Consider the following 194340-nt stretch of genomic DNA (forward strand, 5'->3'; position numbering starts at 1 on the left):
GTGACGACATCGGGTATGGCCAGGGTCCCGTCCAGCATGGCCAGCAGATCCACCCAGCGGCTGGCCAGGTTGAAATCGGCACGAACCTGCTCGAAGCTGCCCACGGTCGCCGACTCGCAGGCATCTGGACACCAGAAGTAGTTGCCGGGATAGGACACCGAAGCCTCCCCGAGCGCAAAGAGCAGGGCATTGGTGCCGGGACCGGAGTTGTTCCAGGTCGAGGGCGCGAAGTACATCACCGACTTGCCGGCCGACAGCAGGGTCCGGACGTTCGTGACGATGCGCTGGCGGGTGACCAGACCATCGTCGATGCCGCCACCGATCACGAACACGTCCATGCCATCGCAGGTGCTCGCCAGGGTGGCCGCCGTGAGGTCGCAGGTCACGGCTTCGGCGCTCATGCCGAGTGCGTCCGTGACATAGGTCTTGACCGTTGCCGCGCTGTAGTTGTGGGTGGCGTAGCGCACCTTGCCACCCGTGATCGCGCTGGCGGGCAGCGCCCATCGCCAGGCACTGCGCAGCAGCGGGCGATGTCGGACCTCGCGACTGCCGGTGGTCATCCAGTTGAGCACGTCGGCGCCATAGACGAGGCCGCGCCCGTGGGCGCCTTCCGGATGCTCGAAGCCATAGCCCATCATCTGTCGACTCTTGCCCCAGGCGAGCGGAATCACCGTCGCGCCGGTGATGCCAGGGCTGGGCGGGAACGAGATGCTTCCCTGCGTGAACGACAGCCCGGTGTCGAGCAGATGACCATCCTGATCGAGGAAGAGGTCTTGTAGATGACGGTCCATCGCGCCGCTCATCTGCGTCACGCGGCTGCGCAGGCGCGCCAGCACGACGCCAGGATCGGCCGCCGCGCTGGTGGCCTGCGGCACTGCTTGCGCCGTCGCGAGGGCCGGACCGCTGACGGGCAGGCTGTCGTCGATCTCGCCGGGTTCGTCAAGGCCACTTGCCAAGGTGTAGTCGGCTTGTTCGGTACGGCCACTGAAGTAGGGCATCGGCTCGCTCGATCTCGGGCGTTCGATGCCTCGGCTGTTCAGCACGCTCTTGTCATGGCCGGAAACGGGCTCGGAGGTCGTCGCCTCCGGGTTGCTCGGTTCGACTTGGGCGATCGAATCGGGTGCTGCGACGGTGCTCCCGGCCGGAGGAGTGGCCGACCCGTTCGACGGGGTGCCTTGGCCGCCGCCACAGGCGACCAGCGTGGACAGGCCCGCCAGCAAGGTGACGGACAAGACATGGGCGAGCCATGCCTGGACAGGCGGCCGGCTCGGCAGATGTGAGGGTTGGATCATGGCGTGGGTATCCGGAAGGTCTGCTGTCCGAAGGGGATGGTTTCGAGCGGGTCTCATGCCTGTCAGCCGATGACGTAGGGCGAGGTGCTCAGGCCCAGGCTGGACTGCCAGGCGGCGCGGGTTGCGAAGGCGGCCAGGCCGCCGGCCAGTCCGATCTCGATCTGCCCCCCCAGCCCGTCGGTCTCGTTGTTGCCGGGACCGTAGTAAAGGGTGGTGCCGGTGGTACCCGCCACCATCAGGGTCAGATCCGGGTTGTTGAAGTCTTCGCCGTGACCCTGGTCGTCGATGTAGAGCAGGTCATCGGCGCCGAACTGGCTGATCCGGACGTTGAAGTTCCCGGTTCCGATGCCGTCGAAGCCGAGGGCCGACCAGGCCGGTTCGCGAGCCTGATCGGCGCACACGTAGGCACGCGCGCCGCCGTCGGCCTGGATCGTCACCACCCGGTTGCTCCAGCTGTCGCCTTGGCCGGACAGGTCGATCCAGGCGTGCGATGCGTGTCGCGTTCCGTCGTCGCCCATGCGCCAGGATGCCGCGGCGCTGGCCGTGGCGGCTGGCCTCACGGTCTCGAAGTTCAGCACCGACGCATCGCTCCAGCCGGTCGAGGCAAGCCCGCTGCTGCGGTCGACGAAGGCGCCGTCGTCGAGTTCGATGTGATAGCGCGAAGCCAGATCCAGATGTTTCGTCGGCGTCACGGTGACGCGGCCGCCTGACAGGCTGACGTTGCTGCCCGCCACATCGAAGACCTGCGTGTGCGTGGTGGCTTCGAGCCCGTAGGCCTGACCGTCGCTGGCGTTGCCGCCATCGTCGACCAGCCTGATCTTCAGGCCGGCAACCGCTCGCAAGTCGGCGGTGCCGAAGTCCAGCACGATCGAGCTGGTCACGTCGACGCCTGTGGCGTTGTCCAGCCAGCTGGATTGCAGCCGGGGCTTCTGCGGGCCTGACGCGGTCTCGATGACCAGGTCCGCCGCCAGTTGACCCGTCACCGATCCATTGCCGGCGCGATCGAATTGCCGGACCTGCACGGCTGCCGCGCGGTAGGTGCCGACGTCCAGCAGAAAGGTCGTGCCTGAGCCGGTCAGCCAGTCGACGCCTGCATTGCGCGTGTATTCCCACTGGCCGAGCGGATCCAGGTCGGTCACCTGGATCAGGCCGTTCCGGCTTCGACCGTCACCGGGTGTGCCACTGTCTTCTGCCAGCACGAGGTGGGGCATGTCCGGACGGGAGGTGTCGACGCAGATGGCCATCGGCGTGGCTTCGGCCTGGTTGCCTGCTTCGTCCTCGGCGCGCACCCGCACGTTGTGCTGGCCTGCGGGCAGGTCCAGCGACTGTCCGACCCCGTTCGTCCACGTCACCCCGTCGAGACTCCAGGACCATCGGTCACCGGCATCCAGACCTTGCACCGACAGCCGACCGTCGCGGGTATTGAAGTCGGACGCACTGGACCCCGTGTCGGCCTTCAGGCTCAAGGTGGGCGCGGTGATGCTTCGGTCAACGCGGATGGCTCTTGTGCTGATGCCCACGGCACTGACGTTGCCTGCCAGATCGGTCTGCTTCATGCGGACCATGCCAGCGGCGTAGCTGCCTTCCGGGAGTGTCCAGTTCACGCCGCTGCCGTTGAGCCAGGTGACGCCGGCGTCGATGCTGGCGGCCCAGCTGCTGCCGACCTCGATGCCCAGTCGCAGGGTCCCGAGCCGCGTGATGTCGTCGTCTGCCGCGACTCCGGTGTCGGCGACCAGGGCCCACGTGGGCGCTGGCGCGGCCGTGTCGATGGTGAAGGCCTGCAGTGGCGCGGATGACGCGCTGATATTGCCGGCCACGTCGACCTGCCTGATCAGCAAGGCACCGTCCGCATAGGTGCCATCGGGCAGATCGAATGCGCCGCCCGACAGGGTGGTCCATGTCTTGCCCGCGTCGACCGAGATCTCGCGACGACTTTCTGCTTCCAGTCCGATCGCGTTGATCCTCGCATCCCGCGTGATCCGGTCGTCGCCGTATCGGCCCGTGTCCTGTCGTACCTGCAGACTCGGACGGGCAACCGTCGTGTCGACGATCCAGGCCTGCGCGTTCGTGCCGCTGGCGCTGACATGGCCGGTCGCGTCGGTCTGCTGCGCCTGTACCCGGGCGGCGGCATGGGTGCCCGCAGGCAGGATGAACGATGACCCGACGCCGTCCTGCCAGGTCGAGCCGTCCAGCGTGTACCGCCACGTGGCACCCGCTTCGAGACCCGAGACCTTGACCGTGCCCAGCCGTGTGATGCCGTCCGTGTTCGAGGCCCCCGTATCGTCGGCCAGCGCGAGCCCGGGCGGCTTGGGCTGCAGGCGGTCCCAGGCCAGCGTGCGCATGGCAGGCGCGGCGGTGGGTGCATTGCTCGCGGCGTCCAGCCAGCCGGTGCCGATGCGAACGTCGAGGTTGTCGCCCTGCGTCAGATCGGTGGGCGTGAACGTGAACCGGGCCTGCCGGGCGTCGATCCAGGCCAGCGAGCCGACCTTGCCGTTCGGCGAGGAGATGTCTGCCGCGTCGAAGCCGGTGACCGGTTCGCTGAAGGTGATCGTGTAGCCGACGCTCGTCGTGACGATCGAGCCCGAGACATCGTCGGTGACCGTGGCGGTTGGCGCGGTGCGGTCCACCCGAACGTCGGCCCGGGTGGTGGCGGTGAGCCCCGCTGCGCCGCCAGAGCCGGTGGTCGTGACCGTGATCTGGTGGCGATGCCCATCGGTCAGGCGCGCGGGATCCAGGCTGGCCTGCCAGAGTCCGGAGGCGCTGGCGTAGTCGCTGGCCCGAAGTTCGATCGCTGGCTGACCCGGGGCATCGAGGTCCACGATCGACAAGGCGATCGAGGCGGCCACATGGCCCTCCAGCACCTGGGTCATGCCCGCCAGTCGGCCGGTCAGCAGCAGGGCACGACCGCTCTCGATGCGATCGAGGACACCATCGCCGGCGATCGGATCGAGCGTCACGGTCGGTGCCATCGGCGCCAGGACGTCGAGCGTCATCGTGTACGCCCGGCTGATGTCGACGCCCATGCGCTCGGTGCCACCGTCGTCCTGCACGGCGAAGGTGTAGCGGTCCAAGGCCTTGCCGAACTGTCCCGCTGCAGCCGTGTAGGTCAGACGCTCCAGTTTGTCCGCCGCGATCGACTGACCGGCGGTCAAGGCGACTCCGTCCACGTGCAGGCTGCCATGGGTGGGCAGCGTGACGATCCGCACCGCCAGCAGCGCATTCGAGGGGCGATCAGTGGGGTCGGTGAAGGCGAAGTCCTCGCGCGCGAAGCGCAGGGGGGCGTTCGGGATGGTCCAGCGCGATCCGTCAGCGCTGGTCGGGGCGTCGTTGACCGGCCGCAGCGTGAGCGACATCAACGAATCCGCCGTCGAGGTGTCGACGCCGCCCAGCGCAGTCCCTCCGTCGTCGCGCAGCCGGAACGACCACCGGTCGACTGCGTAGCCGTTCAGGTTGTCTGCGGGCCGATAGACGAGTTGCTCCAGTGCGGCGGCCGGGACCACCTGTCCGGACGACACCGCGAGCCCGTTCAGCGTCAGCCGGCCGCTCGATGGCAGGACCCTGATCACGACCGCAGCCAGAGTCCCGTTTTCTCCTGGCGCATCGACGAAGCCGAACGACGTGGCGTTGAACGCGAGCTTGCCGTCCTCGTCGAGCGTCTGTTGAACCAGGCGCGCCTGCGGTGCGTCATTGACGTTGATGACCGATGGTGTGCGTATCGATGTGACCGATTCGAGCGTCCCACCGCCATCGCGGTAGCTGGCGCGCACGCTGATCTTGTGGTCGACCTGGGCTTGTGCAAGCACGAGCGTGGAGCCCGTCGCGCCGCTGATGGCGACGCCGTCGGCAAGCCATTGGTAGCTGATGAAGCCGAGGCCGTCGGCATCTGCCAGCTTGTGGGAAGCCTGGAGCGTCTGGCCCTGCAGGGGGGGGCCAAAGACGGTGACCGGGCCGGTGGGCTGGTCGTTGATGTTGACCACCGGTGCGGTCTGCACCGAGGTCACCGCCTCGTGGGTCCCGCGGCCATCGCGGTAGCTGGCGCGCACGCTGATCTTGTGGTTGACCTGGGCTTGTGCGAGCACGAGCGACGAACCCGTCGCGCCGCCGATCACGACACCGTCGGCTAGCCATTGGTAGCCGATGACGCCGAGGCCATCGGCGTCTGTCAGCGTGTGGGATGCCTTGAGCGTCTGGCCCTGAAGGGCCTTGCCGGAAACGTTGACGCTGCCACGCGGTGCGCTGTTGGTGATGAGCGGCAGCGTCACGATGCCGGCGGCAGATGCTGACGGGAAGATGGCGGGCGCCGGCACCAGCGGACTCCGGCGGTCCTGCAAGGCACCAGCCGCGAGGCTCCACCAGGCTGGCTGACCGATGTGTGCGGCAGCCGCCGAAAGGTCGAATGCGGTGCCGTGCAGCGGGTCCGGGTCGAAGCTGGGCAGGTCCGCGAGCGGATCGTCCGGCGGATGGGAATGACGTCGGTCCGTATGCCTGGCAGGCTGGTTCAGAAGAGGCGGTCTCATGTCAAGTTCACGGGCCTGTCGGGCCCCGCTGGTCAAGTCATGGCCGATTCTTCTGAGTACCTCTGCCGTCGGAATAACCTGTTTCAGCCAATCATTCCCTGGCCTCAAGTGACCTGTCCGGTGCCAGCGGGCTCCGATGTCACGGGCGATCCGTGCGGGATGCCTGATCGATCAGGACCCGAACGGATAGACCGGCCAGCTGGCGGCCTCCAGGTCCAGCCAGACGCCGTCGGCCGGCGCGTAGTCCGGGAAGGCGTAGAAGGCCAGCGGGGCGACCGGCAGGCCGAGGTCGGCGACCGAGTCCATCGCGGTGCTGCTCAGCGGGACGCCGTACAGCGCGAAGATGCGGCGCAGGTCGCGGCCGATGATCTTCGAGCTGAGCACGTAGACCAGGTCCTGGTTGCCGATCGCGTTGCTGGCGTAGCGGCCCATCGCGTAGCGGCTGGCGTTGGCGGTGCTCCAGTCGGCGCTGACGAGGCGGTCGCCCATCGCGAGCAGGGTCAGGAAGTCGTTCATCGACTCGCGCGGGACCTTCGCGGTGCCCGCGCTGCGGTACTTCGCGTAGAGCGCACCGAGCTGGACATGCAGGTTCGCGCGAGCCGCTGCCGGCCCCTGGGTCCACAGGCGCGTGCCCACCAGCTGGCGGGTGCGCTCGGGGTTCAGCTTCAGGCGCGTCGCCTCGCTCCGGGCGGCTTGCAGGACGTCCTGATAGAGCGCGCGTGTCCCGGCCCGGCCGGCGCCGATGCTGGTGCCGTCACGGGACCAGGCGGCCAGGCCGCTGGCGACCGTCAGCACGTTGGCGCTGCAGCCGGACAGGCAGCCCTTCGTGACCGGCGCACCGGTGTCGAAGTCGGCCTCGGTGAAGGCCACCGAATGGATCCGCTGGACCGTGTTGAGCGCCAGCACGCGGGCGGTGCCCCAGTCGGCGCCGAAGCCGCTGTCGGCGTCGATCGGGTTGCCCGAGCACATGGGGCTGCACAGCGCCTTCCAGCCGACGAAATGCTGCACCCCTGGCGGGTTGTGCAGGTTGGAGCTGCAGTCCCACTGGAAGGTGCTGCACAGCGCCGTGACGGACGGCGAGAGGGGCACGTCCAGGTAGCCGTTGGCGCCGTGGTTGACCCGCATCACGTCTTCGGCGATGGAGAACCGCAGGTCGTCCGCGATGCTGCGACGGCCCCGGCTCGACTCGGCCAGCGCGACCTTCTGCTGCACCTCGCCGCCGGCGAACTTGAGGGTCATCCAGCCGAGCGCGTCCTTGCGCATCCGCTCCGACATCTCGTTGATCTGCGTGTCGCTGACCGCCTTCGGCTGCGTGAAGTCCAGGTGCGCGTAGGGTGCCGCGCCGCGGATGCGCAGCCGGACGACGTCGCCCGGCGTGGCACCGTCATAGCCCAGCATCAGCGGTCCGCCGAACGGCGTGATGAAGGTGCTGCGCACGCCGGTCTTCAGGGCCACCGGCCAGGATCCGGGATGGCGCGGGCCGTTGTAGCGGATCGCCTTCGGGTCGTTCGCGTCGACCGCCAGCGGTTGCTCCCAGGTGCGCAGCAGGCTGGTCTGGATCGTCAGCGCGCTGGCGTGCGCCGCGTTGGCGATCTCGATCTCGATGCGCGTGCCGGGCACGGCGGCGCGGCCGATCAGCGTGATGCCGCCGGCCTGGGCGATCGTGACGTCGAGGGTCTCGAACGCGGTGCTCGGCTTCAGGTCGGTCCGCGCGTTCGCGGGGCTGTACGTGCCGGCGCCCTTGGGTGGCACGCCGGTGCTGTCGCGGGTGTTCAGGATCCAGGAGTCCGACGCATAGGCGCGCAGGAACGCGGTGCGGTCGACGGTCTTGTCGATCGCGGCGCCATAGACGAGCTGGGTGCGCCAGCCATCGGCCCAGTTCAGCAGCGGCGTCAGCATGGCGCGCCAGGACTGCGGTCCGGCCTCGCCGCTGGGGTCCTGCTGGCGGCGCAGTTCAGCGTGGACCCAGTCGATCAGCTGCATCGGTCGCGGGCCGGTGGTGACGTCGGGAACAGGCGCCTCGCCGATCAGCATGTCGAGCAGCTCCATCCAGCCCAGCGTCCAGTTGCTCGACTCGCGCAGCTGCGCATAGGTGCCCGGGGTGACCGAGACACAGTCTTCCGGGCAGGCGTTCTGATGGCTGCCGGGGTTGACCGGATCGATCTCGCCGAGTGCCGCCAGCAGCGCGTTGGTGCCGTCGTTGCGCTTGTCGAGGACCGGCGGCGCGAAGTAGACGACCGGCCTGCCCATCTCCAGGAACACCCGGGCGGCCAGGACGATCTTCTCGTGGGCGTCCGGATCGTCCGGGATCTTGCCGCTCAGCACGAGCATGTCGGAGGCGAGGCAGGAAGCGGCCAGCATCGGCGCGGTCAGGTCGCAGCCGACCGACTTGAACGGGCGGCCGAGCTGGCCGGTGACGTAGGCGGAAAGGGGGGCGGCCTTGATGCCGTAGTGGACGACGCGCAAGGGCGTCGTGGTGCCCGGCGTGGCTCGCAGGGCCCACTGCCAGGCCTGGTTGAACAGCGGCCGGTGCTGGCGCTGGTCGCTGCCGCTGCCCATCGCGTCGAGCATGTCGGCGCCGTAGACCACGCCGCGACCGTGCGCGAAGTCCGGGAACTCGAACGCATAGGCCATCACCTTGCCGCTCTTGTTCTGGGCCAGCGGGATCACCAGCCAATCCGAAATTCTGGGCAGTTGTGGGAACGAGATGCTGGCGCCCGGGAAGGTCAGCGCGGTGTCCAGCGGCTTGCCCGCGCTGTCCAGGAAGATCTGGCGCAGGGCCTGATCGAACTTGCTGCTCGTGATCATCATCTGCCGGCGCAAGGGCAGCAGGTACTTGACGGCTTCTTCCGAGGAGGCCGTTTTCGGCGCCGGTGTGGTGACCGGGGCAGGGACCGTGACCGGGGCCGGGGCCGGACCGGTGACGGGTGCCGGGCCGGTGACCGGCGCCGGCGCCGGTTCGGGCCCCATCAAGGTTGCAGGGCTCTTGCCGGGCTCGGTCGTGACGGGCTGTCCGGCGTCGCCGGTCGGTCCGGTGCCGGTGCCAGATCCGGTGACCGGCTGGGCGATCGGCGTGATCGTGGCGGTCTTGTCGCCGTACTTGATCTCGTAGCCGCCGCCGCAGCCGCCGAGCAGCAGGGTGGTGGCCATCGCCATCAGCGTGAGGCCGTGGGGCAGGATGCGGCTCGATGGCCTCGGCGGAGGGGTCGCCTGAAGCGGGTGTCGGGTATCTCGGTTCATGTCGAGGCAGACCGGTGGGGTGACCGGTTCCAGTGGTTGTCGGGACTTCGCAGTCTTCCGACGACCTGCCGGTCGGCACACCCCTTCGATATCTGCTTCTGCCGATTTCGGCTACCTAGACTTGTAGTTCTTTTGGCCCGAACTGGTCATGAATCGAACGGATACGTCGGAAGCTTGTTGCCTTCCAGATCCAGCCAGACGCCTTCGGTCGGCGCGTAGTCCGGGAAGGCGAAGAAGGTCAGCGGCGCCACCGGCAGGCCCAGGTCGGCGACCGAATCGAGCGCCGTGGCGCTCAGCGGGATGCCGTAGAGCGTGAAGAGGCGGCGCAGGTCGCGGCCGATGATCTTCGAGCTCAGCACGTAGACCACCTCGTGGCTGCCGATGTTGTTGGTGCTGTAGCGGCCCATGCCGTAGCGGCTGGCCTTGGCCGGGCTCCAGTCGTTGCTGACCAGCCGGTCGCCCATCGTCAGCATCGCCAGGAAGTCGAACATCATGTCGTGGCCGACCTTCGGGCTGTCGGGATGCCGGTACTTGGCGTAGAGCGCGCCGAGCTGGAAATGCAGGCCCCAGCGGGCCCGGTCCGAACCCGTCGCCCACAGGCGCGTGCCCATCAGCTGGCGGGCCTTCTCGGGACTCAGCCTGAGCCGTGCGGCCTCGGCCCGCACCGGCAGCAACGTGTCGACGTAGAACTCGCGCGTGCCGACCCGGCCGGTGCCGATGTTGGTGCGGTCGCGGGCCCAGGCCGCCAGGCCGGTCACGACCGACAGGATGTTGTTGTCGCACTCGGTGAAGCAGCCGGGGTTGGACACCTTCCCGGTGTCGAAGTCGGGTTCGATGAAGGACACCGCATGGACCCGCTGGACCGTGTTGTGGCCCAGCTCGTGGGCGGTGCCCCAGCCGGCGTTGAAGCCGGTGTCGGCGTCGATCGGCTCACCCGAGCACAGGTCGCCGCAGGCGGGGATCCAGGCGACGAAATGCTGCACGCCCGGCCCCGAGTGGAGGCTGGAGCTGCAGTCCCACTGGAAGGTGCTGCACAGCGAGCTGACGGTGGCCGAACGCGGGATCTCGTTGTAACCGTTGGCCCAGTGGTTGGCGCGCACGACGTCGGTGGCGATCGAGTGGCGCAGGTAGTCCGACAGGCTGCGATCGGACATGGCCTCGCCGGCCATCGTGATCTTCTGCTGCACCTCGCCGCCGACGAACTTGAACGTCATCCAGTCCATCGCGTCCTCCTTGATCCGCGCCGCCATCTCCGCGATCTGCGCCTCGGTGACGGGGCTGGGCTGGGTGAAGTCGATGTGGGCATAGGCCGCGGCGCCGCGCACGCGCAGCTTGACGACGTCGCCGACCTTGGCACCGCCGTAGCTCAGCATCAGCGGGCCGCCGAACGGGGTGATGAAGGTGTTGCGCACGCCCGGCTGGAGCCGCACGGGCCATGAACCCGGCCGGCGCGGGCTGTGGTAGCGGAAGCCTTTCGGGTCGTCGCTGTTGATGGCCAGCGGCCGGGCCCAGGTGCGCATGTAGCTGGACTGGACCGACAGGCTGCTCGCGTGGGCCGGGTCCGCGATCTCGATCTCGACGAGCTTGCCCGGCACGGCGGCGCGCCCGATCAGCGTGATGCCGTTTTCCTGCGCGATGGTGACGTCGAGGGTCTCGAAGGCCTCGATCGGCTTCAGCGCGGTGCGCGCCTTCGCGCCGATGTAGATGCCCGCGCCATCACGCGGCACGGTGGTGGCGGAACGGCTGTTGATGACCCACGAATCCGAGGTGTAGGCGCGCAGGAAGGCGGTGCGGTCGACGGTCTTGTCGATGGTCGGACCGTAGAGGACCTGCGGTCGCCAGGCATCGCCCCAGTCGGCCAGCCGCGACAGCAGGGTCTCCCAGGACCGCGCCGGGGGCGCGCCGCTGGTTGCGCCGCCCGGGTCCTGCATGCGCCGGATCGCCTCGTGGGCCCAGTCGATCAGCTGGAGCGAAGTCGTGAGCTGGGCGATCTCGGGGACCTGCGTCTTGCCCGCCAGCATGTCCACCAGCGTCTGCCAGTTGACGGCCCAGTTGAACCGTTCGTTCAGTTCGGCGATCGAGCCGGAGGTGACCGCCTCGCAGGAGTCCGGGCAGGCGAAGAAGTTGCCCGGGTATTCGACCGGGCCGATCTCGCCCAGTGACATCAGCAACGCGTTGGTGCCGGGCGACGAGTTGTTCCAGGTCGAGGGCGCGAAGTACATGACCGTCTTGCCGGCCTCGAGCAGGGTCGTGACGTTGGCGGCGATGCGCTCGCGGATGGCCACCTCGTCGGAGATGGCGTTGCCCACCACGAACACGTCGGCGGTGCTGCAGGCGCTGGCCAGCTTGACGGCGGCCAGGTCGCAGCTGACGACCCGTGCCGGTCGGCCGAGCTGGCCGATGAGGTACTGGCTCACCACCGCGGCGTCGTGGCCTTGGCTCACGAAGCGCAGCCCGTCGTTCTGCTCGGTGTTCGAGTGCAGGGCCCACAGCCAGGCCTGCTTGAACAGCGGCCGGTGCTGCACCTGGTCGCTGCCGCTGACCATCCAGCTCAGCATGTCGACGCCATAGACCAGGCCGCGGCCATGCTGGCCGGTCGGGTGCTCGAACGCATAGGCCATCACGGCACCGCCGCGGCCCTGGGCCAGCGGGATCAGCAGCCGGTCCGATCCACGCGGGAAGGCCGGGAAGGAGATGCTGCCGTTGGTGTAGGTCAGCGACGTGTCCAGCGGATGGCCGGCGCTGTCGAGGTAGATCTGGCGCAGGGCCAGGTCGATCCGCGTGCCCATGTCCGCCAGCGGGCGGCGCAGCTGGTCCAGCGCGTCGCGGGCGGCTGCGGGCATGGCCATCGGCGTGCCGACGTCGACCATCGGGCTGTTGGCGATCGCGCCGACGAAGTCGCTGACGGGTCCGCCCACGGAATTGCTGCCGGGCGCGCCGACGGGTCCACCGCCTGCCGAGTGTGGGTCGGACGGTTTGCCGCCGCAGGCGGTCAACCCGGCCAGCAAGATGGGCAGCAGGCTGCGGGCCAGCCGGATCGGCCGTGTCGTTCGGTGCTGCGGATCAGGATTCATGGTGCTCGTGTGGAGGGGGGTTCAGGACGCGAACGGGTAGGCCGGCCAAGGGGTCGTCTCGAGGTCGAGCCAGACACCCTGGGCCGGCGCGTAGTCGGGGAAGGCGTAGAAGGACAGCGGTGCGACGGGCAGGGCCAGGTCGGCCACCGAGTCCAGCGCGGCCACGCTGAGCGGCACGCCGTAGAGCGCGAAGATGCGGCGCAGGTCGCGGCCGATGACCTTCGAGCTCAGCGCGTAGATCAGGTCCTGGTTGCCGATCGTGTTGCTGGCGTAGCGGCCCATCGCGTAGCGGCCGGCCTTGTCGGGGCTCCAGTCGGACTTCACCAGCCGGTCGCCCATCGTCAGCAGGGCCAGGAAGTCGAACAGCATCTCGCGCTCGACCTTCGGGCTGTCGGGATGCCGGTACTTGGCGTAGAGCGCCCCGAGCTGGAAGTGCAGGCCCCAGCGCGCCCGGTCGACGCCCTGGGTCCACAGCCGCGTGCCGGTCAGCTGGCGCGCCTTGTCGGCACTCAGCCCGAGCCGCGCGGCCTCGGCCTGTGCCGGCACCAGGACGTCGTTGTAGAGGATGCGCGTGCCGACCCGGCCGGTGCCGATGTTGGTGCCGTCACGGGCCCAGGCGGCCAGGCCGGTCACGACCGACAGGATGTTGTTGTTGCACTCGACGAAGCAGCCCTTGGTCACCACCGCGCCGGTGTCGAAGTCGGGTTCCGTGAACGACATCGTGTGGACCCGCTGGACCGTGTTGTGGCCCAGCTCGTGGGCAGTGCCCCAGCCCGCACCGAAGCCGCCGAAGGCGTCGACCGGCTGGCCCGAGCACATCGAGCCGCAGCTGGCGATCCAGCCGACGAAATGCTGCACGCCGGGGGCCTTGTGCAGGTTCGACGTGCAGTCCCACTGGAACGCGTTGCACAGCGCCGTCACCGTGGCCGATCGGGCGACGTTGTTGTAGCCGTTGGACCGGTGGTTGACCTGGAAGAGGTCGTCCGGCAGCGCGTGGCGCAGGTAGTCCGCCATGCCGCGCGTGGCCCACAGCCAGCGCGACAGCTCGACCTTCTGCTGCACCTCGCCACCGACGAACTTGAAGGTCATCCAGCCCAGCGCGTCCTGGCCGACCCGCGCCGTCATCTCGTCGATCTGCGCGTCCGTGACCGGGCTCGGCTGGGTGAAGTCGAGGTGCGCGTAGGGCGCGGCACCGCGGATGCGCAGGCGGACGACATCGCCCGGCTGCGCGCCGGCATGGATGAGCATCAGCGGTCCGCCGAACGGGGTCACGAAATGGCGTGCCAGGCCCGGCTTCAGCGCCACCGGCCAGGAACCCGGGCGGCGCGGGCTGTTGTAGCGGACCCGCGCCGGGTTGGCGGCGTCGCGCGCCAGGGGCTGGTCCCAGCTGCGCAGGTAGCTGGTCTGGATCGACAGCGCGCTGCTGTGGGCCGGATCGACCACCTCGATCTCGACGCGCTTGCCGGGCACGGCCGCGCGGCCGATCAGCGTGATGCCGACGGCCTGGGGGATCGTCACGGCGATCTCCTCGAACTCGGCGGACGGCTTCAGCCCGGTCGACGCCGTCGCCGGCGTGTAGCTGCCGGCACCCTGGGGCGGCACCGTCGTGCCGGCCCGGTTGTGGTTGATCCAGGAGTCCGAGGCGTAGGCCCGCAGGAAGGCGAGCCGGTCGACCGACTGGTCGATCGTGGCGCCGTAGACGATCTGCGGACGCCAGGCGTCGGCCCAGTCCGCCAGCGGTTCGAGCATCTGCTCGCGGCCTTGCGGCTCGGTGACGCTGCCGATGGGGTCGCGCACCTTGCCCAGCGCCTGGTGCGACCACTCGATCAGCTGGATCGCCTTCGGGTTGGCCGTGACGTCCGGCACGGCGGCCGTGCCGGCCAGCATGTCGGTCAGCGCCAGCCAGTCGTCGGTCCAGTTGTAGGCCTCGTGCAGCTGCGCGAAGTTGCCCGGCGGGACCGCCACGCAGGCGTCCGGGCAGGCGAAGTAGTTGCCGGGACCGCGGACCGGGCCGGCGTCGGTCAGCCCGTCGATCAGGGCGTTGGTGCCGGCGCGCGTGTTGTCCCAGGCGGTCGGCGCGAAGTACATGACCGTCTTGCCGAGCGCCAGCAGGGACCGGAGGTTGGCGATCAGGCGCTGGCGGACGGCGACGTCCTCGGTGATCGCGCCGCCGATCACGAAGACGCTGGCGCCCTGGCAGCTGGCGGCGAGCGCCGCTGCGGTGAGGTCACAGGCGACCGGCACCGCCGCGCGGTCGAGCTGGCCGGTGATGAACTTCTCGATCGTCCCGGCATCGTGGCCGTGGTTGACGTAGTTCAGCGGGCCGGCGCCGGGCGTCAGGGCCCAGCGCCAGGCCTGCCGGAACATCGGCCGATGCTGGATCTGCTGGCTGCCCAGGCTCATCCAGCTCAGCACGTCGGCGCCGTAGACCAGACCCCGGCCGCGTTGGCCGTCCGGGTATTCGTAGGCGTAGGCCATCACCCGGCCGCCGCGGCCCCGCGCCAGCGGGATCTTCACGCGGTCCGACAGGATCGGGAACGCGTCGAACGAGATGCTGGCGTTCGGGAAGGTCAGCGTGGCGTCGAGCGGCTGGCCGGTGCCGTCCAGGTAGAGCTGGCGCAGCGCCAGGTCGATGCGTTCGTGCAGGTCGGCCAGGCGCGCCCGGTAGGTCGCCAGCAGGCGAGCCGGACCGGCCGGCAGCGGCTGGGCCGGGGTGAGGGCTGGCGCAAGTGCTGGCGTGAGTGCCGAGCCGGGTTCGGTGACCGGTGCGGAGACCGGGATCGAGCCGGCCGCCGGCGCGTCCTCGGCTGCGGTGTCGTGCGGCGGGGTGTCGCCACCGCAGGCGGCGACCAGGCAGGCGGCGGCGAGCGACGCGATGCCGGTCAGGCGCGGGATCCGGGCGCATGGAAGGTTCATCGGTCGGCTCATCGGGTGGGGTCCAGACGTGAGGTTCGGGATGCGGCTCAGGCTATTCGTAAGTCATCTGACATCTTACGTGAAGTGACTGCCGCCTCCACGCCGATGGCGCCGGACCGGGTGCCGCGTCGCCGCCTCGTTCAGTTAGATTCGTCGGCCACCCAACCCGGCCCCAGGTGAACCATGTCCTTGAACGACACCCCCGCCGCCCCGGAGGCGGACCCGTCCCGCCAGCCGGCCTACGCCGAACTCGAACGACGCCACGCCCGGCTGTACCGGCTGGAGCACCTCGGCGCGATGGTCGGCTGGGACCAGGCCGCCAACATGCCGCCCAAGGGCAAAGAGGCCCGCGCCGCCGCGATGGCCGAGCTGGACGCGCTGCTGCACGCGCAGCGCACCGACCCGGCGCTGACGGCGCTGCTGGAACGGGCCGACCAAGAGCCGCTGGACGACTGGCAACGCGCCAACCTGCGCGAGATGCGGCGCGACTGGCGCGCCAGCAACGCCCTGCCGGCCGCGCTGGTCGAACGCCGCACGCTGGCCACCGCACGCTGCGAACACGCCTGGCGCAGCCAGCGTCCGGCCAACGACTGGGCCGGCTTCGTCGAGAACTTCCGCCCCGTGCTGCAGGTGGCCCGCGAGGAGGCGCAGCACCTGTCGGACGCCACCGGCCTGTCGCCCTACGACGCGCTGATGGACCGCTACGAACCCGGCATGACCAGCGCCGAGGTCGGCCGCGTCTTCGGCGACCTGAAGACCTGGCTGCCGGGCCTGATCCGCGACGTGCAGGCGCGCCAGGCGGCCGAGCCGCCGGTGCTGCAGCCGCAGGGCCCGTTCGACCGGCGCGCGCAGAAGGCGCTGTCGCTGGAGGTCATGGGCCGGCTCGGCTTCGACTTCGGCGGCGGCCGGCTCGACGAGAGCACCCACCCGTTCTCCGGCGGCGTGCCCGAGGACGTGCGCCTGACGACCCGCTACCTCGACGACGACCTGCAGCAGGCGCTGATGGGCACCGTCCACGAGACCGGCCATGCGCGCTACGAGCAGAACCTGCCGCGCCGCTGGCTGGGCCAGCCGATCGCCCGAGCCCGCAGCTACGGCATCCACGAGAGCCAGAGCCTGTCCTTCGAGATGCAGCTGGGCGCGCACCCCGGTTTCGTCGCCCAGATGGCCCCGCTGCTGGCGCGCCATTTCGGCGAACAGCCGGCCTTCGCGAGCGACAACCTCGCACGGCTGGTCACGCGGGTGCGGCCCGGCCTGATCCGGGTCGACGCCGACGAGGTGACCTACCCGGCCCACGTGATCCTGCGGTTCGAGATCGAGCAGGCGCTGATCGAGGGCGGTCTGGCGGTCGAGGACATCCCCGCGCTGTGGGACGAGAAGATGGCCGCCTACCTGGGCCAGGACACGCGTGGCAACTACCGCGACGGTGCGATGCAGGACGTGCACTGGCCCAGCGGCGCCTTCGGCTACTTCCCCTGCTACACGCTCGGCGCGATGTTCGCGGCGCAGTGGTTCGCGGCGATGCGCCGGGCCACGCCGGATCTGGACGACCGCATCGGCGCCGGCGACTTCGCACCGGTGTTCGACTGGCTGCGCGACCGGGTCTGGCACCAGGCTTCGCGCTGGGAGACGCCCGAGCTGGCGGTGCGCGCGAGCGGCGAGGCGCTCAACCCGGCGCACTACCGGGCGCACCTCGAACGGCGTTACCTGGGCAGCTGATCGAGCGACTGATCGAGCGACTGGACGAGTGAATGGCCGAGTGAAGGGCCGAGTGACTGACCGGTCGGGCCGGCATCTTCCCGGCCGGCATCCAGCCAGCGTCCGAGTGCGCCCTCGATCGAGAAGCGCAGCCGCAGCGAGACGCCCTGGCGCGGGCGTTCCTCGACGGTGATCTCGTTGTCGGACCAGCCGCGCGGGTTGTAGCCCAGCGCCACCGTGGCCTTGCTGCTGAGGCGGTAGCCGACCTCGGCGCCGTAGCCGGTGGCCGGCTTGTCCAGCGTGTCGCGGCGGCCGGCGAGGTGGGCGCTCAGGCTCCAGCGCTGCTCGCCGCGGCGACTCTCTTCCCAGGTCCAGCGGGCGATCCAGATGTCGGTGCGGCGCGGCTGGATCTCGCCGCTGGCGGCGTCGGTGCGCAGCTCGTCGCGGTCGACCCGGCGCGACAGCCGCAAGGCCGCGCTGTGGTGGGCGTCGATCACGTAGGCCGCATGGCCCAGCCAGATCAGCGCGCGCCGATCGGCGCTGCCGGCGGCGGCGTTCTCGGCGCCGGCATCGACTTCCTTGCCGGCCCAGGTCACGCGGCTCAGCAGGTTCAGCGCCCGTTCCTGCGGTTCGCGCCAGCCCAGCGAGACGGCGAGCTTGTAGTTGCTGGTGCCCAGCCCGGCCGAGCCGTGCGGCTGGCTGCGGTCGGCGGTCAGGCGCAGGGCGCTCAACCAGTCGTCGGCCAGACGCCGGGTCAGGCGGGTCTCGTGGTACGCGCTGTCGGTGACGCTCGAATCGATCACGGTCATCGCGGTCGAGAACGAGTACTGCGGGAAGCGGCTGGTCGACAGCCGGAAGCCCGCCTGGCTGGCCCGCACCGGCGTGCTGCCGGCCAGCGGCACGGCCTGTTCGAGCTGCGTGTCCAGGCCCCAGCGCGGCGCCGGGGTCCAGTTGCGACGCCAGCCGACGACGCCCAGCGTGTCGGCCGGATCGGCCAGGCTGTGGCGCCGCAGCTGCGACCAGACGGCACCGCGCCCGCTGCCGTCGGGCACCTCCAGGCCGATGCGCTGCTGGTAGGCGGCCGGCAGCGTCATCGCGTCCTCGTCGCCGGCCAGACCGAGGCGTGGCGCGAGTCGCCAGGACGCCCGGCTGCCGGCCGGCAGCAGGCCGTCGGGCGAGGTCCAGCGCCAGTCGGCGCCGACCTCGGCGACCTTGGCCGCGTGTTCCGGCACGGTGCCTTCCTGCACGCCGATCGGCTGGCCCAGTCGGGCGACCAGGCCCAGGCCGCTGGGCTCGGCGGGTTCGAGGCGGCCCCGCCAGAACGCCATCGAGCCGCTGGTCACCGGCGCCAGGCGCGAACCGGGTTCGGGCGACAGCCGGGCATCGTGCACACCCAGTTCGCTGGACCAGCGCCAGCCCGGGGCGCTGGTGGCGGGCTCGCCTTGCCCGCTCGGCGCCGGTGGCGCTGCGGGCGCCGAGGTCCAGCGCCAGCCCAGCTCGCGGTCACGCCGGCCGAGCTGCGTCACCGGGGTCTGCGGCAGGTCCGACACCTGGATGCTGCGGTCGCGTTGCATCAGGTAGAGCTCATGCGACTCGCCCAGCCGCCATTGCGCGCCGACGCGGGTGGTGCGTCCGGTGGCGGGCCGTTCGTAGCCGAGGTCGAAGCCGTAGCTCGGCTGGCGGCTGCTCAGCTGGATCACGCGGCCGTCGCTGCCGGCCTGGCCGGGTGTGCCGCGCGGGTTGTCGAGGAAGGACGGCGGCACGACGTCGAGCGCGGCGCTCAGGCCCGGGCCGAGATCGACCTCGCGGCGCAGCCCGTTGCGGCGGTAGATCGCGTCGCGATCGGCCACCAGCGCGGTATCGGCCAGCGTGTCGAGGAACTCGCGGGGCTTCTCGCGGCCGGGCGGATCGGCGGCGGTGTCCTGGGCCTGGACGCCCGGAAACACCAGGCCCAAGGCCAGGCTCAAGGCCAGCGGCAGCCGGGTCGAAGCAGCGCGTGATGGGGTGTGGGGCCGGGGGTGTTTCACGATCGGCGGACTGTGCCGTCGAAACATGAAAGCCGGATGGTCTCCCAGCGCGGCGCAGGGATTTCAGCGCACCACGGTCAACCGGGTGACGGTGTAGAGGCCGCCGACCTTGTCGGCATCGAAGCGGACGCGGTCGCCGTTCTTGAGCTGGTCGAGCCACTGGGCGTCGCTGACGCGGTAGGCCATCGCCATCGCCGGCAGGTTCAGCTCGGCGATGGGACCATGCTTGATCGTGACCTTGGCCTGGCCCTTGTCGACCCGCACGACTTCGCCGGCGTGGGTCTGGGCCCGTGCCGGACCGGCCAGGCCGGCGATGACGCCCACCAGCACGGTGGCCAGCGCGGTGCGCCCGAGGCGTCGGCGCAGGGTGTTCGGCAGGGTCATGGCGGTCTCCGGAAACGGGCTGCTCGGCGCGATTGAACCACGGTTGGGCTGGCGGAACGTGTCCCTAGAATCCGCGTCGATCCAGCCGGCCCCGCCGGCCCGAACCGACGCCCCACGCCGCATCCGGAGCCCGCCATGACGACCCCCGCCACCCCGCCGTCCACCACCGTCGACCTGAGCCATGTGCCCGCGCGCGACAAGGCCGAGATCCTGGCCCAGGCGCTGCCCTACATCCGCAAGTTCCACGGCAAGACGCTGGTCATCAAGTACGGCGGCAACGCCATGACCGACCCGGCGCTGCAGGCCGACTTCGCCGAGGACATCGTGCTGCTGAAGCTGGTGGGCATGAACCCGATCGTCGTGCACGGCGGCGGTCCGCAGATCGACGAGGCGCTCAACCGCCTGGGCAAGAAGGGCACCTTCATCCAGGGCATGCGCGTCACCGACGAGGAGACCATGGAGGTGGTCGAGTGGGTGCTCGGCGGCGAGGTCCAGCAGGACATCGTCGGCCTGATCAACGCCGCCGGCGGCAAGGCCGTGGGCCTGACCGGCCGCGACGGCGCCATGATCCGGGCCCGCAAGATGCGCCTGGCCGACCGCGACGATCCGAGCAAGGAACACGACGTCGGCCAGGTCGGCGAGATCGAGTCGATCGACCCGAGCGTGGTCAAGGCGCTGCAGGACGACGCCTTCATCCCCGTCATCAGCCCGATCGGCTTCGGCGAGCACAACGAGAGCTACAACATCAACGCCGACCTGGTCGCCAGCAAGCTCGCCGAGGTGCTGAAGGCCGAGAAGCTGGTGATGCTCACCAACATCAAGGGCGTGCTGGACAAGTCCGGCGAGCTGCTGACCGACCTGACCGCGCGCCGCATCGACGAGCTGTTCGCCGACGGCACCATCAGCGGCGGCATGCTGCCCAAGATCGCCGGCGCGCTGGACGCGGCCAAGAGCGGCGTCAACGCGGTCCACATCGTCGACGGCCGCGTGCCGCATGTGCTGCTGCTGGAGATCCTGACCGACCAGGCCTTCGGCACCATGATCCGGGCCCGGTGACCGCGTCCCAGCGCGGCCGCCGCGCGCCGGTCTGGCTGTTCGACCTGGACCACACGCTGCACGACGCCGGCCCGGCCTTTCGCGGCATCAACGCGGCGATGACCGACTTCATCATGCGCGAGCTGGCGGTCGACCGCGCCGAGGCCGACCGCCTGCGCGGCCACTACTGGGCCCGCTACGGCGCGACCATGCTGGGCCTGATCCGCCACCACGGCGTGCAGGCGCCGCATTTCCTGCGCGACACCCACCGGCTGCCCGGGCTGGAGTCGCAGCTGCGCGCCCATCCGCACGACCTGGCCGCGCTGGCCCGGCTGCCGGGGCGCAAGCTGATCCTGACCAACTCGCCGCGCGCCTATGCCGAGCGGGTGCTCGCCGCGCTGGGGATGCGCCGGCTGTTCGACGGCGTCATCGCGATCGAGCAGATGCGCATGTTCGGCCACTGGCGGCCCAAGCCCGATGCCCGCATGTTCCGCGCGCTGTGCGTCAAGCTGCGCGTGCCGCCGTCGCGCTGCGTGCTGGTCGAGGACACGCTGGTGCACCAGAAATCGGCCCGTTCGGTGGGCCTGCACACGGTCTGGATGCAGCGCTGGCTGCACCCCCGCGGCAGTGGCGCGCACGGACCCGAAGCGGGCCTCGGACTGCGCCGGAAGCCCACATTTGTCTGTGACAGAATCCGCGCCCTGCCAGCCTTGCACCGCATCAGGACAAGCGTCTCGGAGACCTGAATGAACCCCACCCTGCTGGACGACGAGACCCTGCCCGACGGCGGCGACACCGCTGCCGAGGCCGCGCCGACCCGCAAGCGGCCCAAGCCCGGCGAGCGGCGCATCCAGATCCTGCAGACCCTCGCCGGCATGCTCGAACAGCCCGGCGCCGAGCGCATCACGACGGCCGCACTGGCCGCCCGGCTCGAATTCAGCGAGGCCGCCCTCTACCGCCACTTCGCCAGCAAGGCGCAGATGTTCGAGGGCCTGATCGACTTCATCGAGCAGACTGTCTTCACGCTGCTCAACCAGGTGCAGGAACGCGAGAGCGACCCGCGCCTGCAGGTCGCCCGCAGCCTGACGCTGCTGCTGCAGTTCGCCGAGAAGAACCCGGGCATGACCCGCGTGATGGTGGGCGACGCGCTGGTCTACGAACACGAGCGCCTGATCGTGCGCATGAACCAGTTCTTCGACCGCGTCGAGTCGCAACTGCGCATCAGCCTGCGCGCGGCAGCCGATGCCCGCGGCTCGCTGACCCCGACGGTGGACGCCAGCGCGCAGGCCTCCGCCCTGGTCGCCTTCGTGCTGGGCCGCCTGCAGCGCTACGCCCGCTCGGGCTTCAAGCGCAGCCCGACCGAACACCTTGAGGCGACGCTGCACCTGCTCGTTCCATGACCGACGTCACCCAACTGATCGCCCGCGCCGAAGCCCTGCTCGGCCGTCTCGAAGCCATCCTGCCGGCGCCGGCCCGGGCGCCCGACTGGTCCGCGTCGATCGCCTTCCGCTACCGCAAGCGGGGCGCCAGTGGCGTCATCGAGCCGGTGCGCCATGTCGGGGCGATGAAGCTGTCCGCGCTGCAGGAGGTCGACACGCAGAAGGAGCGCCTGCGCCGCAACACCGAGCAGTTCGTGCATGGCCGGCCGGCCAACAACGTGCTGCTGACCGGCGCGCGCGGCACCGGCAAGAGTTCGCTGATCAAGGCCTGCCTGAACGAGTTCGCGCCGCAGGGGCTGCGCCTGATCGAGGTCGACAAGGCGGATCTCACCGACCTGCCCGACCTGGTCGACCTGGTCGCCGAACGCAGCGAGCGGTTCATCATCTACTGCGACGACCTCAGCTTCGACGAGGGCGAGCCGGGCTACAAGGCGCTGAAGTCGATCCTGGACGGCACCGTCGCGCAGGCCAGCGACAACGTGCTGATCTACGCGACCAGCAACCGCCGCCACCTGCTGCCCGAGCGCATGAAGGACAACCTCGAGTCGACCTACACGGAAGACGGCGAGCTGCACCCGGGCGAGGCGGTCGAGGAGAAGGTCTCGCTGTCCGAGCGCTTCGGCCTGTGGATCAGCTTCTACCCGTTCAGCCAGCGCGAGTACCTGGCGATCGTGGCGCAGTGGCTGCGCCATTTCGGGCTGGACGAACAGGCCATCGAGGCCGCGAAGCACGAGGCGCTGGTCTGGGCGCTGGAACGTGGCTCGCGCTCGGGCCGTGTCGCCTTCCAGTTCGCCCGCGACCATGCCGGCCGCGAGCGCGACGGTGAGGCCGCCATGCCGGCCCATGTGCCGATCGGCGACTACATCCGCGGCAACCCGGCGGCCTGAGGCCCGTGCCGTCGATGTCGAAGGACCGTGACGCCACCCCGCCGCTGGTCGCCCCCGGCGCCGAAGGGTTGCCGGCGCGCGAGCCGGTGCATGTCGCCGTGGGCGTGCTGATCGAGCGCGAGGCCGATGGCGGCGAAGGCCGTTTCCTGCTGACCTCGCGTCCGGCCGGCAAGGTCTACGCCGGCTACTGGGAGTTCCCGGGCGGCAAGCTCGAAGCCGGTGAGAGCGTCGAGCAGGCCTTGCGCCGCGAGCTGCACGAGGAGATCGGCATCGACATCGGCGCGGCCCATGCGTGGCGCGAGATCGAGGTCGACTACCCGCACGCGCGGGTCCGGCTGCACTTCTGCAAGGTGTTCGACTGGACTGGCGAGTTCCAGATGCGCGAGGCCCAGACGATGGCCTGGCAGCGTCTGCCGGTCGATGTCCGCCCGGTCCTGCCGGGCACGATCCCGGTGCTGCAGTGGCTGGCCGAGGAACGTGGCCAGGTCGGGCCGACCCACGCGGACTGACCTTTCTGGCTTGAAGTCGCCGGCCTGAAGGCGCCGGCCGAGGCTCAGTCGGGCGCGTCTTCCGCCTTCGGCGGCGGGGCCTCGACCCGGTAGTCCTCGGCCGCCCAGGCGCCCATGTCGATCTGCTTGCAGCGTTCGCCGCAGAACGGCCGGTACGGGTTGTCGCGGCGGTAGAGGGTCGGGCGACGGCAGGTCGGGCAGGGCACGGTCGGCCCGGCGGCGGCAGGGGTGGGGGGCGTGGGCGTGTTCATGGTCTGCGCCGGATTGTCGGTGCCGGGCGGCGCGTGTTGATCAGGCGCAGAGCGAGACCTCGAGCGCCACGTCCTCGACGACGTTGCGCAGCCGGCAGTCGGCATCGGCGCGCATCAGCCGCACCACCAGCATCAGCCGGTTGCCGCTCAGTTCGGGGACCATGCCCAGCTCGTCGGGCACGTGGATCCGGGCGAGCTGGAAGTTGCGGCCGGCCGGCAGGCTCATCTGGAGGTGACCGCCGCGCGCGAGCTGGCCGGTGCGCAGACCGGATTCGCGCAGCAGTTCCAGCGCGACGGTGCAGGCCTGCGCCAGCGGCTCCAGCGTCGACAGCCAGCGCTGCAGGTCGGCGCGACGCGTCTCGGCCGATTCGGCCTGCCAGGCGGCGTAGGCCGGCAGGTCGAAGGCACAGGTGCCGCCGGGGATGCCGATGCGGCTGCGCACGCTCATCAGGAAATCGTTGGCGGTCAGCGCCTGACCGGCCTTGCCGCTGGTCTGGCCGAGCCGCTGGTGTGCCAGGTCGATGCGGCGGATCGCGCGGTCCAGCGCCGCCTCGGAGATCGCCGGATTGCCGCGGTAGCCGGCCAGCGTCTGGCGCTGGCGTTCGAGGTCCTGGAGCAGTTCGAGCTTGAGGTCGGCGCGCGAGGTCACGTCCATGATCTCGAACAGCGTCGACAGCGCGTAGTGGTGGTCCACCACCCCGGCGCGGGCGACCAGCTCGGCCAGCCGCGTCAGCAGGTGTTCCAGGCGCAGCCAGGTGCGGACGCTCTCGTTGAACGGGTACTCGAAGGTGGACACGATGCGGCTGCTTCCGGACGTCGGCGGGGGCGGCGCGGACGGTCCGCGCTGCAGCCGGAATTGTTCCACAGGGTTCTGTTCAGGAAGGCCGTGATGCGGGTTGCGCCGCATGCATCGGCGGTCCGTTCGTGCTTGGCTTTTCGATACTTGCCGGATCGGGCGGTGCTTTGCGCGCCGGACCGGCTGGGCCGCCAGGGCTCAGTCGCCGACCCAGCGCGACCAGATCGCGTCGACCTCGGCGCGCAGCGCGTCCAGCCCGATGCCGTCGTTGAGGATCACCGCATCGGCCACCGCCCGGCGGGCCTCGCGGCTGGCCTGCGCGGCGATCACCGCGCGCACCTGCGCCTCGGGCCAGCCGTTGCGCTGCATCACCCGGGCGACCTGGGTCTCGACGCTGCAGTCGACCACCAGCACGTGATGGACCTGCTCGCGCCAGCGGCCGGACTCGACCAGCAGCGGCACGTCGAAGACACGCACCTGACCGGGCGCGCCGGCGTCGGCGCGGGCCTGGGTCAGGCGCCGGATCATCGGGTGCAGGATGGCTTCGAGCGCCACCTTGGCGGCCGGTTCGGCGAAGACACGTTCGCGCATCCGGGTCCGGTCCAGCGCGCCATCCGCGCCGATCATGTCGGCGCCGAAGCGTTCGGCGATCGGTGCCAGCGCCGCCCCGCCCGGAGCCGTCAGCTCGCGGGCCAGCGCGTCGGTGTCGACCAGGCAGGCACCCTTGTCGACCAGTATGGCCGCGACCGTGCTCTTGCCGCTGCCGATGCCACCGGTCAGGCCGATGCGCAACGGCCGTGCGGGGATCAGTTTGGCAGCCACCAGCGCATCAGCTGGGCGCCGAAGAACATCGACGCGAAGCCGCCGCCGGCCAGGTAGGGACCGAACGGGATCGGCACGTCGCGGCGGTGGTTGCGGGCCACGATCAGGAAGATGCCGACCGCCGCGCCGACCGCCGAGGCCAGCAGGATGATCGGCAGCAACTGCGACACGCCCAGGAGCGCGCCCAGCGCGGCCATCAGCTTGAAGTCGCCTTCGGCCATGCCACGCACGCCGCGCAGCGCCGCATAGAGCGCCGTGATGCCCCACAGCGAGCCGTAGCCCCACAGCACGCCGAGGGCCGCATCGGCCAGGCTGACCGGCGTCCAGCCCAGCCAGGAGGCCAGCAGCCCCCAGGCGAGCAGCGAGTAGGTCAGGCTGTCGGGCAGCAGCGTGGTGTCGAGGTCGATCAGCGCCATCGCGATCAGCAGCGCGGCGGCCACGCAGTACACCGCCGTCAGCGCGGTCGGGCCGAAGGTCGCGGCGATCAGACCGAAGGCCAGCGCCGTACCGGCCTCGACCAGCGGGTAGCGGGCGGAGATCGGCACGCCGCAGGCCGCGCAACGGGCCCGCAGCACGAGCCAGCTGATCACCGGGATGTTGTGGAACCAGCGCAGCGTCGTGCCGCAGGCGGGGCAGCGCGAACGCGGCTGCGACAGCGTCAGCGGCGGCAGGGCTTCCAGCGACTGCCCGAGCGCCTCACCGGCGGCACCGTAGCGCGCCAGCGCCGCCTCGTCGGCCGCCGCGCCGAGCGTGCGCTGCAGCGTCGGACGGTCCTGCAGCAGCGCCTGCACATCGGCCAGCCAGGCCCGTTCCATCATCGGCGGCAGCCGGTGGACGACGACGTTGAGAAAACTGCCGATGCACAGGCCGAGCAGGGCCATCACCGGCGCGGACAGCCAGATGTCTTGAGAGGGAAAGATCATGGGGACGGGTCAGACCACCTGGCCAAGCTTGAAGATCGGCAGGTACATCGACACGACGATGCCGCCGATGACGGTGCCCAGCACGACGATGATGATGGGTTCCATCAGCGTGGACAGGCCCTTGACGGCCTCGTCGACTTCCTGCTCGTAGAAGTCGGCGACCTTGCTGAGCATCTGGTCGAGCGAGCCGGATTCCTCGCCGATCGAGCTCATCTGCAGCACCATGTTCGGGAACACCTGGGTGGCCTGCATCGCGCTGGTCAGCGCCGCGCCGGTGGCGACGTCGCGCTGGATGTCCTCGGTCGCGGCCGCGAAGACCGCGTTGCCGGCGGCACCGCCGACCGAGTCGAGCGCCTCGACCAGCGGCACGCCCGCGGCGAACATCGTCGACAGCGTGCGCGACCAGCGCGCCACCGCCGCCTTGTGGACCAGCGGGCCGAAGATCGGCACCTTCAGCATCATGCGGTCGACCGCCATCTGGAACTTCTCGGACCGGCGCCAGCTCTGCACCGTCATGTAGATCGCCCCGCCGATGCCGCCGAAGATCGCGAACCAGTAGTCGACGAAGAACTCGGACATCGCGATGACCGCCAGCGTCGGTGCCGGCAGGTCGGCGCCGAAGGACTTGAAGATGTCCTTGAACGACGGGATCACGAAAATCATGATCACCGAGATCACGATGAAGGCGACCACCAGCACGGCGATCGGGTAGATCAGCGCCGAGCGGATCTTGTTCTGCAGCTCGATGGTCTTTTCCTGGTACGTCGCCAGGCGTTCCAGCAGCGTCTCCAGGATGCCGGCCTGCTCGCCGGCCTCGACCAGATTGCAGTACAGCGCGTCGAACTGCAGCGGGTGCTTGCGGAAGGCGCCCGACAGGCTGGTGCCGGTCTCCACGTCGCTGCGGATGTCGGTCAGCATGCGCGTCAGGCGCGGGTTGGAACTGCCGCGCGAGACGATGTCGAAGGCCTGCAGCAGCGGCACGCCGGCCTTCAGCATCGTCGCCAGCTGGCGGGTGAAGACGGCGATGTCCTTGCCCTTGATCGACTTGCCGCCCGAGATCCGGCGCTTCTTGACCTTGGTGACCAGGATGCCCTGACGCCGCAGGCTGGCGCTGACCATGGCTTCGCCACCGGCACGCATCTCGCCCCGCACGGCCTTGCCGTTGCGGTCGCGGCCTTCCCACTCGAAGACGAAGTCCTTGATCTTCTTGCCTGTTGCGGCAGCGGCTGTGGCCATCGTTACTCCGTGAGCCTCTTCATGCGGGTCGTCTTCATCGCGGCGTGGGGCGGTGGGCGGTCAGCGGGCACGGGGCCTCACTGGTTGGTCACCGAGATCACTTCCTCGAGCGTGGTGTGGCCGTGCCGGACCTTGACCAGCCCGGACTGGCGCAGGTCGCGCACGCCGTCGCGCAGGGCCTGTTCGGCGATGTCGAGCGCGGTGCCCTCGGCCAGGATCACCCGCTGGATCTGTTCGGTGATCGGCATGACCTGGTAGATGCCGACCCGGCCGCGGTAGCCGTTGCTGCAGGCCGAGCAGCCGACCGCCTTGTACGGCTTCCAGCTGCCGTCGACGTCCTCGGGCCGGTAGCCGGCGCGCAGCAGCGCCTCGCGCGGGTATTCGGCCGGGGCCTTGCAGTTCTCGCACAGCCGGCGCGCCAGGCGCTGGGCCGAGATCAGGATGATGCTGGAGGCGATGTTGAACGGCGGCACGCCCATGTTGAGCAGCCGCGTCAGCGTCGTCGGCGCGTCGTTGGTGTGCAGCGTCGACAGCACCAGGTGGCCGGTCTGCGCCGCCTTGATCGCGATGTCGGCGGTCTCCAGGTCGCGGATCTCGCCGACCATGATGATGTCCGGGTCCTGCCGCAGGAAGGCCTTCAGCGCGGTGGCGAAGTTCATCCCGGCCTTGTCGTTGACGTTGACCTGGTTGATGCCCGGCAGGTTGATTTCGGCCGGATCCTCGACGGTGGAGATGTTGACGCCCGGCTGGTTCAGGATGTTCAGGCAGGTGTAGAGCGACACCGTCTTGCCCGAGCCGGTCGGGCCGGTGACGAGGATCATCCCGTAGGGCCGGCGGATGGCGCCCATCAGGCGCTCCTTCTCCTCGCGCTCGTAGCCCAGCGCGTCGACGCCGAGCTTGGCCGAGGACGGGTCCAGGATCCGGATGACGATCTTCTCGCCGAACAGCGTGGGCAGCGTGCTGATGCGGAAGTCGATCGCGCGGTTGCCGAACTTCAGCTTCATGCGGCCGTCCTGCGGCACGCGCTTCTCGGCGATGTCCAGCCGGCTGATGACCTTGATGCGCGAGGCCAGCTTGTCCTTGATCGCCACCGGCGGCTGCGTGATCTCGCGCAGCTCGCCGTCGATCCGGAAGCGCACCCGGTAGGTCTGCTCGTAGGGCTCGAAGTGCAGGTCCGAGGCGCGCATGTTGATCGCGTCGATCAGCATCTTCTGCAGGAAGCGCACGACCGGCGCGTCCTCGACGTCGGCGACGACGTCCTCGTCCGGCTTGGCGTTCGGGTCCTGTTCCTCGACGTCGAACTCGAAGTCGCCCGAGACGATGCTCTCGAGCGCCTCGGTGGCCGAGGTGTTCTTCGCGTCGACGATCTTCAGCAGCTTGTCGTATTCGACCAGCACCCATTCCGGCGTCAGCTGGGTCGCGAACTTGATGCGGTCGACCGCCTCCTGGTCGGTCGGATCGGCGCCGCCGATGAACAGCCGGTTGCCGCGCTTGCCCAGCACCAGCACCTGGTACTGGCTCAGCGTGCGGGCATCGACCAGGTTCTGCGGCAGCTTCTGGGTGTCGACCGCGTCCAGGTCGACCAGCGGCACCGCCAGCGCATGCGACAGCGTGTGGGCCAGGTCATAGGACGACATCGCGTTGGCGCCGATCGCGGCGGCCACGAAGCTGCGGCGCTGGTCGCGGGCGAGCTTGGCGATGTCCTCGGCCGTCCGGGCGTTGAGCTTGCCGGCATTGACCAGGATGCGCGCGACTCCCGAGAGGGAGCTTTGCGGGGCTTCTGACAGGGTTTCGGCAGCCACGGAGGGGGACGGTGAGCGATCGCGTTGCGGGGAGGGGCGGGCGCGTAGCGCGCCAGGACGGAATCGATGATCCGTGATCAGGTCCGGACTGTAAATCGGCGCCGCACCCCCGGAAGGCGGGCGACCCTTGAAAAACCGCCGCCCGCCCACATTCCCGGGAGGCCGGGATCGTGATCCCGCCCCCTCCTCCCACGAACCGTTCCCGAGTACACGCACCATGGACAAGAAGACGCTGTCGTTCCAGGCCGAGGTCAAGCAGCTGCTGCACCTCGTCACACATTCGCTGTATTCCAACAAGGAGATCTTCCTGCGCGAGCTGGTCTCCAACGCCTCCGACGCCTGCGACAAGCTGCGCTTCGAGGCGCTCGACAACGCCGCGCTGTACGAGGACGCGCCCAACCTCGAGGTCCGCATCTCCTACGACAAGGAAGGGCGCCGCATCGTCATCAGCGACAACGGCATCGGCCTGTCGCAGCAGGAGGCGATCGACCACCTGGGCACCATCGCCAAGAGCGGCACGAAGGAGTTCATGAGCAAGCTCGAAGGCGAGCAGGCCAAGGACGCCAACCTGATCGGCCAGTTCGGCGTGGGCTTCTACTCGGGCTACATCGTGGCCGACCGCATCACGGTGGAAAGCCGCCGCGCCGGCCTGCCGGCCAGCGAGGGCGTGCGCTGGAGCAGCGAGGGCACCGGCGACTTCGAGGTCGAGACGATCCATCGCGAGCGCCGCGGCACCGACATCATCCTGCACCTGCGCGAGGGCGAGGACGAGTTCCTCAGCCTGTGGCGCCTCAAGAGCATCGTCGGCAAGTACTCCGACCACATCTCGCTGCCCATCCTGATGCGCAAGGAGGAGTGGGACGGCGAGGCCGGCCAGCACGTCCAGAAGGACGAGTGGGAGACCGTCAACAAGGCCGCCGCGCTGTGGGCGCGCAGCAAGAGCGACGTCACCGACGCCGAATACAAGGCCTTCTACGAGCAGCTGACCTACGACAGCACCCCGCCGCTGGCCTACACGCACAACCGCGTCGAGGGCCGCAGCGAGTACACCCAGCTGCTCTACATCCCCGCCAAGGCGCCGTTCGACCTGTGGAACCGCGACAAGCGCGGCGGCGTCAAGCTCTACGTCAAGCGCGTCTTCATCATGGACGACGCCGAGGCGCTGATGCCGGTCTACCTGCGCTTCGTCAAGGGCGTGATCGACTCGGCCGACCTGCCGCTGAACGTCAGCCGCGAGCTGCTGCAGGAGAGCCGCGACGTCAAGGCGATCCGCGAGGGCTCGACCAAGCGCGTCCTGTCGATGCTGGAGAACCTGGCCGACAGCACCGACGAGCAGACCGCCGCCGACGACAAGGCCAAGTACGCCGAGTTCTGGAAGGCGTTCGGCTCGGTGCTGAAGGAAGGCATCGGCGAGGACCACGCCAACCAGGAGCGCCTGGCCAAACTGCTGCGTTTTGCCTCCACGCAGGCCGACGAGGGCGTCTCGTTCGCCGACTACGTCAGCCGCATGAAGGAAGGCCAGGAGGCCATCTACTACATCACCGCCGACACGCTGGCCGCCGCGAAGAACAGCCCGCAGCTGGAGATCTTCAAGAAGAAGGGCATCGAGGTCCTGCTGCTGACCGACCGGGTCGACGAGTGGATGCTCAGCCACCTGCACGAGTTCGACGGCCACGAGCTGCAGAGCGTCGCCAAGGGCGCCGTCGACCTGGGCAAGCTGCAGGACGAGGACGAGAAGAAGCAGGCCGAGGCTGCCGCCGAGACCTTCAAGCCGACGCTCGACCGCATCCGCGCGGCGCTCGAAGGCCGTGCCAAGGACGTGCGCGTGACCACCCGCCTGGTCGATTCGCCGGCCTGCCTGGTCGCCGAGGAAGGCGACATGAGCGGCCACCTCGCCCGCCTGCTCAAGCAGGCCGGCCAGAGCGCGCCTGCCAGCCAGCCGGTGCTGGAGGTCAACGCCGAGCACCCGCTGGTCCGCAAGCTGGCGGCCATCCCCGAGGGCGAGGCGCGCTTCGGCGAGCTGGCGCAGGTGCTGTTCGATAACGCCCTGCTGGCCGAGGGTGGGCACCTGGACGACCCGGCCGCGCACGTGCGGCGGATCCAGTCGCTCATCCTGGGCTGAGCCTGGATTGGGCCCGGGCTTGAGCCTTCAGGCCACCAGCGGCCGCTCGGCCATCGCTGCCAGCTGCTCCTGCAGCTGGGTGGCCTGCTGGGCCCAGTAGGACGGGCTGTCGAAGTTCGGGAAGGCGATCGGGAAGGCCGGGTCTTCCCATCGCCGCGCGATCCAGTGGCTGTGCAGGATCAGCCGCAGCGTGCGCAGCGGCTCGATCAGCGCCAGCTCGCGGCGGTCGAACTCGCGCAGCGTCTCGTAGCCGTCCAGCAGCGCGCCGAGCTGCGCCTGCATCTCGTGGCGGCTGCCGCCGAGCAGCATCCACAGGTCCTGCACCGCCGGGCCGGTGACGGCATCGTCGAGGTCGACGAAGTGCGGTCCCGCCGGCGTCCACAGCAGGTTGCCGACATGGCAGTCGCCGTGGACCCGCAGCAGCGCCAGTCCGGGCGTCGCGGCCAAGGCCTCGTCGACGGCATCGAGCGCCTGCACGGCAACCCGCTGCCAGGGTTCGAACGCGCCCGCCGGGATCCACGGGTTGCCGGCCAGGCTGGCCACCGCCGCGCGCGCCCGCGCCGTGCCGTCGAAGCCCAGCCGGTGCGTGAACGGCCGACGCTCGCCGACCTGGTGCAGGCGGGCCAGGAAACGGCCGATCCACTCCAGCACCGCCGGATCCTCCAGTTCGGGCGAACGCCCGCCGCAGCGCGGTGCAACCGCGTAGCGCCAGGTGGGCGAGGCGGCATCGGCTGCCCATTGCGCCAGCGTCGGCGGCCGGCCGTGCAGCGCGGCCGGGCTCAGCGTCGTCGCGGCGGCGTCCGGCGCGGTCAGCACCAGCGGGGCGACCGCCGGCACCTCGGCCTCGGCCAGTTCGAGCGCGAAGCCGTGTTCCTCCAGGATCTGCGCGTCGCTCCAGCGACCGGCCCGGTAGAACTTCGCCACCACGATGCGGCCGTCCTCCAGGTGGATCTGGAACACCCGGTTCTCGTAGGAATTGAGCTGCAGGATGCGGCCGTCGCCGCGCAGGCCGGCCGCGTCGAGCGCGTCCAGCACCACGTCGGGGGTCAGGCCGGCATAGGGAAGATCGGCCACATGCCCCGGGTAGGAGGCGGGACTGGGGGGGCTGACGTTGCCGTCGGGGCCGTCATCGGGGTCGCGGTGCATGCCGGCATCGTAGGCCAGCGACTGCGACAGCTTGCGCGACAGCCTCAGCGCCGGCCGATGATGTGGCCGCCGGTGTCGCCGGTCAGGCCGCTGGTGCCGAAGTCCTCGCTGCGCCGGATCCGTCCGCCCGTGCCGCTGCGGGGCACGCTCGGGCTGCTCGCCGTGCGGGGGTCCTCGACCAGGCCGATCGTCGGTCGACGGCCGGACGTCGGCCCGGACGACTCGCGGATGCCCGAAGGCGCGCCGACCAGGCTGCTGGCCGTGCCGCTGCCGCCGCCGAGCCAGCCGCCCGAGCTGTCCTCGCCGAGCGGATCGCGCTGGCTTTCCGGCGCGAAGAACGAGTCGCCCGAGAAGCCCGATTCGTACCACTGCGAGCCGCCCGAGCCGGCCGCGCCGGTGCCGGACCGCAGCGTGTGCGCCAGCGTCGTGCGCGGGCGGTCGGGGTTGTCGCTGAGATGGCGCGGCACCAGCGGCCGGCTGGCCTCGGCCGGGTTGGGCACCAGCATCTGCAGCTCGGCGGCGCTGGGCAGGTGATCGGTGCGGCACTTCACGTAGCGCACGCGACAGGCTTCGAGCACCGCCTGCTTGATCACCGCATGGCGCTTGGGCGCCGGGCGGTCAGGCCGTTCGATGTCGAGCGCGGCCAGCACGCGGCCGTTCTCGGCGCACACCACGAAGCTGACGTGGATGGGACCGAGCAGCTTGAACCAGTAGGCCAGCTCGTCGCGGTTCTGCGGCTGGCTGAAGCGCACCAGCGGCACCTTGGCCAGCACCGTGTGGTGCGGCAGGGCGGTGCGCAGCTGGCGGAACAGCGCGCGTTCCTCGGTCGAGAAGATCGGCCGCTGGACCAGTGGCCATTCGGCGGGCAGATCCGGCTGGCGCGGGCCCCGGGGGGCGCCCTTGCCCGGTCGGCGCCACAGCAGCAGACCGGCCAGCACCAGCAGGGTGACGGCCGTGAGGGCGATCGCGACGGAGATCCAGACGTTCGGGTGCATGGCGGCAGGCTAGGGCTGGCGGAAGGCCGGCGTATGGCCCGATGTTAGGGGCCGACCCTGCTTCGCCCTATCCCGGGTCCGGGTGCGCCTTGAACCGGCAACGCACGCGAATCCATCGCGAAGTTCCGGCGAAAACGGGCACCTGCCGTGCCCCCGCGGCTCACTGGCTGGCGATGACCCGGCGGCGGGCATAGAGGCGTCGCACCTCCATCACCAGCGTCAGCGCCCAGCCGATCTGGCGGGCCTGCTGCTTGAGCCGGTAGTTGAGCGCCGACGCCCGGTCGGCGATCAGCTCCTCGACCTGCGAGGCGACGCTGAGCGGCGGCAGTTCGAGCCACGCCTCGGCCTCGCCGCCTTCGCGCTGGACCCGTGCGCCGGCCTTGCGGGCGATCCACAGCATCGCGGTGTTCTCGCTCAGCGCGTGGATCATCATCCGGTGCACGCCCTCGTTGCGGGCATGCCGGGCCGCATGCGCGAACAGCCGCTCGCCATAGCCGCGACCGCGCGCATGGCGGCTGACCGACACGGCGAACTCGATCATCGGTTCGGGCTCGGCCGGCGCCTCGTCACCGGCCGGCAGGTCCCAGCCGATCTGGTCGGGCATCAGCCGGGCCAGCTGCGAGGTCGCCACCAGCTGCAGCCGGCGGTTGAAGATGCCGAACAGCTCGTCGCGCTGGAAATCGAGCGCCTTGACGAACGCGACGATGCGGTCGTCGCTGGCCGGGTAGCCGAAGCGCAGGTAACGATCGCGCTCGTCCAGCCCCAGCAGATGCTTCAGGATCCCCGGCCGATGCCGCTCCGTCAGGCGCCGGATCGGCACGAAGCGCCACAGGCGACGACGGCGGACGGGCCGCTCGGCAACGTCGGCATCGGGCGCCGTCGGGCGGGTCAGGAGCGTTCGGAGGGACTGCATGGGCGCAATTCTAGGGGTTTACCCTAGATCGCTTTGCTTCGGCTCCCGCAAGGCCCGCCGGGCGGCGGGAACTTGGCACGTCAGGAATGCACGCGAGGGCTGGTTGGGGCGACCAACGCCAGGCGTCGGAGTCGATGCTGGCGGTCAGGCGGTTGACCGCCTCGCAACAAGGCCGTCAGGAGCGTGGGAGTCTTTCTCTGTTCTCTGCCTTCTCCTGATTCGTCGCGCCATTCATCGCAAGCAGGAAATGCACATCACGGGCTTGACTGACATGGAGGGGCTAGGCGTCAACGCGCGAAGACCAGTAGCCCGGTTCCCTGTGTTGATGCGCAACGGCAAAGATCTGTGGTCCGAGCTGGTCGTGCGGCTCGTAGATGAGCGTGTAGGGGAAGCGGTCGAAGTGGTAGACGCGCAGTCCGAAGTCACCGTACGGACCGCGGTCTTGGTTCTCGACGAGCAGATCCCGGACTCGCTCGAACTCGGCAAGGAACGCTTCTGCGACGCTGCGGCTGGCGTGCTCTGCGTCATACACCGCAGCGTCACCAAGTTCGACTTCGGCTTCGGGATGAAGCCAGTAGCTCACGAGATGCGCGCCCTGACGCGTGCCAAGGCCTCGCTGCCAGGCACCATGGCAATCTGGCCAGACTGAACTTCGTGACGTCTGGAGCGGGCTAGTTGAAGCCAGGCAGCTTGGGCCGGTGACCTGGGTTCGAAGCTTTCAAGCAGGCGCTCCACGAGCTTTGCCCGGTCTTCCGGAGGCAGGCCAAGTGCCTGAGCGGCGAGATCTTCGACTGGCGTGGGCATGGCGACAGCTCCTCTACAAGATGCAAGGATGCCATACCAGCCTCGGAAGGCACCGCCCGGGACTGGTCTTCGACGCCTGACGCTCGGCAACGTCGACATCGGGCGTCGCCGTGCGGGTCAGGAGCGTTCGGAGGGATGGAATGGCCGCCATTCCAAGGGTTCACCCCGGACCGCTTCGCTTTCACTCCCGCAAGTCCCGCCGGGCGGCGGGAACTTGGCACGTCAGGAATGCACGCGAGGGTTACTCAGTCGGTGCCGTACTTCGGCGAACGCGGCCCGTAGAGCATCCCGTTCATCCGGCCGGCACCCAGCAGGCGCTGGCTGGCCACGCCGGCCACCGGATGGCTGGCGTCCGTCACCTCGTTGACGATCTGCTTGACCACCGCCGTCACCAGCAGGCCGACCAGGCCGCCCTGCTGGCGCTGGTTCTGCTCGGCGTTGGAGGCCGACGCGCTGCCGCTCCACAGCAGTGCGCCGGACTTCAGGTCGACCAGGCGAGCCTCGGCGCTGACCACGGCGGCGCTGTCCAGCAGCGTGTAGGTCGCGCCGTACTTCGACACCTTGATGTAGAGCGCGGCATCGGCGCCGAAGATCTCGCGCAGCTTGTCCGGCGACACCTGATGGATGTCGCCGGCCGTCGTCAGGCCGTTCTGCCGGAAGGCTTCCGCCATCAAGGTCACCGGGATGACGTAGTAGCCGGACTCGGCCAGCGGCCGGGTGGCCTGCGCCAGGACGCTGGGCGTCGCGTTGACGTCCGGCGACTCGTTCAGCGGCGGCAGCACCAGGATCGACGCCGGCCGGGCCGACTTGTAGGCGGTGTAGTCGTAGGCCGGGGGCCTGGTCGCGCAGGCCGCGAGCAGGGCGGCGGCGCCGGCGACCGCGAGACGGGGGAGCAGGCGGTCTGCCAGGCGCTTCAGGTGGTTCAGGCGCTTCAGGCGTGCGGTCATTTCTTGTCTCCCTTGCGATCCTTGGCCAGCAGGAACTCGACGAAATGCGAGCCTTCCGGGTACAGGGTCTTCTCGGTCTGCAGTTGCTGCAGCGCCAGGTCGTCCTGCCCGAGCGACTGGTAGAGCATGCCGAGGTGGGCATGGAAGCCGGGTGGCAGCTTGCCGCCGCGGGCCTCCGCCTTGCGGGCATCGGCCTCGAGTTCACCCACCTGGCTGGCCGGCCCGCTGCCGTCGCCTTTCAGGTGACCGTAGACCTGGGTCGGGTAGCTGCCCCAGTCGTACAGGGGCTTGGGGGCCTGGGCGCAGCCGGTCAGCAGGGCGAGCGGGGCGACGAGACCGACCGCGAGGACGCGCGGCACGTGGGATGTCGTGGATGGCATCGTGTGTCTCCGATCAGCGCGTCAGCTGCCAGGCACCGGAGTCGATGCCGGCGGTCAGGCGGTTGACCGCCTCGCGGATCGCCAGGTCCAGCACCTTGCCGTTGAGCGTGGCGTCATACCCGGCCGTGCCACCGGTGCCCAGGACCTCCCGGTTGGACAAGCTGAATTCGCCCGCACCCTGGGCCGAATAGACCACCTCGGAGGTCGTGATGTTGACGACGTTCAGGCTGACCTTGGCATAGGCCACCTGCTCCTTGCCGCGACCGAGCAGGCCGAACAGCTGCTTGTCGCCGACGTCCTTGCGACCGAACTCGGTCACGTCACCGGTGACCACGTAGTCGGCCCCCTTGATGGTCTGCGCCGTGCCCTTGAACGTGGCCTCCTGACGCGCTTCCTGGAGGTTGTCGCGGTCCAGCACATTGAACCGGTTGGTCTGCTGCAGGTGCGTGATCAGCACCGTCTTGGCCTGCCCGCCCAGCCGGTCGACACCGTCCGAGAACATGCCGCGGCCGTAGCTGGAGCGGTTGTCGAACTTGCCAACGGCAATCGGGGCGCGCACCCCGACATAGGGCCGGCTGGCCCCCTCGACCTGCTGGATCGCCACGCTGCGCGAACTCTCGGTCGCGCAACCCTGGATCAGGGTCAGAAAGATGCTGGCGGCCAGCACGGGCGTGCTGCGCAGGAATTGCTTGCGGTTCATCGAACGTGGCCTCTCATGGTGTTTGCCGAATCAGGCTGGCGATGGTCGACGCGGCGCGGTGAGAGGCGTCTCCCCCAAGAGGATGAGCCCAAGCGGGGAGGGTGCAGACGATCTGCAACAAGTTTGGATTGGCGCTCTGTCTGCACAAGTGCAGCTGACTTGCGGTCTAAACCTTTTGGCGAGCGGACAGGTAAACGGTCAGGGCGCAGCGCCGGCCAGGGTCAGGGCCTGTTCAATGGCGCTGGCCGCAGCGCCATCACCGGGGAGAGCCATCCCGTAGCTCACGGACTGGCGGCGCACCAATGCCATCGAGTAGTGCGTTGCACCTGGCGCGGCATGACGGGGGGAATGGGCCAGCGGAACCGGAGCCAGCAACTGCAGCAGGCCCTCGCGCTGCGCCAAGCTGAGACTGGCCTGCAGCGGCCGTCTTGCCCAGCAGTCCGCATGCCACGGCTGTTCGCAGCCAGGCACACGTGTCCGCACTTGGCCTGTCACCGAACCGCTGGCCCATTCGACGGTGACTTGCGCCATGCGCTGGCCGGGCGCCTCGAAGGCCAGTTCCACGCTCAGCAATTCATCTGCAGCCATGCAGGCTCCAGATAGCAGCGAGATGGTCATCACCAGCGCTCGCTTCAACGCAAGCCATCGGACCTGAAGGGGGGCGCATCGGGTCACGGGCCGGGCTCCGGTGCTCACGGCAGCCTGATGGTGTTCGATGGCGGCACCACCCACGACGTCTGCGGCGTGGGCACAGTGATATCCCAGGCGTCCGACCACGAAACTCCACCAGCCTTGAAGCCCGTGGCGCCGTCTGCCGACGAGTTTGGTGTCGACAACAACCCAGTGCGCGTTCCGCTGGCCCAGATGCCGTCGGTCTCGGGATCGTCGCAGCCGTTGTTGCAGGCGGTCAGGTAGCGCCAATTGGCGGTCCACGTGACGCTTGTATTGACCGAAGAGGCGCCGCTCCACTTGAAGCAATGCACGCCGTTGTCGAACTTGCCAACGGCAATCGGGGCGCACACCCCGACATAGAGCCGGCTGGCCCCCTCAACCTGCTGGATCGCCACGCTGCACGAACTCTCGGTCGCGCAACCCTGGATCAGGGTCAGAAGGATGCTGGCGCCCAGCACGGGAAATGCTTGAGGTTCATCGAACGTGGCCTCTCATGGTGTTTGCCGAATCAGGCCGGCGATGGTCGACGCGGCGCGGTGAGAGGCGTCTCCCCCAAGAGGATGAGCCCAAGCGGGGAGGGTGCGGCAGAACTGCAACAGGCGGGCAGGGCCTGACAGGCTGAAAGCTGTTCCTTGCCACGGGATGAGGTACACAGCCTCGTTGTGCGCTGTGATTGGTGGGTGGCGGGTGCAGTCTGTCGCTGCCGAGGTTGCACCCATTTTGATGATCAGCATGCGGCCACTTGCTATAGCGATGCCGCCCATTGCCAGTTCGAACTATCGCGCAGTCAATCGGGTTTTGGTTTGAGGTTCGGCGGTGTCTACTCAGGCTACGGCAATTCGATGCAAAATAGACACTAAGGGAGAGAACAACAAGTGGTGTACGTAGACGATGCCGAGGTTATGAAGCGCGGCCACGCGTGGTTCCACCTCATGGCAGACAACATTCAGGAACTGCATGAATTTGCGGCCAGTATTGGCCTTGCTCCGCGCGCCTTTCATCGCGGTGCCCGCCATCCCCACTATGACGTGACAGCTGGCCAACGCTGGCGCGCACTCCAGAACGGCGCCACTTCCATCACTGCGCGTGACGCGGTGCGGATCGGCCGAAGGGTAGCGGAGCCGGTCCGTGCGTCTGCGCTCGATACCCCGCAGCTTTTTGGCTGAGCCGGCGAACATCTCGTGTACTTTGTAGCTGAATCCCTCGACGACCTACTAATCAAGGTATACAAGTACATTTTGGCGCGTGGCACCAGCACTAGGCCGTCTAAGGGGGCTGCTCGTGAATCCAGTGGCGTGCTCCTGAAGCTTTCCGCGCCGCGTGCGCGTTTGAGCCGGTCCGAATCGCGAGGTCTAGTATTCAGTTGTCTGGGTGAGCTGCTTTGGATTCTGGCAGGCAGCAACAGTCTGAGCTTCATCCAGCACTACATACCGAGCTATGACGAGTATTCCGATGACAAGAAGACCATCTTCGGCGCCTACGGCCCGCGACTGTTCGGGGAATCCCCAGATGATCAAGTCGCCCGCGTAATCCAACTGCTGACGAAGAAACGTGACTCCCGGCAAGCAGTCCTGCAGTTGTTTGACCGCGCCGACACGCTAGTGCCCCACAAGGACATCCCATGCACCTGCACGCTACAGTTTTTTGTGCGTGGTGGTCGATTGCATCTGCTGACGTCCATGCGGTCCAATGACGCCTGGCGCGGACTCCCCCACGATGTGTTTACCTTCACAATGCTTCAGGAACTAGTCGCCCGTTCGCTAAGCATGGAACTGGGTGAATACAAACACGTCGTTGGCAGCCTTCACCTGTACGATGCGGACCACGCCAAGGCAATGCGCTTTCTAGAAGAGGGCTATCACCTCAATCGGCCGATGCCGCCAATGCCAAAGGGCGACCCGTGGGGCGCGGTCAAGAATCTAATTGAGTTCGAAGAAGAAGTTCGCACTGGCAACGGCACCATACTGACTGCCCCGGAAAACATGGAGCCATACTGGGCAGACTTGGCTACCTTGTTGACGATATATAAAGCTGGGCTCCTCCATAACAATCAGCCAGAGATAAGGCGACTGAAGCGTCGGATCAATGACGATATCTACTCGACATACATCAAGAGGCGCTACAAGCTCGCCGCTGATAGAAATCAGCGGTCGCTTCTCGATGAACTGGCTGGACTAACCAAGGAACCAAAATGAAGGGCCCCGAGAAGGAGCGGCGAAGAGAGGAGTTGGAAAACCAGCTGATCGCGTTCCATAAAGAGCAAATGCCTCTGACTGGCGTCGTGCCCACTGAAAATATACTGGCCTTCGTAGACCAGCTCATCGACAGCCTTCAGCGTGTCGAATACGTTCAAAAGGTCCGCGTCCGGTCGATCAGCCCGTTGCGCGCTAATCCGAAGAGTGAGTTGTTCGATCCAGTCAGGGCTGCAATGTTCATGGCGAAAAGTGGGCGGCGCGAGGAAGCCTTTTGGCTGGTGTTCCTTGCAACGCACTGCGGCCGTAACCTGCGTACCGAATGGTTGCTGGCCCGCGAGCTTTATGGCGCATATGAGGACACACCTTGGACTTGGGCTTGTGTCGCCGCTGACCCCGCTACATACGGTGAATGGCTTGAGGAAAACCGCTCATTCTTTGCGGGCAAGTTCGGCAATCACCGAAAGTACGAGTCGCTTAAACAGGGTGCCCGTGGGACCGGAGTCGTCGTTAGGACCTACGTTGAATGGGTAAAGGAGCACGGCTCGCACGCCCAGATGATCGTCAGTGCGCTTGCCCGTGTAAAGGGCGACCCGAGATGCGCCTTCGCATTGCTCTACGGCTCTATGTCTGCCGTCATTAGCTTTGGCCGCACGGGACGTTTTGACTACCTCACCATGCTAGCCAAGACCGGACTTGCGGCGATTGATGCCAACTCCACCTATATGAACGAAGCTACTGGACCCAAAAAGGGCGCGCGGCTGCTGTTCGATGGGCAGATTGACTCCACTACTAACTCGCGAACCCTTGAGGCGAGGGTGGCAGCTCTGGAGAAGCACCTCGGCGTCGGCATGCAAGTAATGGAAGACGCCTTGTGCAACTGGCAGAAAAGCCCCGGCAAATACAAAGGCTTTCGCGGCTAACCGTTACGCCCATAAGTAACGCTTCTTAAGAAAGTTGAGCTTGTCTTGGGATACCAGCCCGCGATGCTGGAGCTGGCCTACAACGATGCCAGGTGACACCGATAGGTTTCGAGCGAACCGCATGATGCTCTTATATTCATGCGGAAGGGCACGCAATGCGGGCTCCTGTAAGGGCGGAATCAAGACTTGGCCTGCGAAGTCGTCGGCTTCCTGTTCTTCCTTGACATCAAGGTGCCGCTTTTCTGACCACTCAAGGAACAGACGATCCTCGTGCAGGACTAGATGCGCCGCTTCGTGAAAGAAGGTGAACCAGAAGCTGTCGTCCCGAAGAAACCTCGCGCTGAGCTGAAGAATAGCTTGACCGGTCCTCACCCGCGTTGCGCCGCTAGCCGGGCACCCCTTCGGCGCTCTGACAATAACAACGGCCACACCGAACTCAGCGCATTTCTGCTGAAGCAGCGGGATGAAATCTGCGGGCTTATCGATCCTAGTCAGCGCCTTAAGCTCCGGAAGAAGACGTTCGAAGTTCTCTCTAGACCAGGGTGCCGTTCGAATTCGGCTTGCAGCCAATTCACCCTGTCTGAGCCAAGCGGCGGCGGCGGCTGCTCGCGTCGTGAAGACAGGCGACGTTCTGTATGCTGTGAGGCCTGCGTGCTCGGAGAGCCACGCCTCACGCCATTCATCAAGGCTCGATACACCAAAAAACGTAAATGCGTGCTGAAGCTTGTCTTTCGCTGAGCTTGCAGCCTCTAGCCAGCCGAACTTGGCCATGTCAGCGAATGGCAGGCTGGAAACCCATGCCCGAGTATTGTCCTGAATCGACTGCAGGGCAAACCGGTACTGTGCTTCCCGAGCTAACCAGAATCGCGGGGTGGCTCCTACCAGCGCCGCCAGCCGTTCGGCGCGCGCATTATTGATGGGCATGTCTCCATTGAGTAGGCGGGACAAGTCGCCTTCCGCAATGCCGAGCCAGGTGGCAACGACTGCTGGCGTAAGGCCTTTCCTCTGTGCAAGTTCTCGAACCGTATCTCCTGGCGGAGACGCCCAGAATGGTGAAAATTCAGAGGAGACACTCACTTACCGCTCCCGATGCGGATGATTTTGAGCCTGGAAACCTGGGTCCAATCAATAGATCCACCGTTCATCGGTATGCTTTGCTGATTCGCATTGCAGTAGATGTTTAGTCCTTCACATAAGTGGAACCTTAGCATTCCGTGTTCCTGCGCACAATGCTCACTTCCCAGCCCCATCTCTAGAAGTTCCGCTACGGTTTCAACAGCGTTCATATCGGCCAGCGTCCGCTGCAGCGCCTTGCCGCTTGCCTCGCCAAGCTCGCGCATTGCCCTGGTTGGGCTTTCGCAGATGGCACGCAACTCCCTCGTGTGAAAGGCAATCTCAAGCGTCATAGAGGTCGAATTGTCGGCGAAGTTTTGGGTGCGGTCGCCGACACTTTCCAATTTGCTTTCGACGCCCGAGTCGTCTGTTGTTGGCGGAACAACCTTCAACAGGCCAAGCCAAGGCAGAAGGGTCGGTTCCCACGGAAACAGACACTCACCTTCGCGGAACGACCGGCCGCAATCAGCCTGAGTCGGCCCAGTCAAATCCAACGCGAACCTCATCCTTAGCCCGTCTTCCCGCGCCATTCCCAAGCTTCGAAAGGTAGTCCCTGATGGGCCACTGGCCAAAGACTCCAAGAACCGCCCCACCAAGATAAAAGCCCCAGGCGACAACCGCCTGGGGCTTTTTCTTGATCGTCCGGCAAACGTCGCTCAGAACGGAATGTCGTCATCCATGTCGTCGAAGCCGGTGGGCGACTTCTGTTGCGCGGCAGGGGCGCGAGGGGCCGGGGCGCGGGCTGCGGGGCGGTCGCCGCCGCTGGAGGGTTCGCGGCGGTAGCCGCCACCACCGCCACCGCCACCGCTGCGGGCGCTCATGCCACCGCCGCCGCCGCCCATGTCTGCGCCCATGTCGTGGTCCTCGCCGCCGCCCATGCCGCCACCGCCGCCGCCTTCACGGCCGCCGAGGAGTTGCATCTGGTCGGCGATGATTTCGGTGGTGTAGACGTCCTTGCCTTCCTTGTCCTGCCACTTGCGGGTCTTCAGGCGGCCTTCGACGTAGACCGGGCGGCCCTTGCGCAGGTACTCGCCGGCGATTTCGGCCAGGCGGTCGTAGAAGACGACGCGGTGCCATTCGGTCTCTTCCTGGCGGTCGCCTTCCTTGCTTTTCCAGTTCCGGGTGGTCGCCACGGAGACGTTGCAGACCGCTGCGCCGTTCGGCGTGTAGCGGACTTCCGGGTCGCGTCCGAGGTTGCCGATGAGGATGACTTTGTTGACCGAGGCCATGGGCGCGCTCCTGTGAACTTGAGGTGAGGTGATCGTGTCTTGGATGGGGTTCCGCAGCGGTCCGCAGGCCGTCGCGAAGCCCGGGATTGTGCCAGCCGACCCTGCCGCGGCCATCCCGCCTCGGAGGGGGGCGACGGGGGGGATGGACGCCCGGGGGGCGCCGCTACCATCGCGCGTTTTCCAGGCCGCCGGTCGTCCGGTTGCCCGTTCCCCGTATCCCGTTCCCCGGTCCCCCGACCCCGCCGCCATGACGTCCACCGAACCCCGCGCCGCCAGCCCCGCCCTGCAGGTGCTGTCCGACGTGTTCGGCTACGGCGCCTTCCGGGGGCAGCAGGCGGCGATCGTCGAACACGTCATCGAGGGCGGTGACGCGCTGGTGCTGATGCCCACCGGCGGTGGCAAGAGCCTGTGTTACCAGGTGCCGGCCATCGTGCGGCAGCGCCAGGGCAAGGGCATCACGGTGGTCGTCAGCCCGCTGATCGCGCTGATGCACGATCAGGTCGGCGCGCTGGAAGAGGTCGGCGTGCATGCCGCCTTCCTGAACTCCACGCTGGACCTGGCCGCCGCGCAGGCGGTCGAGCGCGAGGTCATCGCCGGCCGGCTGACGATGCTCTACGTCGCGCCGGAACGGCTGATGACGCCGCGCCTGCAGGGCATGCTGGCGTCGTTGCATGAACGTGGCCAGCTCGGCCTGTTCGCGATCGACGAGGCTCATTGCGTGAGCCAGTGGGGCCACGACTTCCGCGAGGACTACCTGCAGCTGTCGGTGCTGCACGAGCAGTTCCCGGACGTGCCGCGCATCGCGCTGACCGCCACCGCCGACGACCACACCCGCGCCGACATCGTCGAGCGGCTGAAGCTGGAGGACGCGCGGCTGTTCATCAGCAGCTTCGACCGCCCGAACATCCGCTACACGCTGGTCGAGAAGGACAAGCCGCGCGACCAGCTGCTGCGCTTCATCCGCGATGAACACGAGGGTGACGCCGGCATCGTCTATTGCGGCAGCCGCAAGAAGGTCGAGGAGACGGCCGCGTGGCTGGTCTCGCAGGACGTGCCGGCCCTGCCGTATCACGCCGGTCTGGATGCCGAGGTGCGACGCCGCCACCAGGACCGCTTCCTGCGCGAGGACGGGCTGGTGATGGTCGCCACGATCGCCTTCGGCATGGGCATCGACAAGCCCGACGTGCGCTTCGTCGCCCACCTCGACCTGCCCAAGAACATCGAGGGCTACTACCAGGAAACCGGCCGCGCCGGCCGCGACGGTGAACCGGCCGATGCGTGGATGGCCTACGGCCTGGCCGATGTCGTCAACCAGCGCCGCATGATCGACGAGAGCCCGGCGGCCGAGGAGTTCAAGCGGGTCCAGCGCGGCAAGCTCGATGCGCTGCTGGCGCTGGCCGAGACGCACGATTGCCGGCGGGTCCGCTTGTTGAGCTATTTCGGCGAGGACAGCCAACCCTGCGGGAATTGCGACAACTGCCTGAACCCGCCGCAGGTCTGGGATGCGACCGAGGCGGCGCGCAAGCTGCTGAGCTGCATCTACCGCTTCCAGCAGCATGGCCAGCAGCGCTTCGGCGCGCGCAGCTTCGGCGCCGGTCAGCTGATCGACGTGCTGCGCGGCAAGGTGACCGACAAGGTCACGCAGTACGGCCACGACACGCTCAGCACCTTCGGCATCGGCGCCGACCTGGGCGAGGCGCAGTGGCGCGCGGTGCTGCGCCAGCTGGTCGCCCTGGGGCTGGTGGTGGCCGAGGGCGAGTTCAACACGCTGGCGATGACCGACGAGGCGCGGGCCGTGTTGAAGGGCGAGGTCACGCTGATGCTGAAGACGCCCAGCGAGGCGCCGCCGGCCGGACGGCGTGGCCGCATCGCGCGGGTCGGCAAGGCGGCAGGGCCGAAGCCGCCGCCGATCGCGCTGGATGCCGACGGCCAGGCGCGCTACGACGCGCTGCGGGCCTGGCGTTCGGAGGTCGCGCGTTCGCACAACCTGCCGGCCTACATCGTCTTCAACGACGCGACGCTGGCCGAGATGGCGCATCGGCAGCCGGGCAGCCTGTCCGAGCTGGCCGAGATCGGCGGCGTGGGTGCCAAGAAGCTCGACGCCTACGGCAGCGAGATCCTGCGCGTGCTGGGCGTGCGCTGAGACGAACGGCGGCGTCGGATCGGCGAGACGCCGTCCGCTTCGGGTCAACCCGAACTGGCAAGATCGACCGGAACTGAACTTCCGGCCTTGTCATGACCGCTGAAACGCCTGCCCGCCGCCGCCGAACTCGCGCTCCTTCCCTTACCCCCGTCCGACCCCGGCTGGATCTCGCGCTGCAGGGCGGCGGATCGCACGGCGCCTTCACCTGGGGCGTGCTCGATGCCCTGCTGGAGGCCGACCGCTACGAGCTCGACGGCGTCTCCGGCACCAGTGCCGGGGCGATGAACGCGGCCGTGCTGGCCTGTGGGGTGGCACGCGGCGGCGCGCAGGGCGGGCGCGATGCGCTGCGGGCGTTCTGGCTGGACATCGCCGGCGTGCCCGAATGCCTGGGCGCGGCGGTCGCGGGGGCCGGTCGGACGGGAAGCCCGTTGCCATCGGCCTTTCCGGGCATGCCGGCCTTCCCGGCCTGGATGTTCAACCTCGACAACTGGCCGCTCTACGGCCTGTGGGATGCGTGGCTCAAGACCCTGTCGCCGGCGCAGCTCAACCCGCTGAACCTGAACCCGCTGCGTGACATCCTGCAGCGCCATGTCGACGTCGCGCTGCTGCGCGGCGGGCCGCTGAAGGTGCAGGTGACGGCCACGGCGGTCAGCACCGGTCAGCCGCGGGTCTTCAACGGGGAGGCGCTGTCGGTCGACGCGCTGCTGGCGTCGGCCTGCCTGCCGCAGCTCTACCGCTCGGTCGAGATCGACGGCGAGGCCTACTGGGACGGCGGCTATTCGGGCAATCCGGCCATCTGGCCGCTGATCTACAACACCGAGGCGGTCGACGTGCTGCTGGTGCAGATCAACCCGCTGGTCCGCCCGGGCGTGCCGACCACGGCCACCGAGATCGCCGACCGCATGAACGAGATCACCTTCAACGCCAGCCTGGTGGCGGAGATGCGGGCCATCGCCTTCGTGCAGAAGCTGGTGCGCGAGCAGCGCGTCTCGGCCGATGACTACAAGGACCTGCGGCTGCACCGCGTCGCCGACGAGGCGGGGCTGGCGCCGTTCGATGCGTCGAGCAAGCTCAACACCGACATCCGGCTGCTGGAGACGCTGTTCGAGCTGGGCCGTGCGGCCGCCACGCGCTGGCTGGCCGAACACGGCGATGCGGTCGGCCAGCGCGGCACGGTCGACATCGCCGCGACGTGGCTGACGCCGCGCGTCACGGCCACGAAGGCGGATCAGAACCGGTAGGTCAGGCCGGCGTCGAGGCTCGATTCGGCGTTGCTCGGCGCCGAATCGAACGGGAAGGCGCGGCGGTAGCTGTATTCGAGCTTGAGCCAGACCCGCTCGGTCAGCTTGCTGCGCAGGCTGGTGGCCAGGGTGCGGTAGTTCTCGCGCGTGGACCGTTCGTCGACCACGCTGAACTTGAAGCCCAGCGTTTCCGAGACCGACATGTCGACCTTCCCGGAAACCGTGTAGAGGCCTTCGGTGACGCTGTTGCCGTCCTGCTGGTGGGCCCAGCGCACGCCGGGGCCCGCCTCCAGCGTGTAGGCGTTGCCGGTCTGCGGTTCCCAGCGCCGGCCCAGCCCGATCCGCAGCGATTGCGACGAGCGGAAGAACCCGTAGCGGTTGAAGCGCGAGCGCGGCGAGATGAAGCCGTAGAACGGGTTGTCGGTCAGCCAGGTGCGCCAGGCGACGTTGCCGTCGTACTCGTCGCTGTCGACGCTGGAGCCGCCGCCGCTGACCCGCACGTACTCGCGGTTGAAGCGCAGCGCGCCGGCGATCTCGGTGCGGGTGTAGCGGTACTCGACCTCGCCGTCGCCGGCATAGCGCCGGGTGGTCGACGCGCCGGTGGTGGTCGAGAAGGTGAAGCCGGCATCGAGGCGGATGTCCGGTGCCTCGGGCAGCCGCTCGGGATGACGTTCGGCCGGCGCCGGCCCGGACAGGTCGACGACGGTCAGGCCGTCGACGCGCGTGGCCGGCTGGCTGGCGCTGCGCACGACCGGTGCCAGGCGAGGCCCGGGCGCAGGGGCCGGCGTCACGACCACGGGCGGCGGCGGGGCCGGCGCGACGACCGGGTCGGGCGGGAGCTCCTGCTCGATCGATGGAATCGTCTGGGCCAGCGCGGGCAGGCTGGCGAACAGCGGGACGACGAGGCGCAGGCGGCGCAGGGTCAGGGCGTCAGGCATCGGGGCACGAAGACAGGCAGGAGGCCGGGGCGCGGATTCTGCCGAAGCGCCGTGCCGCCTCGATGACGGGTGCCGGCTCAGCGGCGCAGGACGGTGAACCAGCCGGTCGACGTGGCGTGACCGGCGTCGTCGACCGCGACGGCCTTGTAGCTGACGCCGCCGTAGCCCGTGTTCGGCATGACGGTGTCGACCGCATAGGGCCAGCTGTAGTCCCGGATCATCATCTGCGTGTTGCGACCGCTGCCGTCGTCGTACCAGAACTCGACGTAGTCGACGGCGTAGTCGTCGCGGGCATCGGCATCGAGGGCGATGCGGTCGCCCGTGAAGGCCGACGCCCGGCTCACGTTCAGCGTGACGGTCGGCGCGCTGTCGCTGCTGCCGTCGATGCCGATGTAGACACCGCCTCCGCAGCCGGCCAGGGCCAGCGTCGCGGCGGCGAGCAGGGTGCCGACGATGCGGCGGGAGGTGGCGGTGGGGTGTGATGCGCGGGGCATGACGCCATAACCCGGTCTCGCGCCGGCCGGTTGACAGGGTCCGGTGGGGGACCCGGCGCGACGGGTTGGCGCTCCCTCAGACGGGTGGACGGCGGCTCGTGGCGGGCATGGCGCGGTCCAGCAGGGTCCAGGCGGCATCGGCGGCGACGCGGCCTTCGTCGGTCGGCACGACCCAGACCTCGACCCGGCTGTCGGGCGTGTGGATGGCGGCGACCGCATCGCCGCGTGCGGCCTGGTTGGCGGCGCCGTCGAGTTGCACGTCCAGATGGGCCAGGCCGTGGATCAGGTCGGCGCGGGTCTGCGCGTCGTGTTCGCCGATGCCGCCGGTCAGCGCGATCAGGTCGACGCCGCCGAGCACGGCGCACAGCGCGCCGGCCTCGCGGCGCAGGCGGTAGTCGAACAGGTCGATGGCGGTCTGCGCGGCGGCATGGCCGCTGGCGGCCGCGCTGCGCAGCTCGCGCAGGTCGCCGCTCAGGCCGGAGACGCCGCGCAGGCCGCTCTCGCGGTACAGCAGCTTCTCGACCTGATCGACGCTCCAGCCCTGTCGCCACAGGTGCAGCACGATGCCCGGATCGAGCTGGCCGCAGCGGCTGCCCATCACCAGGCCGTCCAGCGCCGAGAAGCCCATCGACGTGGCGACGCTCTGGCCGCCCGAGGCCGCGCACAGGCTCGCGCCGCTGCCGAGGTGGGCCATCAGCACACGGCCACCGGCGGCCGGCGTGCGGCGTTGCAGCGCCTGCATCACGAACTGGTAGGACAGGCCGTGGAAGCCGTAGCGGCGCAGGCCCTGCTCGTGCAGGTCGGCCGGCAGGGCGTAACGCTGTTCGAGCTTGGGCAGCGTGGCGTGGAAGGCGGTGTCGAAGCAGCCGATCTGCGGCAGCTTCGGCCAGGCCCGGCGCAGCGCGCGCACGCCGGCCAGGTTGTGCGGCTGGTGCAGCGGGGCCAGCGGTTCGAGCGTGCCGAGCATCGCCAGCACGGCATCGTCGAGCACCACCGGTGCGCGGAAATGGGGGCCGCCGTGCACGATCCGGTGCGCCACCGCGACCACCTGCACCGTCGGTGCGCTGGCCGCGAGGTGGTCCTGCATCGCCCGCAGCGCGGCGTCATGCCGCTGGGCGTCCGAGCCGTCGGCCTCGATCGCCTGCGCAGGCTGGCCCGCCACGTTCAGCGTCGGCTGGCCACCGGGCTGCAGGCCGTCGATCTGGCCGCGGGCCAGCGCCTCGCTGGCGTCGTGCAGCCCGCTGGTGTCGCCGCGCGGATAGAGCGCGAACTTCAGCGACGAGGAGCCGGCGTTGACGACCAGCACCGCCGGGCGGGTGGACGGGTCCTGTGGAGCATCGGCAAGGGACAAGGCGGCGTCTCCGGGTGCGGGGTTCGGCGTGGGGGCAGGCGCTGTCACGCGGGGTTCCAACAAAACGGCGGAGGATGCCTCAAGCCCCGGCACGGCCCGTGAAGGCCGCATGAAGGCCGCATGAAGGCCGCATGAAGGACGCCCGTTCCGGGTGGTGACAAGGCCGGGCTTGTACCCGATCACGGCACGGGTACGGCTATTGCAGAATGCCCCCGCGCCCTTCACCACCAACAACCTGCACGGAGCTTCTCGCCATGACCCAGCGCCTGTCCACCCGCCGTCTGATCCTGGCCCTGTCGGCCGCCTTCGCCGGTCTGGCCGCCGTGCCCGCCGCCCAGGCGGAGCCCGCAGTGGTCTATGACGCCGGCGGCAAGTTCGACAAGTCCTTCAACGAGGCTGCCTACAACGGCATCGAGCGCTTCAAGAAGGAGACCGGCGAGAGCTACCTCGACTTCGAGATCGCCAACGACACGCAGCGCGAGCAGGCCTTCCGCCGCATGGCCCAGAAGGGCGCCAACCCCATCATCGGCGTGGGCTTCACGCAGGCCTCGGCGATCGAGAAGGTGGCCAAGGAGTTCCCGCAGCTGAAGTTCGCGATCGTCGACATGGTCGTCAACCTGCCCAACGTGCAGTCGGTCGTCTTCAAGGAACACGAAGGTTCGTTCCTGGCCGGCATGATGGCCGCGATGGCCAGCAAGTCAGGCAAGGTCGGCTTCGTCGGCGGCATGGACGTGCCGCTGATCCGCCGCTTCCAGTGCGGCTACGAACAGGGCGCCAAGCACGCCAACCCGAAGGTCGAGGTGCTGGCCAACATGACCGGCACGACGCCGGCCGCCTGGAGCGATCCGACCCGTGGCGGCGAGCTGGCGCGCAACCAGTTCTCGCGCGGCGTCGACGTGGTGTTCGCCGCCGCCGGCGGCACCGGCGTGGGGGTCTACCAGGCCGCCAAGGACGCCGGCAAGCTGGCCATCGGCGTCGACAGCAACCAGAACCACCTGCACCCCGGCACCATGCTGACCAGCATGACCAAGGGCGTCGACGTGGCGGTCTACAACATCGCCAAGTCCATCAAGGACAACAGCTTCAAGGCCGGCATCACCGTACTGGGCCTGAAGGAGAAGGGCGTGGCCGTCGCGATGGACGCCAACAACGCCAAGCTCGTCAGCGCCGACATGCAGAAGAAGCTCGCGGCGGCCGAGGCCGACATCATTGCCGGCAAGATCAAGGTCGCCGACTACATGGCCGACAACGCCTGCAAGTACTGATCGACCACATCGCCGCCACCCCGACGTCCGCATGCCCGCATCGGTCCTGACTTGAGCGCGTCTCCTAACGCCACGGCGCCGGCCGTGCGCCTGATCGGCATCCACAAGCGCTTCGGCGCGGTGCAGGCCAACCGCGACGTCTCCTTCGACGTCGCGGCGGGCAGCATCCACGGCCTGATCGGCGAGAACGGCGCGGGCAAGTCCACGCTGATGGGCGTGCTCTACGGCCTGCATGCGCCGGACGCCGGCCGCATCGAGATCGACGGCCGCGTGTTGACGCTGGGCCATGCGCGCGATGCGATCGCCGCCGGCATCGGCATGGTCCACCAGCACTTCATGCTGGTGGACCGCTTCACGGTGCTCGAGAACATCGTGCTGGGTGCCGAGGACAGCTGGCAGCTCGGCACCAGCCTGGCTCGGGTGCGCCGCGAGGTGCTGCGGCTGTCCGATGAATACGGGCTTTCCGTCGATCCGGATGCCCGTGTGCGCGACCTGCCGGTGGGCGTGCTGCAGCGTGTCGAGATCCTCAAGGCGCTGGTGCGCGGCGCGCGGGTGCTGATCCTCGACGAGCCGACCGGCGTGCTGACGCCGCAGGAGACCGAGCAGCTGATGCGCATGCTGGCGACGCTGAAGTCGCGCGGCACGACGATCCTGCTGATCACCCACAAGCTCAAGGAAGTGCTGGCGATCACCGACCGCGTCACCGTGATGCGCGCCGGCCAGGTCGTCGCCACGCGCGAGACCGTCGACTGCACCGAGGCCGGGCTGGCCGAGCTGATGGTGGGCCGGGCGGTGCGGGCGGTCGGCGAAACCGCTGCCGGCGAACGCGCTGGCGCGGGGGCGCGACGCGGTCCGGGCGATGCGGTGATGGCCGCGACCTCGCTGACCTGGCGTGACCCGCTCGGCGTGGCCCGGCTCAGCGACATCGACCTGCGCCTGCACGCCGGCGAGATCGTCGGCGTGGCCGGCGTGTCCGGCAATGGCCAGAGCGAATTGCTGGCGCTGCTGGCCGGCCTGTTGCCGGTGCAGCAAGGCAGCATCCGCATCGCCGCGTGGCGCGAGGGCGAACCGGCGCTGCGCTGCGACGCCCATCACCCGCCGGACCCGCGCCTGCTGCGCAGCCTGGGCGTGGCGCACGTGCCGGAAGACCGCCACAAGCTCGGTCTGGTGCTGCGTTTCCCGGCCTGGGAATCGGCGGTGCTGGGCTACCACGACGACGCCGAACTGCAGCTCGGGCCGCGCTGGAGCCGCTGGACCGGCCTGATGGACCATCGCCGCATGCGGGCGCGTTGCCGCCGCATGATGGAAGCGTTCGACGTGCGACCGCGCGATGTCGAACTGGGTTGCGCCAAGTTCTCCGGCGGCAACCAGCAGAAGCTGATCATCGCGCGCGAGTTCGACCGCCAGCCGCGTGTGCTGCTGATCGGCCAGCCGACCCGGGGCGTCGACATCGGCGCGATCGAGACCATCCACCGCGAGATCCTGGCGCTGCGCGACGCCGGTTGCGCGGTGCTGCTGGTGTCGACCGAGCTGGACGAGATCCTCGCGCTGTCCGACCGCATCGTCGTGATGTGCCAGGGCCGCATCACCGGCACCTTCGACCGTGCCGATGCCGACGAGGGCCGCATCGGCCTGTGCATGGGCCAGGTCGGCAGCACCTCGGCCTTCGACTCGACCCAGGCGCCCAGCGCCCTGCCGCCCGATGGCGACGCGGTGCCGCAGATGCCGCCGCCGCTGGGCGCACGGGACAACGGCCGCGATGGTCGCCAGGGTCAGGGCGGGAGGCTCACGCGATGAGCCACACCGCGCCGCGCGCCCTGCCGCGCTGGGTCGACCTGGGCGTGCTGCCGCTGCTCAACGTCGCGCTGGCGATGGGCGCGGCCGGCGTGCTGGTCGCGCTGCTCGGCCACAGCCCGTGGGCGGCGCTGAAGCTGCTGGCCGACGGCGCCTTCGGCAGCCCGCTGGCCTGGGGCTACACGCTGTACTACAGCACCAACTTCATCTTCACCGGACTGGCCGTGGCGGTGGCCGCGCAGGCCGGCCACTTCAACATCGGCGGCGAGGGCCAGGCGACGCTCGGCGGCATCGGGGTGGCGCTGCTGCTGCTGGCGCTGGACGCGCACCTGCCGGCCGTCGTGCTGCTGCCGCTGGTCGTGCTGGCCGCTGCGGCGGCGGGAGCGGCCTGGGCGGCGGTGCCGGCGTGGCTGCAGGCTCGGCGCGGCAGCCACATCGTCATCACGACGATCATGTTCAATTTCCTCGCCAGCACGCTGATCGTCTGGCTGCTGGTCAACGTCATCAAGGAACCCGGCACGCCGTCGGTCGAGACGCGCGCCTTCGCGCCGGCCGGGCACCTGCCCAGCGCCCGCGCGCTGCTCGCGCCGTTCGGCATCGCCCTGCCGGACACGCCGCTGAACCTGAGCCTGTTGCTGGCGCTGGCCTGCGCGGTCGGCGTGTGGCTGATGCTGTGGCACACCCGGCTCGGCTACGCGCTGCGCGCGCTCGGCGATGCGCCCGATGCCGCCCACTACGCCGGCTTCAGCCCGAAGCGCCTGACCGTCGTCGCGTTGATGCTGTCGGGCGCGCTGGCTGGTGGTGTCGGCGTCAACGAGGTCAGCGGCGTCCACCATCGCCTGCTGCTGGACTTCGTCGCCGGGGCCGGCTTCACCGGCATCGCGGTCGCGCTGATGGGCCGCAACCACCCGGGCGGCATCGTGCTGGCGGCCTTGCTGTTCGGCGCGCTGGCGCAGGGCGGGTCCGAGCTGGCGTTCGAGATCCCCGCCTTCACGCGCGACATGGTGACCGCCGTGCAGGGCCTGGTCGTGCTGTTCTGCGGCGCGCTGGCGCTGATGCTGCGCCCGCTGGTCGTGGCGCTGTGGCAGCGCTGGCCGCTGGCCGCGCCGACGTCGCTGGAGGCCGGCCGTGGATGACACGCTGCTGATCCTGTCGTCGATGCTGGGCGCGACGCTGCGCATCAGCGTGCCGCTGATCCTCTGCGCGATGGCCGGCGTGCTGAGCGAACGCGCCGGCGTCATCGACATCGGCCTGGAAGGCAAGCTGCTGGCGGCGGCCTTCGCGGCGGCGGCCACCGGTGCCTGGGGCGCGCCGGCCGGCGTGGCGCTGCTGGCGGCGATCGGCGTGGCGGTGATGCTGAGCCTCGTGCACGGGCTGGCCTGCATCACCTTCCGCGGCGACCAGATCGTCTCGGGCGTGGCGCTCAACATCATCGCGCTGGGTCTGACGGCGGTGCTCGGTCTGCACTGGTTCCATCGCGGCGGGCGCACGCCCGACGTGCCGCCCGAGGGCCGCTTCACCGCGCTGTTCCCGGAGGCGGCGCGGGCGGTGCAGGACTGGCCGCTGGTCGGCCCCTTCATCGCCGAGGGCCTGCTCGGCCACAACCTGCTGACCTGGATCGCCTTCGGCAGCGTGCCGCTGGTCTGGTGGGGCCTGTACCGCACCCGCTTCGGACTGCGGCTGCGCGCGGTCGGCGAGAACCCGGCGATGGTCGATGCGGCCGGCATCTCGGTGACCTGGCTGCGCTACCGCGCGGTGATGCTGGCGGGCGTGCTGTGCGGCATCGGCGGCACCTTCCTGACGCTGGCGCAGAACGCCAGCTTCACGCCGGGCATGAGCGCCGGTCGCGGCTTCATGGCCCTGGCGGCGATGGTGTTCGGCCACTGGCACCCGGTGCGCGCGTTCTGGGCCTGCCTGCTGTTCGGCCTGCTCGACGCCACCGCGATCCGCCTGCAGGGCCTGAGCCTGCCGGGCATCGGCGCGGTGCCGGTCGAGCTGATCCAGGCCTTGCCCTACCTGCTGACGGTGGTGCTGCTGGCCGGCTTCTTCGGCCGCGCCGAATCACCCGCCGCACTCGGCCGCCCGTACACGAAGGAACGCTGAGGCCCTGCGGCTTCGCGCCGGGCCGGATCGAAGAAAGTGTGAAGCAAGCCGATAGGCCGGATTCTGTGCAGCCGCCGTCCCCGAAGGTCCGACGGCCGTGACCGCCATTCATCTGGGCCGGGGGTCACCCCACCGGCTCGGTGCCACCTACCCGCCAGCTCGTGCGAGCCGCACTCCCGGGCCGCCGAAGCAGCCTTGCACTGGCCTATTTGGTGTTGCTGCGCGTAGAGATTGCCCGTTTCACCCGAACTGAATCGGCTCGTCTCTGTTGCTCTGATCCTCACCTCACGGTGGACAGCCGTTAGCTGCTACGCCGCTCTGTGCAGTCCGGACCTTCCTCCAGTGCCACCTTTCGGATCCGGCACCAGCGACGGTCTGGCTTGCTTCACGCCGCGATTGTCCCATGCGTGATGTCGAGGCCGGGCCGGCCGACCGGTGCCGGCCCGATACCATCGACCGGATGAGCTCCAACCCGATCGCGGCCGATGCGGCCCAGGCGCCGTCGCCGGCCACGTCACCCGTCCACCACGCCCACCTCGACCTGTTCGCCGTCGTCTGCCTGATCGGCTGCTGCGCGCTGTGGGGCATGAACCAGGTGGCCATCAAGCTGGTGCTGCCCGAGGTGCCGGCGATGCTGCAACTGGCGATCCGCAGCGCCATCGCCTTCGTGCTGGTGCTGCTGTGGATGCGCCATCGCGGCATCCGCTGGTCGCCGCGTGACGGCACGCTGTGGCCCGGACTGGTCTCGGGGCTGCTGTTCGCGGTCGAGTTCGCCTGCATCTTCGTCGGGCTGCAACACACCACGGCGGCGCGCTCGGTGGTGTTCATCAACACCTCGCCCTTCATCGTCGCGATCGTGCTGGCGATGCTGGTGCCCAGCGAGCGGCTGCGGCCGCTGCAGATCGTCGGCCTGGTGCTGGCCTTCGGCTCGATCGCGCTGGCCTTCGGGGATCCCGGCAGCGGTGGCGGTCTGCTGGGTGACCTGCTGGTGCTGGGCGCCGGCCTGATGTGGGGCATGACGACGGTGGTGATCCGCCTGTCGGCGCTGCGCACGGCGCCGTCGGAGCTGACGCTGGCCTACCAGCTCGGCATGGCCACGCTGGTGTCGGTCGGCGCGGCGCTGTGGACCGGCCAGGTCGGCGCGCTCGGCCACGTCGGCCAATGGAGCGTGATGGCCTGGGGCTCGCTGTTCTACCAGGCGGTCATCGTGACCTTCGCCAGCTACCTGCTGTGGTTCTGGCTGCTGACCCGCTACCCGACGACCAAGGTGCAGGCCTTCGTGTTCCTGTCGCCGGTCTTCGGCACGCTGTTCGCGGGCCTCGTGCTCGGCGAGCCGGTGACGCTGCTGCTGCTGGTCGGTCTGGCCGGCGTCGGCGTCGGCCTGAGCCTGCTGAACCGGCGCACCTGACCGCCACCGGCCGGGCGGGCGCGGTTCAGCGCTCGCCGGTCGCCGCCGGGTCGTCCAGGCCACGCGGCAGCAGCGCGTCGACCGGGTGGCAGTCCTCGTGCAGCGGCGCATCGGCGCGGAAGTGTTCCGGCACGGGGCCCTGTGCCCGCAGCGCGTCGACCGGGCGATCGTGTTCGCCCTGGCCCTCGCCGGCCGGATGGCCGTCGTCGCGCCGATGGCTGCGCATGCCGCTGCGCAGGTAGCGGTTCTGGTGGTTCGGGCGCGGCACGTAGCGCGCCAGTTCGGTCAGCGCCATCTGGTAGACGTTGCGCTTGAACTCGATGACCACTTCCAGCGGCACCCAGTAGTCGTGCCAGCGCCAGGCGTCGAACTCCGGGTGATCGGTGGCGCGCAGGTTCATGTCGCTGTCGCGCCCGAGCAGCTGCAGCAGGAACCAGATCTGCTTCTGGCCCTTGTAGTGCCCGCGCGCGTCGCGCCGGATGTAGTGGTCGGGCACCTCGTAGCGCAACCAGTCCCGCGTGCGCGCAATGATGCGCACGTGTTCCGGGTGCAAGCCCACCTCTTCGTGGAGCTCGCGAAACATCGCCTGCTCGGGCGATTCACCATGTTTGATGCCGCCCTGCGGGAATTGCCAGGAATGGGTCCGGATGCGTTTGCCCCAGAACACCTGGCTCCGCTGGTTGAGCAGGATGATGCCGACGTTGGGCCGGAACCCTTCACGGTCGAGCATAATCAGACCCCAATTTTCAAGTTGGTTTGATTATTGCACCGGCCTTCACGGCGCAACCCCGGAAAATACCCACTCGGGGCGGTGCATCTCCTCCAGGTGACCCCCCCGAATGAAAGCTACCCAGTTCTTCATCTCCACGCTGAAGGAAGCGCCCGCCGATGCCGAGGTCAAGAGCCATCAGCTGATGATGCGCGCCGGCATGATCAAGCGGCTCGGCGCCGGCATCTACAACTACATGCCGATGGGCCTGCGGGTGATCCGCAAGGTCGAGGCCATCATCCGTGACGAGATGAACCGCGCCGGCGCCGTCGAGCTGCTGATGCCGGTCGTGCAGCCCGCCGAGCTGTGGCAGGAGACCGGCCGCTTCGACAAGATGGGCCCCGAGCTGCTGCGGGTGAAGGATCGCCATGACCGCGACTTCATCATCCAGCCGACCAGCGAGGAAGTCGTCACCGACATCGCCCGCCAGGAACTGCGCAGCTACAAGCAGCTGCCGAAAAATTTCTATCACATCCAGACCAAGTTCCGCGACGAACGCCGCCCGCGTTTCGGCGTGATGCGCGGGCGCGAATTCACGATGAAGGACGCGTATTCCTTCGACCGTGACCCGGCCGGCGCGGCGAAGTCGTATGACGCGATGTTCGCCGCCTACAAGCGCATCTTCGACCGCTTCGGGCTGGCCTACCGCGCCGTCGCGGCCGACACCGGCGCGATCGGTGGCGACCTGAGCCACGAGTTCCAGGTCATCGCCGACACCGGCGAGGACGCCATCGTCTACTGCCCGACCAGCGAATACGCCGCCAACATCGAGCTGGCCGAGGCCGTCGCGCCCGCCGGCGGTCGTGCCGCGCCCGCGCAGGCGCTGGTGAAGACGCCCACGCCGGGCAAGGCGACCTGTGCCGACGTGGCCGCGCTGCTGGGCCTGCCGCTGACGCAGACCGTCAAGTCGCTGGTCATGGCGACCGACGAGCTCGATGACAAGGGCGACATCGTCAAGGCGACCGTCTGGCTGCTGCTGGTGCGCGGCGACCACGAGCTCAACGAGGTCAAGGCCGGCAAGGTCGAGGGCCTGAAGGGCGGCTTCCGCTTCGCGACGCTGGCCGAGATCGATGAGCACTTCGGCTGCAAGCCCGGCTACCTGGGCCCGATCGGCCTGAAGAAGCCGGTCAAGGTCATCGCCGACCGCACCGTCGCGGCCATGGCCGACTTCGTCTGCGGCGCCAACGACGCCGACTTCCACTACACCGGCGCCAACTGGGGCCGCGACCTGCCCGAGCCCGATCTGGTGGCCGACATCCGCAACGTCGTCGAGGGCGATCCGTCGCCGGACGGCCAGGGCGTGCTGGCGATCCAGCGCGGCATCGAGGTCGGCCACGTGTTCTACCTGGGCACCAAGTACAGCCAGGCGATGAACGCGACCTACCTGGACGAGACCGGCAAGCCGCGCCTGATGGAGATGGGCTGCTACGGCATCGGCGTGACCCGCATCCTGGGGGCCGCGATCGAGCAGAACCACGATGCGCGCGGGATCATCTGGCCGGACTCGATCGCGCCGTTCACCGTGGTGATCTGCCCGATCGGCTACGACCGCTCGGCCGAGGTCAAGGCCGCCGCCGACGCGCTGCACGACGAGCTGCGCGACGCCGGCATCGACGTGCTGCTGGACGACCGCGGCGAGCGCCCGGGCGCGATGTTCGCGGACTGGGAGCTGATCGGGGTGCCGCACCGCGTCGTCATCTCCGACCGTGGCCTGAAGGACGGCAAGGTCGAGGCGCAAGGCCGCCGCGACGAGGCCGCCACCGCCGTGCCGGCCGCCGAGATCGCCGCCTGGGTGAAGGGCCGCGTCAAGGTCTGAGGACCACGACGCGAGCGCCGCGATGCCGGACTGGAAGCGGCTCGCCCTGACCGGTGCGGTGCTGGCCGCGCTGGCCGCCCCGATGACAGCGGCGCAGGCCGGCCAGCAGGCCGAGGAACCGCTGGCCGATGCCGTGCGGGGTGCCTTGGCCGCAGCCGTGGCCGATGGCGCGCCGCCCCGCCTGGAATTCGCACACATCGAGCAGCGCCTGGCCTACCTGCGCTGGCTCGGCCAGGCCAGCGAGCGGCTCAAGCGCCGCAAGCCCGATTTCGACGTGCGCCGGGAATTCCTGGAGGCGCTCTGGTACGAGAGCCGCCGCGCCGGGCTGGATCCGGCGCTGGTGCTGGGCCTCGTCGAGGTCGAGAGCGGCTTCCGCAAGTACGCGATCTCGGGCGCCGGGGCTCGTGGCTACATGCAGGTGATGCCGTTCTGGGCCCGCCTGATCGGCGACGGTGACGCCGGCCGGCTGTTCCACCTGCAGGCCAACCTGAGATTCGGCTGCGTGATCCTGCGCCACTACCTCGACCGTGAGCAGGGCAACCTGTTCATGGCGCTGGGCCGCTACAACGGCAGCCGGGGCAAGGCGGCCTATCCGGACGCCGTGCTGGCCGCGCGCCGCCGCTGGCTGGAGCCGGAGGCGGACCTGCGCATCGCCACCGGCGTCGCGCCGATCCCGGCGGCGACGTCGGCAACACCCTCGACACGCTAGCCCGCGCGGCTCAGTGGATCGTCGCCGGCCCGGTGGTCACGCCACGGGCGCGGCGGATGGCGTGGATCACGCGCGGCAGCACCAGCACCGCGACGATCACCAGCAGCAGCACCAGCGAGACCGGGCGGTCGATGAAGACGCGCCAGTGGCCTTCGCCGATCGACATCGCGTTGCGCAGCTGGGCTTCGGCCAGCGGGCCGAGGATCATGCCGACGACCACCGGGGCGGTCGGGAAGTCGTAGCGCCGCATCACCAGGCCGAGCAGGCCGATGCCGTAGAGCAGCACCAGGTCGAAGGCCGACTGGCGCATGCCGTAGACGCCCACCGTCGCGAAGATCAGGATGCCGGCGTAGAGCTGCGGCTTGGGCACGTCCAGCAGCTTGACCCACAGCTTGACCAGCGGCAGGTTGAGCACCAGCAGCATCACGTTGCCGATGTAGAGCGACGCGATCAGCGCCCAGACCAGCGCGCCGTTGGTGTCGAACAGCTGCGGACCGGGGTTGATGCCGTAGTTCTGGAACGCGCCGAGCAGGATCGCGGTCGTGTTGGACGTCGGGATGCCCAGCGTCAGCAGCGGGATCAGCGTGGCGGTGATGGCCGCGTTGTTGGCCGCCTCCGGACCGGCCACGCCCTCGATCGCGCCGGTCGTGCCGAACTCCTCCGGATGCTTCGAGAGCTTCTTCTCGGTCGCGTAGGACAGGAAGGTCGGGATCTCGCTGCCGCCGGCCGGGATGGTGCCGAACGGGAAGCCGATCGCGGTGGCGCGCAGCCACGCCGGCCACGAGCGCCGCCATTCCTCGCGCGTCATGTGGACCTGGCTCATCTTGTTGCGCGTCTCGGGCGTGTGGTTGTCGTAGAGCACGACGAACAGCGCCTCGGCGACCGCGAACAGGCCGACGGCGACCAGCACCACTTCCAGGCCGTCCATCAGCTCGGGCACGCCCAGCGTGTAGCGGACCTGGCCGGAGATCTGGTCGATGCCCACCAGCCCCATCGCCAGGCCGATGCCCAGCGCCGTCAGGCCGCGCAGCTTGCTGCGGCCGAGCACCGCGCTGACGGTGATGAAGGCCAGCAGCATCAGCATGAAGTACTCGGGCGGGCCGAGCTTGATGGCGTGTTCGGCCACCAGCGGCGCGAACAGCGTCACCAGCACCGTGGCGATCGTGCCGGCGACGAACGAGCCGATGGCAGACGTGGCCAGCGCCGCGCCGGCACGGCCGTTCTTGGCCATCTTGTTGCCCTCCATCGCCGTCACCATCGAGCCGGCCTCGCCGGGGGTGTTGAGCAGGATGGAAGTGGTCGAGCCGCCGTACATCGCGCCGTAGTAGATGCCGGCGAAGAAGATCATCGAGGCGGTCGCGTCGACCTTCAGCGTGATCGGCAGCAGCATCGCCACGACCGTGGCCGGGCCCAGGCCGGGCAGCACGCCGATGGCGGTGCCCAGCGTGCAGCCGAGCAAGGCCCACAGCAGGTTGATGGGCGTGCCGGCCGTCATGAAGCCGGCCAGCAGTTGGTTCCAGATGTCCATGGGAAGTCCCCCGTCGGGGCTCGTCAGGGGGAGTTCAGAGCCAGCCGCCCAGGCCGAGGCCCGGGAGCTGGATGGCCAGCAGCTTGCCGAACAGCCAGTAGACCGGCGCGGCGATCGCGATGCCGGTCAGGCCGTCGCGCAGCCAGCTGCGCAGGCCGTCGAGCCGGTCGCCGCGAGCGACCTGGAAGCCGCGCGCGGCCAGCAGGAAACACAGCGCGCAGGCCAGCACGAAGCCGATGCGGGTGATCAGCGCGGCATTCAGCAGGATGCCGGCGGAGACCCACGCGAAGCCGATCCAGTGGCCGCGTTCGTCGCCCTCGGGGCCGTCGAACTCGCGGAAGCCGCCGACCCGCGCATGGACGACCAGCAGCAGCCCGCAGACCAGCAGCAACCCGCTGACCACCAGCGGCAGGAAGTTGGGCCCGACCCCGCCGTAGCCCGCCTCCGATGGCATGCCGAGCGCGCCAGCCCCGTAGGCCAGCGCGATCACCACCACACCGGCGCCGACGCCGGTCTGTGCAACCTTCTCCTTCACGACACCATCCCCGCCTTGTGCATGATGTCGTGCAGGCTGGTGAACTCGCTGTCGACGAACTTGGCGAAGTCGGCACCCGGCAGGAAGGCCGGCGTCCACTTGTTCAGCGCCATCGCCTCGGCCCACGGCTTGCTCTTGGCCAGCTGCGTGACCAGATCGATCAGCGCCTTCTGCTGCTCGGCGCTGATGCCCGGGGCGGCGTAGACGCCGCGCCAGTTGCCGATCTCGACGTTGATGCCCTGCTCCTTGAGCGTCGGGATCGCGACGCCCGACAGGCGCTCGCCCGAGGTCACCGCGATCGCGCGCATCTTGCCGCTGGCGATGTACTCGTCGAACTCGCTGTAGCCGCTGCCGCCGACGGTGACGTTGCCACCGAGGATCGCGGCGACCGCCTCACCGCCGCCCCGGAAGGCGACGTAGTTGATCTTGGCGGCATCGACGCCGACCTCGCGGGCGATCATGGCCGCGGCGATGTGCTCGGTCGAACCGCGCGAGCCGCCGCCCCACTTGACGCTGCCCGGGTCCTTCTTCATCTGCTCGATCACGTCCTTCATGGTCTTGAAGGGCGAGTTGCCCGGCAGCACGAAGACGTTGTATTCGCTGGTCAGGCGGGCAATCGGCGTGGCCTGCTTCAGGTCGACCGGCGGCTTGCCGGTGATCAGGCCGCCGAGCATGACCGCACCCATCACCATCAGCGCGTTCGGGTCGCCCTTGCTGGCGTTGACGAACTGCGCCAGGCCGATCGCACCGGCGGCGCCGCCCTTGTTCTCGTACTGCACGGCGCTGGCCAGGCCGGTGTCCTGCAGGGCCTTGCCGAGCGCGCGGCCGGTGGCGTCCCAGCCGCCGCCCGGGTTGGCGGGGATCATCAGCTTGAGGTTCGCGGCCGCCTGGGCGGTCAGCGGCAGGCCGCCGCTGACGGCCAGCGTGGCCAGCGCGCCCAGGGACTTCAGGAAGGTGTCTCGACGCATGGTGCGGGTCTCCGTTGTCGGGTGGCAGGAAGGACAGAATCGATGCTCCGCATGGTGCCGCCGCTGGCTGTCGATCGGCTGTCCGTCACCTCGGGGAAAACACCGTCTGGGACCATGAAACTGCTGCTCATCGAGGACAACCCGGCCATGCAGGTGACGCTGCAGCGCGCCTTCGAACGCGCCGGCGCGCAGGTGGTCGCCTGTGGTGACGGGGCCCGTGCGCTGGACCGCTGGCGCGCCAGCGTGCCCGACGTCGTGCTGCTCGACCTCAGCCTGCCCGGCATGGACGGGCTGGAGGTGCTCAGCCGCGCCCGCGCCGAGGGGCTGGACACGCCCGTGCTGATCCTGACCGCGCGCAGCGCCGTGGGCGACCGCGTGCTGGGCCTCAACACCGGCGCGGACGACTACCTTGCCAAGCCCTTCGACCTCGACGAGCTCGACGCCCGGGTGCGTGCGCTGGCACGTCGCCGGGCGCCGTCGCGGCATGTCCAGCCGGCCTACTGCGGCCTGCAGGTCGATGCCGAGAGCGGCGCCGTCTACGCCCACGGCCAGGCGCTGGAACTGGCCCCGCGCGAGGCCGCGCTGCTGCGCGCGCTGCTGGCGCGGCCGGGCCAGGCGGTCGCCAAGGACCGGCTGTTCGAGCTGGTCTTCGCTGGCGAGGCCGATGTCCAGCCCGACGCGATCGAGGTCGTCGCCTACCGGCTGCGCAAGCGCCTGTCGGCCACCGGCGCCAAGCTGGTGACCTTGCGCGGGCTGGGCTACCTGCTGGCGCCGCAGGACGGCGGGGCCGAGCCGTGAGCGCCGTGCCGGTCGGGCAGGTGACCGGTCGACTGGCCCATCGCCTGACCCACCTGTCGATGCGCAGCCGCCTGCTGGCGGGCGTGCTGGTGCCGGTCGTGCTGCTGCTGACGCTCAACAGCTGGAGCCTCTACCGCGAGGCGCTGCGCTCGGCCGACCTGGCCTACGACCGCACGCTGCTGGCGTCGGCCAAGACGATCGGCGAGCTGCTCGACATCGGCCCGGGGCTGACGCCCGAGTCGCCGCCCCGGCTGCTGGCGACCGTGCCCTATGCGGCCCTTGAAGCCTTCGAGGCCGACAACCGCAGCCGCATGTACTTCAAGGTGACCGGCTTCGCGGGCGAGATGGTGTCGGGCTTCGACGACCTGCCGGCCTGGCACGGCCAGATCCCGATGCGCGGGCCCTATGCCGCGCTGGTCGACTTCTACGACGACACCTTCCGCGGCGAGCCGGTGCGCGTGGCCGTGCTGCTGCAGCCGGTGGCCGGGCAGGCCGGCCAGGGCATGGCGACGATCCAGGTGGCCGAGACGCTGGAGCTGCGCCGCACGCTGGCGCGCGAGATGCTGTGGGCGACGCTGTGGCGCCAGCTGCTGCTGCTGGCCGTCATCAGCGCGGTGGTGTCCTGGGTGGTTCAGCGCGCGACGCTGCCGGTGCGCGCGCTGAGCGCGACGATCGAGGCGCGGCCGGCCGATGACCTCAGCGCCCTGCCGGTCGGCGAGGCGCCACGCGAGCTGCAGCCGCTGATCGCCGCGACCAACGACGTCATGGCGCGGCTGGCCAGCCTGCTGGCGCGCCAGAAGCGTTTCATCCGCGATGCCTCGCACCAGCTGCGCACGCCGCTGGCGGTGCTCAAGGCGCAGGTCCAGTCGGCCCGGCGCGGCGATGTGCCGCCCGACCAGGCACTCGGCGAGATCGGCGCCACCGTCGACGGCGCGACCCGGCTGGCCAACCAGCTGCTGGCGCTGGCCAAGCTGGAACAGGCCCGGCACGACCAGCCGCCCGAGGCGCTTGACCTGGCCGTGCTGGTGCGCGATGTCGCGCTCGACCTGGCACCGCTGATCGCCGAGAAGGCGCTGGAATTCGAGCTGCTGGCCGAGCGGCCGGTGCCGGTCCACACCCAGGCTTGGATGGTGCGCGAGCTGGTGCGCAACCTGCTGCACAACGCCTGGCGGGCGACGCCGCGTGGCGGCTGGCTGCAGATCGAGGTCGGCGCCGAACCGCAGCCGGGCGTGTGCATCCGCGACAGCGGACCGGGCCTGACGCCGGCCCAGCGGGCGCGGCTGTTCGAGCCCTTCCACAGCGGCAGCCAGGGCGGCAGCGGCCTGGGCCTGCACATCTGCCGCGAGATCGCCCAGCAGCTGGGCGCGACACTGGCGCTGGACGACCGGCTCGATGCCGACGGGCGGGTGATCGGGCTGGCCGCCAGCGTCAGCCTGCCGGCGGGTTGACGGCCGCGAGCCCGGTCAGAGGCCTTGCCAGGCCTTCGGCCGGGCGGCGTCCAGGCCGCACAGCTGCAGCACCCGCTCGACCGTCTCGTCGACCAGCTCGTCGATGCTGGTGGGCCGGTGATAGAAGGCCGGCAGCGGCGGGAAGACCACCGCGCCCATCTCGGTCACGGCGACCATGTTGCGCAGGTGGGCCAGGTTCAGCGGCGTCTCGCGCACCATCATCACCAGCCGGCGACGTTCCTTCAGCGTGACGTCGGCGGCGCGTGTCAGCAGGTTGTCGCCGAAGCCGTGGGCCACGGCGGCCAGCGTCTTCATCGAACACGGCGCGATCACCATCGCGTCGGTCGCGTAGCTGCCGCTGGCGATGCAGGCGCCGACCTCGCCGGGGCCGTGCGACTGGTCGGCCAGCGCCTCCAGACCGGAGCGGTCCAGCCCCAGCTCGTGGTGGGCGCTCAGGATGCCGGCCGGCGTGGCCACCAGGTGGGTCACGACGCCGCGTTCACGGGCGCGCTGCAGCAGCCGCACGCCGTAGATCGCGCCCGAGGCGCCGGTCAGGCCGACGATCAGCCGCGGCGACGCGGCAGGGGCGGTCAAGCGGGTCAGCCCTTGACCAGCGCCTGCAGCTCGCCGGCCTGGTACATCTCCATCATGATGTCCGAGCCGCCGACGAACTCGCCCTTGACGTAGAGCTGCGGGATGGTCGGCCAGTTGGCGTATTCCTTGATGCCCTGGCGGATCTCCTCGTCCTCGAGCACGTTGACGGTGGTCAGGCCGTCGACGCCGCAGGCCTTCAGGATCTGGATCGCGCGGCCCGAGAAGCCGCACATCGGGAACTGCGCGGTGCCCTTCATGAAGAGCACGACAGGGCTGGACTTGACGATCTCGTCGATGCGTTGCTGGACAGGGTTCATGGTCGGTGTTGCGTGTGCGGTGGGCCGGAAAGGCGGGTTTATAAGCCAAAGCGAGCCGCGCGCCGCCGGCTGGGGCCTCTCGTCTGCCCGCAGCCGATCAGAAGGCGTAGGACACGCCCACCTGCAGCATCGGCAGCCAGCGCAGGTCGCCGACGGTGGCGTCCTCGATCGACGCGCCCGAGCGGTTCAGGCGCAGGCCGCCACTGCCGTCGCGCGTGCTCAGCAGGCCGACATCGGCCTTGACGCCCCAGCCTGACCGTTCCTGCCCGAGCGAGTAGCCCAGGCCGAGGTAGGTCGACGTGCCCGGGTCGCGGACCTGGCTCCACAGCGGCATCTCGCGCGCGCCCAGCAGCACCGGGCGCGGGCCCGGCGTGGCCGCCGTCAGGCCGACCCAGCCGCCGGTGGCGCGCAGGCCGTTGCCGGCCAGGCCGCCGTTGCCGGGCGAGGTGCCGAAGTAGTAGTCGCCCAGCAGCTGCCAGCCGGCCCGGAGGCTGCGCGCGGCGCGCCGATCGGCCTCGCCGCCGAGGTCCAGCCGCGCGACCCAGCCCTGGCCGTCCAGGCGCAGGCTGCCGGGCTGCGAGCTCAGGCGCAGCGGGGTGGAACGGTCGATCGCGTCGTCGGCCTGCGCGGCCAGCGGGCTGGCCAGGGCGGCGAGCAGCGCCGCCAGGACAGGCAGCGCGGTGGCGGGAGAGCGGACCTGGGCGTCGAACTGCTGCCTCACGGGGAACTCCTGGCACGGCAGGCGGGCTTGCCTGCGATGGATCGATGCTACGCCTGGGTTTCCCCGAGCGGTGTTGCGTCTGGGGCAACTCGGGTCACCCCCCTGAAATCGGGGGGTGCAGACCTGAACGGCGTCACCACCCTGGCTTGATCGATGTCACGGCAGGCGGTCGGTCGGCGGCCGGCGAGCCCCGGTGCAGCGGCGGTGCCCGCCCAGGTCGAGCCGGTGGGAAATGTCCCGCCAGCCCGCCGCCGCGAACTGCGCGGCCACCGCGTCGGCCTGGTCATGGCCGTGTTCGAGCAGCAGCCATCCGCCGTCGACCAGATGGGCCGGAGCGCCGCCGATCAGCTGGCGCAGGTCGGCCAGTCCATCCTCGCCGGCCACCAGCGCGTCGAGGGGTTCGTGGCGCAGGGCCGGCAGGTGCGGATCGTCGGCGCGGATGTAGGGCGGGTTGCTGACGATCAGGTCGTGCCGTTCACCGGCCAGCGGCTCGAACCACGAGCCGTGGCGCCAGTCGACCGCCAGGCCGAGCCGTTCGCCGTTGCCGCGTGCCACCGCCAGCGCGGCCGCGCTGCGGTCGACCGCGACGACCCGGGCGGCCGGCTGGCGGTGCCGGATGGCCAGCGCGATGGCGCCGCTGCCGGTGCCGAGGTCGACCACCGTCGGCGCCGGCCGGTCGGCCAGCAGGTCAAGGGCCCAGTCGACCAGCGTCTCGGTGTCCGGACGCGGGTCCAGCACGGCCGGCGTGACCTGCAGTTCCAGGCCGTGGAAACCGTGCCAGCCGGTCAGGTAGGCGACCGGCTCGCCGGCGGCGCGGCGCGCGCACCAGTCGATCCAGCGTGCGGCCTGGGCAGCGTCCAGCGCGTGGTCGTCGTGGGTCAGCAGCCAGGTGCGGTCCCGTCCCAGCAGCGCGGCCAGCAGCATGTCGCGGTCGATGCGGTCGAGCCCGGCGGCGCGGGCGTGTGCGAGGGCCGCCGCGACGGTCTTGGGCAACGGGGCCGGCGTGACCGCATTCACCCGCGCGCCTCCAGCTCGGCCAGCTGTTCGGCCGCCAGCGCGGCTTGCAGGCCGGCGGTCAGCTCGCCCAGGTCGCCGTCCATCACCGCGCCGAGCTTGTAGAGCGTCAGGTTGATGCGGTGGTCGGTCACCCGGCCCTGCGGGAAGTTGTAGGTCCGGATGCGGTCGCTGCGGTCGCCGCTGCCGACCAGGCTGCGGCGCGTGGCGGCCTCGCGTTCGGCCCGGGCGCTGCGCTCGCGTTCGCGGATGCGCGCGACCAGCACCTGCATCGCGCGGGCCTTGTTGCGGTGCTGCGAGCGGTCGTCCTGGCACTCGGCCACGATGCCGGTCGGCAGGTGGGTGATGCGCACCGCCGAGTCGGTCTTGTTGATGTGCTGGCCACCGGCGCCGCTGGCGCGGTAGGTGTCGATGCGCAGCTCGGCCGGGTTGATCGCGACCTCGGCGGCCTCGTCCGGCTCGGCCAGCACGGCCACCGTGCAGGCGCTGGTGTGGATGCGGCCCTGCGACTCGGTCGCCGGCACGCGCTGCACGCGATGGCCGCCGGACTCGTGCTTGAGCGCCTCGTGCACCGCCTCGCCCTCGATGCGCACGACCACTTCCTTGTAGCCGCCCAGGTCGGACTCGCTGGCCGACAGGATCTCGCTGCGCCAGCCCTGCCGCTCGGCGTGGCGCAGGTACATGCGCAGCAGGTCGCCGGCGAACAGCGCCGACTCGTCGCCGCCGGTGCCGGCGCGGATCTCCAGGAAGACGTTGCGGTCGTCGTCCTCGTCGCGCGGCAGCAGGGCGGCCTGCAGCGCCTGTTCGAGCGCGGTGATGCCGGCCTCGGCGTCGCTGATCTCGGCGCGCGCCAGCTCGGCCATGTCGGCGTCGATCGCGGCGTCATCGAGCATCGCGCGGGCCTCGGCGATCGTGCGTTCGTGGCCCAGGTAGGCGTCCCAGCGCTCGACCAGCGCCGACACCCGGGCGTGTTCGCGGTTCAGGCCGCGCAGCGTGGCGATCTGCTGGCCGACGGCCGGATCGGCCAGCGCGGCGTCGATCTCGGCCAGGCGCAGGCGTTGCCGGTCGAGCTGCTGGCGCAGGAATGGGGACATGGCGGGGGCGGGCAGGGCCCGGGGGCGGAAGGGCGACGGAGGGCGAGTGGCGTGCGGAACAGCGGCAGGCGCCGCGTCGCTAGGACTCGTCGCCGTGGTCGTCGCCGTGGTGGTCGTTGCGGCCGGGGCGGCGCGTCTCGCCGCGCAGGAACAGGCGCGAGACCACCTCGGCGGTCATCGCCCGCTGGTTCGGGTCGGCGTTGTGCAGCTCGGCCAGCGTGCCGTGCAGCATCTTCTGCGTCAGGCCGCGCGACAGCGCCTCCAGCACCTCGTCGACATCGGTTCCCTTGGCCAGCAGCTTGCGGGCACGAGCGATCTCGGCGGCGCGCCAGGCATCGGCCTGGGCGTTGAGCGACTGGATCAGCGGCACCGTCGCGCGCTGGGCCAGCCAGTGCACGAAGTTCTGCACGCCCGCGTCGATGATGGCCTCGGCCTGGGCCACGGCCGCCTGCCGCTTCTCGCCGGCGGTCTGGACCAGCGCCGACAGGTCGTCGACGGTGTAGAGGTAGATGTCGTCGAGCTGGGCGATCTCGGGCTCGATGTCGCGCGGCACGGCCAGGTCGACCATGAACATCGGCCGGCGCTTGCGCGCCTTCAGGGCCCGTTCGACGGCGCCCAGGCCGATCAGCGGCAAGGTGCTGGCGGTGCAGGAGACGACCGCGTCGAACTCGTGCAGGCGGGCCGGCAGGTCGGCCAGGCGCATCGCCTCGGCGCCGAAGTGGCTGGCCAGCTTCTCGCCGCGTTCGAGCGTGCGGTTGGCGATGGCGATGTGCTTGGGCGCCTTGGCCGCGAAGTGCGTTGCCGCCAGCTCGATCATCTCGCCCGCGCCGACGAACAGGATGCGGATCTTGTGCAGGTCCTCGAACAGCTGGCCGGCCAGGCGCACTGCGGCGGCGGCCATGCTGATCGAGTGCGAGCCGATCTCGGTCGAGGTGCGGACCTCCTTGGCGACCGAGAACGAGCGCTGGAACATCTGGTGCAGCGTCGTGCCCAGCGTGCCGGCGGCATCGGCCTCGCGCACCGCCTGCTTCATCTGGCCGAGGATCTGCGGTTCGCCCAGCACCATCGAGTCGAGCCCGGAGGCGACCCGGAAGACGTGCCGCGCGGCCTCGTGCCGTTCCATCACGTGGGTGTGGCGGCGCAGGTCGTCGGCGCTGACACCGCCGTGCGTGGCCAGCCATTCCAGCACCGGCACGACCAGGTGCTGCGCCTTGCCCGGGTCGGCGGCGACGTACAGCTCGGTGCGGTTGCAGGTCGACAGCAGCGCGACCTCGGGCTCGGCCCGCTGCAAGCCACCGCGCAGGCCCTGCAGGGCCGGGCCGAGCTGCTCCAGCGTGAACGCGAACCGGCCGCGCAGGTCGACCGGCGCGGTGTGATGGTTCAGGCTGAGGGCGAAGACGCTCATGGCGCGATTGTAAGATTTCAACCCAAGCCGAAGTCTTGATCCAGGCTCATGTTTCAACTGGCGACCGATGCCTGCACACGCTTGCAACCGGCGCCTTCCAGGCTACCCATGGGCTTCCTCGACGCGCTCGATCACCTGCTGAACTTCATGCTGCCGGCGCTGGCCGTGGCCGCGCTGACCGCCGCTCTGGCCAAGCTGCTGTGGCGCGACGCGCTGGCCGGCGTGGCCTGGCAGCGGCTGGTGCTGCATGCCGCCAGCGGCGGCTTGCTGGCGCTGATCGGCGGACTGGTGATCCAGGGCCGCGACGGCCGCATGTCGACCTGGCTGGCGCTGGTCGTCGCCAACGCGGTCGGCCTGTGGTGGGCCGGCTTCGGTCCGGGGCGGCGGCGGGCCTGATCGTTCAGGCGTCGTGCACCGTCTCGCCGTCGCGCCGCAGCGCGCCGCTGGCGAGCAGGTCGGCCAGCAGGCCGTCGAACCAGTCGTCGACCGATCCGCCGACCCCGGCCGCGCGCTGCGTCGCGGCGGTCAGCGGGGTCTCGCGGCCCCAGCGCCGCAGCGCGTCCAGCGGCATCGAGCCCAGCTCCATCAGGTGGTACTTCAGCAGCACCTTGCCGGCATGACGGGCATGGCGTGACGGGTCGGCGCGGTGGCTGGCCAGCCGGGTGCGGGCGCGCTGCAGCGCACCGGCGACGTCGTCGAACGGTGCGCCGTGGCCGGGCACCACGACCTGCACCGGCAGGCCGGCGATCAGGTCCAGCACGACCTCGACCTCGGCGAAGCCGGACTCGCCGTCCAGCTCGGGGAAGACCACGCCGAAGCCGTTCTCCCACAGCGCGTCGGCCGACAGCAGCACGCCGTGCACGGGCTCGAACAGCACGACCGAATGGGTGTCGTGGCCGGGCGCCGCCAGCACCTGCCAGTCCAGCCCGCCAACCCGCAGCGCCTCGCCGGGCTGCAGCACCGCGTCGACGGTGAAACGTTCGCAAAGCTGGCCGGTCGCGCGGTAGGTCAGGCGTGCCTCGTCCCAGTCGCGGGCGGCCTGCGCATGGCCGGGCGGCACCCAGATGGCAGCACCCAGCGCCTGGCGCAACCGGGCGTTGCCGCCGCAGTGGTCGGAATGCAGGTGGGTGTTGACGATCCGATCGATCGTCGCGCCGGGCCCGACCTCCGCGGCCAGCGCATGCCGAACCAGCGCCTCGGTCTGCGCGGCATGGACGGTGTGGCCGCTGTCGACCAGCACCGACGGTTCGCCCGGCAGGCCGTGCAGCAAGGTGTTGTTCGACGACAGCCAGCCCCGTTCGAGCACGGTCAGGTGGGCGGGCAGGCGGTGTCGGATCGTCGCGTCAGGGGGCATCGGGCAAGCGGGTCTCTACAAGTTCTGGTGATTGTCGGTGCGGGGGGCGCCGCCTACTTTCGACCTCCTTCCCGCCTATGGAGACCGACTTGACCTCATCCCGCCAGCCCGCCCTTCGCCTGTCTGCCCTTCGCCTGTCCACCGTCACGCTGGCCCTGTGCGCCACGATGCCGGCGCTGGCCAACCAGTCGCTCTTCACGCCGGGTTATGGCCTGACCGTGGGCCCGGTCCAGAACCGCAACAACCTCAACTCGGCCGGCTACAACCCGGCCAACGCGATCCGGCTGGTCGATGCCGACGAGGCCATCCGCTTCGGCGTCGCGCAGATCGGCGCGCAGTACGAACTCGGCGCGATCGACGACCTGCAGAAGCAGCTCGACGCGATGGACGCCGCCGTCCAGGCCGCCCGCAGCCAGCCGCTGACCGCCGCGCAGCAGGTCAGCAAGGTCAACGGCCTGCTGCCCGCGCTGGAACGCGGCGCCCGCGTCAACCTGGCCGTCGGCGGCAGCCTGCTGACGCCGCTGCTGATCCGCAGCGAGCGGCTCGATGGCGTCTTCGCCGTGATGGCCGACATGCAGATGCAGGTCGCCGGGCAGTTCCTGGGCCGCTCGGCCGAACTCGTCACCGATGGCCTGGGCCGGCCGACCGGCCTGAAGACCCGCTCGGGCTTCGACGTCAAGGCGGCACGCCTGAACCACATCAGCCTGGGCTACGGCACCGACCTGACGCGCCGGCTCGACATCGACGTCAACCGCGGCCTGCTCGACGCCGGCCTGCGCCTGAACGTCTACCGGGCGACGCTGTACCGCCAGGTCGTCGGCTTCACCGATGCGCAGGGCAACGGCAACAGCGGCGGCAGCCAGTACTCGCAGGACTCGGTCGACCGGCGCAGTGCCTCGGCGGTCGGCGTCGACCTCGGCGTGGCCTGGTCGACCAGCAACTACCAGGTCGGCGCGACCCTCTACAACCTGGGCCAGCCGACCTTCCACTACCCGGATCCGGCGCTCGACAGCTCGCTGGCCAACCAGTACGCCGCCTCGGGCCTGAGCGCCGACCAGCGCAATGCCAGCGTCGCGCTCAAGACCCACGTGGTGATCGAGGGCTCGCTGCACAGCGACAACAAGCGCTGGCTCGGCCAGACCAGCCTGGCGCTCAACGAGGCGCCCAACGTGGTCGGCGAGCCGCAGCGGCTGGCGACGTTCTCGGTCAGCTACAACGCCGAGCGCTTCGAGGGCAGCTGGGGCACGCTGCTGAACTACATCGTCCCGAGCGTGCGCCTGGGGCTGCGCAAGAACCTGGCCGGCGAGAAGCTCGCCAGCACCGGCCTCGGCTTCAGCTGGGGCGTCATCAACCTTGACCTGCAGGCCAGCCAGCAGAAGATCAACGCCGATGGCAGCAGCGTGCCGCGCAGCGCCGGTGCATCCCTGTCGGTGGCCGAGAAGTTCTGATGGCCGCCGACCTGCCCGCCAACCTGCCGGTACGCGCCACGACGCCCGAGTCCGGCTATTCCTACTTCGTCGGCGTGGCCCGCCAGCGCCTGAGCTACGAGGAATTCGTGACCGCCCGGCCGGTGCGCAGCAAGGCGGTCGTGAACAACCCGCTGCTGGTCAGCGGCGCGCTGTATGCGCTGACGCCGGACCTGCTGTTCGCACTCGACAACGAGACCAGCTTCGCGCCGTCCAGCGGCCAGGAACGCTGGACCGCGCCGGTCGGCACGTCCTTCCCGAACGGCAGCCTGCCGGCGATCGTCACGACCGTGCCGACAGTCCAGACCAACGGCGTGCGCATCAGCGACAGCACCACCCGCCTGCTGGGCGAGTTCCGCCTGCAGGGGCCGTGGTTCGTGCATGCCGGGCCGGCCTTCCACAGCCAGTCCTTCCGCCGCTTCTCGTTTGTGGCCGGGGCCGACCAGGCGGTCGATGTCGCCACCGGCCAGACCATCGAGGAGACCGCCGCCGAGCTGCTCTGGCACCTGGGCATGGGCTACGAGACCGAGCGGGTCCGTGCGACGCCGCTGCACCTGGGCTTGCGTCTCGGCATGGCGGTGCCGGTGTGGCGCAAGGTCGAGAACACGGCCCACCCGGGCGTCGTGTTCGGCCGCACCCGGGGCGGCTACGACCTGGGCATCGAGGGCCGCGCCAGCGTCGCCGTCGTCGACCATGTCCACCTCGGCGTCTGGGGCCGCCTGCAGACCTCGCGCCGGCCGATCGACCGCCAGGGCAACCTGGAGCTGCCGCGCACCCGCCAGGGCAACGGCTCGTTCGGCGTCGAGTTCCTCTGGAAGCTCTGAGCCCGGCCGGCCCAGACCCGTCCGGCCCAGCCCCGTTCAGCCCTGCGTGACGACCTCGCCGCGCAGCGAGTGCGGGTAGGCCCGGGTGATGGTCACGTCGATCATCTGGCCGACCAGCCGGTCGCGCTGAGGGCCAGCGTCGAAGTTGACGATGCGGTTGCACTCGGTGCGGCCCATCAGCTCGTGCGGGTCCTTGCGGCTCGGGCCTTCGACCAGGATGCGCTGCACCGTGCCGACGCGGCTGTCGCTGATGCGGCGCACGTTGTCCTCGATGCGCGCCTGCAGCTCCTGCAGCCGCGCCAGCTTGACCTCCTGCGGCGTGTCGTCGTGCAGCGCGGCGGCGGGCGTGCCCGGGCGCGGGCTGAAGACGAAGCTGAAGCTGGCGTCGAAGCCGATCTCGTCGATCAGCTTCATCGTGCGGGCGTGGTCGTCGTCGGTCTCGCCAGGGAAGCCGACGATGAAGTCGGTCGACAGGCTGATGCCGGGCCGGATCGCACGCAGCTTGCGGATCGTGCTCTTGTATTCGAGCGTGGTGTACCCGCGCTTCATCGCCATCAGGATGCGGTCCGAGCCATGCTGCACCGGCAGGTGCAAATGGTTGACCAGCTGCGGCACGCGGGCGTAGACGTCGACCAGCCGCTGCGTGAACTCGTTCGGATGGCTGGTCGTGTAGCGGATGCGCTCGATGCCGGGGATCTCGGCCACGTACTCGATCAGCGTGGCGAAGTCGGCGATCTCGGCCGTGCCGCCCATCGGGCCCCGGTAGGCGTTGACGTTCTGGCCCAGCAGCGTCACCTCGCGCACGCCCTGGTCGGCCAGGCCGGCGACCTCGGTCAGCACCTCCTCGAACGGCCGGCTGAATTCCTCGCCGCGGGTGTAGGGCACGACGCAGTACGAGCAGTACTTGCTGCAGCCTTCCATGATCGAGACGAAGGCCGACGAGCCCTCGACCCGCGCCGGCGGCAGGTGGTCGAACTTCTCGATCTCCGGGAAGCTGATGTCGACCTGCGGCCGGCCCTGCGTGCGGCGCCGTTCCAGCAGCTGCGGCAGGCGGTGCAGCGTCTGCGGGCCGAACACCACGTCGACATAGGGTGCGCGCTCGATGATGGCCGCGCCCTCCTGGCTGGCCACGCAGCCGCCGACGCCGATCATCACGCCGCGCGCCTTCAGGTGCTTGACGCGGCCGAGGTCGCTGAAGACCTTTTCCTGCGCCTTCTCGCGCACCGAGCAGGTGTTGAACAGGATCAGGTCGGCCTGTTCCGGGTCGTCGGTGGGCGTGTAGCCCTGGGCCGCGTTCATGACGTCGGACATCTTGTCCGAGTCGTATTCGTTCATCTGGCAACCAAAGGTCCGGATGTAGACCTTCTTGGTGGCAGGCGTGCCGGCGGCATCGGGCACGCTGGCGGGGAGTTCGGTGGTCATGGGGCGCCTCGGTGTTGGTGTAGAGCCAGCGGCTGCGCGGGGGGGCCGGGACGGGCCCGGGAAGGGCGGCGAGTTTATCGCCCGACCCCGCCGGTCTGTCGGGTGTGATATCCGTCACGACATCGGGCGCAAACGTTTGCGATCAAGGGATGAAACGGACTCAAGCGGACGTCGGAACAACCGAAGAGCGTTCGTCGACTCTCTCTTCGCCCCCTTGAGTCGAAACAACAACAGGACGTCCCATGCCCCCCTCGATGCCTAACCGGAATCCGGCTCCCCCGCCTCACGGGCAGGCTGACTGGGACCATTTCCTGCACCACGTGAAGCACGAGATCACCGATCTGGCCGACGAGCTTCTGCTGGCGCTGTCGAGCAACCCGAGCATCGAGATCGACGACGACCTCGCCAGCCTGATGCGTTCGATGGACGAGCTGCTGCGCCTCTACCAGGCGCGGGGTGAGCCCGAGAAGGCCGAATTCCTGTCGATGCAGGACGCGGCCCTGCAGCCCGACCTGCTGCCGGCTCAGACGGCCGGCTCCAGCGTGAAGTAGAAGGTTGCGCCCGCGCCTGGCGCGCTGCAGGCCCAGATGCGGCCGCCGTGGCGTTCCACCGCTTGACGGGCCACCGACAGCCCCAGGCCGATGCCTGGCAGGCCCTGTGCCGAGGGCAAGCGCCGGAAGGGGTCGAACAGCCCGGCGGCATCGGCCATGTCGAAGCCGATGCCGTTGTCCCGCAGCCGGAACACCGGCGTCCGGGAGGTGCGCACCGCCGACAGCTCGATCCGCGCGGGCGAGCGCATCCGGCTGAACTTCCAGGCGTTGTCCAGCAGACGGTTCAGCAGGTCGTCGACCAGGTCGACATCGGCCTGCACCCCCAGGTCGTCGTCCAGCAAGAGCTCCACCGACCGGCTCGGCTCTTGACGTCGCCATGACTCGACCCGCGCCCGCGCCATCGCGCCGAGGTCGACTGGCTGACGGTTCAGGGGCTTCGGCACCTGTGCCAGCCGCTGTTCGCTGACCGAGCGGGCCAGTCGCCGCAGGTTGCCCTTCAGGTCGTCCAGCGCAGCCGAACAGGCGCTGTTGCGGCTGGCCGCCTCCTGTCGGATGCGGTCGATCGCCGCCTCGCTGCCCTGACGTCGGCCGATCGCGTGGCGCATCGCCCGCACCAGTCGCGAACCGTCGATGTCCTGCTTGGCCAGCCAGGCCTCGGCACCCACCCGCATCGCCTGCATCGCCAGCGCCTCGTCGTCATCGCCGGTCAGCACCACGATGGGCGTGTGCGGGGCGGCACGACCCAGGCTGACGCAGGACGCCAGACCGCGGCTGTCGGGCAGGCCGAGGTCGAGCAGGATCACGTCGGGCGCCTGTCGCGACACGGCCTGCTGCGCCTCGGCCAGGCTGGCGGCGGTGCGCAGGTCGCAGCTCAGCCCGATCTCATTCAGGTATTCGCGGACCAGGCGCGCGTCGAGAGGGTTGTCCTCGACGAGGAGGATGGTGCTCAGGTCGGTCATGCTGTCCTGTGGTCGGTTGTCCGTTGTCGGTGGTCGGTGGTCGGTGGTCGGTGGTCGGTGGTCGGCGCAGTCGCTCAGGCGAGCCGCTGGCCTGGCGCCGTGCCGGGATCGGCCAGCGTCACGTGGAAGGTCGAGCCGAGTCCCGGACGCGAGTCGACCTCGATCGTGCCGCCGTGCCGCGCGACCACGCGCTGGCAGATCGCCAGCCCGATGCCGTGGCCGGCGGTCCGGCGGCTGCGGTCGAGGCGCTGGAACATGTCGAAGATGCGGTCGATGCCGTCCGCCTCGATGCCGATGCCCCGATCGCGGAAGGACAGGCGCCAGCGACCCGGTTCGCGCTGCACGCCGATGTGCAGCTCGGGCGGTCCGCTGCCGGCGAACTTCAGGGCGTTGCCAATCAGGTTGCCGAACAGCTGACCCAGCTGGAGGCGGTCTCCGGACACCGTGGGCAACGGATCGGCGCTGATGCGCGCCCCACGCGTCTCGATCGACTCGTGCAACTGCGCCAGCGTCTCGTCGAGCACCTCGCCCAGGGCGACCGGCTCGGGCAGCCGGCCGTGGCTGTCCAGCCGGGCCAGACTCAGCAGGCCGCGCACCATGCCGATGGTCCGTTCGCCGCCGTCGATCACGACATCGAGGAATTCCAGGCTGTCCGGGTCCAGCCGATCGTGCGCGCGCTTGCGCAGCAGCTGGCCGTACTTGACGACCATGCGCAGCGGCTCCTGCAGGTCGTGCGAGACGACGTAGGCAAAACGCTCGAGATCCTGGTTCGAGCGCGTCAGCCGGGCCGACTGCTCGACCAGCGACTGCGCCATGTCGTCGACCGCCCGCGAGGCCAGCCCGAGCTCGTCGTCCCGGTCCGAACGGACCCGCGCCGCCAGGTCACCCGCCTGGATGGCCCGGGCGACATCGTGCAGCCGCGCCAGCGGCGTGATCACGTGGCGCGAGACGGTCCAGGCCAGCATCCCGACCATCACCAGCATCATCAGCAGGCCCGACGGCACGATGGTCCGCAGCAGATCGCGGTTGTCCTGTGCGGCCTGCGCGAGGTCGCCGGACCACTCGTGGCGCAGTTCGATCAGGTCCTGGGTCTGGGCGCTGAGGTGGTCGACCAGCAGGTCAAGCCGGCGCTGGCCGAACAAGGTGTCGGCATCTGACCGGACCGTTTCGAACAGCGCGAAGGTCTGGGCGACGTCGTCGAGGCGTTCGCGCATCTGTTGCATGGCCGGGTGATCGCGCAACGTTTCGCCGCCAGCGCGGGCGGCCGTGGCGCGGAGTCGATCGAGCCTTGCATGCCATTGCTGGACCGGCCGGTTCTCGCCGTTCAGCGCGTACTCCAGCGTCAGGGCCTGCAGGCTGGCCAGGTCCAGGCCGATCTCGCGTGCATCCAGCAGGGCCGACTGCAGCCGTTCGGCCCGCAGCGACATGACGCCGATCGCGACGCACACCGAAACCGCCACGGCGATGACCGTGGCCAGCGTGATCTGCAGGCGGGTTCTCAGGCGCATCGTCATCGGCGGCCGTTCTTCGTTCCGGTCCGTTCGCCGGTCATTTCACGAGGGTGATGGCGTCGGGCACCGCCTGACGCAGCGGGGCGGGTTCCAGGAGGTTCAGGACATTGATCGGCCGCTCCGGATTCGGGCCGGCCGGCACGAGCCCTTCACGGCGCAGCCAGCGGATCTGGCGCTCCAGCGTCCCGACCAGCGACTGCGGCAGCTTGAGCCGGAAGTCGTAGTCCGCCCAGCGCGCGGCGATGTCATCGGCCGGGACTTCCAGTCGTTGCGCCAGCTGCGTGCGGGCCATCAGGGGGTCCTCGTGGATGGCGTCGACCGCGCGTTGCAGCGCCCGCAGCACGCGGACCAGGGTGTCGTCATGCTGGACGATGAAGTTCCGCGAGGCCGCCAGGTTGAAGGTGTGGGTCAGCCCCCTGGGCCCGGCCAGGGCGACGGCCGCGCGGCGGTCATCACGCAGGATGGCCTGTGCCACCGGCTCCCAGATGACACACGCGTCGACCTCGCCCGAGGCCATCGCCGCCGGGATCCGGTCGGGCGGCAGGTTCACAGCGATGACCGAGCGCGGATCGATGCCGGCCAGCATCAGCGCGACCTCCAGGTGGTAGTGCGCGGCGGTGCCCGTTGGCAACGCGATCCGCCGCCCGATCAGCTGGTCAAGCGAGGCGATGCGGGCGTCCCGCCGGGCCAGGATCTTGATGTCGCGATCGGACCGGCCGAGCGTCGCGACGACGGCGAAGTCGTCGCGCTGGAACGAGGTCACCGCCACCGGCAGTTCGGTCACCGTGGCCAGCTGCGTCCGGCCGGCGAACAGGTCGGCCAGACAGTGCAGGCCATCGACACAGGGCTTCAGCGTCACCCGCACGCCTTCGGCCGCGAACAGGCCGAGCTGTTCGGCCACATGGAACGGCAACACGCCCACCGAGCGCGACACGCCCACGCTGACCTGCGGTGGTGTGGACTGCCGCGCCGAGGCGCCGTCCGCCATCCAGCCCGTCAGCCCGCCCGCCAGCAAGGCCAGGCAAAGGTGGCGGAACCACTTCGTGAAAGTCAGGGAGCAGGGCAGGAACACGGGCGCGCGCCAGGGTTGATCCGGCCATGCGCATGCACGGCCACAACCCTGTATCGGCAGCGCCCGCCCGAACTCAAGCGCCCGAACGTGCCCAAGTCAGCCCAAAACGAAAAAGCCCCGAGGTCTTTCGACGTCGGGGCTTTCGTGTCTGGTGGCGCTTCAGGGATTCGAACCCCGGACCTGCGGATTATGATTCCGTCGCTCTAACCGGCTGAGCTAAAGCGCCTTGAGCCCGCTAGTGTAGTCACGTCGCTTTCGATCTGGCAAGTGTTTTCTGAAATGGCTCGGCGTCGGCTTGAGATCGGGCAGGCGAACGGCCGGATCGGGCGAGGCTGCGCGGGTGCGGTCTCAACTTCGTCCGGGGCGGGTCGATAGCACGGGTCTTGTCCAACCGGCTCTTGCGAGCCCCGACCTGGAGTACCCGTGACCCAACGCCCGTCGTCGACCGCCCGCACCGTTTCCCTCGCCTTGCACCACCGTCTGCCGATGCGCCCGCTGGCGGCGGCCCTGCTGCTCGTCGCCGTGGCCGGCGGGGCGCAGGCCAACCAGTCGCTGTTCAGCCCGGGCTACGGCCTGACGGTGGGGCCGGTCTTCAACCGCAACAACCTGAACTCGGCCGGCTACAACCCGGCCAACGCGGTCCGGCTGGTCGATGTCGACGAGTCGGTGCGTTTCGGCCTGCTGCAAGCCGGCGCGCAGTACACGCTGGGCGATGTCGACGACCTGAAGGCCCGGCTCGACCGCATCGACGCGGCCGTGACCGCCGCGCGTGCGGCCGGCGGCAACCTGGCGGCGGTGCAGGCCGAGGTCGACCGCATCAACGCGCTGCTGCCGGGACTCGACCGCGGCACGCGCTTCGGCCTCTCGGCCGGCGGTTCGCTGCTGACGCCGCTGCTGATCCGCAGCGAGCGGCTGCAGGGCGTGTTCTCGCTGCAGGCCAATGCGCAGGCGCAGGCGGCGGGCATCTTCCGCGGCGCGTCCGCCACGCTGGTCGGACCGTCCGGCGCGCCGACCGGGCTGGCCACCGGCTCGGCCGTCGACGTCAAGGCCGCCACGATCACGCAGGTCAGCCTGGGCTACAGCACCGAGGTGGGCCGCTGGTTCGGTCACGACGGCGCCAGCGGCAAGCTCGACGGCGGCGTGCGCCTCAACCGCTACCAGGCGAAGCTGTACCGGCAGCTAGTGGGCTTCACCGATGCCAACGGCAACGGCAACTCGGGCAACTTCAACCGCAACACCGTCGCCTTCCGCACGGCCGGCGCCACCGGCATCGACGTCGGCCTGAACTGGCAGGCCGAGAACTGGCAGGTCGGCGCGACGGTCTACAACCTGGGCAACCCGCGCTTCTCGTACCCCGATCCGGCGCTCGACGCCAATGCGGCCAACCGCTATGCCGCCTCGGTGCTCGGCGCCGGCATCGACCAGGTCCGCCTGAAGACCCATGTCGTCCTCGAAGGATCGGTCCACACCGCCAACAAGCGCTGGATGCTGCAGACCAGCTACGCCGCCAGCGAGACCCCGAACTTCGTCGGCGACCTGCAGAAGTTCGTCACCGCCTCGGTCAGCTACAACGCCGAGCGCTTCGAGGGCTCGTTCGGCACGCTGCTGAACTACCTCGTGCCGAGCGTGCGGCTGGGCTGGCGCAAGAACCTGGTCGGCGACCAGCTGACCAGCCACGGCCTGGGCCTGAGCTGGGGCATCGTCAACCTGGACGTGCAGGCCAGCCCGTCCAAGGTCAACGCCGATGGCAGCAGCGTGCCGCGCAGTGCCGGTGCATCGCTGTCGATCGCCGAGAAGTTCTGATCGATCCTGGGGCATCGCGCACCGTCGCGGTGCCCTGGCGTGGTGCGCCTCGTCCCGGTGCGCGGGCGGCATGAGGCTTGCGTCGGCGGGGGCTCCGTCCCCCATCTTCCGAAGATCGCCATGAGCCACCTGCACGCTGTTCCCGGTCGCACCAAGAAACTCCCGCCGCTGCGCGTCGGCGTCGGCGGGCCGGTCGGGTCGGGCAAGACCACGCTGGTCGAGATGCTCTGCAAGACCATGCGCGAGCGCTGGGACCTGGTGGTCGTCACCAACGACATCTACACCAAGGAAGACCAGCGCCTGCTGACCGTGGCCGGCGCGCTCGACCCGGACCGCATCATGGGCGTCGAGACCGGCGGCTGCCCGCACACCGCGATCCGCGAGGACGCCTCGATCAACCTGGAAGCGGTCGACCGGATGCTGGAGAAGTACCCGGACGCCGACATCGTCTTCATCGAGTCCGGCGGCGACAACCTGGCCGCCACCTTCAGCCCGGAGCTGAGCGACCTGACGATCTACGTGATCGACGTGGCCGCCGGCGAGAAGATCCCGCGCAAGGGCGGCCCGGGCATCACCAAGAGCGACCTGTTCGTCATCAACAAGACCGACCTGGCCCCGCACGTCGGCGCCGACCTGGCGGTGATGGCGGCCGACACGAAGCGCATGCGCCCGACCCGGCCGTGGGTGATGACCAACCTCAAGACGAAGGAAGGCCTGGCCGAGGTCATCGCCCACATCGAGCGGCAGGGCCTGCTGGTGAGCTGAACCCCGGTTCTGCGCGCGCTGAGGGAAGGCTGAACTGGCTCAGGACATGAGCCAGAACCCAGGCGCAGGACCCTCCGGACCCGGTGACTTCCCCGAGTGGCGGCGGCCGGACCCGCGCCTAGCATCGACCGATGGCCGGGGCGCGGTGCCCTGGCGTTGACACGTTTCCACGTCGGGAGATTGCGCGTGAGCGATCAGATCAAGTTCCTGCTGTCCGAAGACCAGATGCCCAAGGCCTGGTACAACCTTGCCGCCGACCTGCCGGTGCCCCTGCCGGCGGTGCTGCACCCCGGCACGCTGCAGCCGGTCGGGCCGGACGACCTGGCGCCGCTGTTCCCGATGGCGCTGATCCAGCAGGAAGTCTCGACCGAGCGCTACATCGACATCCCCGAGCCGGTCCGGCAGATCTTCCGGCAGTGGCGCCCGGCGCCGCTGTACCGCGCCCGCCGGCTCGAACAGGCGCTCGGCACGCCCGCGAAGATCTACTACAAGTACGAGGGCGTCAGCCCGGCCGGTTCGCACAAGCCGAACACCGCGATCCCGCAGGCCTGGTTCAACCGCGAGGCCGGCATCCGCAAGCTGACGACCGAGACCGGCGCGGGCCAGTGGGGCACCTCGCTGAGCTTTGCCGGCGCGCTGTTCGGCATCGACGTGCAGGTCTTCCAGGTCCGCGTGTCCTACGACCAGAAGCCCTACCGCCGCGCGGTGATGGAGACCTACGGCGCGCAGTGCGTGGCGTCGCCGTCGAACCTGACGCAGTCGGGCCGGGCCATCCTGGCGCAGCGGCCCGATCACCCGGGCAGCCTGGGCATCGCGATCTCGGAAGCGGTCGAACTGGCCGCCCAGCGCGACGACACGAAGTACGCGCTCGGGTCGGTGCTCAACCACGTGCTGCTGCACCAGACCATCATCGGCGAGGAGGCCATCGCGCAGCTCGAGATGGCCGGTGACGATCCGGACGTGGTGGTCGGCTGCACGGGCGGTGGCTCGAACTTCGCCGGCATCGCCTTCCCGTTCCTCGGACTGCAGCTGCGCGGTGGCGCATCGGCCAAGAAGCGCCGCATCGTGGCGGTCGAGCCGGCCGCCTGCCCGAGCCTGACGCGCGGCAAGTACGCCTACGACTTCGGCGACACCGCCCACCTGACGCCGCTGACCAAGATGCACACGCTGGGCAGCACCTTCACGCCGCCGGGCTTCCATGCCGGCGGGCTGCGTTACCACGGCATGGCGCCGATGGTGTCGCACCTGAAGGAGCTGGGCCTGATCGAGGCGACCGCCTACCACCAGAACGCCTGCTTCGAGGCTGGCGTGACCTTCGCGCGTGCCGAGGGCATCGTGCCGGCGCCGGAGGCCAACCACGCCGTCAAGGGCGCGATCGAGGAGGCCCTGCGCTGCAAGCGCGAAGGTCGCTCGGAGGTGATCCTGTTCAACCTGTGCGGCCACGGCCACTTCGACATGCAGGCCTACAGCGACTACTTCTCCGGCAAGCTGCAGGACCTCAACTACGACGAGTCCGAGCTGGCGATGGCGCTGGCCGGCCTGCCGTCGGTGCCGGCCTGAAACGACGCTGCCGGCGCAAGGCCGGCAGCGGTTCATGCGGGGGCGGTGACGCTCAGTTCAGCCGCAGGCCATCGAGCTTCATCGCCCGCACCGCACCGGCGCCGACCGAGGCGCCGAAGCGCTTGGCCAGCCGCTCGGCCACGTTCTCGTGCGGGGTGTAGTCGATGATGTTCTCGGCCTTGACGACCTCGCGGGCGACGTAGTCGAGGTTGCCCAGACCATCGGCCAGGCCGAGCTTGACGGCTTCCTCGCCGTTCCAGAACAGGCCCGAGAAGGTGTCCTCGTTCTCCTTGAGCCTGTCGCCGCGGCCCTTGCGCACCACGTCGATGAACTGCTGGTGGATCTGGTCGATCATGGCCTGGGCCAGGGCGCGCTGGCGTTCCGAGGCGGGCGAGAACGGATCGAGCATGCCCTTGTTGCTGCCGGCGGTGATCAGGCGGCGCTCGACGCCGAGCTTGTCCATCAGGCCGGTGAAGCCGAAGCCGTCCATCAGCACGCCGATCGAACCGACGATCGACGCCTTGTCGACGTAGATCTCATCGGCGGCGGCGGCCACGTAGTACGCCCCCGAGGCACAGCTTTCCTCGACCACCACGTAGATCGGCTTGTCGTGCAGCGCCTTCAGGCGCTTGAGCTCGTCGTGGATGATCCCGGCCTGCACGGGGCTGCCGCCGGGCGAATTGATGCGGATGACGACGGCGCGCGCGCCGGTGTCCTCGAAGGCGCTCTTCAGGCCCGACAGCATCACCTCGGCGCTGGCGGCGGTGTCGGCGGCGATCTCGCCGCGCAGCTCGACCAGCGCGGTGTGCGGACCGCTCGGCGGGCTGGTGGGCGAGTTCTGCGTGAGGAAGCCCCAGACCAGCGCGATGAAGGCGGCCAGCCAGCCCAGCCGGATCGCCCGGTTCCAGCGCTGGGTGCTGCGGCGGTCCTTCAGGTAGTCATGCGCGAACTGTTCGAGCAGGACCTCGCTGGCGCTGCGGGCGGGGGCTGGCGGGACGGTGTCGGGGCCGACGGCCGAGGGCGCGGGCGGTGCGGCGCCGTAGGACGACGCGGGTTCGGTGTCGGGCACGTCGTGCGGGTCGCGGGATTCGGGAGGGGGCGGGTACATCGGGGCTCCGTGCGGCAGGGGCCGCAGGCAGTTCGGACAGGTCAGGCGATCCGGGCGATCAGGCGCCGAAGGCGGGCGCCAGTTCGCCTTGAGGATACCAATACACCTCGCCGTCACGCTCCTCGACGCGCAGCGGCTTCAGGCGCTTGCCGACACACGGTCCGCCGACGCAGCGGCCGTCGCGCGGCTCGTAGGCGGCGCCGTGGATCGAGCAGATGATCCAGCGCCGGTCGTCGTCCAGGAAACGGCCTTCCTGCCAGTCCATCTCGGTCGGCACGTGGGCGCAGCGGTTGAGGTAGCCGACGGGCTTGCCGTCGAAGCGCAGCACGAAGGCACGCGCGGGCCGGCCGTACTCCAGCAGGTCGAAGACATGGGCCAGGCCGCCGTCCTCGAGGTCGGCGGAGGCGCAGAGGCGTTCGGGCGGCAGGGGTTCTGACATGGTCGGATGCAGGTCGAGTCGGGTCATGCGTGCCGATGCAGCCAGTCGTGCAGCTCCTGCACGCTGTGGGCGACGGCCAGCGGCGCGTGCGCGTGCAATTCGGCCGGCTCGTGCGCGCCGTAGGCGACCGCGACGGCGGCGGTGCCGGCGTTCTTCGCCAGCATCAGGTCGTGGCTGGTGTCGCCGATCATCAGCGTGCGCTCGGGCGGCACGTCCAGCTCGGCCATCAGCTCCTGCAGCATCTGCGGATGCGGCTTGGAGCGGGTCTCGTCTGCGGTGCGGGTGGCGTCGAACCAGCGCCGCAGGTCGGCGATGTCGAGCGCCTCGTCCAGCCCGCGCCGGCTCTTGCCGGTGGCGACCGCGAGCTGGTGCTGGCGGCCGCGCAGGCTCTCCAGCAGCTCGGGCACGCCGCGGAACAGCGTGATCGCGTGCTGCTCGCGGAAGTAGTGGTGGCGGTAGCGCAGGCCCAGCTCCGGGTAGCGCTCGACCGGCAGGCCGGGCACGGCGCGCTGCAGGGCGTCCTGCAGGCCCAGCCCGATCACGTAGGCGGCCTGCTGGTCGCTCGGCACCTCGGCGCCCAGGTCGCGGCAGGCGGCCTGGATGCTGCGCACGATCAGCGCGGTGGAGTCGAACAGCGTGCCGTCCCAGTCGAAGACGATGAGGTCGAAGCGGCGCATGGCGGTCAGGTCGGGGAGGGCGTCGCGAGACGGTCCAGCAGTGTCGCGCACTCGTCGGGCAGCGGTGCGGCCAGCTCGATGCGCTCCCCGCTGGCCGGGTGGTCGAACGCCAGCCGGCGGGCGTGCAGGAACATCCGGCCGAAGCGCAGGCCGGGCAGCGCCTCGCCGCGCGACATCGCCCGGTTGACGGCGAAGTCGCCGTACTTGTCGTCGCCGACGATCGGGTGACCGGCCTGCTGCAGGTGGACGCGGATCTGGTGGGTGCGGCCGGTCTTGATCGTGACGTCCAGCAGCGTGTAGCCGCCGGCGCGCTGCACCACCCGCACCAGCGAGATCGAGCGCCGGCCGTCCGGATGGTCGGCCGCGACGGCATGGACGCGGCGCTCGCCCTCGGCGTCGAGCGTCTTGTGCAGTGCCACGTCGATCACCTTGAGCGACGCCGGCCAGTCGCCGATCACCAGCGCGGCGTAGGTCTTGCCGGTGTCGCGCTGACGGAACTGGTCCTGCAGGGCGGTCAGCGCGCTGCGCTTCTTGGCCACCAGCAGGATGCCGGAGGTCTCCTTGTCCAGCCGGTGCACGAGTTCCAGGAACTTCGCGGTCGGCCGGGCCCGGCGCAGCTGCTCGATCACGCCGAAGCTGACGCCCGAGCCGCCGTGTACCGCCACGCCAGCGGGCTTGGCGATGGCCAGCAGGTGCTCGTCCTCGAACAGGATCGGGAACTCGCGTGGCGGCACCCGGCTCGCGGCCTCGGCGGCGACCGCCGGATCGGCCAGCCGCAGCGGCGGCACGCGCACCACGTCACCGCTGGCGACGCGGGTGTCGGCACTGGCGCGGCCCTTGTTCACGCGCACCTCGCCGCTGCGGATGATCCGGTAGACCAGCGTCTTGGGCGCGCCCTTGAGCTCGCGCATCAGGTAGTTGTCCAGCCGCTGGCCTTCACCGGCCTCGTCGACGACGAACTGGCGCACCTGGGCCGTCGCGGCCGGGGTAACCGGCGCTGGCGTCGTCTTCACCGGCTGGGTTCCGGTCGACATGCCCCCCAGCGTTTTCCGTGCGGTTCGTGAACCACCGGAACGCGGGGACTTGGCCCCTATAATCCTCTGCACCACGTTCGCGTTGTAAGTGTTTGATTTGTCTGAGTTTAGCGGTGCGCATCGCGCCGCAGACCGACGGCCACCGGCCCGCGTCGCTTGAAGAGCGGCATCCCGGACCGGCCTGCCCGATGACGACACCTGCGGCGCGACGAGGGATGGCGCACCGGATCGACCCCTCCGTTCGAGACCGGCCCGGTGCACCGACAACGATGATGCAGCGCGCCGCTGCGGCCCTGGTTCCGTCTCCCAAGGTGAGCCGGTGGAGGGCAGGGCGACGCGCCAGGGACCTCGCGGTCAGATCCCCCAAGTCAAGGTTTTTCAAGCCGCAGCCCTCGGGCTGGCGGGCGGTCCCGGAAGTGCTGGGGCCCCCGACAGCACCGGTCGCTGCGGTGAGCAGGTCGACGAACAAGCCGCCGAAGATGGCCGCCACCCTTCCAACCCCCCACGCACCCCGCCCCCGCGCCCCGCGCGCCGGCCGGGTTGCTGCCCGGACCCTGCCGACACGGCACGGACCGGGCGATGGCTGTCCGCCGTGCCACGCGCGCGGTGCGGCAGTCGGGCTGGATCGCGGTGACGCCATGGCAGCCCGTTCGTTCGGCGGCGCGCCAACGCTGCGCGGCTGAGGCCTCCGGCCTCGATCGGTTGCCGGCCCGTGCCGGCGTCCGGCCACGCAGTCCAGGGCGATTCCTTCTCGGTCGGACTGCGACGTTCTCGTGCATCGCGACGTGGCCGTGTGCGCACCTTCATCGGTGCGGACGCGGCAGTTCGATGGATGCTGTGCCGCCCACCCCACTGGCGGCGCAGGCACGAGAGGAGTACGCATGAAACGCATGCTGATCAATGCCACGCAGCCCGAAGAGCGGCGCCTGGCGATCGTCGATGGCCAGAAGCTGCTGGACTTCGAGACCGAGATCGAGGGCCGCGAACAGCGCAAGGGCAACATCTACAAGGCCGTCGTGACGCGCGTCGAGCCGTCGCTCGAAGCCTGTTTCGTCGACTACGGCGAGGACCGCCACGGCTTCCTGCCGTTCAAGGAAATCGCCCGGACCTACTTCAAGGAAGGCGTCCCGGTCCGCGACGCCAAGATCTCCGACGTCATCTCCAACGGCCAGGAACTGCTGGTCCAGGTCGAGAAGGAAGAGCGCGGCAACAAGGGCGCGGCGCTGACGACCTTCGTCAGCCTGGCCGGCCGCTACCTCGTGCTGATGCCCAACAACCCGCGCGGCGGTGGCGTCTCGCGCCGCATCGAGGGCGAGGACCGCGAGGAGCTCAAGGAGAACCTCGAGCAGCTCGAATACCCCAAGGGCATGAGCCTGATCGCGCGCACCGCCGGCATCGGCCGCAGCGCCGAAGAGCTGCAGTGGGACCTCAACTACATGCTCAAGCTCTGGACCGCCATCGACGAGGCGTCCAAGGGCGGCAAGGGCGCCTACCTGATCTACCAGGAGTCGTCGCTGGTGATCCGCGCGATCCGCGACTACTTCACCGCCGACATCGGCGAGATCCTGATCGACACGGACGACATCTACGAGCAGGCCAAGCAGTTCATGCTGCACGTCATGCCCGAGACGGCCAACCGCGTGAAGCGCTACCGCGATGACGCGCCGCTGTTCAGCCGCTTCCAGATCGAGCACCAGATCGAGACCGCGTTCTCGCGCACCGTCCACCTGCCCTCGGGCGGCGCGATCGTGATCGACCATACCGAGGCGCTGGTCGCCGTGGACGTCAACTCGGCCCGCGCCACCCGTGGCGGCGACATCGAGGAGACCGCCACCCGCACCAACCTCGAGGCCGCCGACGAGATCGCCCGCCAGTGCCGCCTGCGCGACCTGGGCGGCCTGATCGTGGTCGACTTCATCGACATGGAGGAGAGCAAGAACCGCCGGGAGGTCGAACAGCGCCTGCGCGACGCGCTGCGCACCGACCGTGCCCGCGTGCAGTTCAGCTCGATCAGCAAGTTCGGCCTGCTCGAACTGAGCCGCCAGCGCCTGCGCCCGGCCCTCAGCGAGGGCAACCACATCACCTGCCCGCGCTGCAACGGCACCGGCCACATCCGCGACACCGAGTCTTCCGCGCTGCAGATCCTGCGCATCATCCAGGAAGAGGCGATGAAGGAAGGCACGGCCGCCGTGCACGTGCAGGTGCCGGTGGAGGTGACCAGCTTCCTGCTCAACGAGAAGCGCACCGAGATCACCAAGATCGAGCTGAAGCAGCGCACCACCGTGCTGCTGGTGCCGAACCGTCACCTCGAGACGCCGAACTACAAGCTCGAACGCCTGCGCCACGACGACCCGCGTCTGGACAACCTGCAGGCCAGCTACACGATGATCGAGGAGCCGGAGGAGGAAGTCGGCATCACCCGTCGTCGCGACGCCGGCGAGCGTGGCAAGGCCAAGCAGGAGCCGCTGATCAAGGGCGTGCTGCCCGACCAGCCGGCCCCCGTCGCACCGCCCAAGCCCGAGCCGGCGCCTGCGCCGGTCGTGGCGGCGGCGCCCGCTCCGGCGCCGGTCGCGGCACCGGCCGCAGCGCCTGCCGCCGGCGGTGGTTTCTTCGGCTTCATCCGCAAGCTGTTCGGTGGCTCGCCGGCTCCGGCGCCCGTCGCGGCACCGGCCGCGGCCGAACCCGCACCGGCCCAGAAGGATGGCGGCAAGGACGGCAAGGAAGCCCGTGGTGAGCGTGGCCGCAACGGTCAAGGTGGCCAGGGCGGCCGTGGCGGTGACCGCCGCCGTGGCGAGCGTGGCGAGCGTGGTGCAGAGGCGGCCAAGCCCGAGGCTCGCGAGGGCCGTGAGGGTGGCCGACGTGGCGAACGAGGTGAGCGTGGCGAACGCAGCGCTGATCGTCCGGACCGCGCCGAGCGTGGCCAGGAACGTGCCGGCGAGCGCGGCGAGCGTGCCGAACGCGGCGAGCGCCGTGAACGGGGCGAGCGTGGCGAGCGTGGCGAACGCGGCGAGAACCGCGCCCCGCGCGCCGAGCAGAACGTCGCCAGCCTGGCGTCGACCGAGAACCTGCCGGCCGACCTGTCGGCCCAGGCGCTCGTCGATGCGGGCGGTGCCCCGGCCGGCGAGACCGTCGAGCAGGGCAACGAGCGCCGTCGCCGTCGTGGCCGCGGCGGTCGCCGTGACCGCGAGGAAGGTCGTGCCGAAGGTGGCGTCGAGGGCAGCGATGCCGTCGACACCCAGTCACCGGTCGAGGCCGGCGAGGCGTCGGTTGACGCTTCGGGCGCCGAAGGCCGTCAGGACGCGCCGGGCGCCGAAGGCGAAGGCGCCGATGGCAACCGCGAAGGCCGTCGTCGTCGCCGTGGCCGTGGTCGCAACCGCGAAGCTGGCGAAGCGGGTGAAAGCGGTGAAGTTGGCGAGAACGGCGACAACGCCGCGTCGGCCGAGCCGACGTCCGATGCGCCGGCCCAGGTCGTCGCTTCTTCGGACGAGGTGGCGCCTGCGCCGGTCGCCCAGGCCGTCGAGGCACCCGTTGCTGCACCCGTCGCTGCACCGGTTTCCGCACCCGCGCCGCTGGTCGTCGAGGCCGCACCGGTCGCGCCGACGCCGGTCGTGGCGGTGGCGCAGCCCTTCGTGCTGCCGATCGCGACGCTGGCCGAACTGGCCCGCGAGGCCGGTCTGGAGTGGATCAACAGCGACGCCGACAAGGTCCGCGCGGTCCAGGACGCGATCGCCCGCGAGCCCAAGCCGGTCCACGTGCCGCGCGAGATCAAGCCGGTCGTGCTGCTGGACGAGGGTCCGCTCATCCTGGTCGAGACGCGCCGCGATCTGGCCAGCGTCAAGCTGCCGTTCGAAGGCTGACGTTCACGGGCTGACGTCTGGGGCCTGATCCGGCCCTGACATGACAACGCGCCGCAGCGGGAAACCGCTGCGGCGCGTTGTCGTTTCAGTCACCCGCGTCTTCGGCCAGCTGGCCGACCCGCTCCAGCGCGCGCTGGTAGTCGCCGTCGTGCATCAGCTCGTCCCAGGGCAGCGGCGCGGTCTGCGGCAGCAGGCGCTGACGGCGGTCCTCGCTGTCCGGATCGGCTTGCCACAGGCCGTCGTCGCCGGCCTCGTCGAGCGCTTCGAGCAGCGCATCGAGCGTGCGCCCGCCGTCGACGTTCGACTGGTTGCAGACCAGCGCCATGTCGCAACCCGCCTGCAGCGCCTGCATGACGGCTTCGGTCATCGTCAGCGTGCCATCGGGCTCGCTGCCACGCAGGCCGGGCACGCGGCGCGCGGCGGCCATGCCCAGGTCGTCGCTGAAGACCGCACCGGCGTAGCCGAGCCGGTCGCGCAGCACGTCGTCGAGCCAGATGCTGGAGAAACCGGCCGGCCGGGCGTCGACCTTCGGGTAGATCACGTGCGCGGGCATGACCGCGCGCAGGCAGGTCGTCAGGTGTGCATAGGGCAGGGCGTCGTCGGCCAGGATGGCGTCGAGCGGGCGCTCGTCGACGGCGCTGGCGACATGGGTGTCGGCCTGCGCCCAGCCGTGGCCGGGGAAGTGCTTGCCGCAGTTGGCCATGCCGGTCTGCAGCAGCCCGAGCGCCAGGCAACGGGCCAGCACCGTGACGACGCGGGCATCGCGGCCGAAGGACCGCGTGCCGATCACGTCGCTGCGACCGTGGTCGAGGTCCAGCACGGGCGTGAAGCTCAGGTCGACGCCGCAGGCGCGCAGCTCGGCGCCCAGCACGTGGCCGACCGCCGTGGCCGCTTCCATCGCCTGCAGCGCGCCGCTGCCGGGCTGGCCGGGCGTGTCACGCAACCAGCGTCGGCCGAGCGTGCGCATGGCCGGCAGCGGCGTGAAGCCGTCGTCGCGGAAGCGCTGGACCCGGCCGCCTTCGTGATCGACGGCGACCAGCAGGTCCTCGCGCAGGTCCTTCATCTCGGCGATGACGCGGGTCAGCTGCGCGCGGCCGGCCCAGTTGCGGCTGAACAGGATCACGCCGCCCACCAGCGGGTGGACCAGCCGGCGGCGGTCGTTGTCGTCCAGCGTGGTGCCGGCGATGTCGATGATCAGGGGTGCGTGCATGGTCATTCGGTCATTCGCCCGAAGCGTCGGGAGGGGGGATGCGCTCGACGACCACGAAGCTGACCGCGTAGTCGGTCTCGTCGGTCAGCGTCACGTGGGCCTGCAGGCGGCGCTGCGCGAACCAGTCGGCGAGCTCGCCGTGGAGGTGGATGCGCGGCTGGCCGGACGGGTCGTTCAGCGTCTCGCAGCTGCGCCATTGCATCGGGTGGTGGATGCCCAGCCCGATCGCCTTGGAGAAGGCTTCCTTGACGCTGAAACGGGTTGCCAGGTAGGACAGCCCGCGCGACTCGACACGGGCGCGGCGGGCGCGCCAGACCTGCAGCTCGCGCGGGCCGAGCACCCGTTCGGCGAAGCGGTCGCCGCGCCGGCCGAGCGTCGCGGCGATCCGTCGGATGTCGCAGATGTCGGTGCCGATGCCGTAGATGCCGGGGCCCAGCACGTCGCTCAGCCTTGCGGTGCGTAGGCCCGCTGGATGCAGGCAAGGTAGGCGCGGATGGTGGCCGGGAAGCCCAGCTCCAGCGCGTCGGCGGTCAGCGCATGGCCGATCGAGACCTCCTGCACGCCGGGCACGGCAGCCAGGAAATCGGTCAGGTTGTCGCGGTTCAGGTCATGGCCGGCGTTGATGCCCAGGCCGGCGGCCAGCGCCGCTTCGGCCGCCGCCGTGTAGCGGGCCAGCACCTCGGCCTGACGGGGTGTGCCCCAGGCCGAGGCGTAGGCCTCGGTGTAGAGCTCGATGCGGTCGGCGCCGACCTCGCGGGCCGCCCGCATCATCTCGGGGATCGGGTCCATGAACAGGCTGACGCGCACGCCCAGTTCGCGGCATTCGGCGACCAGCGGCGCGAGCCGTTCGGCGTCGTCGGGGAAGGTCCAGCCGTGGTCCGACGTGAACTGGCCGACCGAGTCCGGCACGAAGGTGGCCTGGTGCGGCCGGACCGCCCGGATCACGTCCATCAGGTTGTGGAACGGGTTGCCCTCGATGTTGTAGTCGATGTGCGGCCAGGCCTTCAGCAGCGCATCCAGGTCGGTCACGTCGTGCGCGCGGATGTGGCGCTCGTCCGGCCGCGGATGCACCGTGATGCCTTGCGCGCCGGCCTCCAGCACCAGCGTGGCCATGCGGGTCACGCCGGGGATGCCGAGGTGGCGGCTGTTGCGCAGCAGCGCGACCTTGTTGAGGTTGACCGACAGGGCGGTGCGCAGCGCGCCGGCATGGGCTTCGGGGGCGACGAGAGGGTTCATCGTGACTCGCGGATCGGGTCGAGGGAAGGCGGCGGGAAGGCGACTGAAGAGGTGCTGGCGATGATGCCTCAGCGACCCGGCGGCGTGCGGCCGGGGGCGCGGTCCAGCAGCTGCTGCAGCTCGACCATCAGCGCGCGGGTGCGCAGCATCGACGTGCCGAGGTGTTCGTGCAGCAGCGCGCGCAGCTGGCTCTTCAGCTCCTGCGGCGCGCCGGCGCAGGCCTGCTGCAGGCTGGCCAGGTCGTCGGCCTGCAGGGCGGTCTGCAGGGCGATCAGCACCGCGCCGCTGATGCCGGCGTCGCCCGGCGTGGCGGTGGTGCAGACCCCGGCGTCGGCCAGCAGCAGGTGGCGCGCGGCCGGCTGCACCGGCTGCTGCGTCGCGGTGACGCACGACAGGTCGGGCAGCACGCCCGAGTCGGCCAGGAAGGCCAGCTCGAAGGCACGCAGCGCGGCAGCGGCCCCGGCCTCGTCGGCGTTCTCGCGCGACCGGACCAGCTGGCCGAGCGTGGCCGCGTAGGCGTCGAACAGGTGCGGGTGCGGATCGTGCCGCGCCAGGCCGCGCAGCAGCAGCTCGTTGAGGTGCAGGCCCGACAGCAGCGCCGCGCCGCTCAGCAGCGGGCCGCCACCGGCCCATTCGGCGCTGCGCAGCAGCTGGACCTCGGCGCCGCCTTCCAGCCGCTTGTTGCCGAGTTGCAGGTGCAGGCGCTGGAACGGCAGCAGCACGCTGCGCAGCTGCGAGTAGGGCCGCTTGGCGCCCTTGGCCAGCGCGACGACGCGGCCCAGCTCGCGGGTCCAGACCTCCAGGATCAGGCTGGATTCGCTCCAGTCGTGCGTGTGCAGCACGTAGCCCGACAGCGGCTTCGCGGCGGACCCGCCAGCCGTGCCGCCGGACCGCCGCGTCGTCGCCATGGCTTATTCGTAGCCGTAGCTCTTCAGGCGCTGCTCGTCGTCGGCCCAGCCGGAGCGGACCTTGACCCACAGCTCCAGGAAGACGCGCCCGTCGGTCAACCGTTCCAGCTCGGTGCGGGCCTCGGTGCCGATGCGCTTCAGGCGCTCGCCGCCCTCGCCGATCACCATGCCCTTGTGGGCGTCGCGTTCGACCACGATCGTGGCGCTGATGCGGCGCAGCCGGCCTTCCTCGACGTACTTGTCGATCTGGACGGTGGAGGTGTAGGGCAGCTCATCGCCGGTCAGGCGGAACAGCTTCTCGCGGATCAGCTCGGAGGCGAGGAACTTGTCGCTGCGGTCGGTCAGCGCGTCCTCGTCGTAGAACCAGTCCTGCTCGGGCAGGTGCGGCCGCACGATGCCCAGCAGGCGGCGCGCGTCGGGCACCTTCTGCGCCGTCAGCGGCACGAACTCGGTGAACGGATGGCGCTCCTGCATCTGCTGCAGCCAGGGCAGCAGGTCGGCACGGCGGTGGACCAGGTCGAGCTTGTTGGCCACCAGCAGCGTCGGCTTGCCCGGCGGGATCAGCGCCAGCACCTTGGCGTCGTCGACGCCGAAGCGGCCGGCCTCGACCAGGAACAGCACGATGTCGACATCGGCCAGCACCGACTGCACCGTCTTGTTGAGGTTGCGGTTCAGCGCGGCGGTGCCGCGGGTGGTGTGGCGGGTCTGGAAGCCGGGCGTGTCGACGAAGACGAACTGGGTGTCGTCCTCGGTGCAGATGCCGGTGATGCGATGGCGCGTGGTCTGCGCCTTGCGCGAGGTGATGCTGACCTTCTGGCCGATCAGCGAGTTCAGCAGCGTGGACTTGCCCACGTTGGGCCGGCCGACGATGGCGATCAGGCCGCAGCGGCGGCCCGGCACGCTGGCGCCGAAGCTCAGCGGCAGCGCGACGCCTTCGGATGCCTCGTCGTCGTCGAACTCGTCACCGTCCTCGTCGCCGTCTTCGGTGTCGTCCTCGTCCCCGTCCTGATCCTCGAAGGCCTCGTCGTCGTCGCCGCCCAGTTCGATGTGGCCGGCCTCCGCGTCGTCTTCGGGGGTGGCCGGCGTGCCGGTCGGGGTGTCTTCGCGGGCCGGGTCCGGCGTCGCGTCTTGCGCTTCAGGGTTCATTCGTGGGTGCGGCTCAGCTGGTCGAGGACCAGCCGCGCGGCTTCCTGTTCGGCGGCTCGGCGGGAACGGCCTTCGCCGCGACCCTCGATGCCATGTTCGACCACGCTGCAGACGACCACGAAGGTCTGGTCATGGGCGCGGCCACGGGTGGCCTCGATGCGGTACTCGGGCACGCTGAGGCGGCGCGCCTGCAGCCATTCCTGCAGCTGGGTCTTGGCGTCCTTGGCCCAGGCCTGCGTGGCGGTCTCGATCACCAGCGGCTCGAACAGGCGCCGCACCAGGCCTTGCGCGGCGTCGTAGCCGGCATCGCGGTAGACCGCGCCGATGATGGCTTCCATCGCGTCGGCCAGGATCGACGGCCGCTGCGCGCCACCGCCACGGGCCTCGCCGTCGGACAGGCGCAGCTGCTGCGGCAGGCCCAGCGACAGCGCGATCCGGTGCAGCATGTCCTGGCGGACCAGGTGGGCGCGCACGCGGGTCAGGTCGCCCTCGGGCGAGTCGTCGAAGTGGTCGAACAGCAGGTCGGAGACCGCCAGGTTCAGCACGGCATCGCCGAGGAATTCGAGCCGTTCGTTGTGGTCGGCGCCATGGCTGCGGTGCGTCAGCGCGCGGACCAGCAGGCTGCCGTCGCGGAAGACGTGGCCCAGGCGCGCCTGAAGTTGATCGAGCGAGGCAGTGGACACGGTGTCGTCGCCGGTGGGGGCTGTGGATGCGGGGGTGTCGGGCGGCGGCAGGCTCAACGCGAGCTGCCGCGGTACTTGATCAGCAGGTAGACCGGGCCGAACAGCTCGACTTCCTTGTCGTAGGCGAAGGCCACGACCACCCGCTCGTCGTTCTTGGTGATCTCGAGGTCGGCGCCGGAGATCGCGGTGATCGAGTACTCGATGCTCTTGTGGCGATCGAACGCGGCGCGGATCTCCGGCACGGTGTTGCCGCCGGTCTTCGACACCTTCTCGACCGCGCCGAGGATCGTGTAGTACTCGTTGACCGTGGGCAGCACGCGCAGCGTGACGATGCCGAGCATCGACACCAGGGCGGCCCAGAACAGCAGGCCGATCATCGTGATGCCGCGCGCCGTCGCGCGGGACGGGCGGCGGTCGATCGGCGGACGGGTTGCGGCTGTCATGGGTCGACTCCTCAGTGGAAGCTGCCGATGCGCTTGATGTTGCCGAAGTTCATCCAGACGAGGAACGCGCGGCCGACGATGTTCTCGTCAGGCACGAAGCCCCAGAAGCGCGAGTCTTCGGAGTTGTCGCGGTTGTCGCCCATCACGAAGTAGTGGCCGGCCGGCACCTTGCAGGTCACGCCATCGGCGCTGTAGGTGCAGGCGTCCGCGAACTTGCCGAGGCGGGCGCGCATGCCGTAGCTCGACGGCAGGCGCGGCTCGACCAGGATCCGGTGCGACTGGTCGCCGAAGGTCTCGCGGAACTGCGGCGAGTAGCCCCGGCGGTCTTCCTCGTAGTAGTCGTCCAGGCGCTCCAGCGGCGCGGGCTGGCCGTTGATGCTGAGCTTCTGGTGCTCGTAGGTGACGGTGTCGCCGGGCAGCGCGACGACGCGCTTGATGAAGTCGATGCTCGGGTCCACCGGGTAGCGGAACACCATCACGTCGCCCCGCTGGACGGGGTTGTTCTCGATGATCTTCTTGTTGATCACCGGCAGCCGCACGCCGTAGTGGAACTTGTTCACCAGGATCAGGTCGCCGATCTCGAGCGTCGGGATCATCGAGCCGGACGGGATCTTGAACGGCTCGAACAGGAAGGACCGCAGCACGAAGACGATCAGGATCACCGGGAACAGGCCGGCGGTCCAGTCCAGCCACCAGGGCTGGGCGAGCACCTTGTGGCGTGCTTCCTCGAGGTTGCTGTCGACCTGGGTGATGCCCAGCCGCTGCAGCTCGGCACGACGCTGGGCGTCCTGCGCCTCGACGGCCCCGGCTGCGGCGAGCCGGCGCGGCAGGAAGACATACCGCTCGGCCAGCCAGTAGCCGAGCGTGACGATGGTCAGGATGAACAGCAGCAGCGAGAAGTTGCCGCTCCAGCGGCCGAGATACCAGCCCGCTCCGTAGAACAGGAGGCAGGCGTAGAGGATGCCGGTGAGGGTTGCCATCGGGGGTCCGGTTGGATCAGTCTTCGACCTGCAGGATCGCGAGGAAGGCTTCCTGCGGCACCTCCACGGAGCCGATCTGCTTCATGCGCTTCTTGCCGGCCTTCTGCTTCTCGAGCAGCTTGCGCTTGCGGGTGATGTCACCGCCATAGCATTTTGCCAGCACGTTCTTGCGCAGCGCCTTGACGTCCTCGCGGGCGATGATGTTCGCGCCGATCGAGGCCTGGATCGCGACGTCGTACATCTGGCGCGGGATCAGCGTGCGCATCTTGGCCACCACCGCGCGGCCGCGGAACTGGCTCTGCGAGCGGTGCACGATCATCGCCAACGGGTCGACCCGGTCGCCGTTGATCAGGATGTCGACCTTCACGACGTCGGCGGCGCGGTATTCCTTGAACTCGTAGTCCATCGAGGCGTAGCCGCGCGAGACCGACTTCAGCTTGTCGAAGAAGTCCAGCACGATCTCGGCCAGCGGCAGCTCGTAGGTCAGCATGACCTGCTTGCCGTGGTAGGCCATGTTGATCTGCACGCCGCGCTTCTGGTTGGCCAGCGTCATGACGGCGCCGACGTACTCCTGCGGCATGTACAGGTGGACCGTCACGATCGGCTCGCGGATCTCCTTGGTGCGGGCCACTTCCGGCATCTTCGACGGGTTCTCGACCTCCAGCACGGTGCCGTCGTTGAGCTCGACCTCGTAGACCACGCTCGGCGCGGTCGTCACCAGGTCCTGGTCGAATTCGCGCTCCAGGCGCTCCTGCACGATCTCCATGTGCAGCAGGCCGAGGAATCCGCAGCGGAAGCCGAAGCCCAGCGCCTGCGACACCTCGGGCTCGAAGCGCAGCGAGCTGTCGTTGAGCTTGAGCTTCTCCAGCGCGTCGCGCAGCTGGTCGTACTCGCTCGATTCCGACGGGTAGAGCCCGGCGAACACCTGCGGCTGGATTTCCTTGAAGCCGGGCAGCGCCTCGGTCGCCGGGCCGGCGTTGTTGGGCAGCTTCTTCTCGAGCGTGACCGTGTCGCCCACCTTGGCGGCGGCCAGTTCCTTGATGCCGGCGATGATGAAGCCGACCTGGCCGGCCTGCAGCAGCTCGCGGTTCTCGCTCTTGGGCGTGAACACGCCCAGGTGCTCGATCGGGTAGACCGTGTTGGTCGCCATCATGCGGATGCGCTCGCCCTTGCGCAGCTGGCCGTCGACCACGCGCACCAGCATCACGACGCCGACGTAGTTGTCGAACCAGGCGTCGATGATCATGGCGCGCGGCGCGCCGTCGGCATCGCCCTTGGGCGGCGGCATGCGGGCGATGACCGCTTCCAGGATCTCGTCGATGCCCATGCCGGTCTTGGCCGAGCAGGGGATCGCGTGGTCCGCGTCGATGCCGATGACGTCCTCGATCTCGGCCTTGGCGTTGTCCGGATCGGCCGACGGCAGGTCCATCTTGTTGAGGACCGGCACCACTTCGACGCCCAGGTCCAGCGCGGTGTAGCAGTTGGCCACCGTCTGGGCCTCGACGCCCTGGCTGGCGTCGACCACCAGCAGCGCGCCTTCGCAGGCCGACAGCGAGCGGCTGACCTCGTAGCTGAAGTCGACGTGCCCGGGGGTGTCGATCAGGTTGAGGTTGTAGATCTGGCCGTCGTTGGCCTTGTACTGCAGCGCGGCGGTCTGCGCCTTGATGGTGATGCCGCGCTCGCGCTCGATGTCCATCGAGTCCAGCACCTGGGCCTCCATCTCGCGGTCGCTGAGGCCGCCGCAGCGCTGGATGATCCGGTCGGCCAGCGTGCTCTTGCCGTGGTCGATGTGGGCGATGATGGAAAAATTGCGGATGTGGTCCATGGAACTCGGTTGGCGCCAACGGGCGCCGTCACAGCGGCCTGCACAGTGGCGATGTGCCGCTGCGGAAAGGGCTCACACCGCCGGGCGGTGTGGATGCGCGCAGTGCCTGGGCGGAGTCGTCCGACGCTGCCGGCTCGGCGTCGACGATGGACGCACGGCCCGGGCGGGCACATGACTCAGCTCAAAAAAAAGGCACGTCGAAGAGGTGACGCGCCTTCCAACAAAAAGGTATGGCAACTGCTTTGTTGGGCCCCCATTGTAGCCAAAAGCGTTGCCGGCAAGCGTGACTGGCGGACCACCGGAAGGGGTGCTTGTGCACAGTTTGTCCACAGATCCGGGTGGCGCGGCCCGCCTATGACAGGCGGCGCCGCGTACTGGATGTGGGCGCCTGCTCACGCCCAGGGCCGCGTCATTTCGACGGTCGGACCACCACGTACTGGGCCCACTCGCCACGCCGGAACAGCACGTTGACCGGCTTGCCCTTGTCGAGCTTCGCGGCGGTGGCCTCGAACTGCTTCAGGTCGGTGATGTCGGTGTTGGCGATCGCCAGCAGGATGTCGCCTTCGCGCAGGCCGGCCTTGCTGGCGGCGCCGCTGGCGTCGACCGCCTCCACCTTCACGCCGCCCTTGATCTTCAGCTCGGTGCGCTGCTCGGCGGTCAGTTCGGCCAGCGTCAGGCCTAGCCAGCCGACGGTCGCCGGCTTCGGCGCCGGCTTCGGCTCGGGCTTGGTGCTGGCGGGGCGGGCGCCGGCTTCGGGCTCCATCTCGGCCACGACGATCGACAGGTCGCGGGTGTTGCCGCGCCGCACGACGGTGATCGAGCTCTTGCTGCCCGGGTTGGTGTTGCCGACCAGGCGCGGCAGGTCGTTCCACTTCTCGACCGGCTTGCCGTCGAATCGCGTGACGATGTCGCCCGGCTCCAGGCCGGCCTTGTCGGCCGGACTGCCCGACTCGACCGAGCGCACCAGCGCGCCGGCCGCCTTGCCCAGGCCGAGCGACTCGGCCACGTCCTTGGTGACCTCGCCGATCTGCACGCCGATGCGCCCGCGCACGACCCGGCCCTTGTCGCGCAGCTGATCGGCGACGCGGCGGGCCTCGTCGATCGGGATCGCGAACGAGATGCCCATGTAGCCGCCCGAGCGGCTGTAGATCTGCGAGTTGACGCCAACCACCTCGCCGCGCATGTTGATCAGCGGGCCGCCGGAGTTGCCGGGGTTGATCGCGACGTCGGTCTGGATGAACGGCACCAGGTCGCCGGTGTCGCGCGCCTTGGCGCTGACGATGCCGGCGGTCACGGTGTTGTCGAGGTCGAACGGCGAGCCGATCGCGATCACCCATTCACCGACGCGAAGGCGGTTGACGTCGCCCAGCTTGACGGTCGGCAGGCCGCTGGCCTCGACCTTCAGCACGGCCACATCGGTGCGCTTGTCGGCGCCGATGATGCGGGCCTTGAACTCGCGCTTGTCGGTCAGCCGGACGATCACCTCGTCGGCACCGTCGACCACGTGGGCGTTGGTCATGATGAAGCCGTCGCCGCTCAGGATGAAGCCCGAGCCGACGCCGCGCGGCATCTGCTGCGCCTCCTCGTCCTGCTGGCCGGGCGGGTTCTGACGCGGGCCCTGGCGCGGTACCGGCACGCCGAAGAAGCGCCGGAAGAACTCCTGCATCTCCTCGTCGGGACCACCTTCGGCGCCGTTGCGGGCGGTCTTGCCCTTGGCGGTGGTGCGGATGTTGACGACCGCCGGGCCGACCTGCTCGACCAGGTCGGCGAAGTCCGGCAGGCCGCGTGCGGCGGCGCCGGCCTGGGCCATCACCGGCATCGGGCTGGACGACAGACCGACGGCCAGCAGGGCGGCCAGGCTGGTGCCGCAGGCGGCGACCAGACCGGCGACACGGCGTCGCCAGGCAGGGGCGGAATGGGGGGCGGCAAAGCGGACCGACGTCCGCAGCGGATCAAGGCGCATGCATCTCTCTCCTGAGGGTGAGTTCCGGCGTGACAAGCCCGTCGAAGATGGGCATGCGCCGGTTCATTTCAAGTCGTGGATCAAGGGGTGCGGCGTCGCTCGAGCCGGGTGGCGAAGGCCTGCAGCGTCGCGCGCGGCACATCGCCGACCGCCGTGATCCACCAGTCGCCCTGACGCAGCCCGAGCAGCTGCGTCGCGCCTTGCTGGCTGGACTTCTCGGTCTGACCGTGGCGCGCCGGGTCATGCGGCTCGACGAACAGCGAAACGCTGGTCAGGCCGTCGCTGAACACGGCCTGCACGACCTCGCGAGCGGGCTTGCCGCTGGTCGCGACGTGTTCGGCCGGCATGGCGCCACCGCCGACACCGGCGAGTCCGGGCGGGTGTCGAACCGTGTAGGACACCTGGAAGCCGGCCACGGGTTGCGACAAGGCCCAGCCTTCGCGGGCCAGTTCGGTCGTCACGACCTCGGACTTCTCGACCCGGTAGCCCTTCAGGCGATGCATCTCGCCGAGGAGGTCCTGGGCGGCCGGCTTCTGGACCCAGCGCAGCTCCGAGAAGCCGGCCGACTCCAGCACGCGGCCCTGATCGTCGAGGATGTCGGTGCGCAGCAGCAGCCCGGTCGCGGCATCGAGCCAGAGCTTCTGGGCGTGACGCAGCGCGTCGCGCGGGCGCAGCACCACCACGCTGGCCTCGTGGCCGGCGATGCGGTCGCTGCCGGCCGCCTGCAGCTCGTACATGTCCAGCCGGGGCGTGCTGCCGCCGGCGATCTGGCCCGGCAGGTTCAGGCCCGGATCACGCTGTTCGACCAGCGCGGCATGCAGGCGCGGCCAGAGCACGTGGACCCGGTCGTTGTGGCGATAGACCTGGCGCAGCTCGCCGTCGAGCGCCTCGATGCGGTCGATCTGGTCGTTCGCATGGCCGACATGGGTGACCCTCAGGCTGGTGACCTGGGAACCGGCGCCGACGACGAAGGTGCCGCTGTAGCTGTGACGCGCCGCGGCGTCCTGGATGCGTCGCACCAGCGCGGCCGCATCGCCGGGCGGACCGGACGCCACACCCGCCGGGGCCGCCATGACGGGCAGCGTCGACAGCATCACCAGCAGGACCGGCAGCCACGTCAGCCACCGCCACGCGGTTCGGGTGCCCGCCGCGTTCAGGACGGACCGGCCGTGTGTCATCGGGCGACCTGTTCCTGGGCGACGCGGCGCAGCTGGCCGGGACCGGGGTCGATCGCGAAGCCGGCGGTCATGGCCCGGTGGGCCTGCAGGTAGGAGCGCATCGGCGCGCTGTTGCTGTCGGGTGCGGCCACCGCCGTGGCGGAGGCGGCCACCGGCGGCTGGACGATGGCGAGTTCGCGCACCGGTTCGGCGGGTTGCGGCAGCTTCCAGACCATCACGCTGACGAAGGCCAGGCCGGCCGCGATGCCGGCTGCCGGGATGCCGTGGCGCCGCCAGCGGATCTGGCGTCTGGCGGGGACGGGCAGGGCGATGACCTGGGCAGGTTCGGCCAGCGCGGGCGTGGCGCGGGGCTGCGGCGCCAGCACCACCGGTTCCTCGGCCAGACGGGCCCGGAACGACTCGATGAACTGCCGGTCATGCGCCGGCGTGCGGGTCGGTTCGCCGGTGCGCAGCACGTCGCCGATCAGGCCGTAGGCGTGCCATTGGTCGCGCAGCCCGGCATCACGGCCCCAGGCAGCGCTCAGGGGTGCGACATCGTCGAGGTCCAGTTCGCCGTCGAGCAGCGCGGACAGGCGCTCGGCGTCCAGGTCGTCGTCGTTCGGATTCGGTTCGGGTGTCTCGCTCATGCGGGGCTCCATGCGAGGGGCGTGTTCACCAGCGTTGTCCTTCGGTCGTGCCCAGCAGCGGACGCAGCCGCTTCGCGATGGCTTCCCGGGCCCGGAAGATGCGCGAACGCACCGTTCCGATGGGGCAGTCCATCGCCTGCGCGATGTCTTCGTAGGACAGTCCTTCGACCTCGCGCAGCAGCACGGCCTGACGCAGGTCCTCGGGCAAGGCCTCGATGGCGGCATTGACCGTGCGAGCGATCTCGCGACTGGCCAGCACCGCCTCCGGGGTTTCGCCGTCGGTCAGATCGTGTTCCGGGCGGTAAGTTTCCTCGTCGTCCTGCCGGTTGCCCGCAAGTGCGCTTTCGCTGATGACGATCTCACGCTTCTGGTGCGCCAGCGCCTTCTTGGCCGTGTTGACGGCGATGCGGTAGAGCCAGGTGTAGAAGGCGCTTTCGCCGCGGAACTGCGGCATCGCCCGGTAGGCGCGGATGAAGGACTCCTGCGCCACGTCGGCGACGGTGTCGGCATCGCGGATGAAGCGCCCGATCAGGCGCTCGATCCGGCGCTGGTACTTGAGCACCAGCATCTCGAAGGCGCGCACGTCGCCTTGACGGGCACGGTCGACCAGCGCGGCGTCCGGATCAGGCTGCATCGCCGTCATGCCGGACCTCCCTGCCGGGTCGGCGGCTGTCGGCCAGCGCGACGCGCAAGGCATGCCAGCGCCCCGGTGACGCCGTGGCGCCGACGGCCAGCCAGGTCGTGCGACGGTCGACCGAACGATGGCGCAGCAGCAGCCAGTCGCCCAGGTCGATGACGACCGAGAGCGTCCCGACCGTCGCGGGCGCGATCGACCCGGCGCCATCGAGCAACTGCCAGGTCTGGCCGGTCCAGGCCAGCAGACGGGCTGCCGGCGTGCCCAGTCGCCAGCAGGCCCGAGCCAGCACGACATCGGCCGGCACCAGCAGTGCGGCGACCAGCATGAGCCACCCGGGCGAACGGCCGGCCTGCAGATGGGCGGACCACCAGGTCACCTCGGTCAGCAGCAGAAGCAGGAACGCCGCTGAGAGCAGGTGCTGCCAGCGGCGTTCGGGACCGAGCGGATAACGGACGGAACGTGTCGATCGGGAAGATGGGTTCCTTGTGGCAGACGGGGCGCTCATGGTCGTCCCCGCTGCCGTGACGGGTGGCTGTGATGTCGTTCAGACCCGGCGGAACACCAGCGTGCCGTTGGTGCCGCCGAAACCGAAGTTGTTCTTCACCGCCACGTCGATGCGCATCTCGCGTGCCGTGTTCGGGCAGTAGTCGAGGTCGCAATCCGGATCCGGGTTGTGCAGGTTGATCGTCGGCGGCGAGATCTGGTTCTTCAGGCCCAGCACCGTGAACACCGACTCGATGCCGCCGGCACCGCCCAGCAGGTGGCCGGTCATCGACTTGGTCGAGTTCACCACCAGGCGCTTGGCGTGGTCACCGAAGGCCAGCTTGATCGCATTGGTCTCGTTCGCATCGCCCAGCGGCGTCGAGGTGCCGTGTGCGTTGATGAACTGGACCTCGTCCGGGTTGACCCCGGCATTGCGCAAGGCGGCCTGCATCGAGCGGCGCGGGCCGTCGACGTTCGGCGCGGTCATGTGATACGCATCACCGCTCATGCCGAAGCCGGCGACTTCGGCGTAGATCTTGGCGCCACGCCGGACCGCGTGTTCGTACTCCTCGATCACCATCACGCCGGCACCTTCGCCGAGCACGAAGCCGTCGCGATCCTTGTCCCACGGCCGCGAGGCGGTCGCAGGATCGTCGTTGCGCGTCGACAGGGCGCGGGCGGCCGCGAAGCCGCCGACGCCCAGCGGCGAGATCGTCGATTCGGCACCACCGGCGATCATCACGTCGGCATCGCCGTACTCGATGAGTCGCGCGGCCGCGCCGATGCTGTGCAGGCCGGTCGTGCAGGCGGTGACGATGGCCAGGTTCGGGCCCTTGTAGCCGCACTGGATCGACACATGGCCCGAGATCATGTTGATGATCGAGGCCGGCACGAAGAACGGCGAGATGCGCCGGGCACCGCGGTCACGGTATTCGTCGTGGGTGTTCTCGATCATCGGCAGGCCGCCGATGCCCGAACCCACCATCACGCCGATGCGCTCGGCGAGTTCCTCGGTCAGGGCGTCACCGGTGGGCAAGCCCGAATCCGCCACGGCCTGCAGCGACGCTGCGATGCCGTAGTGGATGAAGGCATCCATGTGCCGGGCTTCCTTGGCCGGGATGTAGTCCTCGATCCGGAAGTCCTTGACCTCGCCGGCGAAGCGCACGGCCAGGTTGGACGGGTCGAAGCGCTTGATGGGCGCGATGCCGGACCGGCCGGCGATCAGGTTGTCCCAGGACTCGGCCACCGTGTTCCCCACGGGGGTCACGAGGCCGAGGCCGGTCACGACGATGCGGCGACGGGTCATGCGAGAACGTGCTGCAAGGGTGCTCGTGGCATCAGGCTGAGCGGGGCTCAGGCCTTGACGTTGTTCTTGGCGTAGTCGATCGCCAGCTGGACGGTGGTGATCTTCTCGGCCTCTTCGTCCGGGATCTCGATGCCGAACTCGTCTTCGAGGGCCATCACCAGTTCCACGGTGTCGAGCGAGTCAGCGCCCAGGTCGGCCACGAAGGCCTTTTCGCTCGTGACCTCAGCTTCGGCCACGCCCAGTTGCTCGGCGATGATCTTCTTGACGCGTGCTTCGATGTCGCTCATGACGGGTTCTCCTCCAGGAGGGGGTAACAAAAACAGCCTGCGATTCTAAAGGTTCGGAAGATCGGGTCTTCCGGACTCACCCGGTGGCCGTGCAGGACGAAAGTCGACCGGCCGGGTGTACTGAACTGTGGTGGCGCAAGGCCCCCGCGAGTGTCGCCGCAACGACGCTCAGTTCATGAACATGCCGCCGTTGACGTGCAATTCCGAACCGGTGATGTAACCGGCGGCCGGCGAGGCCAGGAAGGCCACGGCCTCGGCGATGTCGTCGGGCGAGCCCAGGCGACCGAGCGGGATCTGTGCCATCAGCGCGGCTTTCTGGGCCTCGGGCAGGACCTCGGTCATGTCGGTGGCGATGAAGCCGGGCGCGACGCAGTTGACGGTGATGTTGCGGCCACCCAGTTCACGGGCCAGCGAACGGGTCAGGCCCGCGACGCCGGCCTTCGAGGCGCAGTAGTTGGCCTGACCCGGGTTGCCGGCCGCGCCGACCACCGAGGTGATGTTGATGATGCGGCCCTGGCGCTGCTTCATCATCGGCTTGATCGCCGCGCGGCAGGCGCGGAAGACCGCCTTCAGGTTGGTGTCGATGACGGCGTCCCAGCTCTCGTCGCTCAGGCGCATCGACAGCATGTCGCGGGTGATGCCGGCGTTGTTGACCAGCACGTGCAGACCGCCGTGCTGCTTGACGATGCCGTCGATGGCCGCGTCCAGCGCCGGGCCGTCGGTCACATTCAGCGCGATGCCGCGGCCGCCGTGCGGCGCCAGCGCCTCGGTGATCGAGGCGGCACCGGATTCGGTCGTCGCCGTGCCGATCACGGTGTAGCCGCGCTGAGCCAGCGTGGTCGCGATCGCGCGGCCGATGCCGCGGCTGGCGCCGGTGACGAGAGCGATCTGGGCAGGGGTGGACGTCATGTCGGTTTCCGTCTTCGTCTTCTTGTGAGGGATGCCGGCGCGTCAGCCCAGCAGCGTCTTGACCTCGGCCAGGCTGGCCGGATCGAACAGGTTGGCGGCGACCAGTTCGGCGTCGATGCGCTTGACCATGCCGGCCAGCGCCTTGCCGGGGCCGCATTCGACCACATGGCCGATGCCGCGCGCCTTCAGCGCCTGAACCAGCTCGACCCAGCGCACGGGGCCGAAGGCCTGGCGATAGAGCGCGTCGCGGATCGCGTCGGCATCGGTCTGCACGGTCACGTCGATGTTGTTGACGACGGGAATCTGCGGGGCCGCGATCGCGATCGCGACCAGGCGCTCGCGCAGCCGCTCGGCGGCGGGCTTCATCAGGCTGGAATGGAACGGCGCCGACACCGGCAGCGGCAGCGCGCGCTTGGCGCCCAGCGCCTTCAGCACTTCGCAGCCCTTCTCGACACCGGCCTTGCTACCGGCGATGACGGTCTGCTTCGGGTCGTTGAAGTTCACGGCCTCGACGGCTTCGCCGGATTCGGCGGCGGCCTGGGCGCAGCCCTGGCGGACCATGTCGGCATCGAGGCCGAGGATCGCGGCCATGCCGCCCTGACCGACCGGCACGGCGTCCTGCATCGCCTGGGCGCGCAGCCGCACCAGCGGCAGCGCGTCGGCCAGCGTCAGCGCGCCAGCGGCGACCAGCGCGGTGTACTCGCCCAGCGAATGGCCGGCGACGGCAGCCGGCACGGCGCCCCCTTCGGCGAGCCAGGCGCGGTAGCAGGCGATGCCGGCGGTCAGCATGACCGGCTGGGTGTTGGTGGTCAGGTCCAGCGCTTCCTTGGGGCCGTTGGCGATCAGCGCGGCGACGTCCTCGCCCAGCGCGGCGCTGGCTTCATCGAGCGTGCTGCGCACGGCGGGGTGGTCGCCCCAGGCCGACAGCATGCCCACCGACTGGGAACCCTGGCCCGGGAAGACGAAGGCGAACGCGGTCATGGTGAGTGTTCCGATGGGAAGGATGGAGAGGTTCTAGTGGCCAGGGCGCGAGCGGCACCGGCCTGATACAGACGTTCGATCAGTAGTCGACCAGAACGGCGCCCCAGGTGAAGCCGCCGCCGACGCCTTCGAGCATCAGCGTGTCACCGCGCTTGACCTGGCCGCTGCGCACGGCCTGGTCAAGCGCCAGCGGGATCGACGCGGCCGAGGTGTTGCCGTGTTCGTCGACCGTCACGACCAGCTTGTCCAGCGGCAGCTTCAGCTTCTTCGCGGTGCCCTGCATGATGCGGATGTTGGCCTGGTGCGGGATCAGCCAGTCGATGTCGCTGTCCTGCCGGCCGGCCTTGGCCAGCACCGCGCGGGCGGCACTCTCGAGCACGCCGACGGCCAGCTTGAACACGGCCTGGCCGTCCATGCGCAGCAGCGGCTGGCCGAGGATCTCGCCGCCCGAGACCGTGCCCGGGACGCACAGGATCTCGACATGGCGGCCGTCCGCGTGCAGGTCGGTGGCGAGGATGCCGGGCGTGTCGCTGCCCGACAGCACGACGGCGCCGGCGCCATCGCCGAACAGCACGCAGGTCGTGCGGTCGTTGAAATCGAGGATGCGCGAGAACACCTCGGCGCCGATCACCAGCGCATGGCGGGCGGTGCCAGTGCGGATCAGCGCGTCAGCGGTCGTCAGCGCATAGATGAAGCCCGAGCAGACGGCCTGCACGTCGAAGGCGGGAGCGCCGCTGGTGATGCCCAGCTTGCGCTGCACGATGCAGGCGGTCGACGGGAAGACCATGTCGGGCGTCGACGTGGCCACGATGATCAGGTCGATGTCGGCGGGCTGCAGGCCGGCCGCCTCGATCGCGCGATGGGCGGCGGTCACGGCCAGGTCGCTGGAATTCGTGCCCGTGTCGACGAAGTGGCGGGCCCGGATGCCGGTGCGCTCGACGATCCAGTCGTCGGTGGTCTCGATGCCACGCTCGGCCAGCTGCGCGGCGAGGTCGGCGTTGGTCAGGCGTCGCGGCGGCAGGACGGAGCCCGTGCCGGCGATGCGCGTGTGTCGAGACGGCGTAGAGGTGCTCACTTGGGCTTCTTCGTGCTGCGCGTGCCGTAGGCCGACCGGCGGGTTGCCCCGGGAAGGCTCATGCGGCTTGACGCGACGATGGGGCGGACTCGGCCGCTGGGGCGATCGACGATCCCGGCAGGGTCTTCATCGCGATGTCGATGCGTTGGTGCACACGATCCAGCAGCCGATTTCGGGCGGCATCATAAGCGCGGCTCAACGCGTTCTCGAAAGCCATCGCGTCGGCCGAGCCGTGGCTCTTGAACACCAGGCCCCGCAGGCCCAGCAGCGCCGCACCGTTGTAGCGGCGGTGGTCGACCCGGTCCTTGAAGTGCTTCAGCACCGGCATGGCCACCAGCGCGGCCAGCTTGGTCAGCGGCGTGCGGGTGAACTCCTGCTTGATGAAGTTCGACAGCATCGTCGCCAGGCCCTCGGCCGTCTTCAGCGCGACGTTGCCGACGAAGCCGTCGCAGACGACCAGGTCGGTCGTGCCCTTGAAGATGTCGTTGCCCTCGACGTTGCCGTGGAAGTTGATCAGGCCGCTGGCGTGCGCGGTGCGCAGCAGTTCACCGGCCTGCTTGATCACTTCGCTGCCCTTGATCGTCTCTTCGCCGATGTTGAGCAGGCCGACGGTCGGCGCTTCCTTGCCGTCCACGGCGGCGACCAGGGCGCTGCCCATGATCGCGAACTGCAGCAGGTGTTCGGCGCTGCAGTCGACGTTGGCGCCCAGGTCCAGCATCGTCGTGTAGCTGTCGTGCTGGTTCGGCATCACCGAGGCGATGGCCGGGCGGTCGATGCCGTCGAGCGTCTTGAGCAGGTAGCGGGCGACCGCCATCAGCGCGCCGGTGTTGCCGGCGGACACGCAGGCATCGGCCGGGGCGTCATCGCCCTTGACCTGCTGGATGGCCACGCGCATCGACGAGTCGCGCTTCTTGCGCAGCGCGATCTCGACCGGGTCGTCCATCTCGACGACTTCGGACGCATCGACGATGCGCACGCGTGCCCAGCCGGCCGCCGCAGCAAGTGCGCCGGGTTTGCCAACCAGGATCAGCTCGGCTTGCGGATGCTTGTCGAGGAAAACCTTGCACGCCGGCAGCGTGACCGACGGGCCATGGTCACCGCCCATGCAGTCCACCGAAAGGCGGACCGGGCGGTTCATGCGGGCAGGAGCGTCCACGACGTCAGGACTTGCGGGCAGGGTGGTCACGACAGGCGCATCCGCTTCAGGAGCAGCGCGTCATCGCGAGGCCGCCGACCGGCGCCGGCCGTAGCCTTGCCGGACGCAAGGCCGCGACGCCACGCAAGCGAGGGTGGGTGATCGGTGACGAGAGAACAGGCGACGCCGGATCAGGCGTCAGCCTTGGTCTTCAGCACCTTGCGGCCACGGTAGAAGCCGTTCGGGCTGATGTGGTGGCGCAGGTGCACTTCGCCGGTCGTCGGCTCGATCGCCGTGCCCGGGTTGGTCAGGGCGTTGTGCGAACGGTGCATGCCGCGCTTGGAAGGCGACTTCTTGTTTTGCTGGACAGCCATGGCGGACTCCTGGAATCTGGTAGCCGGGTGCCTGGTGGCCGGACCCCGGTGCTGTGCGGTGTAGTAGCTGGACCCCTGTGCAACCCCTCCGAGAGGGCCGGCACGCCTGACCGATCGTCGTGATCTGTCGGCTGCGGCCCGGCGCAAAGGCGTGGGTCCGAACGGAAAAGCCCGCGATTCTATCACCGCCCGTGGCGGCTGCCCAGTCAGCCGCTTGACTTCTTCAATGCGGCCAGCTTCGCGAACGGGTTGGGGCGGGCCGGCTCGGCCGTCTCGTCGTCGCCGATGTCGGCCTCGAAGCTGACCGGCACGGGCTGCGGGCAGGTCTCGTGGCGCGGCACGATCGGCAGGGCCAGCAGCACCTCGTCCTCGATCAGCGCGATCAGGTCGAAGGCCCGGCTGAGCACCAGCACGTCCTCGTCGGATTCGGCGTCCAGCTCGGCGGCGGCCTTCTCGTCGGCGGCGAACAGGAAGGGGCGATCGATCTCGACCGGGATCGCCACCGTGTCCAGGCAGCGCTGGCATTCCATCGGCACGTCGGCCTCGATGCGCAGGTCCAGCCAGACTTCCTCGGGCGCGCCCAGGCGTTGCTGGATCTCGCCGCTGGCCTCCCAGCGGATCTCGCCGGCCGCGTCGCCGTGGAGGAGTTCGTTCAGGCGATCGAGGCTGCGCAGCGCGAGCGTTCCCGACAGCGTCTCGCCCGACTCGGCAAAGGCACGGACGTCGAGGCGGCTGGGCTTGAATTCGGTCTTCATCGGCGCGAGTTTACGTGCCGGCCCTTCGACGACCCTGTGGCCGTCGTGCGTGGCCGCTGGCGCCGCAGCGGCAACAATCCGCCCCTCGATTCAGCCGAACCTGGTGCCTTCCGACGTGACCGAGCCCCTGCCCATCCCGCCTCGCCTGATCCTGGCGTCGACCTCGCCCTACCGGCGTGAACTGCTGCAGCGCCTGCGCGTGCCCTTCGATGTCGTGGCTCCCGACGTCGACGAGACGCCGCTGGAGGGCGAGTCGCCGGCCGCGCTGTGCGAGCGCCTCGCGCGGGCCAAGGCCCGGGCGGTCGCCCGCCTGCATCCCGACGCGCTGGTCATCGGCTCGGACCAGGTCGCCGCCTGCGACGGCGAGCCGGTCGGCAAGCCCCACACGCACGAGCGCGCCATGGCCCAGCTGCTGCGCATGAGTGGCCGGGCCATCACCTTCCACACCGGCCTGGCGCTGGTGCGCGGTGGTGACGACGCCTACGAGCAGGTCGTCCGCGTGCCGGTCGAGGTGGTCTTCCGGGCGCTCGACCGCGCCGAGATCGAGACCTACCTGCGGCTCGAACAGCCCTACGACTGCGCCGGCAGCGCCAAGTGCGAGACGCTGGGCATCGGCCTGCTCGACGCCATCCGCAGCGACGATCCGACCGCGCTGGTCGGCTTGCCGCTGATCGCCACCTGCCGGCTGCTGCGTGCGGCCGGGCTCAATCCCGTCCTGACCGCCGGAGCGCTGCATGGCTGCTGATCGTCCGTCGACGCCGTCGCGCGTCGGTCGCCTCTACCTCGTCCCGAACACGCTGGACCACGGTCTGCCGGCGGAGGTCTCCCAGGCGCTGGACGTCCAGCAGGTCCTGCCGCTCGGCGCCTTGCAGGTCGCGGCCGGGCTGGGGCACTGGGTGGTCGAGAACGCCCGCAGCGCGCGGGCCCTGCTCAAGCGCGTTCAGGCGATCGTGCCGCTGGCGCAGCCGCTGCAGGCATTGCAGATGACCGAACTGCCGCGTCCGCCGAAGGGCGGCGCCAAGGCGCCCGATCCCGACTGGAAGGCGCTGCTCGCGCCGGCTCTGGCCGGTCACGACATCGGTCTGTTGTCCGAGGCCGGTCTGCCGGCGGTGGCCGATCCGGGCGCCCGTCTGGTGCGCGAGGCCCATGCACTGGGCGTCCCAGTCGTGCCGCTGGCCGGCCCCAGTTCGCTGATCCTGGCGGTCGCAGCGGGTGGCCTGAATGGCCAGAGCTTCGCGTTCGTCGGCTACCTGCCGGTCGACAAGGCCGAGCGTGCGGCACGCCTGCGCGAGCTGGAAACCCATTCGCGCCGCTGGCAGCAGACCCAGCTGATGATCGAGACGCCGTACCGCAATGCGGCCCTGGTCGAGGCGCTGGTCGCCACGTTGTCTCCCGACACGCAGCTCAACATCGCCTGTGGCCTGACCTTGCCCGGCGGCTTCAGCCTGACCCGCCGCGTCTCCGCGTGGCGCCAGGATCTCCCGACCTTGCCGGCCGATCTGCCGGCCGTGTTCTCGTTCCTGGCGACCTGAGGTCAGGCCGGCCGGGAGGTGCCGACTCAGCCGCCGGTCGGCTTGCCGCCCAGCAGCGAGGCGACCTTGCGCTTCTGCTTGACCAGCCGGCCCATGCCGGTGTTGGCCTGGGCGTTGCCGCCGCCCTGTTCGCCCTGGGCGTTCGCGGCCGACGACGCAGCGCCGTCCCAGCCCGGTTGCGCGTTCGGATCGGCCTCGTAGGGGCGATCGAAGAACGGGTCGTGGTGACGCGAGCTGCTGCGCTGCGGCCGCGGCGCCGGGGCGTGCGCGGGCTCGACCGGACGCGGCGCGGCTGCTTCCGGCACGTCGTCGAACTCGCGCCGACGCGGCCGGCGGGCCGGGCGGTCGTCTTCCAGCTCGATCGGTTCGAGGTCGATCTTCTTCTTGATCAGCTTCTCGATGTCGGCGACCAGCCGGGCATCGTCGCGCGTGGCCAGCGACACCGCCAGGCCCGAGGCGCCGGCACGGCCGGTGCGGCCGATGCGGTGGACGTAGTCCTCGGCATTGAACGGGATGTCGAAGTTGAAGACCGCCGGCAGATCGGCGATGTCCAGGCCGCGGGCGGCCACGTCGGTGGCGACCAGCAGGTCGACCTCGCCGCGCTTGAAGGCTTCCAGCGCCTTCAGGCGTTCGTCCTGCGACTTGTCGCCGTGCAGCGCGGCGGTGCGCAGGCCGTCGCGCTCGAAGCTGCGCGCCAGGCGCGCGGCGCCGAGCTTGGAGTTCACGAAGATGATGGCCTGCGACAGCTCGCGCTGGCGCAGCAGCTGGCGCACCACCGAGCGCTTGTCGTCGTCGGAGACGCTGTAGAAGCGCTGCTCGACGTTGGTGGCCGTGGCGTTGGGCCGGGCGACCTCGACCAGGACGGGATCCTGCAGGTAGCTCTGCGCCAGCTTCTTGATCTCGTTGGAGAAGGTGGCCGAGAACAGCAGCGTCTGGCGCGACTTGGGCAGGTAGCTCAGGATGCGCTGGAGGTCGGGCAGGAAGCCGATGTCGAGCATCCGGTCGGCCTCGTCGAGCACGACGTACTCGACCTGGCCGAGCTGGCAGTTCTTGATCTGGATGTGGTCCAGCAAGCGGCCCGGCGTGGCGATCAGCACCTCGACGCCGCGCTTGAGCTCGGCCGTCTGCGGCGCCATGTCGATGCCGCCGAAGACGCAGGCCACGCGCAGCTGCGTGTGCTTGGCGTAGGCCTTGATGTTGTTGGCGACCTGGTCGGCGAGTTCGCGCGTCGGGGCCAGCACCAGTGCGCGGACCGGATGGCGTGCCGGCGAGGCGCTGGCGTTCTCGTGCCGCATCATCTTGTGCAGCAGCGGCAGCGAGAAGGCGGCGGTCTTGCCGGTGCCGGTCTGGGCCGCGCCCATCACGTCACGGCCGGCCAGGACGATCGGGATCGCCTTGGCCTGGATCGGCGTCATCGTCTCGTAGCCCGCATCCGCGACGGCGCGCAGGAGCTTCGGGTGGAGGGGCTGCGCGTCGTAACGGGCAGGTGCCGCGGCGGGCGCCGACGGTTCTTGCGGCAGTTCGGCCGCGACAGGAGTTTCTGGATTCACGCCTGGATTATCGTGCGGACTCGGCCAGATCGGCCGGCGCACGCTGCTGCACCAGCAGCCTGGGGGTCCGGAAGTGGACGATCGCCCGGTACAGCGCGATGTAGGTGCCGCAGAACGCCAGCAGGCTCAGTTGCAGCAGGTCCGAGTCGTCCCACCACAGGACGGCCGGCACGGCGGCCAGCGAACACAGGCCCCAGAGATAGGGCGACGTCATCGAGTTGCGGCGCAGCATCGTCGCCGCGTCGCGCCGGCCGACGGCCCAGCGCAGCAGGCGGCGGTAGATCAGGCTGTGCAGGTGCCCGGCATCGGGCTGGCCGACCGGGCGACCGCGCACCACCTTGCGGCGGTACATCGTGAAGACGGTCTCGAAGACCGGGTAGATGCACAGCAGCAGCGGGAACATCGGCGAGACGTCCGGGTTGCGCTTGACCAGCAGGATGCCGATCTCGGCCACCCAGAAGCCCATGAAGTACGCGCCGCCGTCGCCGAGGAAGATCAGGCCGAAGGGGTAGTTCAGGACGAAGAAGCCGAGCACCGCACCCAGCCCGATCAGCGCGAGCCGGAAGATCATCTGGTCGCCGACCTGCCAGGCCACGTAGGCCATGGCCGCCAGCATGATGGCCATGCACATCGAGGCCAGGCCATTGAAGCCGTCGATGATGTTGATCGAGTTGGACACGCCGGCGACCGCGAACAGCGTGAGCAGCATCGACACGCCGGCGATCTCGAGCAGCGGGTCGATCCCGTAGACATCCGTGCGGACGATCTCGGCGCCGGCCAGCCACTGCGCCACCGCCGCAGCCAGGATCACCGCCAGCAGGCGCTGGCGTGGCGTCACCTTCTTGGTGAAGTCCTCGATCAGCCCGGCGCCGAAGGCGATCACCCCGGCGGCGATCAGCGCGAGCTTGGTCTCGGTCTCGCTGCCGGGCATGAACAGGCTGTAGACCATGCCGACCAGCATGCCGAACATGATCCCGACCCCGCCGATGCGCGGCACCGACCGGGCATGGAATTTCTGCGGACCGCTGTGGTCGTGATCGCCCGTGAATCGGTCGTGCAACTGTGCCGATCCCACGATCAGGAGCGTGCCGAACAGGGCGGCAGCGAAAGACAGGAGGAAGAGGCGCATGGCGGGATGGGGGTTGAGTCCCGATCGGGAGCCCGGATGATTCAGGGGGCGGTTCCGGTCGGAAAGGAACAAGTTCACGACGCTGCACCGGCCTCCGCATTTTCTGGTTTCGGCACCCATCTGGGGCCGAAACCGCGCGGGTTTACGATAGCCGGCTGGAAATTGTTGGCGTTTGATGCCGGATCCAAACGCTTCAACAGGCCGACTTCCTGTCACCATTTCTCCCTTTTCCTCGTCTGGATACCCATGATCCTTGTCACTGGCGGCGCGGGCTTCATCGGAAGCAACTTCGTGCTCGACTGGCTTGAGCAGACACAAGAGCCGGTCCTCAACCTCGACGCGCTGACCTACGCCGGCAACCTCGAGAACCTGGCGTCGCTGCAGGGCGATGCGCGCCACGTGTTCGTGCAGGGCGACATCTGTGACCGGGCGCTGGTCGACCGCCTGCTGGCCGAGCATCGGCCGCGTGCCATCGTGCATTTCGCGGCCGAAAGCCACGTCGACCGCAGCATCCACGGCCCCGGCGCGTTCATGCGTACCAACATCGAGGGCACCTACACGCTGCTGGAAGCCGCCCGCGCGCACTGGTCGACGCTGGACGAGGCCGGTCGCACCGCCTTCCGCTTCCACCATGTCTCGACCGACGAGGTCTACGGCTCGCTCGGTGCGGCCGATCCGGCCTTCACCGAGTCGCATCCCTACGAGCCCAACAGCCCGTACTCGGCCAGCAAGGCCGCCAGCGACCACCTGGTGCGGGCCTGGCACCACACCTACGGCCTGCCGGTCGTGACGACCAACTGCAGCAACAACTACGGGCCCTATCACTTCCCCGAGAAGCTGATCCCGCTGATGATCGTCAACGCCCTGGCCGGCAAGCCGCTGCCGATCTACGGTGACGGCCAGAACGTGCGCGACTGGCTCTACGTGCGCGACCACGCCAGCGCGATCCGCGCCGTGCTGGCCGGCGGTCGGCTTGGCGAGACCTACAACATCGGCGGCTGGAACGAGAAGACCAATCTCGAGATCGTGCACACGCTCTGCGACCTGCTCGACGAGCTGCGCCCCGACCCGGCCGGCAGCTACCGGCGCCTGATCACCTACGTCAAGGACCGCCCCGGCCATGACCGCCGCTACGCGATCGATGCCCGCAAGGTCGAACGCGAGCTCGGCTGGCGCCCGGCCGAGACCTTCGAGACCGGCGTGCGCAAGACCGTCCAGTGGTACCTCGACCACGCCGACTGGGTGGCGCACGTGCAGAGCGGCAGCTACCGCGACTGGGTCGAGCAGAACTACGCCGCCCGTTCGGCCGGCTGAGCGGTGATGTCGAACCTGAAGATCCTGCTGCTGGGCAAGAACGGCCAGCTGGGCTGGGAACTGCAGCGCGCGCTGGCCCCGCTGGGCACGCTGGTGGCGCTGGACCGGCATTCGACCGACGGTTGCGGTGACCTATCCGACCTGGCCGGCCTGGCCGCGACGGTGCGGGCGCTGCGGCCCGACGCGATCGTCAATGCGGCGGCCTACACCGCCGTCGACAAGGCCGAGTCCGACACCGAGCTGGCCCGGCGCGTCAACGCCGAGGCCCCCGCCGTGCTGGCCGAGGCGGCGCGCGAGTCCGGCGCCTGGCTGGTCCACTACAGCACCGACTACGTCTTCGACGGCGCCGGCACGCATTTCCGCGACGAGGACGAGCCGACCGGCCCGCTCAACGTCTACGGCCAGACCAAGCTCGACGGCGAACAGGCGATCCGCGCCAGCGGCTGCCGCCACCTGACGCTGCGCACCAGCTGGGTCCATGCCGCGCGTGGCGGCAACTTCGCCCGCACGATGCTGCGGCTGGCCGGCGAGCGCGAGCGCCTGACCGTCGTCGACGACCAGTTCGGCGCGCCCACCGGTGCCGACCTGCTGGCCGACCTGAGCGCCCACATGCTGCGCGAGGCCCTGCGGCGCCCGGCCGATGCGGCCGCGCTGGCCGGCACCTACCACGCGGTTGCCGCCGGCGAGACCAGCTGGCACGCCTACGCCAGCCACGTCATCGACTGGGCCCGCCGCCAGGGCCAGACGCTGGCCGTGCGCGAGATCGCGCCGGTGCCCGCCAGCACCTTCCCGACACCGGCACGCCGGCCGCACAACTCGCGCCTGTCGACCGCGCGCCTGCAGCAGGTCTTCGGCCTGGTGCCGCCGCGCTGGCAGGACGGCGTCGAGCGCATGCTCGCCGAGGTGCTCGCGCCGCGCTGAACCCCACCGACCCGCCTGCCCACGATCCACCCCAGGGACACGACATGAACAAGAACCGCAAGGGCATCATCCTCGCCGGGGGCTCCGGCACCCGCCTGCACCCGGCCACGCTGGCCGTCAGCAAGCAGCTGCTGCCGGTCTACGACAAGCCGATGGTCTATTACCCGCTGTCGACGCTGATGCTGGCGGGCATGCGCGACGTGCTGGTCATCTCCACGCCGCAGGACACGCCGCGCTTCCAGCACCTGCTGGGCGATGGCAGCCAGTGGGGCATGAACCTGCAGTACTGCGTCCAGCCCAGCCCGGACGGCCTGGCGCAGGCCTTCATCCTCGGCCGCGAGTTCGTCGGCAACGACCCGAGCGCGCTGATCCTGGGCGACAACATCTACTACGGCCACGACCTCGTCCGCCTGCTCGACAACGCCAGCGCCCGCAGCACCGGCGCGTCGGTGTTCGCCTACCACGTCACCGATCCCGAGCGTTACGGCGTGGTCGCCTTCGACGAGCACAAGCGCGCCCTCAGCATCGAGGAGAAGCCGCGCCAGCCCAAGAGCAGCTACGCCGTCACCGGCCTGTACTTCTACGACGAGCAGGTCTGCGACATCGCCGCCAGCATCGCCCCCAGCCCGCGCGGCGAGCTGGAGATCACCGACGTCAACGCGACCTACCTGCGCCAGGGCCAGCTCGACGTCGAGATCATGGGCCGCGGCTATGCGTGGCTCGACACCGGCACGCACGACAGCCTGCTGGAGGCCGGCCAGTTCATCGCCACGCTCGAGAAGCGCCAGGGCCTGAAGGTCGCCTGCCTGGAGGAGATCGCCTACCGCCAGGGCTGGATCGACGCCGCCCAGCTCGAACGCCTCGCCCAGCCGCTGCTGAAGAACGGCTATGGCCAGTACCTGCTGAAGGTGCTGCGCGAGCAGACGTTCTGACCCCTTCCTCCGACCCGATCCCCGACCCGATGAACATCCTCCGCACCGAACTCGACGGCCCGCTGATCCTCGAACCGAAGGTCTTCGGCGACGCCCGCGGCTTCTTCATGGAAAGCTGGAACCAGCGCAGCTTCGACGCCGCCGTCGGCCACCCCGTCGCCTTCGTGCAGGACAACCACAGCCGCTCGGCGCGTGGCGTGCTGCGCGGCCTGCACTACCAGCTGCCGCCGCATGCCCAGGGCAAGCTGGTGCGCTGCACGCAGGGCCGGGTCTTCGACGTGGCCGTCGACATGCGCGCCAGCAGCCCGACCTTCGGCCGCTGGGCCGGTGTCGAGCTGACGGGCGAGAACCACCGCCAGTTCTGGATCCCGCCGGGCTTCGCGCACGGCTTCCTGGTGCTCAGCGACAGCGCCGACTTCCTCTACAAGACCACCGCGTTCTACGACCAGCCGTCCGAGGCGGCGGTGCGCTGGGATGATCCGGCGCTGGCGATCGCCTGGCCGCTCGACGGCATCGAGCCGCTGCTGTCGGGCAAGGACCGCGATGCGCCGCTGCTGGCCGATGCCCGCCGCTTCGACTGATCTCCCGTTGACCTCCCGTGCCCCCGGGCCGTGACCGGAACCCCGCGATGACCTCTCCGACCCTCACCCTCCAGCCGGTCATCATGGCCGGTGGCAGCGGCACCCGCCTGTGGCCGCTGTCGCGCGCGGGCTTCCCCAAGCAGTTCCTCGTCCTGTCGGGCAACACCAGCCTGTTCCAGCAGGCCGTGGCGCGACTGCGCGGCCTCGCGGCGCCTGGCCAGCAGCTGCTGGCGCCGCTGGTGGTGGGCAACGAGGAACACCGCTTCCTGGTGCTCGACCAGCTGCGCGACATCGGCAGCGAGCCTGCGGCCGTCGTGCTGGAGCCGATGGGCCGCAACACCGCGCCCGCGATGATGCTGGCCGCGCTGCAGGCGGTCGAAGGCGGCGCCGATCCGATCCTCGTCGTCACCGCCGCCGACCAGACCATCGCCGACGACGCCGTCTTCACCGCCGCGATGCAGCGCGCGGTGCTGCAGGCGGCCGGCGGCGCGATCGTCATCCTGGGCATCACGCCCGACCGGCCCGAGACCGGCTACGGCTACATCCGCGCCGAAGGACTGGCGCCCGAGCAGGTCGTCGCCCGCTTCGTCGAGAAGCCCGACCTGGCCACCGCAGAGCGTTATCTGGCCGAAGGCGGCTACTACTGGAACGCCAGCATCTTCGTGCTGCGGGCGTCCGTCTGGATCGCCGCGCTCGAACGCTTCCGCCCGGACATCGCGACCGCCTGCCGCACCGCCTGGGCCGCCCGCCACGGCGACGGCAAGTTCGTGCGGCCCGGCAAGGCCGAGTTCGCCGCCGTGCCAGCCGAGTCGATCGACTACGCGGTGATGGAGAAATGCCCCGGCGTGCTCGACATCCGCATGCAGGAACTCGACGCCGGCTGGAACGACCTCGGCGCCTGGGAAGCCGTCTGGCAGGTCGCCGACAAGGACGCCGCCGGCAACGCCAGCGTCGGCGACGCGATGGTCAGCGACAGCCGCAACACGCTGGTCCACGCCACCAGCCGGCTGGTCAGCGTCGTCGGGCTGCAGGACGTGGTGGTCGTCGAGACGCCCGACGCCGTGCTGGTCGCCAGTCGCGAGAAGAGCCAGGACGTCAAGAACATCGTCAACCAGCTCGGCCGCGAACAGCGCGGCGAACAGGTGCTGCACCGCAAGGTCCACCGCCCCTGGGGCTGGTACGACAGCATCGACAACGGCCCTCGCCACCAGGTCAAGCGCATCATGGTCAAGCCCGGCGCCTCGCTGAGCCTGCAGATGCACCACCACCGCGCCGAACACTGGATCGTCGTCAGCGGCACCGCCGAGGTCACCAATGGCGACAAGGTGATGATCCTGGGCGAGAACCAGTCGACCTACATCCCGCTGGGCCAGACCCACCGGCTGGCCAACCCCGGCAAGGTGCCGCTCGAGATCATCGAGGTCCAGTCCGGCAGCTACCTCGGCGAGGACGACATCGTCCGCTTCGAGGACACCTACGGCCGTCAGTGAACCTGGACACGCACACGATGAACCCCGACGCCAAGATCTTCGTCACCGGCCACCGCGGCATGGTCGGCAGCGCCATCGTGCGCCGGCTTCAGGCGCTCGGCCACGCCAACATCCTGACCCGCACGCACGCTGAACTGGACCTGCTCGACCAGCGCGCGGTGCACGACTTCCTGGCCGCCGAGCGGCCGGACCATGTCGTCATCGCGGCGGCCAAGGTCGGCGGCATCCAGGCCAACAACCAGTACCGCGCCGACTTCATCTACCAGAACCTGCTGATCGAGGCCAACCTGATCCACGGCGCCCACCTGGCCGGCGTGCAGCGGCTGATGTTCCTGGGCAGCAGCTGCATCTACCCGCGCGACTGCCCGCAGCCGATCCGCGAGGACTACCTGCTGACCGGCCCGCTGGAGCCGACCAACGAGCCCTACGCGATCGCCAAGATCGCCGGCATCAAGCTGGCCGAGAGCTACAACCGCCAGCACGGTCGCCAGTACGTGTCGGTCATGCCGACCAACCTCTACGGGCCGAACGACAACTACGACCTCGCCAACAGCCACGTCCTGCCGGCGCTGCTGCGCAAGGCGCACGAGGCGAAGCTGCGCGGCGATGCCGAATACGTCGTCTGGGGCACCGGCACGCCGATGCGCGAGTTCCTCTACGTCGACGACCTGGCCGACGCCTGCGTCCACCTGATGCGCACGGGCTACGACGGCCCGCTGGTCAACATCGGCACCGGCACCGACGTGACGATCCGCGAGCTGGCCGAGACCGTCATGGAGATCGTCGGCTTCCAGGGCCGCATCGTCTTCGACACCAGCAAGCCCGACGGCACCCCGCGCAAGCTGCTCGACGTCAGCCGCCTGGCCAGCCTGGGCTGGCGCGCGAAGACATCGCTGCGCGACGGCATCCGGCTGGCCTATGAGGCGGCGCCGTTCCACCCGGGCCAGGCCGCCCGCTGAAACCTCACGAACCGATCCCCACCATGACCCAACCCAAAGTTGCCCTCATCACCGGCGTCACCGGCCAGGACGGCGCCTATCTGGCCGAGTTCCTGCTGAAGAAGGGCTATGTGGTGCACGGCATCAAGCGCCGTTCGAGCCTGTTCAACACCGATCGCATCGACCATCTCTACCAGGACCCGCACGTCGAGCACCGCAACTTCGTGCTGCACTACGGTGACCTGACCGACTCGACCAGCCTCGTGCGCATCGTCCAGAAAGTCCAGCCCGACGAGATCTACAACCTGGCCGCGCAGAGCCACGTCGCCGTCTCGTTCGAGGAGCCCGAGTACACCGCCAACGCCGACGGCCTGGGCGCCCTGCGGCTGCTGGAGGCGATCCGCATCCTCGGGCTCGAGGCGAAGACCCGCTTCTACCAGGCCAGCACCAGCGAGCTGTACGGGCTGGTCCAGGAGACGCCGCAGAAGGAGACCACGCCCTTCTACCCGCGCAGCCCCTACGCGGTCGCCAAGCTGTACGCCTACTGGATCACGGTGAACTACCGCGAGGCCTACGGCATGTACGCCTGCAACGGCATCCTCTTCAACCACGAGAGCCCCGTGCGCGGCGAGACCTTCGTGACGCGCAAGATCACCCGCGCCGTCGCCCGCATCGCGCTGGGCCTGCAGGACTGCCTCTACCTCGGCAACATGAGCGCCCTGCGCGACTGGGGCCACGCGCGCGACTACGTCGAGATGCAGTGGCTGATGCTGCAGCAGCAGCAGGCCGAGGACTTCGTCATCGCCACCGGCGTGCAGTACAGCGTGCGCCAGTTCGTCGAACGCGCCGCCGCCGAACTCGGCATCGAGGTCGCGTTCGAGGGCGAGGGCGAGGCCGAATACGGCGTCGTCAAGGCCGTCACCGGCTCACGCGCCAAGGTCAAGGTCGGCGACGTGATCGTCCGCGTCGACCCGCGCTACTACCGCCCCACCGAGGTCGAGACCCTGCTGGGCGACCCGTCCAAGGCCAAGGCCAAGCTCGGCTGGACCCCGCAGACCTCGTTCGAGCAGCTGGTCAAGGAAATGATCGAGAGCGACTACACGGCGGCCCGCAAGGACACGCTGGTCAAGCTGGCGGGCTTCCAGGCGTTTGATCACCACGAGTGATGCGGCCCGGCTGCGCTGCCGGCCTCAGGTCGGTGGCACCGGCTCGTTGAACGTCACCGTCAGGTCCAGGAACTCGAAGTCGTCATAGTCGGTCGCCGCGCTCGCGTCGCAGTCGCCGGCCCGCAGCTGGACCCACAGGTTGCCGTTGGCCGTGTTCAGGGCGGTCGTCGGGATGCCGGCCATCGTCAGGGTCGAGATGGATCCGTCGAGCGCCGACGGCAACAGCGCCGGCGTCGACGTCAGGCCCAGCGTCGCGACCGTCGTGCGCACGCTGCCGTTGAGCTGGTAGATCTCGATCTGGCTCGGGCAGATGTCCGTCTGCAAGCCCCGGAAGCGGCCCGCCAGCGTCATCGTCGGATAGGCGCCGCTGACCGCGCCGGTGCCGGCATCGGCCAGGGCCGTGAAGCCGCCCATGTCGATCGTGTAGGTGATCTGCCCGGGCACCACCGTGCCCTGCAGATACTGGTTCGAGGCGCTGTGGCCCGACAGCACGCCATCACCCAGCCGCGTCAGCAGGGCGCCCGCCAGCGGCGCGAGCTTCGTGCGCGGCAGTGCCGTCAGCTGCAACGCGATCTGGTCCAGCGACAAGGTGCCGCCCCGGCGCAGCTGCGCGCTGCTGAGCGTGACGACCTGGGTCTGGTAGCCGTCCTTGTTGACGACCACCACCACGTCCGTGTTCGTGCCGGCCGGCGGCAGCGCGGACAGGCTCATCGTCAGCGAGAAGTCGCCCTGCGCATCGGTGCTGGCCGTCAGCGACGTCGACTGCGTCGCCACCGTGATCGTCGCGCCGTTCACCGGGCTGGCCGACGTGTCCTTCACCTTCGACTGCAGCGTGACCGACGTCGGCGTCACCACCACGGTCGTGTCACCGCTGGACACGCCGCCACAAGCACCCAGCAGTCCGCCCAGGGCCGTGGCGATCAGCAGCCGCGCCAGCCTCGTGCCGGCTCGGCTGTGCGAGGAAAAGCGATCCAGGTTCGTGCGGGTCATCGTGGCGTTCTCGGCTGGGGAGTCATGGACGTGTCACGACATCCTAGGAACGCCACCCGCGCGGCCCACCTCCCCGCCTGAGGGGGGCCCAGCACGGGGCGGGAAGTCCGTCACTGATGGACGGCTTCAGGGCACTTGAACGCGGGGGGAGGTGTGGTGCGGGGGCTGCAGCGCGGGCGCTGTCAGGCCGTCAGCGTGGACTTCCGGCGATGGCCGCCAGTGCCGCCCGATAACGCGTGATCACCACCTGCTCGTCAAACTCGCGTGCGATCCGTTCACGGCCACGCTGGCCCATCGCGATGCGTTCGCTGCGAGGCAGGGCCGTGAACTGCAGCATCGCGCGGGCGAGGTCGGCGGCATCCCGGACCTGGCACATCAGGCCGGTCTGACCCGGCACGACGGTGTCACGGCAGCCCGGCGCATCGGTCGTGATCACCGGACGTGCCATCGCGGCGGCCTCCAGCAGCGTGCGCGGGACACCTTCGCGATACGAGGGCAGCACGACGGCATCCGCATCGGCGATGTGCGGGCGAACATCGTCGGTCGCCCCGAGATAGTCGGCGATGCCCTCGGCCTGCCAGGCGTCCAGCGTCGCGCGCCCGATGGCCGACGGGTTGTCGGCGTCCGCGAAGCCCAGCAGCCGGAAGCGGGCACCAGGGTGCTGCTGGCGCACCAGGCGTGCCGCCTCGATGTACTCGCCGATGCCCTTGTCCCGCAGCATGCGGGCGACCAGCAGGAACACCGGCGCGTCGTCCGCCCGTTCCGGCCAGGGGGCTGCCTGGAAGCGGCCCAGGTCGACGCCCGAACCGGGCAGACGTTCGCAGCGATCGGGCTTCACGAGCCCCGCCTTCAGGAAGATCGCCTGGTCATCGAGGTTCTGGAAGAACACGTGCTGCGCGTGCCGGAACGTGAACCGGTAAAGCAGCCGCGCCACCCGCGTCACGAACGAGGTCTGGATGAAGGCCCGGCCCAGTCCCGAGACGTTGGGCACGAAGCGGATGCCCAGGCTCATGCAGGCCAGCGCCGAATAGAGGTTGCCCTTCGGTGTGTTGCTGAGGACGACCTCGGTGCCAGCCGCCCGAAACGCCCGACGCAGCGCCAGCACCGAACCCAGTTCCGTGAGCCAGCGCGTGCCCGAGCCCGAAATCGGCACCGGCACATGACGGATACCGGCCGCCGACAGCTGCGACGCATGCGCGTCCTCCGGCGACACCGCGATCACCTCGTGGCCATCGGCCATCAGGGCCTGCATGAGGTTGCGCCTGAAGTTGACGAGATACCAGGCGGTGTTCGAGACGACGGCGATGCGCATCGGTCAGTTCTTCTGTTCTGCCAGCCAGGCCTGGAACATCAGCACATCCCACAGATGCCCCGACCAGCTGCGCCGCCCCGACAGGTGTTCGAGCCAGCAGCGGCGCACCATGTCGACCTGGAAGTGGCCGCCTTCGCGCAGGCGCTGTTCGGACAGCAGGTTCTCGGCCCAGTCGCGCAAGGGGCCGCGCAGCCAGGCGGCGATCGGCACGGCGAAGCCGCGTTTCGGGCGTTCGATCAGCTCGCGCGGGACATGGCGGAACAGCACCTGGCGCAGCGGCCACTTCGTCGCGCCGTGGCGCAGCTTCATGTCCAGCGGCAGTCGCCACGCGAACTCGACCAGCTGGTGGTCCAGCATCGGCACGCGGGTTTCGAGCGACACGCCCATCGCGGCGCGGTCGACCTTGGTCAGCACGTCGCCCGGCAGGTAGGTCAGCAGGTCCAGCAGCATCATCCGTTCGACATCGCCCAGCGCCTGCAGCTCGGCCGGCATGTCGTTCAGCACGGTCGCCGGCTCGCGGGCCCCCAGCACCAGCTGTTCCGGATGCGCCCAGTGGCTCAACATGCCCCGGTACAGCGTCGCGTGGTCCGGGCTGGCCAGCAGGCTGGCGCCCTTGTGGATCTTGTCGCCCATGTTGTTGTGGCGGCCCGCAGCCTTGTAGAACCACAGCCACCGGAAGACCCGGTTCCACTGCTCGACGCTGAGCTGCCGCAACGTCTTCGCGAAGACGCGCCGGATCGGCGTCGGCACCGCCTGCAGCCAATGCCAGATCGATGACGTGATGCGGTAGCGCTCGTAGCCGCTGAACAGCTCGTCGCCACCGTCACCGGACAGCGCGACCGTCACGTGCTGCCGTGCCATCTGCGAGACCAGGAAGGTCGGGATCTGAGACGAGTCCGCGAAGGGCTCGCAGTACATCGACGGCAGCTTCGGGATCACGTCCAGCGCGTCCTGCGGCTGCACGTACAGCTCGGTGTGGTCCGTGCCCAGGTGCTGCGCGACGGCCTTGGCGAAGGTCGCCTCGTTGTAGCCGGGCTCGTGGAAGCCGATCGTGAAGGTCCGCACCGGCTGCGACGACTGCGCCTGCATCAGCGCGACGACCACCGACGAGTCGATCCCGCCGGACAGGAAGGCGCCCAGCGGTACGTCCGACATCATCTGACGCCCGACAGACGCCGCCAGCAGGCGCTCGACCTCGTCGACCGCCTCCGTCTCGCTGCCCTGGAACGGCTGGCGCTGGCCGGCCAGGCCGACGTCCAGCCCGGACCAGTAGCTGCGGATCACCGGCTGATCCGAGCCGGCCGACACCTCCAGCCACTTGCCCGGTTCCAGCTTCTGGATGCCCTGGAAGATCGAATGCGGCGCGCCGATGTAGTTGTGCCGCATCAGCAGCGCCAGCGCGCCCCGGTCGATCTCGGCCCGGAAGGCCGGGTGACGCTGCAGCGCCTTCAGTTCGGAGCCGAACAGGAACACGCGCGGCTGCCCGGCCGTGCCGCCTTGCCAGCCCCAGTACATCGGCTTCTCGCCCAGGCGGTCCCGCGCCAGCACCAGCCGTCGTTCCTGCCGATCCCACAGCGCGATCGCGAACATGCCGGTCGCACGCGTCAGACAGCCCTCGACCCCCCAGGCCTCGAAGGCCGCCAGCAGCGTCTCGGTATCCGAATGCCCACGCCAGGCCGGCGCCCGGCCCTGACGGGCCAGTTCTTCACGCAGCTCGGCGTGGTTGTAGATCTCGCCGTTGAAGGCGATCACGTGGCGGCCGGATGCCGAGAGCATGGGCTGATGGCCCGCCTCCGACAGGTCCACGATGGCCAGCCGCCGATGCCCCAGCGCGATGCCGGTCTCAGGGTCCAGCCATTGCCCCTCGCTGTCAGGCCCGCGCAGATACAGCGCGTCGTTCATGCGTCGCAGCCGGGCTTCCTGCTCATGCCTCGGCGGTCCGCTGGTTTCGGTGGTGAGCCACCCGGTCAATCCACACATCTCGTTCGCTCCCTCGATCTCACTGGTTTCCAGCGGATTGCCGGTGGTCTCGTGCCACTCGTTCCTGCAATTCGCCGAATCGCTGACAGGCCCGCGCCATGCTGAATTCGTCCACGATCCGCTGTCGTGCCCTGACGGCGCGGCCTTCGCGCTGTATCGGTGATTCGGTCGCCGCTTCGTCGAGCGCAGCAGCCAGCGCGCCCGAATCTTCCTTGGGGACGACCCATCCCGTATCCCCGACCAACATGGCTGCATCACCGACATCGGTCACCACGCAAGGCACGCCGGACGACATCGCCTCGCCCACGACGTTCGGAAAACCTTCGGTCCGGGAGGACAGGCAGAACAGGTCGAATGCCTGCAGCAAGTCATGGACGTCGTCTCGTTCACCCAGGAGCAGAAACCGGTCCTGGCACCCCGACGCAGAAATCGCCTGCTGCAGCACCGAGTTTTGCCCGTCGACGTTCCGACCGACCATGATGAATCTCAATGGGCTGGGCAGCGCGGGATCCCTGCCAGATTGCAGCGTCGCGGCTGCACGCACGAAATTCGGATGGTCCTTGGCGTCGTTCCACCGCCCGACATGGCCGATCAGGATCTCCGCATCGCCGATGCCAAGTCGCCCACGGACCTGGCGCCGCCGTTCCGGATCCGGCTTGAACCGTCCGACATCGAAGCCGTTCGGGATGACCACCATGCGCGACCCGTCATACCCGATCGCCTCATGCGAGCGGCGCGATGCTTCCGCCGCACACGCGATCGACGCGGGGATCACGCTGGAGAGGCGAGCGCATAGCCAGCGGATCAGGCGCGTCCCACGCGAAGAACCCTGGAAGTCCGTCGTTCGGATCCCCCAGATCACGGCCCTGATGCCGGCCAATCTGGCGGCGAGGCCGCCAATGAGGTCGGCATGAACCATCCAGGTCTGCACGACTTCGGGCCTTCTGACTCTCAACAGGCGAAACAGCGCCAAGAAAACCCGAGGCAGATCCCAGACGCCGCGATTGCCCAGGGCAATGACTTCGATCCCGGCAGACCTCAGCATTTCCCCAACCGGCCCGACTCGCGTCAGCGAGACGACGGTGGCTTGCTGCTGTGCCATCACCAAGCGCCTCAGCATCAATTCGGCGCCGCCGATGCCGAGGCCGATGATCACGTGCATGACTTTCATGGATTCATCTGTTCGACGGACTCTCTGATCGGTCCTTATTGTTTCACCCCGGAATAGATCTATATGTGCGTGTCTTGCCGCGCTCTAGCCTCTGCCAATACTCGAGAGAACGGAATCCCATTTCCTTGCAGCAACCTCAATGGAATAGTTGCGCCCGACTAGTTCACGTCCAATCGCCCCAAGTCTTATGCGTTCCTCGGGGTCGTATATCAGATCCTCGATTGATCTTGACCAATCTTTCGGTTTGATTGCGCCAAATCCAATTGATCCCTCGCGCAACAATTCCGCGTTCATGCCAATGTCGGACGCCACGACCGGGATGCCGCACGACATGTATAGCAGCATCTTGTAGCTACATTTTCCGCGGCTCCAATCATCATTAAATATTGGCATCAGTCCGATATCGAACTTCGATGTCAGTGTTGCCTCATTTTCTGGGGACCAAGGAATGTATTCCAGCTGATTTGAGGGTAGAGACGAAAAGGGTGGCGGACTGTTTGATATGACTTGAAGCTTCCATCCCGCGTTCCGCTTCAATACGTTCGCGATTTCGGCGAGCATCTCGTCTGAAAAAAACTTGTAACCACCCGAAGTGCCTGACCAGCCAATGATCCCAGTCGACGCTGTTCTTTCCGTGGGGATCGGATGAAAACGTTTGGTGTCAACTGCGGTGGGGATGATGGAGACTGTCTTGTTGAATCTTGAGAAGTACTCTGCAATGAATGAGTTGCCGGCAACGATATGGTTTGCGCGCATCCCGGCATTGTTTGCAGCAATTCCCTTTCGATGCAGCCATATTGCATCATCCACATCCAAGATGAGCGGAGACTTAATTGCGAACTCGAATGAGGGAATCGTTGAAATTAACTCTCGTTGAAGAATGGACGCATCAAATTGATGTGTCTTTAGAGTTCGAAAAAATGAATCAATGACTGTTTTGTAGGCCCAAATGATTCGTGGGGATCTTCCGGGGGGCGGGTATGCGCCTGGCGTGCACGTGAGTTCGGTGATTTTCTTGTTGGCATATCCCAGGGGTTCAATTAATTGCCTTATTCTGAATCTTGCCGATGGAGTGTTTTCTCCTTGGGTCAGTGCTGAGATATGCATGCTCTGGTGCTTGAGTGTTGTTCTGGATTGCTATTGATGCATTGAACTTGCGGCCATGCTCTTTTGGTTTGGGTTGCGTATTTCTCTGTAAAGCCAGACCGCAAAGTGCAGGATTAGTAGTTTTAGGGTGATGATTGCGTTTGAAATGAAGTATTCGGCGAATATGGTGAGTATCACAGAAGGTAGCGTAAGGGACATCAGGGAGATGTATCGCGGGGTATTGCGTTTTTCAATGAATCCGCAAATAAACCCATAGGTCAGCCAATAAACGTACCCACCATATAACCCTAGATTTCCTAGGATTACACAGTACGCCGTATAGACATTCCCTTCAATTGGCTCTCCTTCGAGGCCTTCCCCGGCTGTCCAGAATGGAACAACGTCAGTGCCTGATCGATCAATTGGATCCATGAGCCCGAGCATCGAGAGGAAATATATTGGACCATTCCAGCTGAAATTGAACGTTGGATTTTCGAACCACTGGCCGAAAAGAATTGTCGGGGAGAGAGCGTAGGTGGCGAGGTGATTTGCGATCTTCGCAACTATGCTGCTGTCGGAGTCTGATGGGCGTAGCGCAATCGCAATCAGAATGAATCCGAGAACGAGGGTGGCGATGAATTTGCTGACCTGCTTTAGAGATAGTTTGTTGGTGGTGTGTAGGGCGCTCAAGAATGTAAGGAAATACATTATAAGGCCTGCGCGGCCGCCTTCTAGCATGGATCCTGCTGCTGCCAAGGTTATGTTTAGCCAAACGATTGGTTTCCAGTATCCATATGTTTTCCCAATCGCAATTAAGTAGATTGTGAATATGAATAGGTGGGCTGCTGCCGACTTTAGGAATATAGGTAGAGAGCCAAAAATGGAGTCTCCGCGGACTGCGTCGTAGCGAGTCTCGTTGAGGAAGTAGATGAGCTCTTGCGGCGATGCGGAGGCTATTTGGTACCAGTAGATAAAGAGCCAAAGAACAAGTGCGACTGATAGTCCATTTGTCACCAATAGAATGCGATCTCTCTTTATATTGGTGCGGCTGGCAGGTCGTTGTACGTTCCTCGTCTCTAATGCTGCAATCTTCTGAGGGGGCGCATGGTTCCCTAGTGCCACGCCTCCGACGTAAGTTGCAACACAAGTGAATATGTAGAGCTTGGCTAAAGATGATACTGGCAATAGCCAAGGTATAGTTTCGGTAAGGAGGCTTATCAGGATCCAAATATAGACAAATGCCGCTGCATGAGAAATGACTTTATCCCTGCAATATCGAGGGATAAACAAGGCGAGCGTCAGGAGCAGGGCGGTGAGCATTTATCTTAAAAATAACGTGTCTACTGCATTGCTTCTTCGAAATCTCTTGTGCGCTTTGCGGATGCCAAGGCGAGCGATTGTTTTAAGTGCCCTTGTGTAGATTGCGGGGTGCAGACTTCGGTGGCATGAAGAGGTGATGGTGGGTATCCAGTCAATTAACTTCTTTATCTGCCTTGTCCTAAGATAAAAAATGGTTGTTTTCCCTAGGAAATCTCCAAGTGCATTGACTTTGATCTTGTCGTCTATTTCGGGTGTAAGTAGTTCGCTTATGGCGCCCCAGTACAGTGGTCGTATGCGATCTCCGGCATTCTGGGTTGAAAGAGACCCGGAGACGCTGTGTCTATAAATCGCAAGATTACTGTTTATGTAGCCAAGCGAGCCAATTTTCGCTAGCTTTATATGCAGGTGATAGTCAATAAACTGCTCAGGGAGTTCGCTGATTGCCTTTTTTGCTTGTGAGCGGTACATCATTGAGCTATGAAGAAGGAAGTTCCCTTCTTTGGTTAATCGGTCTATTCCGAATATCTCCGGCTGATGGTTGTTGAATACGCCGAATGCGTTGCCGGAAACATCAATTACAGTTGCGTTTGTGTAGACTGCAATGCATTCTGGGTTTTTGTCTAAAAACTCTGATTGCCTTTTTATCTTGTCTGGGGCCCATTTGTCGTCGCCATCTATGTGTGCAATGTATTCCCCGTTGGCTTGACTGTGAATAAATTTGTAGTTTCGGAATGCGCCTAGATTGGAGGTGTGGGTGTATACGGTTATGATTGACGGAAACTTCTTCTCAAAATCTTTCAAGATATCGGATGTGCCGTCGGTGGATGCGTCGTTCCCGATTAGTATTTCAATGTCAAAGTCGTTGGTCTGATCAATAATGCTCTGAATGCACTCTGCAATATATTCTCTATGATTATATGTGACGACGCAGATGGAAACCCTTGGTTTTTTTGGGGGGCGAGTATTGGGCGAGGTGTCTCGTGTGTTCATTTATTTTTGATTGCCAAATCCGTTTTGCGGATGGCTTTGAGAATGTGCTGTCTAGTGTTTGTTGAACTAAGGCTCGCGATGATTAGTGTTGCTGCGCCGATTGCTGTGATTTCCATCGCAATAGATATTCGTCGGGTGTCCCAGTTGATTGTCTCTGACATGCATAGTGAGGCAATGATTGTACTGATGGCAATTGGCAATATGTCCTGGCCTAGCCATACTTTATGTATCTCCGGCGCGAACCGATGATGAACGCGCCACGTCCAGAATGTAAAGTACAGTAGATTTGCCCCGAGCCATGCCCATCCGGCACCAATTGCGCCGTTATTCATGCTTGCTAGGATGATGGATGGAATAAGTATTAGAACGAAAATGACGTTGCCAATTAGGTGCAGCCGTACGTCTCCCTTCGCGAATTGAAGGTAGTAGGGAAATGCAGCTAAGGCCATGACGCCGTTTCCGAAGGCGTAGAGCCGCAGGATTGGTGCAGTTTCGCGGGCTAGCAAGTGGTCACCGGTCCAAGCTAGCAGCAAGGGTTCAGCGCAGAGTCCGATAACGGCCGCGACAGGAAGCGCGAGAACGGCCATGCCTTGAGTGGCTTGGCGATAAAGAGTCAACAACCCTCTCTCATCGCCTTGCGCCTGCAATCGCGCCAATCTCGGCATCAGGGCTGTGCTCAGGGGGCCGCTGATGATTGTCACGCCACTGGCCGCCAAGACGGCAAGCGTGAAGTGACCGTACTCCGCCAGCGGCAATATCTTGGACAATACGAGTTTGTCTGTTTGGGTGACGCCTACCCAAACCGCGCTTGTGAAGGCGATGCTCAGCGAGAAACCGATGACGTCGCGCATCGCGTTCCAATGCCATCCGACAGTCGGTCCGCTTGGCGACATTGCGGGAAGAAGCTTGTAGGTCTTGCGGACCAGCAATGTGGTTTCAACCACGGCGACCATCAATTGCCAGCCGAAGAAATGCGCAGGTGTTGTGCCGAGAAACTCGAAGATTGCCAGCACAACCACGAATCTTGCCGTCGCCGTTGACGCATTCAATCTGCCCAGCCACGCCTGCTGCTCGAAGCCGCCAATCGCCCCGCGATACAGCCCCGCGACCCATCGCAAGGCGATGATTCCAGCCATCAGTTCGATCGAGAGTTGAACCTGCGCGAGCGGCAGGTTCTGCGCCTGCAGCCAATGGGTCGATACCCATGCTGATCCGAGCCAGAGCGCCAGTGCACCGGCCAGCGCCACGCCCACAAAGATGCCTTCGAGAACTCTCAGCAGCCGACGCAGTTCAAGGCCTGTGATGGCGCCTCCAGACAGTCGGGCGGTCTGTCGCGAGATGGTCGGCGACAAGCCCATGTCCAGCATCTGGAACCAGGCTTGGAGCATCGCGTAGAACCCGACCAAACCATAAGCCTCTGTGCCCATGTAGCGGATGTACACCGGAACGATGATGATTCCGATGACGGCCACATAGAGCTGGCTTACATAGCTGGCAACGAGGTTCTTACGGAACGTAGTCATGTGCTGGCAACATGCGTGCGCGGTCGCGGTAGTCGTTGAAGTATCAAGCGACCCAGCTCAATGCCTGGTTTCTCAATGGTGCGTTCCACGGCAATAGCCAGCAGCAGCGTGCTTGGCACAACGATCATGATTAGCGTGTAAGGGCGACCAACTATAATTTCCGAGAGAAAGTGACCCGAAAGGGCAATGAAAAAACCGTGGAAAAGGTAAACGGAGTACGCATAGTCTGATAATCGTTTGACTGCCGTACTTTCGTAAATCTTTTCCAATATTCGATTATGCGTTCTTGCGCAGGCCAGCATGAATAGCGCCAGCCCTATCACGAAGATGCGATTGATGCCATAGCCTAGCTGAAAGCAGACGAGCAGTGAAATCGTCAATAATCCTTGTAGAAGGATTTTTTGGCTTTTCTCGTGAGCAAGTTCGTATATTGCGATCCCAATCATGAAGAACTGAATCTTGAATACGATTAGGCTTGGTTCATAGAAGATTTTGTCTGTGCCGATGATCCCGCTCTTGATTGCCCAGGCCCAAGCAGCCGTCAAGGCAAATCCAGTGGCTCCTGCCATTGTGCAGATTTTCAGCCAGCCCCACCTGCGTACGGCCAGATAAATCATGGGGAATAGTAGATAGAATTGCATTTCCAGACTTAGGCTCCAGTCTGGAAGGTAAGTGGAAAAAGAGGCTCGTGGATGAAGGCCGAATGTGAATGTGATGTGGCTGAGGATGTTGTTGAGATCGTATTGAATGCGTAGTGGGTCGTAGTGAGCGGTTTGTGTGACTGGCCCGCCAATGGCGCCTCTGAGGTTGCTGTATCCTCCAAGAAACCAAGGTGCGATTGCAACCGCAAGGGCAAGGGATACGTAGTATGCGGGGGCAATTCGAAAATATCTCCGAACGTAGAATCGCAGCCAGTTTGCTCTCATGCTCATGGGTTCGGCTGCGGCTCTGAGGTCAACTTGAGACATCATCAAGAAGCCAGAGATCATCATGAAAAGATCAACCGCAATCTTTGGGCTTGCAATTCCCGGTAGTGTGGTTCCGGACCAAATCATGCAATGGGCGATGCATACCCATAGAGCTGCGATGCCCCTGAGAAAATCTACGAACGGATAATGATTCTTCACAATTTGTTCGTCCGGATCTGCGCCTCCAACCCCAGCAAATCCCTCTTCCTCTCCTTGATCCTCCTGGCCGGCTGTCCCGCATAGATGCCGAACGCCGCGCAGTCCCGTGTGACCAGGCTCAAGGCGCCGATGGCCACGCCTTCGGCCAGTCGCACGCCGGGCAGGACGACGCTGCCGCTGCCGACGATCACGTGTCTTTCGAGGATCACGGGGGCGCTGGTGACGCCGGTGTAGTCGGTCGGGACCATCGGGTTGGTCATGAACTCGCCCGAGTAGTCGTCGCTGCTGCTGTAGATCGACACCCGCGACGAGAGGTTGCAGAAGTCGTGCAGCACGATGCGACCCGCGCCGATCAGGCTGGTGTAGACGGCGACGTGGATGAAGTCGCCGATCTCGATGCCGCCGGCTCCGGCCGACAGCACGCAGAAGTCGTCAATGCGGACGTGGTGGCCCAGGTGGATGCGCGATGCGCCGTAGAACGAGGCCTTGTCCGATATCCGGACGTCTTCACCCAGGGACGCGAAGCCCATCGCTTCCAGTTCGGTTCGGCTCAACAGGGCCATGACGCTGGCGCTCCCGTGGTTCAGCTTGCGGAACAGGCCCCGGATCACCTCAATCACCCGCCCCTGCTCCTCATCCGTCAGCGCCGGATAGATCGGCAGGCACAGCACCTTGCGGGCGATGTCGCTGGCGACGGGCAGGCGGCTGGGGTCGGCGGAGGGCATGCCGCGGTACATCGGGAAATCGGAGATCAGCGGGTAGAAGTAGCGGCGGGCAAAGATGTTGTGCTCGCGCATGAGGGTGTAGAGCGCGTCGCGGCTGATCGGGAATTCGGCGTCGATCAGGATCGGGAAGTAGGAATGGTTGGCGACCCGTTCGCCGCTGTCCTGGACGCAGCGGATGCCAGGCACGTCGGCCAGTTCGGCGCGGTAGCGGGCGTCGATCTCGGCGCGGCGCTTCAGGGCGGCGTCGATGTGCTGCAGCTGGATCAGGCCGAAGGCGGCGTTGAACTCGCTCATCTTCCCGTTGATGCCCGGGGCGACGACCGTCGTCTCGTCGACGAAGCCGAAGTTCTTCAGGTGGTCGATGCGCTGCTTGGTCTTGGCGTCCGGGCAGACGATGGCGCCGCCCTCGAAGGTGTTGAACACCTTGGTGGCATGGAAGCTCAGCACCGACAGGTCACCGTGGTTGAGCACGCTGCCGCAGTGGCACTGCACGCCGAAGGCGTGGGCGGCGTCGTAGATGACCTTCAGGTTGTAGTTGTCGGCGATCTTCTGGATCGCCTCGACGTCGCATGGGTGGCCGTAGCAGTGCACCGGCATGATGGCCGTCGTCTGCGGGGTGATGGCCGCCTCGATCTTGCGCGGGTCAAGGTTCAGGGTGTCCGGGTCGATGTCGACGAACACCGGCTTGATGCCGTTCCACAGCAGCGAATGGGCGGTCGCGACGAAGGAATACGGCGTCGTGATGACCTCGCCGGTCACGCGCAGCGCCTGCAGTGCGGTGACCAGCGCGAGCGTGCCGTTGGCGAACAGCGCGATGTGCTCGACGCCCAGGTGCTCGCACAGCGCCTTCTCGAGCTGCTGGTGGAAGGGCCCGCCGTTGGTCAGGATCTGGTTGGCCCAGATCTTCTCCATGTAGGGGATGACTTCCTTCAGGTCGGGCAGGAAGGGCTTGGTGACGTAGATGGGCGGGCGGGCATCGGACATGGACGGGTTCCAGGCGGGGCAGGGTGTTCGGTTCAGTGCGGTGCGGTCGCACGTCGCAGCCGCAGCGCGTCGCGCAGCGCGGCCAGCTTCGCGGCGCCTTCGGGGGTCTCGGCCATGCGGGCCAGCGAACGGCGGACGATCACCCACAGCAGGCAGACGATGAAGGCGAGCAGGGTGGCGGTCACGGCCATCAGGCCGCGTTTCGGTTTGGACTTGTACTCGGGCACCTGCGGCTCGTCGACCAGCTGGATCAGGGCGCCGTCGCGGGCCTCGTCCAGGCGGGCGGCCTCGTACTGGCGGGCCATCATTTCGTACATGGTCTCGAAGTAGCGGAAGTTTCGGAAGGCCGAGATGTAGTCCGACTGGTTCTGGTCGGCCGGCGCGGTCTTGTCCTGGCGCTGCTTGGCCAGCTCGTTGCGATAGGCGTCCAGCTGGGCCTTGATGATCTGGACCTCCGGGCTCGACTCGGTCTGGCTGTCACGCTTGACGCGCAAGGCGATCTCGAGCGCCGAGATCTGCGCCTGCAGCTGCGCGACGGCGGCGATCGAGGCGGTCGGGATGGTCTTCATCGCGCCGTCGGTGATGTTGGCGGCCTTCAGCCGGGACTCGGCCGCGATCAGCTTCTCCTTGGCGTCGGCAAACTGGGCCTCGAAGAACACGCGGCGCTGCGAGGCCTCGGTCACCGCCAGCGTCCGGGTCAGGTCCTGCAGGCGGTTCACGTAGCTCTTGACGACACGGGCCGCGCGTTCGGGCACCTCGTCGTCGAACTCGATCGTGATCAGGTTGTCCTTGCCGGCCAGGATGCGGGTGTTGCCGGCCAGGGCCAGCCGGGCCTGGAACTGGTAGTCGCTCTCGTAGACCTCGCGCAGCTTGAATTCCTGCACGATGCCGTCTGCGATCGGGCGGCTCTTGAGCAGCGCGATCCACTGGTCGTTCGGGTTCTTCAGGCCGGCCACGCTGCCCAGCGCACCACCCAGGCCGCCCAGGCCGGAGGCGGCACCCAGCAGCGCGCTCATCGCGCCGCCTTGCTGCTGCTGCGGCGGCATCATCTGCGCGCTCGCGGTGTAGACCGGCTTGATCAGGAAGCTCAGGCCCAGCACGACCGAGCCGATGGCCAGCGGCACGAGGGTCAGGAAGAACTTGTGTTCGAGCAGCACCAGCAGGATGTCGATCAGGGACACCGACAACTCGTCGTCGGCGGCGTCGTCCTGCAAGGTGTCGGCGTTCTGGGGATTCGTCATGTTCGCGTCGCGGGTCATCCGGGGGCTCAATTCCTCAACGTCTTGATCGCCGCCGCACTCAACCCGAACTGGTAGAGGATCTGGCTCCAGTCCTTCAGCCCGCGCGTGAAGCTGGTCCAGAAAGTTTCGCGGTTGCCCTTCTCGGGCACGACCAGCGTGTCGCCGGGCATCAGCTCGACCCGTTCGAGGCCGTCGAACCACCAGCCGCGACGGCTGGCGTGCAGCACGGTGCCGTCGGCGCGCACGATGAAGCTGTTTTCCAGGTCGGCCTCGACGTCGACGCCGGCGGCATCGAGGTAGTCCTTCATCCTGCGGCCCGGGCGCCACAGCAGCGCGTTGTTGTTGGCGACCGCGCCGACCGCGAAGACGAAGGCCGGCTTGGCCGGGATGCTGATGCGGTCACCGTCCTCCAGGCTCAGCGTGGGCAGGTCCTTGGACGCCGTGGCCGTGGTGGGCAGCTCCAGCGCGATGCGGCCGTTCGACTTCAGCATCTTCAGGCGCTGCAGCTGCGCGCGGCGCGACTCGTCCTGAGAGGCCCGCAGCGCGGCGGCGGCCTGCGCGTCGGTGGCCGCCAGGTTGGCCGACGCGGTGGCGCCGGCGCTGGCGAGCTGGCTTTCCAGCCGGGCGACGGCCTCGTCGAGCGCGATCTGCTGCTGTCGGCGGGTCTCCTCGCGGGCGAACTCGGTGCCGAAGACGTAGGCCTCGGGCGTCAGGCCGCCGGCCTTGCTGATCACGTCGGGCAGGGTCTCGCCGGGGCCGATCTGGTAGATGCCGGGCGCGCGGACCTCGCCCTGCACCCGCACCAGGCGGTTCTGCCGGGCGATCGGGTTCTTGATGTCGGCGCGGCCGAAGATCGTCACCACGTCGCCGGGCTGAAGGACCGGGTCGTTGGCCGGATCCTTCTCGATCACGGCCTTGGCCAGGTTGAACGGGATCAGCTCCATCGCGACCCGATCGACGTTCAGGCGCTCGATCGCGGCGTACTCCCAGTTCGGCTCGTCGAGCAGGTTGCGCACGTCGCGTTCGAGCTTGGCCTCGGAGACGTTGCGGCCCTCGATGAACTGCACCAGCTTGTTCTTGCGCTGGTAGTAGTCGGGCGTGATCAGCGCCTCGCGGTCCGGGATCAGGTCGCTGACGCGCATGCCCGGCGTGTACGGGTAGCGCAGCGGGTTGGCGACGTTGCCGCGCAGGGTGACGGCGTTGGCGAACTTGGGCTGGACCTTGAACAGCGTCAGCACGTCACCGTCGCGCAGCGGCATGTTGGCGACGGCGCCGGCCAGCTCGACCTTGTTGACGACGCGGGGCGAACGCGGCGAGCTGCGGTCCAGGCGTTCGAGCTGCGCGGTGCTGAGGTCGGTCGATGCGCTGGTGCCGCCGCCATAGGCCAGCACCTCGGCCAGCGTCTCGCCCGACTTCTTCAGCTCGAAGATCGCCGGGTTCTCGATCGCGCCGGCCAGCGCCACGCGCGGTCCGGCGGTGTTGAAGACGACCACGTCACCGGGCAGCAGGCGGACATCGGCGCCGCTGTTGCCGTTGAGGATGAAGTCGTAGAGGTCGATCTCGCCGACGACCTTGCCGGCACGCTTGAGCTGCACGTTGCGCATGCTGCCGTTGCCGTTCGGGCCGCCGCTGGCGAACACGACGTTGATCAGCGAGGACAGGCTGCCGACCGTGTAGCCGCCCGGCCGGCGCGCCTGGCCGACCACGAAGACCTGGATGCTGCGCAGCTGGCCCAGCGTGACGCTGAGCGTGAAGTTGCGGAACACGCGCCCGACCTGGCCGCGCAGGTAGTTGTCGATGTCGGCCGCCTTGACGCCCGCGACGCTGACGTTGCCCACGCGCGGGATGTTGATCTGGCCGTTGCGGTCGACGCTGGCGCGGAAGTCGACGTCGATGCTGCCCCAGGCGCGCAGCTGCAGCTCGTCGCCCGGGCCGATCACGTAGTCGGCCGGCACCGGCACGCCGGTCACCGGGGCATAGCTGTGGCCGCCGATCTGGAAATACCGCTCGCCGAAGACCGGGAGCTTCTGGCCGGTGCTCTGTTCGACGAAGCGCTGGAACTCGTTGGTCAGCGGCTCCAGGCGCATCGGCACGCTGCCGTCAGGGTCCGGCAGGCGGGAAGGATCGGCGCCGGGCGTGTTGCCGAGCCCGTTGATGGACGGGGTGCTGCGGATCGTCGGCACCCCCGGCGTGCCCTGCAGACCGCGTGCGCCGCCCGGTGTCAGGCCGGTGCCCGCTGCACCGGCGTCGGCCGGATCAACGCCGAGTCCGCCGGCCGCCGTGCCGTCCGCGCTGGCACCGCCCTTGAGCATGGACTGGATGGCCGACAGGCTCTGCGCGTGGGCGCCGACCGATGCGGCGAGTGCCGCGATCAGGGCCAGGGCGGCGAGACGGGCGGGGGAGCGTGCGCGAGAGGAAGAGGGCATCGGGGGAGGCGGCTGATCGAGGGTGTATCCGGCGCTGCGGCGGGCCGGCGGGCTCGCCGACGAGCGCGGCATGTGTCGGCAAGTGGTTGATCGACAAGGACTTTTTCGACTCTTGCGGAACGGGTCCCGACCGCCGAATGCCCGAAGGAAGTGTATGTCGCTCATTTGAGGGGGACACACCCCGAATCTGCAGAAATGAGGGTGATCAAAGGCGCAAATTCTCACGCGGCCGGCCCGGATGGCGTGCGGTCCGGCGCAGGTTGGCGTGGCCCCAGAATCTCGCCTGAATCCGGCCTGTGCCCCGCCCCATCCAACTCCCGAGAGTCCGCCCCGTGCCCACCAACCCCGAATCCGTCGCCCTGTACTGGGACTTCGAGAACCTCCACGCCAGCCTGGTCGACCAGCAGTACGGCCAGGGCGCCTACTTCAGCAGCCGGTTCCGGCCGCAGGACGCGCTGATCGACATCGCGGCGATCGTCGAGTTCGCGTTGTCGTTGGGGCCCGTGGCGGTGAACCGGGCCTTCGCGAACTGGGCGTCGTTCAGCCGCTACCGCTATGCGCTGCTGGAGCAGGCGGTCGAGCTGATCCAGCTGTTCCAGCCGGGCTCGAACGGCAAGAACGGCGCCGACATCCGGCTGTGCCTGGACGTGGTCGAGGACATGGGCCGCTTCCCGCACATCGGCACCATCGTCGTGGTCGGCGGGGACAGCGACTTCATGCCGCTGTCGTTCAAGGTCAAGGCCGCCGGGCGGACGCTGGTGGGCATCGGCGCGGTCAACAGCACGAACGCCAACTGGGCCCGCAGCTGTCACGAGTTCAAGTATTACGAGTCGATGCTGCGCCCGCTCGACCTGCGCCTGCCGCCGCGCACGGACGACACGGCCGACGGCGCAGCGCCGCACCCGGTCGACCCCCGGGGCGCGGCGGCGGCCGGCGCGATGCTGGCGGCGCGGCGGGCCGGGATGGGGGCGCCGACCGATGACGCGCACGACCCGGTCACCGAGCCGCAGCTCATGGGCCTCGGCGACCGGTCGCGGGCAGAGGATGGCAGCGAGACGGGCCTGGTGGGCGAACGGGATGAACGGGACGAAAAGGGCCAGACGGGCGACGGCGCCGACGAGCCCGTGCTCAGCCCGGTCGACGAGGAGCTGCGGGCGCTGCTCGACCGCGCCGCCGAGGCGCAGGAGCGTCACCGCGATGCCCGCGAGCTGGTGCGCCGCGCGATCGACCTGCTGTCGCAGCGACGCGGCGACGCCTGGGTCCAGAAGGCCGGTGTCCGGCCGGTGATCCAGCGCATGGACCCGACCTTCCAGGAATCCACCTACGGCTGGTCCAGCTTCTCCGAGCTGCTGCAGGCCATGCCGGATCTGGTGGAGGTCCGGAAGGGCGAGTTCGACCATGAAGTCCGACTGAAGCAACAAAACTGAAGTGTTTCTTCAGAAACACACATCCAGCCCAGCTGAATCCTTAAGCTTTAGATTCTCTTAAGTAATGTGCGGCGTCGGGAGACGCCGCCGGAATCGATCCGGAACCCCCGGCCTGGTCATCCCGGCTGGGGGTTGAACCCGGATTTACCCCCAGCTGGTGACAAGGTTCGAGCGGACGGCGTCAAGCCACTGGGTCAGGTAGATGGTGAATCGCCGGTTCAGTGTTAAGCCTCAGCTGAGCTTCAGGTTGCCCATTCCTGGTGCATTTCTCGGCCGACACAGGCGAAAAACGACGGTCCCGAATCGTCTTTCGGCCGAATTCGAGGGAATTTGCCCCATGACGGTGCGTTTTTCGGGCGCGATCCCCCCATTCGACGGTCAAAACTGAGCAATGTCATGCCTGGGCGAATTAGCACAGTTCATGAATATTGACTGAATGGAAGTGGCCGAGTGGCAACGAAAAACATCTCGTGAAGGCTGGCTTTTGTGATTTCCGCACGGGCGGTTGCGCGCTTTGCCGGATCGAGACCGATTTTCAGATTCGATTAGATGGGCAGCTTTCCCAGTAATCGATGGGTGTCAGCGGCATTCGTTGGCGATTGGTCATGAACCCCCCAGGTGAGTGCCAATTTCGTCACGGCTCAGATGGCCCCAAAGGCGGTTTTTAGTGGGGAATTTGCCCCACACAACCGGTCCCGCTTGGGGGCAACTCGGTGATTGCCGTTGATCAACTGCACTTGTATTGTTCGCTCCATCGAGCTTAAGAAGACTTACTTAACGGCCTCATCTTGTTGCATGACCTGGCAGGGGCTGCAGCGGTTGAGGAAGTTCTTCTGAAGCTAGACCTGCCTGAAACGAGGGTGGTCGGGCACACCGCAACAGCGGACCGACCTGGAAATGAGCACGCAAGAGTCAAGTCATCCATCGAAGGGAACCGACATGAAGAAGACCAACGAGACGGAGTCCACCGTCGCTGCCAGCGGGCAGCGGCGCGTGGCGCTCCCGACATGGACACGCCGGGGCGCGTATGTCCTGGGCGCACTGGGCGCTGCCAGCCTGTCCGTCGCCGTGACCGCCCAGGTGGCGGCCGACTACTGGGGTGATCCGCCGACGATCGACCCGTCCGCCTACGTCGAGCCCGCCGTGGGCGACCTGGCCAGCGACGCGCTGAAGCTGCTGCCGCATTCGAACCATGCCTCGTTCGAAGGCACCGCCAACGACGCCAAGGCCGACGTGTTCGTCGAGACCTCGGTGCCGCTGACGGCGCAGACGACCAACGCGATCCCGACCGGTGGCCGTCCGAGCCCGCTGTTCAGCGCGACCGACTACAGCGCGCCGCTGCTGATGTTCGAGGAGTTCGGTCCGCAGAAGCTCGACCCGACCATCGACACGTCGACCTACAAGGGCTTCCCGGCCCCGACGCTCGGCCCGGCGCCGGAACAGCATCCGACGCTGCTGACCCGCAGCGCGCCGTCGTCGTCCGCGATCGAGAGCTTCCTGGGTCAGAAGGGCATCAAGCCCTATCCGACCAACCACTCGAACACTTTCGACCGCAACCCGTGGAACGCGGTGGCCTCGCAGTTCGTCGGCCGCAACATCGACGGTCCGGCCGAAGGCCGCCCGCCTGGCGAGGGCTGGGCCCACCAGCGCTGGAACGAGTTCTTCCCGCAGACCTACTTCCAGACCGTCCAGGGCACCTCGCGCACCAACCTCGGCGTGCGCGACAAGATGCAGCGCCACGGCTACGCGGCGGGCACCGAGTTCGGACCGGCCGGCCTGTACAACAAGACCGCCGGCACGACCGCGACGGCCGGCACGACCAAGGGCATCGACATCCGCTTCCACCCGGGTCTGCCCAAGCAGCACTCCGGTTCGGTGTGGACCTTCGACGGCACGATGCCGCCGAAGCTGCTGCAGGTTCGCTACGGCGAAGGCGTGCTCATGCGCCACTACAACGGCCTGCCCGTGGACCCGGCCGCCAACAAGGGCTTCGGTCTGCACACCATCTCGACCCACCAGCACAACGGCCACAACCCGGCCGAAAGTGACGGCGTCGCGCAGGCCTTCTTCTTCCCGGGCCAGTTCTACGACTACCACTGGCCGATCCAGCTGGCGGGCTACGACACCATCAACACCGGTGCCACCGACCCGCGCGCAGGCTACCCCTGCGTGCCTGGCGAGACCCTGTACGTGAACGATGCAGCCGCCGGCAGCAAGACCTGCCCGGCCGACGGCGTGGTCCGCATCCGCGGCGACTGGCGCGAGACCGCCAGCACGCTGTGGTTCCACGATCACATGCTCGATTTCACCGCGCAGAACGTCTACAAGGGCAACGCGGCGATGATGAACCTCTACAGCGCCATCGACCGTGGCAACGAGACGTTCAACTGCCACTACAAGGACCCGAACGCGGGCAACCCGAACGTCGTCCCGAAGAACGTCAACCTGTGCCTGCCGTCCGGCAGCAAGCTGTCCTGGGGCAACCGCGACTACGACATCAACCTCGTGATCACGGACAAGGCCTGGGACCGTCAGGGCCAGCTGTGGTTCAACGTGTTCAACAAGAACGGTTTCCTCGGTGACCGTCTGCTGACGAACTTCGTCTACCACCCCTACCTCGACGTCCGCAACCGTCGCTATCGCTTTCGCATCCTGGACGGCGGCGTCTCGCGCTACCTGTCGATCGCCCTGGTCAAGATGTCCCCCAAGGGCAGCAAGACCCCGGGTGACATGCCCGGTGCGGCTGGCGAGACCTACACGTCGATCCCGTTCCACATGATCGGCAACGACGGCAACCTGATGGAGCACGCCATCCCGTTCGACGGCAAGACCGACCTGGACGGCAACGGCAACGCCATCGAGCACAAGGGCACCCTGCCGCAGCAGGCCATCGCCGAGCGCTACGACATCGTGGTCGACTTCGCCAAGTACGGCATCCAGCCGGGCGACAAGCTGTACTTCGTCAACCTGCAGGAACACACCGCGCCCGAGAAGGCCAACCGCCGCGTTCCGCTGGCCGACGTCCTGGCCGGTCGCTACAAGGCGATCACCAAGGACGACAACGGCGACGGCGTGGCCGACCGCTGGATCAACGGTGACCCGGCCGTGGGCCCCTTCATGGAGTTCCGCGTCAAGGCGATGGCCGCTGGCCAGGTCGACACCAGCATGGACCCGACGCTGTACGAGCCGGGCAAGCTGAAGATGATCCCGCTGAAGCTGGACCGTGACTCGAAGACGGACTACGTCAACAAGCTGCAGAACGCCAAGCACCGCACCTTCTCGTTCGGCCACAGCGGTGGCACCGATGACCAGCCCTGGACCGTCAAGGTCGACGGCGGCAACGGCAACAACGCCGACATGCGTCGCCTCTCGGCCGCCCCGCAGCTGTCGACCAATCCGACCGCTGGCGGTTCGGTGCAGAACGATTCGCCTTACGAGATCTGGTACCTGGAACTCGGCGGTGGCTGGGACCACCCGGTCCACATCCACTTCGAGGAAGGGATCATCCTGCGCCGCAACGGCAAGCAGCCGCCGGCCTGGGAGAAGTACGCCCGCAAGGACGTCTACCGGATCGGTGGTGACCTGCACGCAGGCTCGTCGGTGGAGATCGCGTTCCAGTTCCGCGAGTTCGCCGGCACCTTCGTCGAGCACTGCCATGCGACGCAGCACGAGGACAACGCGATGCTGTTGCGCTGGGACCTGGAGCGCAAGGGCCAGACCATGGCCATGCCCACGCCGATGCCGACCTGGGACGGCGTCCACTACACCGGCACGGCGGCCCTGACCACGTTCCGCTCGGGTCTGGGCGTCGGCCCGACCTACACGCTGCCCTGATGCAGCCGTGACCCTGGCGTGACAGGCTCCTCGCAAGAGGCCTGTCCGACCACCGGCCCCGTGATCCGCACCGGCGGATGCGGGGCAGGATCACCGAGGCGGCGCAACCCTTGCGCCGCCTCGTTTCGATTGGGGGCCTGTCTTGCCTCGCCCCCAGCCGAAACGAGTCAAGGCTCGAACCCTTTCCGAAGCAGGACCTGACTTTCCATGAAACCCTGGATCCGACGCCTCTCCCTGATCGGCGGCATCGCGGTCGCCGCGAGCATCGCCACGACGGTGGTCCTCGCCCAGCGCAATGCCACGGCCAAGCTGGACGAGACCGGCGGCGAGATCTGGGGCGCGAACTACTTCCCCAACACCGTGCTGACCGACCAGTACGGCCGCAAGCACCGGTTCTTCCAGGATCTGGTGAAGGACAAGGTGGTGGCGATCAACACCTTCTTCACCAGCTGCTCGGCCTCGTGCGGGCTGGAGACCGCGCGGATGCGCGAGGTCCAGACGCTGCTCGGGGACCGGGTCGGCAAGGACGTGTTCTTCTACTCGATCACGATCGATCCGCTGACCGACACGCCCGAGGAGATGAAGAAGTACGCCGAGCGTTACCACGTCGGTCCGGGCTGGCTGTTCCTGACCGGTGACGCGAAGGAGATCGAGCAGATCCGCCGCAAGATCGGCCTGTTCGACGACGAGGACCTGAAGAACCCGAACCCGAACGACCACCGTCTGCATTCGGTGGTCGGCAACCAGAAGACCGGCCGCTGGATGCGCGCCTCGCCGTTCGAGAACCCGACGATCACGGCCACGCAGATCGGCACCTGGCTGCACAACTACAAGGCGCCCGAGAGCGACGCGACCAAGTTCGAGCTGGCGCCGCAGATCGTGCGCAACCCGTCGGACGGCGAGAAGCTGTTCCGCACCCGCTGCGCCGCCTGCCACTCGGTCAACGCGGCGGACAAGTCGATGGCGGCGATGCAGAAGGTCGGCCCGAACCTCGACGGCATCGGCAAGCGCCGGCCGCGCGCGTGGCTCGAACACTGGGTCAAGGCGCCGGACCGCATGCTGGCCGACAAGGACCCGATCGCGCTGGCCGTCTACAACCAGTACAACAAGATCACGATGCCCAACCTGCGGCTGTCGGCCAAGGAAGTGGGCGAGGTGCTGGACTTCATCGACGAGGAAAGCGCCTTGCCGAACAACGACCGGCGCATCAAGCAGTAGCCCATGCGCCCGGGTCACGCGGGATGCGTGACCCCATCCGACAGGCCGTTGACAGGCCCTCGACCAGCCGCCCGCGAGGCGGCTTTTTCACGTCCGGCCGCCGCCGGAGGGTCGACCTCAGGATCGGCAAGAAATCACCAGCCGTTCATTAGCACATTTTCTTAATGATGTCTGAATGATGGTTGCAAAACTGCAACCGAAGCGGCGGCTTGTAGGACGCCTTTTGTGATTTCCACACGACTCGGGGGTTGGATTGCTGAATCTTTCAAATCTCTTCAGGTTCGCAATACTGGGCAAATTTCCCACCAAACTGGGTTGAATGATGCCCAGTTGGGGGATTGAAGCCCAACGCTGTCCATGAAGCGTGCGCCTTGTCACGGAAATGCCCGAGCTTTGTCGATGCAAGCATGGGTCATGCGACCCACGCAATGGCGCCCAAGTCGGGCCAGATCGGTGATTGATGCGGTGCAGACCCACTTGTATCGTCCGCTCCATAGACCTTAAGACTCTCTTTATGCGATTCACCTCCGCTTGCATCCAGATGCATTCCGGTGACGTACGAAGAAGTTCTTCTGAAGCTCGAAACGCGCTTGTCCGAGGTCCCGCGTTCAAGAACGGGGCCCACGGGCCGACATCGAGCCAGTGCCATCCATCGAAGGGAACTTCCATGAACAACTCGAACGACTCGAACGAACCCGCCAGCGAACCCGGCGCGCCTGGCGTGAACCGTCCGGCGCGGCCGGCCTGGACCCGCCGTGGCGCCTACGTGCTGGGCGCGATCGGCGCGGCCTCGCTGTCGGTGGCGGTGACCGCCCAGGTCGTGGTTGATGTCTGGGGTGATCCGCCCAGCATCGACCCGTCGGCCATGGTGGAGCCGGCCGTCGGCGACCTCGCCAACGAGGCGCTGAAGACGTTGCAGCACACCAACCACGCCTCCTATGAAGGCACGGCCACCGACTCGAAGGCCGATGTCTTCGTCGAGACCTCGGTGCCGCTGACGGCGCAGACCACCAACAAGATCCCGACCGGCGGCAAGCCGAGCCCGCTGTTCAACGCGACCTCGTTCAGCGCGCCGCTGCTGATGTTCGAGGAGTTCGGCCCGCAGAAGCTCGACCCGACCGTCGACACGACCGGCTACAAGGGCTTCCCCGCCCCGACGCTCGGCGCCGCGCCGGCCCAGCACCCGAGCCAGCTGACGCGCAGCGCCCCGACGGCGGCGGCGATCGAGAGCTTCCTTGGCCAGAAAGGCATCAAGCCCTTCCCGACGGCACAGTCCAACACGGTCGACCAGAACCCGTGGAATGCCGTGGCCAGCAGCTTCGTCGGCCGCGACATCAAGGGCCCCGCCGAAGGTCGTCCGCCCGGCGAGGGCTGGGCGCACCAGCGCTGGAACGAGATGTACCCGCAGACCTACTTCCAGACGGTCCAGGGCACCTCGCGGATGAACCTGGGCCTGCGCGACAAGATGCAGCGCCACGGCTATGCCAAGGGCGAGTTCGCACCGGGCGGCCTGTACCACAGCACGGCGGGATCGACCGCCACCAACGGCACGACCAAGGGCATCGACATCCGCTTCCACCCGGGCCTGCCGGTGCAACAGGCCGCGTCGGTCTGGACCTTCGACGGCACGATGCCGCCGAAGCTGCTGCAGGTGCGTTATGGCGAGGGCGTGCTCATGCGCCACTACAACGCGCTGCCCGTGGATCCGGCCGCCAACAAGGGCTTCGGTCTGCACACCATCTCGACCCACCAGCACAACGGCCACAACCCGGCCGAGAGCGATGGCGTCGCGCAGGCCTTCTTCTTCCCGGGCCAGTTCTACGACTACCGCTGGCCGGTCCAGCTGGCCGGCTACGACACCGTCAACACCGGCGCCACCGACCCGCGTGCGGGCTACCCGTGCGTGCCTGGCGAGACCCTCTGGGTCAACGACATCAGCCCCGGCAAGAAGACCTGCCCGGCCGACGGCGTGATCCGCATCCGCGGCGACTGGCGCGAGACCGCCAGCACGCTGTGGTTCCACGATCACATGCTCGATTTCACCGCGCAGAACGTCTACAAGGGCAACGCGGCGATGATGAACCTCTACAGCGCCATCGACCGTGGCAACGAGACGTTCAACTGCCACTACAAGGACCCGAACGCGGCCAACCCGAACGTCGTCCCGAAGAACGTCAACCTGTGCCTGCCCTCGGGCAGCGCGCTGTCCTGGGGCAACCGCGACTACGACATCAACCTCGTGGTCGGCGACAAGGCCTGGGACAAGAACGGCCAGCTCTGGTTCAACGTCTTCAACAAGGACGGCTTCCTGGGTGACCGGCTGCTGACGAACTTCGTCTACCACCCCTACCTGGACGTCCGTGCGCGCCGCTACCGCTTCCGCATCCTGAACGGCTCGGTGGCGCGCTACCTGTCGATCGCGCTGGTCAAGGAATTCCCCGGCAAGGGCGGCACGATGGCCGGCACCGGTGGCAAGACCTACACCCCGATCCCGTTCCACATGATCGCCAACGACGGCAACATCATGGAACACGCGGTCGCCTTCGACGGCAAGGCCGACCTGGACGCCAACGGCAACGCCGCCGAGCACCTGGGCACCCTGCCGCAGCAGGCGATCGGCGAGCGCTACGACATCGTGGTCGACTTCGCCAAGAACGGCATCAAGCCGGGCGACAAGCTGTACTTCGTCAACCTCCAGGAACACACCGACCCGGTCAAGACCAACAAGCGCCTGCCGCTGGCCGACGTGCTGTCGGGCAAGTACGCGCCGGCCGTGGCGGTCGATGACGATGGCGACAAGGTCCTGGACCGCTGGACCAACGGCGATCCGGCCATCGGCAAGTTCATGGAACTGCGCGTCAAGGCCATGCCCACCGGCCAGGTCGACACCAGCATGGACCCGGCCCAGTACGTCGAGGGCAAGCTGAAGATGGTGCCGCTGAAGTTCAACCGCGACAGCGCCACCGACCACGCCAAGCTGAAGGACTCGATCCACCGTTCGTTCACGTTCGGCCACAGCGGCGGCACCGACGAGCAGCCCTGGACCGTCAAGGTCGACGGTGGCTCCGGCTACAACGCCGACATGCGCCGCATCAGCGCCGCGCCCAAGCTGTCGGTCGACCCGACCGCCGGGGGTTCGGTGCAGAACGAGGCGCCCTACGAGGTCTGGTACCTGGAACTCGGCGGCGGCTGGGACCACCCGGTGCACATCCACTTCGAGGAAGGGATCATCCTGCGCCGCAACGGCAAGGCCCCGCCGGCCTGGGAGAAGTACGCCCGCAAGGACATCTTCCGCATCGGCCCGGACAACCAGGCCGGCTCGTCGGTCGAGGTCGCCTTCCAGTTCCGCGAGTTCGCCGGCACCTTCGTCGAGCACTGCCATTCGACCCAGCACGAGGACAACGCGATGCTGTTGCGCTGGGACCTGGAGCGCAAGGGCCAGACGATGGCCATGCCCACGCCGCTGCCGACCTGGGACGGCGTTCACTACACCGGCTCGGCCGCGCTGACGACCTTCCGCTCCGGCGGGGGCAAGGGCACGACCTACCAGTTCGGCCAGTGATCCGTCGCCTGTTGCCGATCGCCGCGCTCGCGCTGGTCGCGAGCGTGGTCACCACGGTGGTGCTGGCTCAGCGCATGAGCCAGCAGCCGGCGCCGGTCGACGAGACCGGCGGCGAGATCTGGGGCGCGAACTACTTCCCCAACACCGTGCTGACCGACCAGTACGGCCGCAAGCACCGGTTCTTCCAGGACCTGGTGAAGGACAAGGTGGTGGCGATCAACACCTTCTTCACCAGCTGCTCGGCCTCGTGCGGGCTGGAGACCGCGCGCATGCGCGAGGTCCAGACGCTGCTCGGCGACCGGGTCGGCAAGGACGTGTTCTTCTACTCGATCACGATCGATCCGCTGACCGACACGCCCGAGGAGATGAAGAAGTACGCCGAGCGTTACCACGCCGGCCCGGGCTGGCTGTTCCTGACCGGTGACGCCAAGCAGATCGAGCAGCTGCGCCGCAAGCTGGGCCTGTTCGACGACGAGGACCTGAAGAACCCGAACCCGAACGACCACCGGCTGCACACCGTCATGGGCAACCAGAAGACGGGCCGCTGGATGCGCGCGTCGCCGTTCGAGAACCCCGCCGTCACCGCGACCCAGATCGGCAGCTGGCTGCACAACTACAAGCAGGTGGCCTCCAAGGACACCCGCTTCGAGCTGGCGCCGCAGATCCTGCGCAACCCGTCTTCCGGCGAGAAGCTGTTCCGCACCCGCTGCGCCTCCTGCCATTCGGTCAATGCGGCCGACAACTCGATGGCGGCGATGCAGAAGGTCGGCCCGAACCTCGATGGCATCGGCAAGCGCCGGCCGCGCGCCTGGCTCGAACGCTGGGTTCGCGAACCGGACCGCGTGCTGGCCGACAAGGACCCGATCGCGCTGGCGCTCTACAACCAGTACAACAGGATCGCGATGCCCAACCTGCGCCTGACCGCCAAGGAAGTCGGCGAGGTGCTGGACTTCATCGACGAGGAAAGCGCGTTGCCCGTCAACGACCGGCGCATCAAGCAGTGACGCGCCGACAGGGGCATCACCGGCCCCTGAGGAACAGGGTGTCGAGTTCCTTCATCGTGACCTGACGCCAGGTCGGCCGGCCGTGGTTGCACAGGTCGGCGCGGTCGGTGTTCTCCATGTCGCGCAACAGCGCGTTCATCTCGTCGATCGTCAGCCGGCGGTTGGCGCGCACGGCGCCGTGGCAGGCCATCGTCGCGAGGATCTCGTCGTGGGCGCGCTGCACCAGCGTGCTGGCCTCGCCGGTGTCGGCCTGACCGAGGTCGGCCAGCACCGAACGCGCCAGCGCGACCGGATCGGCGTCGTGCAAGGCGGCCGGGCGCGAACGCAGCGCCAGCACGCCGGGCGACAGCGGGCTCAGGTCCAGGCCGAGCGCACGCAGCGTCCCGGCATGGGTCTCGGCCGTGGCGATCTCGGTGGGCGTCGCCGCGAAGGTCGCGGGGATCAGCAGTGGCTGGGACTGGATGCCGGATTCGGCATGGCCCTCGGCAGCACCGCGCCGTTCGGCGAAGTCGCGCTTGAGGCGCTCGTAGACGATGCGTTCGTGCGCCGCGTGCATGTCGACGATGACCAGCCCGCGCCGGTTTTCGGCCAGCACATAGGCCCCGCCCAGCTGCGCCAGCGCGCGGCCCAGCGGCCAGGCCTCTTCGGGGTCGATGGCAGGCTCAGGCATTGAGCCACCGCCCGAGAAGGCCGTGCTGATCGGGGCGGTCGCTTTTCCATCGATCGACACGGGCCAGCTGCGCGGCGGCACCGGCTGCGCATAAAGCGCGGCGGCTTCCTGCAAGGCCAGGGCGCCTTGCACACGCGGCATCGTCGGCGGGGTCCAGGCCGGGTAGGTCGGTGATGCGGTGGGCGGCTGGGCCGGCGACGACGCGGCCGGCACGTTGGCCGCGTCGCCTTCGGCGGGCGCCTCGGCGCTGCGCGACACCGCGATCGCGCCCTCGACCGCGCGGCGCAGGGCCTGGTGGACCTCGCGCGAATCGCGGAATCGGACCTCGGCCTTGGTCGGGTGGACGTTGACGTCGACCCGCTCGGGCGGCAGCTCGATGAACAGCACGTAGCTGGGCTGGCGCTGGCCGTGCAGCACGTCCTCGTAGGCCGAACGCACGCCATGCGCGACCAGCCGGTCACGCACGTGGCGGCCGTTGACATAGGCGTACTGCAGGTCGGCGCGGGCGCGTGCCGCCTCGGGCAGGCCGACCCGGCCGATCACCCGCAGCGGGCCGGCCTGGCTGGTGACGGCGCGGCTGGCGACGATGAAGTCGGCCCCCAGCACGTCGGCGATGCGCTGTTCGGGTGTCGCGGCGCGCCATTGCTCGACCAGCCGGCCCTCGTGCCAGACGGCAAAGCCGACGTCCGGGCGGGCCAGCGCGTGGCGGCGCACGGCGTCCAGGCAATGGGCCAGCTCGGTCGCATCGGTCTTCAGGAACTTGCGCCGCGCGGGCGTGGCGTAGAACAGCTCGCGCACCTCGATGGTCGTGCCGACCGCGCGGGCGGCCGGCGTCAGCTCGCCGGTGCGGGCGTCGATGCGCATCGCGTGCGGCTGGCCGGCGTGACGGCTGGTGATGCTCAGTTCGGCCACCGACGCGACGGCGGCCAGCGCCTCGCCGCGAAAGCCCATCGTGCCGACCTGTTCCAGGTCGTGCAGGCTGCCGATCTTGCTGGTGGCGTGGCGGCGCAGCGCCAGCGGCAGTTCATCGGCGGGGATGCCGCAGCCGTCGTCCTCGACGCTGATGCCGCGCACGCCACCGGCCGCCAGCCGCAGCGTGATCTGGCGGGCGCCGGCATCGAGCGCGTTGTCGAGCAGCTCGCGCACGACCGAGCCGGGCCGCTCGATGACCTCGCCGGCCGCGATCTGGCTGATCAGCTCGTCGGGCAGTTCGCGGATCGGCCGCCGCGCCGGGGCTTGGGCAAGGGTCGTGTCGGAAGGGGCGACGGCATCGTTCAGGCTCATCGCTTCGATTCTAGGGAGCGGCCCTTCAGCGCAGGTAGCGCCCGCCCGGTCCGATCTGCACCAGCTCGACGTAGCGCGAGCCGGCGCCGTCACCGCGCTGGAAGTCGACGTCCATGCCCGACAGCGGCAGCTGCAACGTCGCCAGCCGGTCACGCAGGCCACGGCGCTGCACCCGCGGGCCGGCGCGGCGCAGCGCCTCGACCAGCACCTGGGCGGTCAGGTAGCCCTCCAGGCTGGCATAGCCGACCCGCACCTGGGCCGGCTCGCAGGCGCGGCGGTAGTCGGCCAGCTGGGGTTGCGCGTCGCTCCACGGGTGCGGCACGACCTGGGTGATGACGACGCCCTCGGCGCGCTTCAGGCCGCCCTCGATCAGCGCTTCGCCGCCGCCCATCGACATCGCGTAGATCGCCGGCTGGCGCTTGAGCGCGCGCACCTGCTCGATCAGGCCGAGCATCTGGTGCGCCGGCAAGGCCAGCAGCAGGGCTTGCGGATCGAGCGCGACCAGCTTGCGCGCGGCTTCCTGCAAGGTGGCCGGGTCGTCGGTGACGCTGGCCTGGGAGATCGGCCGCAGCCCGCGTTCGGCCAGCGCCGCGCCCAGCACGCCGGCCGACTCGTTGCCGTCCGGCCCGCTGCGGCTGACGATCGCCACGCGCGTCAGCCGCAAGGTGCCGAGATGGCGCACCAGCACCTCGGCCTGGCGGGCCTGGCTGGCGCGGACGTGGAACTGCCAGCCGGGCAGGGACTCGCGCTGGCGGTCCTGCAGCGACATCGCGCCGATGCAGGGCGCGCGCGCCTCGGCCGGGATCTGCGCCAGCGCGGCCTGGCAGGCGGCGCCGACGGGTCCGAGCCAGGCCATGAACGTGGCTTCCGAGCCCAGCCGCTGCGCCTTCACCGCCAGCATCGCCGGGGCCAGCCCGCCACTGTCGAGGCGGACCCAGCGCAGCTTGCGACCACCGATGCCGCCGCGCGCGTTGGCGTCGTCGAGAGCGAGCTTCATGCCGGCGAGCTGTTCGTGGCAGGCCGCGTCGAGCAGGGCGCCTTGCGGGCCGATCTGGCCGATCAGGATGCTGTCGTCGTTGGCCGCGTGCGCGGCGGTGGCCATCAGGGCGGGCAGTGCCGGCCAGCCGGGCAAGCCGGCCAAGGCGAATGACGAGCGGAGCAGCGAACGACGGCGCATGGGAGACAAGGCTTGGACAGGCCGCGAGTGTGCAGGCCGGGCGTTCACGGCTGAAGGCCGGAAACGGCAAATTGTCGCAAGCTGTGACGGGATGTACGGAAATGTCGGCCCGGATAATCCCGGCCATGGAAATCCTGGCCGTCCTCTTCGATTTCGTGCTGCATGTGGACCAGCACCTTGCCCAGTTCGTGGCCGATCACGGCGCCTGGATCTATGCCCTGCTGTTCGTGATCATCTTCGTCGAGACGGGGGTCGTCGTGATGCCCTTCCTGCCCGGCGATTCGCTGCTGTTCGTGGTCGGCACGATGTGCGGGCTGGGCCTGATGAGCCTGCCGCTGGCGATGGCGCTGCTGCTGCTGGCGGCGGTGCTCGGCGACCAGCTGAACTACACGATCGGCCGCACGATCGGGCCACGCGTGTTCCAGTGGGAGCAGTCGCGCTTCTTCAATCGCCAGGCCTTCCTGCAGGCCCATGCGTTCTACGAGAAACACGGCGGCATCACCATCGTGATCGCCCGATTCATGCCCTTCGTGCGGACCTTCGCGCCCTTCGTCGCCGGCGTGGCCGAGATGACGCGCAGCAAGTTCGTGGCCTTCAACGTGGCCGGTGCGGCGCTCTGGGTCGTCGGCCTGACCGGCGCGGGCTACCTGTTCGGCAACGTGCCGTGGGTGCAGACCCACCTGAGCAAGATCATCTGGGCCTTCATCGTCGTGCCGGGCCTGCTGGCCATCTTCGGCGCCTGGCGGGCCCGCCGGGCCGAAGCCGCGCAGGCTTGAACCGCGGGGCTCAGGTCATCCGGTTGCGGGCCATCCGGGGGTTCTTCGCGAAGTAGCGCGTCACCCCCGTCAGCAGCGCCTGCACCAGCTGCGCCTGGTAGGCCGGATCGCGCAGGCGGCGCTCTTCCTCGGGGTTCGAGATGAAGGCCGTCTCGACCAGGATCGACGGGATGTCCGGCGCCTTCAGCACCGCGAAACCGGCCTGCTCGACCTCGTCCTTGTGCAGCCGGCCGATGCGCCCGATGTGGCCCAGCACCTCGCGGCCGATCTTCAGGCTGTCGCGGATCTGCGCGGTCGTGCTCATGTCCAGCAGCGTGTTGATCACGTGCCGGTCGTTGGCCTTGATGTTGATGCCGCCGATCGCGTCGGAGCGGTTCTCCTGCTGCGCCATCCAGCGCGCCGCCGCGCTGCTGGCACCGCGTTCGGACAGCGCGAAGACCGAGGCGCCGCGGGCGGTCGGGCGGATGAAGGCGTCGGCGTGGATCGAGATGAACAGGTCGGCCTGCACCCGCTGGGCCTTGCGCACGCGCTCGTTGAGCGGCACGAAGTAGTCGTCGTCGCGCGTCAGCATCGCGCGCATGCCGGGCCGGCGGTTGATCTCGTCGTGCAGCTGGCGGGCGATGCGCAGCACCACGTCCTTCTCGCGCAGCCCGCTGGGGCCCGAGGCGCCCGGGTCCTCGCCGCCGTGGCCGGGGTCGATCGCGACGATCACCAGCCGGTTGATGCCGGCGCGGCCGGGGGGCAGCGTGGGCGTCGGCGGGGCGACGGGCGCGGTCGACGGTGCCGAGGCCGGCGGCAACGCGGCGACTGGCGGTGCCGCGGGCGGTCGTGGCGTGGCGGGCGGTGTCGCTGGCGATGTCGCTGGTGGTGTCGCGGGCCGGGGCTGGGTCTGGATCTGCCCGATCAGCTCGCCCAGCGCGTCGTCGACCTGGGAGGCCGCATCGGCCGAGGCCTCCGCCGCCGTCGGCTCCGAGGCCGATCCGGACGCCGCGATCGCCTGTTCGCGCGCCTGCACGACCTGCAGCAGCGGGTCGGGCCGCTGGGCCGGGTAGAGGTCGAAGACGAGGCGGTGCCGATACGGCGGGATCGGCTGCAGCGAGAACACCTGCGGCCGGCTCGCGCGCTTCAGGTCGAACACCATGCGGACCTTGCGCGGCTCGCTCTGGCCGACCCGCACGCGGGCGATGTTCGGGTCGTTCTGGCCGACCTTGGTGACCAGCTCGCGCAGCTGCGGGCTCAGCTCCAGGTCGTCGATGTCGATGGCCAGGCGCGGCGGGTCCTCGACCGCGAAGTGGCGCGTCGTCAGCGCGATGTCGGACTCGATGGTCACGCGGGTGTAGTCGGCCGAGGGCCAGACCCGCACCGCGACCAGGTTGGCGGCGCGGGCCGGCCCGCTGAAGGCGGTGAAGCTCAGCAGCAGGGTGCCCGTCTGCGCGAGCCACTGGCGTCGATCGTGGGGGTGCATCATGGCGATCAGGACGGTTGTGGCACCAGGATGGCCAGGGCGGTCAGCAGCGACCCGCCGAGCGCCGTGGCGGCCTCGACGCGGACCTCGCGGCTGCCGTCCAGGCGGGCCTCGATGTGCAGCGCCAGGTCGGCCGGCCCGGTCAGCCCGGCGATGCGCTCGGGCCATTCGACCAGCTTGAGTCCGGGCGAGGCGAAGAGTTCGCGGAATCCGGCGTCCTCCCATTCCTGCGGGTCGCCGAAACGGTAGAAATCGAAGTGCCAGGCTTCGCTTGCGGGTGTCGCGCCGAGGGCATCGGCCGGCAGCGCGTAGGGCTCGACGATCGCGTAGCTCGGGCTCTTGATGCGGCCGGTCACGCCCAGCGCCCGCAGCAGGTGCCGCACCCAGGTCGTCTTGCCGGCGCCCAGGCCGCCGTGCAGCTCGATGCAGGCACCGCGCAGCGCGGGCAGGGCGGCCAGCCGGCCGGCCATCGCGGCGCAGGCGGCTTCATCGGGCCAGGTCAGGACGAGGTGTCGGTTCAAGTCGGTTCGGGCGCCTCAGGGCGTGCCGGGGGGCGTTCCTAGAATCGTCGGATGACCTTCAGTCCATCCGAGCCGCAGCACCCCGATGCCACCTTGCTGGCTCGCGTGTCGCAACAGCTGCGCGGGTGGGCCGGGGCGCTCGGATTCTCCCAGATCGGTGTGGCCGACGCGGACCTGTCCGCCGCCGAACCCGGGCTGCTGGCGTGGCTGCAGGCCGGCTTTCACGGCCAGATGCACTACATGGCCGCGCACGGTCTCAAGCGCGCCCGCCCGGCCGAGCTGGTGCCGGGCACCGTGCGGGTCCTGAGCGTGCGGGCCGACTACCTGCCGCGCGACACCCCACCCGACTGGCGCGAGCGTGAACAGGCCCGCCTGCAACGCCCCGGCGAGGCGGTGGTGTCGGTCTATGCCCGGGGCCGGGACTACCACAAGGTCGTGCGCCAGCGCCTGCAGCAGCTGGCCGAGCGCATCGCCGCCGAGATCGGCCCGCACGGCCACCGCGTCTTCTGCGATTCGGCCCCGGTGCTGGAGGTCGAACTCGCCAGCCGCGCCGCGATCGGCTGGCGCGGCAAGCACACGCTGCTGCTCGACCGCGACCACGGCTCGATGTTCTTCCTCGGCGAGATCTACGTCGACCTGCCGCTGCCGGTCACCGACTCACCGCACGCGACCCAGGGGGCGTGCGGCAACTGCACGGCCTGCCTCGACGCCTGCCCGACCCAGGCCATCGTCGCGCCCGGCCGGCTCGACGCCCGCCGCTGCATCAGCTACCTGACGATCGAACACGACGGCCCGATCCCGACCGAGCTGCGGGCGCCGATGGGCAACCGCATCTACGGCTGCGACGACTGCCAGCTGGCCTGCCCGTGGAACAAGTACGCGAAGGTCAGCGCCTTGCCCGACTTCGACGTCCGCGAGCCCTTCCGCGCCCCCACCTTGCTCGCGCTGTGGTCCTGGGACGAGCCCACCTTCCTGCGCCTGACCGAAGGCAGCGCCATCCGCCGCATCGGCCACGCCCGCTGGCGCCGCAACCTCGCCATCGCGCTGGGCAACGCCTGGCGCGAGACCGCCGACCCGGCCATCGCCACGGCCCTGCAGGCCGCCGTCGACGCGGGGCCGGCCGATGCCGTGCTGGCTGAACACCTCACCTGGGCGCTGGCGCAACGCGGCTGACGGTGTGGCGAGGCGGTCCCCCCTCAAGAGGGAGTGCCAGACCGGAAAACGCTTTCGAGAATGGGGTGATGACCCACCCGCAGGCCTTGCCCCATGTCGAGAAGGCCATCGTTCCGGTGGCGAAGCTGAGGGACTACGCGCTGAATCCGCAGCATCCGCGTGGCGGATCGAAGGCCAGGGTGTTTGCCTCTGCGCTGGGCTACACCCGCGACAACTGGCGAGATCTTGCGGAGGCGATCCTCCGGGCCCTGCCCGAGCATCCCGCCGTCTCGAGACCAGCGCGTCGAGGCGGTCAGGAGTTCGCGGTGGACTTGCTCATCCTTGGCCCACGGGGTCGTGCTACTGTCCGAACGGGTTGGATGATCGACACGGGCCAGCAGGCCCCGCGACTGACGACTCTCTACGTGAACGGAGGACCCGATGCTTGAAGAACTGGATGTCGTGCGCGTGAAGCGGGCCCTTCCGTCTGCCGGCATCGCGGCGGGTTCGGAGGGGACCATCGTTCATGCGTTCCCTCAGCCGGAAACTGAGTTTCTCGTCGAGTTCGCCGATCAGGAAGGCCGCACGCTGGCCACCGAGGTCCTGCGCTCCGATGAGCTGGAACTGGTCTGGCGCGCCGGCCACGACCGTCCCGGTGATCTGCGCGCCGCTTGACGACGCGCCGGATCCTCAGCGAACAGCCCGCCATGCGCGGGCTTTCTTGCGCCACGACCGACCTCGTCCCCTTCACCCCCGCTCGATCAGGATCGCCCGGAAGTCGTTGACGTTGGTCAGCGTCGGCCCCGTGACGACGGCGTCGCCGAGGGCCTCGAAGAAGCCGTGGCCGTTGTTGTCGGCCAGCTGGTCGAGCGGGCGCAGGCCCAGGTCCCAGGCGCGGCTCAGGGTGTCGGGGCCGATCAGCGCGCCAGCCGTTTCCTCCAGGCCGTCGACGCCGTCGGTGTCGCCCATCAGCGCGTGAATGCCGGGCTGGCCGTTCAGGGTGATCGCGCAGGACAGCAGGCATTCGACGTTGCGGCCGCCGCGGCCCTGGCCGCGCACGGTCACGGTCGTCTCGCCGCCCGACAGCAGCACGCAGGGCGGCTCGAAGGGCTGGGCGCGGCGGGCAATCTGCAGGGCCAGGCCGGCAAGGACCTTGCCGACGTCGCGGGCCTCGCCCTCGATCGCGTCGCCCAGGATCAGCGGCGTGTAGCCACTGTCGCGGGCGACGGCGGCGGCGGCCTCCAGCGCCATCTGCGGCGTCGCGATCATGCGGGTCTCGCAGCCGGCCAAGCGCGGGTCATCGGGCTTGATCGACTCGCCGGCGCCGCTCTCCAGCACCGCGCGCACCGGCTCGGGCAGCGCGATGCCATAGCGGCGGACGATGGCCAGCGCGTCCTCGCAGCGGCTGGCGTCAGGCACGGTCGGGCCTGAGGCGATGTCGGCTGGCTGGTCGCCCGGCACGTCCGAGATCAGCAGCGTCAGCACGCGGGCCGGGTGACAGGCGGCGGCCAGCCGGCCGCCCTTGATGGCCGACAGGTGGCGCCGCACCACGTTCATCTCGGCGATGGTCGCGCCCGAGGCCAGCAGCGCACGGTTGACGGCCTGCTTGTCGGCCAGCGTCAGGCCGGGCAGCGGCAGCGGCAGCAGCGACGAGCCGCCGCCCGAGATCAGGCACAGCACGGTGTCCTCGGGCCCCAGGCTGCGGGCCAGCGCGAGCAGCCGTTCCGCAGCGGCCAGGCCGGCGGCATCGGGCACCGGATGCGCCGCCTCGACGATCTCGATGCGCTGGCATGGCACGGCGTAGCCGTAGCGCGTCACGACCAGGCCGCTGAGCTGCGCCAGGTCACCGGGCCAGGCCCGCTCGACCGCCTGCGCCATCGCCGCCGAGGCCTTGCCCGCGCCGATCACGACCAGCCGGCCGTTGGGCAGCGAGGCCGGGTCGGGCAGGTGGGCGGCGATGTTGACCTCCGGCTGGGCCGAGGCGATCGCGGCGTCGAACATCCGGCGCAGCAGCGTGCGGGCGGGCAGGGGATTGGTCGTGTCGGCTTGCATGGAAAACATCCTAGGTCAGCTTCCCCCGCCGATCTCGAAGTTCGCCATCTTCTCGAGCGCCCGCACCATCGCCGAATGGTCCCAGCCCTTGCCGCCGTGGGCCGCGCAGGCGTTGAAGAGTTCTTGCGCCGTGGCCGTGTTGGGCAGGCTGACACCCAGCGCACGGGCGCTGCTCAGGGCGAGGTTGAGGTCCTTCTGATGCAGCTCGATGCGGAAGCCCGGCTCGAAGGTGCGCTTGACCATGCGCTCGCCGTGTACCTCCAGGATGCGGCTGGCCGCGAAGCCGCCCATCAGCGCCTGGCGCACCTTGGCCGGATCGGCGCCAGCCTTCGCCGCGAACAGCAGCGCCTCGGCCACCGCCTCGATGTTGAGCGCCACGATGATCTGGTTGGCGACCTTCGCGGTCTGGCCGTCGCCATGCCCGCCAACGTGGGTGATGTTCTTGCCCATGCGCTCGAACAGCGGCCGGATGCGCTCGAACACCGCCGTCTCGCCGCCGACCATGATCGACAGCGTCGCGTTGCGCGCCCCGACCTCGCCGCCGGAGACCGGCGCGTCCAGGTGATCGGCGCCGAGCGCCTCGATGCGCGCGGCCATGTCCTGCGTGGCGATCGGCGAGATCGAGCTCATGTCGACCACCGTGGCGCGGGCCGCGCCGGCCGGGCGCTGCTTCAGGCCTTCGGCGATGCCGGCGGCGCCGAACAGCACCTTCTCGACGTCGGGCGTGTCGGGCAGCATCGTGACGATCACGTCGGCGCGCTGCGCGACCTCGGCCGCGCTGGCGCAGCGCGTGGCCGGGCTGTCGACGATCGCCGGCGGCAGCTTGCTGCGGGTGTGCACGAAGACGTCGTGGCCGGCGGCGATCAGGTGGCCGCACATCGGTGCGCCCATGATGCCCAGGCCGATGAAGCCGATGCGTTGTCGTGTCATGTCGGGGTCTCCTTCTTGTCGTCGGTCAGTTCAGCGGTGGCTCAGGCCGTGAGCCTGCCGATGTCGTGCAGCCAGCCCAGGCCGGCTTCGGTCGTCGTCGCCGGCTTGTATTCGCAGCCGACCCAGCCGCGATAGCCGATCGCATCGAGGTGGCGGAACAGGTTGCCGTGGTGGATCTCGCCGGTGCCGGGCTCGTGGCGGCCGGGGTTGTCGGCGATCTGCACATGGCCGATGCGGTCCAGGTGCCGGCTCAGCGTGCCGCAGAGCTCGCCCTCCATGCGCTGCGCGTGATAGCAGTCGAACTGCACCCGCGCGTTGCGCGCGCCGACCTCGTCGAGGATGTCCAGCGCCTGCGCCGTGCGGTTGACGAAGAAGCCGGGGATGTCGAAGGTGTTGATCGGCTCGATCAGCAGCCCCAGCCCGGCCTGGTCGAGTTCAGCCGCCGCATGGCGCAGGTTGGCGACCAGCGTGGCCCGAAGCACCCGCTCGTCGGCGCCGAGCGGGGCGATGCCGGCGAGGCAGTTGAGCTGCGGCACGCCGAGTGCGCGGGCGTAGGTGATGGCGCGCTGGACGCCGTCGCGGAACTCGTCGATGCGGTCGGGCAGGCAGGCGATGCCACGCTCGCCGGCGGCCCAGTCGCCGGCCGGCAGGTTGTGCAGGACCATCGTCAGGTCGTGCGCCTCCAGCCGGGCGCGCAGCACCTCGGGCGGGTGCTCGTAGGGGAACTGGACCTCGACGGCGCGGAAGCCGGCCGCGGCGGCGGCGGCATAGCGGTCGATCATCGGCACCTCGGTGAACAGCATCGAGAGGTTGGCGCTGAAGCGTGGCATGCGTGGGTCCTGTCTTCGTCTGGTCGTGGGTCTGGTGCAGGGTTCCGTCGGGGCGCGGAACGGATCGTGATTCTGGTGGTCGCGGCTCAGTCCAGCATCGTGGCGACCACCGCCGTCGGGGCGTCGGCCGGCTCGGCGGCGAGCGGCTCGAACTCGATGATGTTGTCGATCTCGGTGCCCATCGCGATGTTGGTGACGCGCTCGAGCAGCACCTCGATGACGACCGGCACGCGATGTTCGGCCATCCAGGCGTCGGCCTGCGCGATGGCCGGCGCGAGTTCCTCCTGGCGGTGCACGCGGATCGCCTTGCAGCCCAGGCCCTCGACCACCTTGATGTGGTCGACGCCATAGCCCATCGCCGGCTCGTCGCTGGCCGTGTTGATGTTGTCGAAGCCGAGCTGCACGCAGTGGTCCATGTTGAAGCCGCGCTGGCTCTGGCGGATCAGGCCGAGGTAGCTGTTGTTGACGACCATGTGGATGTAGGGCAGCTTGAACTGCGCGCCGACCGCGAGTTCCTCGATCATGAACTGGAAGTCGTAGTCGCCCGACAGCGCGACGATGCGCCGCCCCGGATCGGCCGCCCGCACGCCGAGGGCGGCCGGCACGGTCCAGCCCAGCGGGCCGGCCTGGCCGCAGTTGATCCAGTGGCGCGGGTGGAAGACGTGCAGGAACTGCGCCCCGGCGATCTGGCTCAGGCCGATCGTGCTGACGTAGGTCGTGTCGCGGCCGAAGGCGCGGTTCATGCACTGGTAGACCCGCTGCGGCTTCATCGGCACGGTGTCGAAATGGGTCTTGCGCTGGTACTCGACCGAGGACTTGCGGGCCAGGCATTCGCGGGCCCAGCTGCGCCGGTCGGGCAAGGTGCCGGCGGCGGCGCGTTCGCGGGCGACCTCGACGAACAGGGCCAATGCGGCCTTGGCGTCCGACACGATGCCGTAGTCGGGCGCGAAGACGCGGCCGATCTGCGTCGGCTCGATGTCGACGTGGATGAAGCGCCGGCCCTTGCAGTACACCTCCGGCGAGCCGGTGTGGCGGTTGGCCCAGCGGTTGCCGATGCCGATGACGAAGTCGCTCGCCAGCATCGTCGCGTTGCCGTAGCGGTGGCTGGTCTGCAGGCCGCACATGCCGGCCATCAGCGGGTGATCGTCGGGGATGCTGCCCCAGCCCATCAGCGTGGGGATCACGGGCATGCCGGTCAGCTCGGCGAACTCGACCAGCAGGTCCGACGCGTCCGCGTTGATGATGCCGCCACCGGCCACGATCAGCGGCCGCTCGGCACTGGCCAGCAGGTCCAGCGCGTGTTCGATCTGACGCCGCGTAGCGGCCGGCTTGTAGACCGGCAGCGGCTCGTAGGTGTCGATGTCGAACTCGATCTCGGCCTGCTGCACATCGAAGGGAAGGTCGATCAGCACGGGGCCCGGACGGCCCGAGCGCATCAGGTGGAAGGCCTGCTGGAAGGCTCGCGGCACCTGGGCCGGCTCCATCACCGTGGTCGCCCACTTGGTCACCGGCTTGGCGATGCTGGCGATGTCGATGGCCTGGAAGTCCTCCTTGTGCAGCCGGGCGCGCGGCGCCTGGCCGGTGATGCACAGGATCGGGATCGAGTCGGCGATGGCCGAATACAGCCCGGTGATCATGTCCGTGCCGGCCGGCCCGGAGGTGCCGATGCACACGCCAATGTTGCCGGCCCGCGCCCGGGTGTAGCCCTCGGCCATGTGCGAGGCACCCTCGACGTGCCGGGCCAGGATGTGCCCGATGCCGCCATGCTCGCGCATCGCCGCATACAACGGATTGATCGCGGCGCCGGGCACCCCGAAGGCCTGCGTCGCGCCTTCCTTCTCCATCACCAGCACGGCGGCCATCGCGGCCTTCATCTTCGCCATCGCTTGCTCCAGTGGTTGTTGAAACGACTGGTGCGGATGGTGTCGAAGCGGACCCGCCGGCAGAAGCGCAGTGCGGGCATTCCGGCCATTCCGGGGAGGAATGGGTGGGGCGTCAAGACGCCCTTCAGGGGGATGCGAGGCGGGCGTGAGTGCCGCCAAGAATGGTCGATGCCACATCCGGATGCGTTGCCGAACCATGAACGGGCGGTCATACCCGAGGCCAAGCTCGACGGCTATGCCTTGAACCCCGAGCACACCGTTGGCATGCACAAGGCTCGGGTGTTTGCGGCTGTGCTTGGAATGGAACGAGGGCACGCAACACAGCTGGCGTCAGCCATCCGCGACGGTCTGCCCCATGCTCCGGCCATCAGACGACACGCCGACCGACACGGGCAGCGCTACCTCGTTGACCTACCGGTGACGGGCCCGAACGGAACTGCTATGGTCAGAACGTGCTGGATCGTCCGCCTGCAAGGGGATGAGCCCCACCTCACCAGCGTCTATGTGAAGGAGGACATCAGTTGACCTACGAACTGCTCGATGTGGTCGCGGCCGCCACGGATGTCCCCGCCTTCGGCGTCAAGGCTGGCGATGTCGGTACCGTGGTGGAGGTGCACAGCTCCGATGCCTATGAAGTCGAGTTCTGCAACGACAGAGGCGAGACGCTTGCCCTGTTGGCGATGACAGCTGCCGAATTGAGGCCGGTGCTGCCTGTGCGGCAGGCGGCCTGAGCCGCCGGGACGTCCACAGGCCCGCCTTGCGCGGGCCTTTTCACGTCTGCCCGCGCTCAATCCGGCTTGGGCGCGGCCATCTTGTCCAGCCACAGCTCGCCGCCGGTGGCCCAGTCGTGGCGTTCGATGTCGAAGAAGACGACGTCGACGCTGGAGGCGTTGCCGCCGATGGTGCGCACGGTGGCTTCGGTGAGGGCTGCAGCGAGTGCGCGCTTCTGTTCGACGGTGCGGCCGGTCATCAGTTCGACGCGGATGGTGGGCATGGGTCAGGGCTCCGTTGAGGGGTTCAGGGAAGCCGGAATCATGCCTCGACCAGCGACGTCGCCAGGCGGTTGTGGCGCTCGATCAGGCGCGGCAGGTCGACCGTGGCGAGCACGCCGTCGCGCACCACCACGCGGCCGTTGACGATGCTGTGCCGCACCTGCGGCACGTGGCAGAAGAACAGCGCGGCCAGCGGGTCGTGGTGGGCGCCGGCCATGCCGATGGTGTCCAGCGGGAAGGTGACGAGGTCGGCGCTCATGCCCGGGGCGAGCGCGCCGATGTCGTCACGGTTGAGCACCGCCGCGCCGCCGAGCGTGGCGATCTCCAGGACCTCGCGCGCGGTCATCGCCGTCGGTCCCTTGACGGGGCCGTGCGAGACCCGCTGAAGCAGCAGCGCCAGGCGGGCCTCGTCGAGCATGTGGCCGCTGTCGTTGCTGGCCGAGCCGTCGACGGCCAGCGAGACCTTGACGCCGGCGTCGCGCATCGCGCGGATCGGCGCGGCGCCCGAGGCCAGCCGCATGTTCGAGCCCGGGCAGTGCGAGATGCCCGTGCCGGTGCGCGCGAACAGCGCGATGCCGGCCTCGTCGAGCTTGACGCAGTGGGCGTGCCAGACATCCGGCCCGAGCCAGCCGAGCTGCTCGGCGTATTCGGCCGGCGTGCAGTTGAACTTCTCGCGCGTGTAGGCGATGTCGTTGTCGTTCTCGGCCAGGTGGGTGTGCAGCGACACGCCGTGTTCGCGCGCCAGCAGCGCGGCGTCGCGCATCAGCTCGCGGCTGACCGAGAACGGCGAACACGGCGCCACGACGATGCGTTGCATCGCGTGGCGCGCCGGGTCATGCCAGCGCTCGATCACGCGCTGGGTGTCGGCGAGGATGTCGGCCTCGCGCTCGACCACCCGGTCCGGCGGCAGACCGCCCTGGCTCTGGCCGACGCTCATCGAGCCGCGCGACGCGTGGAAGCGCATGCCGATCTCGCGCGCGGCCTCCAGCGTGTCGTCCAGTCGCACGCCGTTGGGGTAGATGTAGAGGTGATCCGCGCTGGTCGTGCAGCCCGACAGCAGCAGCTCGGCCATCGCCGTCTGGGTCGACACCTGCGCGTGTTCGGGGCTCAGGCCAGCCCAGATCGGGTAGAGCGTGCGCAGCCACTCGAACAGCTCGCAGTCCTGCGCCGGCCGCACCACCCGCGTCAGCGACTGGTACATGTGGTGGTGCGTGTTGACCAGGCCGGGGATGACGACCTGGCCGCGCGCATCGATCACCTCGTCGGCCGTGGCGGGCAGATCGGCGCTGGCGCCGACCTGCTCGATCACGTGGTCGCGGATGTAGACCGCGCCGTCCGCGATCTCGCGCCGCTGCGCGTCCATCGTGACGAGCAGCGTGGCGTGGCGGATCAGCAGGGTGGGCATGGCGCGGGTCAGGTGGTGGGTCAGGGTTCGGATCAGTGTCCGCCGTCGGCCTGCATCGCGGCAATGCGGGCTTCGCGTTCGCTGGCCTCGGCCGAGCCGCCACCGTTGAAGAACAGGTTGAGCACGACCGCGCTGATGGTCGTCAGCAGGATGCCCGATTCCAGCAGCGGATGCAGCCCGTGCGGCATGTGCTGGGTCCAGGCCGGCGCGACCAGCGGGATCATGCCCGCGCTGATCGACACGGCGACGATGTACAGGTTGTTCTTGTTGGCCTTGTAGTCGACCCCCGCGAGGATGCGGATGCCGGTCGCCGCGACCATGCCGAACATCACCAGGCCGGCACCGCCCAGCACGAACTGCGGCAGCGACTCGACCAGCGCGGCCATCTTCGGGATCAGGCCCAGCACGATCAGGATCAGGCCGCCGACGACGCAGACGAAGCGGCTGCGCACGCCGGTCACGCCGACCAGGCCGACGTTCTGCGAGAAGCTGGTGTACGGGAAGGTGTTGAAGATGCCGCCGATCAAGGTGCCCAGGCCATCGGTGCGCAGGCCGGCGGTCAGGCTGCGGGTCGTCAGCGGGCGGCCGGTCAGGTCACTGAGCGCCAGGAACATGCCGGTCGACTCGATGAAGGTCACGATCATCACCAGCACCATCGTCGCGATCAGCACCGGGTCGAAGATCGGCGTGCCGAACGAGAAGGGCAGCACGACGTCGAACCAGTGCGCGCTGGCGACCTTGCCGAAGGTCATCTTGCCCAGCAGCGTGGCCACCACGCCACCGATCACGATGCCCAGCAGCACGGAGATGTTGGCGAGGAAGCCGCGGCCGTACTTGGCGATCAGCAGGATGCAGGCCAGCACGAACAGCGCGATGGCCATGTTGTCGAGCGCCGCGTAGTTCGGGTTGGCGATCATCGGCGCCGGCCCGATCGGCAGGGCCGTGCCGGCCGCCTTGGCGTTGGCCACCGCCTGCAGGTGCGCCGGGTCGGGAATCTTGGCCAGGAAGGCCGGCCCGCCCATCGCCCAGCCGATGCCCACGCGCATCAGGCTGATGCCGATGATGGCGATGATCGTGCCCGTCACCACCGGCGGGAAGAACCGCAACATGCGGCTGGCCAGTGGCGCGATCACCATGCCGATGACACCCGCCGCGATGATGGCGCCGAAGATCGTGCGGGCACCGTCCAGGCCCGGCATCGACTCGGCCATCGCGACCATCGGGCCGACGGCGGCGAAGGTCACGCCCATCATCACCGGCAGTCGGATGCCGAACCACTGCGTCACGCCCAGCGACTGGATCAGCGTGACGATGCCGCAGCAGAACAGGTCGGCCGAGATCAGCAGCGCGACCTGCTCCGGACTGAGCTTGAGCGCCCGCCCGACGATCAGCGGCACCGCGATGGCGCCGGCATACATCACCAGCACATGCTGGAAACCCAGCGCCAGCAGGCGTGGCGTGGGCAGCTTCTCGTCAACCGGATGGACGCTGGCGTCCAGGGTGGTGTCGGACATGGTTCTGGTCTCCTCGTGCCCGTCAAGGCGGGTCATCTGTGGAACTGCGGTGGGACTGCTGGGATGGCGTTGCCCGGGGGGTCAGGGCATCGGCGCGCCGGCCTCGAACCAGCGCTTGAGCAGCGCCCGTTCGTCGTCGGTGATCTGGGTGGCGTTGTTCAGCGGCATGAGCTTCTGCACCACCGCCTGCTGGTAGAGCGCCTGCGCGTGGCGCTTGACCAGCTCGGGCGTGTGCAGCGCGATGCCCTTGTTCTGCAGCTGCTCGTTGTGGCACATGACGCAGCGCTGCTGGATGACCGGTGCGATCTGGGCATAGCTCACCGGCTGAGCCAGTGCCGCCTTCTGGGCTTCGGTCTGCGGCGCGGGCGCCAGCCAGATCACCAGGCCCAGCAGCACGAGCACGCCCGCGCCGGCCTGTTCCCACGGCACGCGCTTGCCCATCACCAGGGCCTTGTGGCGGGCCACGAAGCTGTGCCGGATCAGCGCGCCGGCCAGCATCAGCAGCACCAGCACGAGCCAGTTGTGCGCACCCTGATAGAGCCAGCCGTAGTGGTTGGACAGCATCGCGATCAGCACCGGCAGCGTGAAGTAGGTGTTGTGCACGCTGCGCTGCTTGGCGCGCTGGCCGTGGATCGGGTCGACCGGCTGGCCCGCCTTCATCTGCGCGATGACGGTGCGCTGGCCCGGGATGATCCAGACGAACACGTTGGCGCTCATGGCCGTGGCGATCATCGCGCCCATCAGCAGGAAGGCCGCGCGGCCGGCGAACAGCTGGCAGGCCAGCCAGCTGGCCGCGACGATGAACACGGTGACGCCGAGGCCGACCAGCAGGTCGCCGTTGCGGCGCCGGCCCAGGCTGCGGCAGATGACGTCGTAGACGAGCCAGAACGCCAACAGGAAGCCCAGCGCCGCGCCGATCGCCAGGCCGGGTGACCAGTCGTGCACCGACTTGTCGACCAGGAAGGTGCCGGCGTTGAACAGGTAGAGCACCGTGAACAGCCCGAAGCCGCTGAGCCACGTGCTGTAGCTTTCCCAGAAGAACCAGTGCAGGTTCTGCGGCAGCGCCTTCGGCGCGACCAGGTACTTCTGCGGGTGGTAGAAGCCGCCGCCGTGAACGGCCCACAGTTCGCCGTCGACGCCCTTGGCGACGAGGTCCGGCGCGGTCGGCTTCGTCAGGCTGTTGTCGAGGAAGACGAAGTAGAACGACGAGCCGATCCAGGCGATCGCCGTGATGACATGGACCCAGCGCAGCAGCAGGTTGGCCCAGTCGAGCAGGTAGGTTTCCATCGCGTCCTCACGCTGTGCGGCCCCGCCACCATGACGGGGCACGCGGATGTGGATGGGAAGGCGCCGCACACGAGGCTGGGCACCTTCCCCTCACCACAGCGGGCTCTGTGAGGAGCGAACGTCGCGACCGGTGCATCGTGCAGCGCCTTTCGGGGACGCTGTCGAAGGCCGGGCTCCGCGGCGACGTGGGGGAAAGTGTATACACATCCGTGCACGATGCAAGATCCCGAAGGATCGGGATCGACCCGGATGGCGCGCCTCGCGGCGCCGGGCTCAGTGGCCGTGCAGTGCCGCGAAGGCGACCATCGCGAACGGCACGCTGAGCATGCCGAGCAGGGTCGAGGTGGTGACCAGGCCCGCCACGTACGGGCCATCGCCGCCCATCCGCGCGGCCAGCACGTAGCAGCTCGAAGCGGTGGGCAGTGCCGAGAAGGCCAGCAGGATCTGTGCCTGTCCGGCCGGCAATCCGAGCAGCACACCCAGCACCAGCGCCGTGCCTGGCAGCAGCACGTGACGGATCGCCAGCAGCGCGGCGGCCAGTCCGGGCGCCTTTTGCAAACCGCCGAACTGCAGCCCCGCGCCGACCGCCATCAGCCCCAGCGGCAACGCGGCCGAGCCGATCCGCGACAGCGTCGTCTGCACCGGGTCGGGCAGCACCAGCCCGGCCTGGTTGGCGATCAGGCCGGTGACCGTGGCGATGATCAGCGGGTTGCGCAGCACCTCGCGCCAGGTGTCGTGGCCGCCTTGCCGGGCCAGCCACCAGACCGCGCCGAGGTTGCACAGCGGCACGCCCAGCGCGATCAGCAGGGCGACCCAGGCGACGCCCGGCGCACCACCGAGCCGTTCGGCCAGCGCCAGCGCGACGTAGGAGTTGAAGCGGAAGGCGACCTGCGCGCCCGAGGCCAGCCGATGGGCGTCGACACCGGGCCAGTACCGCAGCAGCACGGTCAGCGCAAAGCCGACGCCGAAGATCGCCACGCCGCCGACGGCCAGGCTGAGCGTCGCGGCCGGGGCCAGCGGGCTCTTCACGATCGAGCCGAACAGCAGCACCGGGAACAGCATCCAGTAGACCAGCCGCTCGGCGGCGTTCCAGACGGTGCGGTCCAGGGCGGTGTGGCGGCAGACCAGGAAGCCCACGACGATCAGCAGGAAGTCGGGCAGCAGCAGCAGGGCGTGGGTCAGCATGGGGACAAGGTTAGCGGTGTCCAGGTCCTGGCTTCGGTACGAAGCATCCACAACAGCGGACCTTGCGGGCTTGCCCCACGATCGCGGTTCCCGCTGGCCTCGCTAGCATCCGGTCATCCCCGTCAGGAGTTCCCATGAATCTGTCCCGCCGCTCGATCCTCGGCCGCTGCCTGCTGGCAGCCGGCCTTGTCGCCGCCCCGCTGCTGGCACAGGCCCAGACGTCGACCTGGCCGAACAAGCCGGTGCGGCTGGTCGTGCCGTTCGCACCCGGGGGCACCACCGACATCGTCGCGCGCGCGCTGGCCGAGAAGCTCGGCGGCGTGCTGGGCCAGACCGTGGTGGTCGAGAACAAGGCCGGCGGCGGCGGGATCATCGGCGCGGACATGGTCGCCAAGTCGGCTCCCGACGGCTACACCTTCGCGATCGCGACGGTGTCGACCACGGCGGCCAATCCGGCCATCAACCCGCGCACGCCGTACAACCCCATCACCGACTTCACGCCGGTGATCAACGTGGCGGCCACGCCCAACGTCATCGCGGTGCACCCGAGCTTCATCGCACGGGACTACAAGACCTTCGTGCAGGTGCTGAAGGCAAGCCCCGGCCGCTACAGCTTCTCCAGCTCGGGCACCGGCGGCATCGGCCATCTGCAGATGGAGCTCTACAAGAGCCTGGCCGGCGTGTTCGTGACCCACATCCCGTACCGCGGTGCCGGCCCTGCGCTCAACGACACGGTGGCCGGCCAGGTGCCGATGATCTTCGACAACCTGCCCTCGGCACTGCCCTTCATCAAGGACGGCCGGCTGGTGCCGATCGTCGTCGCCTCGCCGCAGCGACTGGCCGTGCTGCCCGACGTGCCGACCTTCAAGGAAGTCGGCCTGGAGCCCGTCAACCGCATGGCCTTCTACGGCATCCACGGCCCCAAGGGCGTCAGCCGCGAGATCGTCGACAAGCTCAACGCCGCCGTGCGCCAGGCGGCCGAGGACCCGGGCGTGCGCCAGCGCATCGAAGGCACCGGTTCGGTGTTCGTGCTGAACACGCCCGAGCAGTTCGCGGCCCAGATCAAGGCCGAGTTCGAGGTCTACAAGAAGGTGGTCGACCAGCAGAAGCTCAAGCTCGACTGAGTCGATGCCGACGGCCAAGGCGACGGCGGGCGCCAGCGCAAGGAAGGCGCCCCCTCCGGTCGTCCGGGCCGAGGACCAGGCCGTCATCGACCGCTTCCTGGACGCCCTCTGGCTGGAGGACGGTCTGTCGCGCAACACGCTGGCCGCCTACCGCCGCGACCTGCAGGGGCTGGCCGGCGGGCTGGCCTTGCAGGACCCGCCACCGACGCTGCTGACGGCGGTCGACTGGCAGCTGATGTCCGTCATGGCCGCCCGCCATGCCGGCACCAAGACCAGCACCGCGAACCGGCGTCTGACGGTCTTCAAGCGCTTCTACCGCTGGGCCTTGCGCGAGTCGCTGCGCAGCGCCGATCCGACCCTGAAGATGACCCCGGCGCGCAAGCCGCAGCGCCTGCCGCGCAGCCTCACCGAGGCCCAGGTCGAGGCGCTGCTGGCGGCCCCCGACGTCGACACGCCGCTGGGCCTGCGCGACCGCGCGATGTTCGAGCTGATGTATGGCGCCGGCCTGCGCGTCAGCGAGCTGGTCGGCGTGCGGCTCTTGCTGCTGCACCTGGAGGATCAGGTGCTGAAGGTGCTCGGCAAGGGCAGCAAGGAACGCCTCGTGCCCTTCGGCGAGGAGGCCCGCCACTGGCTGGTCCGCTACCTGTCCGAATCCCGCCCGGCGCTGCTGCAGGGCCGCGCCTGCGACGACCTGTTCGTCACGGTTCGCGGCGCCGGCATGACCCGGCAGATGGCGTGGAACCTGGTCAAGAAACACGCCCTCACGGCGGGCATCACCGCACCGCTGTCACCCCACACGCTGCGCCACGCCTTCGCGACCCACCTGCTCAACCACGGCGCCGACCTGCGCGCCGTGCAGCTGCTGCTCGGCCACGCCGACATCTCGACCACGCAGATCTACACGCACGTGGCGAGGGAGCGGCTGAAGGTGCTGCATGCGAAGCATCACCCGAGGGGGTGAGGGCGCGGGTTCACCGCCCCCTCAAGTGCGCCGGCGCCTCCAGCCGCTTCGCGAAGGCTGACAGCGCCAGCGTCAGGATCAGGTAGATGGCCGAGATCGCGAGGTAGGGTTCCCAGTAGCGCGAGTAGGCGCCGGCCACGGTGCGGGCGGCGAGGGCCAGTTCGGCCAGGCCGATGGCGGAGACCAGCGACGAGTCCTTGATCAGCGTGACGCCCTCGTTGACCAGCGCCGGGACCATGCGGCGGAAGGCCTGCGGCAGGATCACGAAGCGCATCGCCTGGGCGTGCGTCAGGCCGAGGCTGTAGCCGGCCTGGGTCTGGCCGCGGTGGATGCTCTGGATGCCGGCGCGGAAGATCTCGCTGATGTAGGCACCGGCGTTCAGGCTCAGCGCCAGGCAGCCCGAGAAGAAGGCGCCGTGTTCCTGCCGGAAGGTGCGGGCGGCGTCGCCGGCCAGCAGCAGGCCGTGGTCCGGGTGGATCAGCGCGGGCATCAGCGCGAAGTGGACCAGCAGGATCTGCACGAACAGCGGCGTGCCGCGGAAGAAGGTGACGTAGCCGATGGTCAGGCCGCGCAGCGTCGACATGCCCCAGCGCGCGCCGGTGCTGCGCGGCGGCGGTGCGTCACCGGAGCTGCTGATCAGCCCGAACACGACGCCCAGTGCCAGACCGGCGCCGATCGCCACCAGCGTGAGCTTGATCGTCATCAGCACGCCCTCGACGAACAGCGGGCCGTAGCCGGCCAGGATTTCCCAACGCAGATCCACTTGCAGACTCCTGAAATCGTTTGCCAGTTTAGGCGGGCACCTGTGCAGCAAAAGCCGGGCCTGCCCGGGTAGACGATGGCGGCGCGCCATGAAAAAGGCGGACCCGGAGGTCCGCCTTGGCAGGTCAGGCAGGTGCGGTTGCCCGCAGGCCCGGACTTACTTCGAGGCTGCCGGAGCGGCGGCTGCGGCCGCGCCGAAGTAGCTCGTGAAGATCTTGTCGTAGGTGCCGTCGGCCTTGATGTCGGCCAGGCCCTTGTTGATCTTCTCGAGCAGCTCGGTGTTGCCCTTCTTCACGGCGATGCCGTACTGCTCGGGCGCGAAGCTGGTCTTGTCGGCAACGGTCTTGAACTTGTCGGCCGGGTTGTTGGCGACGTAGTGGATGACCACGCCGTTGTCGGCCACGACGGCGTCGACGCCGCCCGACTGCAGTTCCTTGAGCGCCAGCGGGGTCGACTCGAAGCGCTTCACGTTGGTGCTGGTCTTGCCCAGCAGCTTGGTGACGACCTCGTCGCCGGTGGTGCCGGTCTGCACGCCCACCTTGAGCTTCTTCAGGTCGGCGAACTTGGCGACCTTGCTGGTCTCCTTGACGGCGATCAGCTGCTCGGCGTCGAAGTACGGCGCGCTGAAGTCCATCGTCTGCTTGCGCTCGTCGGTGATCGTGATCGACGAGATCAGCGCATCACGGTCGCCCTGCTGCAGGCTGTTGAAGATGCCTTCCCACGGGGTGTTGACGAACTTGATCTCGAAGCCGCCCTTGGCCGCGACGGCGGTCAGGATGTCCATCGAGAAGCCGACGATCTCGCCCTTCTCGTTCTGCGACTCGAACGGCGCGTAGGCGGCGTCGGTGCCGATCACGTAGACCTTGGCCGGCGGCGGGGGCGGCGGGGCCGAGGCGGCGGCCGCGGCCGGCGCAGCTTCTTCCTTCTTGCCGCAGGCGACGAGCATCAGGGCGGCGGCGGCGAAGCCGGCGGTCTTCAGGAAACGGCGGGTGGTCCAGCGAGTCATGGGGGTCCTTGGTTGAATGGGGTCAAGGTTGCCGATGGCGCAGACGGCGCCGGCGGCAGACTGGAGCGCAGAAGTGTATCGGCCCGATTTGCACGATCGTGCTGACCTCGTTCAAGGTCGCAACGGGGGACCCACAGGCTGCCAGCGGCGCGTGCCGCCGACCGCTTCGATTTGCAGCATCCGTGCCGACTTGACCGCCACGCGCTGGTCCGGCCCCAGCGAGGCCGACTGCCACGGTCCGGCCACCGCGCGGTTGTCGACCGTGCGTTCGAGCGACTCCATCAGGTAGTCGCGGCCGATCCGGCCCTGCATGCGCGCCAGCGCCTCGGTGAACCACATCGCCGCCGCATAGGCCTTTGCCTGCTCGCGCGGCGCATCCAGCACCACGCCGCTGCGTTGCGCCCAGGGTTGCAGCGCCAGCACGGTGCGGGCCTGCAGCCGGGTGTCGTCCAGCTCGGCGCTGACCTGCCAGCCGCGGCCGAGCCAGCGGTCAGCGGCGGGCGGCCGGTGACCGCTGCGGCTGGCCGACAGCACGACCTGGCCGGGACCCGGGCAGGCCGGTGCCACGTCGCGCAGCGCACGATCGAGCGCCTCGACCCGGTCGGCGCCGGTCCACAGCACCAGCGTGTCGGTCGGGCCGAGCGTGCACCAGCGCGCCAGCAGTGCGTCGCCGTCGAGGTCCGGTGGCAGATGGAACCGTTCGGCACGCCGCAGCCCGGCCTCGGCCATCGCGTCGTCGAGCACGTCGGCCGCACGGCGCGCGGTGGCGTCGTCGGTCCATTGCGTGACCAGGCCGCCGCCGAGGCCGGGCCACAGCGCCAGCGCGGCGGCCTCCAGGCGGCTGCCTTCGGAACCATGCAAGGACCAGCGCGGCGCTGCGGCACCGGCGGGCGTCTCCGGTGGCGTGTCCAGCAAGGGCAGCAGGCAGGGCAGGGCCTCGCGCTCGCACCAGTCCTGCACGGGCGCCCAGCTGTCGGCCGACGGGCCGGCCGCGCCGGACAGCACCGCGAAGACGTCCTGCCGGGCCTGCCAGCCGGACAGCTGGTCGGCCCAGGTCTCGGGCGGGCCTTCCAACCGCCAGACCTGCAGGACCGGCCGCAGCCGCACCCGGGGCGACTGGTGCTGGGCCTGCCAGGCCTGCAGCGTGTCGAGCAGCGCGCGCACCCGCCGAGGTGCGGCGTCCGGGGTGACGATCGTCGCCAGCCGCAGCTCGGCCTGGGGCTGCTCGGGGCCGGGCTGGATCCAGCCCGGCGCGGCGTCGGTCCGCAACGTGGCCAGGTGGGCGGCCAGGGCCTGCACCGCCGCGTCGTCCAGCTGCGGGTAACGCGGCATCAGCGCATCGAGCGGGCGCCCGCCCGCATCGAGGCCGGTGCGCAGCGCCCGCGCCAGCGTGTCCAGGTCGTAGCCGGGGCGACTCAGGCGCCGGCCCGGCTGCACCGTCACGCCCGGTCGGGCGCGCGGCAGTCGATCTCCGGCGGCGGGCCGCTCCAGGGCTGCGGGCGACTGGAACAGGTCGATCGCGGTGATCGGCGCGACCCGCTGGCCGCCTTCGCCGCCGCCCATGCCGCTGTCGCGATGGCAGCCGGCGCAGGGGGTCGAGACCACCGCTCCGCCGGCACCTTGTCCGGCCAGTCGGGCGCCGTCCGGCAGTCGGCCATCCCGGTAGATGCGCAGTCCGTCGGATCGGCGATCGGCCGGCGCGTCCGCCGCCGGTCCCGCCAGCGCTGCACCCGTGAACGCCAGCCAGAGCGCGGTGATGGCGATGCCGATGCGGGTGCCGATGCGGGTGCCGATGCCGATGTGGCCCGCGTGGACCGTGGCGCCGGCCCCACGCACCGTCCGGGGAGCGTGGCGGCCACCCGGCAGCGGGCTGACAGGTGTCAATCGGGGTCCGGTCATGCAGAAATGAGGAATTAGGAAAACTGAATCAAATTCCGGGCGTGCGGAACGTGAACCTCTTCACGAACCGGTCTTTCGATCAGCTTTGCCTGATCAGGGAATCCCGATGTTTTGTCGTGTTCATGGACAAGTCTTGACGCCGGGCGGGTCATGAGTCAATTCACGTCCGGTTCTGGAAGCCCCAACTTCAGGAAACCATAAGACGAACTTTATGGAGTTTTCCTAATGTAGCGCTTCAGTTTCATCTGAAACACGTCGAGGACCAAAGGCCCGACGCGAGCCACACACAGGACAACACCATGAAAAACGATCAGAAGATGAAGGCGGGGCGTCGCACCGACATGACGACGACCGAGCTGGCCGCCCCTGCGCGCCGCCGGTTTCTGGGCTGGACCGGCGCGGGGCTCGGTCTCGGGCTGATCGGTGGCGCTGCCCTGGCGCAGACCGCCGGCAATGCCAAGGTCAGCACCTGGGCCGGTGCGACCGACCTCGCCATCTGGGACGCCGCCTGGGCGGCCCGCTTCAGCAACCCGTTGCCGAGCCTGACGGCGCCCGGCTTCATCTACCGCCCCGACGTGGCCGGCGGCAACGCCTACACCGTGGCGGCGGGCCAGGTGCAGGCCAATGTGCTGGGCATCCGCCGGGCTGGCGTTCCGCTGTTGACGACCGCCTGGGGCTACGGCCCGGTCGATCCAGTGAGCGGCCAGCCGCAGGTGAGCCACCCCGGCCGCACCTTCGTGGTCCAGCAGGGCGCGCCGATCCAGGTCAACTGGCGCAACGACCTGGTCGACGGGCAAGGCCTGCCGCTGCCGCACATCCTGCCGGTCGACCAGACGGTGATGATGCAGGTTGATCCGGCCAACAACCCGATCGACGGCGTGCCGATCGCCACGCACCACCACGGCGGCGACACGATGGCCGAGTTCGATGGCGTGCCCGACCAGTGGCTGACGCCGCGTCGGCGCCAGACCGGCCCGGGCATCCAGCTGGGCACGCCCGGCACGCCCGGCGTGAACGGCGACATCCTGGCCAACGACGGCTCGATCCGCTACCAGTACGACAACACCGAGGAAGCCTCGCTGACCTGGTATCACGACCACGCCGAGGGCCTGACGCGCCTGAACGCCTACGCCGGGCTGGCCGGTGCCTACGTCGTGCGCGACAGCAACGAGGCCGAGCTGATCCGTCGCAACCTGCTGCCCAGCGGTCCGTACGAGGTCAGCCTGCTGCTGCAGGACAAGGTGTTCGACGCCGACGGCCAGTTCGCCTATCCGGCCGACTCGATCCTGGCGCCGGTGCCGACCACCGGCCTGAACCCCAACCTGCCGACCCACCTGCCGGAGATGTACGGCGACGTCATCTGCGTCAACGGCGTGGCCTGGCCCAAGCTCGATGTCGAGCCGCGTGCCTACCGGCTTCGGCTGCTCAACGGCTCGGATTCCCGCTTCTACACGCTGACCTTCGACACGACCGGTGGCGTCGGGCCGTTCCTGGGCTTCCGCCTGGTCGGCACCGACCTGGGCTTCGGCAACAACGCGCCGACGCTGCGCACGCTGACCATCGGCCCGGGCGAGCGTTATGACCTGGTGATCAACTTCGCCGGCCTGGCCGCCAACGCGACCGTCGTGCTGCGCAACACCGCCCCGACGCCCTATCCGCTGGGCGCCCCGGTCGTGCCGGGCAGCGGCCCTGACGAGGTGATGGCGTTCAAGGTGGTCAAGCCGCTGAACCGCGCGATCCCGAAGGCCCTGCCGATCGAGGACAAGACGGTGCTGCGTGGCTGGGTCCCGCCAGGTCTGCCGGCCGGTACGGCGTCGTCAGCGCCGCGTCTGCCCGCCCTGCGGGTGCCGGCCGGCACGGCGGTGCGCCGGGTCCTGCTCGGCGAGGGCAGCGACGAGTACGGCCGCATCATGCCGCTGCTGGGCACCGTGGCCGCCGGCACGCTGGGCTTCCACGAGCCGTCGACCGAGAACGTCGTGATCCCCGCCGGTCAGACGACGGTCACGGAAGTCTGGGAGTTCTGGAACGCCTCGGTCGACTCGCATCCGGTCCACATGCACCTGGTGCGCTTCCGCGTCCTCAACCGTCAGGCCTTCACCTGCACGCTGACGCCCAAGCCGATGATCAACAACTGGACTGGCGTGACGATCTCGGATCCGGCCGCACCGCAACCGGTGCTGGCGCGCGCGGTGTCGGCGCCGAACCCGTACGAGACCGGCTGGAAGGACACCGTCGAATGCCCGCCGGGCGTCGTCACCCGCGTGCTGGTGACCTTCAACCGGCCCGGCAAGTACGTCTACCACTGCCACATCCTGTCGCACGAGGAGCACGACATGATGCGCTGGTACACGGTGACGAAGGCCTGACGGGCCGCCTCGACCCGATCACTGCACGGTGCCGGAGCCTCCGGCCTGTGCCACCGCCGGGCTGAACAGCGCGGCGGCGTCGATCGGGTCGAAGTGGTACTGGATGCCGCAGAACTCGCAGCCGACCTCGACCTGGCCGCGCTCGGCCAGCACGCTCTCGACCTCGTCGCGACCGAGGCCATTGAGCATCCGGCCGACCCGCTCGCGCGAGCAGGTGCAGGCAAAGCGCGGGTGCTGCGGATCGAAGCGGCGCAGGTCCTCTTCCCAGAACAGCCGGCGCAGGATCGTGTCGACGTCCAGCGTCAGCAGTTCCTCGCGCTTGAGCGTGGACGCCAGCATCGCGATGCGGTGGTAGTGCTCGTTCAGGCCGATCTCGTCCTCGTTGCGCTGACCGCCGCTGGCGGTGCCGCCCTCGAGGTTCTTCTCGCCCTGCACCGGCAGGCGCTGGATCAGCAGCCCGGCGGCGACGCGGTCGTCGGCGGCCAGCACCAGGCGCGTGTCGAGCTGCTCGGACTGCAGCATGTAGTGCTCCAGCACCTCCGACAGCTTCTGCAGCGGCTCGCGCTGGTCACCGTGCAGCGGCACCACGCCCTGGTAGGGCGTCTGGCCCGGCTTGCGGTCCTTCGGGTCCAGCGTGATGGCGCAGCGGCCCTGGCCGTGGACGTTCAGCAGCGCCTCGACGCCGGCACCTTCGGGCACCTCGCCGATCACCGTCGCGGTCGCCCGCAGGCCCAGGTCGGGCTGCACCTCGGCCACCGCCATGCGCACCGGGCCGTCGCCCTGCATCTGCAGGATCAGCGCACCGTTGAACTTGATGTTGGCCTGCATCAGCGTGGCCGCGACGCTCATCTCGCCGATCAGCTGGCGCACCGGCTCGGGGTAGCCGCCGGAGGCCTCGCGGCGCGCCAGCATCTCGGTCCACGCGCCGGTCAGGCGTACCAGGATGCCGCGCACCGGCAGGCCCTCGAACAGGAACTTGTGCAGCTCGCCGCCGTCGACCGGTTCGGACACGAGGGCGCTCAGGCCCGGGGGATTCGCGCGTGCCATGTCAGCCCACCTGCTGGAGTTGCGTGGCGTAGCGCCGCGCGTTGTTGACGTAGTTGGCGGCGCTGCGCGCCAGCCCTTCCTTCTGCTCGGGCGTCAGCTCGCGCACCGCCTTGGCGGGGCTGCCGACGATCAGGCTGCCGTCCGGGAAGACCTTGCCCTCGGTCACCAGCGCACCGGCGCCGACGAGGCAGTCGCGGCCGATCACCGCGCCGTTGAGCACGATCGCGCCGATGCCGATCAGGCTGCCGTCGCCGATGGTGCAGCCGTGCAGCATCACCTGATGGCCCACCGTCACGTTCTCGCCGATGGTCAGCGGCTTGCCCTCGTCGGTGTGCAGCACGCTGTTGTCCTGGATGTTGCTGTGGCGGCCGATGCGGATCAGCTCGTTGTCTCCGCGCACGACGGCGCCGAACCAGACGCTGCTGCCGGGGCCCATCTCGACGCGGCCGATCACGGTGGCGTCCGGGGCGACGAAGGCATCGGGGGCGATCTGCGGCGCGATGTCGCCGAGCTGGTAGAGGGGCATGTCCGGTCCTGTGTGGCGGCCCGGAGATCGGGCGGCCAAAAGGCAAAATTGTAGGGATGACGCTGAGACAGCTGGCCCTGGAGGCCTTGGCCATGCCCGACCCGGCCGACAAGGTCGCCGCCGTGCGTGCGCTCTGGCGCTCGGTCGACGACCTGCCGCTCGACCCCGACGCCATGCTGGTCGAACCCGAAGGCCTGCCCGGCCGCCCGGCCCGCCCGGTGCTGGTCGCCCCCAAGGACGTGCCGACCCGCTCGCCCTTCACGACCGAAGGCCGCGCCGCGCTGCTGCATGCGATCGCGCACATCGAGTTCAACGCGATCAACCTGGCGCTCGACGCGGTCTGGCGCTTCGCCGGTCTGCCACCCGACTACTACCGCGACTGGCTGCGCGTGGCCGCCGAGGAGGCCGAGCACCACATGCTGCTGGCCGACCATCTGGCCACGATGGGCCATGCCTACGGCGATTTCCCCGGTCACGACGGCCTGTGGCTGATGACCTGGCGCACCCGCGAGGACTTCATCGCCCGCATGGCGCTGGTGCCGCGCACGCTGGAGGCGCGCGGGCTGGATGCGACGCCGCCGATCCAGGCCAAGCTGCGCCGGGCCGGCGACCTGCGCGCGGTCGAGATCCTCGACGTGATCCTGCGCGACGAGGTCGGCCATGTCGCGATCGGCAACCGCTGGTATCGCTGGGCCTGCCGGCGCGAGGGGCTCGATCCGCTGGCGCTCTACCCGCAGCTGGTGGCGCGTCACCAGGCCCCGCCGCTGCGTCCGCCGCTGAACCGCGAGGCGCGCCTGCGGGCCGGCTTCAGCGAGGCCGAGCTGGCCTACCTCGAATCGCCCGACGGGCTCTGATCAGAGCGGCTGCAGGAAATAGCGCTTCAGGCCGGCCAGGATCATCTCGACCGCGACGGCGGTCAGCACCAGGCCCATCAGCTTCTCGATCGCCGACACCATCGACGCGCCCAGCCAGACGCGGATCTTCTCGGCCAGCAGCAGCACGGTCGCGCAGATCAGCATCGCGGCGGTCAGCGCGCCGGCCCAGTCCATCAGCCGCTCGGGCTGGCGCGAGGCCAGCAGCAGCACCGTCGCCATCGCCGAAGGGCCCGCCAGCAGCGGCACCGCGAGCGGGAAGATGAACGGTTCGCGCCCGGCGTCGTCGTTGCCGTAGATCTCCGAGCCGCCCTTGAAGATCATCCGGATGGCGATGATGATGAGGATCACCCCGCCCGCCACTTCCAGCGAGCGTTCGGACAGGCGCATCAGCGTCAGGAAGTGCTGCCCCCCGACCATGAACAGCGCCAGCACCGTGAACGCGATGCAGGTCTCCCGCAACGCCACCCGCGTGCGCCGCTCCGGCGCCACGCCGCGCAGCACCGAGATGAAGATGGGGATGCTGCCGAGCGGGTCCAGCACGAGCAGCAGGAGGACGAGGGCGGAGGTGAAGCTGTGATCCATGGAGGCGACCAGGAGAGGAACCAGAAAAAAGGCCCGGGTGATGGATCACCCGGGCCTTCCGTACGACTTCGCTTGCGTGGTCCGTGTGGACCGTGTGTGGTGGAGCCGGGGTCACTTGAACTTCCCTATGGGAAGGCCGTTCGATCGGCCCGAGTTCCTGCAGAAGTTCCTGCATGCCGGCTGGGTGAGTCGCGGCTCAGGAACGCCTTCTGTCGGCCGGGATGGTAGGGGGATCGGCAGACCACCACCCGACGCACACCAACCGCCCGGCCTTGTGCCGGGCGTTGTCCATCAAGTTCGGCATGCGGGCGTCGAGCTACTCCTTCGCCTGCCGTCGACCCGGCAACGTTGCCGAATTACCCGGGTCGCCGGGGAGGCGGCGGGCGGTTTCCTCTTCGCGCTGCACTGCCTCGCCGGGCTGATGGCACCAGCGCATCAAGGTGCAACGTTGCACTTTGAATGGCTGGCGTGCATGGGTCGCCGGGGGCACCGGGGGCAGCGGCGCCAGATCGGCCGGGATCCTCGTGTTGATGCGGCATCCCGGCCGATCGGGTTACCGGGGGCAGAGGCGGGGGCAAAGCGGGGGCAGCGGGGGCAGAAGGAGAAGATGAGAGAGGTCATTCACATCTGTTCTCTTTCCCCATGGGCTCCGGCCTGGCCCGGCGCCGTCTGGGCTGCATCGGTGGGCGGCCACCACCCCCCGGTGGTAGGTTCTTCCTGGCATCGCGGCGCGGGTACGTTCGAGCCCCGATCTTTCGCTAGTGAGTGTTCGCTCACTTTCCCCATGACCTGCCCTATGGGGTTGGGTACCCCCTACGGGTAGGTTCTTCCAGGGGGTACTGGACGCGGGTACTTTCGGCCGCGATGCCGGACTGTTGTTCATGTCCCCACAAGGGGGTTAACTGAAGCGCCTCCCGGCCTGGTGCTGGACCTCTCTGGAAGTGGCGCGCGATCGGGAAGCACTCTGCCCCCACCCTCCCGGGCGCCAGGCCTTCGGCCCGGCCAGCGGCTGCAGCGCGCCGACCTCGACAGGCACGTCCTGGGCCCGGCCAGCGGCTGCAGCGCGCCGACCTCGACAGGCACGTCCTGGGCCCGGCCAGCGGCTGCAGCGCGCCGACCTCGACAGGCACGTCCTGGGCCCGGCCAGCGGCTGCAGCGCGCCGACCTCGACAGGCACGTCCTGGGCCCGGCCAGCGGCTGCAGCGCGCCGACCTCGACAGGCACGTCCTGGGCCCGGCCAGCGGCTGCAGCGCGCCGACCTCGACAGGCACACGTCCTGGGCTCGGCCCGCGTACGTCACTGCGGGGTTAGCTATCTCGCTTCGATTCCACGTTGGTTCATACTTTCTGCGCCTTGGCTAGGCCCGCGAACCGAAGAGCGGGACACCTTCACCCGCCTGCCAGGGCGTTTCGATGAAGGGGCCTGAAGGGGCCGCGATGAAGATTCCAAGCTGGGCGTCCGAGGTGCTTCAGACGATGCGACCTGCGCCGGTCTGGCCGAACGAACACCCTGACTCCACTGAATTGATGGCTTGGACCGCCATTAAGGAGCGATTCGAGTCGCAATGGTGGTACCTCGGTGCTGACAAATGGCGTACACCTAGTCCCAAAGTTTTCCCATCAAAAGCATATACGCGAGATTATATTTCTCGCGCAATACTGCGTGAATCTATTAATTGCTGGCTTGAATGGAAAACTGTCGGCCAATCGGGCAAGGAAATACTCGATACTCTTTCTGATTTGAATAAGGTAGATGAAAGGATACTTGAAATCTGTGCTCAACTCTTGAATCAGTTTAAGATTAGGGATGAACTAATATCTGGAGGGGTGTTAATAGATTACCCTGAAGATTATAGTTATGTACTTGGGTCGCGGCATGCATTCAATCTTTTGGACGCACTTAGCATAACCGCAGGGAAAACTGATTTAGGGGGATGGTCGAATTCATCAAAGGGGCGATTATTTGCGGCAGGCATTGAGCGAGATTTGTTAACAGAGAGCCAGTATAAGACGCCGGGTTGGACTGATCTATTGGAGTCGCTCGCAGAATACAAAAAGGCGCAACCGAGAATTGAGCCGCCTGCACTTCGTGGCTTGATAAATTCAACAAAAACCAACAATACAATTATATCAATTCAATCACGCTCCCTAATTGGAAGGCTCGATAATTCGTATTCATTCCCGACTGGGTGCCTATTGAATTGCCTGACTCATAATCAATTATCTGCCTTGATTGAACTCACATTTGGAATTGAGCGCAGCACGATTCAGGCAGACACTACAAGGAAGATTGTTTCTAGGTATAGGGCGGAAAACCCATTGTCGGACGATTCGACGTTCTGATCACAGGTGAATCGTCCGACCTGAAACTGGCGTCTTAGGCGACAGTGTGATCCACCAAAACCACGGTGGATCAATCGAAGTGACACAAGCCAACCGCCCGGGCGTTTCGCCCATCAAGCCTGCAGCCCTCGGCGATCTCGCCGGCCTTCTGGCCTCACCTCAGATCGCGACGCTCCTGGCCGCAGAACAGCGACGAAAGGATGAGGCTGAAGTTGCAGCCCGATCTGACTGCCTGGCGCGAGTCCGGGTTGCTCGACTGGCAGAAGATGAGGCGTCCGGCCCGGTCGAAAAAGCGCTGGCAGAACTCCGGGCGCTCGAATCGAAGGTTGAAGAGAAGCGCCGGCAGGTGTCAGAGGCTTCGAACGCGCGCGCCGTCCTCGTCTCGGCGCGGTCTGCGATCGAACAGGAGTTGCTGCGGCAGCACTCTGAAGGGCTGATTCAGCACGCCCTATTCCGGCTCCAGCAGTTGCGCGCCGATCTTGAACAGCGCCTGGCCAATCTCGAATCCAACAAGTGGGTGAACAACACCCTCCCATCCGGTTTCGTGATATCCAGGAAGGAAAACCCGGAAGTGCTTCCCAAGATCGCTGCGCGGAGGTCCCAGCTTGATTTCGTCGCCGCTGCAGTCGACGAGATTTCCAAGATGGTCGAGGCAGAGCTCGTTCCGGCAGAAGCACGCGAACGCATCGCCTACCTGCTGAAGGAATCGGGCCTGGAGCGCCCCGAGCAATCCGAGAACGACACCCAGTAAGTCTGGGCATCAGCTGGGAGATCTATCCATGCCTGTGAGCGACACCATCAACCAAGCGGCCACCCGAGAGAGGTTGCTGCGCATGCCTCAAGTCGAAGAACTCGTCGGCCTGAAGAAGTCGGCGATCTACAACCTCATGAAGGCTGGCCGTTTCGTGCAACCCATTCGACTCTCCGCCCGCTGCGTCGTCTGGCCCGAAAGTGCCTGCCAGAAGTGGATCCAGGATCGGATCTCCGAATCGACCTCGAACCAGGCGGAGATCCGTCCGTGAGTCGACGCGCCAGAAAGTGGGCGAACGCCCGGCCGTGGAAGAACGGCGAGAACTCGGGAGGGGTCGATGTGGACACCGTGCTGGCTTCGGCGAGACACGCGCGTCGATCCGTGCAGATCGAACGTCAGCAGTTCGACCTGCAGGTCCTCGACGAACGGTTCGCCAGGCGACCGAGCAAGGGCAGGCGATGAGCGACCAGAACAACAGCAACGCGGTGCGGCAGAAGCTCGATGACGTCCGTCGGTCGGTGGTCGTGCTGGTCGCCCACCTGGTCCAGCATCCGGAGGCACTGGGCACCGTCGAGCAGGCAGAGCTTGCCGGCGTTGCGATGCTGACGGCAGCTGTGACCAATGCACTCCAGGCGGCAACGGGAGGCGCAGTCGGTGGCCACGATGCTTGACGAGGCCGGCTTCAGCCGTGCACACTGGACGTGTCCTGAGGTTCTCGGGATGCGGGCTTGGCAGCCCGGCAGATATGGCGCAGCAGCCGCGCCCGACGCGGCTTTTTCACGTCCCTACGGGCGTGATGCTGCGCGCATGGCCCCTTCAATGGTGGGCCGTGTGGGGACACCGCAAGGTGTGCCGGTTCCATATCCCGGTCTGCCAACCCTGCACGGTCTGCCGCCCTCTCTTGGCAGGGAGTGCGGCAGGTTCATCACCTGTCGATATGGAGCCATCATGGCTGACACCTCCGTGCCCGCAACGGGCCGCGCAACGCTGCGCCTTCCTTCGCAGCCCTCCCATCGTCCTTCCCCTGTGCATCACTACGCGCGGGCCTACATGCTGCGCCTGGCGCGGCACCTGGCCAGCCGTGCCGCTGTGCGTCGCGCTGAGCTGCGCGCCCGGGCTTACAGCGTGATCGCCGCTGACAGGCTGACTCGTGGGGGTGCGAAATGAGCGCGCCGGCTACAGCACTGTCGGTGATCTACATGGGCCTTGCTGCTGCACGTGGCCCTGACAACTATCAGCGGGGGCAACTTCAGGCCGCACGCGACCACCTCGAAGTTGACAATGTTCCCGCAGCGGTGCACGCGCTGGGCGACGCGGTAGACCATGCGCATCGACCTGGGTGGACCGAGACCCGCGACGAGGTGGCAGTCTGCATCAAGGCATTCCGCATCCTGACGGAAAAGGCTGGGGGTGCAGCATGAGCGCGCGCATCACGAATTCTCGCGGTCCTCGACTGCGCCTGTCCCGCCGCGCACCCGTGCCGTTCGCGCAGGTCGTGCGAACGCTCGCCAAGTGCGCGGTGACGTCGCCGGCATGCATGCCCATCGAACCGTTCTTGTCGGTCGCGGGCCGGTACGTCGAAGGAGAGCTTCAAGCCTCCGCTCTCCTGCTGGCCGCGACTCAAGGCCAGCTGCGCCGGGGCGACCTGTTGTCAGCCGTTCGGGGCACCGGCAGTCAGTCCTTGGCGGGCTTCTGCGCACGCCTACAGGCCTTCATCGAGCTGAAGGCGGCAGATGGTTCGGCGTCGACTTCGGCGCATGCGTCGGACGGCAGCCGAACTGCAGGGGGTGCCGCATGATCCGCGTGACCTTCGACATCAACCCCGAGACCCTCGGCAGCGTCACGGACAGCCATCTGGCGGGCCTGTGGCACGTGAGCCAGGCCAACCCCGCCCCGCATGGCGACCGCCAGGCCGGAGAGCTGGCCATGCTCATCAGCGTCGAGATCGTGCGCCGCTGGCTGTCCACGACCGGCCCGGAACTGTTCGCCCACCAGGCCGCCGACCACTACTGGCAGACGCTGGTGAGACACGGCGCATGGACCGGTCCGTGCGGCACCTGGGTGCCGAGCGGAGGCGCTGCGCCCGACCCGACGACCCATGCCGCTGCAGCCGCATCTGCAACGCCCGTCGAGGCGCCTCAGCTGCGCACTGCTTCGACCGGGGGCTGACCCATGCGCAACCACACCCCGCTGATGAAGACGGTTCGCTTGTGGCGACCGCTGACCCGCGAGCTCCAGGGTCTGGCCGCCGACGGCTCGCTTGAGCTGATGACGCTCAGCCATGCCGAGCTGAGCGGACTGCAAGCCGATGCGCTGCAACTCGTGCGAGCGATCGACGGATGGCGGGCCACGCACCGCCCGGCCGCGACGCCCGCAAACCTCATTCAAGGAACCTGACATGTCCACCATCAAGAAGGCCGGCGCTGCCGGTCAGGCCGCTGCATTGCCTGCCGAAGCTGCGGCCGAACATACCAAGGCCATCGACGCCGCCCACTACGTCGTGGCGTATCAGGCTCTGCCGATCCTGCGCGCGGCTCAGAACCTGGCGGAATGCCGGCGCGTGCTGGAGAAGTTCGACCAGCAGATCCTGATCGACGTCGAGGTCCACAACACGTTTCAGAAGGCCTGCGACGCCTGGCGCACCGCCTTCGAACAGGACGGCCACGAGCTGGTGGCCGACCTCCTGAGAGTTGCCGTCGAGATCCTGAGCCCGATCGACAGCACGTTGGAGGCCGAAGCGGTGAACAGCCGTCAGATCGCCGATGCGATCAAGGGCAGTGCGACATGACCGCACACGGCGCCGCCGCGGCGCATCCATCCAGTTCGGTGGCCGCAACGATCGCGCCGGCGCCGCAACTTCGCGATCAACGGGATTCGTCCCGGGCCATCGACTTCGAGCGCGACCCGGCAACGATGAGGCCCGACGATGAAGTTCAAGTTCAAGCTCTGCGACCCGGTGATCCTCAAACTGAGCGGCGAGGCGGGTTCGGTGCGAGCGCGCACCGAGTACGTGACGCGCGAGAACGCCTACCTGGTGCGCTACCTGAGCGCCGACGGCCGGGCGGTGGAAGCATGGTGGGACGAGAGCGCATTGCTGCCCGGGCAGCACTCGACCAGCGCCCCGCCCTGGGACTGACCGTCGCGTCGGGGGGCAGATCATGAGCAGGAAGGCGGCGCCACGTGCCCGCGAAGTGACGGCCGATCTCGTGCGCGACGCGCTGTCGTTCATCCCGCCCGACATCGGCCACGACGAGCGAACCCGCGTCGCGTTCGCGGTGTTCGATGGCATCGGCGATGCCGGCGCTGACCTCTGGCTCGACTGGGCAGGCAAGCGCGGCAACCCCGACGCCAGCGAGGACCGGGCGACATGGAAGAGCGCCCGCAAGCCCGGGCCCGTCAAGGTCGGCACGCTGTTCGGCATGGCCAAGGATCGCGGCTTCCGCTTCCCCGACAAGGGAGCCGACACGCCAGCGCCCGACCCCGCCGCGATGGCTGCCGCCGCAGCGGAGAGGGCGCGGAGGCGCCAGATCGAAGAAGCGGAGTACCGGGCGCGAGCCGATCGCACCGCCAGGGATGCCTGGGAGGAATGGACGGCCGCCAGCGAGAACGGCGAGAGCCCCTACCTAGCACGCAAAGGCGTGAAGGCTCATGGCGTGCGGTTCACGCAGGACGGGACGCTGCTGGTGCCGATGCGTGACGCGGCTGGCCAACTGCAGAACCTGCAGCGCATCGCGGCAGAGCGCAAGGAAGGGGCGCCCGATAAACGCTTTCTTCCTGGGGGCCTGAAGACCGGGCTGTTCCACCTGATCGGCTGGCCAGATGGTCCAAGCGATGACGCGGGCGTCGGCGATGCGCCCCCCGTGCTGCTGCTGGCGGAGGGCTACGCGACTGGGGCCAGCCTGCACGAGGCCACGAGCCTGCCGGTTGCGGTGTGCTTCGATGCGGGCAACCTCAAGGTCTGCGCATCGACGTTGCGCGCCATGTTCCCGGCCGCGCTGTTGCTGGTCTGCGGGGATGACGACCGCGACACCGAGGTCCGCACCGGCTCGAACCCCGGCCGGGTCAAGGCCGCTGCAGCGGTTCGAGCGGGCTCGACCAGTACCGGGCCGGCCGCCTGCGTCTTCCCGGACGGGCTGCCGGATGGGGGCAGCGACTTCAACGACCTTGCTGCCCATGCCGGCGCCGACGCGGTGCGCGACCAGGTCGAGGCCGCGATCCTGGCAGCGCTCACCGCTGGTGGATCGGACGCGATCGGCGAAGACCAGGCGACAGACCACGAATCCGGCCCGCCAGTCGACGATCAGGCCGACGGTGATGGGTCGGCCGCACCGCAGAAGCGCAAGGGCGCCAAGGGCCGCCGCTCGCGATCGGGCCATGACGGCGACCTGGGCGACGCCGATCCCGGGGGCTTCGATCGTTTCCGCTGCGACGGGTCGGGCGTCTGGTTCACGCCTCCGGCTGGCGAGGACGGCCACGCCAGTCCCGCCCGTCGGGTTTGCGACCAGATCGAGGTTCTCGCTCTGGCGCGCGACATGCACGACAAGGGCGGTGCGCTGCTGCTGGAGTTCGACACCGCCTTCGGACGCGGCAGGCGGTGGCTCATGCCGCTGTCGATGCTGGCCGGCGATGGGGCGGAGTACCGGCGCGAGCTGCTGGACATGGGGTTCCGCGCCCCGACCGATGGCAACCGGCGCCGCTGGCTCACCGAGTACCTGCAGAGCCGCAGGCCGGCTGATCGGGTGCGCCTGGTCGATCGCGTGGGCTGGCAAGGCAAGTCCTACGTCCTGCCGCACGAGACGCTGACGCCCGCCACGGACGCACCCGACATGCCGGGCGAAAGGCTGATGTTTCACAGCGACGCGCCGATGGAGGACACCTTCACGAGACGCGGCAGCCTTGAGCAGTGGCAGGAACGGGTCGGCCGGTACTGCGTCGGCAACAGCCGGCTGTTGTTCGCAGCATCGGCCGCGCTGGCCGGGCCGGTGCTGGCCTGGCTGTCGGGTGCCGAATCGGGCGGCTTCCATCTGCGTGGCGATTCGAGCTGCGGCAAAACGACGGCCTTGCGTGTGGCCGCATCGGTCTGGGGTGGTCGGGACTACCTGCAGCGCTGGCGTGCGACGGACAACGGCCTTGAGGCGCAGGCCGCGCAGCACTCGGACGCGCTGCTGGTCCTCGATGAGCTGGGCCAGCTGGACGCCAGGGTTGCAGGCGAGTCGGCCTACATGCTCGCCAACGGGCAGGGCAAGGCGCGCGCCGGCCGCAACGGCGGCGCCCGGCCCCGCCTGACCTGGCGTCTGCTGTGGCTGTCGGCCGGCGAGATCCCGTTGTCTCAGCACATGGCAGAGGCCGGCAAGCGCATCCGCGCCGGCCAGGAACTGCGGATGGTCGACATGCCCGCCGACGCAGGCGCCGGCCTGGGCTTGTTCGACACCGTGCACGATCACGACGGCGGCGCAGCGCTGGCGCAGCACCTGGCCAAGGCTTGCGAGACGACGCACGGCACCTTGGGCCGGGCCTGGCTCGAATGGCTGACCGATCACGCTGGAGAGTTCCACATCCAGCTGAGGGCGGACGTCGACCGCATCACGCAAGCCTTCGTGCCCGAGACGGCCGACGGCCAGGTCCAGCGCGCCGGCCGCCGCTTCGCCCTCGTGGCAGCTGCGGGCGAACTTGCCACGCGGGCAGGCTTGACCGGATGGCCTGCAGGCGCTGTCACCGACGGGGTGCGGAAGTGCTTCCTGTCGTGGGTGAACGGCAGGCCGGCCGGCTTCGGCAACAGCGAACGAGCGGAGGCCCTGCGACAGGTGCGGGCGTTCCTCGAAAAGAACGGTGATGCGCTGTTCACCTGGTGGCATCGGGTCATGGACGACCACAAGCCGAACACCGCGCTGAGGGCCGGCTTCAAGCGCATCGTCGACGAGGATGGCAACCCCATCAAGTTCGACAGCGCGACCGACTACATGGACGCCCGGGCGCCGATCGGACAGAGGACCGCAGATCCCGGCCTGGTCGAGTTCTTCGTGTTTCCCGAGACATTCAGCGCGGAGGTCTGCAAGGGGCTGGACGCGAACTTCGTGTCGCGCGTGCTGAGGGATGCCGGGCATCTGAAGCACGACCACGACCGGTTCACGTGCAAGCCTCGCGTGCCATCGATCGGCAATGTTCGGATGTTCCACATCCTGCCGTCGATCTTCGATGTCGACGAGCTGTGACGAGGACCAGGCATGAACGTCCAGCGGCTCATTGATCTTGCGCTGTGCGATGCCCGGCTGACGCTCGCGGAAGTGCAAGAGGTGAGCATGGCCCTTCGTGCCTGGTTGCTCGATGGCGGCCGAACGACGCTGCACGAGGCCCTTGGCATGTCGTCACCGGCTCGCCTGCGCAAGGCTGCCCGGAACGAGCTTCTGTTGCGGGCTGCGGATCTCATCGAGGGGTCAGCGTGGGACAAGGCGCGAGACCTTCACGAGGCCCTGAGCGACTTCAGGCGCAGGCGCTGGCCCTGCTGGCACGAGTACCCAGAAGCTCCAGCGCACGCGAGCGAAATTCAGGCGCTGCTCTGGCAAGCGTTCCGGACTTCTGACGGTGATGTCCCACTGACCGCAGAGGCGCTCTACGGGCTGATTTCTAAGGGCCGAGACGGCGCCGAATAGCAGCACCGCCCGTAAGTTCGGGGCATCTGGTCGCCGGTCGATTCGCGCGATCGGGAAGCCTGCCCTGCGGGCTCGGGTGCGTGAACACGAGCGCTCAGCGGGGCGAATCAACCTCGCTGGAGCGCTCATGTCGTACCCATCACCGCGTCGTTCGACGCACTTCCCGGACCCCGGGCAGGGCCGCAGGCAAGCGGCCAACCACCTCGTGGGAGCATTGGTCCTGCTCTTCGTCTTCTGGCCCTGGATGATCGGTGGCGTCGACTTGGCCGCCCTGATCCTGACAGGCCGTCAGCTGTCGTCCGTCCTGTGGTCCGACAGCTTCTTCCGCGTCGCGTTCTGTGTGCTGTGGCCCGTCGCATGGGTCAGCGCTGCGAACTACTGGGAGCGGAGGTCCAAGCATGGCTGACCAACAGATCCGCATCGTCCTGACCGCTGATCCGTCGGCGGCACAGCAGGGCCTGAAGCAGGTCGACCAGGCCCTCGCCAAGACGGCGGCCAGCACCAAGGTTTCAGCCGCGCAGACGGCGGCGGCGATGCGCACGCTGCCGGCGCAGTTCACCGACATCGCGACGCAGCTGCAGGGCGGTGCGTCGCCGCTGACCGTTCTCCTGCAACAGGGCGGTCAGATCAAGGACAGCTTCGGCGGCGTCGTCCCGGCCCTGCGAGGCGTGGGCGCTGCGATCGGCCCGATGCTCACCAATCCCTTGACCCTGGCCGCAGCGGCTGCCGGTGCCCTCGCGCTGGCGTTCGAGCAGGGACGCGAAGAGGACGCTCAGTTTCGTCGTTCGCTGATCCTGACGGGCAACTCGGCAGGCGCGACGGCCTCCCAGCTGTCCGAGATGGCGAAGGGGCTGGACGCTTCGAGCTTCGGCATCACGCGAGGCGCCGCCGCTGACGTGATCGCCACGCTGGTGAACCAAGGCGGGATCGCTGCCGATCAGCTCGACCACCTGGCAGAGGCCGCGCTGAAGCTGGCCCGGGCGGGGGGGCCGGCTGCAGAGGAAACCGCCAAGGCCTTCGCGGCGCTGGGCAAGGATCCGGTGCAGGCGTCCATTCGTTACAACGAGGCGATGAACTACCTGACGGCCAGCACGCTGAAACAGATCAAGGCATTGCAGGACCAGGGCAGGACGGTCGAGGCGGCGAAGCTCGCTCAGAACTCCTACGCGGACGCGGTGTTGGAGCGGACCCCCCAGCTCGAAAAGAACATCGGCCTGTTGCAGAAGGCATGGCGAGGGACCGCCAGCACTGCCGCAGAAGCCTGGGATGCGATGTTGGGCATCGGCCGAGAGGACACGCTCGCACAGAAGATCGCGCAGACCCGGGCGGCGATCGAGGCCAACAGCCGACGCACCGACACCGAAGACTCGATCGGGCCGAACGGCCGGCGCAATGGGGCAGCCACTCGCGGGGCGCAGCTGCGGGAACAACTCCGATTGCTGATGGCACAGCAGCGGGTGGAGGAAAACACGGCCAAGGATGCTGTTGCGAAGAAGGAGAAGACGGACAAGGCCGTCGAGGGGATGAGCGACAAGCACCAGGCGGCGCTGGCCGGCATCGATCGTGCGGGCGCTGCGAGGCGCCTAGCGCAGACGAACCTGCAACTCGGCACGGCCACCGCCCTTTACGACAAGGCCTTCGCGCGTGAGCAGATCTCATCGGCCGAACATGCCGAGGCGATGCGGGCAATCGGCCTGGCTCGACTCGACGCCGAAGAGAAGAACCTCAACGAGCTGAAGGCCATCGAGGCCAAGCGATCGACCACCAGCGATGACGACCGGAAGGTGAAGTCCGCTGCCCTCGAAGAGTTCGAGACGCGCCGCCTCGGGATCCAGGAACGCCGGGTTGCACTGCAGCTGAAGGAGATCGACAACGGGATGGTCCTGCAGGGCTTCAACCTGTTCAAGGAACCTGACGACTCCGCTGCGACCCTGGAGCGGATCCAGGCATCGATCCAGGCACAGGGCCAGTTGGCCGACGCCACCGAGCGACTGAAGGTCACGCAGATCGCGGACGCGGAATCGCGCGGCCGGGCGCTGATCGCGATCGAGGCGCGGCAGATCCGCGAACGGCTCGACCTCGACAGCCGCGGTGCCGATGCGCGGCGCCAGGCTGAAGACCAGCTGGCCGACTACATCGAGGCCCGCACGGCTGAGCTGATCGACAGCCTGAAACCTCAGTGGGAACGGATGGTCGAGGACTACCAGGATTCATCCAAGCTGATCCGCGAGTCCAACGACACCATCATGTCCGGCCTGCTGAGGGACTCGGAAGACATGTGGGTCCAGTGGGTCACGGCCGGCAAGTTCTCGGCGCGACAGCTGGTGAATGGCGTGCTGACCGAGATGGCCCGGCTGCAGTTTCGCCAGCTGATCGGCAGCGGTGCGGCCGGCGACTCCACCAGCGGTGTGATCGGCCTGATCGGCGCCTATCTGGGCGGCCAGTCTGCGGCGGCCGACCTTGCCACGATCAACGCCGGATCGGGCACCTACGACTTCGCCGATGCGATCCGAGGCAACCGGGCGACCGGTGGGCCGGTGAGCGCCGGGGGCCTCTACCAGGTCAACGAGCTGGGCACACCCGAGCTGCTGACCGTGGGCAACAGGTCGTTCCTGATGATGGGCAACCAGGCTGGCAACGTCACACCCGGGAACGCAGCAGGGGGCTCGATCCACGTGACCATCAACAACACGGTGGGCGATGTCGTCACGAGTGCCCAGCTGGCAGCCGTGGCAGAGCGCACCCGTCAAGCGGCCATCGCGGGCGTCGCCGATGCGCGCCTGCGGGGGCGCACCTGACCGACGGCCGGCCGGCCTGGTCTGCGTCCGCAGCGTTGCCCCCGGAGGTTGCCCCCGCCGCATGGCGAACCGGGGGCAAAAACCGGGGGCAAACTTTTCGTTGTAAATCAATGACTTGCAGCACTTGCCCCCGTGCCCCCGGTGCCCCCGGTGAATTTACGTGCCGGCAAGAGTGCATGTATGCGAAGGGCTCGCCTTTCTGCCCGCCCGCCGATCGGACGGCCTGGCGCTATCCGGCCTTGAAGGCCAGGACCTGCGCGCCAGATCTCAGCCGGTCGAGGTAGTCGGCCCATCGGGCCATCATGTCGCGCCGCTGGTCGAGGTACTGCGTCCGGTTGTAGGCCCGGCCCAGCGCGTCGGGCACCGCGTGCGCGAGCTGCGCCTCGATCACCTCGGGCGCGATGCCCAGGCGCTCGGCAATCATGGTGCGAGCCATCGCCCGGAAGCCATGCGCCGTCATGTCGTCATTGCCGTATCCCAGACGGCGCAGGGCGCTGCGCACGGTGTTCTCACTCATGCAGCGCTTGGACGAGCTCAGGGCGGGGAACACGTACTGCCCGGACCCGGTCAGCGGCTGCAGCTCAGCCAGCGCCGCCAGGGCCTGAGCTGACAGCGGCACCAGATGCGGCGGGCCGTTCACCTTGTCGGCCTTGTTCCGCTTCATGGCGTCGGCCGGGATGGTCAGCAGGGCGCCGCCTGTGTCGATCCAGGACCATTCCATGTGCCTCAGCTCGCCAGGCCGCAGCAGCAGCAGCGCCGACAGGGTCAGCGCGCAGCGGGTGACCGGGTGTCCCTGATACCCCGCCATGTCGCGCAGCAGCGCGCCGACCTGGCCGGGGTCGGTGATGGCCGCATGGTGGCGGGTGACCACAGGCCGCAGGGCGTCGCGCAGGTCGGCGGCCGGGTTGCGGGTGCATGCGCCGATGGCGATGCCGTACCGGAAGACCTGGCCGCATGCGTCCTTGACCCTGTGCGCCGTCTCGATCGCGCCGCGTGCCTCGACGCGCCGCAGGCACTGCAGCAGCTCGGGCGCCTCGATCTCGTTGAGCGGTCGCCGGCCGATCCACGGGAAGGCGTCCTGTTCCAGGCGGATGCGGGTCCGCGTGGCGTGACCCTCGCTCACCTTGGCGTTGTGGACTGTGGCCAGCCATTCGCGAGCCACGGCCTCGAACGATCCGGCGGGCGGCAGGCCAGCGTCGGCGGTCTTCTTCTCCGCCTGGCGCTGCCTGGCCTCTTCCTTCGCGGTCTTCCGGGCTTCGCTCGGGTCGATGCCGGCGCTGACCATCGCCCGGGCCTCGTTCGCCTTCTTCCGGGCCAGCGCCAGGCCGGTATCCGGGTAGGTGCCGAGGCTCAGGTTCTTGCGGACGCCGTTGATCGTGTAGTCGAGCCGCCAGCCGTGTGATCCGCCCTTGACGAACAGGCGCAGGTACAGGCCGTCACCGTCGTTCAGCCGCTTGCGGGGGTCGCCCGGCTTGATGCTTCGGATCGAGACGTCACCGGGGATGAGGTCGCGCGGCATGCAGGAACTTTTCTTGTGCAGGAACCCGGATTGTGGAGTTCCTGCAAAAGTTCCTGCATCGAGGGCCGGAAGTCCATGCACTTCGGCGCACGTCTATGGACGAAAAAAAGGCCTAAGTGATTGATTCACTTAGGCCTTCTGCACTTCTATGGCCCTCTACGGACCCTGTCATGGTGGAGCCGGGGTCACTTGAACTTCCCTATGGGAAGGCCGTTCGATCGGCCCGAGTTCCTGCAGAAGTTCCTGCATGCCGGCTGGGTGAGTCGCGGCTCAGGAACGCCTTCTGTCGGCCGGGATGGTAGGGGGATCGGCAGACCACCACCCGACGCACACCAACCGCCCGGCCTTGTGCCGGGCGTTGTCCATCAAGTTCGGCATGCGGGCGTCGAGCTACTCCTTCGCCTGCCGTCGACCCGGCAACGTTGCCGAATTACCCGGGTCGCCGGGGAGGCGGCGGGCGGTTTCCTCTTCGCGCTGCACTGCCTCGCCGGGCTGATGGCACCAGCGCATCAAGGTGCAACGTTGCACTTTGAATGGCTGGCGTGCATGGGTCGCCG

At 68.6% G+C, this 194340-nt stretch carries 171 protein-coding genes, 1 tRNA gene, 1 other RNA gene and 1 pseudogene (1 of these 174 cut by a window edge); 68 read left to right on the forward strand and 106 right to left on the reverse strand.

The window, feature by feature from the left end; genetic code table 11:
* The 5 genes from ACWA7K_RS21345 to ACWA7K_RS21365 all read right to left on the reverse strand — a co-directional run.
* Positions 1–1220 carry the beginning of an ImpA family metalloprotease gene (locus ACWA7K_RS21345; protein WP_456164090.1) on the reverse strand. The gene continues 1828 nt to the left of window position 1, outside the view, so 1220 of the gene's 3048 nt are visible here — the first part of the coding sequence; its start codon is at positions 1218–1220; its stop codon lies off the left edge, out of view.
* Positions 1221–1354: 134 nt separating this feature from the next.
* Positions 1355–5809, reverse strand: a complete 4455-nt coding sequence (locus ACWA7K_RS21350) for an Ig-like domain-containing protein (RefSeq protein ID WP_456164092.1) — start codon at positions 5807–5809, stop codon at positions 1355–1357.
* Positions 5810–5980: 171 nt separating this feature from the next.
* Positions 5981–8959 (reverse strand): ImpA family metalloprotease, encoded by a 2979-nt coding sequence (locus tag ACWA7K_RS21355; RefSeq protein WP_456164094.1) that lies wholly within the window; start codon positions 8957–8959, stop codon positions 5981–5983.
* 236 nt (positions 8960–9195) lie between these two features.
* Entirely contained in the window at positions 9196–11967 is a 2772-nt protein-coding gene (locus ACWA7K_RS21360) for an ImpA family metalloprotease (protein WP_456210255.1), read from the reverse strand.
* A 177-nt stretch (positions 11968–12144) separates the two neighbouring features.
* Positions 12145–15039 carry an ImpA family metalloprotease gene (locus ACWA7K_RS21365; RefSeq protein WP_456210257.1) on the reverse strand — a complete coding sequence of 965 codons (2895 nt, stop codon included), beginning with the start codon at positions 15037–15039 and terminating at the stop codon, positions 12145–12147.
* Between the two features lie 183 nt (positions 15040–15222).
* On the opposite strand from ACWA7K_RS21365, the gene ACWA7K_RS21370 reads away from it, so the two are divergent.
* A complete protein-coding gene (locus ACWA7K_RS21370; protein WP_456210259.1) occupies positions 15223–16758 on the forward strand; it encodes a carboxypeptidase M32 in 1536 nt (511 codons plus the stop codon).
* Here ACWA7K_RS21370 and ACWA7K_RS21375 read toward each other — a convergent pair.
* Together ACWA7K_RS21375 and ACWA7K_RS21380 are read right to left on the reverse strand one after the other, a co-directional pair.
* On the reverse strand, positions 16743–18764 hold the full coding sequence (locus tag ACWA7K_RS21375) for a hypothetical protein (protein WP_456210261.1): 2022 nt from the start codon (positions 18762–18764) through the stop codon (positions 16743–16745). The genes ACWA7K_RS21370 and ACWA7K_RS21375 overlap by 16 nt on opposite strands.
* A gap of 63 nt (positions 18765–18827) precedes the next feature.
* The gene (locus tag ACWA7K_RS21380; RefSeq protein ID WP_456164104.1) at positions 18828–19148 is read right to left on the reverse strand and encodes a copper-binding protein; all 321 of its coding nucleotides are present in this window, start codon (positions 19146–19148) and stop codon (positions 18828–18830) included.
* Between the two features lie 135 nt (positions 19149–19283).
* Between ACWA7K_RS21380 and argB the strand changes: the two genes are divergently transcribed.
* The 5 genes from argB to ACWA7K_RS21405 are packed head-to-tail and all read left to right on the forward strand — an operon-like array spanning position 19284 to position 23018.
* On the forward strand, positions 19284–20204 hold the full coding sequence (argB, locus tag ACWA7K_RS21385) for an acetylglutamate kinase (protein ID WP_456164106.1): 921 nt from the start codon (positions 19284–19286) through the stop codon (positions 20202–20204).
* Positions 20201–20929, forward strand: a complete 729-nt coding sequence (locus ACWA7K_RS21390) for an HAD-IA family hydrolase (protein WP_456164107.1) — start codon at positions 20201–20203, stop codon at positions 20927–20929. The genes argB and ACWA7K_RS21390 overlap by 4 nt, the downstream gene beginning before the upstream one ends.
* Positions 20930–21583: a nucleoid occlusion factor SlmA gene (gene slmA / locus ACWA7K_RS21395; protein WP_456164109.1), complete on the forward strand. Its 654-nt coding sequence runs from the start codon at positions 20930–20932 to the stop codon at positions 21581–21583.
* On the forward strand, positions 21580–22509 hold the full coding sequence (locus tag ACWA7K_RS21400; RefSeq protein ID WP_456164111.1) for an ATP-binding protein: 930 nt from the start codon (positions 21580–21582) through the stop codon (positions 22507–22509). The genes slmA and ACWA7K_RS21400 overlap by 4 nt, the downstream gene beginning before the upstream one ends.
* 14 nt (positions 22510–22523) lie before the next feature.
* Positions 22524–23018, forward strand: coding sequence for an NUDIX domain-containing protein (locus tag ACWA7K_RS21405; protein WP_456164113.1), 495 nt, complete (start codon positions 22524–22526; stop codon positions 23016–23018).
* Positions 23019–23062: 44 nt separating this feature from the next.
* On the opposite strand, the gene ACWA7K_RS21410 is transcribed toward ACWA7K_RS21405, so the two are convergent.
* From ACWA7K_RS21410 to pilB, 6 genes are all read right to left on the reverse strand, one after another.
* The gene (locus ACWA7K_RS21410; protein ID WP_456164115.1) at positions 23063–23269 is read right to left on the reverse strand and encodes a DNA gyrase inhibitor YacG; all 207 of its coding nucleotides are present in this window, start codon (positions 23267–23269) and stop codon (positions 23063–23065) included.
* A 40-nt stretch (positions 23270–23309) separates the two neighbouring features.
* On the reverse strand, positions 23310–24065 hold the full coding sequence (gene zapD / locus ACWA7K_RS21415; protein WP_456164117.1) for a cell division protein ZapD: 756 nt from the start codon (positions 24063–24065) through the stop codon (positions 23310–23312).
* A 198-nt stretch (positions 24066–24263) separates the two neighbouring features.
* Positions 24264–24887 (reverse strand): dephospho-CoA kinase, encoded by a 624-nt coding sequence (coaE, locus tag ACWA7K_RS21420; RefSeq protein WP_456164119.1) that lies wholly within the window; start codon positions 24885–24887, stop codon positions 24264–24266.
* Positions 24872–25810 (reverse strand): prepilin peptidase, encoded by a 939-nt coding sequence (locus ACWA7K_RS21425; protein ID WP_456164121.1) that lies wholly within the window; start codon positions 25808–25810, stop codon positions 24872–24874. The genes coaE and ACWA7K_RS21425 overlap by 16 nt, the downstream gene beginning before the upstream one ends.
* Positions 25811–25819: 9 nt before the next feature.
* Positions 25820–27046 carry a type II secretion system F family protein gene (locus ACWA7K_RS21430; protein ID WP_456164123.1) on the reverse strand — a complete coding sequence of 409 codons (1227 nt, stop codon included), beginning with the start codon at positions 27044–27046 and terminating at the stop codon, positions 25820–25822.
* Between the two features lie 77 nt (positions 27047–27123).
* Positions 27124–28848 carry a type IV-A pilus assembly ATPase PilB gene (gene pilB / locus ACWA7K_RS21435; protein ID WP_456164125.1) on the reverse strand — a complete coding sequence of 575 codons (1725 nt, stop codon included), beginning with the start codon at positions 28846–28848 and terminating at the stop codon, positions 27124–27126.
* Positions 28849–29065: 217 nt separating this feature from the next.
* On the opposite strand from pilB, the gene htpG reads away from it, so the two are divergent.
* Positions 29066–30970 carry a molecular chaperone HtpG gene (gene htpG, locus ACWA7K_RS21440; protein ID WP_456164127.1) on the forward strand — a complete coding sequence of 635 codons (1905 nt, stop codon included), beginning with the start codon at positions 29066–29068 and terminating at the stop codon, positions 30968–30970.
* Between the two features lie 27 nt (positions 30971–30997).
* On the opposite strand, the gene ACWA7K_RS21445 is transcribed toward htpG, so the two are convergent.
* The 10 genes from ACWA7K_RS21445 to ACWA7K_RS21490 all read right to left on the reverse strand — a co-directional run bounded on the left by ACWA7K_RS21445 (position 30998) and on the right by ACWA7K_RS21490 (position 37985).
* A complete protein-coding gene (locus ACWA7K_RS21445) occupies positions 30998–32116 on the reverse strand; it encodes a serine/threonine protein kinase (RefSeq protein ID WP_456164129.1) in 1119 nt (372 codons plus the stop codon).
* A gap of 44 nt (positions 32117–32160) precedes the next feature.
* A complete protein-coding gene (locus ACWA7K_RS21450; protein ID WP_456164131.1) occupies positions 32161–33111 on the reverse strand; it encodes a DUF2726 domain-containing protein in 951 nt (316 codons plus the stop codon).
* Positions 33112–33271: 160 nt separating this feature from the next.
* A complete protein-coding gene (locus ACWA7K_RS21455) occupies positions 33272–34024 on the reverse strand; it encodes an N-acetyltransferase family protein (RefSeq protein WP_456164133.1) in 753 nt (250 codons plus the stop codon).
* A gap of 280 nt (positions 34025–34304) precedes the next feature.
* A complete protein-coding gene (locus ACWA7K_RS21460) occupies positions 34305–34607 on the reverse strand; it encodes a type II toxin-antitoxin system RelE/ParE family toxin (protein WP_456164135.1) in 303 nt (100 codons plus the stop codon).
* Positions 34604–34927 (reverse strand): addiction module protein, encoded by a 324-nt coding sequence (locus tag ACWA7K_RS21465; protein ID WP_456164137.1) that lies wholly within the window; start codon positions 34925–34927, stop codon positions 34604–34606. Before ACWA7K_RS21465 ends, ACWA7K_RS21460 begins: the two co-directional genes overlap by 4 nt.
* 146 nt (positions 34928–35073) lie before the next feature.
* On the reverse strand, positions 35074–35775 hold the full coding sequence (locus tag ACWA7K_RS21470; RefSeq protein ID WP_456164139.1) for a DUF799 domain-containing protein: 702 nt from the start codon (positions 35773–35775) through the stop codon (positions 35074–35076).
* Complete coding sequence (locus tag ACWA7K_RS21475) at positions 35772–36155, reverse strand: DUF4810 domain-containing protein (protein ID WP_456164141.1); 384 nt, start codon at positions 36153–36155, stop codon at positions 35772–35774. Before ACWA7K_RS21475 ends, ACWA7K_RS21470 begins: the two co-directional genes overlap by 4 nt.
* A 13-nt stretch (positions 36156–36168) precedes the next feature.
* Complete coding sequence (locus ACWA7K_RS21480; protein ID WP_456164143.1) at positions 36169–36855, reverse strand: CsgG/HfaB family protein; 687 nt, start codon at positions 36853–36855, stop codon at positions 36169–36171.
* Positions 36856–37053: 198 nt separating this feature from the next.
* Positions 37054–37473: a hypothetical protein gene (locus ACWA7K_RS21485; RefSeq protein ID WP_456164145.1), complete on the reverse strand. Its 420-nt coding sequence runs from the start codon at positions 37471–37473 to the stop codon at positions 37054–37056.
* A 74-nt stretch (positions 37474–37547) separates the two neighbouring features.
* The gene (locus tag ACWA7K_RS21490; protein ID WP_456164147.1) at positions 37548–37985 is read right to left on the reverse strand and encodes a hypothetical protein; all 438 of its coding nucleotides are present in this window, start codon (positions 37983–37985) and stop codon (positions 37548–37550) included.
* 420 nt (positions 37986–38405) lie between these two features.
* On the opposite strand from ACWA7K_RS21490, the gene ACWA7K_RS21495 reads away from it, so the two are divergent.
* From ACWA7K_RS21495 to ACWA7K_RS21505, 3 genes are all read left to right on the forward strand, one after another.
* Positions 38406–38693 (forward strand): DUF4031 domain-containing protein, encoded by a 288-nt coding sequence (locus ACWA7K_RS21495; RefSeq protein WP_456210263.1) that lies wholly within the window; start codon positions 38406–38408, stop codon positions 38691–38693.
* A 129-nt stretch (positions 38694–38822) separates the two neighbouring features.
* On the forward strand, positions 38823–39722 hold the full coding sequence (locus ACWA7K_RS21500; RefSeq protein ID WP_456164151.1) for a thymidylate synthase: 900 nt from the start codon (positions 38823–38825) through the stop codon (positions 39720–39722).
* Positions 39719–40642, forward strand: coding sequence for an alpha-glutamyl/putrescinyl thymine pyrophosphorylase clade 3 protein (locus ACWA7K_RS21505; protein ID WP_456164153.1), 924 nt, complete (start codon positions 39719–39721; stop codon positions 40640–40642). Before ACWA7K_RS21500 ends, ACWA7K_RS21505 begins: the two co-directional genes overlap by 4 nt.
* 3 nt (positions 40643–40645) lie before the next feature.
* On the opposite strand, the gene ACWA7K_RS21510 is transcribed toward ACWA7K_RS21505, so the two are convergent.
* The 3 genes from ACWA7K_RS21510 to ACWA7K_RS21520 form a co-directional block, all read right to left on the reverse strand.
* On the reverse strand, positions 40646–41719 hold the full coding sequence (locus ACWA7K_RS21510) for a helix-turn-helix domain-containing protein (RefSeq protein WP_456164155.1): 1074 nt from the start codon (positions 41717–41719) through the stop codon (positions 40646–40648).
* Positions 41716–42147 carry a hypothetical protein gene (locus ACWA7K_RS21515; protein WP_456210265.1) on the reverse strand — a complete coding sequence of 144 codons (432 nt, stop codon included), beginning with the start codon at positions 42145–42147 and terminating at the stop codon, positions 41716–41718. Before ACWA7K_RS21515 ends, ACWA7K_RS21510 begins: the two co-directional genes overlap by 4 nt.
* 264 nt (positions 42148–42411) lie before the next feature.
* Positions 42412–42984 (reverse strand): single-stranded DNA-binding protein, encoded by a 573-nt coding sequence (locus ACWA7K_RS21520; RefSeq protein ID WP_456164159.1) that lies wholly within the window; start codon positions 42982–42984, stop codon positions 42412–42414.
* A gap of 247 nt (positions 42985–43231) precedes the next feature.
* Here ACWA7K_RS21520 and recQ point away from each other — a divergent pair, with 247 nt between their 5' ends.
* Together recQ and ACWA7K_RS21530 are read left to right on the forward strand one after the other, a co-directional pair.
* Positions 43232–45127: a DNA helicase RecQ gene (gene recQ / locus ACWA7K_RS21525; RefSeq protein ID WP_456164161.1), complete on the forward strand. Its 1896-nt coding sequence runs from the start codon at positions 43232–43234 to the stop codon at positions 45125–45127.
* A gap of 92 nt (positions 45128–45219) precedes the next feature.
* On the forward strand, positions 45220–46368 hold the full coding sequence (locus tag ACWA7K_RS21530) for a patatin-like phospholipase family protein (RefSeq protein WP_456164163.1): 1149 nt from the start codon (positions 45220–45222) through the stop codon (positions 46366–46368).
* Here ACWA7K_RS21530 and ACWA7K_RS21535 read toward each other — a convergent pair.
* From ACWA7K_RS21535 to ACWA7K_RS21545, 3 genes are all read right to left on the reverse strand, one after another.
* On the reverse strand, positions 46356–47306 hold the full coding sequence (locus tag ACWA7K_RS21535; protein WP_456164165.1) for a DUF481 domain-containing protein: 951 nt from the start codon (positions 47304–47306) through the stop codon (positions 46356–46358). The genes ACWA7K_RS21530 and ACWA7K_RS21535 overlap by 13 nt on opposite strands.
* Positions 47307–47383: 77 nt before the next feature.
* The gene (locus ACWA7K_RS21540; RefSeq protein WP_456164167.1) at positions 47384–47800 is read right to left on the reverse strand and encodes a hypothetical protein; all 417 of its coding nucleotides are present in this window, start codon (positions 47798–47800) and stop codon (positions 47384–47386) included.
* 76 nt (positions 47801–47876) lie between these two features.
* On the reverse strand, positions 47877–49151 hold the full coding sequence (locus ACWA7K_RS21545) for an acetate/propionate family kinase (protein WP_456164169.1): 1275 nt from the start codon (positions 49149–49151) through the stop codon (positions 47877–47879).
* Between the two features lie 254 nt (positions 49152–49405).
* On the opposite strand from ACWA7K_RS21545, the gene ACWA7K_RS21550 reads away from it, so the two are divergent.
* From ACWA7K_RS21550 to ACWA7K_RS21565, 4 genes are read left to right on the forward strand one after another with little or no spacing between them, the layout of a single operon-like run.
* Positions 49406–50416 carry a BMP family lipoprotein gene (locus tag ACWA7K_RS21550; protein WP_456164171.1) on the forward strand — a complete coding sequence of 337 codons (1011 nt, stop codon included), beginning with the start codon at positions 49406–49408 and terminating at the stop codon, positions 50414–50416.
* A 51-nt stretch (positions 50417–50467) separates the two neighbouring features.
* On the forward strand, positions 50468–52213 hold the full coding sequence (locus tag ACWA7K_RS21555; RefSeq protein ID WP_456164173.1) for an ABC transporter ATP-binding protein: 1746 nt from the start codon (positions 50468–50470) through the stop codon (positions 52211–52213).
* Positions 52210–53346, forward strand: a complete 1137-nt coding sequence (locus ACWA7K_RS21560; RefSeq protein WP_456164175.1) for an ABC transporter permease — start codon at positions 52210–52212, stop codon at positions 53344–53346. Before ACWA7K_RS21555 ends, ACWA7K_RS21560 begins: the two co-directional genes overlap by 4 nt.
* A complete protein-coding gene (locus ACWA7K_RS21565) occupies positions 53339–54313 on the forward strand; it encodes an ABC transporter permease (RefSeq protein ID WP_456164177.1) in 975 nt (324 codons plus the stop codon). Before ACWA7K_RS21560 ends, ACWA7K_RS21565 begins: the two co-directional genes overlap by 8 nt.
* A 36-nt stretch (positions 54314–54349) precedes the next feature.
* Here ACWA7K_RS21565 and rnpB read toward each other — a convergent pair.
* An RNA gene (rnpB, locus tag ACWA7K_RS21570) (RNase P RNA component class A) lies at positions 54350–54700 on the reverse strand.
* A gap of 73 nt (positions 54701–54773) precedes the next feature.
* On the opposite strand from rnpB, the gene ACWA7K_RS21575 reads away from it, so the two are divergent.
* The gene (locus ACWA7K_RS21575; protein ID WP_456164179.1) at positions 54774–55721 is read left to right on the forward strand and encodes a DMT family transporter; all 948 of its coding nucleotides are present in this window, start codon (positions 54774–54776) and stop codon (positions 55719–55721) included.
* A 25-nt stretch (positions 55722–55746) separates the two neighbouring features.
* Here the strand turns inward: ACWA7K_RS21575 and ACWA7K_RS21580 are convergent, their stop codons facing one another.
* Positions 55747–56451 (reverse strand): RNA pyrophosphohydrolase, encoded by a 705-nt coding sequence (locus tag ACWA7K_RS21580; protein WP_456164181.1) that lies wholly within the window; start codon positions 56449–56451, stop codon positions 55747–55749.
* Between the two features lie 109 nt (positions 56452–56560).
* Here ACWA7K_RS21580 and ACWA7K_RS21585 point away from each other — a divergent pair, with 109 nt between their 5' ends.
* Together ACWA7K_RS21585 and ACWA7K_RS21590 are read left to right on the forward strand one after the other, a co-directional pair.
* On the forward strand, positions 56561–58306 hold the full coding sequence (locus ACWA7K_RS21585) for a proline--tRNA ligase (RefSeq protein WP_456164183.1): 1746 nt from the start codon (positions 56561–56563) through the stop codon (positions 58304–58306).
* A gap of 22 nt (positions 58307–58328) precedes the next feature.
* Positions 58329–59015 carry a lytic transglycosylase domain-containing protein gene (locus tag ACWA7K_RS21590; RefSeq protein WP_456164185.1) on the forward strand — a complete coding sequence of 229 codons (687 nt, stop codon included), beginning with the start codon at positions 58329–58331 and terminating at the stop codon, positions 59013–59015.
* Between the two features lie 10 nt (positions 59016–59025).
* Here the strand turns inward: ACWA7K_RS21590 and ACWA7K_RS21595 are convergent, their stop codons facing one another.
* Genes ACWA7K_RS21595 through ACWA7K_RS21605 form a run of 3 tightly spaced genes read right to left on the reverse strand, consistent with a single transcriptional unit; the run spans position 59026 to position 62046 of the window.
* Positions 59026–60543: a tripartite tricarboxylate transporter permease gene (locus ACWA7K_RS21595; protein WP_456164187.1), complete on the reverse strand. Its 1518-nt coding sequence runs from the start codon at positions 60541–60543 to the stop codon at positions 59026–59028.
* Between the two features lie 34 nt (positions 60544–60577).
* Positions 60578–61078, reverse strand: a complete 501-nt coding sequence (locus tag ACWA7K_RS21600; protein ID WP_456164189.1) for a tripartite tricarboxylate transporter TctB family protein — start codon at positions 61076–61078, stop codon at positions 60578–60580.
* Positions 61075–62046 (reverse strand): Bug family tripartite tricarboxylate transporter substrate binding protein, encoded by a 972-nt coding sequence (locus ACWA7K_RS21605; RefSeq protein ID WP_456164191.1) that lies wholly within the window; start codon positions 62044–62046, stop codon positions 61075–61077. The genes ACWA7K_RS21600 and ACWA7K_RS21605 overlap by 4 nt, the downstream gene beginning before the upstream one ends.
* A gap of 114 nt (positions 62047–62160) precedes the next feature.
* Between ACWA7K_RS21605 and ACWA7K_RS21610 the strand changes: the two genes are divergently transcribed.
* Entirely contained in the window at positions 62161–62844 is a 684-nt protein-coding gene (locus tag ACWA7K_RS21610; RefSeq protein WP_456164193.1) for a response regulator transcription factor, read from the forward strand.
* Positions 62845–62903: 59 nt separating this feature from the next.
* Positions 62904–64292 carry a sensor histidine kinase gene (locus ACWA7K_RS21615; protein ID WP_456168905.1) on the forward strand — a complete coding sequence of 463 codons (1389 nt, stop codon included), beginning with the start codon at positions 62904–62906 and terminating at the stop codon, positions 64290–64292.
* A 15-nt stretch (positions 64293–64307) separates the two neighbouring features.
* On the opposite strand, the gene ACWA7K_RS21620 is transcribed toward ACWA7K_RS21615, so the two are convergent.
* The 6 genes from ACWA7K_RS21620 to hemA form a co-directional block, all read right to left on the reverse strand.
* Positions 64308–64886: a UbiX family flavin prenyltransferase gene (locus ACWA7K_RS21620; RefSeq protein ID WP_456164195.1), complete on the reverse strand. Its 579-nt coding sequence runs from the start codon at positions 64884–64886 to the stop codon at positions 64308–64310.
* Between the two features lie 5 nt (positions 64887–64891).
* A complete protein-coding gene (grxD, locus tag ACWA7K_RS21625; RefSeq protein WP_456164197.1) occupies positions 64892–65203 on the reverse strand; it encodes a Grx4 family monothiol glutaredoxin in 312 nt (103 codons plus the stop codon).
* 97 nt (positions 65204–65300) lie between these two features.
* Positions 65301–65924 (reverse strand): hypothetical protein, encoded by a 624-nt coding sequence (locus ACWA7K_RS21630; RefSeq protein WP_456164199.1) that lies wholly within the window; start codon positions 65922–65924, stop codon positions 65301–65303.
* Between the two features lie 156 nt (positions 65925–66080).
* Positions 66081–66917 carry a peptide chain release factor N(5)-glutamine methyltransferase gene (prmC, locus tag ACWA7K_RS21635; RefSeq protein WP_456210267.1) on the reverse strand — a complete coding sequence of 279 codons (837 nt, stop codon included), beginning with the start codon at positions 66915–66917 and terminating at the stop codon, positions 66081–66083.
* Between the two features lie 20 nt (positions 66918–66937).
* Positions 66938–68032 carry a peptide chain release factor 1 gene (gene prfA / locus ACWA7K_RS21640; RefSeq protein WP_456164203.1) on the reverse strand — a complete coding sequence of 365 codons (1095 nt, stop codon included), beginning with the start codon at positions 68030–68032 and terminating at the stop codon, positions 66938–66940.
* A gap of 79 nt (positions 68033–68111) precedes the next feature.
* Positions 68112–69437 (reverse strand): glutamyl-tRNA reductase, encoded by a 1326-nt coding sequence (hemA, locus tag ACWA7K_RS21645; RefSeq protein ID WP_456164205.1) that lies wholly within the window; start codon positions 69435–69437, stop codon positions 68112–68114.
* Positions 69438–69545: 108 nt separating this feature from the next.
* Between hemA and ACWA7K_RS21650 the strand changes: the two genes are divergently transcribed.
* Entirely contained in the window at positions 69546–69833 is a 288-nt protein-coding gene (locus ACWA7K_RS21650; RefSeq protein ID WP_456164207.1) for a hypothetical protein, read from the forward strand.
* A 4-nt stretch (positions 69834–69837) separates the two neighbouring features.
* Here ACWA7K_RS21650 and ACWA7K_RS21655 read toward each other — a convergent pair whose 3' ends face one another.
* A complete protein-coding gene (locus ACWA7K_RS21655) occupies positions 69838–70791 on the reverse strand; it encodes an MBL fold metallo-hydrolase (protein ID WP_456164209.1) in 954 nt (317 codons plus the stop codon).
* A gap of 89 nt (positions 70792–70880) precedes the next feature.
* Here ACWA7K_RS21655 and traF (ACWA7K_RS21660) point away from each other — a divergent pair, with 89 nt between their 5' ends.
* Complete coding sequence (gene traF, locus ACWA7K_RS21660) at positions 70881–72239, forward strand: conjugal transfer protein TraF (protein WP_456164211.1); 1359 nt, start codon at positions 70881–70883, stop codon at positions 72237–72239.
* Positions 72239–73081: a hypothetical protein gene (locus ACWA7K_RS21665; RefSeq protein ID WP_456164213.1), complete on the forward strand. Its 843-nt coding sequence runs from the start codon at positions 72239–72241 to the stop codon at positions 73079–73081. The genes traF (ACWA7K_RS21660) and ACWA7K_RS21665 overlap by 1 nt, the downstream gene beginning before the upstream one ends.
* A gap of 36 nt (positions 73082–73117) precedes the next feature.
* Here ACWA7K_RS21665 and miaB read toward each other — a convergent pair whose 3' ends face one another.
* Positions 73118–74503 carry a tRNA (N6-isopentenyl adenosine(37)-C2)-methylthiotransferase MiaB gene (gene miaB / locus ACWA7K_RS21670; protein ID WP_456164215.1) on the reverse strand — a complete coding sequence of 462 codons (1386 nt, stop codon included), beginning with the start codon at positions 74501–74503 and terminating at the stop codon, positions 73118–73120.
* 320 nt (positions 74504–74823) lie between these two features.
* Here miaB and ACWA7K_RS21675 point away from each other — a divergent pair, with 320 nt between their 5' ends.
* Positions 74824–75054 carry a hypothetical protein gene (locus tag ACWA7K_RS21675; RefSeq protein ID WP_456164217.1) on the forward strand — a complete coding sequence of 77 codons (231 nt, stop codon included), beginning with the start codon at positions 74824–74826 and terminating at the stop codon, positions 75052–75054.
* Here ACWA7K_RS21675 and ACWA7K_RS21680 read toward each other — a convergent pair.
* From ACWA7K_RS21680 to ACWA7K_RS21695, 4 genes are all read right to left on the reverse strand, one after another.
* A complete protein-coding gene (locus ACWA7K_RS21680; RefSeq protein WP_456164219.1) occupies positions 75027–76013 on the reverse strand; it encodes an ATP-binding protein in 987 nt (328 codons plus the stop codon). The genes ACWA7K_RS21675 and ACWA7K_RS21680 overlap by 28 nt on opposite strands.
* 74 nt (positions 76014–76087) lie before the next feature.
* Positions 76088–77521 (reverse strand): sensor histidine kinase, encoded by a 1434-nt coding sequence (locus tag ACWA7K_RS21685; protein ID WP_456164221.1) that lies wholly within the window; start codon positions 77519–77521, stop codon positions 76088–76090.
* A gap of 40 nt (positions 77522–77561) precedes the next feature.
* Complete coding sequence (locus ACWA7K_RS21690) at positions 77562–78596, reverse strand: ABC transporter substrate-binding protein (RefSeq protein ID WP_456164223.1); 1035 nt, start codon at positions 78594–78596, stop codon at positions 77562–77564.
* Positions 78597–78745: 149 nt separating this feature from the next.
* Positions 78746–78822, reverse strand: a tRNA-Met gene (locus ACWA7K_RS21695).
* 197 nt (positions 78823–79019) lie between these two features.
* On the opposite strand from ACWA7K_RS21695, the gene traF (ACWA7K_RS21700) reads away from it, so the two are divergent.
* The 3 genes from traF (ACWA7K_RS21700) to ACWA7K_RS21710 all read left to right on the forward strand — a co-directional run bounded on the left by traF (ACWA7K_RS21700) (position 79020) and on the right by ACWA7K_RS21710 (position 82724).
* Positions 79020–80399 (forward strand): conjugal transfer protein TraF, encoded by a 1380-nt coding sequence (gene traF, locus ACWA7K_RS21700; RefSeq protein WP_456164225.1) that lies wholly within the window; start codon positions 79020–79022, stop codon positions 80397–80399.
* A 120-nt stretch (positions 80400–80519) separates the two neighbouring features.
* Positions 80520–81164, forward strand: a complete 645-nt coding sequence (ureG, locus tag ACWA7K_RS21705; protein WP_456164227.1) for an urease accessory protein UreG — start codon at positions 80520–80522, stop codon at positions 81162–81164.
* 186 nt (positions 81165–81350) lie between these two features.
* The gene (locus ACWA7K_RS21710) at positions 81351–82724 is read left to right on the forward strand and encodes a TrpB-like pyridoxal phosphate-dependent enzyme (protein ID WP_456164229.1); all 1374 of its coding nucleotides are present in this window, start codon (positions 81351–81353) and stop codon (positions 82722–82724) included.
* Between the two features lie 52 nt (positions 82725–82776).
* On the opposite strand, the gene ACWA7K_RS21715 is transcribed toward ACWA7K_RS21710, so the two are convergent.
* Genes ACWA7K_RS21715 through ACWA7K_RS21730 form a run of 4 tightly spaced genes read right to left on the reverse strand, consistent with a single transcriptional unit; the run spans position 82777 to position 85916 of the window.
* Complete coding sequence (locus ACWA7K_RS21715) at positions 82777–83832, reverse strand: S49 family peptidase (RefSeq protein WP_456164231.1); 1056 nt, start codon at positions 83830–83832, stop codon at positions 82777–82779.
* A 58-nt stretch (positions 83833–83890) separates the two neighbouring features.
* Complete coding sequence (locus ACWA7K_RS21720) at positions 83891–84271, reverse strand: Rieske (2Fe-2S) protein (RefSeq protein WP_456164233.1); 381 nt, start codon at positions 84269–84271, stop codon at positions 83891–83893.
* Between the two features lie 23 nt (positions 84272–84294).
* Positions 84295–84948 (reverse strand): HAD family hydrolase, encoded by a 654-nt coding sequence (locus ACWA7K_RS21725; RefSeq protein ID WP_456164235.1) that lies wholly within the window; start codon positions 84946–84948, stop codon positions 84295–84297.
* 5 nt (positions 84949–84953) lie between these two features.
* Complete coding sequence (locus ACWA7K_RS21730) at positions 84954–85916, reverse strand: RluA family pseudouridine synthase (protein WP_456168907.1); 963 nt, start codon at positions 85914–85916, stop codon at positions 84954–84956.
* 947 nt (positions 85917–86863) lie between these two features.
* Between ACWA7K_RS21730 and ACWA7K_RS21735 the strand changes: the two genes are divergently transcribed.
* Positions 86864–89839: an Rne/Rng family ribonuclease gene (locus ACWA7K_RS21735; RefSeq protein WP_456164237.1), complete on the forward strand. Its 2976-nt coding sequence runs from the start codon at positions 86864–86866 to the stop codon at positions 89837–89839.
* An 85-nt stretch (positions 89840–89924) separates the two neighbouring features.
* Here the strand turns inward: ACWA7K_RS21735 and nagZ are convergent, their stop codons facing one another.
* The 22 genes from nagZ to ACWA7K_RS21845 all read right to left on the reverse strand — a co-directional run bounded on the left by nagZ (position 89925) and on the right by ACWA7K_RS21845 (position 109979).
* Positions 89925–91055, reverse strand: a complete 1131-nt coding sequence (gene nagZ, locus ACWA7K_RS21740; RefSeq protein ID WP_456164239.1) for a beta-N-acetylhexosaminidase — start codon at positions 91053–91055, stop codon at positions 89925–89927.
* A gap of 4 nt (positions 91056–91059) precedes the next feature.
* Positions 91060–91488, reverse strand: a complete 429-nt coding sequence (gene acpS / locus ACWA7K_RS21745) for a holo-ACP synthase (protein WP_456164241.1) — start codon at positions 91486–91488, stop codon at positions 91060–91062.
* Positions 91489–91493: 5 nt separating this feature from the next.
* On the reverse strand, positions 91494–92285 hold the full coding sequence (locus ACWA7K_RS21750; protein WP_456164243.1) for a pyridoxine 5'-phosphate synthase: 792 nt from the start codon (positions 92283–92285) through the stop codon (positions 91494–91496).
* A gap of 68 nt (positions 92286–92353) precedes the next feature.
* The gene (recO, locus tag ACWA7K_RS21755; RefSeq protein ID WP_456164245.1) at positions 92354–93193 is read right to left on the reverse strand and encodes a DNA repair protein RecO; all 840 of its coding nucleotides are present in this window, start codon (positions 93191–93193) and stop codon (positions 92354–92356) included.
* 3 nt (positions 93194–93196) lie between these two features.
* Positions 93197–94339: a GTPase Era gene (era, locus tag ACWA7K_RS21760; protein WP_456164247.1), complete on the reverse strand. Its 1143-nt coding sequence runs from the start codon at positions 94337–94339 to the stop codon at positions 93197–93199.
* Complete coding sequence (gene rnc / locus ACWA7K_RS21765; protein ID WP_456164249.1) at positions 94336–95022, reverse strand: ribonuclease III; 687 nt, start codon at positions 95020–95022, stop codon at positions 94336–94338. Before rnc ends, era begins: the two co-directional genes overlap by 4 nt.
* Positions 95023–95075: 53 nt before the next feature.
* On the reverse strand, positions 95076–95465 hold the full coding sequence (locus ACWA7K_RS21770; protein WP_456164251.1) for a DUF4845 domain-containing protein: 390 nt from the start codon (positions 95463–95465) through the stop codon (positions 95076–95078).
* 11 nt (positions 95466–95476) lie between these two features.
* Entirely contained in the window at positions 95477–96445 is a 969-nt protein-coding gene (gene lepB / locus ACWA7K_RS21775; RefSeq protein WP_456164253.1) for a signal peptidase I, read from the reverse strand.
* A gap of 16 nt (positions 96446–96461) precedes the next feature.
* The gene (gene lepA, locus ACWA7K_RS21780) at positions 96462–98270 is read right to left on the reverse strand and encodes a translation elongation factor 4 (RefSeq protein WP_456164255.1); all 1809 of its coding nucleotides are present in this window, start codon (positions 98268–98270) and stop codon (positions 96462–96464) included.
* A gap of 409 nt (positions 98271–98679) precedes the next feature.
* Positions 98680–100233 (reverse strand): DegQ family serine endoprotease, encoded by a 1554-nt coding sequence (locus ACWA7K_RS21785; protein WP_456164257.1) that lies wholly within the window; start codon positions 100231–100233, stop codon positions 98680–98682.
* Between the two features lie 80 nt (positions 100234–100313).
* Positions 100314–101411 (reverse strand): MucB/RseB C-terminal domain-containing protein, encoded by a 1098-nt coding sequence (locus ACWA7K_RS21790; RefSeq protein WP_456164259.1) that lies wholly within the window; start codon positions 101409–101411, stop codon positions 100314–100316.
* Positions 101408–102037 carry a sigma-E factor negative regulatory protein gene (locus ACWA7K_RS21795; RefSeq protein WP_456164261.1) on the reverse strand — a complete coding sequence of 210 codons (630 nt, stop codon included), beginning with the start codon at positions 102035–102037 and terminating at the stop codon, positions 101408–101410. The genes ACWA7K_RS21790 and ACWA7K_RS21795 overlap by 4 nt, the downstream gene beginning before the upstream one ends.
* Before the next feature lie 25 nt (positions 102038–102062).
* Positions 102063–102680, reverse strand: a complete 618-nt coding sequence (rpoE, locus tag ACWA7K_RS21800; protein ID WP_456164263.1) for an RNA polymerase sigma factor RpoE — start codon at positions 102678–102680, stop codon at positions 102063–102065.
* Positions 102661–102999, reverse strand: coding sequence for a hypothetical protein (locus tag ACWA7K_RS21805; RefSeq protein ID WP_456164265.1), 339 nt, complete (start codon positions 102997–102999; stop codon positions 102661–102663). The genes rpoE and ACWA7K_RS21805 overlap by 20 nt, the downstream gene beginning before the upstream one ends.
* A 219-nt stretch (positions 103000–103218) precedes the next feature.
* Entirely contained in the window at positions 103219–104463 is a 1245-nt protein-coding gene (gene fabF / locus ACWA7K_RS21810; protein WP_456164267.1) for a beta-ketoacyl-ACP synthase II, read from the reverse strand.
* A gap of 47 nt (positions 104464–104510) precedes the next feature.
* A complete protein-coding gene (acpP, locus tag ACWA7K_RS21815; RefSeq protein ID WP_012345645.1) occupies positions 104511–104750 on the reverse strand; it encodes an acyl carrier protein in 240 nt (79 codons plus the stop codon).
* A 168-nt stretch (positions 104751–104918) separates the two neighbouring features.
* Positions 104919–105659 carry a 3-oxoacyl-ACP reductase FabG gene (gene fabG, locus ACWA7K_RS21820; protein WP_456164270.1) on the reverse strand — a complete coding sequence of 247 codons (741 nt, stop codon included), beginning with the start codon at positions 105657–105659 and terminating at the stop codon, positions 104919–104921.
* A 42-nt stretch (positions 105660–105701) separates the two neighbouring features.
* Positions 105702–106640: an ACP S-malonyltransferase gene (gene fabD / locus ACWA7K_RS21825; RefSeq protein WP_456164272.1), complete on the reverse strand. Its 939-nt coding sequence runs from the start codon at positions 106638–106640 to the stop codon at positions 105702–105704.
* 79 nt (positions 106641–106719) lie between these two features.
* Positions 106720–107715 (reverse strand): beta-ketoacyl-ACP synthase III, encoded by a 996-nt coding sequence (locus ACWA7K_RS21830; RefSeq protein WP_456164274.1) that lies wholly within the window; start codon positions 107713–107715, stop codon positions 106720–106722.
* 58 nt (positions 107716–107773) lie between these two features.
* Positions 107774–108853, reverse strand: coding sequence for a phosphate acyltransferase PlsX (gene plsX, locus ACWA7K_RS21835; RefSeq protein WP_456164276.1), 1080 nt, complete (start codon positions 108851–108853; stop codon positions 107774–107776).
* Between the two features lie 188 nt (positions 108854–109041).
* Entirely contained in the window at positions 109042–109224 is a 183-nt protein-coding gene (gene rpmF, locus ACWA7K_RS21840) for a 50S ribosomal protein L32 (protein ID WP_130483482.1), read from the reverse strand.
* A 206-nt stretch (positions 109225–109430) separates the two neighbouring features.
* Positions 109431–109979, reverse strand: a complete 549-nt coding sequence (locus tag ACWA7K_RS21845) for a YceD family protein (RefSeq protein WP_456164278.1) — start codon at positions 109977–109979, stop codon at positions 109431–109433.
* 115 nt (positions 109980–110094) lie between these two features.
* Here ACWA7K_RS21845 and ACWA7K_RS21850 point away from each other — a divergent pair, with 115 nt between their 5' ends.
* Complete coding sequence (locus ACWA7K_RS21850; protein WP_456164280.1) at positions 110095–110724, forward strand: Maf family nucleotide pyrophosphatase; 630 nt, start codon at positions 110095–110097, stop codon at positions 110722–110724.
* Positions 110714–111511 carry an SAM-dependent methyltransferase gene (locus ACWA7K_RS21855; protein ID WP_456164282.1) on the forward strand — a complete coding sequence of 266 codons (798 nt, stop codon included), beginning with the start codon at positions 110714–110716 and terminating at the stop codon, positions 111509–111511. The genes ACWA7K_RS21850 and ACWA7K_RS21855 overlap by 11 nt, the downstream gene beginning before the upstream one ends.
* A 26-nt stretch (positions 111512–111537) precedes the next feature.
* Here ACWA7K_RS21855 and ACWA7K_RS21860 read toward each other — a convergent pair whose 3' ends face one another.
* Both ACWA7K_RS21860 and ACWA7K_RS21865 read right to left on the reverse strand, forming a co-directional pair.
* Positions 111538–113061, reverse strand: a complete 1524-nt coding sequence (locus ACWA7K_RS21860; protein ID WP_456164284.1) for a DEAD/DEAH box helicase — start codon at positions 113059–113061, stop codon at positions 111538–111540.
* A gap of 7 nt (positions 113062–113068) precedes the next feature.
* Entirely contained in the window at positions 113069–114190 is a 1122-nt protein-coding gene (locus tag ACWA7K_RS21865; RefSeq protein ID WP_456164286.1) for an MraY family glycosyltransferase, read from the reverse strand.
* Between the two features lie 246 nt (positions 114191–114436).
* On the opposite strand from ACWA7K_RS21865, the gene rfbB reads away from it, so the two are divergent.
* Genes rfbB through gmd form a run of 7 tightly spaced genes read left to right on the forward strand, consistent with a single transcriptional unit; the run spans position 114437 to position 121532 of the window.
* Positions 114437–115504, forward strand: coding sequence for a dTDP-glucose 4,6-dehydratase (rfbB, locus tag ACWA7K_RS21870; RefSeq protein ID WP_456164288.1), 1068 nt, complete (start codon positions 114437–114439; stop codon positions 115502–115504).
* 15 nt (positions 115505–115519) lie between these two features.
* A complete protein-coding gene (rfbD, locus tag ACWA7K_RS21875; protein WP_456168909.1) occupies positions 115520–116425 on the forward strand; it encodes a dTDP-4-dehydrorhamnose reductase in 906 nt (301 codons plus the stop codon).
* A 44-nt stretch (positions 116426–116469) separates the two neighbouring features.
* A complete protein-coding gene (gene rfbA / locus ACWA7K_RS21880; RefSeq protein WP_456164290.1) occupies positions 116470–117357 on the forward strand; it encodes a glucose-1-phosphate thymidylyltransferase RfbA in 888 nt (295 codons plus the stop codon).
* A gap of 29 nt (positions 117358–117386) precedes the next feature.
* Complete coding sequence (rfbC, locus tag ACWA7K_RS21885; RefSeq protein WP_456164292.1) at positions 117387–117938, forward strand: dTDP-4-dehydrorhamnose 3,5-epimerase; 552 nt, start codon at positions 117387–117389, stop codon at positions 117936–117938.
* 47 nt (positions 117939–117985) lie between these two features.
* A complete protein-coding gene (locus ACWA7K_RS21890) occupies positions 117986–119428 on the forward strand; it encodes a mannose-1-phosphate guanylyltransferase/mannose-6-phosphate isomerase (protein ID WP_456164294.1) in 1443 nt (480 codons plus the stop codon).
* A gap of 17 nt (positions 119429–119445) precedes the next feature.
* Entirely contained in the window at positions 119446–120387 is a 942-nt protein-coding gene (gene fcl, locus ACWA7K_RS21895; protein ID WP_456164296.1) for a GDP-L-fucose synthase, read from the forward strand.
* A gap of 23 nt (positions 120388–120410) precedes the next feature.
* Positions 120411–121532: a GDP-mannose 4,6-dehydratase gene (gene gmd, locus ACWA7K_RS21900; RefSeq protein ID WP_456164298.1), complete on the forward strand. Its 1122-nt coding sequence runs from the start codon at positions 120411–120413 to the stop codon at positions 121530–121532.
* 24 nt (positions 121533–121556) lie between these two features.
* On the opposite strand, the gene ACWA7K_RS21905 is transcribed toward gmd, so the two are convergent.
* The 12 genes and pseudogenes from ACWA7K_RS21905 to ACWA7K_RS21960 form a co-directional block, all read right to left on the reverse strand.
* Entirely contained in the window at positions 121557–122522 is a 966-nt protein-coding gene (locus ACWA7K_RS21905) for a carboxypeptidase-like regulatory domain-containing protein (RefSeq protein WP_456164300.1), read from the reverse strand.
* 190 nt (positions 122523–122712) lie between these two features.
* Positions 122713–123834: a glycosyltransferase family 4 protein gene (locus ACWA7K_RS21910; RefSeq protein WP_456164302.1), complete on the reverse strand. Its 1122-nt coding sequence runs from the start codon at positions 123832–123834 to the stop codon at positions 122713–122715.
* 3 nt (positions 123835–123837) lie between these two features.
* Positions 123838–125814 (reverse strand): asparagine synthase (glutamine-hydrolyzing), encoded by a 1977-nt coding sequence (gene asnB, locus ACWA7K_RS21915; RefSeq protein WP_456164304.1) that lies wholly within the window; start codon positions 125812–125814, stop codon positions 123838–123840.
* A 19-nt stretch (positions 125815–125833) separates the two neighbouring features.
* The gene (locus ACWA7K_RS21920) at positions 125834–126985 is read right to left on the reverse strand and encodes a glycosyltransferase family 4 protein (RefSeq protein WP_456164306.1); all 1152 of its coding nucleotides are present in this window, start codon (positions 126983–126985) and stop codon (positions 125834–125836) included.
* A gap of 84 nt (positions 126986–127069) precedes the next feature.
* Complete coding sequence (locus ACWA7K_RS21925) at positions 127070–128092, reverse strand: glycosyltransferase family 4 protein (protein ID WP_456164308.1); 1023 nt, start codon at positions 128090–128092, stop codon at positions 127070–127072.
* Between the two features lie 30 nt (positions 128093–128122).
* Positions 128123–129391, reverse strand: coding sequence for an O-antigen polymerase (locus tag ACWA7K_RS21930; protein WP_456164310.1), 1269 nt, complete (start codon positions 129389–129391; stop codon positions 128123–128125).
* Positions 129392–130381 carry a glycosyltransferase gene (locus ACWA7K_RS21935; RefSeq protein ID WP_456164312.1) on the reverse strand — a complete coding sequence of 330 codons (990 nt, stop codon included), beginning with the start codon at positions 130379–130381 and terminating at the stop codon, positions 129392–129394. It lies immediately after the preceding gene.
* The gene (locus tag ACWA7K_RS21940) at positions 130378–131904 is read right to left on the reverse strand and encodes a lipopolysaccharide biosynthesis protein (protein WP_456164314.1); all 1527 of its coding nucleotides are present in this window, start codon (positions 131902–131904) and stop codon (positions 130378–130380) included. Before ACWA7K_RS21940 ends, ACWA7K_RS21935 begins: the two co-directional genes overlap by 4 nt.
* Positions 131901–133031 (reverse strand): acyltransferase family protein, encoded by a 1131-nt coding sequence (locus ACWA7K_RS21945; RefSeq protein ID WP_456164316.1) that lies wholly within the window; start codon positions 133029–133031, stop codon positions 131901–131903. The genes ACWA7K_RS21940 and ACWA7K_RS21945 overlap by 4 nt, the downstream gene beginning before the upstream one ends.
* Before the next feature lie 605 nt (positions 133032–133636).
* A pseudogene (locus tag ACWA7K_RS21950) lies at positions 133637–134740 on the reverse strand (DegT/DnrJ/EryC1/StrS family aminotransferase); the annotation flags it as partial.
* Between the two features lie 32 nt (positions 134741–134772).
* A complete protein-coding gene (locus ACWA7K_RS21955; protein WP_456210270.1) occupies positions 134773–135981 on the reverse strand; it encodes a Wzz/FepE/Etk N-terminal domain-containing protein in 1209 nt (402 codons plus the stop codon).
* Between the two features lie 26 nt (positions 135982–136007).
* Positions 136008–138407, reverse strand: coding sequence for an SLBB domain-containing protein (locus ACWA7K_RS21960; RefSeq protein WP_456164320.1), 2400 nt, complete (start codon positions 138405–138407; stop codon positions 136008–136010).
* 332 nt (positions 138408–138739) lie between these two features.
* Between ACWA7K_RS21960 and ACWA7K_RS21965 the strand changes: the two genes are divergently transcribed.
* From ACWA7K_RS21965 to ACWA7K_RS21985, 5 genes are all read left to right on the forward strand, one after another.
* Positions 138740–139834 carry an NYN domain-containing protein gene (locus ACWA7K_RS21965; protein ID WP_456164322.1) on the forward strand — a complete coding sequence of 365 codons (1095 nt, stop codon included), beginning with the start codon at positions 138740–138742 and terminating at the stop codon, positions 139832–139834.
* 939 nt (positions 139835–140773) lie between these two features.
* Complete coding sequence (locus tag ACWA7K_RS21970; protein ID WP_456164323.1) at positions 140774–143668, forward strand: multicopper oxidase domain-containing protein; 2895 nt, start codon at positions 140774–140776, stop codon at positions 143666–143668.
* A gap of 207 nt (positions 143669–143875) precedes the next feature.
* Positions 143876–144886, forward strand: a complete 1011-nt coding sequence (locus ACWA7K_RS21975) for an SCO family protein (RefSeq protein WP_456164325.1) — start codon at positions 143876–143878, stop codon at positions 144884–144886.
* Positions 144887–145553: 667 nt separating this feature from the next.
* Positions 145554–148448 carry a multicopper oxidase domain-containing protein gene (locus tag ACWA7K_RS21980; protein ID WP_456164327.1) on the forward strand — a complete coding sequence of 965 codons (2895 nt, stop codon included), beginning with the start codon at positions 145554–145556 and terminating at the stop codon, positions 148446–148448.
* Positions 148445–149452 carry an SCO family protein gene (locus tag ACWA7K_RS21985; RefSeq protein ID WP_456164329.1) on the forward strand — a complete coding sequence of 336 codons (1008 nt, stop codon included), beginning with the start codon at positions 148445–148447 and terminating at the stop codon, positions 149450–149452. The genes ACWA7K_RS21980 and ACWA7K_RS21985 overlap by 4 nt, the downstream gene beginning before the upstream one ends.
* A 16-nt stretch (positions 149453–149468) precedes the next feature.
* On the opposite strand, the gene mutL is transcribed toward ACWA7K_RS21985, so the two are convergent.
* Complete coding sequence (gene mutL / locus ACWA7K_RS21990; protein WP_456164331.1) at positions 149469–151406, reverse strand: DNA mismatch repair endonuclease MutL; 1938 nt, start codon at positions 151404–151406, stop codon at positions 149469–149471.
* A gap of 25 nt (positions 151407–151431) precedes the next feature.
* Complete coding sequence (locus ACWA7K_RS21995) at positions 151432–152583, reverse strand: ABC transporter substrate-binding protein (protein ID WP_456164333.1); 1152 nt, start codon at positions 152581–152583, stop codon at positions 151432–151434.
* A gap of 125 nt (positions 152584–152708) precedes the next feature.
* Here ACWA7K_RS21995 and ACWA7K_RS22000 point away from each other — a divergent pair, with 125 nt between their 5' ends.
* Complete coding sequence (locus ACWA7K_RS22000) at positions 152709–153359, forward strand: DedA family protein (protein ID WP_456164335.1); 651 nt, start codon at positions 152709–152711, stop codon at positions 153357–153359.
* 10 nt (positions 153360–153369) lie between these two features.
* Here the strand turns inward: ACWA7K_RS22000 and ACWA7K_RS22005 are convergent, their stop codons facing one another.
* Together ACWA7K_RS22005 and tsaE are read right to left on the reverse strand one after the other, a co-directional pair.
* Positions 153370–154827, reverse strand: coding sequence for an N-acetylmuramoyl-L-alanine amidase (locus tag ACWA7K_RS22005; protein ID WP_456164337.1), 1458 nt, complete (start codon positions 154825–154827; stop codon positions 153370–153372).
* 5 nt (positions 154828–154832) lie between these two features.
* On the reverse strand, positions 154833–155345 hold the full coding sequence (gene tsaE / locus ACWA7K_RS22010; RefSeq protein WP_456164339.1) for a tRNA (adenosine(37)-N6)-threonylcarbamoyltransferase complex ATPase subunit type 1 TsaE: 513 nt from the start codon (positions 155343–155345) through the stop codon (positions 154833–154835).
* Between the two features lie 117 nt (positions 155346–155462).
* On the opposite strand from tsaE, the gene queG reads away from it, so the two are divergent.
* The 3 genes from queG (at position 155463) to ACWA7K_RS22025 (ending at position 157172) form a co-directional block, all read left to right on the forward strand.
* A complete protein-coding gene (queG, locus tag ACWA7K_RS22015; RefSeq protein ID WP_456168911.1) occupies positions 155463–156518 on the forward strand; it encodes a tRNA epoxyqueuosine(34) reductase QueG in 1056 nt (351 codons plus the stop codon).
* Positions 156519–156586: 68 nt separating this feature from the next.
* Positions 156587–156946, forward strand: a complete 360-nt coding sequence (locus ACWA7K_RS22020) for a DUF6883 domain-containing protein (protein WP_456164341.1) — start codon at positions 156587–156589, stop codon at positions 156944–156946.
* Complete coding sequence (locus ACWA7K_RS22025) at positions 156939–157172, forward strand: DUF4926 domain-containing protein (RefSeq protein WP_456164343.1); 234 nt, start codon at positions 156939–156941, stop codon at positions 157170–157172. The genes ACWA7K_RS22020 and ACWA7K_RS22025 overlap by 8 nt, the downstream gene beginning before the upstream one ends.
* A 72-nt stretch (positions 157173–157244) precedes the next feature.
* On the opposite strand, the gene ACWA7K_RS22030 is transcribed toward ACWA7K_RS22025, so the two are convergent.
* From ACWA7K_RS22030 to gcl, 4 genes are all read right to left on the reverse strand, one after another.
* Entirely contained in the window at positions 157245–158549 is a 1305-nt protein-coding gene (locus tag ACWA7K_RS22030; protein ID WP_456164345.1) for a glycerate kinase type-2 family protein, read from the reverse strand.
* 15 nt (positions 158550–158564) lie between these two features.
* Entirely contained in the window at positions 158565–159479 is a 915-nt protein-coding gene (locus tag ACWA7K_RS22035) for a 2-hydroxy-3-oxopropionate reductase (RefSeq protein ID WP_456164347.1), read from the reverse strand.
* A 41-nt stretch (positions 159480–159520) separates the two neighbouring features.
* A complete protein-coding gene (gene hyi, locus ACWA7K_RS22040; RefSeq protein WP_456164349.1) occupies positions 159521–160309 on the reverse strand; it encodes a hydroxypyruvate isomerase in 789 nt (262 codons plus the stop codon).
* Between the two features lie 86 nt (positions 160310–160395).
* On the reverse strand, positions 160396–162192 hold the full coding sequence (gene gcl, locus ACWA7K_RS22045) for a glyoxylate carboligase (protein WP_456164351.1): 1797 nt from the start codon (positions 162190–162192) through the stop codon (positions 160396–160398).
* A 168-nt stretch (positions 162193–162360) separates the two neighbouring features.
* Between gcl and ACWA7K_RS22050 the strand changes: the two genes are divergently transcribed.
* Positions 162361–162717 (forward strand): DUF6883 domain-containing protein, encoded by a 357-nt coding sequence (locus tag ACWA7K_RS22050; RefSeq protein WP_456164352.1) that lies wholly within the window; start codon positions 162361–162363, stop codon positions 162715–162717.
* Complete coding sequence (locus ACWA7K_RS22055) at positions 162714–162923, forward strand: DUF4926 domain-containing protein (RefSeq protein WP_456164354.1); 210 nt, start codon at positions 162714–162716, stop codon at positions 162921–162923. The genes ACWA7K_RS22050 and ACWA7K_RS22055 overlap by 4 nt, the downstream gene beginning before the upstream one ends.
* Before the next feature lie 56 nt (positions 162924–162979).
* Here the strand turns inward: ACWA7K_RS22055 and ACWA7K_RS22060 are convergent, their stop codons facing one another.
* The 5 genes from ACWA7K_RS22060 to ACWA7K_RS22080 form a co-directional block, all read right to left on the reverse strand.
* The gene (locus ACWA7K_RS22060; RefSeq protein ID WP_456164356.1) at positions 162980–163186 is read right to left on the reverse strand and encodes a 4-oxalocrotonate tautomerase; all 207 of its coding nucleotides are present in this window, start codon (positions 163184–163186) and stop codon (positions 162980–162982) included.
* 38 nt (positions 163187–163224) lie between these two features.
* The gene (locus ACWA7K_RS22065; RefSeq protein WP_456164358.1) at positions 163225–164589 is read right to left on the reverse strand and encodes an 8-oxoguanine deaminase; all 1365 of its coding nucleotides are present in this window, start codon (positions 164587–164589) and stop codon (positions 163225–163227) included.
* Positions 164590–164621: 32 nt separating this feature from the next.
* Positions 164622–166103 carry a nucleobase:cation symporter-2 family protein gene (locus tag ACWA7K_RS22070; protein ID WP_456164360.1) on the reverse strand — a complete coding sequence of 494 codons (1482 nt, stop codon included), beginning with the start codon at positions 166101–166103 and terminating at the stop codon, positions 164622–164624.
* Between the two features lie 81 nt (positions 166104–166184).
* Positions 166185–167390, reverse strand: coding sequence for a urate hydroxylase PuuD (locus ACWA7K_RS22075; RefSeq protein WP_456164362.1), 1206 nt, complete (start codon positions 167388–167390; stop codon positions 166185–166187).
* Positions 167391–167663: 273 nt separating this feature from the next.
* Complete coding sequence (locus ACWA7K_RS22080) at positions 167664–168575, reverse strand: AEC family transporter (RefSeq protein WP_456164364.1); 912 nt, start codon at positions 168573–168575, stop codon at positions 167664–167666.
* A 134-nt stretch (positions 168576–168709) separates the two neighbouring features.
* Between ACWA7K_RS22080 and ACWA7K_RS22085 the strand changes: the two genes are divergently transcribed.
* Entirely contained in the window at positions 168710–169699 is a 990-nt protein-coding gene (locus tag ACWA7K_RS22085; RefSeq protein ID WP_456210272.1) for a tripartite tricarboxylate transporter substrate binding protein BugE, read from the forward strand.
* Between the two features lie 4 nt (positions 169700–169703).
* Positions 169704–170660 (forward strand): site-specific tyrosine recombinase XerD, encoded by a 957-nt coding sequence (gene xerD / locus ACWA7K_RS22090; protein WP_456164366.1) that lies wholly within the window; start codon positions 169704–169706, stop codon positions 170658–170660.
* Between the two features lie 10 nt (positions 170661–170670).
* Here the strand turns inward: xerD and ACWA7K_RS22095 are convergent, their stop codons facing one another.
* The 3 genes from ACWA7K_RS22095 to ACWA7K_RS22105 all read right to left on the reverse strand — a co-directional run bounded on the left by ACWA7K_RS22095 (position 170671) and on the right by ACWA7K_RS22105 (position 174327).
* On the reverse strand, positions 170671–171423 hold the full coding sequence (locus tag ACWA7K_RS22095) for an amino acid ABC transporter permease (RefSeq protein ID WP_456164368.1): 753 nt from the start codon (positions 171421–171423) through the stop codon (positions 170671–170673).
* Between the two features lie 156 nt (positions 171424–171579).
* Positions 171580–172428 carry a basic amino acid ABC transporter substrate-binding protein gene (locus tag ACWA7K_RS22100; protein WP_456164370.1) on the reverse strand — a complete coding sequence of 283 codons (849 nt, stop codon included), beginning with the start codon at positions 172426–172428 and terminating at the stop codon, positions 171580–171582.
* Between the two features lie 111 nt (positions 172429–172539).
* Positions 172540–174327, reverse strand: coding sequence for a c-type cytochrome (locus tag ACWA7K_RS22105; RefSeq protein ID WP_456210274.1), 1788 nt, complete (start codon positions 174325–174327; stop codon positions 172540–172542).
* Between the two features lie 299 nt (positions 174328–174626).
* Between ACWA7K_RS22105 and ACWA7K_RS22110 the strand changes: the two genes are divergently transcribed.
* A complete protein-coding gene (locus ACWA7K_RS22110) occupies positions 174627–176693 on the forward strand; it encodes a multicopper oxidase family protein (RefSeq protein ID WP_456164374.1) in 2067 nt (688 codons plus the stop codon).
* A gap of 18 nt (positions 176694–176711) precedes the next feature.
* Here ACWA7K_RS22110 and hslO read toward each other — a convergent pair whose 3' ends face one another.
* Both hslO and ACWA7K_RS22120 read right to left on the reverse strand, forming a co-directional pair.
* Positions 176712–177740, reverse strand: a complete 1029-nt coding sequence (hslO, locus tag ACWA7K_RS22115; RefSeq protein ID WP_456164376.1) for an Hsp33 family molecular chaperone HslO — start codon at positions 177738–177740, stop codon at positions 176712–176714.
* A gap of 1 nt (position 177741) precedes the next feature.
* The gene (locus tag ACWA7K_RS22120) at positions 177742–178266 is read right to left on the reverse strand and encodes a gamma carbonic anhydrase family protein (RefSeq protein ID WP_456164378.1); all 525 of its coding nucleotides are present in this window, start codon (positions 178264–178266) and stop codon (positions 177742–177744) included.
* 56 nt (positions 178267–178322) lie between these two features.
* Here ACWA7K_RS22120 and ACWA7K_RS22125 point away from each other — a divergent pair, with 56 nt between their 5' ends.
* Complete coding sequence (locus ACWA7K_RS22125) at positions 178323–179120, forward strand: ferritin-like domain-containing protein (RefSeq protein WP_456164380.1); 798 nt, start codon at positions 178323–178325, stop codon at positions 179118–179120.
* On the opposite strand, the gene ACWA7K_RS22130 is transcribed toward ACWA7K_RS22125, so the two are convergent.
* Positions 179121–179723, reverse strand: a complete 603-nt coding sequence (locus ACWA7K_RS22130; RefSeq protein ID WP_456164382.1) for a MarC family protein — start codon at positions 179721–179723, stop codon at positions 179121–179123. It lies immediately after the preceding gene.
* Between the two features lie 1436 nt (positions 179724–181159).
* On the opposite strand from ACWA7K_RS22130, the gene ACWA7K_RS22135 reads away from it, so the two are divergent.
* From ACWA7K_RS22135 to ACWA7K_RS22205, 15 genes are all read left to right on the forward strand, one after another.
* Positions 181160–182065, forward strand: coding sequence for a hypothetical protein (locus tag ACWA7K_RS22135; protein WP_456164384.1), 906 nt, complete (start codon positions 181160–181162; stop codon positions 182063–182065).
* A 79-nt stretch (positions 182066–182144) separates the two neighbouring features.
* Entirely contained in the window at positions 182145–182816 is a 672-nt protein-coding gene (locus tag ACWA7K_RS22140) for a hypothetical protein (protein WP_456164386.1), read from the forward strand.
* A 28-nt stretch (positions 182817–182844) separates the two neighbouring features.
* Entirely contained in the window at positions 182845–183087 is a 243-nt protein-coding gene (locus ACWA7K_RS22145; protein ID WP_456164388.1) for a helix-turn-helix transcriptional regulator, read from the forward strand.
* Positions 183084–183278, forward strand: coding sequence for a hypothetical protein (locus ACWA7K_RS22150; RefSeq protein WP_456164390.1), 195 nt, complete (start codon positions 183084–183086; stop codon positions 183276–183278). The genes ACWA7K_RS22145 and ACWA7K_RS22150 overlap by 4 nt, the downstream gene beginning before the upstream one ends.
* Positions 183275–183487, forward strand: coding sequence for a hypothetical protein (locus ACWA7K_RS22155; protein WP_456164392.1), 213 nt, complete (start codon positions 183275–183277; stop codon positions 183485–183487). Before ACWA7K_RS22150 ends, ACWA7K_RS22155 begins: the two co-directional genes overlap by 4 nt.
* A gap of 492 nt (positions 183488–183979) precedes the next feature.
* Positions 183980–184237: a hypothetical protein gene (locus ACWA7K_RS22160; protein WP_456164394.1), complete on the forward strand. Its 258-nt coding sequence runs from the start codon at positions 183980–183982 to the stop codon at positions 184235–184237.
* Positions 184234–184614 carry a hypothetical protein gene (locus ACWA7K_RS22165; protein WP_456164396.1) on the forward strand — a complete coding sequence of 127 codons (381 nt, stop codon included), beginning with the start codon at positions 184234–184236 and terminating at the stop codon, positions 184612–184614. The genes ACWA7K_RS22160 and ACWA7K_RS22165 overlap by 4 nt, the downstream gene beginning before the upstream one ends.
* The gene (locus ACWA7K_RS22170) at positions 184611–184985 is read left to right on the forward strand and encodes a hypothetical protein (RefSeq protein ID WP_456164398.1); all 375 of its coding nucleotides are present in this window, start codon (positions 184611–184613) and stop codon (positions 184983–184985) included. The genes ACWA7K_RS22165 and ACWA7K_RS22170 overlap by 4 nt, the downstream gene beginning before the upstream one ends.
* A 3-nt stretch (positions 184986–184988) precedes the next feature.
* Positions 184989–185213, forward strand: coding sequence for a hypothetical protein (locus ACWA7K_RS22175; protein WP_456164400.1), 225 nt, complete (start codon positions 184989–184991; stop codon positions 185211–185213).
* Between the two features lies 1 nt (position 185214).
* A complete protein-coding gene (locus tag ACWA7K_RS22180; protein ID WP_456164402.1) occupies positions 185215–185604 on the forward strand; it encodes a hypothetical protein in 390 nt (129 codons plus the stop codon).
* Between the two features lie 138 nt (positions 185605–185742).
* Complete coding sequence (locus ACWA7K_RS22185) at positions 185743–185952, forward strand: hypothetical protein (RefSeq protein WP_456164404.1); 210 nt, start codon at positions 185743–185745, stop codon at positions 185950–185952.
* A 22-nt stretch (positions 185953–185974) separates the two neighbouring features.
* Positions 185975–189028: a DUF927 domain-containing protein gene (locus ACWA7K_RS22190; RefSeq protein WP_456164406.1), complete on the forward strand. Its 3054-nt coding sequence runs from the start codon at positions 185975–185977 to the stop codon at positions 189026–189028.
* 12 nt (positions 189029–189040) lie between these two features.
* Positions 189041–189466, forward strand: coding sequence for a hypothetical protein (locus tag ACWA7K_RS22195; protein ID WP_456164408.1), 426 nt, complete (start codon positions 189041–189043; stop codon positions 189464–189466).
* Between the two features lie 127 nt (positions 189467–189593).
* Complete coding sequence (locus ACWA7K_RS22200; RefSeq protein ID WP_456164410.1) at positions 189594–189872, forward strand: hypothetical protein; 279 nt, start codon at positions 189594–189596, stop codon at positions 189870–189872.
* Positions 189865–192264: a phage tail length tape measure family protein gene (locus ACWA7K_RS22205; RefSeq protein WP_456164412.1), complete on the forward strand. Its 2400-nt coding sequence runs from the start codon at positions 189865–189867 to the stop codon at positions 192262–192264. The genes ACWA7K_RS22200 and ACWA7K_RS22205 overlap by 8 nt, the downstream gene beginning before the upstream one ends.
* Before the next feature lie 229 nt (positions 192265–192493).
* Here ACWA7K_RS22205 and ACWA7K_RS22210 read toward each other — a convergent pair whose 3' ends face one another.
* Entirely contained in the window at positions 192494–193783 is a 1290-nt protein-coding gene (locus tag ACWA7K_RS22210) for a tyrosine-type recombinase/integrase (RefSeq protein WP_456164414.1), read from the reverse strand.
* Between the last annotated feature and the right edge of the window lie 557 nt (positions 193784–194340).

The organism is Leptothrix mechoopdaensis (SeqCode) (assembly GCF_053893855.1).

Excerpts from the sequence above, each read along its gene's own strand:
- ACWA7K_RS21350 (WP_456164092.1), bottom strand. The coding sequence starts at position 5,809 with ATGAGACCGCCTCTTCTGAACCAGCCTGCCAGGCATACGGACCGACGT.
- ACWA7K_RS21355 (WP_456164094.1), bottom strand. The coding sequence starts at position 8,959 with ATGGCCACCACCCTGCTGCTCGGCGGCTGCGGCGGCGGCTACGAGATC.
- ACWA7K_RS21365 (WP_456210257.1), bottom strand. The coding sequence starts at position 15,039 with ATGAACCTTCCATGCGCCCGGATCCCGCGCCTGACCGGCATCGCGTCG.
- ACWA7K_RS21370 (WP_456210259.1), top strand. The coding sequence starts at position 15,223 with ATGTCCTTGAACGACACCCCCGCCGCCCCGGAGGCGGACCCGTCCCGC.
- ACWA7K_RS21380 (WP_456164104.1), bottom strand. The coding sequence starts at position 19,148 with ATGACCCTGCCGAACACCCTGCGCCGACGCCTCGGGCGCACCGCGCTG.
- argB (WP_456164106.1), top strand. The coding sequence starts at position 19,284 with ATGACGACCCCCGCCACCCCGCCGTCCACCACCGTCGACCTGAGCCAT.
- slmA (WP_456164109.1), top strand. The coding sequence starts at position 20,930 with ATGAACCCCACCCTGCTGGACGACGAGACCCTGCCCGACGGCGGCGAC.
- ACWA7K_RS21400 (WP_456164111.1), top strand. The coding sequence starts at position 21,580 with ATGACCGACGTCACCCAACTGATCGCCCGCGCCGAAGCCCTGCTCGGC.
- ACWA7K_RS21405 (WP_456164113.1), top strand. The coding sequence starts at position 22,524 with ATGTCGAAGGACCGTGACGCCACCCCGCCGCTGGTCGCCCCCGGCGCC.
- ACWA7K_RS21410 (WP_456164115.1), bottom strand. The coding sequence starts at position 23,269 with ATGAACACGCCCACGCCCCCCACCCCTGCCGCCGCCGGGCCGACCGTG.
- ACWA7K_RS21425 (WP_456164121.1), bottom strand. The coding sequence starts at position 25,810 with ATGATCTTTCCCTCTCAAGACATCTGGCTGTCCGCGCCGGTGATGGCC.
- ACWA7K_RS21430 (WP_456164123.1), bottom strand. The coding sequence starts at position 27,046 with ATGGCCACAGCCGCTGCCGCAACAGGCAAGAAGATCAAGGACTTCGTC.
- htpG (WP_456164127.1), top strand. The coding sequence starts at position 29,066 with ATGGACAAGAAGACGCTGTCGTTCCAGGCCGAGGTCAAGCAGCTGCTG.
- ACWA7K_RS21445 (WP_456164129.1), bottom strand. The coding sequence starts at position 32,116 with ATGCACCGCGACCCCGATGACGGCCCCGACGGCAACGTCAGCCCCCCC.
- ACWA7K_RS21450 (WP_456164131.1), bottom strand. The coding sequence starts at position 33,111 with ATGCACCCGAACGTCTGGATCTCCGTCGCGATCGCCCTCACGGCCGTC.
- ACWA7K_RS21455 (WP_456164133.1), bottom strand. The coding sequence starts at position 34,024 with ATGCAGTCCCTCCGAACGCTCCTGACCCGCCCGACGGCGCCCGATGCC.
- ACWA7K_RS21465 (WP_456164137.1), bottom strand. The coding sequence starts at position 34,927 with ATGTCGACGTTGCCGAGCGTCAGGCGTCGAAGACCAGTCCCGGGCGGT.
- ACWA7K_RS21470 (WP_456164139.1), bottom strand. The coding sequence starts at position 35,775 with ATGACCGCACGCCTGAAGCGCCTGAACCACCTGAAGCGCCTGGCAGAC.
- ACWA7K_RS21475 (WP_456164141.1), bottom strand. The coding sequence starts at position 36,155 with ATGCCATCCACGACATCCCACGTGCCGCGCGTCCTCGCGGTCGGTCTC.
- ACWA7K_RS21480 (WP_456164143.1), bottom strand. The coding sequence starts at position 36,855 with ATGAACCGCAAGCAATTCCTGCGCAGCACGCCCGTGCTGGCCGCCAGC.
- ACWA7K_RS21485 (WP_456164145.1), bottom strand. The coding sequence starts at position 37,473 with ATGACCATCTCGCTGCTATCTGGAGCCTGCATGGCTGCAGATGAATTG.
- ACWA7K_RS21505 (WP_456164153.1), top strand. The coding sequence starts at position 39,719 with ATGAAGGGCCCCGAGAAGGAGCGGCGAAGAGAGGAGTTGGAAAACCAG.
- ACWA7K_RS21520 (WP_456164159.1), bottom strand. The coding sequence starts at position 42,984 with ATGGCCTCGGTCAACAAAGTCATCCTCATCGGCAACCTCGGACGCGAC.
- recQ (WP_456164161.1), top strand. The coding sequence starts at position 43,232 with ATGACGTCCACCGAACCCCGCGCCGCCAGCCCCGCCCTGCAGGTGCTG.
- ACWA7K_RS21530 (WP_456164163.1), top strand. The coding sequence starts at position 45,220 with ATGACCGCTGAAACGCCTGCCCGCCGCCGCCGAACTCGCGCTCCTTCC.
- ACWA7K_RS21535 (WP_456164165.1), bottom strand. The coding sequence starts at position 47,306 with ATGCCTGACGCCCTGACCCTGCGCCGCCTGCGCCTCGTCGTCCCGCTG.
- ACWA7K_RS21540 (WP_456164167.1), bottom strand. The coding sequence starts at position 47,800 with ATGCCCCGCGCATCACACCCCACCGCCACCTCCCGCCGCATCGTCGGC.
- ACWA7K_RS21550 (WP_456164171.1), top strand. The coding sequence starts at position 49,406 with ATGACCCAGCGCCTGTCCACCCGCCGTCTGATCCTGGCCCTGTCGGCC.
- ACWA7K_RS21560 (WP_456164175.1), top strand. The coding sequence starts at position 52,210 with ATGAGCCACACCGCGCCGCGCGCCCTGCCGCGCTGGGTCGACCTGGGC.
- ACWA7K_RS21575 (WP_456164179.1), top strand. The coding sequence starts at position 54,774 with ATGAGCTCCAACCCGATCGCGGCCGATGCGGCCCAGGCGCCGTCGCCG.
- ACWA7K_RS21580 (WP_456164181.1), bottom strand. The coding sequence starts at position 56,451 with ATGCTCGACCGTGAAGGGTTCCGGCCCAACGTCGGCATCATCCTGCTC.
- ACWA7K_RS21585 (WP_456164183.1), top strand. The coding sequence starts at position 56,561 with ATGAAAGCTACCCAGTTCTTCATCTCCACGCTGAAGGAAGCGCCCGCC.
- ACWA7K_RS21590 (WP_456164185.1), top strand. The coding sequence starts at position 58,329 with ATGCCGGACTGGAAGCGGCTCGCCCTGACCGGTGCGGTGCTGGCCGCG.
- ACWA7K_RS21595 (WP_456164187.1), bottom strand. The coding sequence starts at position 60,543 with ATGGACATCTGGAACCAACTGCTGGCCGGCTTCATGACGGCCGGCACG.
- ACWA7K_RS21605 (WP_456164191.1), bottom strand. The coding sequence starts at position 62,046 with ATGCGTCGAGACACCTTCCTGAAGTCCCTGGGCGCGCTGGCCACGCTG.
- ACWA7K_RS21610 (WP_456164193.1), top strand. The coding sequence starts at position 62,161 with ATGAAACTGCTGCTCATCGAGGACAACCCGGCCATGCAGGTGACGCTG.
- ACWA7K_RS21615 (WP_456168905.1), top strand. The coding sequence starts at position 62,904 with ATGCGCAGCCGCCTGCTGGCGGGCGTGCTGGTGCCGGTCGTGCTGCTG.
- grxD (WP_456164197.1), bottom strand. The coding sequence starts at position 65,203 with ATGAACCCTGTCCAGCAACGCATCGACGAGATCGTCAAGTCCAGCCCT.
- prfA (WP_456164203.1), bottom strand. The coding sequence starts at position 68,032 with ATGTCCCCATTCCTGCGCCAGCAGCTCGACCGGCAACGCCTGCGCCTG.
- hemA (WP_456164205.1), bottom strand. The coding sequence starts at position 69,437 with ATGAGCGTCTTCGCCCTCAGCCTGAACCATCACACCGCGCCGGTCGAC.
- ACWA7K_RS21650 (WP_456164207.1), top strand. The coding sequence starts at position 69,546 with ATGGGCTTCCTCGACGCGCTCGATCACCTGCTGAACTTCATGCTGCCG.
- ACWA7K_RS21655 (WP_456164209.1), bottom strand. The coding sequence starts at position 70,791 with ATGCCCCCTGACGCGACGATCCGACACCGCCTGCCCGCCCACCTGACC.
- ACWA7K_RS21665 (WP_456164213.1), top strand. The coding sequence starts at position 72,239 with ATGGCCGCCGACCTGCCCGCCAACCTGCCGGTACGCGCCACGACGCCC.
- miaB (WP_456164215.1), bottom strand. The coding sequence starts at position 74,503 with ATGACCACCGAACTCCCCGCCAGCGTGCCCGATGCCGCCGGCACGCCT.
- ACWA7K_RS21680 (WP_456164219.1), bottom strand. The coding sequence starts at position 76,013 with ATGACCGACCTGAGCACCATCCTCCTCGTCGAGGACAACCCTCTCGAC.
- ACWA7K_RS21685 (WP_456164221.1), bottom strand. The coding sequence starts at position 77,521 with ATGCGCCTGAGAACCCGCCTGCAGATCACGCTGGCCACGGTCATCGCC.
- ureG (WP_456164227.1), top strand. The coding sequence starts at position 80,520 with ATGAGCCACCTGCACGCTGTTCCCGGTCGCACCAAGAAACTCCCGCCG.
- ACWA7K_RS21715 (WP_456164231.1), bottom strand. The coding sequence starts at position 83,832 with ATGTACCCGCCCCCTCCCGAATCCCGCGACCCGCACGACGTGCCCGAC.
- ACWA7K_RS21720 (WP_456164233.1), bottom strand. The coding sequence starts at position 84,271 with ATGTCAGAACCCCTGCCGCCCGAACGCCTCTGCGCCTCCGCCGACCTC.
- ACWA7K_RS21725 (WP_456164235.1), bottom strand. The coding sequence starts at position 84,948 with ATGCGCCGCTTCGACCTCATCGTCTTCGACTGGGACGGCACGCTGTTC.
- ACWA7K_RS21735 (WP_456164237.1), top strand. The coding sequence starts at position 86,864 with ATGAAACGCATGCTGATCAATGCCACGCAGCCCGAAGAGCGGCGCCTG.
- nagZ (WP_456164239.1), bottom strand. The coding sequence starts at position 91,055 with ATGACCATGCACGCACCCCTGATCATCGACATCGCCGGCACCACGCTG.
- ACWA7K_RS21750 (WP_456164243.1), bottom strand. The coding sequence starts at position 92,285 with ATGAACCCTCTCGTCGCCCCCGAAGCCCATGCCGGCGCGCTGCGCACC.
- recO (WP_456164245.1), bottom strand. The coding sequence starts at position 93,193 with ATGGCGACGACGCGGCGGTCCGGCGGCACGGCTGGCGGGTCCGCCGCG.
- era (WP_456164247.1), bottom strand. The coding sequence starts at position 94,339 with ATGAACCCTGAAGCGCAAGACGCGACGCCGGACCCGGCCCGCGAAGAC.
- ACWA7K_RS21770 (WP_456164251.1), bottom strand. The coding sequence starts at position 95,465 with ATGACAGCCGCAACCCGTCCGCCGATCGACCGCCGCCCGTCCCGCGCG.
- lepB (WP_456164253.1), bottom strand. The coding sequence starts at position 96,445 with ATGGCAACCCTCACCGGCATCCTCTACGCCTGCCTCCTGTTCTACGGA.
- lepA (WP_456164255.1), bottom strand. The coding sequence starts at position 98,270 with ATGGACCACATCCGCAATTTTTCCATCATCGCCCACATCGACCACGGC.
- ACWA7K_RS21785 (WP_456164257.1), bottom strand. The coding sequence starts at position 100,233 with ATGCGCCTTGATCCGCTGCGGACGTCGGTCCGCTTTGCCGCCCCCCAT.
- ACWA7K_RS21790 (WP_456164259.1), bottom strand. The coding sequence starts at position 101,411 with ATGACACACGGCCGGTCCGTCCTGAACGCGGCGGGCACCCGAACCGCG.
- ACWA7K_RS21795 (WP_456164261.1), bottom strand. The coding sequence starts at position 102,037 with ATGAGCGAGACACCCGAACCGAATCCGAACGACGACGACCTGGACGCC.
- rpoE (WP_456164263.1), bottom strand. The coding sequence starts at position 102,680 with ATGACGGCGATGCAGCCTGATCCGGACGCCGCGCTGGTCGACCGTGCC.
- ACWA7K_RS21805 (WP_456164265.1), bottom strand. The coding sequence starts at position 102,999 with ATGCTGGTCGCCGCACTGCTGGTGCCGGCCGATGTCGTGCTGGCTCGG.
- fabF (WP_456164267.1), bottom strand. The coding sequence starts at position 104,463 with ATGACCCGTCGCCGCATCGTCGTGACCGGCCTCGGCCTCGTGACCCCC.
- acpP (WP_012345645.1), bottom strand. The coding sequence starts at position 104,750 with ATGAGCGACATCGAAGCACGCGTCAAGAAGATCATCGCCGAGCAACTG.
- fabG (WP_456164270.1), bottom strand. The coding sequence starts at position 105,659 with ATGACGTCCACCCCTGCCCAGATCGCTCTCGTCACCGGCGCCAGCCGC.
- fabD (WP_456164272.1), bottom strand. The coding sequence starts at position 106,640 with ATGACCGCGTTCGCCTTCGTCTTCCCGGGCCAGGGTTCCCAGTCGGTG.
- plsX (WP_456164276.1), bottom strand. The coding sequence starts at position 108,853 with ATGAACCGCCCGGTCCGCCTTTCGGTGGACTGCATGGGCGGTGACCAT.
- rpmF (WP_130483482.1), bottom strand. The coding sequence starts at position 109,224 with ATGGCTGTCCAGCAAAACAAGAAGTCGCCTTCCAAGCGCGGCATGCAC.
- ACWA7K_RS21845 (WP_456164278.1), bottom strand. The coding sequence starts at position 109,979 with ATGAAGACCGAATTCAAGCCCAGCCGCCTCGACGTCCGTGCCTTTGCC.
- ACWA7K_RS21855 (WP_456164282.1), top strand. The coding sequence starts at position 110,714 with ATGGCTGCTGATCGTCCGTCGACGCCGTCGCGCGTCGGTCGCCTCTAC.
- ACWA7K_RS21865 (WP_456164286.1), bottom strand. The coding sequence starts at position 114,190 with ATGCGCCTCTTCCTCCTGTCTTTCGCTGCCGCCCTGTTCGGCACGCTC.
- rfbB (WP_456164288.1), top strand. The coding sequence starts at position 114,437 with ATGATCCTTGTCACTGGCGGCGCGGGCTTCATCGGAAGCAACTTCGTG.
- rfbA (WP_456164290.1), top strand. The coding sequence starts at position 116,470 with ATGAACAAGAACCGCAAGGGCATCATCCTCGCCGGGGGCTCCGGCACC.
- rfbC (WP_456164292.1), top strand. The coding sequence starts at position 117,387 with ATGAACATCCTCCGCACCGAACTCGACGGCCCGCTGATCCTCGAACCG.
- ACWA7K_RS21890 (WP_456164294.1), top strand. The coding sequence starts at position 117,986 with ATGACCTCTCCGACCCTCACCCTCCAGCCGGTCATCATGGCCGGTGGC.
- fcl (WP_456164296.1), top strand. The coding sequence starts at position 119,446 with ATGAACCCCGACGCCAAGATCTTCGTCACCGGCCACCGCGGCATGGTC.
- gmd (WP_456164298.1), top strand. The coding sequence starts at position 120,411 with ATGACCCAACCCAAAGTTGCCCTCATCACCGGCGTCACCGGCCAGGAC.
- ACWA7K_RS21905 (WP_456164300.1), bottom strand. The coding sequence starts at position 122,522 with ATGACCCGCACGAACCTGGATCGCTTTTCCTCGCACAGCCGAGCCGGC.
- ACWA7K_RS21910 (WP_456164302.1), bottom strand. The coding sequence starts at position 123,834 with ATGCGCATCGCCGTCGTCTCGAACACCGCCTGGTATCTCGTCAACTTC.
- asnB (WP_456164304.1), bottom strand. The coding sequence starts at position 125,814 with ATGTGTGGATTGACCGGGTGGCTCACCACCGAAACCAGCGGACCGCCG.
- ACWA7K_RS21920 (WP_456164306.1), bottom strand. The coding sequence starts at position 126,985 with ATGAAAGTCATGCACGTGATCATCGGCCTCGGCATCGGCGGCGCCGAA.
- ACWA7K_RS21925 (WP_456164308.1), bottom strand. The coding sequence starts at position 128,092 with ATGCATATCTCAGCACTGACCCAAGGAGAAAACACTCCATCGGCAAGA.
- ACWA7K_RS21930 (WP_456164310.1), bottom strand. The coding sequence starts at position 129,391 with ATGCTCACCGCCCTGCTCCTGACGCTCGCCTTGTTTATCCCTCGATAT.
- ACWA7K_RS21935 (WP_456164312.1), bottom strand. The coding sequence starts at position 130,381 with ATGAACACACGAGACACCTCGCCCAATACTCGCCCCCCAAAAAAACCA.
- ACWA7K_RS21940 (WP_456164314.1), bottom strand. The coding sequence starts at position 131,904 with ATGACTACGTTCCGTAAGAACCTCGTTGCCAGCTATGTAAGCCAGCTC.
- ACWA7K_RS21955 (WP_456210270.1), bottom strand. The coding sequence starts at position 135,981 with ATGACGAATCCCCAGAACGCCGACACCTTGCAGGACGACGCCGCCGAC.
- ACWA7K_RS21960 (WP_456164320.1), bottom strand. The coding sequence starts at position 138,407 with ATGCCCTCTTCCTCTCGCGCACGCTCCCCCGCCCGTCTCGCCGCCCTG.
- ACWA7K_RS21970 (WP_456164323.1), top strand. The coding sequence starts at position 140,774 with ATGAAGAAGACCAACGAGACGGAGTCCACCGTCGCTGCCAGCGGGCAG.
- ACWA7K_RS21975 (WP_456164325.1), top strand. The coding sequence starts at position 143,876 with ATGAAACCCTGGATCCGACGCCTCTCCCTGATCGGCGGCATCGCGGTC.
- ACWA7K_RS21980 (WP_456164327.1), top strand. The coding sequence starts at position 145,554 with ATGAACAACTCGAACGACTCGAACGAACCCGCCAGCGAACCCGGCGCG.
- mutL (WP_456164331.1), bottom strand. The coding sequence starts at position 151,406 with ATGAGCCTGAACGATGCCGTCGCCCCTTCCGACACGACCCTTGCCCAA.
- ACWA7K_RS21995 (WP_456164333.1), bottom strand. The coding sequence starts at position 152,583 with ATGCGCCGTCGTTCGCTGCTCCGCTCGTCATTCGCCTTGGCCGGCTTG.
- ACWA7K_RS22000 (WP_456164335.1), top strand. The coding sequence starts at position 152,709 with ATGGAAATCCTGGCCGTCCTCTTCGATTTCGTGCTGCATGTGGACCAG.
- ACWA7K_RS22005 (WP_456164337.1), bottom strand. The coding sequence starts at position 154,827 with ATGATGCACCCCCACGATCGACGCCAGTGGCTCGCGCAGACGGGCACC.
- ACWA7K_RS22020 (WP_456164341.1), top strand. The coding sequence starts at position 156,587 with ATGACCCACCCGCAGGCCTTGCCCCATGTCGAGAAGGCCATCGTTCCG.
- ACWA7K_RS22025 (WP_456164343.1), top strand. The coding sequence starts at position 156,939 with ATGCTTGAAGAACTGGATGTCGTGCGCGTGAAGCGGGCCCTTCCGTCT.
- ACWA7K_RS22030 (WP_456164345.1), bottom strand. The coding sequence starts at position 158,549 with ATGCAAGCCGACACGACCAATCCCCTGCCCGCCCGCACGCTGCTGCGC.
- ACWA7K_RS22035 (WP_456164347.1), bottom strand. The coding sequence starts at position 159,479 with ATGACACGACAACGCATCGGCTTCATCGGCCTGGGCATCATGGGCGCA.
- hyi (WP_456164349.1), bottom strand. The coding sequence starts at position 160,309 with ATGCCACGCTTCAGCGCCAACCTCTCGATGCTGTTCACCGAGGTGCCG.
- gcl (WP_456164351.1), bottom strand. The coding sequence starts at position 162,192 with ATGGCGAAGATGAAGGCCGCGATGGCCGCCGTGCTGGTGATGGAGAAG.
- ACWA7K_RS22050 (WP_456164352.1), top strand. The coding sequence starts at position 162,361 with ATGCCACATCCGGATGCGTTGCCGAACCATGAACGGGCGGTCATACCC.
- ACWA7K_RS22060 (WP_456164356.1), bottom strand. The coding sequence starts at position 163,186 with ATGCCCACCATCCGCGTCGAACTGATGACCGGCCGCACCGTCGAACAG.
- ACWA7K_RS22065 (WP_456164358.1), bottom strand. The coding sequence starts at position 164,589 with ATGCCCACCCTGCTGATCCGCCACGCCACGCTGCTCGTCACGATGGAC.
- ACWA7K_RS22070 (WP_456164360.1), bottom strand. The coding sequence starts at position 166,103 with ATGTCCGACACCACCCTGGACGCCAGCGTCCATCCGGTTGACGAGAAG.
- ACWA7K_RS22075 (WP_456164362.1), bottom strand. The coding sequence starts at position 167,390 with ATGGAAACCTACCTGCTCGACTGGGCCAACCTGCTGCTGCGCTGGGTC.
- ACWA7K_RS22080 (WP_456164364.1), bottom strand. The coding sequence starts at position 168,575 with ATGCTGACCCACGCCCTGCTGCTGCTGCCCGACTTCCTGCTGATCGTC.
- ACWA7K_RS22085 (WP_456210272.1), top strand. The coding sequence starts at position 168,710 with ATGAATCTGTCCCGCCGCTCGATCCTCGGCCGCTGCCTGCTGGCAGCC.
- xerD (WP_456164366.1), top strand. The coding sequence starts at position 169,704 with ATGCCGACGGCCAAGGCGACGGCGGGCGCCAGCGCAAGGAAGGCGCCC.
- ACWA7K_RS22100 (WP_456164370.1), bottom strand. The coding sequence starts at position 172,428 with ATGACTCGCTGGACCACCCGCCGTTTCCTGAAGACCGCCGGCTTCGCC.
- ACWA7K_RS22105 (WP_456210274.1), bottom strand. The coding sequence starts at position 174,327 with ATGACCGGACCCCGATTGACACCTGTCAGCCCGCTGCCGGGTGGCCGC.
- ACWA7K_RS22110 (WP_456164374.1), top strand. The coding sequence starts at position 174,627 with ATGAAAAACGATCAGAAGATGAAGGCGGGGCGTCGCACCGACATGACG.
- hslO (WP_456164376.1), bottom strand. The coding sequence starts at position 177,740 with ATGGCACGCGCGAATCCCCCGGGCCTGAGCGCCCTCGTGTCCGAACCG.
- ACWA7K_RS22120 (WP_456164378.1), bottom strand. The coding sequence starts at position 178,266 with ATGCCCCTCTACCAGCTCGGCGACATCGCGCCGCAGATCGCCCCCGAT.
- ACWA7K_RS22125 (WP_456164380.1), top strand. The coding sequence starts at position 178,323 with ATGACGCTGAGACAGCTGGCCCTGGAGGCCTTGGCCATGCCCGACCCG.
- ACWA7K_RS22130 (WP_456164382.1), bottom strand. The coding sequence starts at position 179,723 with ATGGATCACAGCTTCACCTCCGCCCTCGTCCTCCTGCTGCTCGTGCTG.
- ACWA7K_RS22135 (WP_456164384.1), top strand. The coding sequence starts at position 181,160 with ATGAAGATTCCAAGCTGGGCGTCCGAGGTGCTTCAGACGATGCGACCT.
- ACWA7K_RS22145 (WP_456164388.1), top strand. The coding sequence starts at position 182,845 with ATGCCTGTGAGCGACACCATCAACCAAGCGGCCACCCGAGAGAGGTTG.
- ACWA7K_RS22155 (WP_456164392.1), top strand. The coding sequence starts at position 183,275 with ATGAGCGACCAGAACAACAGCAACGCGGTGCGGCAGAAGCTCGATGAC.
- ACWA7K_RS22160 (WP_456164394.1), top strand. The coding sequence starts at position 183,980 with ATGAGCGCGCCGGCTACAGCACTGTCGGTGATCTACATGGGCCTTGCT.
- ACWA7K_RS22165 (WP_456164396.1), top strand. The coding sequence starts at position 184,234 with ATGAGCGCGCGCATCACGAATTCTCGCGGTCCTCGACTGCGCCTGTCC.
- ACWA7K_RS22170 (WP_456164398.1), top strand. The coding sequence starts at position 184,611 with ATGATCCGCGTGACCTTCGACATCAACCCCGAGACCCTCGGCAGCGTC.
- ACWA7K_RS22175 (WP_456164400.1), top strand. The coding sequence starts at position 184,989 with ATGCGCAACCACACCCCGCTGATGAAGACGGTTCGCTTGTGGCGACCG.
- ACWA7K_RS22180 (WP_456164402.1), top strand. The coding sequence starts at position 185,215 with ATGTCCACCATCAAGAAGGCCGGCGCTGCCGGTCAGGCCGCTGCATTG.
- ACWA7K_RS22185 (WP_456164404.1), top strand. The coding sequence starts at position 185,743 with ATGAAGTTCAAGTTCAAGCTCTGCGACCCGGTGATCCTCAAACTGAGC.
- ACWA7K_RS22190 (WP_456164406.1), top strand. The coding sequence starts at position 185,975 with ATGAGCAGGAAGGCGGCGCCACGTGCCCGCGAAGTGACGGCCGATCTC.
- ACWA7K_RS22195 (WP_456164408.1), top strand. The coding sequence starts at position 189,041 with ATGAACGTCCAGCGGCTCATTGATCTTGCGCTGTGCGATGCCCGGCTG.
- ACWA7K_RS22200 (WP_456164410.1), top strand. The coding sequence starts at position 189,594 with ATGTCGTACCCATCACCGCGTCGTTCGACGCACTTCCCGGACCCCGGG.
- ACWA7K_RS22205 (WP_456164412.1), top strand. The coding sequence starts at position 189,865 with ATGGCTGACCAACAGATCCGCATCGTCCTGACCGCTGATCCGTCGGCG.
- ACWA7K_RS22210 (WP_456164414.1), bottom strand. The coding sequence starts at position 193,783 with ATGCCGCGCGACCTCATCCCCGGTGACGTCTCGATCCGAAGCATCAAG.